We start from the raw sequence: 230,686 nt of genomic DNA, 5'->3' as shown, positions 1-230,686 counted from the left end.
CGATTGCCGGTCCGGTCGTGCAACTCGATCTCAGGACCATGTATCTCAAGCAGTTGCAGTTGCATGGTTCGAGCCAGGGCACGCGCGCGGATTTCCGTCGCATCGTTGGTTACATCGAGGCGAAGAAAATCCGGCCGCTGGTCGGTGGCGTCTACAAGCTCTCCGATTTCCACCATGCGCAGGCGGATTTCATTGCCAAGGATTTCGTCGGCAAGCTGGTGGTGGTGCCGGATGCCATGTGGGGTTCGGCTGGCTGAACACTCTATGCCTCAACCCTGCTGGGCCGCCCTCAACAGCATGCCGAACAGGTCGCGCGGTTCGTCGGGGTCGGCCAGCATGTCGAGTTCCTGGTAGAGGCCGGTCGACTTCAGCTGATCCCTGACATAGCGCAGCGCCGAAAAATCCTCGATGGCGAAGCCGACCGAATCGAACAGCGTGATCTGGCCGGAATCGCGCCGGCCTTGCACGGCGCCTGACATCACCTGCCACAACTCGATCACCTCATGATCCGGCGCAAGCTGCTGGATCTCGCCCTCGATGCGGGTCTGCGGCGGGTATTCGACGAAGATGTCTGAGCGCAGCAGGATATCGCGATGCAATTCGGTCTTGCCGGGACAGTCGCCGCCGACCGCGTTGATGTGCACGCCGGAGCCGACCATGTTGTCTGTGAGGATGGTGGCGTACTGCTTGTCGGCGGTGACGGTGGTGATGATGTCAGCCCCCTCGACCGCCTCCTGCGCGGTGCCGCAGGCGACCATGTCGAAGCCGAGACCGGCGAGATTACGGATGCATTTTTCGGTGGCCGAGCGGTCGATATCGTAAAGCCTCAGCCTGTCGACGCCGAGCAGCGCCTTGAAGGCCACCGCCTGGAATTCGGCCTGGGCGCCGTTGCCGATCAGCGCCATGCAGCTGGAGCCGGCCGGCGCCAGGTACTTGGCGGCCAGAGCCGACATCGCCGCCGTGCGCAGCGCCGTCAGGATGGTCATTTCGGACAGCAATACCGGGTAGCCATTGTGGACGTCGGCGAGCATGCCGAAGGCGGTCACGGTCTGGCGTCCCTCGCGCATGTTCTTGGGATGGCCGTTGACATATTTGAAGCCGTAGACTTCGCCGTCGCTGGTCGGCATCAGTTCGATGATACCCTCGGCGCTGTGCGAGGCGACGCGCGGCGTCTTGTCGAACAGCTCCCAGCGGCGGAAATCATTCTCGATGTAGCCGGCGAGTTCGACGAGGAAGCGTTCGACGCCGATCTTCAGCACCAGCTTCATCATATGATCGACGCTGACGAAGGGCACGATGTTGAGATTGGGGATCATTTTTTCTTATCCTTGCCGCATGCAGGCGCTCAGTCCTGGCGATGCGCGTTGTGTGCCTTCATCATTGTTGCCAGCGCCGGATCGTTTTGCTCCAGCACCCTGATGGCTCCGCCTGTGTCGTAGAGGCGCTCATCCTGGCCCATCTTGAACTTGGCTTCGAGCCGCCCGATCGGCAGGTCAAACCCTATGATACCAGGTATGCGCCGCTCCATGCCGCCTGGTCCGAGCTCACGCATGCCCCAGCGATCGTCGCGATCCTTCTCCAGCACGTCGACAAGCTGCAGGAGATGCCGGGCGGTGCCGTGATCGTCGAGCGGCACCGGATGCCCATGACAATGCACGACGGCAAAGTTCCAGGTCGGCGCGCTGTCGCGCACCGGATTGCGCGGATACCAGGACGGCGAGATGTAGCCATGCGGGCTGTGGAAGACAGTGATCGTCTCCCTGCCTTCGCTGATCAAGGTGCTGTGCGGATTGGCCCGGGCGAGATGCGAGATCAGCGTTCCGTTTTCACCCCGCGCGCGATCGAGCACGAAGGGAAGATGAGAGACGACAAGGCCCTGCGGTCCCGCTGTCACCACCGTGGCAAAGGCCGCGGCCTCGATCAGGCCGAACACCTCGTCGCGCGACAGTGGCGCGAACTCGGGCTTGGTATACATCAGGTCAGCTTCGCTGGGCGCGAACCGCCGGGATCAGGCCTTGCGGGCGAACCAGCAGCACGGCGATGACGCCCGACAGCACGATGGCGTCGCGATAGGGCGCGATCGCTCCCGGCAATGTCGCTTGCAGCAGCACCTCGATGATGCCGAGCAGGAAGCCGCCGGCGACAGCACCGGGCAAGCTGCCGAGCCCGCCGACGACGGCGGCGATAAACGCCTTCAGCACCGGCGTGAAACCCATCAGCGGGTCGACCGAGGCACGCTGCGCCACCCACAGCATGGCCGCCAGCCCGGCGAGCAGGCCGGAGAGCAGGAAGGCGGTGGCGATGATGCGGCTGGCCGGAATGCCCATCAGGCGCACGACGTCGAAATCCTCCGCTGCGGCACGCATCGCCGTCCCGGTCACCGAGCGGCGCAGGAAGACTTCCAGCGCAATCAGCGCCAGTGCGGAGACGACGATGGAGATGCTGGGACCGACGCCGATGGTGAAATCGCCGAAGGAGAAAGCGCCGGTCATCCAGCCAGGCATGGCGACAGCCTGCGGCCGCGCCGAAATGCCGTTCTGGAAGACGACCTTCAGCAGGCTGGAGACAGCGAAGCTGGTCAGCAACAGACTGGTGACGCTGGCGCCGCGCATCGGCCTGAACGCGATGCGCTCCATGGCGACAGCGGCGAGCGCGCCGCAGGACACGGCGACAAGCACCGCCACCGGGAACGGAAAGCCAAGCACCAGCGAGGCCAGCAGCGCATAGCCCGACAGCGTCATCAGTTCGCCATGGGCGAAGTTGATCAGGCCGACGATGGAAAAGACGATCGCCAGCCCGAGCGCCAGCAGCGCATAGACGCCGCCGAGGCTCACCGCATTGATGATCTGCTGCGCGATCATGCTTCTTAAGCTCCTAGATAGGCCTGGCGGACGAGGTCCGAAGAGGCGAGTTCTTTTGCCCTGCCCGACAGCACCACTTCGCCATTGGCGAGCACGACGGCGCGGTCGGCGATTTCGAGCGCCAGCGCCACATTCTGTTCGACCAGAAGGATGGTCAGGCCCTTGCGGCGCAGTTCGGCGATCAGGTCGAAGACGGTGTCGATCAGTTGCGGGGCAAGGCCGAGCGAGGGCTCGTCGAGCAGGATCATGCGCGGCTTGCCCATCAGCGCGCGGGCGATGGCCAGCATCTGCTGTTCGCCGCCCGACAGATTGCCGCCCTTGACGCGGTGGTAGCGGCGCAGGATCGGGAACAGCTCCAGCATCTCCTCTTCGCGCAGCCGCGCCTCGGCCGCCGGCTGATGCACCGCGCCGCCGAGACGCAGATTGTCGGCCACCGTCAGGCTGGCGAAGATGCGGCGGCCTTCCGGAACCAGCGCGACGCCCTTGCGGGCGATCGCCTCCGGCGCCAGGCCGGTGATGTCGACACCGTCGAAGACCACCTTGCCGGATGCCGCCGGCACCAGCCCGGCGACGGCGCCGAGCGTCGAGCTCTTGCCGGCGCCGTTGGCGCCGACCAGGGCGATGATCTCGCCGCTGCCGACGGCGAGGTCGACGCGGCGCACCGCCTCGACCTCGCCGTACCGGATTTTCAGGGCTTCAACGCTCAGCATGACATCACGGCGCCGGAACGTCGGCGGCTTCGGGGATCAGGGTCTCGACATGCTTGCCTTCGCCGCCCTCGTAGCGCATCAGCGCCACTGGCCGCAGCGGCATGCGGTCCGTGCCGGCATAGGTGATCTTGCCGGTGATGCCCTCGAAATCCTTGAGGCCGGCGATGGCGTCGCGGATCGCCTTCGGGTCGTCGGAGCCGGCCGTCTTGACCGCCTGGTCGAGGATCAGGCCGATCTCGTAGCCATTGACCTCATAGGTCGATTCCGGCGCATGGCCGGCATATTTGGTGAAGGCGGCGTTGAAGGCTTCGAGCTTGCTGCCCGGCTCGGCATAGCCGGCCGCGGTGTAGACGACGCCGTCGACCAATTTGCCGAGCGCCTTGATGGTCGGCGTACCGATGGCATCGGCTCCATAGACCGGGATGGTGACGCCGGCGCCGCGCAATTGCTGGATGAAGGCTGGGAAATCGGGCTCATAGGCCGCCGTCATGATCAGGTCGGGCTTATCGGCCAAGCCCTTGATGTTGGTGATCTCGGCGGAAAAGTCGGGCTGGCCCATGCTGAAAGTGCCGCGGCCGACAATGGTGCCGCCCTTCTTCTCGAACACCTTGCCGAAATATTCCGGCAGATTGGCGGTGTAGGTGGAGTCCGGCGAGGTCAGCAGGAACACCTTCTTCTTGCCTTCGGAGACGGCGAAGTCGGCAACCGCCGTCGCCTGTACATTGTCGGCGGGATAGGTGCCGAACATGACATCGCCGACCGCGCCGGTGAGCACCGGGGCGGAGCCGCACAGCGTCAGGGTCGGAATGCCGAGAGGCTGGGTCAGCTGGCCGGCGGAAATCGAGGGATCGGCATCGCACGGCGTGATCATGATCTTGGCGCCGGCATCGATCAGCTCCTGCGCGACCGTGGCGGTCTGCGCGGTGTCGGAGCGGGTGTCCTTGATCAGCAGCTTGACGGTGTATTTGCCGCCGAACCCGCCCTTGGCGTCGAGTTCGTCGAGCGACATGCGCAGGCCGGCAAGTGCCGGCTGGTCGTAAGGGGCAAGACCGCCTGTCTGCGCGGTCGCGGCACCGATGATGATCTCTTCGGCGCTGGCCGTCGAAATGGTGGCGATGCCGAACACGGCAGCGCAGAAGGCGGCGCGATGGAGGCGATAGAGGCTTGGCATGTCGGTTCTCCTTCTGGATTTTTGTCGTTGATCGTTGCGGTCTATGCGGTCTGGTTTTCAGGCGTTGCGGTCTTGGCGCGCGCCGTGCGGCTGCCGAGATAGGCTGCGATCACGGCAGGGTTCTTCTGAACGTCGCCCGGCGTGCCGTCGGCGATGACGCGGCCATGATCGATGACGACAATGCGTTCGCACAGGTTCATCACCAGCCGCATGTCGTGCTCGATCAGGACGACGCCGATGCGGCGCTCGGTGCGGACCGTCGACAGGATGGAAACCAGTTCGGCGGTCTCGACGGCGTTCATGCCGGCGGCCGGCTCGTCGAGCAGTAGGAAGCGCGGCTTCAACGCCAGCGCACGTGCCACTTCCAACCGGCGTCGCTGGCCATAGGCAAGCCTGGCGGCCGGCTGATCGGCAAATCTCTCCAGCCCCATGCGCGCAAGTTCACCCATTGCCGCCGCCTCGGCATGGACGAGATCAGGCTCTACCTGGCGTGCGGCGACGACGACGTTTTCCAGCACCGTCATGTGCGGGAAGACGCGGATGTTCTGGAAGGTGCGGGCAACGCCGGAGCGCGCGAAGCGGAAGGCAGAAGCCTGCCGCACCGCGCCACCCACCGACACGGTACCGGCACTTGGCTTGACATCACCGGCCAGCATGTTGAGCAGCGTCGTCTTGCCGGCGCCATTGGGGCCGATGATACCGGTGATGCTGTCCGTTTCGAAACTCAGGCTGACGTCGTCGACAGCAACGACGCCGGCATAACGGCGCGACAGACGCTCGGCGGAGAGCCGGTCACTCTCGACACGCTGCGGAGGTGCCGCCGAAGCCGTCACGGCCTGACGTCCGGGCCGGCGCAGCAGGTTCAGCTCACGCTCGCCGAACAGGCCGGTCGGGCGTCGCCAGATGACCAGGATCATGGCGATGGCAAGCACGCCCTGGGTCAAGCCGAACAGGACAGGCAGATGCAGGCTGAGCACTTCGCCGCCGCCTTCGAAGCGGCGTACCACTTCGACCAAAACGATGGTGACGATGACGCCGGCGAAAGCGCCGAGCGACGAGGTCATGCCGCCGACGATCAGCATGGCAAGCATGGTGAAGCCCAGGTCGAAATAGAAATCGCGCGGTGAAAACGCACCCAGAAACTGCGCCATCATGGCGCCGGCAGCCATGGCGGCGACGACACCCGCCACCCAGGCGGCCAGACGCGCCGTGCGTTGGTCGACGCCGACGGCGGCCGCACCACGCTCGTCATTGGCGGCGGCTCGGCTGGCAAGGCCGAAAGAGGTTTCGCGAAACAGCCTCGCCGCCACCAGCGCCACCGAAGCGACTGCGGCAGCGGTCCACAGCCCGACCTCACGCGGCACGCCGTAGAAAGGCTGGCTGCCGCGGGTGATCTCGCGCCCGGCGACCAGCAGCGTGTAGACGATGATCAGCATGGCCAGCGTGGCGATCGAGGCGCTCGATCCGGAAAGCCTTAGCAGCGGCGCACCGGTCAGCAGGCCGACGACGACCGCCAGAGCCAGGACGATGGCCAGCGCTGCGACGAAGGAGAGTTGATGGCCGGCGAGGAATTGCGGCAGGTCGCGCAGCGCCGTTCGCTGCAGTGCCGTCGGCATGGTGAGGATGCCTGTCGCATAGGCGCCGAGGCCGACAAAGGCCGCCTGGCCGAACGAGACGATGCCGCTGTTGCCGGAGAATATCTGCAGGCCGAGCACCGCCGTCAGCATGATCGCGGCATAGGTGACGACGCGTTGCATGGCGGCGCCGCCGAAGATGAAGGCGGCAAGCGCCACCAGCAACAGCACCGCGACCATGCACAGGGCATCGGCCGTGGCGTTGCGGAACGCGGCCGGCATGAAGCCGGAACTCTTGCTCTCGCTCGTCGTCACCGACGCCATCACGCGGCCCTGAAGCGATCGGGTGAAAACGGGGCCAGGATCGGTTGCGCGCCTTCGGTGACCAGCCTGGCCACCGCCTCGCCGACTGCCGGCCCGGTCTTGAAGCCGTGGCCGGAAGACCCCGCCGAAACGACCAGCCCTTCGACATCAGGCATGGCGCCGATGACCGGCAGATCGTCGGGGCTCATGTCGTAGAGACCGGCATAGCCCGGCCGGATGCCAAGCTCGGCCATGGCCGGCACGCGGCTGGCGAAGGTCTCCAGGATCTCGACCGATTCCTGCTCCTCGACACCTTCCATGTAATCATCGGGATTTTCGACGAAGCGTGGACGGCCTGCATGTTCGTGGCGCAGGCCGGTGCCGCCGCCGGCCCAGGTCCCGGCGAGGATGACGCCGTCATTGTCTGGCCGCGCATAGTTGCAGGAAATGTCGTCGCACCAGGCGAACGGCATGACCTGCCTTGCCTTGCCGGCAGCGTCGAGCACGGCCATCGGATGGCGCTCGACATGCAGCGGCAGATCGAGGCCGACCGTCGCCAGCAGCCGGCGCGTCCACGGCCCGGCGGCCAGGACGACGGTATCGGCCTCCAGCATCGTTCCATCGGTCAAGATGACACCCGTGATGCGGTCGCCCTGCCGCTGGAGGCTCTCGACCAACGTGTTCTGCATGATCCTGGCACCACTGGCGCGGGCGGCACGGGCAATAGCATTGGTGGCGCCGAAGGCATCGGCATAGCCATACTCGGGTTCCCACAGCGCCAGCGCGACATTGTCCAGGGCAAAGCCCGGTGCGGCATCGGCAAAGGCCTGCGGCGACAATGTCTTGATGCGCGCGCCCTCGCCGCGGATGCGTTCGGCTGCCGACGTCCAGCTCGCCTTGTTGTCGTTGCCGCAGACCCACATCATGCCGATTTCGGTGACAAAGGATCCTTCGCCCGCGATTTCGGGCAGCGACACCAGGATCTCTCGGCCACGGATGGATAGCTGCGACAGTTCCGGCATCAGGTAGAAGGCGTGCAGCAGCGCCGACGATTTGCCCGACGGGCCGCCGGCGGGATGGGTCTGCTCGACCAGCGTGACCTTCACACCGGCTTTGGCCAGATCATAGGCCGCGCTCGATCCGACAATACCGGCACCGACGACGATGACGTCGCTTCCATTTCGCATGGCTGTTCCCCACAGTCTCTTGGCTGCTTTTCGACAAGGTAGGGCCAGCGATCGCGCAATGTCAACATCTCTTCATTGTTGACCGATGTTTAAATCTCTGTAATAAACTCGACAAAACAAGAGAACACGGATTCCGGGGAAGCCCATGGCGATACGCGATGTTCTGATGCGCGGGGATCTTGCGCTGACGCCGTCGGAGGAGAAGATCGTTCGACTGCTGTTGACGGACTATCCGACCTCCGGCCTCGGCACCGCCTCATCGCTCGCCCGGCGCGCTGGCGTCAGCGATCCAACCGTGGTGCGGCTGGTGATGAAGCTCGGCTATGAAGGGTTTCCGGATTTCCAGGCGAGGCTTCTGGCCGAAGTCGAGGCAAGACTGCACTCGCCGCTGCTGATGATGGAGGCCAAGCGGCAGAGCGGTTCCAACGACAGCGCCGTGCTGGCCTATCTCGATAGCGTCACCACGGCCTTGCAGAAAGCCACCGCCGCGACACCCGTCCAGACTTACGAGCGGGCGGCCCGCTTGCTGATGGAGGCCAAGGGCGAGATCGTGATGGTTGGCGGCCGGTTCAGCCGCCACATCGCCGGCATGCTGGCCGGCTATCTCGTGCAGTTCCGCTCCGGGGTTCGCGATCTCGGCGTGCTCTCTCCGCAGATCTTCGACACGCTGGCCGACCTCGGCCGGCGCGACGTGCTCGTCGTCTTCGACTACCGCCGCTACCAACTCGATGTGATGGCCTATGCAAAACAAGCGGCGGCGCTCGATGTGCGCATCGTCCTGTTCACCGACCAATGGCTGTCGCCGATATCAGATCTCGCCGAAGTCACCATCGTCAGCCCGCTCGAAGTCGCCTCACCTTACGACACGCTGGCGCCGGCGATCGCACAGATGGAAGCGTTGGTCGCCCATATCGTTTCGACGCTGGGCGACGAGGCCCGCGCCCGCATCGAGCGACTCGAAAAGGTGCGGCATGCCAATGCCGTGACGCTCGACAGCGAACCGCAAGAGAACGGCGCGCGCAAGACACCCGGCCCCCGCAAGACACCGGGACCCAAATCAGCAAAGCAGGACGACAAAGCATGACCCAGGCCCTACCCAAACGAGACGAAGCCTTCCGTGCCGGCGAAACGGCACTGCTACTCGTCGACATGCAGCGCATCTGGCTGGAGCCGGGCGCCGATCCGTCGCATCCGGAACGTGGCCCCGATCATTATTTTTACCGGCAGACATCCTCGCAGACGATCCCCAACCAGGAGCGCCTGCTGGCGGCGGCGCGGGCCAATGGCGTCGAGGTGCTGCACACCATCATTCAGAGCCTGACCGAAGACGGCCGTGAGCGCTCGCTCGACCACAAGCTGACACCGATCCATGTTGCGCCCAGTCTCCCCGAAGGACTGCCGGTGGCATCGCTGGCGCCGGTTGGCGACGAGATCATGCTGCCGAAGACGTCGTCGGGCATCTTCAATTCGACCAATGTCGACTATCTCCTCAAGAACCTCGGCATCCGCTATCTCGTCGTGGTCGGCGTGCTGACCGATCAATGCGTCGACATGGCGGTGCGCGACGGCGCCGACCGCGGCTATCTTGTCACCTGCGTATCGGATGCCTGCGCCACCATCACCCAGGAACGCCACGACATCGCGCTCAAGGCCTTCGGCGGCTACTGCTGGGTGGCTGACACCGACACGGTCGTCGACCGCTTCAACGCTTTGGGAAAACCGGCATGACGTCGACTGTCGAGCCTCTGGTTGCCGTCGTCACCACGGATCTCTCCGCCGTCACGCGGGGCCGTTTCGTTGCCGAAAGCAAGTTGCAGAAGACCGCCACGACCGGCGTCGGTTGGCTGCAGGCCAATCTGTCGCTGACACCGTTCAACTCGATCGTCGATCCCAACCCCTGGGGCTCGTCGGGCGACCTGCGGCTGATCCCCGATCTCGAAGCGCGCTTTCGCACGACACGCACCGGATCGGCAACGCCATTCGATATGGTCGCCGGCGACATCGTCGAGCTCGACGGCAGCCCATGGCTCGGCTGCACCCGCACGATGCTCAAAGACGCGCTGGCCGATTTGAAAGCCGCAACCGGCCTGTCGGTCATCGCCGCTTTCGAGCACGAATTCAACGTTGCCGACGGCGGCTTCGCACAGGCGCATTCAATGTCTTTCGCCGCACTGCGCCGCGCCGACCCTTTCGCGCCCAATCTGATGGCGGCGCTCGAGGAAGCCGGCGTCGCGCCCGAGGTGGTCATCGCCGAATTCGGCGACGAGCAGTTCGAGGTGACGCACGAGCCGGCGGACGCGCTGACGGCGGCCGACCGCGCCGTCGCCATCCGCGAAATCACGCGCGAGTTGGCGCGCAATGCCGGCTGGCGTGCGAGCTTCGCCCCCAAGACAGCGCCAACCGCCGTCGGCAACGGCGTCCACATCCATTTCAGCTTCGTCGACGAGGCCGGCAAGCCGATGACTTACGATCCGGCACTGGCGGGCGGCCTTTCCGCCAAAGCGGGCGCCTTCTGTGCCGGCGTGCTGCGCCATCTGCCTGGGATGACCGCCATGACGGCGTCGAGCGTGTCGTCCTTCTACCGGCTGAAGCCGCACAGCTGGAGTTCTTCCTACACCTGGCTTGCCGACCGCGACCGCGAGGCGTCGCTGCGCATCTGCCCGACGGTGACGATCGGCGGACGGGATCCGGCGCGGCAATACAACATCGAATACCGGGCCGCCGACGCCACCGGCAATCCCTATCTGTCGCTGGCGGCGATCATCCGCGCCGGGCTGGAGGGGCTGGAGGCGGGCCTGCCGTCGCCACCTTTGGTCACCGGCGACCCGACACTGATGAGCGAGGCGGAGCGGGCAAGTCTTGGTCTGGTGCGCCTGCCCGAAACCCTGCCCGCGGCACTGGACGCGCTGCTGGCCGACGGCACCGTGACGGGATGGTTCGCGCCCGTCTTCATCGAAACCTTCGTCGGCCTCAAGCGACATGAAGCCGAGCGTCTTGCCGGTCTCGATCCGGCCTCCATCTGCGATCTCTACCGGACGCTCTATTGATGACCGCAGTGACAAAAAAAGATTGGCCCGAGGCCGTCGAGGCCCTCAACGAGCACGGCCGTTCCGATATCGTGCTGTTGTGCGAGCATGCGTCCAACCACATGCCGGTCGAGTATCGACAGCTTGGCCTCGATGCCCACCATCTGCAGCGCCACATCGCCTGGGATATCGGCGCCGCCGAAGTGACCCGCCTGCTGTCGTCGAAGCTCGATGCTCCGGCCTTCCTCAGCGGCTATTCGCGGCTGCTGATCGACCTCAACCGGCCACTGGGCACGCCAGGCAGCATTCCGGTACTGTCGGAAGACACCGACATTCCCGGGAATGTCGGCATCGATGCGGCGGAGCGGACCCGGCGCGCCGAGATCATCTTTTCGCCGTTCCATGACCGGGTGACCGCTTATCTCGACCGCCGGGCACAAGCAGGCCGGCAGACGCGGATCGTGACGATCCATTCTTTCACGCCGGTCTTCCTCGGCGTCAGCAGGCCCTGGCATGCCGGCGTGCTGCATGACCAAGCAAGAGGTCTCGCCGAAGCGATCCTTTCGGGCCTGCGCACCGATGCGGCGCTCAATGTTGCGGCCAATGTACCCTATGTGATCAGCCGCGACGCCGACTACGCCGTGCCCATCCATGGCGACGATCGCGGCATCGCCGCCGTCCTCGTCGAGATCCGGCAGGATCTTTTGTCGACACGGTCCGGCATCGAGGAATGGGCGGACCGGCTGGCGGCGGCACTGCCGGCACTCGAGACAGAAACCGTGCCGTGAGCAATCCAAGCCTGCGCGAGCGCGACGCCGCGACCATCGCCCAGATCGGCAAGTTGCGTTTCTCGCCGCTCGGCGTCATCGGCAGCCGGGGCAACCGGCTGATCGGCGGCTGCTGGCAATCACGCCCCGCGGCCACGGCTGCGGCAGAAATTACCCAAGCAGCCCCGCCTGATCGTTGCGCGGCATTTATTCCGCGATACGCACGATCAGCTTGCCGAAATTCTTGCCATCGAGAAGGCCGAGAAAGGCCTGTGGTGCATTTTCGATGCCATCGACGATATCTTCCCTGTAGCGGACGCGGCCGGACGATATCCATTCGGCCATCTCACGATAGAAGGCCGGGCGCTGGTCGACAAATTCACGCTGGATAAACCCCCTGATCGTCAGGCTGCGGTGCAGCACTTGCTGCATCAATACCGGCAAGCGGTCGACGCCGGCATCCGCGATGACGTTGTACTGCGCGATCAGCCCGCAGACCGGCACACGCGCAAATTCGTTCAGCAGCGGAAACACCGCGTCCCAGACAGGACCACCGACATTCTCGAAATAGATGTCGATGCCACCGGGGCAGGCTGCCTTCAACTGCTCGGCAAAATCATCGGCACGGTGATCGACGACCGCATCGAAGCCGAGTTCGTCTCGCACGAAGGCGCACTTGTCGGCACCGCCGGCAATGCCGACGGCACGCGCGCCCTTGATGCGCGCGATCTGGCCAACGGCCGACCCGACCGCGCCGCTGGCGGCCGCCACGACGACCGTCTCGCCAGGCTTCGGCTGCCCGATGGTGAGCAGACCGGCATAGGCCGTGAAGCCCGGCATGCCGAGCACGCCAAGCGCCGTCGTGATGGGTGCCGCAGCGGGATCCAGCTTGCGCAGCCCCACACCGTCGGACAAGGCAAAACTCTGCCAGCCGGAATGGGACAACACGATATCCCCTTCGGTAAATTCCGGGTGGCGAGAGATCACGACGCGCGCAACGGTACCGCCTTCCATCACGCCGTCGACATCGACGGGCCTGGCATAGGATTTCGTAGCGTTCATGCGCCCGCGCATATAGGGATCGAGCGACAGATAGAGGATCTGCAGCAGCAGTTCGCCCTCTCCCGGCTGGACGACATCAACCGTCTCGATGCGGAAATCATCCGGCTTTGGCCGGCCTTGTGGCCGCGCCGCGAGCACGATGCGGGTGTTGGACTGGATCGACATCGAAAATCTCCCTGCGAAGAAGGCTCTACTCGAAAAACCGGTTGGGCGGACGCTTCAGGCCGAGATTCTCGCGCAGTGTCGACCCTTCATATTGCCGCCTGAAGATCCCTCGCCTTTGCAATTCCGGCACCACCTTCTCGGCAAAATCATCGAGCCCGGCGGGCAGGTATGGAAACATGATGTTGAACCCGTCGGAACCCTCGCCGATCAGCCATTCCTCCATCTCGTCGGCGATTGTTTCAGGCGTGCCGACAAAAGCAAGGCCGGAATAGCCGCCCAGCCTTTGCGCAAGCTGCCTGACGGTCAGGTTCTCCTCGCGTGCCAGTTCGATGACGCGCTCGCGGCCACTCTTCGAGGCATTGGTCTCGGGGATTTCGGGCAAGGGCGCGTCGGGATCAAAACCGGACGCGTCATGTCCGATGGCGATCGACAGCGAGGCGATGCCGCTCTCGTAGTAGACGAGACTGTCGAGCTTCGCCCGCTTGGCCTGCGCGTCCTCGACGCTGTCACCGACAACGACAAAGGCGCCGGGCAGGATCTTGATGTCGTCACGCGACCGGCCAAGCCTTTCCGCACGGCCTTTGACGTCGGCGAAGAAGCGCTGCCCCGCCGCGAGATCGGCATGGGCGGCGAAAATGACCTCCGCTGTCTCCGCCGCCAGTTGGCGTCCTGCCTCCGAGGCGCCGGCCTGCACGATGACCGGCCAGCCCTGGATTGGCCGCGCGATGTTGAGTGGGCCGCGCACCGAGAGATGCTCACCCTTATGGTCGAGCACATGCAGCCTGGCCGGGTCGAAATAGAACCCGCTTTCGGCGTCGCGGATGAAGGCATCGTCGGCAAAGCTGTCCCACAGGCCGGTGACGACATCGTAGAATTCCCGGGCCCGCCGGTAGCGCTCGTCATGCTCGACATGCTCGTCGAGGCCGAAATTGAGCGCCGCATCCGGATTGGACGTGGTGACGATGTTCCAGCCGGCGCGTCCGCCGCTGATATGGTCGAGCGAGGCGAAGCGGCGGGCAACATGATAGGGCGCGTCGAACGTCGTCGATGCGGTGGCGACCAGCCCGATATGGTCGGTGACGGCGGCGAGCGCCGACAAAAGCGTGAACGGCTCGAACGAGGTGACCGTGTGGCTGCGCCGCAGCGCCTCGATCGGCATGTTGAGAACGGCCAGATGGTCGGCCATGAAGAAGGCGTCGAACTTCGCCGCCTCCAAGGTCTGGGCGAAGCGCTTCAGATGCGCGAAATTGAAATTGGCGTCGGCATAGGCGCCCGGATAGCGCCAGGCGCCGGTATGCAGGCTGACGGGGCGCATGAAGGCGCCGAGGTGCAATTGTTTTTGTGTCATGAAAGTCGTTTCGACCGATCGATACAGTCGAGCACTAGCGCTCGAATCCTAAACTCAGGATCGGACGGTCCGCGCAACTCGGGAAGATATCCTGTTCCTCCACACCGGCCTTTTGCAGCATAGGTTTTGCGCTGTCCGGGACCAGGACAAAAAATGGCCGGGCTCGAATGCGGCCCGGCCAAAAGAAGGTTTGAACCTTCAGAGGGGAACACCGTCCAGCGGAATGGGAGGAAACCGCTAAACGATTTTACCTTTTTGCGCCTATCTCGAAGCCTTGGCGACGAATGGCATTCCAAAAAACATATGAAACGGCAAAAATTCGTGCAGAGCTGAGTTCACGAACCCGCCGCTCCGGCCTGGAGAAGATCGGCATAGTGGCGGCGTGCCACGTCGGGATGTGAACGCAGTCGGCTTTTGAGCACATTGGTGCCGACATCGCGGAACAACGGATTGTCCGGATCGCTTGCCGGCCCGCGCGCTTCGGCCGCCAATTCCTCGGGCAGGGTCAGAAGCGGTATGGTCGCGTCCAGCCGCGCACTGAAGAAGAAGGGAACGGAGATCCGCTCGACGCCGGCAGGCGGCGTCACGACGCGGTGAACGGTGGCACGCAAATACCCATTCGATGCCAGTTCGAGCAGTTCGCCAATGTTGACGACCAGCGTTCCAGGGAGCGGATCCACATTCACCCAGCTTCCGTCATATTCGACCTGCAGGCCCTTGTTGTCGTCCTGCAGCAGCAGGGTGAGGAAACCGCCATCCTTGTGCGCGCCGACGCCCTGGTCGCCTTCGGTCGCGTCACGGCCGGGATAACGGACGATCTTCATGCGATGGTTGGGCGAGTCCCGATAGATCGCGTCGAAGGCGTCCTCGGGCTGATCGAGCGATAGTGCGAAGGCTTTCAGCAGCCGAATGGCCACCGCGGTCGCCTTGGCCTGCCATGCAAGCAGTGCCGGCTTGAGCTCCGGCAGTGCAGACGGCCACTGGTTCGGCCCCTGCAGCCGTGTCCACGGTGCAATTCCAGGTCCCTGCGCTATGGGCTGGCGCTCGACGCCGATGTCGAGTTGCTCACGCCAGTCGGCCGCGCCCTTGGTCAGTTCGCCGCCGGCGCGGGTGTAGCCGCGAAACTGCTGGGATTTGACCATTTCGATGGCCAGCTTGTCGGCCTCCGGCAACGCGAAGAACCGTCGCGAGGCATCGAGCACGTCGTCGATCTCCGGGGCGGAAATTCCGTGGCCGCTGAGATAGAAGAAGCCAACGTCCCGGGCTGCCGTACGCAGGTCCAGGAGAAAGGTACGATACTCGGACGCACCTTGTTCGAGGCGGCTCAGGTCAAGCACCGGCACAATTCTGGGCATGTTCAGCTTCCTTCTTTTCTCTGCCCTGGCTTAGGAGAAGTAGAAGCGACCACCGGCAAGAGCTTCGAGCATGAATGCATCTCAAAGTGACACGCAAGGCGTGCCGATCAAAGCAACAGGAAGTCCAATCCGGGCCGGATGGAAGAACGTCAGCGCTGCATATTATGACCTGTCGGCAAATAATTTCCCGACAAGTGCTTTACCCGCCATGCCTCTCGTGGACCGCACTTTCCAGTGCGACAGCGTATAAGTCGCAGCGGAAGCGCAATCGCGCGTGATCGTCTGTAAATCCCGCCAGCCGACCGGCAAGACGGCTTCAAGCCAGCTCGAACCGCTCGATGGCGCGCATGATGCCGCGCAGCTCGGCGAGGCCCTTCAGCCGGCCGATCAGCGAATAGCCGGGGTTGATCCTGGTCTTGCCGATGTCGTCGGCAAGCAGATGGCCATGGTCTGGTCGCATCGGAATGCGCCAGTCGGCACGGCCTTCCCTGCGACGGCGCGCCTCTTCCTGCATCAGAGCGAGGATAACATGCGCCATGTCGGTGCCGCCTTCGAGATGCTCGGCTTCGTAGAACGAGCCGTCATCCTCGATGGTGATGTTGCGGAGGTGGACAAAGTGGATGCGGTCGGCGAATTCCTTGACCATGGCGACGATGTCATTGTCGGCGCGCGTGCCATAAGAGCCGGTGCAGAACGTCAGGCCGTTGGCGGGGCTGTCGACGGCGTTAAGGATGAAACGCGCATCCTCGGCTGTCGAAACGATGCGTGGCAAGCCATAGAGCGAGAAGGGCGGGTCGTCGGGATGGATGCACATGCGCACCCCCTCCTCTTCGGCCACCGGAATGATCTCGCGCAGGAACCAGGCAAGGTTTTGGCGCAGCTCCTTTGGTCCGATCGCATCGTAGTCCGCCAGGGCCTCGCGAAAACTGTCCCTGTCATAGCTGCGCTCGGTCGCCGGCAGGCCGGCGATCAGGTTGCGTTCGATCCTGTCGATCGCTTCGCTGCTCAATTCCTTCAGCCGCGCTTCCGCTTCGGCGATACGGGCAGCGGTATAGCCGGCTTCGGCATTGACGCGCTTCAGCACGAACAGGTCGTAGGCTGCGAAATCGATGGCGTCGAAACGCAGCGCATAGCCCGTCGTCGGCAGCCGATAGGCGAGATCCGTGCGGGTCCAGTCGACCACCGGCATGAAATTGTAGCAGACCGTCGCAATGCCGGCCTTGGCGAGCGCGCGGATTGAGTCGCGATAGTAGCCGGCGTAGCGCTCGCGTTCCGGCGCGCCGACCTTGAAGGAGTTGTGGACCGGAATGCTCTCGACCACCGACCATGTCAGGCCGGCGGCCTCGATGACACGCTTGCGCTCCAGAATGCTCTCGAGCGGCCAGGCGCGCCCGTCATAGATATCGTGCAAGGCGCTCACCACGCCGGTCGCACCGGCCTGCCTGACATGATCGAGCGTTACCGGGTCGTTTGGTCCATACCAGCGCCAGCACTGTTCCATTGCCGCTTCCTTCTGCGAGAGGATGGCAACCTATTGTTGGACCACAATGGGTGTCAAACTAGGAACCGGTTTCGGACAGCGAATGAAGGAGTTTTCCCAATGAAGGATTTCGACGGCAAGGTTGCCTTGGTGACGGGGACGACCGGGATTGGCCTCGCAACCGCCAGACGCCTCGCTGCAGGGGGCGCTGCGATCATCGCCTGCGGCATCGACCGCGCGGCCAACGCTCTACTGAAAGCGGAGCTGGAAAGCTCCGCAGCCGGGGCGCTGGTCATAGGCGCCGACGTCTCCGTGCCCGATCAGGTTCGCGACGCGGTCGCGGCCGGCGTGGAGCGGTTCGGCGGCCTCGATATCGTCGTCAATTCGGCGGCGGTGCATCCGTACGGAACCGCCGTCAGCACCGATTTCGAGACCTGGAACAAGGCGATGGCGGTCAATGTCGGGTCGATCTATCTGACCGCGCATTTCGGCATCCCGGAAATGGTCCGCAGGGGCGGCGGCGCCATCGTCAACGTCGCTTCGGTGCAGGGCTTTGCCTGCCAGCAAAACGTCGCCGCCTATGCCACCACCAAGGGCGCCATCCACACGCTGACGCGTGCCCTGGCCCTGGACCATGCGCGCTCCGGCATCCGCGTCAATTCCGTCAGCCCCGGCTCGATCCGCACCCCGATCCTGGAGAAGGCCGCCCGCGGCGAGAACGGCACGGACGCCGATGTCGAGGCCGCCTACAAGCGCTTCGGCGAAGCGCACCCCATCGGGCGCATCGGCGAGCCGGAGGAGGTGGCCGAACTTATCGCTTTCCTGTGTTCGTCGAAGGCCGGCTTCTGCACTGGCGCGGACTACAAGATCGATGGCGGCCTGACCGCCGGCATCGGCGTGAAGTAGATCGCGAATGGGGCCTGGCCTTTAGCGGGAGCGGCCGGCATCCGACAATTGGTTTGCCGAATTCTTGCAGATCAATGCTCAAGCAAATCGAGCAGCGAAATTGAGCTTTAGCGAAATTTCGTAAACGCACCGCCATCAGGGGCGTTGGCCCAGCTCTGCAAGGTCTGGCCGCCGTCGATCAGCCAATCCACGCCCGTGACGTGCCTCGCCTCGTCCGAGGCCAGGAAAGCCACGGCGGCCGCGACATCGTCCGGCTGGCCGATGCGGCGCAATGGAATGCGGTCGGCGAAATGCTGGACGCTGCTCTTGAATTCGCCGTCACCGGAAGCCGGCACGCCAAGCGTCGTCTCGATCACGCCGGGGCAAATGGCATTGACGCGTATGCCGTAGGGCGCAGCATCGAGCGCCGCAACCCGCGTCAGGCCGACCACGCCGTGTTTGGAAGCGACATAGCCGGCACCGCCCGAAAGGACGTCCCAACCGGCCATGGATGAGCCCATGTTGAGGATCGAGCCACCGGTCCCCGCCTTGATCATCGCCCGAAGCGATGCCTGCAGGACGAGGAAGATACCGCGCAGATTGATACGGATGGTCGTATCCCAGTCCTCGACCGGCAGGTCGTGAACGGGAGCGACGACGCCGGAAATGCCGGCATTGTTGAACACCACGTCGAGGCCGCCGAACGTCTCGACGGTCGCCTCGACGGCGCGCCGCACATCCGCTTCATCGGTGACGTCGGCTTCGATGGCAATGGCGTTTTCACCCAGTGAGCGAGCCAGTTGCTGCGCCGCCGCGCCATTGCGATCGACAATGGCGACGCGCGCGCCTTCGTCAAGGAAACGCCGCACCGCCGCGCCGCCGATCGCGCCGGCGCCGCCAGTGACAAGGATCTTCTTCTGGTCGAATCGTTTCATCCCCCGGTCTCCGGCTTTGGATAGGAACGCCATGAATATTGTGGTTCGAAGCCGATCGTTTCGCGCGCATGGACCGTGTCGAGCACGGCGCCAAAGCCGGCGATCGGCCGCGATAGAGCGACATCGGGATAGACCCGGCGCACGAGCGCTTCGGTTTCCTCTTCCATGAAGGTGTCGGCGGCGCTGAGCAGGACGCGCAGATGGCCGTCGCCTTGCCATTCAAGCGCCCGCAGGAAGCCCTGCCCGGCGTCGCGCGCGTCGAGATAGGCCCACAGGTCGCGGGCACTGTCGGCCGTGGCGCGGCGCGGCCCGACGCCCTCGAAAAATGAACCCGGCGTCTGGATCCACGGCATGCGGATACTGACCGCCGAAAAGGCGCCGCGGCGCACCGCCGCGTCGACGATTTCCTCGCCCAGCCATTTCGACAGGCCGTACGGGTCCTGCGCGCCGACCGGGTGGTCCAGGTCGACCGGCAGATAGGGCGGTCGCACAGGTTTTTCGAAAAAGGGATAGCCGAAGACGCTGAAGGATGAGGCATAGATGAAGCGCCTGGCGCCGGCCATGGCGGCTGCCTCGACCACATTGTAGGCGGTCGCGATGTTGGTCTTGAACACCTCGCCGCCGGCCCGGCCGGTCGGCCGCGGAATGGCCGCGACATGCACAACGGCATCGCAATCGCGCACCAGCTGCAGTGTCGATCCCAGATCGGTCAAATCGGCGGTTGCGTGGCGCCATGCGACCTCACCCGGCACCACGGCATCGACACCAAGCACATCGTGGCCGGCCGCAACCAGAGCCTCGGCCACATGGCGGCCAAGCAGGCCGCTGGCTCCGGTGACGATGGTTTTCATATCTCGGCCTCGGCTCCGCAATTCAGCGGCTTGAATATCATTGATGGTCATACAAATCGAGCACATGCCTGACAAGCGTTGTCAAGGCCATTTCGCGATGGGCAAATAGCGCATACGCTTGTCGGAGCGCGGTGCGCAAGGCCGACCAGCACGCTTTGCGTCGAACGGGATTGACTTGGCATCCACTAGGGTTTTTTGTATGAGCATCAACGATCGGTCAAAGGAGCTCGCCATGTCCGTGGACAGTTTTTCCTCACATCGGCACGATGATGCGGTGCGCCTCGATCCACGCCGTGCGGCCATTATCGTCATCGATATGGTCAATGAGTTCTGCAAGCCCGGCGGGGCCATGGTCCTGCCTGGGTACGAGACGCTGGTCGCGCCGCAACTGGCCGTGATCGAGGCTGCGCGCGCCGCCGGCGTGCCGGTGATCTGGGTCCATGACAGCCACCGACCGGGCATGCGACGAGAGCGCGAATGGCTGAAGCGCACACCGCATTGCCTGGATGGAAGCTGGGGGCCGGAGATCATCGAGGATCTCGGCGCCCGCGATGATGAGATCCATGTCATCAAGCGGCGCTACTCGGCCTTCTTTCAAACCGACCTGGACCTGACGCTGAAAGACATGCAGGTCGATCAGTTGGTCATTTTCGGCGTGGTCACCAACATCTGCGTGCGCTCGACCGTCCATGATGCCTTTTTCCAGGGCTATGAGGTGGTGGTGCCAAGCGATTGCTGCGCGGCAACGGGACCACGCGAGCAGGAAAGCTCGCTCTACGACATAGCGACCCATTTCGGCGTGGTCAGCGATTCGGCTGATGTCGTCGCAGCCCTCCGCGACGGGACGTCGCTTCAACCAGCGGAGGTCGCGGCTTGAGCTTTTCCAAACCGGCGACATCCGAGACAGCGGCGATAGGAGTCCGGTGTGACGACTGAAAAGAAACCGCAATCCGAAAAAGGCGCGACCTCGAAAACGCCGAGCGGCGATGCACCCCCGAGCCGCGAGCAAGTGCTGCAGCAATACGCCGAGACCGGCTATGAACTGGACCGTCACCCGGCGCACGTCATCCGCCGGGCGCATCAGCGCGCGACACTGCGCTTCCAGCAGGTCATGGCCGGCGAAGACCTTTCGCCAACGCAATTCGCGGCGCTCGCCACGATCCTCAAGCATGGCGAAGTCTCGCAGAACCATCTCGGCCGGCTGACGGCGATGGACCCGTCGACCATCAGCATCGTCATGCGCAAACTGCTCAAACACGGGCTGATCACGCGCAGCGCCTCCGAAACCGACCAACGCCTGACGATGATCGCGCTGACCAGCAAAGGGACCGACTATACGCTGGAACGGCTCGAACGCAGCGTCGAGGTCGGGCGGCGGTTCCTGTCGCCGCTCTCCCCGGCTGAGCAGGCGACGCTGCTTCGCCTGCTCCAGCGCATCAATGACGACGACCCAACGAATGGCGACGGCGGCAAATAAGCCGCGTCCAGTCCTTTTTTCCATAACAGCAAAAGTGAGAACCGATGTCGTCCGACCTCCAGTCGTCTGCCAACACGCTCGTCGTCCGCAATATCGGTCTCATGCTGAGCGGCGATCTCGCACAACCGATCATCGACGCCGACACCATCGTCGTGAGCGATGGACGCATATCAGGCATTGGCAAGGCAGGCGACATTGATGGCGGCAGCGCGGCGACGATCATCGATGCGATGGGCTGTGCGGTCGCGCCGGGTCTTATCGACAACCACGCCCATCCGGTGGCCGGCGACTGGACGCCCCGGCAGAACCAGATCGGCTGGATGGATTCGACCGTGCATGGCGGCGTCACCACCATGATCTCGGCGGGGGAAGTCCACACGCCGGGCCGACCGCGCGATCTTGTCGGGCTGAAGGCGTTGGCGATCGCGGCGCAGCGCACCTTCTCCAACTTCCGTCCGAACGGCATGAAGATCCTGGCCGGGGCACCGATCCTGGAACCCGGCCTTACCGAGGAAGACTTCCGCAGTCTCGCCGAGGCCGGCGTGACGCTTGTCGGCGAGGTCGGGCTTGGCGGCGTCAAGGATGGGCCGACCGGCCGGAAGATGATCGCCTGGGCGCGCAAATACGGCATGACCTCGATGACCCACACAGGCGGCCCGTCGCTGCCCGGCTCCGGCCGCATCGGCGCGGATGTCGTGCTGGAGGTCGACGCCGACATCGTCGCCCACGTCAATGGCGGGCCAACCGCCCTGCCCGAGGCGGAAATACGGCAGATCTGCGAGAAGGGTTCGAGGGCGCTTGAAATCGTCCATAACGGCAATCTGCGCACCGGACTGTTCGTGCTCGACCTGGCAAGGCAGCGCGGCGAACTTTCGCGCGTCATCCTCGGCACCGACAGCCCGGCCGGATCCGGCGTCCAGCCGCTCGGCATCCTGCGGACCCTGACCATGCTGGCTTCGCTTGGTGGTATCGCGCCGGAAGTGGCGTTCTGTTTTGCCAGCGGCAACACGGTGCGCGTGCGCGGACTGGATGATCGCGGCATCATCGAGGTGGGGCGCGCCGCCGACCTGATCTTCATGGATCAAGCGATCGGCGGTGCCGGCGACGGGCTGCTCGACAGCGTGGCGCTCGGCAATCTTCCAGGCATTGGCATGGTCGTGATCGACGGCGAGGTGCGGACAGGCCGGAGCAGAAATACGCCTCCGGCGATGCGGGTGCCGGAAGTCCTGGCGGCCTGACGGTCAGCCGACGCCGTCAATGCCGACAATCTTGTCCTTGGTCAGCCCGCCGACGCGCGGGTGCGGCCTGCCGGAATCGGTGACGGCGATAGCGACGACGATCTCGTCGGCACGCGGTGCGTCGGGAACACGAACCTCCATGCCGTCGAAATGGCTGCGCACCCGCGCCGCGTCCTTGTGGCCGAGCGGAATATCGAGCGGCACGCCGAGGCCGCCGCGCTTCTTCGATGAGGGAATGAGCGCGGCGCCCTTGCCGAGCACGTCGCGGAACGGGGCGCCGAGCTTTGGATGAAGGATGGCGGCGGCATGTTCGAGCTCGCCATCGGCGCCGACGGCGGCCGCCTTGCCGAAGCTCTCGACCCGGTTGCCGGCAATGCCCAGAGCAGCGACGGCGCGCCTGGGCAAGATATCTCCCAACGCTTCGCCGATGGCGCTGAGTGCCGACAGATCCTCGACGTAGGTACCCGCATAGGGGTTGCGGATGACCGCAATGGCTGCGGCACGCCGCGTCGGCGGATCGACGGGCCGCCCGCCTTCGATCCGGGTTTCCTCGACGATGGTGATGATACGGCGGATTTCCGGGCTCATCGCAGTCCGTCCTCACCCTTGATGTCGGCGGCGGCAAGGCCGCCGACCCGTGCATGAACGCGTGCGCCGGTGGTCATCGCCAGGATGACCGCCATTTCATCGCTGCGCGGCGCATCGGCAATGCCGATCTCGATTGCATCGAAATGGCTGCGCACATAGGAGGCGTTTATGTGCGTGATCGGGATGTCGATGCGCGTTCCGGGGCCGCCGACTTTCTTGGTCGAAGGCACGATCGCCTTGGCATTGCCGAGCAGTTCGCGCATCGCGTAGCCGCCCGGATTGTGCCAGAGCGCGCCATGTTCAAGCTCGCCGGCGGCGCCGACTATGGCACCCTTGCCATAACCTTCGATGGCCTGGCCGCCCTCACCAATGGAGTCGATCAGGCGCCGAGCCATATCGAGACCGAGCGGCTTCAGGTCTTCCATGAAGCCGGTGATCTCTTCGACATAGCGTCCGGCAAAAGGGTTGGCGATGAGCGCGACGATCGCGCCTCGCTTGAGCGGACGTGCCGCGTGGGGTCCGCCCTCATGGAATATCTCTTCGATCTGAACCAGAAATTTCCTGACCACCACAGCCGGCATTGTTCTCTTCCTTCATCCCGTCGTTCATAAAACTCGTTAGAGTATCAACAATTATGCCTATCGACATTTGTCAAGCACAGACGTCGAGCAAGCGGGCGAAGGGCCAAGAAAACTGCATCGGATGACGATTGACAGCCTGTTAAGCCGCTCCTAAACTCATATGACCATCAACGAACTCGCCGTTGTCCCGGCGATGTGTGGGGGATGGTCAAAGCGTGGCTTCAAAAGCTGAAAAAAGCTGAAGGGGAATGACATGAAAAGGGCGCTCAAGAGTTTATTTCTGGCCGGCACGATGCTTGCCATTTCGTTCGGACCGGCCGCCGCACAGGCCAAGGTTTCCGTGGCCGCGATCTCGGGATATTTCGCACAGGGTTTTGGCGTTTCGATCGTCAACGGCCTCAACAAGGCCAAGACCGATTTCGGCATCGACCTCAAGCTGGTCGACACCGGCAATCGCGCGCTCGACTACCAGCAGCAGTTCGAGAATCTCGCCAAGGGCAAGCAATACGACCTCATCTTCGTGATGGGCTGGGAGTTGGTGGACTCGCTGCAAAAGGTCAGCGCCGAATATCCCGACCAGCGCTTCGTGTTCATCGATGGCGTCCTCGACAACCCCAAGATGATCTACGCCAATTTCGCCGAGGAGCAGGGATCCTTCGTCGCCGGCGCGCTTGCTGGCATGATCGAAGCTAAGGGCACCGCCTTCGACAAGATCGGCGACGGCAAGGCCATCGGCTTTGTCGGCGGCCGCGATATCCCGGTGATCCGCAACTTCCTGGGCGGCTACGAGCAAGGCGCCAAATATGCCGCGCCCGACGTCAAGGTGAACTCCGTCTTCGCCGGAACCTTCGACGACCCGGCCAAGGGAAGCGAACTTGCCCAGGCGCTTTACGGCCAAGGCTCCGACATTGTCTACAACGTCGCCGGCCCGACGGGTGAAGGCGTGATGCAGGCAAGTGCCGCGGTCGACAAATATTCGATCGGCGTCGACATCGACATGTGCGGCTCGGCCCCCGGAAATGTGCTCGCCAGCATGCTGAAGCGCGGCGACATCGCCGTCTATACGCTGATCAAGGACGAGGTCGAGGGCCGCAAGATCACCGCCGGCACCCGCACTTTCGACCTCGCCTCGGGCGGTGTCGAGGTCAAGGTCTGCGATGACATCGCCGCCAAGATCCCGGCAGAGATGACCGCCAAGCTCGACGAGATCAAAAAGGGCATCGTCGACGGCAAGATCGTGATCGCCAAGGCGAAATAAGCCAACACCAGCGCCTCCCTCCCAAGAAAGCGCTAGACTGATCCGCCGCGGCTTGCCGCGGCGGATCAGTGTCCAATCTGCGAGAGCCATGTTGTCGAACACGCCGGGGTCGCCGACCCTCCACAGCAATGCCGCGATGGCCGTCGAGTTGACCGGCATCACCAAGCGTTTTGGCGCATTCGTGGCCAATGACGGCATCGACCTTGCGGTCCGCCGCGGCGAGATCCACGCCATCATCGGCGAGAACGGTGCCGGCAAGACGACGCTGATGAACATCCTGTTCGGCCTCTTGCAGCCGGACGAAGGCTCGATCCGGCTGAACGGTGAAGAGATCGTGATCGCCGATCCGTCCGTCGCGATAAAGGCCGGCCTCGGCATGGTTCACCAGCATTTCAAGCTGGTTCCCTCGCTCTCGGTTGCCGACAACGTCTTTCTCGGCATGGAAATCCGTCGCCATGGACTTATCGACCACGCTGCGCAGGTGGCGCGAACGCGCGACCTGTCGAAGCGCTTCGGCCTGCAGGTCGATCCGACCGAGCGCGTCGGGCTGCTCTCGGTCGGCATAGAGCAACGCATCGAAATCCTGAAGGTCCTGGTGCGCGGCGCGCGCACCATCATCCTCGACGAACCGACCGCGGTGCTGACGCCGCAGGAAAGCCGCGAACTGTTCCAGACGCTGCGCAGCTTCGTGGCCGAGGGCATGACGGTGATCTTCATTTCGCATCACCTGGAAGAGGTGATGGAAGTGTCCGACACGGTGACGGTGCTGCGCAACGGCAGGAAGGTGGCGACCCGGCCGACGGCCGAGCTCAGCAAGGACCAGTTGGTGCACATGATGGTCGGCCGCGAGGTCAGCTTCGACCGCCGGCCGCGCGCTTCGCTGCACGGCGACGTAGTGCTCGAAGTGAAGGATCTGTGGGCGCGCGACGATCGCCTGCTGCCGGCCCTTCGCGATGCCAGTTTCACGGTCCGCTCCGGCGAGGTGGTGGGGATCGCGGGTGTGGCCGGCAATGGACAGACGGAGCTGGCGGAAGTGCTTTCGGGCCTGCGGCCGGCAAGCCATGGCGGGGCCTGGCTGAAGGGCCAGAATCTCACCGATCTCTCGCCCGCCGCGATCCGCCAGGCAGGCCTCGCCCATGTTCCAGGCGACCGCATGGTACGCGGGGTCGATCGCAACGGTTCGATAGCGGCCAACACCCTGATGGGCCGCCAGCATCGTGCACCATGGAGTCGTGGCGGCATGCTCAACTGGAATGCCATAAATCAAAACGCCGAAACGCTGATCAAGAGCTTCGATATTCGCGCGCGCGGACCGAGCGATGCGGTCAAGCGGCTTTCGGGCGGAAACATCCAGAAGGTCGTTCTGGCACGCGAATTCACCAATGGCGCCGATTTCCTGCTGATCGACCAGCCGACGCGCGGCGTCGACATCGGCGCCCAGGAGGCCATTCATGACGAGATCATGCGCCAGCGCGCCGCCGGCCGCGCGATCCTGCTGATTTCCGTGCAACTCGACGAACTGGCCGCCCTTGCCGACCGCATCCTGGTGATGTTCAACGGGCGGATCATGGGCGAGGTCTCTGGCGATGACGCCGACGAGGAGCGCATCGGCATGATGATGGCAGGCGTGGCCGCACCGGAATTCGCCGCGGAGACCGCATCATGAAAGACCATTTGCATGCCGTTTCCGGCCAGGTCATCGCCATCGGCGTGGCACTGCTGATGGGCGCGATCATCATCCTCATGGTCGGCGAAAGCCCGGTGCGTGTGTTCATGACACTGTTGCGCGGCGCCTTCGGCGATCAGGAGAAGATTGCCGGGACCTTGCTGCAGACGACGCCGATCCTGATCTGCGGTGTCGCTGCCTGCATCGGCTTGCGCGGCGGCATGTTCAACGTCGGCATCGAGGGCCAGCTGTTCCTCGGCGGCTTCGCCGCCGCCTGGGTCGGCTTTGCCATGCCCCTGCCCGCGGGCATCCACACGCTGGCAGCACTGGCGCTGGCGATCGTGGCAGGCGCGGCCTGGGTCGCCATCCCCGCCTATTTCCGCGCCCGCTACAACACCAACGAGGTCGTCTCGACGATCCTGTCGAACTACGTGGCGGTGCTGCTCACATCCTATTTCACCATCTTCCTGTTCAAGCGGCCGGGCGGCTGGTCGGAGACGCCGCCGATCCTGGCGACATCCTATCTGCCGGAGATCTTCACTTTTTCGCGGTTGAACTGGGGCCTGGTCATTGGCCTGGTGCTGGCGGTCGGCGCGGCCCTTGTCTTCCGCTACACCAGATGGGGTTACGGCGTCACGATGGTCGGCTCGGCGCCGAAATTCGCCGAATATGGCGGCGTCAACGTGAAACGGCAGGGCTTCCTGGTCCTGCTGCTTTCGGGGGCCGTCGGCGGGCTGGCCGGCGGCGTCGAGACGCTCGGCGTCCACCACCGCTTCATGGAAGGATTTGCTCCCGGTTTCGGCTTCGACGGGCTGATCGCCGCCCTGCTCGCCAATGGCTCGCCGGTCGCCACCATCTTCACCGCACTGTTCTTCGGCGCCCTGCGCAACGGATCGCTGCTGCTTGAGGTCGATACCAGCGCGTCGCGCGAAATCATCACCGTGATCCAGGCGCTGATCATCCTCAGCGTGTCGGCCCAGGTGCTGGTGAGAAAGCGCGGCGACAGCCAGGCAGGGGAGCGGCGATGGAAATTCTAGACAAGCTCATCAACGTCGCGCTGATCGCGGCGACGCTTCGCACCACCGCGCCCATCCTTCTGGTCGCGCTTGGCGGCTCGTTCACCACCAAGGCCGGCATCTTCAACATCGGCCTCGAGGGGCAGATGCTGGTCGGCGCCTTCTTCGCCGTCCTTGGTTCGATCTGGACCGGTTCCGCACTGGCGGGCGTCGCCTGCGGCGTTGCGGCGGCGCTCGTCTTCGCCCTGGTTTTTGCTGTCCTGGTGGTGAGCTTCAAGGCCAATGAAGTTGTCGTCGGGCTGGCGCTCAACATCCTGGCCGGCGGCATGACGATCTCGCTGATGAAAGCGATCTTCGGCACGCGCGGTTCGATCGTCGGTCATGGCATCGTCGGCCTGCCGAAAGTCCAGCTGCCCGGCGCCCGCGACCTTCTCGGCTCCTGGGCGCCGCTGATCTCCGGCTTCACGCCGCTCGTCTATGCCGCCTTCATCGCCGTGCCGCTGCTGGTCGTCTGCTACAACAGGACGCGGCTCGGCCTCTATATCCGCGTCGTCGGCGAAAAGCCGGAAGCCGCCGAGGCGCTTGGCATCTCGATCACCCGCGTCCGCTACATCGCATCCCTGCTGTGCGGATTGCTGGCGGGCCTCGCCGGCGCGCATCTGTCCCTCGGCTACATCACCATGTTCACCGAAAACATGTCGTCGGGCCGTGGTTTCATGGCGGTGGCGATCCTGATCTTTTCCAACGGCGATCCGCTGAAGGTGCTGGCCGGCTGCCTGCTGTTCGGCTTCGCCGATGCCTTTTCGTTGCGCCTGCAGACGTTTGGCTATCCGTCCTACCTGGTTCTCACCGTCCCCTATGTCGTCGCGCTGATCGCATTGTTCGCGCTGTCCTACCGGGCGCGCCCGAGGATCATCGCGGAGACGCTGGAATCGATGCGGAAACTGCTGTCGGTAGACAGGAACACCGAACCCGGCGGCAAAAATCCCCAGTGAAGGAAGCCTTTATGGAACGCATAATCCTCGACGTGGATTCAGCCGGCGACGATATTCTCGCCGTGCTGTTTGCAGCGGTCAATCCCAAACTCCGGCTCGAGGGTGTCACCACCGTGACCGGTGCGGCCGGCCCGATCGAACAGGTCACCAACGTCGTCCTCAACACGCTGACGCTCGCCGGGCGTGACGACATCCCGGTTCACGCCGGTGCGTGGCGGCCGATCGTCGGCAACGCCAAGGCCGACATGGAGGCGCCGGTGCATTTCGAAAAACGGCTCGTCGCCCGCTTCGGCGATCGCCTGAAGAAGTTCAACCCGCCGGCGCCGACGCCGGTGCGGCAGGCCACGTCGGGACATGCGGTCGATTTCATCATCGAGACGGTCATGCCCAATCCGGGCGAGATCACGCTGGTGACGACCGGCCCGCTGACCAACGCGGCGATGGCGCTGTTGCAGGAGCCGCGATTGACCGGTGCACTCAAGCGGCTGATCGTGCTCGGTGGCAATTTCCAGACGCCGGGCAACATCACACCCCTGTCGGAGTACAACATCTGGGCCGATCCGGAGGCTTCGCGCATCGTGCTCAACGCCGATGTCGAGAAGATCCTCGTCCCCCTCGACATCTGCGAGGACAACCGCGTCGCCGACTCGATGCTGACGCGCGACGACATCGCCGACATGCAGGCCGTCGCCAGGGACAATCCCGTCCTTGAGATGATCGCCGACAGCTTCCCGATCTACATCGACATCTGGCGCGAATTCTTCGACCTCGTCGGGTTCCCGATGGATGACGTGATCACCGTGGCGCTGGCTTTCGATCCCGGCCTGGCGACGATGACCGAGCCGCTGTTCGCCGACGTCGTGCTCGACGGCAGGCTGGCGCGCGGCCAGACCGTCGCCTATCGCGGCCGGCAACTGCTGCCCGGCGGCGGGCCCAAGACCACCCGCATCTGCACCGGCCTGGACGGCCGGCGTTTCCTCGACGGCTTCAAGAAAACCATAGCGCGCTACGAGCGGGCGGCGTGAAAGACGACATGATGACCAAGCCAACTCCTATCCTGTTCGACTGCGACCCCGGCCACGACGACGCCATCGCGCTGGTCATGGCGCATCGCTCGCCGGCCATCGAACTCATCGGCGTCACCACGACCTGCGGCAATGCGGAGGTCGAGAAGACGACCGCCAACGCCTTGCGCATCCTGGAGTATATCGGCGCCGGCGACGTGCCTGTCGCGCAGGGCTGTCACCGCCCGCTGGCGCGCCCGCTGGTGCTCGGCACCGCCGATGGCCCGAGCGGGCTCGAGGGCTCGCCCTACCTGCCGCAGGCGACGATCAAGCCGGTTGACCAGCATGCCGTCGATTTCCTGGCCGACAGGCTGCGCGCCGCGCCCGAACCGATCCTGGTCGTTGCCACCGGCCCGCTCAGCAATATCGGCCTGATGATCCTCAAGCATCGCGACGTGCTGCCCAAGATCAAGGAACTGATCTGGATGGGCGGCGTGTTCTACCGCAAGAGCGAGATCATCACGCCGACCGAATTCAACGCGTTCTGCGATCCCGAAGCGCTGAAGATCGTGCTGGACAGCGGCGTGCCGATCCTGATGGTCGGCCTCGACGTCACCATGCAGGTGCTGATCGAGGCGCCGCAATATGCCGAACTCGCCACCATCGACACGCCGCTCGGCCGGCTCGTCAACGACTGGCTGCTGTTCTACGAGAAGCTGCACCGCAACTCGATGGGCGTCGGCGGCGCCATGCACGATCCGCTGGCGCTGGCGCTGGCCATCGACCCGACATTGGTGCGCACGCGCCCTGCCCATATCGGCGTCGATCTGTCCGGCACCTACGCCTTCGGCGCGACCATCGCCGACTACTGGGGCGAGCGCGGTGAAAAGGACAATGCCCGCATCGCCCATGAGGTCGACGCGGACCGCTTCTTCAAGCTGATGTTCGATCTCCTGCGGGACTGAACATCCAACGGACTGAGGGTTAGCGGAACAGATATTTCGAGACTTCCGGGTTGCCGCGACGCCACATCACATTGTCCAGGAAGTAGTGGTGCACGTTGATGAATATCCACGCGATGAAGAGGAAAAGCGACGAGCCGAGCACCTGTTTGTCGTAGGGAACCAGGGCACTCAGCGCCATCGGCACGAGCCAGAAACCGAGAGCACCGAGAATTGTGCCGGCGACGATGAATATCAGCACCCGCAGCCTGTACATCGGCCCAAGAATGGACAGCACCCTGAATTCCGGATCCTTGACGGCATCCGCGCGGTCGCGCTCGACATTGGTCTGGTAACGCCAGACGACCGCCAGATACTGCAACGAATGGAGCGCCGGCACCACGAGCAGCCAAAGCGGATTTAGAGCCACGAACAGAATCCAGGCATAGAGCGACACGACGTAAGCGACGACGCCGTTATACGGCAGCGCGCCGCCATGTTTGCGCCAGCGATTGACGAACATCACGGCGGTGGCCGCCGAGGAGGCAGCGGCGACCGCGAGCGCGATGTTGAGGAGCCAGGGCGGGACAGCGAATGTGTAGTAGTCCAGGCCCCAGTACTGCCTTTCGGTGATCACCACGTTTGTCTGGAGCCAGGCGAACAGCCACACGGCATAACCGTTGAACAGCAGCACTTTCTTGTCCTGATCGCTGAAGAATTTGCGCTTCAGCACCGCGTCCACCATCAGCATGCCATAGCCTTGCTTGACGTAGTGCCAGCCGACGAAAAAGCCCATCGCGTTGGTGGCATATCCCAGCAGGCGGGCGTTGCCGGTTACGGAGCCATAGGCGAAGAAAGCGACCATGATCATTGGGACGGCAATGCCCGCGATGATGTAGCGGATCTGGAGACTTCTGTCGTATCCGTCACCGCGCACCTTGCGTGCGAAATTGCGATAGAAAATCTGGTAGGAATGGGCAAAATGTGGATGGTTTATCAGATTGGCGAGCAAGAGCATTACCGCCGCCACAACGCCCTCGTATCTAAGAGGCACAAAGAACAGGATCGGCAGGATCAGGAACGCGCTCCCGCCAAGCATTAAAAAATCGATGAACGGACCAAACAGATATTTCTGCGGGGGTGCCGCGACTGAAACCGGGGCATCCGCCAAAAGGTGAAGTGCCATGCTGCCTTCTCCCTGTGATCGTTATTTAGCCATCGACCCGGCTTCTCGACAAGCTCTCCGTGACCGGACCCACGGCTCCGAACTTCGACGAAAGGCCTGGCGGGAGCCAGTTCGGCAGTGTCGTCGTTTTTGTGCAGGGCAGCGCGATAGGAATTTTTTCTTGACTCCCTGCACTCAGCTATGGTACATTTTTGTCCATGGTGCTGATTTGCGCCAGTGACCCGCCGCACAGGCGGGTTTTTCGTTTGTTCCGTCAGCCAACGCGCCGGCGAAGGCTTCGGGGAAATGTCGATCGCAGCGCGTTCAGCCGCGCGAACTGTCGAGGTCAGTTGAGCTGATTGAGGATCCCAGAACTGCTCGCCAGGATCAAGCTCTTGTAGATCAGGAACGCCAGCGTACAGATCGCGGCCAGCGAGATCGGCACGCCGAACGGCACCACCCCCTTACGGTCCAGATGCTGGACGATGAGCCGAAAAGCGCCCGCCGGCAGCAGGAAGGGGTTTTTCACGATCGCCGCGGTGGCCAAGGCGAAAACCAGAAGCAGCACCGAAAACACCGCGAGACCGCTGCCGCCGACCAGGAAGGGTACGACTGCTATCAGCTTGACATCGCCGGCGCCGATCTTGCGCAAGGCCCAGAACGGCAAGAACGCGACGAACAACAGAAGCCCTGCACCGGCGCTCAGTCCCATGTCCCACCACGACCCGGACTGGAGCGACAGCAGCAGCAAGCCCCCCGCGCCCAGGCAAAGCAGCAGCAGCACGTCGCGATTGGAAATCTTCTGGGTGGTAAAATCGACCCAGGCAATCCTTGCCAGCAGAGGGATTGCGAGCACCTTCAGCAGCAGTGCTTCGACGAGCAGCATGCTAGCGCTCGATATTCTGCACGCTGGACGACAGCAGCTTCAGATTGTTGGCGACGGTCGGGTCGTTGGGCGCCAGTTCGTAAGCCTTGAGGAAGTTCGAGCGGGCATCCTGCAACTTGCCGCGCAGCAGGTAGGAATAGCCGACGTTGTTGTAATATTCGGGCGTCGCGCCGACCAGCTTGAAGGCCCTGGCATAGGCCTTGTCGGACAGGTCGAAGCGGTGGATCCGGTCGGTGCAGGCGGCCAGCCCCATCCAGGCGTTGCCATCATTGGGCGCCAGTTGCGTCGCCTTGAAGAACAGCGCGCCGGCATTGCCGTAATTCTCGGCACGGAACTGGTTCTTGGCTTCGGCAACGGCCTGGTCCGAGGCGTAATACTCGACGTCGCTGACCGTCTTCAGCCCGTCGAAAGCATCGCCAAAAGACGTTACGTCGCCCTTCGACGGCTCGTTGGTGCGCACGACACCGTCGGTTGTGTCCGCCGTCTGGCAGCCGGCAAGCACCGCCATGAGCAGACAGGCCGCGGCCGCGATAACCCTCTTCATAGATGTGTCCCCTGGGGTCCCCGACTCACATTAGGCGCAAATGATATACCAAACTAGAAGAAAATGCCCTTCATGCGAATGATGACCGGCAGCATGATGACCATCATGACGACCGGAAAGATGCATAGCCCCAACGGAATCATCATCTTGACCGGCAGGGAGTTGGCGCGTTCCTCTGCACTCAGAATTCGTTGCCCGCGCATTTCGGCGCTATAAACACGCAAGGCATCGGTGAGGCTGGTGCCCAGTTCTTCCGATTGACGGAACAGCACGGCCAATGCCCGCGCCTCGTCAAGTCCGATGCGATCGGCGAGTTCACGTAGCGCTTCCCGCAACGGCTTGCCGGCACGCAACTGCAAATTCATGATCGACAGCTGTATTCCCAGCCATTTGTGGGTGGCGGCCATTTCATGGCTGACGCGTTCGACTGCCCCCTCCAGGCTCATGCCGGCATCGGCGCAGGTGATCATCATGTCCATGAAGTCGGGGAAGGCTCGGCGATAGATCTGTTTCTGGCCGTTCTCGAAACGGTCGAGCAGAATGGCGGGAAGCACCATGCAGGCGAGGCCGAACAGGGCAGAACCGGCAAGGGTGATGAAACCCGGCAGGTGCGGCGGCAGAGCCCGCGATAGGAGTGCATACATTGCAAGGAAACCGACGCAGACGGCGGCCAGGCGGCACAGCGTATAAATCAGCGGTGCGCTTGATTGATAAAAGCCGGCGCGAAACAGCTTCGCTTCCAAGGCGTTTGGCTCTTCCCGCTCCTTCTCGATCGACTTGAAGTAAGCATCGACCGGCCGTTGCGCTGCAAGCTTGGCAAGCTGGTCTTGTCCGAGCATGGATCGGCGGTCTGTAATTCCTTCGCCCATCAGGCTCTGTGCGACGAGCTTTCGTGTCTGCAGAGCCGGGAGGAAGACAAGCGCACCGAACAGGAAGAGGGACACCGCCGCCACAAAGACGGCAATGGACACCAAGAAACCCAGGTCCTGAATGTTGGAAAACAATTTCTTTCGTCGCTCCCAGTCAGAAATCGAAAGTGACCATCCGGTACATGATGAAGTCGCCAAGCAGCGCCCACAACCCGAAAATCAGGAATACCGGGTAGACGAGCGGGTTGCCCCAGACGCCGCCGTAATAGGCTGGGGCAAGGATTTGAAGTGCGAAGAACATCACAACAGGAAACAAGGAGATGATCCACGCGGAGACGCGCCCTTCGGCCGAAAGAGCCCTGATCTTCATTCGCAATTTCTGCCGTTCACGCATAACCGAGGAAAGATTGGCCAGAATTTCGGTCAAATTGCCGCCCGTCTTTGCCTGGATCGACAGCGACACCGACAGCAGCTGAAGACCCTCGAAGCCGACACGCTGCGAAAGCTTTCGCACAGCCTGCTCGATGCTGAGGCCAAAGGTTATCTCATCGGAGACGATGCCGAACTCGGTGCCGAGCGGATCTGGCATTTCGCGCGCGACCAGACCGATGGCGACCGAAGCAGGGTGTCCGGCGCGCAGCGACCGAACAATCATGTCGAGCGCATCCGGCAGCTGTTTGGCAAACTTCCGGATTCGCTTGTTACGGGCACGCCGAAGGACGAGAAGCGGCAGAACCAGCCCAACGACCAGAAAGACGATAAGCGATGCCAAGGTGGATACATTGAAAAGGAACGCCAGCAGCAACGCGATTGCCAGCCCTGCAAGCAGGAACGTTGCGGCGAAGGTCAACGGATTCCCGGTGATACCGGACTGGGTATAGAGCCTGTTCAACCAGACCATACCAAAGAGAAAATCGCCGGAGTCCGTCAGGCCGCGCTCTCGCAGCAATCCCTGCAACGTTTGTTCGGCTGGGACCTCGCCGGCGAGCCGCTTCAAGCGGCGATTGACTGCCATGGACCGGGAGCGGCGGCCGGCAAAGGAAAGATAAAAGGCTTCGCCAGCGAGAATGAGTGAAGCCGCCGCCAGCATGTAGATGAAATAGAGCAGAGCTTGACCGGTCGGCATCAGAGGGCAACCTGCGGGTTGAAGGCGTCCTTGGCGAAATGGTGTCCCAGGGTTGCGGCCTCCGGCGCAAAGCGGGGACGGACACCGGTTGCGCGAAAATCTCCGATGACCTTGCCCTCGGCTGTCACCTCACGGCGGACGAAATGATAGATTTCCTGAAGCTGCACGACATTGCCTTCCATGCCTGTCAGTTCCGATATGGAGGTGACACGCCGGCCGCCGTCCGAAAGACGCTGCGTCTGAACGATGATGTCGATGGCGGAGGCAATCTGTGCGCGGATTGAATCATGCGTCATCGGCATCCCGGCCATGCCGACCATCTGTTCCAGCCGCGAGATCGCGTCGCGCGGCGTGTTGGCGTGGATGGTCGTCATCGAGCCTTCATGGCCGGTGTTCATCGCCTGCAGCATGTCGAAAGCTTCTTCGCCGCGAACTTCGCCGACGATGATGCGATCCGGCCGCATGCGAAGCGCGTTCTTCAGCAATTCACGCTGGCGCACCTCGCCCCGACCCTCGACATTGGGTGGGCGCGTCTCAAGCCGGCCGACATGCGGCTGCTGCAATTGCAGCTCGGCCGCATCCTCGATGGTGATCAGCCGCTCCTTCGAGGGGATGTAGCTCGACAGCGCATTGAGCAAGGTCGTCTTGCCGCTGCCGGTGCCGCCGGAAACCAGGATCGATTTGCGCGCCTGGACTGCGATCCGCAGTAATTCGATCATGGGCGGCCGGATCGAGTTGAATGCCATCAGGCGTTCGAGCGAATAGGGATTTTTCGAGAATTTACGGATCGACACCAGCGGGCCGTCCACCGAGATCGGGCGCACCGCAATATTGACGCGAGAGCCGTCCTCCAGCCGCGCATCCACCATGGGCGACGATTCATCGACACGCCTGCCAATGGCCGAAACGATCTTGTTGATGACGCGCAACAGATGCGCCTCGTCACGGAAACGGATTGCGGTCTCTTCGATCATGCCACGCCGCTCTATGAAAACGCGCTTGTGGGTGTTGATCATGATGTCGGTAATCGAATCGTCCTTGAGCAATGGCTCGATCGGCCCAAGTCCCAGCATCTCGTCGGCGGTGTCGCTGGTCAGTTGATCCAGCTCGCGTGCGTTCAACGGCACGTTCCGATTTCGAACGAACTCGCGCACGATCGGACGGATCTCATTCAGGATCTCATCCTTGGAAGCACTTTCAAGCGCGGTCAGGTTGAACCGGTCGATCAAGTGGCGATGCAGTTCGACCTTGATCGTCAGAAAATCATTGCCATGCGATTCAATATCAGCGGCTGGTGAAGGAGCAGAAGCAACGGGCAGAACAGTCAGCGACTCCGCCTTTGGCGCTGGCTGCTGCTCGCTAGGCCCCTTGATGAATCGCCCCAGCATAATCGCTTATACTCCCCTTAATCCCTCATTAGCGGAAACTAACTGTTAACCACGGCAGGCACAAGCGCCCAAGTGGCCGCCGTACCCTCAATACTTTATACATAGTTAAGATCATGAGGCTGTAATAACGCACTTATTTGATATGGCTGCCGGTTCGTGGCCACAGGCTCGATTTCGCTTTCCGCACTCATCCGATTTTTCGGGACGAACCGCCCGATGTCTCCAGCTAACCCCTTAGATATAAAGGAATATGCATTATCGCTAATGCTTCCTCAATCTTGCCACATCCGCGGCGAAATTGTGAACGAATGGTTAAGGCGCTTGAAAAATGAAAGGAATCAAGCTGTTGATAACATTCGGAGCTGTGATCTTCTTGCCGAATCATGTACATGAAAGTTAAGGAACCCTTAATCTCGTTTGACTCCGCGTTTTCTCGGGACCTAGGATCGAGATGACGGGGGATGCTTGGGTATGGATTTCATCTCTTGCTCTGTCTCGTCGGGTTCCAACCTCCAAAGGGAGAAATTGACATGAAGAAGCTCATGACGATGACCCGGCAGTTCCGCGACGATGAAAACGGCGCTGCCATGGTCGAATATTCCATCCTCATCGGCATCATTGCCGTTGCATCGATCCTTACCGTCATCGCCATCGGCGGCTGGGTGAACGGCCGGTTCACCAACCTTTGCAGTAGCCTGCAGGCCGCTAGTGTCGTCACTGGCAAAGGTGGATGCGCTGCGACTACCGGCGTCGGCAGCTGATTAGCTGATGGGGTTCAGGCCCGTGCTCTGTCTCGTCGGGTTCGAGCCTCCAAAGGGAGAAATTGACATGAACAAGCTCATGACGATGACCCGGCTGTTCCGTGACGATGAAAACGGCGCTGCCATGGTCGAATATTCCATCCTTATCGGCATCATCGCCGTTGCATCGATCCTTACTGTGATCGCCATCGGCGGCTGGGTGAGCGGCCGGTTCACCAACCTTTGCGATAGCCTGCAGGCCGCTAGCGTCGTCACTGGTAAAGGTGGATGCGCTGCGGCTACCGGCATCGGCAGCTGATTAGCTAACGGAGTTCAGGCCCGGATCAGATCCGGGCCTGAAAATCACTCAGGTCACTCGGCCGTTGTGCTGCCTTTTTTGGGGTTTGGGCTTATGCGCGCCAACACACTTATCATGATCGTGCTCGCCGGCGTGTTCGGCGTTCTGGCCGTGGTTCTGGTCAATATCTGGCTGGCCGGCCAGCGAAGCGCCATGGCGCAAACAGGCCTCGTCCAAGGCAGCACGGTCGTGGTTGCGGCAATGCCGCTGAAGTTCGGTGACGCTCTGAGCACGGATAACCTGCGGGAAGTCGCATGGCCGGCGGGTGCGGTTCCAGCCGGGGCATTCAGATCAGCAAAAGAGCTGTTAGCTGGCGACGGTGCCAAGCAGGCATTGCAAGCGATCGGCGTCAATGAGCCGATTCTTGCTACCAAGATCACCGGCCCCGGCCAGCGCGCCACGCTTTCGGCGGTGCTCGGCGAAGGCATGAAGGCCGTATCCATCCGGGTCAACGACGTGCTCGGCGTCGCCGGCTTCGTTTTCCCGGGCGACCGGGTCGATATTCTACTCACCCGCACGGCGCGCGGCGATGATGGCACGGATAAGAGTTTCGTCGACGTGCTGCTGCAGAGCATGAAGGTGCTCGCCATCGACCAGGTGGCCGACGAAAGCAAGGACAGCCCGACGGTGGTGAAGTCCGTGACGCTGGAAGCCAGCACCAGGGACGCGCAGAAGCTGACACTGGCGGCAGGGGCCGGGCAATTGTCGCTGGCGTTGCGCCAGGCCGCAGCCAGCAAGGGCGAGACCACGGAACGGGTGACGCTTTCCGATCTGACCGGCGAGACGCCGGCCGATGTCGCCGCCAGGCAAGCGGAGCTCGACAAGAAGGCAGCGGCGGAAGCGGAGGCTGCAGCCGAGCGCAAGCGCGCCGAGGACAAGATTGCCGGGTTGACCCAGGCCGTGGAAAAAGTGGGAAGCCGTCTCGACGAACTGGGCCGGGCTAAACCGATTCCTGTCGCGGCACCGGAGACGAAGGAAGTCGTCAAGGAAGTGGTCAAATACGTGCAGCCTGAACCTCCGGCACGAGCGACGATCGGCGTATTCCGGGGCGTGAAGCTCGAGACATATGACGTGCCGCGACAACCATGATAAGGTGCGGCTAATAAAACGGTGCTGCCACCGGCAGTAAATTGGGGAGACGGGGATGCGGGGTTCTTGGTTAGGGATAGCGGCGGCCGCGTTGTCGTGTCTGGCGGCGCTGTTGCTGTCGAGCCTGGCGGCCGATGCGGCCGACCGTTTCATCGATGTTTCGACCCCCAGCGTCCATCGTATCTTCCTGCCAATGTCGCAATCGGTAACGATCCAGGTGAGTGCCAATCTGGGTGACATCGTTGTCGGCGACGAGAAGATCGCCGATGCGCAGCCGATGACCGACCGCACGCTTTATGTCATCGGCAAGGGCGCCGGCACCACCACGGTCAATCTGTTCTCGACGGACAAGCGCTCGCTCGGCGCCCTCCAGATCGAGGTCGGCGTCGATGTCAGCGACATGGCGCAGGCGATCCGACAGGTGGCGCCAAAGTCGCGCATCGAAGTCGGCTCGGTCAACGGCAGGGTCAGGCTTGGCGGTCATGTCAAGGACGGCGCCACGCTGGCGGCGATCATGGCGGTTGCGCAGCAATATGGACCCGACGCCGTCATCAATTCCGTCATCGTCGACGACAGTCAGCAGGTCAATCTGGAAGTGCGCGTACTGGAAGCCAAGCGCAACACCGGCCGCGATCTCGGCGTGTCGATCAAGAGCAGGAACGGCGATGGCACGACCCGTACCGGTACCGGTGTTGCTGCCGTCGACGAGGACGGTGTCGTGCTCGGACCGGGCGGTCTGCTCAGCGGCCTCCTGTCCAACTCGGCTCCCTTCGGAGCGCTGATCACGCGCGTCATCGACAGCAACATCAAGGTCGATCTGATCATCGAGGCGCTCGAGTCCAAAGGCGCGGTGCGCACGCTCGCAAACCCCAACCTCACCACGCTTTCCGGCGAGCAGGCCAGCTTCAACGCCGGCGGTGAAGTGCCGATCCGCACTCTCGACAAAAACGGCGAGATAAGCATCACGTACAAGCAATTCGGCGTCAATCTGCTGTTCACACCGGTCGTACTCGACGACGGCAAGATCCACATGAACCTGGCGCCGGAGGTAAGCGACCTGACCGGCTTCACCACCGCCGGCGACCCGATCTTCACCAACCGCAAACTGTCGACCGTCGTGGAGTTGCGCGACGGCCAGAGCTTCGCGGTCGGCGGGCTTCTGTCCAGCAAGACCACCAAGCTCCAGGACCAGGTGCCTTGGCTCGGCCAGGTGCCTGTGATCGGGACGCTGTTTCGCAGTTCGAGCAACCAGAAGGAAGAGACCGAGCTGGTGGTGATCGTCACGCCGCACATCGTGCGGCCGGTGAAACCCGGCGAGCAACTGGCGACGCCGTTCGACAAGACACGGCCTGCCAACGATCCCGAATTCTTCGTGCTCGGCCAGCTTGAGGTGACCAAGGATATGGTCCGCAAATATGAACATGGCGAAGGCGTCACCGGCCCCTATGGCCACATGCTCGACTTCAAATCGAAGGACAAGATGCTCTATGTCAAGAAATAGCGCCTTGATCCTCATCCTGTGTGCCGGCGCGCTGTCGGGCTGCGCCGCGGACTATCTGAACCACTACGATTCGGTGACCCTGGCCGCCGGCGACACGCAGAAGTTCAATTCGCTGCTGCAGACGGTCGACCCGCTCAACCCGAACTCAAGGAATACCAAGATCGAGGGTGACGGCGCGCGCGCCGCTGCCGTTGCCCAGGGCTACAAATATCCACCGCCGCCGCCGCCACCACCGGCGATCACGGTCAATGTCGGCGGGTCAGGTGTGACGCCGTGAACTGAACCGAAGGATGCGGAGGGCGCCGGGCATGCGAGGGCCCCTGGCGCAGGAAAGCAGAGAGTAAGGTCATGTTGGGGACCATTCGAGCCTTCTGGAACGATCAACGCGGCGTAGCGATGATCCTCGTGGCTATCATGCTGCCCGTGCTTATCGGCTTCGCCCTGCTGGCCATCGATATGAGCCGAGCCAACGGACTTCACAACGATCTGCAGAAGGGTGTCGATGCGCTAGCGCTTGCGACGGCTGCGGAACTGGACGGCAGAGCGGATTCGATCACGCGAGCCAATTTGGCGAAGACAACCCTGCTCACCAACAAAACCAAGTTTTCGACATCTGACGGTCCTACCTCTCACGACCACACGCTCGCCGTGGCTGATGTGACCGTCACATATTTGACCGGGATACCTGCCGACGACAGCATCGCTTTGAGCGCCGCCGGTGTCGACGCCAATGGTGTCAACTGGGCAAGCACCGACCCCAAAGCGGTGACATTCTCCCTGGTGACGGTGAATGCTTCCGGCTTGACGGATGGTGCCGGCGCTTTTGCGACAATCTTTCCGGCAAGCTTTATCGGCGGCAGCAACACCATGGACATAAAGCCACAAGCGGTGGCCGGATTTGTCCAGTCGATCTGCGAAACCGTGCCAATTTTCATGTGCAATCCGTTCGAGACCAACGACCCGTTGACCAGCAAGACGATCCAGCAGGCGTTCGCTTCGGGCGACACCTATAGCCGAGAATTCCGTGTCCTAAAGGTCGACAGCAACCCCGGTCCCGGCAACTTTGGCCTGCTGGAAAACGGTCTGACCTCGATACAGGAGGGGATGGCCAAGGGGACCGCCGGCACCTGCTACAGCCGCACTTCGCTGACCACGAAAACAGGTGTCACCTTGGGTCAGGTCAATACTGGCCTCAATGTCCGCTTCGATCTTTATCAGGGCAATCTGAAAAACAACACAGACCTTGGCTACCGCCCGGCGAGCAATGTCCGCAAGGGGGCCAGCAAGAACAGCAATTGCAACAAGTTTGATGTCGCGACGGATGGTTCCGCGTTGCCTCTCCCGGACGGCACCGGCTATGACTCCGCTAAGGGCATGACGCTGCCGATCGCCTCGAATTCGTTCTGGACTGCCTACTGGGCCGCTAACCACAAGAACGCATCCTATCCGAACCTCCCGGCGAAGACTGATCCGCTCAAGCGTAACGTCCCCGCATCCAGGTATGATGTCTACAATTATGAAATCGCGGCCGGGATCGTAGGGGACAAATCGAAAGGGCCTTCAAACGAAGTGGGAACGCCTTCGTGCTATAAGGGAGACCTGACCAAGGCGGATCCGAGCCGCCGGTTGATGAACATGGCCATCATCGACTGCAATGCGAACCAGGCGAAGCTGAACGGGCACACCGCGGTCAAGCCGGATGGCTATGCGAGCGTCTTTCTGAACAACCCCATCCAGAAGGTGAATCCCAACGACGAGGACAATCCGGACGGTACAGGCGCCGAGAAGGCGATCAGCCTTGAGATCGTCGATGTCGATGGCGGATTTGCAAATAACACTCTTGTAGACAAAGCATTCCGCAACGAAGCCCAGTTGTATCGGTAGCGCTGACATGACCAGGCTCCGCAGAATCATTGGACGGTTCCAAGGCGACGAAAGTGGCGCCGCTTTGGTGGAAGCCGCGATCACGATACCACTCGTCTTGCTGTTGTCGGCCGGTGTGTTCGAGTTCTCCAACATCCTGAACACGCGCCTGCTTCTCGAAGCCGGCGTTGAGGATGCGGGTCGCTACATGGCACGATGCAGCAGCGATTGGGCGACTTGCAAGGGCCGAGCCCAGAACCTTGCTGCCAATGGGGCGGTCGCTAACGGCAGCGCCAGAGTGACCGGATGGCTGCCGGCGACAGTTGACATCACCAAGGCGGTCTCACTGGACGCGGTTGATGTGGCCACGGGCACGCAGCTTTATCTTAGCAGCACGACCACTGTTGATGTCGTGGACGTCACTACCTCCTATTCTTATTCAGGCTTCGGATTCCTGTCATATCTTGGGTTTAGTCCACTGACCCTCAGCGTGTCCCATCAGGAGCGAGTCATTGGATGGTGACGGAGCGCATCAAGTTTTGGGCGAACCAGTCCGGAGCGACAATGGTCGAAATGGCCATAGTGATGCCGCTGCTGTTAACGCTTCTGCTTGGCTTCGTCGATTTCGGCTACGCTTTTTATCAATGGAACGCCGGGAATAAAGCGGTGCAAGCCGGCGCACGACTGGCGCAGATTTCTACCCCTGTCGCCAGCGGGCTTCTAGCCGAGACGATAACGCAGAGCGATTTAACCAAAGTTGGCACTGCGGTACCCGCAAACACTTACAACTATATCTGCACCGCCAATACCGCGGGAAGCGTAACTTGCCTTTGCGGCACAGGCGCTACATGCCAGAACCTCAATGTAAGCCAGGATGCCTTTAATTTCATTTTCAGCGGCAACAGCAGCCGGGCCGGAATGCAGACATTCCTGCCGATGCTGGCCAAGTCCGAAGTCAGTATTCAATACCAGGCCTCCGGCCTCGGCTACTGGACGCGGCCCGGCGGGCCAGTGCCGACCATCACGGTCAGCATCACCAATCATCCCTTCCAGTTCTTCTTCCTGGGCGGACTGCTCGGATTCGGAAACATCACCATGCCCTCCATGCTGAGCACGGTCACGGGCGAAGATTTGAAGAGTACCTGGCCATGAACGCCATCAACACCAAGGTCACGCCGACCAAGCGCAAGCAGGTGGCGCTGTTTTCGTCGGATCCGAATTTCAAGCGCGATGTGGCGACGCGGCTCGATGCGCTGGCGATCTATGATGTCAGGGTTTCCGAGACGAGCGACTTCCTCAAGGGGCCGCCGGCCGACACGCGCCCGGGCATCGTCATCCTCGATCTCGGCAATGGCGAGTTGCTCGGCAGGCCCGGCATCGTCGAGGCGCGCGCGCTGTGGGCCAGCGTGCCGCTGATCGCGGTTTCCGACGAGCTGAGCTCGGAGCAGACGCGCGTGCTGGTGCGCATGAACGCCTCGGACTGGCTGCACAAGCCGCTCGACGGCAAGGAACTGCTCAATGCGGTGACCTTCCACGACACCGGCAACCAGGGAACCAAGAGCCGGATCATCACCTTCATCAGCGCCAGCGGCGGCGCCGGCGCCACGACGCTGGCGCTGTCGGCGGCCGAATTCCTGGCGTCGAAATCGGGCGAGCGCGCGGCGTCCACCTGTCTCGTCGACCTGGATTTCCAGAGCGCCAATTGCGGCGCCTATCTCAATCTGTTCAACCAGTTCGACCTTGCCGGCATCATCGGCCAGCCGGAGCGGCTCGATGTCGAGCTGATGGACGTCATCAAGCTGTCGCGCCCGTCCGGCCTCACCCTCTACGCATTCGAGCGGCCGCAACTGCCGTTCGAGCCGCATGGCAGCGATTTCGTCTTCCGGCTGCTCGACCTCGTCGCCTACCGCTTCGACGACATCGTCATCGACCTGCCCAATCTCGAAACGCCCTGGCACAATTCCGTGCTGTCGACGAGCGACGAGATCTTCATCGTGTTCGAACTCAATGTCGCTTCGCTGCGGCAAGGCAAGCGGCTCTACAAAAAGATCCGCGAGCTGCGCGGCAATGCGGTCAGCATCACGCTGGTCGCCAACAAGCACAAGCGCAAATGGTTCGGGAACCATTTTTCGCGCAGCGAGCTCGAAAAGATCTTCAAGGCGCCGCACATCAAGTCGGTCGCGCTCGACAACGCGCTTCTGACCGATGCGCTGAACCGGGCCATCCCGCCTTCCGAAGTGGATGGGCGGGCGCGCTTCAACAAGGATCTGAAGCGGATGTTCAAAGAGCGGCTCGATGACGCTGCCCGATAGATACCGGATCGCCCCAAAGCTCGCCGGCGCCTGCGTGCTCGGCCTGGCGCTGGCGCTGTCCGTCCACGGCTTCGCCGAGGCGCGATCAGCACTTTCGGAGCGGCCGCCGCTGCCGGCGATGGGACCCAGCCTGCGCAAGGCCGTTGCCTTTAGAACCGCCGAGCAGCCGGGAACGATCATCATCCGCAAGGACGAGAAGGCGCTTTACCTGGTGACCCGCCAGGGCCAGGCGCTGCGCTACCAGATCAGCGTCGGGCGCGACGGGTTCGGCTGGACCGGAATCGTCAAGGTCGGGGCGAAGACCGAATGGCCGGAGTGGCGCCCGCCGCAGGAAATGCGCGCCCGCCAGCCGGAGCTGCCGAAAATGGTGCCCGCCGGCCCCTACAACCCGCTCGGCGCAAGGGCGCTCTACCTGTCGCGGGACGGGCGCGACACGCTCTACCGCATACACGGCACCAACGACCCGTCGGGTGTCGGCTTCGACGGGACATCGGGCTGTTTTCGCCTCACCAACACGGATGTGATCGATCTTTTCAAACGCGTCGCGGTCGGCGCAAAGGTGGTGGTCCAATGACGATGATCAGCGAACCGGACATGCCGGCGATCGATATCGGAAACCAGGAACAGCGCGAACCGGCTGCCACCGGGAAACCCAGCAAGGCAAAGACGATCGCCGTCATCGTCGCCGGCGGCGCGCTTCTGATCACCGCAGTCAACATGGCGGCCGCGGTCTATCTCTATCGGGGCATGAGCGACCTGCGTTTCGTCGAGGCGCGGCTGGAGCAACTCGGCGCGTTCGAGCAGCGGATCGCGGCCCGGCTCGACACGGTCAACAACGGTTTTCAGAGCCGGTTCGAGAAACTGGACAGCCAGTTGCAAGGCAGCTTCAACGAGATCGATGCCAGCATTGCCCGGCTGGGGCAGACTATGCCGGTCGCCGGCGGCGAGGCCATGCCGGGTGCGGAAGAGCCATCCGAGATCGCTACCAGCACGCTGGCGCAAGCGCCCGAAGCCCTCGACGGCGAAAGCGCGAGCGAGCCCGGCGTCATCGAAGCGCCCGCACCCAGGAGGAGAATCGCCTCGGCGTCGCCCCCTGCTCCCAGCTCCAATTACCAGCGCATCCAGCAGCCCGACGGCAAGGTCTATTACCGCCGGATCAACTAGACCCAGCAGAGCCCGGATCGTGCAAGGTGTAAGTGGCGAACGATCTAGAGATCGCGCTGCAGCGCCAGGATGCGGATGGCCCGGACGGACCGCTCCCGCGCCTCGGTGAGGAAGGCGATGTGGCAGTAGGCACAGGCCACGAAGCCCAAAAGCAGCACCGAGCTGTTCTTGAAGGTGAAATCGACGGCCAGCGAATAGGGAAGACCCTTGGGCGACGTGAATTCGGCAATCGTGCTTGCCGTTTCCGAATGGCTGCCGACCGCGATCATCAGCCCGGCGAAAATCAGGGCGATATGGTTGGCGAGGAAGAAGAAAGCCGACCGCTTGGCGTGGCACGCCATCCAGCAGACGATCGATGCGGCGGCAAGGATAGCGGCTTCGAAAGCCATGGAACCGCCCAGCCAGACATCCACCTGCTGCCAAAGCACCGTCGACAAGGGGCGCAGTTCAAGCCATAGCCACCATGCGGTGGGGCTGGCTGGATAGATGCCCAGCAACAAGGTCGCCATGCGCTCCCCTGCCAGGACCGCCAGAATGAGAAACGGAAAGGCGAAAAGCAGAAGCGGCTGGCGTTTCATGTTCCCTCGACAATCTGCAGGCCAGGATAGACCGCATAGATTGCTCAAGGCTTAACAGCCCTACTTCCGGCCCTCTCCCGATTGCGAGCGTTCGAGGACGGCGAAGAAGATCACGGTGAGCAGAAGCACGATCAGCAGCAGCACGAACGCGGCTGCCGCGCCTTCGTTGAGCGAAAGGCCGAGAAAGGCACGGCGATAGGCAAAGAAGCTCAGCACTTCGGTCGCGTTGCCTGGCCCGCCCTTGGTCAGGACATAGGGCAGATCGTAGGTCCGGAATTCGTTGATCAGCTGGATGATGATGGTGATCGCCGCGACCGGCCGAAGCATCGGAAGCGTGATGTAGAGGAATTGCTGCCAGCCGCGCGCGCCGTCCACTTCAGCCGCATCATAGGGATCGCGCGGCAAAGCGGCGAGCCCCGCGGCGAGGATCAGCACGACGAAGGACATTTGCTGCCAGATGTCGATCGCCGCCATCGTCCAGAGCGCCATGCCTGGCGTGCCTAGCCAATCGAGGCGCGGCAGGCCTGATATCTCCATGAGATGATTGGCGATGCCGAGATTGGGCTGGAGCAGCATGCGCCAGATCAGGGCGACGCTGATCGGCGACATTGCCATGGGAATGGTCAGAACCGCGAAATAGACCGGCTTCATCCGGACCGTCCGGTTGAGCATCAGGGCAATGCCGAGCCCGATCACGAATTCGCCGACCACGGTCACCGCCGAATAGCGCACGGTGAGCCAGAGCGCGTTCCAGAACAGCTCATCGCCGATCATCGAGGCGAAATTCTTGAACCCGACAAGCGGCAGGAGCTGCGGCTTGATCAAGGTCATCGAGGAGATCGAGAGGATGCAGGCATAGGCCAGGGGAAAGCCCATCACGATCGCCAGCAGCAGCAGGCCGGGCAAGGCAAAGGCCCAGCCGGTCCGCCACTCGCGGCCACGGGCAGCCCATCCTTTTTTGATCGCATTGTGCATCGTGGCCGAGCCTTGGTCGGGGTGGCGTTGCTGATCTCGTCAAGATCCGGGGTCTGGAAGATCCGGCGCGGCTGACACCGCCGCGCCGGATCTCCTTGCCGAGCCGGACCGCTATTTGTCGAGGAGCCCCTGCAGGCCGTCGGAAGCTGCCTTCAGCGCCGCGTCCGATGTCGCCTGGCCGCCAGCCGCCAGCGAAAGCTGGGTACCGAGCAGATCCTCGTATTGCGCCGAATAGGTGAAGATCGGGAACGACTTGCCGGTCGCCACCACATCCTGGGCGGTCTTGTAGAAGGGATATTTCGCCAGCACCGCCGCATCGGCATAGACATCGCTGCGCACGGGCGCGTGGCCCTCGAGCGCGCGCTTCACCGAAACATCCTTGCTCTGCACCCACTGGATGAAGGTCCAGGCGGCTTCCTGCTCTTCCGGCGACGTGTTCTTGGGAATGCCCCAGCCCCAGCCGCCGCTCTCGCCATGGCCGCCCGGCATCACCGACAGGCCGACCTTGCCGGCGACCGTCGGACACTTCACGGCATCGTCCATCTGCGGCAGCATCCACCAATAGGTGACCATGCTGAAGGCGGAACCGCTGCACATCAGGCGCATGGTGTCGTCGAGCGTGGCCGACACGGCACCTTGCTGGGCGCCGTGCTGGATATTGTCGACATAGAGATCGAGCGCCTTCTTGGCCTCTGCCGTGTCGAGGCTCGCCTTGCCGTCGGCATTGAGATAGCTGCCGCCGGCGGAGAACAGGTAGTTGGAGAATTCCATGCTGTTGGGATCGCCGCGCTGGCCCTGCATCGCGGCCCCGGCGACACCGGCATTGGCCTTCATGAATTTGGAAATCGCCACATAATCTTCGAGCGTCGTCGGCAAAGCGAGCTCCTTGCCGGTTGCCGTCTTGTAGGCGGCCTTGAGCTTCTCGTCGCCGATCAGGTCCTTCCGGTAGAGGAGGCCCATCGAGTAGTTGTACATGGGCACCAGGAACAGCTGGTCCTCGGTTCGGCCGAGCAGGTCAAGCGTCGAGGGAATGAAGGGGCTCAGATCGTATTTGGATTTCTCGACGAAGGGTTTCAGGTCGGCCAGCCAGCCGGCCGCCGGAAATTCGCCGGCCCACAGGAAGTCGACCTCGAGCACATTGTAGTAGCTCTGCGGCGCGGTCAGCTGCGACACCAGCTTGTCGTGCATGTCAGGATAGCCGATCTTCTCAAACTCGACCTTGATGCCGGTCTGCTTCTCGAATTCGGGCAACAGCGCTTCAATGATCTTGGTTTCCGGCACGTCCTCCATCAAGGCGTGCAAGGTGATGGGCTCAGCCGCCCTGGCCGGAAGCGATGCGCTGACAACAGCTGCCCCGCTCACGGCCGTCATCAGCATTTTGATCAAGGTCTGCTTGTTCCAAGTCATAACTCTCTACTCCTCTTTCCCTCTGGACGCGGCGGTGATCCCGCCACGATTTCATAACCGGCTAGCGAGCCATGTCGGCTCTCGGAGCGGCCGGCCTATTTCACGCTGCCGAACGTCAAGCCCTGGACGATGAAACGCTGGATGAAGCGGGAAGCCACGACCAGCGGCAGGATGGCAAGGACGACGCCGGCAGAAACCTTGGCGATCTGGACGCCGTTCGAGGTCTGCAACGCCGCAAGCGCAACCGGTATGGTTGCCGTCTTCGGCCCGCTCAAAACCAGGGCAAACAAAAACTCATTCCACGCCAGGATGAAGCCGAGCACGCCGGCGGCCGCGATACCGGGCATCGACACCGGCAGGACAATACGCCAGAAGGCGCCCCAGGCGGTCGCGCCGTCGGTCATCGCCGCCCATTCCAGATCGACTGGAATGCCCTCGAAGAAGCCCATCAGGATCCAGGTCAGGAAAGGCAGGTTGAGCGCGGCATAGACGATGATCAGCCCCGTCAGCGAATTGCTGAGCTCCAGGCTTCGGAACAGCGTGAAGGTCGGCAGCACCAGCGCCACGGGCGGCAACATCTGCGTCGCCAGAACGGCAAAACGCGCCCAACGACCGCCCGTGCGGAAGCGGGCGAAGGCATAGCCGGTGGTGGCGGCAAAAGGCAATGCGAGCAGAACCGAGCCGAGCGCGACGATCAGGCTGTTGAGGTACGACTGACCGAAGCGGCTCGACAGCAGCGCCGAATAATTGTCCGTCGTAAAGGCCGGCATCAGTTCGTTGCTGTAGGACAACTGCTCGGGGACGAAGCTTGTCCGCAGCACCCAGAGCGGCGGCAGCAGCACGATGGCGCAGACGACAATCAGCCCGAAATGCAAGCCGAAGCGGCGACGAAAGGCCGGCCGTTCGTTTCTGTCCATGCTGGTCATCGCGTGGCCCCCATGAGGCTCGGCCGCGCGATGACCAGTTCGGTTTCGGGATCAAAGAGGTGCATCGGCAGCGGGTCGATGTAGAGTTCGACCATCGAGCCGACGGGCGCCGTGAAATAACGGCTGAGGCGGGCGGCGATCTCAAACGGCTTGTCGCCCCCCGCGGGGTGAGCATCATCCCTGCCGGTGGCGTGACCGGCAATCTGGCCGATCAGGACGTTCTCGGCGCCGAGAGCCTCGACGGCCACGACCCGTACGGCAATCTTCTGCCAGTCCGGCTTGTCGGGGCTTTCGTGGAAATCCTCGGCCCGCACGCCCAGAATGACGCGGCGCCCGGCACGCTCGCCATAAGCGTTGCGGTGGCGGGCGGGGACGGCAAGCACGGCACCGCTGTCGGTCAGGACGGAGAGCCCTTCGCCAGGTGCGGCCTGAAGCGTGGCCGGAATGAGGTTCATCGGCGGCGTCGCCAGGAAGCGTGCGACGAAGGTGTTGACCGGGTCGGCATAGACTTCAAGCGGCCGGCCGGCCTGGATCAGGCGACCATCGCGCATGATGCATATGCGATCGCCCATGGTCATCGCCTCGACCTGGTCGTGGGTGACATGGACGATGGTGCGGCCGAGGCGCCGGTGCAGCTTCACGAGTTCGAGCCGCATCTCGGCACGCAGTTGCGCATCGAGATTGGACAGCGGTTCGTCAAGCAGGAAGGCCGCCGGTTCGCGAACGATCGCCCGGCCGAGCGCGACACGCTGCCGCTGGCCACCCGAAAGCGCTGCCGGCTTGCGGCCGAGAAGATTCTGCAGACCGAGCAGGTTAGCGGCGTCTGCAATCTTGGCATCGATGACCGCCGCGTCGGTGCCGCGCATCTTCAGCCCGAAGGCCATATTCTGCCGCACCGACATATGCGGATAGAGCGCGTAGCTCTGGAACACCACGGCGACGTTTCGGTCGCGCGGGGCGACATTGGCGACGCTCTTGCCACCGATGCGGAGATCGCCGGAGGAGATACTCTCCAGACCGGCAATCATCCGCAGCGTCGTCGACTTGCCGCATCCCGACGGACCGAGAAAGATCACGAATTCACCATCGGGAATGGTGAGATCGACCTCATGCACCCCGTAATTGCCATTGCCGTAGAGCTTGGAAACGCGATCGAGCTCGATAGACGCCATAGACTTTCCTCATGAACCCGTCTGACCCGGCTGACGCCGAAGGCCGAAGTCGAGCGAACGGTCATCTTAGAGAACAAAATATAACATTAAAAGCCTAACTTCTGATCATATGTGTTCACTTTTTTGGATAGGCGCGTGCCCGCATCAGTATCCGGCTACAGCCGCCGAAAGGCCGTCAGGTCATGTAGACGCCGCCGGTCACGTTGACGCCCTGGCCGGTCATGAAGCGGGCTTGATCCGAGCAGAGGAACACGACGACGTCGGCGACATCCTCCGGCAGCTCGAGCCGGCCGAGCGGCGTCTGCGCGATATAGTCGGCGACCACCCGTTCGGGCGTGACTTGCCGCAGATGCGCCTCCCACTCGACTTCGCGCGATTGCATGCCGGTCTTGACGAACCCCGGACAGACGGCATTAACGCGTATCCCCTTGGGCGCGAGCTCGCGGGCAAAGGCCTGCGTCCAGCCGAGCACGGCGAACTTGGATGCCGAATAATGCGCCAGGAGCGGCGCACCGACCTTCGCGGCAAGCGAGGCGGTGTTGACGATGCAGCCCGTGCCCTGCTTGACAAAATGCCGTCCAGCGATCTGATTTGCCAGGAATACACCGCGGGCATTGACCGAAAAGTTGAAGTCCCACTCTTCGTCGGTCAGATCGAGCGCGTGCTGCATGGTGGACACGCCGGCATTGGCGATCAGGATGTCGCAGCCGCCAAGCGCTTCCAGTACGGTGGAGAAGGCCGCCTCGACGGAATCGCGGCGGCGGACATCGACCGTGACGGCGGCGGCACCGCCACCAATTTCCTCAGCCGCCTGACGTGCCGCCTTGGGATCCAGATCGCCGATCGCCACGGCGACGCCCTGCCGCGTCAGGGCGGTCGCGATCGCCCGGCCGATCCCCGCGCCACCGCCCGTCACGAAGGCTCGCTTGCCCGCGAGTTCGGCAAGCACGGGAGGCGTGACGGAGACAGCCGGCATGGTCGTATTCTCTCTGCTTGATGGCGGAACGCATTTTGTTGATATCGAGATGCATACCAATAAAATCGAACACTGCAAACATATTTTTGTTTGAAAATGTTTGATCATGCGGTAGTGTGAAGATCAGCAGACCGCTTCGTCGGCGGCTTACCCACCGGATACATCGATGGCAGACGACACCACCCTTCCTGAGACATCGCCGCATGGCGCACCGCGCGACGCCGATCGTCAGCGCCTTCTCGCGCACGACCGGCAGGCACGCATCCTGGCTTTGCTGCGCCGGACGGGGTCGCTCACCGTCGCCGCGGCAGCGGCCGAACTTGCCGTTTCCGACATGACGATCCGCCGCGATCTCGTCGAACTGGAACGCGAGGGTAGGCTGGTCCGAATCCATGGCGGCGCGATCGAGGCCGACAACCCGCCGCTGGTCGCCATGGACAGCGAAGAGCCGAGTTTCGATTCGCGCTTGCGCCAGCGCCGCGACCCGAAGGCCGCGATTGCCGCGGCCGCGGCCGCGCTGGTTTCGGGATACCGCACGATCGCTTTGGATGTCGGCACCACCACCTATCTGATGGCCGAGCACCTCAGGGACCTTCCGCACGCCAAGGTGTTCACCAACAGCCTCAGGATCGCGGCGGCGCTGAATGGCGGTGTGCCCGAAGTCTATGTTGCCGGCGGCCGCGTACGGGCCGACGAGATGTCGACCGGCGGGCCTGCGGCCATCGCCCAGTTCGAGGCGCTGTGGTTCGATGTCGCCGTGATCGGCGTCTCCGGTATCACAGCGGACGGCCTCTTCGATTATTCCTTCGATGATACCGATATGAAGCGCGCCTATCTGAGGCGGTCAGGCACCAAGATCGTCCTGTGCGATTCCGCCAAATTCCTGCGCATGTCGCTGGTGCGGATAGCGCCACTGTCGGACATCGACATCCTCATCACCGATGCCGAGCCGCCGGCCAAGATCGTCGCGGCGCTCGCCGCGGCCAAGGTCGACCTGCGCATCGCGCCGCCACTGACGCGCGACTGAGGCGCGCCATTTTCACTTTATCCCCAAGGAGAAGACTCGATGGTATTTGAATTTTTCGGCGACAAGAAGAAGGCTGTCATCTCGATGGCACATATCGGTGCCCTGCCGGGAACGCCCCTCTATGATGCCGATGGCGGCCTCGACAAGCTGATCGATGGCGTACTCTCCGACATCCGCAAGCTGCAGAACGGCGGCGTCGATGCCATCATGTTCGGCAACGAGAACGACCGCCCCTATGTCTTCAAGGCGCCGCCCGAGGGCATTGCCGCCATGACTGCCATCGTCCAGGCGGTGAAGCCCGAGCTGAGAGTGCCGTTTGGCGTCAACTATCTCTGGGATCCGACTGCCAGCGTCGCGATCGGAGCTGCCACCGGAGCCCGTTTCGTGCGCGAGATCTTCACCGGCCTGTTCGCTTCCGATATGGGCTTGTGGGAGCCCGATTGCGCCGCCGCCTCGCGCCTGCGGCACAACCTTGGTCGCGACGACATGAAGCTTCTCTTCAACATCAATGCCGAGTTCGCACACTCGCTCGACCAGCGCCCGATTGAATTGCGTGCCAAGAGCGCGGTGTTCTCGTCGATGGCAGACGCGATCCTCGTCTCCGGTCCGATCACCGGCCAGCCGGCCGACCAGTCCCACCTGCGCAGCGTCTGCGAGACGATCAAGGACGTGCCGGTCTTCGCCAACACCGGCGTGAACATCGACAATGTCCGCGACGTCCTTTCGCTGGCGAGCGGCGTCGTGATCGGGACCCATTTCAAGATCGGTGGCAATACCTGGAACGCCGTCGACGGCGATCGGGTCAAGCGCTTCATGGATGTTGTCGCCACTTTGCGCTGAGGACGGCTTCCACGGCGATGCCGGCCATCGCGCCGGCTCGCGGTGATCATATCGATCGTTGCAGGCCGGCGTCCGGAATGATCGACTGGTATCGAGCAGTGCGACACAACGAGGCAGACAGGTTTCGCCCGCCTGCCCTTCCCAGCATTTCAATGGATTCGACATGGCGTTCGTTCTCGGTCTCGATATCGGCACCACCTCGACGATCGGCATCCTGATCCGGCTTCCCGATCAGGTGCTGGGCCTCGCCTCGCGCCCCGTCACGCTGCATTCCGAGCATGCGGGCTGGGCCGAGGAAGATCCCGCGCAATGGTGGACCAATGTCCGCGACATCGTGCAGGAGTTGCTCAGGACCAGCGGCATCAAGGCCGAGGAAATCGTGGCGGTCGGCACCACCGGCATGCTGCCGGCGGTCGTTCTTCTGAACGAGAAGGGCGAAGTGCTGCGGCCGAGCATCCAGCAGAGCGACGGCCGCTGTGGCGCCGAAGTGGCCGAACTGCGGACCGAATGCGATGAGACGGCTTTCATCGCCAAGGCCGGCAACGGCATCAACCAACAGCTCGTCACCGCAAAGCTGCGCTGGATTGAGCGTCACGAGCCGGAGGTGTTCAGCCGCATCGCCACCGTTTTCGGCTCCTACGATTATATCAACTGGCGCCTCACCGGCGAACGTGCGGTCGAGCAGAACTGGGCGCTGGAGGCCGGCTTCGTCGACGTTTCGACGCACCGGATCGACGACGATCTGGTGGCGCTCGCGCACATACCGCGCTCGGCCGTGCCACGAAAGATCGCCTCGCATGAGATCCTCGGCTCCGTCTCGGCGAAGGCCGCCGATGAGACAGGCCTGATGGCGGGAACACCGGTCGTCGGCGGTGCAGCCGACATGATCGCCTCCGCGCTTGGCGCCGGCGTCGCCAAGCCGGGCGATGTCCTCCTGAAATTCGGCGGCTCGGTCGATATCCTGATCGCTACCGATCAGATCAAGCCCGATCCGCGCATGTATCTCGATTATCACCTGGTGCCGGGCCTGTTCATGCCCAATGGCTGCATGTCGACAGGCGGCTCGGCCCTCAACTGGTTCGTACGCAATTTCGCCGGCGGCGAGATGGCCGCGGCACAGGCCGAGGGTATTTCCGTACACCAGCGGCTCGATGCACTGGCGGCAGAGCGTCCCGCCGGTGCCGACGGCCTCATCATCCTGCCCTATTTCCTTGGCGAGAAGACGCCGATCCATGATCCAGCGGCCCGCGGCGTGATCGACGGCCTGACGCTTTCGCACGATATCGGCCATGTCTGGCGCGCTTTGCTCGAGGCCTATGCCTTTGCCATCGCGCATCATGTCGAGGTGCTCAACGACATGGGCCATCGGACCGAGCGCTATCTCGCCTCCGACGGCGGCTCAAGCAGCAAGGTCTGGATGCAGATTGTCGCGGATGTCTTGCAAAAGCCGGTCCAACGCCTGACCGGGCACCCCGGCTCTTGCATCGGCGCTGCCTGGACGGCGGCGATAGGCACCGGCCTGACCGACGACTGGTCGGGCGTTTCCGGTTTCGTCAGCTTCGCCGACCGGCTCCATCCCGACCCGCGAAAGGCCGACATCTACCGCGACGGTTACCGCCGCTATCGCGATCTCTATACACGCCTATCGGCTCCTGGCGCGACCAAAGCGGGATCGCCATCGTGATGTATCGCGCCGTCGCCTGGGACATCGACGGAACGCTGATCGACAGCGAGCCGTTGCATCATCAATCTCTCCTCGCCGGCTGCCGCAACTGGAACGTCGATCTTGACGACCTGCCCGACCAAGCCTTTCGCGGCATCCATATGGGCGACGTCTGGACAATGCTGCGTCCGCGCCTCCCAGTCGGGCTTGACCAGGCGGAGTGGCTCGCCGCCATCAATGCCCACTACGTCGCCAACCGGGCGGACGCCATCCCGATCCCCGAGGCGGTCGAGACGATCCGGACCCTGGCTGACCGCGGCATCCCGCAGGTCTGCGTGTCAAATTCCGGCCGGCAAGTCGTCAATGCCAATCTCGATGCGCTCGGCGTGCTCGACCATATGAGCCTCACAATCAGCCTCGACGACGTTACGGTCGGCAAACCCGACCCAACGCCCTATCGCGAGGCCTGCCGGCAGCTCGCCATAGCTCCGGGATCCGTCGTCGCTGTGGAAGACAGCCGCACCGGCACCAAGGCCGCACGGGCCGTCGGTCTGTTCGTGGTTGGCTATCTCCCCAGCGGCGGCCCGCTCAGCGACATCGATCTCAGTGCCAACCGTCTGTCGTCGATCCTGGACCTGTTTCCCGGCTGAGGGTTTTCGCGTCGCCGCGTCCGGGTGCGCGCTTGGGCAAGCCGGAGGATCGGGCGTCCGCCGGCTGGTCCCAAGCGAATGCCTTGGCAGGAACTGACGAACGTTGGACCGGGTTCCGCTCGTTCCGCATTCGCCGTGCATCTCGCCGAGCGAGCGGTCCATGCCGCTCGGTCTGCGCAAGTGACGGGATATTTGTTGTCAAAAGCTGCATATCCTGTTTCTCGCATGGGTCAGAGAAAATTTTCTCGCACCTCCATGACGCCCCTCAACTGTCTGTTTTCCAGCATTTTTTTAATCCGGCATGATTGGCTCGCGCCGACCAATGCCAGAATTCCTCTTGCGCCGAAGCTGAATTTTAGGCATTCAGGATCAAGTTTGTATCTTTAACATGCAAACCTAATTATCGGAGGATCTGAATGCGGCGTCTTGGTATCCATTCATTTGTCTGGACAAACGGCCTGACCCAGGAGGGCCTGGAAATGGCGCTCGCCAAGTCGGCGGAGCATGGTTACCGGCTGATCGAGTTCGCTTATCTGCGGCCCGAGAAATTCGACCTCGACCGCCTGGCGAAGCAAGCCAAGGAACTGGACATCGAGATCGTGGTCACCATGGGCCTGTCGGCGGATGCGGACGTCTCGAGCGAGGACAAGGCCGTGGTCACCAAGGGAAAGGCGCTCTTGTCCGACGCGGTCAAGGCGGTCCGCGACATCGGCGGCATCCGATTGGGCGGCATTCTCTATTCGATGCACGGCAAGTATGACGGGCTGCCCACGCGAACCGGCTGGATGAACAGCGCCGACGCCATCGCCGCGACCGCCGAGGTGGCCAGGGATAGCGGCGTGCAGATCGTTCTGGAAGTGGTGAACCGCTTCGAGTCCAACCTCTTGAACACGACCGCGCAAGGCCTGAAGTTCATCAAGGACACCGGCCGTGACGACGTCTTCCTGCATCTCGACACGTTCCACATGAACATCGAAGAGGCGAGCCAGGCCGAGGCGATCCGTCTGGCTGGGGACAAGCTCGGTTATTTCCACTTCAACGAGAACTACCGCGGCTATCTCGGCACCGGTACGATCGATTTCGCGAGCATCTTTTCCGCGCTGGTGGACATTGGCTTCCACAATCGCGACGTCACCTTCGAGAGCTTCTCCAGCGCCATCGTCGATGAAGCCCTGTCGCGTGTGTGCGGCATCTGGCGCGACACCTGGACCGACAACAATCCGCTCGCCGCGCATGCCAAGGCTTTCATCGAAAGCCGTTGGGAAGAAGCCGTGCGCCGGGCCGAGATCAACAAGGCTGCCTGAAGACGAAAGGGCTGCGGGCCGACAAGCGCCCGCGCCATCTCATCCCGAGGAGGACGGGAAGATGACGCAGAACGAAGCTATCACCAACGAGAACGGCGCCACCGCGCCGCTTCTCCTCAGCGCCGAAAATGTCGCGAAGAGCTTTGCGGGCGTTCCCGCCCTGGTCGACGGGCGGATTCGGTTGCGCGCCGGGACGGTCAATGCCTTGTGCGGTGGCAACGGTGCCGGCAAGTCGACCTTCCTCGGCGTGTTGATGGGGATGCTGCGGCGCGACGCCGGATCCGTCACGGTGAAAGGCCGGGAGGTGAATTTCTCCTCCCCCGCCGAGGCGCTCGATGCGGGTATCGCCATCATCACCCAGGAGCTTAGCCCCTTCCTGGACATGACCGTCGCCGAGAACCTCTATCTCGGCCGCGAACAGCGGCGCGGCCGCTTCTTCGTCGACGACAAGTGCATGCTAAGCGACGCGGAGGCGATCCTGGCGCGGTTGAAATTCAACATCCCCGCTGGTGCGCGGCTGCGCGATCTTTCGATCGCGCAGGCCCAACTCGTCGAGATCACCAAGGCAATCAGCCGCCGCAGCGACATCCTGATCATGGACGAGCCTACCTCGGCCATTGGCGAGCGCGAGGCGCAGATGCTGTTCGACGCGATCCGCACTCTGACCGCGGAGGGCGTAGGCATCATTTATGTCTCGCACCGCCTGACCGAGATCTTCGAGATCGCCGACGATTATACGGTCTTCCGCGACGGCCGTTTCGTAGGCGGCGGATCGATTTCCGAAATCGACCGCAAGGGCCTGATCCGGTCGATCGTCGGCCGCGACCTGTTGGACCATCATCGCGAACCGAAGGATACCGGCCCGCAGAAACCCTTGCTCGAAGCCCGCGGCTTTGCATCGAAGGGAAAGTTCGCCGACATCGACATGACCGTTCATGCGGGAGAGATCGTCGGTATATACGGGCTTCTCGGCTCCGGTCGCAGCGAGTTCGTGAATGCGCTCTACGGAAACGAGCCGCGGGATTCCGGCCAGGTGCTGATCGAGGGCAAGCCCATCGATCTCAAGACGCCCGCCGATTCCATCGGCGCCGGCATTTCGCTGGTCACTGAGGACCGCAAGCAGACGGGCCTGTCACTGACCGCGTCGGTCGCCCACAACATCACCGTGGCCAACCTGCCGCATTATGCGCGCAAGGGCTTCATGAACGGATCGGCGGAAGGCAGGAGCGTGGTCGAGCACATCAAGCGCTTCTCCATCAAGACGGCGTCGCCGGACCTGCCCGTCCAATCCCTGAGCGGCGGCAACCAGCAGAAGGTTGTCCTTGCGCGCTGTGTCGATACCAACCCCAGGATCCTGATCTGCGACGAGCCGACACGCGGCGTCGACGAAGGCGCCAAGCGCGAGATCTACGCCTTCCTCGGCAATTTCGTGAAGGCGGGAAACGCCGTGCTGATGATCTCGTCCGAGGTGCCCGAAATCCTCGCCAATGCGGATCGCATCGTTGTTTTTCGCCGGGGCCGCATCGCAGGCGAGGTCGCCGGACCCGAGGCCACCCAGGAAACCCTCGTTCATCTGGCTTCCTAGCCAGACGATCCATTTCGTGGAGAAGAATCCAATGGTATCCGCCAGTCAAAGCATGAGCGGCATGAGCCTGGGAAAGTTCATCGCCCGTTATGGCATCGTCATCTCGTTTATCCTCCTGTTCGTCGTGTTGTCGCTGGCGTCGCCGAACTTCCTGTCCACCAACAATCTGCTGAACGTTCTGCGGCAGGTCTCCATGAACGGTGTGCTGGCTGTCGGCATGACCTTCGTGATCCTGACGGCCGGCATCGATCTCTCCATCGGTTCGCTTCTGGCCCTGGCCGGCGCCGTGGCGGCCAGCCTGGTCACCGGCGCGGATGCGTTCAATCCGCTCCTAGCAGTCGCGGCCGGCGTCGCCGTGGGCGCGCTTTGCGGCGCCGTCAATGGCGGGCTGATCGCCTACTTCAAGGTGCCGGCCTTCGTCGCCACGCTCGGAATGCTGAGCGTGGCGCGCGGCGCGACGCTGCTTTACAGCGGCGGCCGCCCGATTCCCAACCTCAGCCTCGAATTCCGCTGGCTCGGCCAGGGTCTCGTGCTCGGCATACCGGTACCGGTGATCATTTTCGCCATCGTCTTCGCTGTCGCGGCGATCGTCCTGCGCTACTCCATTTACGGAAGACGGGTCTATGCGGTGGGCGGAAACCCGCGCAGCGCGAAGACGAGCGGCATCAACACCACCGGCATCATCTTTTCGGTTTACGTCATCATGGGCGCGCTGGCCGGTCTCGCGGGTGTCATGCTGACGGCCCGCACCACGTCCGCCCTGCCACAGGCGGGCATCGGCTACGAACTCGATGCCATCGCGGCGGTGGTCATCGGCGGAACAAGCCTCACCGGAGGTATCGGCCGCATCGGCTATACGCTGGTGGGCGTGCTGATCATCGGCATGATCAGCAACGGTCTCGATCTGATGGGGGTGTCCTCATACTACCAGCAGATCATCAAGGGTTCGATCATCGTCCTCGCGGTGCTGATCGACCGCTCCCGAGCCGGGAGAGAGTAACAGGCGCAAGCGGCGCGGCCGCACGCAACATGGAGGAAATGCACATGAAAACGACAAGACGCTTCCTGATGGGAGCAGCGGCCGGCCTTGCCCTTGCAGGCATGGTGTTCGGGGGGAGTTCGGCCGACGCCAAGACGTTGAAGATCGCGGCGATCGTCCAGAGCCTCAACACCGAGTACAATGTTCTGTGGGCCGATGCCGCCAAGGCGCACCCCGCGCTTGCGGACGGTACCGCCGCGCTGACAGTTCTCGACGGTCGCCAGGACGTGCTGACGCAGTCGAACCTGTTCGACACAGCCATCACCGAAAAATACGACGCGATCATCTTCATCCCGGTCGACATCGACGCCGGCAATGAACCGATCGAGCGCGCGAAGGCAGCCGGCATCCCGGTGTTCGGCTCCAACACGATGGTTTCCAACACCGCGCTCTACGACGCCTACATCAATTCCAACGATGTCGAGGCCGGCCAAATGCTGGCCAAGGCGGTGATCGACAAGGCCGGCCCGCAGGCCAAGGTCGTGATCCTGGAAGGGATGCTGGGCCAGTCGGCCCAGGTACAGCGGCTTGAAGGGATCCAGAAGGTGCTGAAGGAAAATCCCGGAGTGACCATCCTGGAGCAGAACACCGCCAACTGGTCACGCGCCGAGGCCATCACGCTGATGGAGAATTTCCTGACCTCGCATGGCGATGCGATCCAGGGCGTCCTGGCCGAAAACGACGAGATGGCCGTCGGCGCCATCGAGGGCATCCGCAACCACGGCCTGGATCCCAAGACGGTTCCGGTCGCCGGCGTGGACGGCATCAAGGACGCGCTTGAAGCCGTCAAGCGTGGCGAACAGTCGATGTCCATCCTCCAGGATGCCAACGGACAGGCGCAAGGGGCGATCGACCTCGCGCTGCACAAGATCGTCGGCGACAGCTACAAGCCGCGCGCGGCTGTCTGGGACGTAAACGGCGGCAAGCTCGCCTGGAACGACGGCAAGGACCAGCATTACTACGTGCCGTGGCTGGCGGTGACCTCCGAGAATGTCGACAAGGTGCTTGTCGGCAATTGACGCTCCAACAGGACGATGCCGCTCGCTCGCGGCATTCTCCTTCGCGTCCGGCGCAGCGGGAATTGCTTGCTTCCGACATTAGGCGGTTCATTCTTTTGAGGACTTTGCGTTGCCGGAGGAAAAACAAGCTCGGGTGAAGTATAGGCTGGGAACGAACATGCGGAGTCCGCCATGAACCATGTAACCTTCGCCAGCAGCTCGCCTCGCAGGATCCGCCAGAGCAATTCGGTAGCGACGCTGAACGCGCTCCACCGCTTCGGCCCTTTGAGCCGGGCCGATCTCGCCAGGCATATGGGGGTCAACCGCTCGTCCGCCGGCAATATCGTCCTGGAGTTGGTCGAGGCCGGACTCGTTCGCGAAGTAGCGGAGAACGACGTCGCGAATCCGGCGGGCCAGCCCAGGGCCGGAAGACCGGGTATCCTCGTGGAAATCGTGCCTGAAGCCGTTTTCTTCGCCGGCATAGAGATCGGTGTCGAACATATGACATGCGTCGAGATCGATCTCGCGGGCAAGATCGTTCGCAGCGCCATGACGCGCTTCGAAGGACATGACAGCGATCCGGAGGCCGCGGTCCACATGGCGATCGAACAGGTGTTTCTCGAGATGCGGAAGGATAGCCTGGCGCGATGTCAGGGCATCGGCATCGCGGTGCCCGGACAAATGAACCAGGACGGTTTCATCCACGTCGCACCGATCCTGGGGTGGCGCAATGTCGATCTCACAGGCCTTGCCCGCAGCCTTCTTCCGGCCGAGATCCCGGTATCCGCGGAAAATGACGGCAACGCATTCGGCATCGGCATCACATACAGCCAGCCGGAAGCGGCGAGCGGCGTCACCTTCTTCATGGTCATCGAGAACGGTGTCGGTGGCGGAATTGTGATCGACGGCAAGTTGTTCCGCGGCGGCAATGGCCTGGCCGGAGAAGTCGGCCACCTCAAGACACGGAACCCGACATACCGGAATCTGGAGCAGGCCTTCGGGCGCGACCGCATCCTGTCATCCTATCGCCAGTACAGGCCGGACGCCGACTTGGACTTGTTCCTGCGTGACGTCCGCGATCGTGTTCCTCAAGCGGTGCAGCTCGCCGAAGAATGGGCTGTCTTGTTCGCATTTGCAGTCGTGCAGATCTCCCGGCTGATCGACCCGAACCGCATCGTGCTGGGCGGGTCCGTCGCGGAATTGTATCCATTGGTCGCCGCACGGGTCGACGCGCATATCCGCGAGCTCCAGGCCGCGACCTTTCCTATCCCCGAGATCGTTTTCAACGAGAGCGCCATCTATGGAGCTGCCTTCGGAGCCGCTTGCATGATGCATCAGCGCTTCATGTCGCTCGACAACCAGATGCTCAACAAGGACGCGGTTTCCGGTCCAGACGCCTCGGCGTCGTGAAACCGCAAACGACACCACACCCAGGATTGGACGCTTGATGAACGACCTCCCCCAAACGCTTGCACCGGACTCGCTCGGGCCAACCGTGACGATTGGAGAAATCCTGGTAGAGATCGTCGCGAGGCAGACAGGCACCGGTTTCCGGGAACCGATCGACCTCATTGGTCCCTTTCCGAGCGGCGCGCCCGCCATCTTCATCGATCAATGCGCGCGTATGGGCGGGGCGGCCGCGATGGTGGGCGTGGTGGGCGACGACGATTTCGGCGCGGTCAACATGGAGCGCCTGAAGCGAGACGGCGTAGACACTTCCGCCATCGCTGTTTCCGCGGATTATCCGACGGGCAGCGCCTTTGTCCGCTACCGCACGGACGGAAGCCGCGATTTCGTCTACAACATCGCCAAATCCGCCGCCGCTCGACTGGAATGGACCCCGCAGGTCGAGGCGCTGATCGCGCGTTGCGGGCATATCCACGTCATGGGAACGGTGTTCGCAAGCCCCGCGGCCTGGGCGATCACCGAACGCGCGATCCCGCTGATCAAGGCACGCGGCGGCACCATGTCGCTCGATCCGAACCTGCGCAAGGAATTGCTGGCGCACGGCCAGACCGAGGAGAAATTCGCGAGCCTGGTGGACGAAGCGGACCTGCTGCTGCCGTCGGGCAATGAATTGTTCCTGGCCGCCGGCATGGATGGCGAGGAACGCGCAATCGAGGCGCTGTTCAAACGAGGGGTCAAGGAGATCGCCGTGAAGCGTGGCGAACATGGCGCGTCAGCCCGTCAAAGCACGGGCGCCAGTGCCGATTGTCCCGGCCTCATCGTCGAGGAAACGGACCCCACCGGCGCCGGCGACTGTTTCGGCGGAGCCTATGTCGCATGCCGGCGGTTGGGGATGCCGCTGCGGACTTCGCTCGAATTCGCCAATGCGGCAGGGGCGCGCAACGTCACACGCCTCGGCCCCATGGAGGGAGCCGGCACGCGGGCCGAACTGGAAGATTTCATGGCAAGAACGGCGAGAAGAAGCTGATGCGTGTGGCGATCGAAGATGTGCCGGGCCTGCACAGGGAAGGAAAGAAAATCGGGGTGACCTCGGTGTGCTCGGCGCACCCCCTGGTGCTGAAAGCCGCACTGCGGCACGGCCGGGACACGGGCACCACCGTCCTGATCGAAGCGACGTGCAATCAGGTCAATCATCTGGGCGGCTATACGGGCATGACGCCGTCCGATTTCGCGGCGATGGTGAAAGCGCTCGCGGCAGTCGAGCAGTGCCCGACAGAGCTGATCGTGCTTGGCGGGGATCATCTCGGTCCCAATCCCTGGAAAGACCGGCCCGCCGAGGAGGCGATGGCGCAGGCCGGGACAATGGTCGATGCTTATGTCCGCGCCGGCTTCCGCAAGATCCACCTCGATGCGTCGATGGGCTGCGCGGGTGAACCGGCGGCGCTAGACGACCATACGGTGGCCGAGCGCGCAGCCAGAATGGCGGGCGTCGCGGAACAGGCGGCCGCGCAGAGCGGCGGGGCAAGCCCGGTCTACATCATCGGGACGGAGGTGCCGCCTCCCGGTGGCGCCGATCACGCTTTGGATGCGATCACCCCGACCAGTCCGGAGGCGGCTCGCCAGACACATGCCATTCACGCCAAAGCATTCCAGGCCGCCGGGCTTGAAAGCGCGTTTTCCCGCGTCATCGGGCTTGTCGTGCAGCCGGGCGTGGAGTTCGGCAACCAGAATGTGATTTTTTACGATCGGACCAAGGCCAGCGATCTGGCGGCAACTCTGAACACATTGCCGTCGCTCATTTTCGAAGCCCATTCGACGGACTACCAGGGTGAGAGGCCGCTGCGTGAACTCGTCGAGGATGGCTTCGCCATCCTCAAGGTCGGCCCCGAGCTGACCTTCAAACTGCGCGAGGCGCTGTACGCGCTCGACCTGATCGCTTCCGATCTGGTGCCTTTCTATGGCCAGCGGCCGCTTTACCACGCCATGGAAGAGCTGATGCAAGCCGTGCCCAAGAACTGGGCAAGCCACTATCATGGCAGCGATGCCGACAAGCGGACGCTGCGCCACTACTCCTATTCCGATCGCATCCGATATTATTGGGCGACCCCGCAAGCCCGTGCCGCCTGCGACCGGCTCTTCGACGCGTTGAAGGGCCGCAAGGTGCCGGTGACGCTGTTTCTCCAGCACCTGCCTTCGGCGCTCGCTTGGGCCGCCCGCGGCTGCGACGTCGAGGAGATCGCGATCGATCACGTCCAGCGAAGCATCGAGATCTACGCCCGGGCATGCGGCACCTGAGCCCTCGTCCGGTTCTTCAAGCCCAGAGCGGATGGGCTGGCGGGCGGCAGAAATACTTACAGCGATGGTCCCAATCGGATCGGGCTGCCGTCGCTGAAACGGGATTGACGGAACCTGTGGAGATTGTGCCCGGTCTCGTTGCCCTGGATCAAATCGGACAGAATGCGGCCCATTCCCGGTCCTATGCCGAAGCCGTGGCCGCTCATCCCGGTCGCGACAACGAGGCCTGGGAACGCAGCGGCGCGATCGACGATGGGCACGACATCAGGCATCGCATCGATCATGCCCGCCCAGCTCGCCTTGAGCGGTACGGTCGTGAACTGAGGGAAAAGCTCCCTGAACCCGCCGTCGATGGCGCGGAGCGCCGACGTCTCGGGAGCCGGATTGAGGACGCGCATCCGTTCGAAAGGGCTTTCTTCATCCGCGTTCCATCTGCGCGGGGTCGACCAGCCGTCCGGGTAGCCTCGCGGCGCGGCCGGCAGGTAGCGTGTGCCGAACGGATTGGCCATCAGGGCGCTGACATATTTGCCTGCATGGCGAAATGCGTCCGGCCCTATGTAGAGTTGGCTGCTGCCTCCCGATGCGAGCGTGTACCCGCCATCCTGCCTGCGCCGGAAAGCGATGCGTTCGTCCGCGGCGGCACCGGCGTGGATTTCCGCCATCGGCGCTGTCGCAGCGACGGTCGCCCTGACGCTGAGCTGCGGAATCGAGATGCCGTGGGCGCGCAGGAACAGCGACGTCCAGGCGCCGCTGGCGACGAGGACGCTCGAGGCCGCGATGAGCCCTTTCTCGGTCCAGACGCCACTGATGCGTCCCGCGGAGATGTCGAGCATACGTGCCGCGCAATTCTCGATGATCGTCACACCTTCGCGGGCCGCCAGGCGAGCAAGCGCGGGCACCGCGACCCAAGGTTCCGCCCGCATGTCCGATGGGGTGATCATTGCGCCTTTGAACGGTCGCGACATGGCGGGGATCAGGCTTGCCAACTCACCTTGGTCGAGGAGACGCGTGTCGACGCCATGAGCCTGGGCAATCTCGAGAAACTTCGCGAAACCGGCCATCTCCTTGTCTGTCCGCGCAAGATAGGTAACGCCCGTCTGCTTCAGTCCTATGTCCTCGCCACATTCCTGTGCCAGTTGCCGCCAGAGGCGCTGCGCTTCGATGACGATCGGCAGTTCGTCGGCATCGCGGCCCTGCTGCCGGATCCAGCCCCAGTTGCGCGAGGATTGCTCGGCGGCGATGCGTCCCTTTTCCAGCAGCGTCACCGAGACGTTCCGCCGCGCCAGGAACAGTGCCGTGGTCACGCCAATGACCCCGCCGCCGATGATCACGACGTCCGAGGTCCTCGGCAGGGGCTGCTGGACCTGGATCGGGGTGGCTTCGGTGAAGGGGAAGATTGTCAAAGAGCACTATCCTTTGCTATTCCGCAGCGGCGTCCGGTCTACGCACTTGATATCGGGGCAGCGATATCTGGCCGCCGTGAGATGTCGATACCACGCGAGGAGATTGATCGTCAGCTGCTGCTTGCCGGGAACGACGAGGCCAGATCGCGGCGCCGGAAAAGCTATGCCGGAAGGGCCTGGCACTGGTGCCGGAAGGCCGCAGTATCTTCCGGACACTGACGGTGCGGGAAAACCTGCTGCTCGGCGGCATGATCCGCAAGGACAAGGCCGAAGCGGCCGCCGATCTGGGAACGGGTTCTGGAAATCTTTCCGATCCTCAGGACCCGCTACCGCGGCGTTGCCGGCCACCTTTCCGGCGGCGAGCAGCAGCAGCTTGCTATCGCCCGCGCCATCCTGCAGCGCCCGTCGCTGATGATGATCGATGAACCGTCGCTTGGCCTTGCGCCGCTGGTGATCGACCAGGTCTACGAAAGCCTCCGCCAGCTTAACGCCAGCGGGCTGACCCTGCTCGTCGTCGAACGGTCCACCGCTCGCATTCTCGACCTCGCTTCCCGCGTCTACGTGCCGCGCAACGGCCATAACGCGCTGGAGGGTTCGGCAAGCGAGCTTGCCGACGGGCATGCGCTGGAAAAGGCCTATTTCGGCTATGGCGATCGTCAGACGGCGCACGCATAATCGGGCAGGCAAGGGCTACAACAATGATTTTCGACTACTGCGTCATCGGCGGCGGCATCGTCGGCCTGGCGACGGCCATGCGGCTGCTGGAAACATATCCCGGCTGCAGCCTGATCCTGTTGGAGAAGGAGGAGGCTCTCGGCAAGCACCAGACCGGCCACAACAGTGGTGTCATCCATGCCGGCATCTACTATCCGCCAGGCAGCCTGAAGGCCGAGCTCTGCCGCAAGGGCGCGGATGCCACCAAGGCCTTCTGCCAGGAGAACGGCATCCGCTTCGATGTCTGCGGCAAACTGCTCGTCGCCACCTCCGCACTCGAAATGCAGCGCATGGAGGCGCTCCACGAACGCTCGAAGCAGAACACGATCGAAGTCCGGCGCGTCAGCGAGGGTGAATTGAAGGAGCGGGAACCGAACATCCGCGGTCTCGGCGCGCTTTTCGTGGCCTCGACCGGCATCGTCAGCTATGCCGATGTCTGCCAAGCCATGGGGCGGCGCATCAGGGCGCTTGGCGGCGAGATCCGCCTGTCGACGCGCGTCACCGGCATTCGCGAAGCCATCGATTCCGTCGATATCGCGTCGGCCGGCGAAAACTGGCCGGCGAAAAAACTGGTGGTCTGCGGCGGTCTCCAATCGGACCGGCTGGCCGTGCTCGCCGGGCTTTCGATCGAGCATCGCATCGTTCCCTTCCGCGGCGAATACTATCGCCTTCCCGCATCGAAGAACGACATTGTCCGCCATCTGATCTATCCCGTCCCGGATCCAGCCCTGCCCTTCCTTGGCGTGCACCTGACGCGGATGATCGACGGCAGCGTCACGGTCGGGCCGAATGCCGTTATCGGTTTTGCCCGCGAAGGCTATCCACGGCTTTCGTTCAACGTTTCGGACATGGCCGACTACGCGCTGTTTCCCGGCTTCTGGAAAACCGTGTTCGCCAACCGCGGATCTGCGGTAACGGAACTCCGCAACTCGCTCTGGAAGCCAGGCTATCTGGAGGAGTGCCGGAAATACTGTCCGAGCCTCGAGCTCGCCGACCTGCTCCCGCACGAAGCAGGCATCCGCGCGCAAGCCGTGCGCAAGGACGGTGCCCTCATCCATGATTTCCTGTTCGCACAAACGGACCGCATGCTGCACGTCTGCAACGCGCCTTCCCCCGCCGCCACCTCGGCGATCCCGATTGCAGAGATGATTCGAGATCGCCTCATACAGGGCTGCTGAAAATGAGGCGGTACGCACTGGAGCCCAACTGAACGCTGGAGTATCCGTCTTGGCCAAGAAGGGAATTAGGGCACCGGCCGCGGCCAACGCAGCTTTTGCGTCGGAACCAGATCGGCGCACCACCAGGCCCGCAATCCCGCTCCCGGCGAAAGGGTAGCAACTTGGCCTGCGGTTTCCGCAAGCAAAGGTTCCGTGTGGACGACGGCTTTTTTGGCTGCGCAAAGATCTCAGGCGAAACGACGGCTGACGTCATTGGCAGGGTTCGCTCCGGGCTAACCGCCATTTTGTTGACCGTCATAGCTGGACGGCCTCCCTATGGCACCAGAATGGTACACGTCCATAGGACGCACCGACACCCAAGCCAGCCTAGCTAACCAGAAGCCTTTAAGTCTTTGAAATTATGTCGCTATTTATGGTACCGTTGGCTGGGATCGAACCAGCGACCTCCGGATCCACAATCCGGCGCTCTAACCATCTGAGCTACAACGGCACGTTGCCTGAGCGGATCGAAACAGAAACTCATCCGCCGCTCTGTCGTTCGGCGATGCGTCCTTACGGGCTTATGGATTCTAATTCAAGGCTTTTGGAAAGCAAAGGTCACTTCCCCACATCGGCGCGGCATTCGCCCAGCAAGAAGGCGCAGGCAAGGACCAGGCGACGGACAAAGAAAAAGGCCGGCGGGAGGAGGTGCCGGCCTTTTCCTGTTACGAGCCAGCGGGAGGAGGTGCTGGCTGGTCACCCCGGGGAGCAGAGGGAGGAGGTTCCACTCACCGGGTATTCCTTGATGGCTGCCATCATACACCTGATCGTTTTTAAGAAAATGCGACCTTTTGTTGCATCTTCAGATCATGCGCAAATGTTAGGCAACCTTGATTTCCTTCAACGCCTTCTCGAAGGCGGTCTTGATCGGCTTGGAGACGTCCTCGGCGGCCTTGGAGGCAACGGCCTGGAAGTCCTTGGCCTGCTCGACGGTCGATTCGACGCGCTTGCGCAGGAAGGCGGTCTGCAGCTCGACGACTTCCGACAGCGACTTGGCGCCGATCAGGGCTTCGAGGTGGGAAAAACCGGCCTCGGCATTGGCACGCAAAGCGGAGATGGTCTTGAGCGACAGGTCGTTGGAAACGGTCTTGGCGGTCTCGTAGGTCGACTCCAGAGCCTTCTGGGTCTCCTCGGCGCCGGTCTTCAGCTTGGCATAAGCCTCTTTCGACTGCTCAACGCCCTTTTCGGCGAAAGCGCGAATCTGGTCAGTCGCCTTGGAAGCGTCGAAGCTCGGGAATTCAACGTTTTCGATCGTCTCGGCGGTCTTGGTCCTGGACATTTTCCATCCTTTTCAGCGGCAGCGGCTTTGACAGAAAGCCGTCTCGTTCATGTATGATGGCAATATAAAGGCAAATTTTGTGCATTGCAATATCTTTGTTGCAGTGCACCATAAATTTCTTTTGGGCCGTTAACCAAGAGCCCAGATTCCAGCCTTTGCACGTTCTGGCTTGTGGACCTTCGCGCCTCCGGCTTTTATTAACAAAGCGTTAACTGCAAAATCGCCGCTCCGTGAGGTCCGCCAAGCGCATGCCGTCCGAATATTCCTTCCTCGATGTCGCCGTGCTCGACGCGGTCCGCCAGCGCTTTGCCGCAGGCGACGCGATCGCGATCCTGTCGGCGGATCTGGAGCAGGTGATCTGGGCCAATGGGCCAGGAGCCGCGATGTTCGGTTATCCCGACATCGAGGCGATCATAGGCGCCTCGGCGCAGTTGCCCGTGATCGCCAGGCGCCAGATCATGGCGACCAGCGGATTTCCCGAGATTGGCAGCGACCGCGCCATCATGGTGCGGCTGGCGACCGGCATGACCAGCCGCGCCGTCGGCTTCCTGGCCAGTGCGGTGACCATGCCGGACGCCGAGAAGGCGATCATGCTGGCAGTGCCGGCGGCTCAGACAGGGTCACGCAGTGCCGGCGAAATCGCCGCGCGCGCCATTAGCGGCTTCACCGAGGATGGTCATTTCATCGCCTTTGTCGATGCCAGGGGCAACGTCGAGGCGGCCTCGGAAGGATTTTCGGCACTGGGCATCCTGCCGGAGACGCTGGCAGCACTGGTTGCCGACGTCGCAGCCGAGAGCGACCGCATCGTCAAGCGCCTTGTCCCGGGCGGCACGGCCTCCTACCCGGCGGGGCTGGCAAGATTGACCGAGGAGCGGCATCTGCTGGTGGTGATCGACGAGGACCAGCTCGACGACACAGCCCCTGCGGGCGAACACCTCACGCAAACCATTGCCGAGGCGGCACCAGCTGGCGATGCGGCTTCGCAGCCGGAACAGGGTGGCGAGACGCCGACCGAGGAACCAGGCGCCGCACTGCCGACCGAGGACGTCGCCGCATCGCAGCCGCATGCGATCACCGACGCGATCGGGCAGCCGCCGACGGCTGCCAACAGCGATCAGGCGGCAGCAGAGCCCACACCGGCGCAACACGACCATTGGTACTTCAACGCCGGCGAGGACGGAGGGGAACAGGCGCCGCGACCAACTGCGTCCGGACCTGAAGCGCCTCAAGAGCCGGCGGCCCTGGAAGTCCAGTCCACCTCCGCGGCCACGCCGACGACCGTCTCGGCGATAGACCGCGCAGCGGCGCCGGTGCGCTTCGTCTGGCGCACGGATGCCGAAGGCAAGTTCAGCGCGCTGTCGCCGGAATTCGCCGACATCGTCGGCAAGCCGGCGGCCGACGTGATTGGCCGACGCTTCAGGGATGTCGCCGCCACATTCGGCCTCGACCCCTCGGGCGAGATATCGGGGCTCCTCGAACGGCGCGATACCTGGTCCGGACGCTCCGTGCTGTGGCCGGTCGTCGGCACCGATCTGAAGATACCCGTCGACCTGGCGGCGCTGCCTGTCTATGGGCGCAGCCGCGCCTTCGAGGGTTTCCGCGGCTTCGGCGTCGCCCGCGCCAGCGACGCGGTCGTCGATCCGGAGGCCATCGGCATGGCGCTGGTGCCCAATGGCCGGGCGCCGGCAACGCCGGAACCGCAAGTCATCCAACCCGCGCCCGAACAGCCGAACGCTGAGGAGCCCAGGGCCGAGGACGCTCAGGCATCGGATCCGTTCAAGGGCGAGGTGCCGGCGCTGACCATCGTGCCGAAACAGGAGCGGCGCTTTGCCGACAAGGTGATCCGGCTCGCCGAACATCGCCAGCCAGCCAACGACAAGGGCCTCTCGACCCTGGAACGCAGCGCCTTCCGCGAAATCGGCGAGCGGCTGAAGAAGGAGAGTGCTCCGGTCGAGCCACCAGAGACCGAGACTACGGAGACGTCGGCAGCGGAGACCGAGGCTCCGGTCAAGGCGTCCGACGACCCGATGCGCGCCGGCGGCATCCCTGCGTCAGGGCCAGAGAACGAACCGGTCGAGCCATCCGAGACCGATGTCGATGCCGAAGACGAGCAGGATCTGGCACGGCTTGACGGTCACCCGGACGAAGCGGCTCGTGAAGCCCCCCCTGGGATGAATGTGACGGGCTCGTTGCTGGACTATGCCGGCCAAGATGACGAACGTGGCCCCGTGGCGGCGGAACCAGAAAACACCGCTGCGGTTTCGCCCGGCGAAGAGCCTGAAGCCACTGACGCGACACATGACGTCCTCGATGACGACAGCATGACGTCAGCAGATTTTCGCGATGCCGAAGACAGCGAGGATTGGGCGCAGCCCGACGAGGAAGCCGCATCGCCTGACGAGCAGGCGGTTGCCGAGCAAGCCGTCAATGCAGGCGACGCTGCGGAAATACGCGTCGAGCGCCCTCGCCTGCAGGTTCCGCCGCTCAAGGCCGAAGGGTTCGTGCCGTCGGCGTTTTCCGCGGGAGATGAACACAAGGCCCCGGACACGTCGCTGCTCGGTAAGCTGCCCGTGCCGCTGCTCATCCATTCCGGAGACCAGTTGCACTATGCGAACGAGGAATTCCTCAGCCTGACCGGCTACGAGGCGCTCGACGATCTGGCGGATGCCGGCGGCCTCGGCGCGTTGTTTGCCGACCCCTATGCCGACGACGGCGTTTCCGACGGCACCGATCGCGCGCTGCGGTTGAAGACGCGTGATGGACAGGAATTCCCGATCGAGGCCATTTTGCGCTCTGTCCCCTGGCGCGACGGCAAGGCGCTGATGCTGGTCGTGCGACGCTCCGGCGAGGATGATGCGCCGGCGAGCCTGCATGTGGTTGCCGACGAGCAGACGCAGCCGGATATTTCCGAGCTCAAGGCGCGCATCGCCGAGATGCGCACCATTATCGACACCGCCACCGACGGCGTCGTGCTGATCGGCCGTGACGGCACCATCCGATCGATCAGCCGGCCGGCCGAAGCACTGTTCGGCTTCGACAGCGACGATGTGACCGGCAAGCCGTTCGCCTCGCTGTTTGCCATCGAAAGTCAGCGCGCGGCACGCGACTATCTCAACGGACTGTCCGAGCCCGGCGTGGCGAGTGTCATGAACGACGGCCGTGAGGTGATCGGTCGCGAATCGCAAGGCCGCTTCATTCCGCTGTTCATGACCATCGGCCGGCTGCCCAACGACAGCGGCTTCTGCGCCGTCGTTCGCGATATCACGCAGTGGAAGCGGGCCGAAGAGGACTTGACGCAGGCACGTGCGGTGGCCGAGCGCGCGTCCTCGCAGAAGACCGATTTCCTCGCCCGCATCAGCCACGAGATCCGCACCCCGCTCAACGCCATCATCGGCTTTTCCGAACTGATGGTCGACGAGAAGTTCGGACCTGTCGCCAACGACCGCTACCGCGACTATCTGCGCGACATCAACCGCTCGGGCAATCATGTGCTCGACCTGGTCAACGACCTGCTCGACATCTCCAAGATCGAGGCTGGCCAGCAGGAGATGGCCTATGAGGCGGTGTCGCTCAACGACACGCTGGCCGAGACGGTGGCGATGATGCAGCCGCAGGCCAACCGCGAACGGGTCATCATCCGCTCCAGCTTCGCTTCGCGGCTGCCGGAAGTGGTGGCGGACCTGCGCAGCGTGCGCCAGATCGCGCTCAACATCCTGTCGAATGCCATCCGCTACACCCAGGCCGGCGGCCAGGTGATCGTCTCGACCGCCTATGAGACGTCGGGCGACGTCGTCATGCGGGTGCGCGACACCGGCATCGGCATGAGCCATGCCGAGATCGAGCAGGCGCTGAAGCCGTTCAAGCAGATCAACGCGCTGAAGCGCGGACGCGGCGACGGCACCGGGCTTGGACTGCCTTTGACCAAAGCGATGGTGGAAGCCAACCGTGCCCGGTTCACCATCAATTCGACCCCGGGCGAAGGCACCTTGGTCGAGGTCGCTTTTCCATCGACCCGTGTGCTCGCGGAATAGATCAGCCCTCCACGCTTCGATCCCGATAAAAAGAAAAAGGCGCCCAAAGGCGCCTTAAGAGATGGGATTGCTGTCACAACGGGGGCTTGAGCGAATTCGGATCCTCGGGGCTGAGGAACGGGATTTCTCCCTCAAGTTACCTGCGACTATCGACGCCGGACCTTAACAACTCCTTACCGGGGCGCCGGAAAATTTACGAATGTGTACCACTCATGAAATCTAGGTAAATTCTAGCGAGATATTTCGTTAACCATGCCGGAACGTCTTTTTTCATGCATGTCGTTGTCTCAAAACCGGGCCACTTTTGAGCGACATGCATTAGCAGCTACTCGGCCAATTGCGGCAGGTTCTTGAACAGCTCAAGCGCCTCTGGATTGGCGAGCGCCTCCTTGTTCTTGATGGCGCGGCCATGCACCACGTCGCGCACCGCAAGCTCGGTGATCTTGCCCGACTTGGTGCGTGGGATGTCGGTGACGGCGACGATCCTTGCCGGCACGTGACGCGGGCTCGCGCCGCTACGGATTTTTGCCCGTATGCGTTTTTCCAGATCCTCGTCGAGCTGCACGCCGGCGGCCAGGCGCACGAACAGGATGACGCGCACGTCGTTGTCGAAGTCCTGTCCGATGCACAATGCTTCCAGGATCTCAGGCATCTGCTCGACCTGATTGTAGATCTCCGCCGTGCCGATCCTCACCCCGCCCGGGTTGAGCGTGGCGTCGGAGCGGCCATGGATGATGAGGCCGCCATGCTCGGTCCATTCGGCGAAATCGCCATGACACCAGACATTGTCGAAGCGCTCGAAATAGGCCGCCCGGTACTTCTTGCCGTCGGGGTCGTTCCAGAAGCCGATCGGCATCGCCGGAAAGGCTTTTGCGCAGACCAACTCGCCCTTCTCCTGTCGGACCGGCCTGCCGTCGTCGTCCCAGACATCGACGGCCAGGCCGAGGCCGGGTCCCTGGATCTCGCCGGTCCAGACCGGCTGCGTCGGCACGCCGAGCACGAAGCAGGAGACGATGTCGGTGCCGCCGGAGACCGAGGCCAGATGTACGTCCTTCTTGATGCCGTCATAGACGAAGCGGAAATCTTCCGGCGACAGCGGCGAGCCGGTGGAGGAGATTGCCCGCACAGTGGACAGATCATGCGTGCGGATCGGCTTGAGGCCGGCCTTGCGCACGGAATCGATGAACTTGGCCGAGGTGCCGAGGAAAGTCATCTTCTCGGCATCGGCGAAATCGAACAGCGCATTGCCGTCGGGATAGAAGGGCGAGCCGTCATAGAGCAGCAGCGTGGCGCCCGAAGCGAGCCCCGACACCAGCCAGTTCCACATCATCCAGCCGCAGGTGGTGAAGTAGAAAAATCGGTCGCCGTCGGTGAGACCGGCATGCAGCCGGTGTTCCTTGACATGCTGGATCAGCGTGCCGCCGGCCGAATGGACGATGCATTTGGGAATGCCGGTCGTTCCCGACGAAAACAGGATGTAAAGCGGATGCGAAAACGGCAGCGGCTCGAAGGCGACGGGCTTGTCGGCGAAGGGCGACAGCGCCTCTTCCAGCGCTACCGCCTTGTCGATAGTCCCGGCAACATCGCTCGATGTGCCGAGATAGTCGACGACCAGGATCTTGTGGACAGTGCCGAGCTTGGCCGCGACCGCGGCGATCTTGTCGGCGACTTCGATCGCCTTGCCATTGTACCAATAGCCATCCGGCGCGATGAAGACGACGGGCTCGATCTGGCCGAACCTGTCGAGCACGCCCTGCTCGCCGAAATCGGGAGAGCAGGACGACCAGACGGCGCCGATCGAGGCGGCTGCCAGCATGGCGGCGACGGTCTCCGGCATGTTGGGCATCATGGCGGCAATGCGGTCGCCCTTCTTCACCTTGAGCGACAGGAAAAGCTGCTGCAGCCGCGAGGTCAGCGCATGCAACTCGTTCCAGGACAGCCGGCGCTCGACCTTGTCTTCGCCGCGAAACACGATTGCGTCGCCTGAGCCGGTCTTCTTCAGCAGATTCCCGGCGAAATTCAGTGTCGCATCGGGAAAGAAAGAAGCGCCGGGCATCTTGTCGCCGTCGACGAGCAGCTTGTCGCCCTTGTCGCCGACGATGCCGCAGAAATCCCAGACCAGGCTCCAGAACCCTTCACGGTCCTCGACCGACCAGGCGTGAAGCTGCGAATACGAGGAAAACGCTACGCCGGCTTTGACTCCGGCGGCCTTGGTGAAGGCGGTCAAGGGTGCTGCGTCAATCTGGTCTTGCGTCGGTGTCCAGAGCGGTTGTTCGGCAGCCATGATCGTTCCTCCACGGTCGCCATCGCTTATGCATATCGCAGCGCAGCAGAGCAAGATTTTGTTCGGCTGATGCGACCAGATGTGCGCAAATGCCATCGCCGGGCCATAAAGACTTGAAATGCCTCAGCCCTAAGTCGTAGTGACAACTTGAAGTCGTAGTGACGGCCGGAAGTCCTGGTGACGACCGGGGCCGTGGTGACGACCGGGGTTACACCCGTCGGGCGATTGTCGGAATGGAAGCATACGGGGCCATATGCCATCATCTATGATCCGGCGCGGAATATGGGCGATCGGCGCTGCCGTGATCGTCGTCGCGCTGGTCGTTGCCGCCCTGCCGCTGATTGCCTCCACCCGTATCGTGCGCGACCGCATCGCCTGGGAAATGAGTGCGTGGAGCGGCTTCCGTGTCGCCATCGACGGTTCGCCGCGTATCGAGGTCTGGCCGACATTCCGCGCCATCCTGACCGATGTGACGCTGTCACAATGGACCGACACCGAGGCGCCGCCGGTGGTCGAGGCAGAACGGGTCGAGGTCGACCTTTCCGCCATGGCGGCCTTGCGCGGCGACGTGGTGTTTTCGACGGCGCGGCTGGTGCGGCCGACGATCCGGGTCCAGCGCACGCCTGCCGGCCTTTTCCTGCCTGCTGTCCCGACCGGCGGGCGCATCACGCGCTCCATCGACACGGCGCGCGGCCTGGTCAACGCCGACCCCGCCAAACCGGACCTCGACAAGCTGCCTACCGACACCTTCGGCACGGTCGAGTTTCGTGACGGCCGCGTGGTAGCCTCCATCGGCGGCAAGGACGTCGAGATCCTGAGCAGTTTGAACGGTCAGGCAAATTGGGCGGCGATGAACAGCAATGCGACGCTGTCGGCAACCGGCATCTGGCGGGGCGAAAGCGTCGCGCTGGACGTCGCCTCGGCCAAACCGCTTGTGCTGTTTGCCGGCGGCACGGCGCCGCTGACACTGTCCTTCAAGGCGGCGCCCGCCACCTTCTCGTTCGACGGCACGGCCAGCATGTCTGAAAATACCTATTTCGACGGTCAAGCGAAGTTCTCGGCACCCTCGCTGCGGCGTGTCCTGGAATGGTCGCAGGCCGGCATCGCTCCGGGTGCGGCGATCGGCTCGGTCAGCATTTCGAGCAAGATCACCGCGACCGGCGGGCGCGTCAAGTTCGACAACACGGCGATTGCACTCGACAACAATCCGGGGATGGGTGCGCTGGACCTCTCGCTTGGTGAAGCACAACCTGTGATCTCCGGCACGCTCGCCTTCGACACGCTCGACCTCAGATCGTTTCTGTCGGCCTTCACCCCGCTGGTGCCGACCGGAGGAGCGGGGCCTGGCGAAATCGACACAAGTTTCGCCGACAAGATCAATCTCGATCTCAGGCTGTCGGCGGCGCACGCCACGGCGGGGCCGATCCAGCTCGCCGACGTCGCCGCCACCGCACAGGTCAAGGATGGTCTGTCCGTCTTCGACATCTCCGATGCCTCGGCCTTCGGCGGCAACATCCAGACCAGCCTTCGCTTCGATCGCAAGCCGGAAGGCTCGCAGGTCGAAATCCGCCTTCTGGCGTCCGACATCGACGGCGGTGCTTTCGGCACGGCGGCGGGGATGACGCGGCTGGTGCCGGTCGGCACGGGCACCGTCTCGGTGATCCTCAAGGGGCCGGGCAGAACCTGGGATTCCATCTTCGACAATGCCGACGGCTCGGTCTCGGCGACCTTCGGGCCGGGTGCGTTGAGCAAGCTCAACCTGCCGGCCTTCCTCAAACATACCGAACAGGGCGGCTTCTTCGCGCTCGACGATGTCTCCGACGGAACGTTGCCGATCGACGGTGCCGAGATCAAGGCAACCATTTCGAAGGGCGTGGCGCGAATCGACAAGGCCGAGGCCAATTCAGCGAAGTACAAGATCTGGCTGTCCGGCATCGCGTCCTACGCCGGGCGCGGACTGGCCTTGTCCGGCGGCGTCATTCAGCCGGATCAGGCGGCAACGCAGGCCAACGGCCAGCAAGGCCCCAACCAGTCGTCGTTCTTCGTCGGCGGAACCTGGAGCACGCCGTTCATTTCCCCGATCAGCCGCGGCGTTTCCGGGGAATAGGCCGCCACCGCGCCTCCTATCTTTCACCCGCGCTGCGCGGCCTGCTCGTCGAGCTGGCGCTGCACCTCACGCCGCTTGTTGGCAAGCGAGGCGATGATGACGCCGATCGCCACGACGGCGATCAGGATGGTGCAGGCGGCGTTGATTTCCGGCGTCACGCCGAGGCGAACCTGGCTGTAGATCTTCATCGGCAGCGTCGTCGCGCCCGGCCCCGAGGTGAAGCTGGCAATGACCAGATCGTCGAGCGAAAGGGTGAAAGCCAGCATCCAGCCGGAGACGATCGCCGGCATGATGACCGGCAATGTGATCCGGAAGAAGGTCTTCACCGGCGTTGCGCCAAGATCCATCGCGGCTTCTTCCAGCGAGCGGTCGAAAGTCATGAGCCGCGACTGCACGACCACGGCGACGAAGCACATGGTCAGCGTGATGTGGGCGAGCGTCACGGTGAGGAAGCCGCGGTCGAGCCCGACGGCGACGAAGAGCAGCAGCAGCGACAGGCCGGTGATGACTTCCGGCATGACCAGCGGCGCAAAGACCATGCCGGAAAACAGCACCCTGCCCTTGAAGCGCGTGTAGCGGGTCAAGGTGAGTGCCGCCAGGGTGCCCAGCACCGTCGCAACCGTGGCCGAGATCAGGCCAACACGCGCCGTCACCCAGGTCGCGTCCATGAGACCCTGGTTGTGGAACAGCGAGACGTACCATTTGGTCGAGAAACCGCCCCAGACCGTGACCAGTTTCGATTCGTTGAACGAGAAGACGATGAGCAGCACGATCGGCAGGTAGAGAAAGGCAAAGCCAAGCACGATCGAGGTGATGTTGAAGCGGCTCCAGGTGGCGTTCATGAGGTCACCTGTCCATTTCCTGAGCGCGCGCCTGAGCCCGCTGGAAGAGCATGATCGGCACGATCAGCAGCAACAGCAGGATGACGGCCACGGCCGACGATACCGGCCAGTCGCGATTGGCGAAGAACTCGTTCCACAACGTCTTGCCGATCATCAGCGTCTGCGATCCGCCGAGCAGATCGGGAATGACGAATTCGCCGACGGCCGGAATGAACACCAGCAGACAACCGGCGATGACGCCGGGCAGCGACAGCGGGAAGGTGATTTTCCAGAACGCACTGGTCGGCGGGCAACCGAGATCCTTGGCCGCCTCGATCAGCGAATAGTCCATCTTCTCGAGCGCGGAATAGAGCGGCAGCACCATGAACGGCAGGTAGGAATAGACGATGCCGATGAAAATCGCCGTATAGGTGTTGAGGATGATCAGCGGCTGGTGGATGATGCCGGTGGCGAGCAGCAGCTGATTGAGCAGCCCTTCGGGCTTGAGAATGCCGATCCAGGCGTAGACGCGGATCAGGAACGAGGTCCAGAACGGCAGGATGACCAGCATCAGCAAGGTCGGGCGGATCGTCGCCGGCGCGCGCGCCATGCCGTAGGCGATGGGGTAGCCGACGAGCAATGTCAGGACCGTCGAGACCGCGGCGATGATGACGCTGGTCACATAGGCGTTGAAGTAGAGCGCGTCCTGCGTCAGCCAGGTGTAGTTGTCGAGGCTGAGCTGTTTCAGCTGAGCCAGGAACCCTGAGATACCGCCGCTGAAATCGAGCGCCGGCGTATAGGGCGGAATGGCGATCGCCGTCTGCGACAGCGAGATCTTGAAGACGATGACGAACGGAATGAGGAAGAAGAACAGCAGCCAGACATACGGGATGATGATGACCAGTCGGCCAACGAAGGCAGCACCCAGCCTGGCAAGGATGGATCTGCCGGCATTGGATGCCGGAGAGGCTGATGCTGTGGTGACGGCGGCGCTCGACATGGTCGCCCCCTACCGCGTCAGCACGACGCCGGCGTCGGGCCGGAAGGAAACCCAGGCGCGGTCGTTCCAGCTCAACGGATCCTCGGTGATGCGGGCCGCGTTCATGGTGCTGGCGCGCACCACCTGGCCGTCGTCCAGCCTGACATGATAGACGGTCATGTCGCCGAGATAGGCGATGTCGTAGACCTCGCCCTCGATGGCGTTGACGGCCTCGGCCGGCTTCTTCGACGACACCTTGATCTTTTCGGGCCTGATGGCGAAGGTGACGGCCGTCCCAGCCCCGGCGGTGCCGGCATTGTCGGTGCGGATGGTGATGCCGTTGCCGGCGTCTATGCTGGCGCTGCCCGCCTCGCCACGCGCGATCTTGCCCTCGAACATATTCACGTTGCCGACGAAGCCAGCGACGAAACGCGATCCCGGCGCCTCGTAAACTTCGGCCGGCGTTGCCACCTGCATCACCTCGCCCTTGTCGATGATGGCGATGCGATCGGCCATGGTCATCGCCTCTTCCTGGTCGTGGGTGACGACGACGAAGGTCAGGCCGAGATTCTGCTGCAGGTCCATCAGTTCGAACTGCGTCTCTTCGCGCAGCTTCTTGTCCAACGCGCCGAGCGGCTCGTCGAGCAGCAGCACCTTGGGCCGCTTGGCGACCGAGCGGGCGAGCGCGACGCGCTGGCGCTGGCCGCCGGACAGTTGATGCGGCTTGCGCTTGGCGAACTGCTCGAGCTTGACCAGCTTCAGCATCTCGGCGACGCGCGATGCGATTTCGGGCTTCGGCATGCCGTCCTGCTTGAGGCCGAAGGCGATGTTGTTCTCGACCGTCATATGCGGGAACAGCGCATAGGACTGGAACATCATGTTGACCGGCCGCCGGTAGGGCGGGATGCCGCGCAGATCCTGGCCATCGAGCAGAATGCGGCCGGCTGTCGGCTCCTCGAAGCCGGCGAGCATCCTGAGCAGCGTCGACTTTCCACAACCGGAAGCACCGAGCAGCGCGAAGAACTCGCGCTCGAAGATGGTCAGAGACAGATTGTTGACGGCGGTGAAGTCACCGAACTTCTTGGTGACGTTGTCGAACTGGATGTACGGCTTGGCGTTCGGGTCGTTCCACGGTGCAAAATCCCTGCGGATGCTGCCAAGCGATTTCATGTCCCACTCCGTCCTGATTTTCTTGCTTCTTGCCCCAGGTAAAAACGGTCCCGGCAGGTGACTGCCGGGACCGTGTCGGATTGCTTACTGGCCGGTGACGATCTTGGTCCAGGTGCGCGTGATGACGCGCTGTGTCTTGGGATCGTACGGCGAGACGGTGTAGAGCTTCTTTATGGTCTCGGCATCGGGATAAACCGAAGGATCCTCCAACAGTGCCTTGTCGACGAATTGCTGCGAAGCCTTGTTGCCGTTTGCGTAGAGCACGTAGTTCGACGACTTGGCGATAACTTCCGGCTTCATCATGTAGTTGATGAACTCGAGCGCCTCTGCGACATGCGGCGCGTCGGCAGGGATCGCCATCTGGTCGAACCACATCTGCGCACCCTCCTTCGGCACGGAATAGCCGATCTCGACGCCCTGCTTGGCCTCGACCGCGCGGTTGCGGGCCTGGAACACGTCACCCGACCAGCCGACGGCCAGGCAGATATCGCCGTTGGCGAGCGCGTTGATGTATTCGGAGGAATGGAACTTCCTGATATAAGGTCGGACCTTGAGCAAGGTCTCCTCGGCCTTGGCGATATCGTCGGGCGATGTGCTGTTCGGGTCGAGGCCGAGATATTTCAGTGCAGCCGGAATGATGTCGGCCGGCGAGTCCAGCACGTAGACGCCGCAGTCCTTCAGTTTGGCCAGGCTGTCGGGATTGAAGAAGACATCCCAGCTGTCGATCTTGTCGGTGCCGAGCGCCGCCTGCACCTTCTTGATGTTGTAGCCGATGCCAACCGTGCCCCACATGTAGTTGACCGAGTATTCGTTGCCGGGGTCGTACTTGGCCGTGCGTTCCGAAACCGTATCCCACATGTTGGAAATGTTGGGCAGCTTCGACTTGTCGAGCTTCTGGAACACGCCGGCCTGGATCTGGCGCGCAAGGAAATTGCCGCTGGGCACGACGACGTCATAGCCGCTGCCGCCGGCAAGCAGCTTGGTCTCAAGGATTTCGTTGGAATCGAAGGTATCATAGACGACCTTGATGCCGGTTTCCTTGGTGAAATCGTCGATGATCGAACTGTCGATGTAGTCCGACCAGTTGAAGACGTTGACGACACGATCTTCAGCGTGACCGCCGACGGTGAAAAATGTCAGGAATGCCGACGTTGCCGAAAGCCAGAGCGCTTTGCGGATCATGCTATTCTCCTTTGATGAGTGTTCCTTCACCGGCTCGTCGCGACATCAGCGCGACCGGCATTTTCTTCAGACTATTGAGCTTTCCAAGGGGCGACAAGCGCGAACTGCCGAGACCATGCAGGCGGTTCGATGAGATGGCTGGATGCCCCTGAGGCGGCCTGGGAGGCGTGCCAATACCGTCAGAGGCTTTCGCCATGGCGCGGGCAGAGATACGACGATATGGTCCGGTCCCGATCGGACCGGCTGGGAGACTTGGCAAGATACGCCTGTCTTGTTGTTGCCGTATTCCCAGCCTGCCCGTGCCGCAGCGACGTTGTCAATGGCAAAGCTGCAGGCCGCTTCAATTAGGTGACGGCACCCCGGTGACCCCTGCGCGTTCGGGCCTTGCCTGGCGCTTGAATTCGAGCCCGATATGGACGAGCAGCGCCGTGACCACAACCGCGCCGCCGATGATGGTGCGCCCCGACGGCACCTCGGAATGAATGAGCCAGACCCATATCGGGCCGAGGATCGGCTCGAACGTGCCGAGCAGCGCCGCGATGGCCGCCGGGATCAGTCGCGCGCCGGTGGCGAAGAAGGCCAGGCCGAGGCCGAGATTGACCACGCCGAAGGCAAACAGAAAGCCCATGTCACTGACAGATACGGCGAGGGTCGATGCCTGCGAGACGGCAAAGCCGGCCGCGAGCATGGTGCCGAGGCACGTCGCCGGCGTCATGCGCACGCCGGAGAACCGCCGGGTGATGACGGTGGCGACCGAAAACATGACCGCGATCAACAGCGCCAGCCCATCGCCTATGGGCGAGACGGCGCCATCGAGCGATTCCGACACCATGATGGCGACGCCGGTGATGACGGCGGCGATTGCCACCCAGGTCGCGACACCAACCCTTTCGCGAAACAATGCCCAGGCAAACAGCGCCGCCAGCAACGGCACGCCTGCCTGCATCAAAAGGATGTTAGCGACGGTGGTGTAGGCGAGCGCCACGACGAAGGCGGTCGATGCCGTGGCAAAGCAGATCCCGACGGCAAGGCCGGGCAACCCCATGTCACGGAACAGCTTCAGCATGCCACGCCAGCCGTCACGCCAAACCATGAAGCAGACCAGGAAGGCGGCTGCCCACACGGATCGCCAGAAAATGACCGTCCAGCTGTCACCGACAGTGATGAAGCGGGCGATGGCGCCGCCGAAACTCCACATCAGCGCCGACAGGAAGACCAAAAGCATGCCGACGCGCTCCTCGCGCGGCGAGACGGCTGGCGATGCGACGATCGGCGATGCGGTATCGATCATGGCTGCCACTGTCGGGCTCTTGTGGACGGGACGATGCGCAAGGGACGACAAAAAGATGCTCTGTTGGCGTAACGCAAAGGCGCAGGCCGGAACTGAGCCAGCGGCCGCCGACAATTGTGGCACCTTGCTCCATTTCAGAAGAACACGGCGTCACTGAAAATCGAAAGCACTCAGGCCCGTCACCATCTCGTCGAGGCCGAGCGGGCGCGTCACCGGCGGTTCTGCCCGCGCCAGGCAGCCGACGCGTTCGCAAAGCCGGCAAGCAGGCCCGACCGGCGTCGCCGCGACGGTGCCGGCCTTTGCGGTGATTGCCGCACCGGGCAATGCCGCGCCATAGACGATATCGTCACGAAAGCCGATGTCGCAACCGAGCAGCAGCGCGGTGCGGCGCGGGCGTTCCGAGAATGCGCCTTGCGGCCCTTCCAGCGTGCGGGCGATGCACAGGAACTCGGCGCCGTCGGGCATTTCCACTGCCTCGACGAAGACCTGGCCGGGCTGGGTGAAGGCGACATGCACGGGCAGCTTGGGACAGCCGCCGCCAAAGCGGCTTTGAGGAAAGCCCTGGCTGCCGGCCTTGCGGAAGCGGTTGCCGGCATTGTCGACCTCCAGCATGAAAAACGGCACGCCCGAGGCACCCTGCCGCTGCAGCATGGTCAGCCGGTTGGCCGCCTGTTCGAAGGAGACCCCGAAGCGCGAACGCAGGACATCGATGTCATAGCGGGCGCGCACGGCAGCCGCGTGAAAGGCCTGATAGGGCATCATCAGCGCATGCGCCGCATAACGGCCAAGTTCGAAGCGGGCCAGGCGGCGCGCCTCGTCGGTGCTCAGCTTGAGCGCCTGGATCTCGCCGGCGACCGCGACCGTCATGCGGATCAGGCAGGCCTCCATCGCGACTTCGCGCAACTGGTCGAACGGCGACAGGCGTTCGGACAGGAACAGGCGCTGCGAATGGCGATCATAACGGCGGCGCCAGTTCGGCATGGTCGCGACCGGCAGCACCTTGACCACGATGCCATATTCGCGCTTCAGCCAGGCCTTCAGCGCGCCGAACAGATCGTCGCCGGGATCGAGCACCGAGGTGAACGCCGCGGCCTCCTCCTCGAGGGCAGCAAAATGGTTCGGCCGGCGCTCGAAAATCTCGTGCACCTCGTCGATCGGCAGGCGGGCGCCGGAGAGCGCCGTCGCCCGACCCTCGCCTGCCAGCAATTCGTTGAGGTCGGACAGGCGCTCGGCCTGCTCGCGATAGGCGCGGAACAGCTTTATCACGGCCGCGGACGCATTGGGCGCCGCCTCGGCAAGCTCGATCAGTTCCTGATCACCCGGCAACTCGCCGACCAGCAGGGGATCGGTGAACACTTCCTTCAAGGCAGCGACAGATCCCCTCGCCTCGCCCTGCAGCTCGTGTGGATCGACCTTGTAGACGGAGGCCAGCCTGAGGATCAGCTGCACCGTCAGCGGCCGCTGGTTGCGCTCGATCAGATTGAGGTAGGACGGCGAAATGCCGAGACCCTCGGCCATCGCCGTCTGGGTCAGGCCCTTGGCGTTGCGAATGCGGCGGATGCGCGGCCCGGCGAAGATCTTCTGGTCAGCCATGGACTGTCCTTTACAGCAATTTACACGAATTCCTGGGCACGGGCCTTTTACAATAATGACAAATTTACAACGCACTTCTGTCAAACGCAACACAGGTTTTCTCTTATATCCTCTCAGTTTACCTGATTTTTGTGGCTGATTTCGCGCAGAAATGTAAATCCAGTCATACCCAACTACCCCCAAATGATTGACGCCTTGACACAGATCAGCAATTCCTCGGAGTGACCAATGACTGATTTTTACAACCTCGTCCCATCGGCGCCGGAAGGTCGCTTCGACGGTATCGAACGACCCTACTCGGCGGCGGATGTGAAGCGTCTGCGCGGTTCGGTGCAGATCCGCCAGAGCCTTGCCGAAATGGGCGCCAATCGGCTGTGGAAGCTCATCCACGAGGAGGACTTCGTCAACGCGCTCGGCGCCATGTCCGGCAATCAGGCGATGCAGCAGGTGCGCGCCGGGCTGAAGGCGATCTACCTGTCGGGCTGGCAGGTTGCCGCCGACGCCAACACGGCTGGCGCGATGTATCCGGATCAGTCGCTCTACCCGGCCAATGCGGCGCCTGAACTGGTCAAGCGCATCAACCGGACGCTGCAGCGCGCCGACCAGATCGAGACCTCCGAAGGCAATGGGCTTTCGGTCGAAACCTGGTTCGCGCCGATCGTTGCCGACGCCGAAGCTGGCTTCGGCGGGCCGCTCAACGCCTTCGAAATCATGAAGGCCTTCATCGAGGCGGGCGCCGCCGGCGTCCACTATGAGGACCAGTTGGCGTCGGAAAAGAAATGCGGCCATCTCGGCGGCAAGGTGCTGATCCCGACTGCGGCGCACATCCGCAACCTCAACGCCGCGCGCCTGGCGGCGGACGTGATGGGCACGCCGACCCTGGTCGTCGCGCGCACCGATGCGGAAGCCGCCAAGCTGCTCACCTCCGACATCGACGAGCGCGACCAGCCTTTCGTCGACCACGACGCCGGGCGCACGGTTGAGGGTTTCTATCATGTCAGGAACGGCATCGAGCCCTGCATTGCCCGCGCCATCGCCTATGCGCCTTACGCGGATCTGATCTGGTGCGAGACCTCGAAGCCGGACCTGGCACAGGCCAGGAAATTCGCCGACGGCGTGCGCAAGCATCATCCCGACAAGCTGCTCGCCTACAATTGCTCGCCGTCGTTCAACTGGAAGAAGAACCTCGACGACGCGACGATCGCCAAGTTCCAGAAGGAGCTCGGCGCCATGGGCTACAAGTTCCAGTTCATCACGCTCGCCGGCTTCCACCAGCTCAACTACGGCATGTTCGAACTGGCGCGCGGCTACAAGGCGCGGCAGATGGCGGCCTATTCCGAGTTGCAGGAAGCGGAGTTCGCGGCCGAGGCCGATGGCTACACCGCGACCAAGCATCAGCGCGAGGTCGGCACCGGCTATTTCGACGCCGTGTCGATGGCGATCACCGGCGGCCAATCGTCGACCACCGCCATGCATGAATCGACGGAGCACGCGCAGTTCAAACCGGCCGCCGAATAGCGAACAGAAGAACTCAGAGGAAACGCCCGACAGGGCTTGGGACACAAGGAGAAAACCAATGGCATCGATAAGCCGCGTCAAGGAACGCGCCGAGGAACAGTCGACGACGATGAGCGTCGACCAGCAGGCGACGATCCGCATGCTGGCCAACGACCTGCACCGCCTCAACCAGTCGGTTATGAAGGCGGTCGAGGCGGGCGTCTCGGTGGAACTCGTGCGCTCGGCACGACATCACGGCGGCGACGGCAACTGGGGCGATCTGCTGATCCCGGTGATCGTCACGCAGCAGAGCCACGGCTGACTGAAATTCATGCAACCGACCCTTCACCTGCGCAGCCCCTGCGCAGGTGAATTTTCTTTTTATGAAATGCATGTGTGGACAGTCGAGTACAGTAGCGTTGCTTGAAATTCACTGTCCCGGCGATGATTTCGGGCACTTTTATTTCAACTTGACATAGGCTGCGATCTCACGCCAATTGCGCTCCGGATTCAACTCTGCATTGAAATAGGGGCGAGCTTCTTGGCTGACTTGTGTGCCCGGTGAATCGCGAAGGCGAGACTCCAAGACATCCGAATCTGGTGACCCGCGGCTCAACCACCGAGGCGATCCGTGATCCGTCGCAGGTGCTTGTCGTCGGCAGGTCGCCAATCAATCGCGTGGTGATTTCAAAGATCGTCGAGCGATCCGGGCTCAAGCCGATTTCGGAATCTCCCGACACGGCGGCAAGGATCTTGCGGTCACTCATTCCCGGCGCGGTTGTCCTTGACGGCGGCGCCGACAACAAGGACTGCGACAATCTGATGTCCAGCATCGACGCGTTGCGCCGCGCCTCGGGCAAATCGCTGCCACCGGTAATCCTGCTGTCAACCAAGAATGGCACCACGGAAAGCCTGGGCCTGCCTGGTGTCATCGACGTGGTGATCGCCAAGCCGATCACGCCCGAACGGTTGCAACCGGTGATCGATCGCCTGATCGGCCGCTGAGGCAATTGCGGGAAAGTGTGTAGCGGTTTTTCCGTCCGGAATCGAACCAGGTAAGGCCGGGCGACCACGGATCGCCCGGCGATCAGGGATCGATGATGCTTTCGATCAGTCCGGGCAGTTGTCCGAGATCGGATATCTGGCGGAACCTCGATTCGGTTACCGGCGCTTCGACATGCTCCAGCACCCAGGTCAGTTCATGCGGCACATGAACACCCCACCCGCCGGCCTCGATGGCAGGCACCACATCCGACTTCAGCGAGTTGCCGACCATCATGCTTTTCGCCGGACCATCGCCGTGGCGCTTGAAGAGCCTGCTATAGGTGGCAGCATTCTTGTCGCTGACGATCTCGACCGCGTCGAACAGATCGCCAAGGCCTGAGCCAGCCAGCTTGCGCTCCTGGTCGAAGAGGTCGCCCTTGGTGATCAGCACGAGGCGGAATGCGCCGGCAAGCTTTTCGACCGTCTCGCGGGCGTGCGGCAAGGCCTCGATCGGATGGCTCAGCATCTCGCGGCCGGCATCGAGAATCTCCGCTATGACCGAGCCCGGCACGCGGCCTTGCGTGACCTCGATCGCCGTCTCGATCATCGACAGGGTAAATCCCTTGATGCCGAAGCCATAGACAGCGAGGTTGCGCCTTTCGGCCTCCAGCAATCGTGCCGAGATGTGCTCCGCTTCGCCATGGTCGACGAGCATGGCGGCAAAGCGCTTTTCCGTCAGCCGGAAGAACTGCTCGTTCTGCCACAACGTGTCGTCGGCGTCGAAGCCGATCGTCGTCAGTTTGTCATTGCGCCGCATTGAACGCCTCGATTGGAATTGGGACGGCCGAAACTAAGCCGATTGGCGTGTTTTTCAACCGCACCGGGCAATGCCCGACGCGGCTCCCCTTCCCTTCCATAGGAGGGCACGGCTATACTCCACAATCCGCAACCCAATCTGGTGAATGATGCCGCCTGCAAAAAAGGAAGTCCGTCCGTCGAGCCGCGGAGGACGCGCCCGCACGCCTGCCTTCGTGAAAAATCAACGAGGCGTCAAGAACTGGAAGGAAGTCAGCGCCTGGCTGGAATGGCGCGGCATCGAGGACATCGAGTGCATCACGCCCGATCAGGCAGGCGTCGCGCGTGGCAAGATGATGCCATCGAAGAAATTCACCTCCAACACCTCGCTGGCGCTGCCGTCGGCAGTCTTCATGACGACGATATCCGGCGGCTACCCCGAGGATGGCAACGGCTTCCATTACCCGGAAGACGACGGCGACCTCAAACTGATGCCCGACCTGTCGACGCTGACGGTGGTGCCCTGGGAAGAAGACCCGACGGCCGCGGTCATCTGCGACCTCGTCCACCAGGACGGACGCTCGGTCGAGTTCACGCCGCGCAACGTGTTGAAGCGTGTGGTGGCCGCCTATGACAAGCTCGGCCTGAAGCCTGTGGTGGCGCCCGAGATCGAGTTCTACCTGGTGCGCAAGAATCCCGACCCGGACTATCCGCTGACCCCGCCGGTCGGCCGGTCGGGACGCGCGATCGGCGGCGGCGCCGGCTATTCGATCGCCGGCGTCAACGAATTCGACGAACTGATCGACGACATCTACCATTTCTCCGAAAGCCAGGGCCTGGAGATCGATACGCTGATCCACGAGGAAGGTGCCGGCCAGTTGGAGATCAATCTGCGCCATGGCGACCCGATCGAACTGGCCGACCAGGTGTTCATGTTCAAGCGCACCATTCGCGAGGCGGCGCTGAAGCACGAGATCTACGCCACCTTCATGGCCAAGCCGATCCAGGGGCAACCCGGCTCCGCCATGCACATCCATCAGTCGATCATCGACAAGAAGACCGGACAGAACATCTTTTCGGCCGCTGACGGCTCGGAAACCGACGATTTTTTCCACTTTATCGGCGGCATGCAGAAGCATGTGCCGAACGCGCTGGTGATGTTCGCGCCCTATGTCAATTCCTACCGCCGGCTGACACAGGCGGCGTCGGCGCCGGTCAACAACAAATGGGGCTATGACAACCGCACCACGGCGTTTCGCGTGCCGCGCTCGGATCCGGCGGCACGGCGCGTCGAAAACCGCATCCCGTCCTCCGATGCCAATCCCTATCTGGCGCTGGCGGCATCGCTTGCCTGCGGGCTGATCGGCATCACCAACAAGATCAAGGCCGAGCCCCCGGTCCTGACAACGGCCAATGCCGACGAGATCGACCTGCCGCGCGGTCTGCTCGAAGCCGTCGACCTGTTCGAGGGCGACGAGGAACTCTGCGCGCATCTGGGCAAGTCGTTCGCCGCGACCTATGCGGCGATCAAGCGCGCGGAATTCGAGACCTTCATGGAAGTGATCAGTCCGTGGGAGCGGGAGTATTTGTTGCTGAATGTGTAGGGGAGTGGGGCAGTAGGGGAGTAGGGGAGTAGGGGAGTAGGGGAGTAGGGGAGTAGGGGAGTAGGGGAGTAGGGGAGTAGGGGAGTAGGGACGGATGACCGAAAAAACAGGGTCCTACAAGGACTTGCTGGTTTGGGAGCAGGCGATGGATCTTGCGGTGGCGGTCTACGGTGCTACGAAATCCTGGCCCAAAGAAGAACTTTATGGACTGACCAGCCAAGTGCGGCGCTCTGCAACGTCGGTGCCGGCGAACATAGCCGAGGGGTATGGCAGGGAAATTCGAGGCTCCTATCTGCAGTTTCTCCGTATTGCCCAAGGATCATTGAAGGAACTGGAAACTCAGCTTCTGATTGCTGAACGTATTGGCATCGCGCCGAAAGCGACGTCCGGCCCATTGTTGGCGAGTACCGAAAGTGTGGGAAAGCTTCTTCGACTTCTCATCCGTAAACTTACAGCCGAATAGCCTCCCCTATTCCCCTATTCCCCTATTCCCCTATTCCCCTATTCCCCTGTTCCCCTACTCCCCTACTCCCTGCGAGCATCATGCCCTACCAATCCCCGATCTCCCCCGGCCGTTCCTGGTATGAGGACACGGCCGGCCCGCGGCCTGAATACCCGGCGCTGGATGGCGACCGGACATGCGACGTCGTTGTCATCGGCGGCGGTTTTACCGGCCTGTCGGCGGCAGCGCATCTGGCCAAGGCGGGCGCCAATGTCGTTTTGATCGAGGCGTATCGCTTCGGTGATGGCGCCTCCGGGCGCAATGGTGGCCAACTTGGCACCGGCCAGCGCGCCTGGGCCGAGGACCTGGAAGCCGAGTACGGCTTGTCCCGCGCCAAGGCGCTGTTTGATCTTGCCGAAGAGGCGAAGGCGCATCTCCTCGAATTCACTGCCGCCAACCAGATCGATATCGACTATATGCCGGGCCAGCTCTCGGTGGCGCACAAGCCGCGCTATGTCGATGACTACAAGGCGCATGCCGAGATCATGGCGAGCCGTTTTTCCTACCCGCATATCTCGTTCATGGATGCCAGGGAGACGGCGGAGCGGCTGGGCTCGACCGCCTATTTCGGCGGCACGCGCGACACCGGCACAGGGCACATCCATCCGATGAAGCTGGTGATCGGCACGGCGCGGGTGGCAGCGCTTGCAGGCGCGCAGCTGTTCGAGGGGACTCAATCAACCGGCATCATTTCCAGTGGCGGCAAGGTCAAGGTTTCGACACCGAGAGGCACGGTGACGGCGCAGAAATGCCTGATCGCGGTCAACGCCTATGGCGGCACGCTCGAGCCGGTGAGTGCCGCGCACGTCATGCCGATCGGTTCGTTCATCGGCGCGACGGTGCCTCTGGATACGCACTCGGACGTGCTGCCGGGCGGCGAGGCGGTCGACGATTCCCGCTTCGTCGTGCGTTATTTCCGCAAATCGAAGGACGGACGGCTGCTGTTTGGCGGACGCGAGGTCTATGGCGTCAACGATCCCCGGGATATCCACATCCACATCCGCCGCCAGATCGCGGAACTCTATCCGGCGCTCGGGGATGTCGAGATCACGCATGGCTGGGGCGGCTATGTCGGCATCACGGTGCCAAGAAAGCCGTTCGTGCGCGAAGTGATGCCCAATGTGATCTCGGCCGGCGGCTATTCCGGCCACGGCGTCATGCTGTCGAACTACTTCGGTAAACTCTATGCCGAAACCGTTGCCGGCAACCGCGACCGGCTGAAGCTGATCGAGGATCTGAAAATCCCGCCTTTCCCTGGCGGCCGGCGTTTCCGTACGCCGCTGCTGTTCCTGGCGCTCAACTGGTTTGCGCTGCGCGACAGGATCTAGCCGGCCGGCCTGATGTAATATTGTAATATTTGTTGTAACATTTGTTGCCCGTGCGACGCATTGCGCAATTTCCCGCAAAGGCGCAGAATCCTCTATGTTGGCGTACTGATGCCACAATCGCAGGCGAAAGCTGCCGGTTCTGGGCGATTGTTCGGGGATTGTTGCGGGCCTGCCCGCGTTGTTTTTGGGACCGATGCGGATCAGACGCCGGACTTCCGGCACCGATCGAAAGAACGTCGGCCCGCTTATGGAGGTGGCAAGAGTGAGAGAGCCCTTCAGTTTCGGTACGCCGGAACGTCGGCGCTTTGCCATGCAGTTCGGATACGACATGCGGCCGTCCTTCTGGCAGGAAGTCCGTTCGAACTCGCATCTGGTGATCGCCGCGATCGGCACCGCCGCACTGCTTGGCGTCGCCGCCGTGGCGCTGTGGCTGGCGCTGCCGGCCAGCGACAGGCAAGCGGCAGCGAGCCCCGAACAGACCATTCCAACGGTTCCGGTGAAGACGACGAAAATAACCCCGGTTGGGGCCGCGGTCGCTGCGGCAGCCGTGCCGCAGGCGCGCAAGTCCGACGCAATTCCAACAACTGTGGCGGCCGCGCAAGACAACATTCCCGCACTCGCCGCCAATGACCCACGCTGGACCGGTTCCCAGCTGAAGGCCGCATCCGCGTCCGATTCGACTGCTCCCAGCCAGGTGGCGCACAAGGCACCCGACAAGCAAACGGCGGCATTCGCGCAGCCGGCAGCCGATACCGATGCCGCCACCGAACTTGCCAAGGTAGCCGCGCCCGGCGCAACCGCGGGCAACCATCCCGACGGCGCACAAACCGCCGCCATTCCCGAGGTGCAACCGCAAGTGCCGGCTCAAGAGCCAGCGGCAGAAGGTGATGACAGCCAGGCCAAGGCGAAGCCAAGGAAAGCCGCAGCCGCCGGAACAGGACGCATCCTGAGGGCCGTGACCATGCGAAGCGGCCCGAAGAAAAATGCCGCCGCCATCGGTACGGTGCCAGCCAAAACCTCGGTGCAGGTGATGAGCTGCAAGAAATGGTGCCAGATCACCTACAACGGCAAGACCGGCTGGATCTACAAGAGCTACATCAAGACCGGCGCCTGACGCCCGCCGCTCAACGACAGGTCCGTCTCCCTTTCCGATGCATGCCGTCGCTCCAAGATCGCTGTGCGCTTTTGGACGACATGCACCAGGCGTTCAGATGCAGCGGCCGCCGTCGACCTCCAGCGCCACGCCGGTGATGAAGGCGGCTTCGTCCGAGGCCAGCCAGAGTGCGGCGTTGGCGATGTCGAGCGGCGTCGAGAGCCGGCCGAGCGGGATCGATGCGCGGAACTTCTCGCGGATTTCGGGTGTGTCGGCGCCCATGAATTTCTCCAGCATGCCGGTCTCGCCGGCAACCGGGCAGAGGCAGTTGACGCGGATGTTCTTCGGCGCCAGTTCCACCGCCATCGATTTGGTGGCGGTGATCGCCCAGCCTTTCGACGCATTGTACCAGGTGAGGCCGGGGCGCGGCCGCAGACCCGCGGTGGAGGCCGTGGTCAGGATGACGCCGCCGCCCTGCCGCTCCATGATCGGCACCACGGCGAGTGCCGCGTGATAAATCGCCTTCATGTTGACGGCGGTTATCAGGTCGAAGGTCTCCTCGTCGACATTGAGCATGTCGCCGTTGCGATGGGTGTAGCCGGCATTGTTGACCATGATGTCGATGCGACCGAAGGCGCTTTTGGCGGCATAGATCATCTCGTCGAATTCGGAGCGCAGCGAGACATCGGTCTGGGTCCAGATCGCCGCTTCGCCGATCTCGCCGGCGACGCGCTCAGCGCCCCTGGCGTTGAGATCGGCGACAACGACCCTGGCACCCTCCTGCGCAAAGCGCCTGGCGATGCCCTCGCCAAAACCGGACGCAGCACCGGTGATGACGGCAACCTTGTTTTCCAGACGCATGTTTTTCCCGCTCATGATTGATGACGATCAACCGGCGCGCCGATAGCGCACATCCGCGCGAACCCGTGGCTTCTGGCCGGATTGCTCGAAAGATGTGCGGCCATCGCCGATTTCTCCTTTGGCTTTCGCGTCGATCCCGCTCTATGCTGCAACTGCGAAGGCTTCCGGTGCCGCGCCTGTCGACAAGCCTCCGGGTCATCGGACTGTCAAGGGGCAGGCGCATACACCCAGATGTGACACCATGGCACTGGAAAATTTAAATCGATTAGATTATATCAGCCGCGTCACAGCGACCGGCGTCAGAGCGGACAGACCATGACCAGCCAGATCATCCCCGTCGATCCTTTCGACTTCATCATTTTCGGCGGCACCGGCGATCTGTCGGAGCGCAAGCTTCTGCCGTCGCTCTATTATCGCCAGCGCGACCATCAGTTTTCGGAGCCGACACGCATCATCGGCACCTCGCGCTCGAAGATGAGCGACGAAGAATTCCAGGCCTTCGCCAAGCAGGCGATCTCGGACCACGTCAAACCGGCCGACATCGACGCCAAGGAACTGAAGACCTTTCTGGCGCGGCTGTCCTACGTCTCCGCCGATGCGACGAGCGGCGCCGGCTTCGACAAGCTCAAGAAGGCGATCGGCGACAGCGACCGCATCCGCGCCTTCTACCTGGCGGTGGCGCCGGCGCTGTTCGGCGACATCTCGCACAAGCTGAAAGAGCACAATCTGATCACGCCGAACTCGCGCATCGTGCTGGAAAAGCCGATCGGCCGCGATCTCGATTCGGCACGCAAGCTCAACGACCTGGTCGGCGACGACTTCCACGAAAGCCAGATCTTCCGCATCGACCATTATCTCGGCAAGGAGACGGTGCAGAACCTGATGGCGCTGCGCTTTGCCAACGCGCTCTACGAACCGTTGTGGAATTCAGCCCATATCGACCATGTCCAGATCACCGTGGCCGAGACCGTCGGCCTGGAGGACCGCGTCACCTATTACGACAAGGCCGGCGCGTTGCGCGACATGGTGCAGAACCATATGCTGCAGCTCTTGTGCCTCGTCGCCATGGAAGCGCCGTCGTCGATGGATGCCGACGCCGTGCGCGACGAAAAGCTGAAGGTGCTGCGGGCACTGAAGCGCATCAACGGCAACGAAGCGCCGAAGCACACCGTGCGCGGGCAGTATCGCGCCGGGGCTTCGGCCGGCGGACCGGTGAAAGGCTATGTCGAGGAACTCGGCAAGGACAGCAACACCGAGACCTTCGTCGCCATCAAGGCCGAGATCGGCAATTGGCGCTGGTCGGGCGTTCCGTTCTATCTGCGTACCGGCAAACGGCTGGCGACGCGGGTTTCGGAAATCGTCATCGAATTCAAGCCGATCCCGCATTCGATCTTCGGCGACAGCGCCGGACCGATCTTCGCCAACCAGCTTGTCATCCGGCTGCAGCCGGACGAAGGCGTCAAGCAGTTCATCATGATCAAGGATCCGGGCCCGGGCGGCATGCGGCTGCGCCAGATTTCGCTCGACATGAGTTTCGCGCAGTCCTTCGACGGCCGCGCACCGGACGCCTATGAGCGGCTGATCATGGACGTCATCCGTGGCAACCAGACCCTGTTCATGCGCCGTGACGAAGTCGAGGCGGCGTGGAAATGGATCGACCCGATCCAGAATGCCTGGGAAAGTGCCAGGCAGGAGGCGCAGGGCTACACGGCGGGCACCTGGGGCCCATCGGCCTCGATAGCGCTGATCGAACGTGACGGGCGGACATGGCACGAGAGCAATTGAACAGCGCCGCCTACAGCTGGAACGGCTTCAGCGGGCGCCAGGAACTGGCGGCAGCCCTGGCCGGCCATGTTGCAGGCAGACTGACCAAGGCGATCGCCGAGCGCGGCACGGGGTTGCTCGCCGTCTCCGGCGGCACCACGCCGGCAAAATTCTTCGCCGCCCTTTCAGCGATACCCATCGCCTGGGACAAGGTGATCGTGACGCTGGTCGACGAGCGTTTCGTGCCGGCCTCCTCGCCACGCTCCAATGCCGGGCTGGTGGCCGCCAATCTGTTGCAGAACGCGGCCAAGGCGGCTCGTTTCGTGCCGCTCTATCACGAAGCCACCAGCATCGAGGATGCGGCCTCGTCCGACGATGCAGCGCTCCGATCCTTGCCCTGGCCGCTCGATGTCGTCGTGCTCGGCATGGGGCCGGACGGCCACACCGCCTCGTTCTTTCCCGATGCCGCCGAACTGGCAACACTGCTCGACCCCTCTTCCGACAGGATCGTGCTGCCGGTTCATGCGGCAAGTGCGGGCGAGCCGCGGCTGACCCTGTCGCTGGCCCGCATCGTCGAAGCCGGCTTCATCGCGCTGCACATCGAGGGTGAGGACAAGCGTATCGCCTTCGACGGCGCGGTGGCGCCCGGGCCGCGAAAGCCAATCCGCGCCGTGCTCGACGCAGCGCAAAAGCCCGTAGAGGTTTTCTGGGCACCCTGATTCTCGATTTACACCGGGCCCGGCAAACGGCGGGAGGATGTTTCCGGGACCTCGCCTGAAAGGACCGATACCATGACCGCCAGACGCGACATCGAAGCCATCACCGAACGCATCCGCCAGCGCTCTAAGCCCGGCCGCGAGCGTTATCTCGGCCGCATCGCCGAGGCGTCGAACCGCGCCGCCAACCGGGCCGTTTTGTCGTGCGGCAACCTCGCTCACGGCTTTGCGGTGTGCAGCCCCTCGGAAAAGCTCGCGCTGGGCGCCGACAAGGTGCCGAACCTCGGCATCATCACCTCCTACAACGACATGCTGTCGGCGCATCAGCCGTTCGAGAGCTTCCCCGCGCTGATCAAGGATGCAGCCCGCGAAGCCGGCGGCATCGCCCAGGTGGCAGGCGGCGTGCCGGCGATGTGCGACGGCGTCACCCAGGGCCAGCCCGGCATGGAGCTGTCGCTGTTTTCGCGCGATGTCATCGCCATGGCCGCCGCGATCGGCCTGTCGCACAACATGTTCGACGCCGCCGTCTATCTCGGCGTCTGTGACAAGATCGTGCCGGGGCTGGTGATCGCCGCCCTCACCTTCGGCCATCTGCCGGCGGTGTTCATTCCGGCCGGACCGATGACATCAGGCCTGCCCAATGACGAAAAGGCCAAGGTCCGCCAGCTCTACGCCGAGGGCAAGGCCGGACGCGCCGAACTGCTGGAGGCCGAGTCCAAATCTTACCATGGACCGGGCACCTGCACCTTCTACGGCACGGCGAATTCCAACCAGATGCTGATGGAGATCATGGGCCTGCACACGCCGGGCGCGTCCTTCGTCAATCCAGGCACGCCGCTGCGCGAGGCTTTGACCCGCGAGGCGACCAAGCGGGCGCTGGCGATTACTGCGCTTGGCAACGCCTATACGCCCGTCGGGCGGATGATCGACGAGCGCTCGATCGTCAACGGCGTCGTCGGCCTGCATGCCACCGGCGGCTCGACCAATCACACCATCCACCTGATCGCCATGGCGGCGGCGGCCGGCATCGCCATCACATGGCAGGATATTTCCGACCTGTCGGAAGCGGTGCCGCTGCTGGCGCGGGTCTATCCGAACGGCCTCGCCGACGTGAACCATTTCCACGCCGCCGGCGGGCTCGGCTTCCTGATCCGCGAACTGCTCGACGAAGGCATCCTGCATGAGGATGTGCAGACGGTGTGGGGCGAAGGCCTGCGGCCCTATGCGGTCGAGGCAAAGCTCGGCGCCGACGGAGGCGTGGTGCGCGAAGCCTCGCCGCGGACAAGCGGCGACGAGAAGGTGCTGGCGCCTTTCAACAAGGCGTTCCAGGCGACCGGCGGCCTAAAGGTGCTGTCAGGCAATCTCGGCCACGCCGTCATCAAGACTTCCGCGGTGAAGCCGGAGCGGCGTGTCATCGAGGCGCCGGCCAGGGTCTTCGACAGCCAGCAAGGGCTGAACGATGCGTTCAAGGCAGGCACGCTGACCGGCGATTTCATCGCCGTCATCCGCTTCCAGGGGCCGAAGGCCAACGGCATGCCGGAACTGCACAAGCTGACCACCGTGCTCGGCATCCTGCAGGATCGCGGCCAGCGCGTGGCGCTGGTCACCGACGGGCGCATGTCGGGCGCCTCCGGCAAGGTGCCGGCGGCGATCCATGTCACACCGGAAGCGGTCGAGGAGGGTCCTATCGCCAGGATCCACGAAGGCGACATCATCCGGCTCGACGCCGATGCCGGCACGCTGGAAGTGCTGGTGCCGGCCGGCGATTTCGCGCTGCGCCGGATGGCGGATGCCGACCTCATCGGCAACGAGTTCGGTTTCGGCCGCGAGCTGTTTGCCGGCTTCCGGCAATTGGTCGGCCGCGCCGATCATGGCGCCAGCGCCTTCGGCACGGCCTGACGGCAGTTCTGCGCAACCCATGAAAAGGGGCGGCACTTGGCCGCCCTCTTGCGGTTGTGCATACGATTCTATTGCACGGTTAGCTCGGCTCGCTCGCCGGCCTTGACCGTCACGTTGCCTTCTTTCGAACTGTTGTCGGATTTCTCCGAGACGACGGCATAGTCGCCCGCCGGGATCGCTGCCTGGTACTTCTGGTCGAATGCATAGCCAAGCGACTTGCGGTTGCCGTTGATGTCCTTTTTGGCCTCGAAAATCTCGATCTTCGAGGCTCCCGGCGCGGTGATCGCCAGCACGCCGGCATTCATTGCGATTTTCAGATCCTGAAATTCGCCGACCTTGACGGTGAACGGCTGCTCGACAACGGCGAGATCAACCGTCGCAATCAAGACATAGTCATCGGCCGGCAGATCGAATTTGCTGTCGGGTCCGTAGGCATAGGTCACCTCGTCCCTGGTTCCATCGATCTTCTTTTTTGCCTTGAGCACCTTGAAGCCGATGCCTGAACCGTCCGCCTTGTCGCCGCCGGCAGCATAATAAGCATTGGCAACGACATGGCCGACACCGACAATCATGTCCTTTTCCACGGTCTTGCCGGCAGCCAGCGGAATCGTTTCGGTAGCCACGCCCTGGCCGATCGTGACCGTCACTTTCTCGTCGCCGGCCGGCAACACGGCTTTCGTGGTCCCATAGAAGGTGGCGGGCATGTCAGCACCCGGATAATCGATGACGATAGCCGCGCCATCGACGACATCTGCCCCCTCGCTCGGTCGCGGATGGATGATGAGCGTGCCGGCATTCAAGTTGAAGAGAGGCGCGTAGACTTGGCCCGCCTCGATCTTGACTTTCTGCTCGGTCTTGGCCTGGCCGTCGCTGGCCACGACGATATAGTCGCCCGGTTCCAGATTGGCCTTGTAGGCGCCGTATTCGGTACTGACGTAGTCGCCGCGCGTGCCGTCGGGTTTCGCCTTGTAGATCTCCCAGGCATTGCCGTCAGTGACGGGATCGCCGCCCTCGGCAAGCACCGCTATCGGCAGGAAATTGAAGTCCGGTTTGGCCGGCTCGGGCGCGGGTGCCGGCGCAGGTGCCGGAGCCGGTTCAGGAGCAGGTGCCGGCGCCGCCACGGTCTCGGCAAGCGCCTCCTGCAGCGCCTTCTCGTCGGAGGCCTGGATGTATTTGCCGCCGGTGTTGTCGGCGAGGCAGGCGATCTGCTTGCCCTCGTCGGCGGTCAGGCCGAAGCCGACGACATCGGCGGTGAAGTCGACGCCGGATGCCTCGAGCTCCTTGCCAAGCGCGCAGGGGTCGCCGCCGCATGTTTCGAGCCCGTCGGTGATAAGCACGACGGTCGCCTTGTCCTCGGTGTATTTCAGCGCCTCGGCCGCCTGTTTGACCGCCGCCGTCAGCGGCGTCTTGCCGAGGAATTTCAGGCTGTCGGCGGCGGCCGAAATGGCGCTGCCCGAACCTGCCTGCGGCGGCACGATCAGCTGGATGTCGTCGCAGCTGCCCTTCTCGCGATGGCCGTAGGCCATGAAGCCGATCTCGTCGTCGGTGGGGACCGATTGAAGCACGGTTCGAAGCGACTCGCGGGCGATTTCGAGCTTGGGCTTGCCGTCGATCTGCGCCCACATCGAGCCGGACGCATCGAGAATGATGATGACCTTGTTTGCGGCGAAGCCGAACGTCGTCATCGACAAAAGGAGGATCGCCGCAGCGACGCCCCGTGCAAGTCCCGCCATCGAAATCTCCTAAATCCGCCCCTGATCCGGGCGGCAAGCTATTTGACGCGGCGCCGGGACACAAGTCCGGGCGCCGGTGCGCAGGGCTGCGGACCCAGCTTAACAAAAGTCCTGACGACAGCCAGTTCGGCGGCGGCGGCAGCCTTTTCCCCGGTAATAGGAATTTTTTCTTGACACCATGACCTCAGCTAAGGTACATATTTGGCTATGGTGCTGATTTGCGCCGGTGACCCGCCGCAATAGGCGGGGTTTTTCGTTTGTTGCACCCGTCAGCCTACGCGCGGCGAAGGCTCCGAAAGAACCCATTAACCCGAATTCATGGCCTTGGCCCGATGCGCCGGGCCGAATGCCGAACTCTCAACGAAAACGAAAACCAGCTTAGTAAGTCGTGCGGCGTTCTTCCGAAGGCGGCCTGCCGAATTGCAGCCGGTAGCTCTGGGCGAAGTAGGAATGCGAGGTGAAGCCCGTCGCGATCGCCACGTCGAGGATCGGCATGTTGGTCTGGCGCAGCAGTTCGCGCGCCCGCTCCAGCCGCAATCGCATATAGTAACGGCCGGGCGTGACGCTGAGATGGCGCAGGAACAGGCGCTCGACCTGGCGCACCGAAAGGCCGGCGGATTTGGCCAGCTGTACCGCCGAAAGCGGCTCGTCGAGGTGGTCGGCCATCAGTTCGACGATGCGCCTGAGCTTCTCCGACTTGCCGGTCAGGTCGCGTTCGGGTCCGACGCGCTGACGGTCGCCGGCCGAGCGGATGCGTTCGTGCTGGAACTGGTTGGCGACGCCATTGGCCAGGTTCGAGCCGAAATCGCCGCGCACGATCTCCAGCATCAGGTCGATCGAAGTGGTGCCGCCGGCACAGGTGTAGCGCTTGCGATCGATCTCGAAGACGTTGCCGGTGCAGTTGATGTCGGGGAATCGCTCGACGAAGCCGGCACGGTTTTCCCAATGGATGGTGCAGCGATAGCCTTCGAGCTGGCCGGCCTCGGCCAGCAGGTAGGACCCGACCGACAGGGCACCCAGCGCATTGCCGCGCCGGCCCCAGCTTCGCAAAGCCGCCAGCACCTTGCTCTTGCCGGGGAATTCGGTCGTCAGCCCGACCGAGACGAAAAGGATATCGACCGGCGGCAGGTCGGCAACGGCGTAGTCGATCTTGAGCGGCAGGCCATTGGAAGCCATCACCGGATCGCCATCGGCCGACACCGTGGTCCAACCGTAGAAGTCGCGGCCAAGCAACCGGTTCGCCGACCGGAACGTATCGATCGCGGCAGCCAGCGAGAACATGGAGAACTTGTCTACCAGCAGGAATGCGAACTGCCGGCCGCCTTGAACGGGGTCAGTCATGACCGGCCGTTCTGAGGGAACACTGGGGTTCGGCAAAGCTGCAGCTTTCTGGCGGGTCAGAAGGACGGCCGTTTCAATCCGGCCGCAAGGTAGGCGGAGGCTAACGTATTGGCCATCAGCATGGCAATGGTCATGGGGCCGACACCGCCGGGCACCGGTGTGATGGCGCTGGCGGCCCTGGCCGCTTCGGCATAGGCGACATCGCCGACGAGGCGGGACTTGCCCTCGCCCTTTTCCGGCGCCGGGATGCGGTTGATGCCGACATCGATGACGGTGGCGCCTGGCTTCACCCAATCACCCCTGATCATCTCCGGCCTGCCGACGGCCGCGACAAGGATATCGGCGGTGCGGGCCAAGGCCGGCAGATCCCTGGTGCGGCTGTGGGCGATGGTGACGGTGCAGTTGGCGGCAAGCAGCAGGTTGGCCATCGGCTTGCCGACGATGTTGGAGCGGCCGACGACGACGGCGTTGAGGCCGGACAGGTCCTTGCCGCGCACCCGCTCGATCAGAAGCATCGAGCCGGCCGGCGTGCAAGGCACGAACGCTGTTTCGAGTTCACCGGTGCCGAGCTTGCCGACATTGATGAAGTGGAAGCCGTCGACATCCTTTTCCGGCGCGATGGTCTGGATGATCTTGCCGGCGTCAATGTGGGCCGGCAGAGGAAGCTGCACGAGGATGCCATTGATGGCCGGATCGGCGTTGAGGTCGCCGATGATCTTCAGCAATGCCTCTTCGGAGGTTTCGGCCGGCAGCGTATGCTGGACGGAATGAAAGCCGCATTCCTTGGCGGTGCGCGACTTGGACGCGACATAGACCTGGCTGGCCGGATCCTCGCCGACGATGACCACGGCAAGACCGGGCTTGGCCTTGCCCTTGGCGACAAGTTCAGCCGTCAGGGTCTTGACCGTCCCCACAACGTCCCCGGCAACGCTCTTGCCATCAATCACTTCAGCCATGGACCACCCTCAACACCAGAATGCCCAAGCGCGTCGCTTCCGGAAGCGACGCGCTTTTCGATCTTTCACAGCGTGGCATCTTCACGAAAAATCCAACATGCAATCCCGCCAAAGCGCCGTCCCATGCCGTTTACGCGAAACCGGCATGTTTTTGTACGGCACCGCGCAGATTTTTGTGGCTCAGAAGTAGCGGCGGCGCGTGCGGCTCTCGGTCAGTTCGCGAACCGCTTCGCGGAATTCGCGCAGGCTGGCGCGGATTTCCTCGATTGGCGCTTGCTGCTCGGCATCCTCCACGGCCCGCGACGGCTCCGCCGATCGCTGATGAGGCTGAGGCGCCTGCTGCTGCGCGACGGGCGGCTGTGGATAAGACTCGGAAGCGGGCTGAGCCGGATCGGACTGCTGCCCGGCATTGGCGGCCGGCATCGATTGCGGATAGGGATAGCCCGGCTGCTGCGCGTAGCCCAATGGCTGCGCGTAGGGATAGAGCTGCGGCCCGGAATATGGCCGCTGCGTCATCATGGGAGGCGGCAGTGGCGGCTGCGCCGTCTGCTGCGGATGGCCGCCGGGCTGGAAAGGTGGTGCCGGGTATGCTGTCGCGACCGCCTGCCGCGGCTCGAAGGCCGGCGCCGGCCGGGGATAGGCGCGGTATTGCGGATCCTGCGTTGGCTCCTCGTTTTCGGCAGAGGCCCATTCGACGGTATCGAACGGCTCCTCCCGGGATGGCCTGCGCGAGACGGACTTGTGCAGCCTCGACAGCAAGGCACCGATCCGGCCGGGACTTTCTGCCGGCGAGACCTCGGCTTGCTGGACAGGCGGTGGCGCGGCCGGCGGTGGTGATGCAGGCGGGGGTGTCGATGGCTGCGGCGCTGGTGGTAATGGCGGCGCCGGCGGCGGCGCTGCCCGATATGCCTTGTCTTCGTAAGGCGTCCGGCGTTCGTCCGCGCCATGGTCGCGACGCGAGCGCGAATTGGCGGTGTCACGCAGGCTCTCATAGGCGCCACGCATGGCTCCGAGGCCAATGCCGGAGGCGAAACCCAGCAACAGGCCGGCGAGCGCGACCACGACCCGCGACGGCCCGTTCGGCTCGAGCGGCGCGAAGGCCTTCGAGATCACATTGATGTTGGCGGTGTTGATGTCCTTCTGCTCGCCGGTCTCCTTGGCGCGCAGCAGGTACTGTTCGTAGACGGAACGCTTGGCGGTCGCCTCGCGCTCCAGTTCGCGCATCGACACGAGGTCGCTGTTGACGTCGCCGCTGCGGACCTTCAGCTGCGCCAGGCGAGAGGCAAGATCCTGTTCGAGTTGGACGGCGCGCTTGAGGTCGACCTGCAGCGACGAGCCGATGCGGCGCAGCTCCGAGGCGATGCGGTCGCGTGCGCCGGCAATCTGGGCATTGATCGCCTGGAGTTCGGGGTGACGCGGCCCGAGCCGGATGGCGGCGCGGTCAGCTTCCTGCTTGAGCGACGCATATTGCGAACGCAGATCGCTCATCGTGTTGGAGTTGATCTCCTCCGGCAAGGTACCGGTGAGAACCGAATTGACGTCGACCGAACGCGCCGAGGCCGCCCGGGCGTTGAGTTCCAGGGTCCGGGCGCGCGCGACCGACAGCTGCTCGTTGAGTTTCAGCATCTCATCGTCGCTGATGAGATGGCCCTGCGCGTCAACGAGATCGTGCGTGGCCCTGAAATCCTCGACCTTGCGCTCGGCTGCCTCGACGCCCTTGCGCAACTCGTCGAGCCTGGCCGTCAGTTCGTCGGTGGCGCGGCCTGCGGTGTCCGACTGTATCTGGCCGAAAGTCTGCAGGAAGACATCCGTCATCGTGTTGGCGATGAGGGCCGATTTCTCGCCATTCTGCGTGGTGGCGCTGACGGTGATGACGAAGGTCTTGCCGCCGCGCTCGACCGAAAGGCTCTCAGCCAGGTTGCCGACAGCAAGCGCGCGGCGACGGCTGTCGTCGACACCCCCCGGCCCATCATTGCGGGACAGGACGGAGCGAATGAGCGACATGACGCTGAGGCCGCCGCCGCCTTGCCCATTGAATTCCGGATCGTTGACCAGATTGAGCTTGTCGACGACCTTGTTGAGAACAGTGCCTGATGTCAGCACCCGAACCTGGTTCTCGACGATGGCCAGCGTGGCGTCGGAAGCGACGACCGACTGGGTGAGATCGCGGTCGGTGAGCTTCAGGTCGCGCGGGTCGACGATCAGTTCGGTGGTGGCCTCATATTTCTTCGGCGTCGACAGCGCAACGGTGATGCCGAGCGCGGCGCCCAGCAGTGTCGTCGTCACGATCAGCAGCTTCGACTTGCCGACACCGCGCACCACCTGCATCGGATCGATCAGCGGCTTCCACTGCTGGCTGTCCGTGCCGTCGTTTCGGGATAACGACGCGTCGCCTGCAGCGTAAGGTTCCGATGTATGATCGGCGCGACGTGCGCCAGCGGTTTCGGCGGCACCGGGCTGTGTCCGTGGCGTGGTTTGCGCGCGGTAAGCTTGCTCATGATCCCCGTCGGCCGCGACCGGATCCCCCGACAGTTTCGGGTTGCGCGCCTCGCGCTGCGAGCGGGCGAGGCGATGACGCGTGGCGGCGTCCTCGCGCCATGACGGGTCTGCCCGGTCGCCGATCGAGACCAGCGACGCGTCGGGTTCGTCGCCACGCACAGCCTGGCCCAGCGCCAGCAATGAGCGCTCGCGCTTCCAGTCTTCGCGGTTTTCCCTGTCGACCATCGTCTGGAACTTTACCCTTGGCGACCTGCGAACGGAGATTGGCCAGTCGTTAAGCCACGCTAAACAGGCATGGAAAACAAAAGGTTAATTTTCCCGCGCCGAAGCGTCGGTTTCTCGTTTCGGTTGCATCTATTTTCGACACAAGCCCAGCCGCCAGAACGGCACGTTAAGTTTTCCGGCCTAGGCTCTCCTTGAGACATGACGCAGGCCAGTGACATACCGCAAAGGCGGCCCCTCGCCCGGATCGGCAGCTTTTTGGCCGAACGACGGGGGCTGCTTCGCGACTATTTCTCAGCGATCAGCGGTGCCGGTGGGCGACTGGTGTTTTCGCTGGCCTATTTCATCGCGCTGGCCAACACGCTGTCGATATCCGAATTCGGCATGTTCGCCACCGCGTCGGCGGCCGGCGTCATGCTGTCGCGCATCCTCGCTTTCGGGTTCATCTCGGCGCTTTACCGCACCGCCACCATCCGCCCCAATCTGATCGGCACCTTTTCCGCCGGCTTCCTGCTGCTCGGCGTGCTGTCGCTGCCGCTGCTGGCCGTGGCCTCGTTCGGCGTCTATCTGCTTTTCTTCGCCGACACCGTGCCGCTGTCGGTGTTTGCCGCAATCGTCTTTGCCGAGGCGCTGTTGTGGCGGCCGGTGGAGGCGGCGCTGATCGTCAACAACGGCCTGGGCAAGTTCGGCCGTGCCGCGCTGCTGGCCATCCTGGCGACCGCGCTGCGGGCGCTCGGCGCGGTGCTGTTCATGTTCTCAGCGCAACACAGCGTCTGGATATGGTCCTGGTTCTATATCGGCGCCAATGCCGCCTCGCTGCTGATCGCCTTCGGCTTCTTCTACCCGCGCCAGAGGCTGCGGCTGCGCGTCGAGCTGTATCTTCGGCGATTGGCCGATTCCATCTATGTGGCCGGCGCCGAAGTGCTGTTCTACCTGCAGATGGAGTTCGACAAGCTGCTGGTGCTGGCGATCGGCGGCCCGCATCTGGCCGGCATCTACGCCATCATCATGCGGCTGGTAGACCTGACGGCGATTCCGATCCGCACCTTCTCGATGATGCTGGTGCAGCGCATGATGCGCGCGCCGGAACTGTTGTCGCGTCTGGCGGTCAAGAGCGGCATCGAAGGCGGTGTGTTCGCGGTTTCGACGCTGGCGCTGCTGACACTTGGCATCGTGCTGCATTTCTTCCCCAATGCACTCGGCAAGAATGTCGCCGAGGCTGCCCCGCTGGTGGTGCTGGCAATCTGCGTGCCGGGATTGCGCAATCTGGTCGAATACCAAGCCGAGCTTTTGTTCGCACGCGGCCAGACGCTGGTGCGGGCGCTCAATCTCGGCCTGCTCGCCGGATTGAAGGCGCTGTTGCTGACCTATGTGCTGACGACCATCCTCGACACGCCGAAGCTGGTGCTGTCGCTCAATGTCGTCTTCCTGCTTCTGTATCTCGCCTCGACGCTGCTCACCTATTCGGCGATGCGCAAGCCGGCAAAGCCCGTCTAGGGCTTTCTCATTTGTGCATGACTTCTGGACAAACGGAAATCGTTTGTCCGAGAAAACCGGTTTCCGCTTTTCGGGATGATCTAATCCAGCCCAATCAGGCGGCGGATGCGGCCGATATCGGTGCCGATGAAGGATTGCATGCCGATCGCCACCTGCTCCGGCGCCATGGCGGCAACGAAGCGGCGGAACTCGTCATCCGAAAGCGCTTCGCCGGTCCAGTGCACGCGGCAGAACTCTTCGGAACCGTGGAAGTGGCCGGCTCCGTCCAGCAGATCGTCGACATAGCGGCCGTAGATCATGCATTCGGAGAATTTGCGCGCCGAACCGACGACCTCGACCCAGTTGCGGCCATGGACCTTCTCGATCTCGCCGCACATGGCCAGCACGGTGTCGCGCCGCCAGGCGATCAGCGTCGAGATGTAGTCATGGATCGACGTCCGGGACGGGTCGATGCCGAGTGCCGATCCCGCATTGCGCGACCAGATGCGATGCTCCTCATGACCTTCGTCCGCCAGCACAGCGTCGCGGCGGAACAGGCGCACCTTGCCGTCGCGCCAGAAGGCGCCGCAGTCGAAAGGTTTCAGGAACGTAACATCGGAATCACAGAAGATGAGCACGTCTTGAGATGCATGCGCCGAGATGGCGATGCGGCGCAACTGCTGCACATGCCAGCCGCGCAGCGGCTGCGTCTTCAGGCTGAGCCAGACGCGCCGGCGAAACAGGCTGAGCGGATCGTCGAAGGCGTGCAGCCAGCGCGGCAGCAATTCCCGCTCGTCGACCACCGTGCGGCGGCCGGTCTCCAATTGGCGAAACAGACTGACATCGCGATGCTCGACCAGGATGTAATGGTGCGCCGCGCCAGAAACGTGGCGATCAAGTGTCTCGCACAGCAGGCGACAGCGCTCGAAATCGGGCGCATAGCTTGCCGTCACGATGGCCGCCGTCGGTGTCTGCCGGAGCGGGCTTGGCTCGACAGCGGCACCTGGCACGAACCTGCTGTTCATTTGGTATCTCCCGCGGCTTCGGGCGCAAGCGAGAATTTCTGCCTGACGACGCGCAGCAGGAACAGCGGGTTGCCGACCACATAGCGGCGCCACAGGCGGCCCGGCTCGACAGCCAACCGGAACAGCCATTCGAGCCGCAGCCGGCGCATCCACAAGGGCGCGCGGGGCACCGCGCCGCTCAGGAAATCAAGCAACGCGCCGACGGCGATCGGCAGCGTGCAATGGCGCGCGTCGATATGGCGTTCGATCCACAATTCCTGGCGCGGCACGCCCATGGCCACGAGCAGCACGTCGGGCCGAAGCGCGGCAATCCGGTCGACGATTTCCTGCTCCTGCGAAGGGGGGAAATAGCCGTCATGGATCACCACGAACCGGTGCTGCACGGCCAGTGCCGCCAGCTTGACCGACGCCGCTTCTGCGTTGACGCGCGTCGCGCCGAGCAGCCCGACGGTCAGCGGCGTCGTCGAGGCCTGCAGGAAGGCCGGGACGAAATCGGTACCATTGAGATTGTCGGGAAACGGCGCCCCGTAGAGGAGCCTCGCCGCCAGATCGATGCCGATGCCGTCGGGCAGGATGAGGAAATCATCGAGTGCTTCGGCGAACACCGGGTCGGTATAGGCGATGTTGGCATTGTGGGCGTTGAGGAAACTGACCTTGGTGAAGCGCCGCTCGGCAATCAGCCGGTTCAGCAGGGCGATGGCATCGTTCCAGCGGACCGCAACCACCGGGATGCCAAGGATCGTCTTCAGCGTGTCGAGCCCGAACGCGGCGCGGGCGGAATGCATGTTCATGCAAACGCCTCCTGCCTGAGAGGTGCGAGCTTTTCGAGGCCGAGCCGGATGGCAGCGTCGAGCGCCTTGACCTGCGAGCCCCGGAACGCGCTGCCGTCAACGTCGCGGATGTCGGCCGCCGCAGCCTCGAGCGCCCTGGCGAAGGCAACGGGATCGTCGGTGACGACGCAATTGGAAGGACGGTGGTCGATGCCGCGCAACGAACGGCTGGTGGCGACCGAAGGCAGGCCGAGCTCGAAGGTTTCGATGGTCTTCAACTGGACACCGCTGCCGGCGGTGCTGATCAGCGGGATGACGGCACCACCGCGCACGAAAGCTTGCGCGTCGGGCACGCGGCCGACAAATTCGACACCCGGGTGCTTCGACGCGACGCCCGAAGGCATGTGGCCCGCAATGCGGATGCGGAAATCGGGCCGCAGATGCGGCACGACCTTGCCCAGGAACCAGTCGAGGCCGATGCGGTTCGGCTGCCAGGTCCAGGTGCCGATCAGGGCGGCGTCGCAGTCGATGCGGCGCGGGCTTTTCAGGGTTGGCGCCTGGGCACCGGTCACCAGCGGCAGCACCGCCGAGCGGTTGTCGGAGGCGACACCGAGCGCGGCGCGGTCTTCCTCGGCCAGGGTGAAGACGAAGCGCGCCCGGCGGCAGAGACGCTCTTCCATAGTCTTGAGCAGCCTCGCCTCGCGGCGAAACAGCAGGCGCTGGAAGAGGCTGCCGGCGGCAGCGGCATTCTCCCGCGCCGAAAGATGCTCGACATTGTGGGCAACGAAGATCGAAGGCCGCTCAGCGAACAGCTTTTCGAAGGCGCCAGCGAACTGCACGGAATTCAAGACATAGCCGTCAAACGGTCCGGCACGCTCAATGGCAGCGAGAACATCGCTGTCGGACACGGCGCGCAGCTTGACCGACGCGAAGGTGAGGCCCGAAAGCAGCGCCTTGCCGACCCAGGCCAGCTTTTGCCGCGCGGAGGCATTGTCCGTGCGCACGTCGATCGCACCCAGCACCACGGTGTTTTCGGGGTCGGCCGCGGGCTTCCCCGGCCAGGTGAAGCCGATGACGGTGACGCGCGCGCCAGCGCGCCGCAAGGCAGCGATGATCGCAGCGTTGGCGATCTCGTAGCCCGAGGCGAGAGCGCCGTCGGGCACGATCGATGTGGCGAACAGCAGATGCATCTTACCTATCCAGTGGTGTAGCCGGTAGCAAAGTGCGGTGAACCCTTGATTAAGCCTGCACATTCGACGGCCGAAAGCCGCTGCCTGGCGGGCTTCTCCGTACAAGGTGATTAACGAAACCTTATCAACCGTGGTGCTACCAGAGCCCAACTCACCATGTGGCTGGACACGGATGATCCCTTTGCCATCGGACGGTTCGGTATCGGTCGCGGGACGCACGCCGCGGCTTGACGTCGAGGCCGTCGAAGCCGTCGTCACCTTGCCGACCTTCAAGCGTCCGGAGCAGGTGCTGGAAACGCTGGCGTCGCTGCGCGCGCAGCAAACCGGCAGGCGCTTTGCCGTGATCGTCATGGAGAACGAAGCCGAGGCGCGGGCCGGCGCCAAGGCGGTGCTGCCGCTGTTCGAGCGGGGCGAAATGCCGGGCCTGGTGATCATCGCGCATGAGCGCGGCAATTGCAGCGCCTACAATGCCGGCTGGCAGACAGCCATCCTGCAATTCCCGAACTTCAGGCATCTGCTGGTCATCGACGACGACGAGATCGCCGATCCGCAGTGGCTGGAACGGATGTGCCTGGCTGCCGAAACGCTCGGCGCCGACATTGTCGGCGGCCCGCAGGTGCCCGTGTTTGCCGACCCCGCCCATGCGCGATGGGCAGACCATCCGGTGTTCGCGCCGCCTTACCGGGAAACCGGACGCGTGCCGGCGCTCTATTCGTCGGGCAATCTTCTGGTCGGGCGCAACGTGCTGATCGCCATGGGTCCGCCCTTTCTCGATCTCAGATTCAATTTCATGGGCGGCGGCGATTCCGACTTTCTCAGCCGGTCGGTGCAAAAGGGCTTTGTGCTGGGCTGGTGCGCCGAGGCCAAGGTGCTGGAAACCGTTCCGGCGCGGCGTATCGAAGCCGACTGGATCCGCGCCCGCAGCCTGCGCAACGGCGTCATCTCGACACTGGTCGAAAAGAAGAAGCGCGCCGGCACGCCAATGGCCGGCGCCAAAGTGTTGCTGAAGAGCCTGGCACTGCTTGCCGCCTCGCCGTTTCGCGGCATGATCCGGCTGGCGCGGACCCGATCGCCGGCGATCGCCATCTACCCCGTCCATGTGGCGCTGGGCCGCGTGCTGGCCGAATTCGGATATGCCAATGAGCAGTACCGCCAGCCTGAGAAAAACTGAGCGCGCGCCGCTCGGCGACGCGTTCACGCGCGAAGGCGTGGCCACCGCCATTGCCGCGCTGCTGTTCACCGTCATCATGGTGTCGTTCCGGCCGTTCCAGCCGGGCGGCGCCGAACTCACCGGTCAAGGCGGCGACATCGTCAACCAGCTTGGCTTCGGTTCGCTCGGCGCCATGTCGATCTTCTCGCTGATGGCCTTTGCCGATCCGCGCGTGGTGCGCTCGCTGCTGAGCCCATCCTGGGTGTTGATGCTGGGCTTCTTTTTCCTCTCGGTGATCCTGTCGACCGATCCGCCTTCGGCGATGCGCGCCGCCTCCTTCACCCTGATCGGCATCCTGACGATGGCGACGATCCTAGTGCTGCCGCGCGACGCCGAAGCCTTCTCGAAGGTGATCATCTTCACCGCCGTCGTGGTCATGGGCCTTTCCTATCTCGGCCTCATCGTCTTTCCGCACGAGGCGATGCACACAGCCGACTCGCAGGAGCCCGAACATGCCGGACTGTGGCGCGGCGTGTTCACCCACAAGAACATTGCCGGGCCGGTCATGGCCTGCCTCAGCTTCGCAGGCCTCTATCTCTACCGGCGCGGGCAGCGCTACTGGGGCGCCGGGATCTTCTTCGCGGCGATGATCTTCATGCTGCACACCGGCTCCAAGACGACAGCCGGCCTGGTGCCGTTCTCGATCCTGATCGTCATGTTCCCGAGCCTGATAGGCATGCGGCTCGGCACGCCGATCCTGTTTGCGCTGGCCATCATCGCCACGGCTGTCGGCACGCTGGGCATCGTCTTCCTGCCGCCTGTAAAACATCTGGCGGCGATCTATTTCCCCGGCATGACCTATACCGGCCGCACGACGCTGTGGGAGTTCGCCGGCAGCATGCTGGCGAAGAAGCCATGGACCGGCTACGGCTATGAGAGCTTCTGGGGCACGCCGCTCTTGCTCAACCAGGACCAGCCCTTCGACCGGCCCTGGGACATCAGGACCATCGTGCACGGCCATGACGGCTATCTCGACATCGCCGTGCTGATGGGCATTCCGGCACTATGCGTGGCGGTCTACACCTTCCTCATCGCGCCGCTGCGCGACTACATGCGCATTCCGTTGCGCAGGGAAAACATCTTTCTCGGCGACTTCTTCATGATGGTGGTGCTGTTCACGGCGCTTAACGCTTTCCTCGAAAGCTTCTTCTTCCATCGCGGCGACCCGGTCTGGCTGTTCTTCGTGCTCGGCGTGCTCGGCCTCAGGCAAGTGTCGCTGCGGCCAATCGCGGTGCGCGATCCCGATCGTGGCTCGCGATCCTGATGGGGCTTCCCCAGGGAAGCGCCAGCGTCTATGTGAAGGCCTTCCTCTGGAGGGCTTTCGATGACGATCAGGCTTGTTCTCGCCGGCTGCGGCAATATGGGCTACGCCATGCTCTCGGGCTGGCTGAAATCCGGCAAGCTCGCGCCGTCGGCGGTTTTCGTGGTCGAGCCCAATGCCGATCTGCGCAATCGCGCGGCAACGCTGGGCTGCGCGACATCAGCCGATGCCGGTAGCATACCGGCCGATGCCCTGCCCGATCTCGTCGTCATCGCGGTGAAGCCGCAGGTGATCCGCGACGTCACGGCCGCCTACAAGCGCTTCGGCGACGGCCGCACCACCTTCGTCAGCATCGCCGCCGGCACGCCTGCCGCCACCTTCGAGGAAATCCTCGGCAACCGCGCGCCGATCGTGCGCTGCATGCCCAACACGCCCGCGGCGATCGGCAAGGGCATGATGGTGGTGTTCTCCAACAAGCTCGTGTCCGATGACACCAAGCGTTTCGTCGCCGACCTTTTGTCGGCGAGCGGCGAAGTGGCCACCATCGACGATGAGGGCCTGATGGATGCGGTGACCGCCGTGTCCGGATCGGGGCCGGCCTATATCTTCCATTTCATCGAAGCGCTGACGGTTGCCGCCGAGAAGGCCGGTCTGCCGACGGCGACCGCCAAGCTGCTCGCCATGCAGACCGTCTATGGCGCCGCCTCGCTCGCCGCCGAAAGCGGCGAGGAACCGGGCGTGCTGCGCCAGCAGGTCACCAGCCCCAACGGCACGACGGCCGCGGCGCTGGCCGTTCTGATGGGCGAGGACCGGCTGACCAATCTGCTGACGCAAGCGGTGGAGGCTGCGCGGCTGCGGTCGGTCGAACTGGGGAGATAAATCCTCAGCTTGTCCCGTACAGCATCTCATCCTGCAGCCGGCGCAAGGCGAACAGCCTCGTCGTCTGGTCGGGCGACGCATTATCCGCCGTCAGCAATTCGCCTTTCGTGACCGGTTTCAGCACCTTGCCGCCCTCGAGCAGGCCGACCGGAACGGCGCGCTGGGCGCGGGCTTCGCCGACGGTCATCGTCCAGGAGCGGTAACAAGTCTCGCCGATCGCATCGAAGGTCTCGCCGGGGGCAAGGTCGCGCTTGGCAACGGCGCAGACTTCGGCCACGGGCCGCGGCAACGGCACCATGTCGGGCTTGCCGAAAAGCACGATGCGGGCTGCGGTCAGCGGCACTTCCAGCGATGTCAGATGATAAGGCCGGAACAGGCTGTAATAGGGGCCGTGCCCGATATGTAGATCGTCCATGCGCTCGATGATGCGCGGATGCGTCGCCTCGACGATGACGAAGACGCCGGGCGCGACGCCCTTGCCGACCGTGTAGTCGACGACGCCTTTCTTCGTGAGCAGACCGCCATCCTCGCGCGGGATGAGCACCTTGGCGAGGTCGTCGCGATCGGCCTTGGGGCCGTGCATGCCGGGGACGTCCGGCACCAGCCCGGTGGCGTTGGCGATGGCGCACATCTCGACCATGGTCTTGGAGCCGTCGACGAACTCGACCAGCATGCGCGGGTTCATGTTGCGGCGGATCGCTTCGGCGCGATAGTCGTCCGGCACGGCATCGTGGTTGAGCGGGTTGTTCTTGCCCTTGCCGGCCGACACGATGGTCAGCCCGAGCGCCGACGCAAACTCGATCAGTTCCATGCAGCTCGACGGCTCGTCGCCCGCACCCACCGAATAGACGACGCCAAGCTGGTCGGCCTGCTGCTTGAGATAGCAGCCGATGGTGACGTCGGCCTCGACGTTCATCATCACCAGATGCTTGCCGTGCTCCATCGCCATGAGGTCGAAATCGGCGGCGACGCCCGGCTTGCCGGTGGCGTCGATGACGACGTCGATCAGCGGATTGGTGACCAGCATCTCGTTGGATGTGACGGCGATCTTGCCACTTTCGATGGCGCCGGTGACTTTCGACGCGGTGTCGGCTTCGACCGCCATGGCTTCGTCGCCATAGGCGATACGGATAGCGTCGCGCGCGGTGTGCGGGCGGCGCGTCGAGACGGCGCAGACCGAAATGCCCGGCATCAGCATGCCCTGCGTGACCAGATCGGTGCCCATTTCGCCCGAGCCGATGACACCGATGCGCACCGGGCGGTTCTCGGCGGCACGCTTGGCGAGATCACGGGCAAGCCCGGTCAGGGCGACGTTGGTCATGCAGGAAATGTCCACAGCTTCGTGATTTGGGGTCGGATAGCAGGGAATGGGTCCTATTTGCCAACGAAACCCGGGCGCGACCGGCAATTTCCCACGAAATCGTCTCGGAAGGCACGTCCGCCGGGGCTCGATTCGCCGAAGCCCAACCAATTGACATTGCAGCGGACAACCCCAATAAAACATTCGTTTGTCAACAAAGGCAAATGTTCACCGACGCGACAGTCGGGAAGCATTCGCCTCTGGGCAAATTGGGGAGTGTCTTTGCGCCACGGCGTCAAAGGCTGGATGGAGCATCATTGCGAGGCGTCGAGCGAAGGCTCGCGGCTTCAGGGGAGGAAAAATGGATACTGTTCTCGCGGGCCTAAAAGGGGCCATCGATACGCTTGGCCCGACGATCCTGCTGCCAATTGTCATTTTCGTCATCGCCGTGGTTCTGGGCGCCAAGGTCAGCAAGGCTTTTCGCGCCGCCGTCACCATCGGCGTCGCCTTCATCGGCATCAATCTGGTGCTTGGCCTCATGTTCACGTCGATTGGCGACGTCGCCAAGGCCATCGTCACCAACACCGGCATCCATCGCGACATCATCGATGTCGGCTGGCCCTCCGCGGCCGCGATCGCCTTCGGCTCATCGGTCGGCCTTTGGGTCATTCCGGTCGGCATCCTCGTCAACATCGTGCTGTTGCTGACACGCATGACGCGCACGCTCAATGTCGACGTCTGGAATTTCTGGCACTTCGCCTTTGTCGGCTCGCTGGTCGTCGCCGCAACCGACAATCTGGCCTATGGCATCGCGGTCGCAGCACTTGTCGCAGCACTCTCGCTGCTGTTCGCCGACTGGTCGGCGCGCGCGGTACAGCAGTTCTATGGGGTACCCGGCATTTCCGTGCCGCATCTCGCCTCGGCGCAGATCCTGCCGATCGCCATTGTGCTCAACTGGATCATGGACCGCATTCCCGGGATCAACCGCATCAACATCAACACCGATACGATCGAGCGCAGGTTCGGCGTGTTCGGCGAACCTGTCGTGATGGGCCTCATTATCGGCCTCGTGCTTGGTGCGATCGCCTTCTACAATGCGGGTGATCTCAGCGTGGTGCTGGCCAAGGTTCTGGGCACCGGCATGACGCTGGCCGCGGTCATGCTGCTGCTGCCGCGCATGGTCAAGATCCTGATGGAAGGCCTGCTGCCGGTTTCCGACGCAGCCCAGGCATTCGTGCGCAAGCGCACGGGCGATCGCGAGCTTCTTGTTGGCCTCGATTCCGCGATCCTGATCGGCCATCCGGCCGCGATCTCGTCGTCGCTGATCCTGGTGCCGATCGCGATCATCCTGTCCATCATCCTGCCGGGCAACCGCGTCATCCTGTTCGCCGACCTTGCGGTCATTCCCTTCATCGTCGCCATGACCGCGCCGCTGGTCAAAGGCAACGTGTTCCGCATGGTGGTGATCGGCACGGTGACGCTGGCCATCGGCTTCTACGTCGCCAACGCGCTGGCGCCGCTGTTCACAAGTGCTGCCGTCGCATCGGGCTTCAAGCTGCCGGCGGATGCGCTGCAGATCACCTCGGTGGTCGACGGCTTCCTGTGGGTGCCTTACGTGGTCATCGAGGCGATCCAGGGGCTTGGACTTGTCGGCATCATCGTGATCGCGGTGGTCATCGCGGCATTGTTTGTCCTCTACCGCCGCAATCCGCTCGGCTGGGAGCGGGCCGCGGGCGCCGAGGACGAGCCGGCCGAAGAGACGGCCTGAACCTGATAGGGTCCACCCTTCAAACCGATCGTGCGCCCTCCTCGGGGCGCACGATTTCATCGACGGAGCCCGATCGTGCGCCCTCCTCGGGGCGCACGATTTCATCGACGGAGCAAAGAATGTCCGACGGCCTCATGCAGCTTCTGGATCCCGACGCGATCGTGCTCGGATCCGATGCCTCGACCAATGAGGAGATCATCCGCATCCTGGCGGGCCGGCTGGAGACACTTGGCTATGTCAAAAGCTCCTATGCCGACGCGGTCGTGCGCCGCGAATTGACCATCCCGACAGGACTGCCGCTGGAACGCTCCGACAATGTCGCGGTGCCGCACACCGATCCGGAGCATGTGCTGAAGCCTGGCATCGCGATGGGCACATTGAAGCAACCAGTGATCTTCGCCAACATGGAGGATCCCGACGAGATGCTGCCGGTCGGCTTCGTCTTCCTGCTTGCCATCAACGACAAGGACAAGCAGATTGAGGCGCTGCAGGCCGTCATGGCCACCATCCAGAACCCGCAAGCCTTGGATGATTTGAGGTCGGCCAGAACCCTCGAAGACGTGCGAGCCGTACTCGGCTGATAACCAAGGAGAGAAGCAGAGATGTCCAGACAGAAAACCATTCTCTTCGCCTGCGGCACGGGCATCGCCACCTCGACCGCGGTCAACGTCGCCGTCACCGAGGAAATGAAGAAACGTGGCCTCACCTTCAATGCCCAGCAGGCAAAGGCCACCGAAGTGCCCGGACTGGCCGACACTGTCGACTTCATCGTCGCAACCACCCCGATCTCCGCTTCGGTGACCAAGCCGGTCATCAAGGGCCTCGCCTTCCTCACCGGCATCGGCAAGGACAAAGTGCTCGACGAGATCGAGGCGCAATTGCGCAAGTGACGGTCCAGACGCCACGCGCGGGCTGACGCGGCTTCACACCACCCTGACGTAGCTCGTCATGCCCGATTTCTGGTGTTCGATGATGTGGCAGTGCAGCAGCCAGTCGCCGGGATTGTCGACGACGAAGCCGAGCTGAACCTTCTCGTTGGGCTGGATGAGATAGGTGTCGGAAATCACGGGCTGAACCTGGCGCGTCGAGGACGACAGCACCTTGAAGCTCATGCCGTGCAGATGCATCGGATGGGATTGCGGCGTCAGGTTCTCCATGTCGATGACGTAGCTTTGGCCAAGCTTCAGTTCGGCCAGAGGCGCGGTCGGATCCTTGGTGTCGCCGGGCCACGGCACTTTGTTGATGGCCCAGAAACTGTAGCCCAGCGAGCCGCAGATGCCATCGCTCGGGACATTTTCCGCCGTGGCGCTGAGCGCCAGGGAAATATGCCTGGCACTGGCGAGATCCACTTCCGCCACCGGATTGAGTTCCAGGGGAGCAACATCGCGAATGTCCCGTTTGAGGGAGTTTCCTGTCGCGCGCAGGGTTGCCAGGATTTTTGGCTTGGTGCCTCTGACGTCCCTCAAGCTGACGATCGCGCCTTCCTCGTCGGGCATGCGTATGGCCAGCTCCATGCGCTGGCCGGGTCCAAGCAGCAAGGCATCGGGCGAAAAACGCTCAGGCACCGGATTGCCGTCGAGCGCCATGACACTCGCCTGCGCACCGTCGACGCGAAAAGCGTAGATGCGCGTCACGTCGGTGATGGCGACCCTGAGCCGCACCAGCCCTCCGGCCGGCGTGTCATATTGCGGCTGGTCGAGCCAGTTTGCGGTGCGCACCGTGCCGTAAGTGCCGGTTCTCGCGGCATCGCGCGGCCGGAACTGGTCGATGAACTGACCGTCGTCGCCGAGGCGCCAGTCGCGCAAATTGAGGACGATTTCGGCATCGAATTTCGGATCGTTGGGATTCTCGACCACGATCACGCCGGTCAGGCCATGGCCCATCTGCTCCAGCGTGTTGCAATGCGGGTGGTACCAGAAGGTGCCGGCATCGGGCGGCGTGAAGGCGTAGTCGAAATGATCGCCGGTGTAGACGTAGGGCTGGACCAGGAACGGCACGCCGTCCATCTTGTTTGGAACGCGAATACCGTGCCAGTGGATCGTCGTCGGATCGTCGATCGCGTTGACAAGGCGTGCAGCGAAGGGCTGGCCTTTTTTCATTCTGAGCACGGGCGGCATTCCGGCGTTGCCATAGGTCAGCACATCCCTGGTCTGGCCGATATCCATCAGCTTCGCCTGGATCTTTGCCGTCTGCAAAACCACCGGCTCAGGCGTGGCAGCGGCCCAGCCACCAAGCCGGCCCATGGCCGAAAGCCCGACCCCGCCTGCGCCGGCAATCGCTGCCGTTTTCAAAAGCCGGCGTCGGGTGAGTACGGTCATTTGACGCTCCAGCTGCAAAGACGGCTGCCCTGGGTTTATCGCAGCCTTGGATCGTAAGCGAGCATCCTGTGCCTAAACCGACTCCGCCACCGGCCTTAAGCAAAAGACGCTGGCGTGGACGGACAATCGACCACAATAAGCATCGCTGGCGGAGCGGCGCGCGACTATTTCGGCCGCGCCCCATAGGCGGCAAGGAATGCTTCGACCGAAGCATCGGCGTGCCGCTCGAGATCCGCCTTCGAACGCGGGTTGCTTCCGGTGAACATGGCTTCGTTCATTGGGATCCAGAGAAGCATTCCGAAGAGATGGCTGGCCGCCAGACGGGGATCGCTGGTCTGCAACAGGCCTCGACTGGTAAGCTTTTGAAAGCATGATGCCACCGAGGCAAGCATGCGTTCAAAACCTTTTTCATACCAGCTCCGGCCAAGCTGCGGCATCCGATCCGCGTTGGCGATAATCAGACGCCGCAGCTTCAGCAGCTCTTCGTCCATCAGCGTCGTTGTCATGCGTCGGGCAAGCTGCTGTAGCCCACCCTCCATGAATTTCGCCTCGGAAAGCAGCATCGTCACGGACTCGACGACATCGTTGGTCTGGCTGGCGGTGGACTCGACGACCTCGCCGAAAAGCGTCTCCTTGTCCGTGAAATGCTTGTAGACAGTCTGCTTGGATGCGCCTGCTTTGGTGGCGATCTCTTCCATGCTGGTTCCATCATAGCCTTTGGCGATGAAGGCGGCCGTAGCCGCTTCAATGATTTCACGATCCTTGCGAGCCGACCTGGTCTCACCATCAATTTTCATAGCGCCTCTCAACCAGTACTAGACGGTACCGTTCCTGCATGGTAGCCATGGTTACAGTACTAGACTGGCTAGTACCCATCAACGGCAGCAAGGCTTAGACCGATGACCAAAATGATCTTCCTCAATCTACCGGTACGCGATCTGCAGGCGGCGACCAAGTTCTATCTCGCGATCGGGGGCACGCTGAACCCGCAGTTCTCAAGCGACCAGTCCAGCTCGATCATGTTCTCAGACTCGATCGGGGTCATGTTGCTGACGCACCAGCATTACAGCCAGTTCACAGCGCGGCAGATCGGCGACCCCAAGCGGGACAGCCAGATGTTGATCGCACTCACCGTCGACAGCAAGGACGAGGTCAATGTCGTAATCGAGAAGGGCGTGGCGGCAGGCGGTCGCGCCGATCCCAACCCGGCGCAGGATCTTGGTTTCATGTTCAACCGCCACATCGAAGATCCGGACGGCAACGTCTGGGAGCTGCTGTGGATGAACCCGTCGGCCATGCAATAGCCCACAGGAATCGAAGCGGGCCAGGATGACACTGGAGAAGCGATCGGCATTCGCCTGTCGCTTCCGCCAGGCGCGCCGGCATCGGCTATTCAGCCGCCTCGGCATAGTGTGCCGGCACGTAGTTGAGGATGGGGCCAAGCCAGCGCTCGACCTCGGTCAACGGCATCGCCTTGCGGCGTGCATAATCCTCGACCTGGTCGCGTTCGACCTTGGCGACGCCGAAATAATAGCTTTCGGGATGCGCCAGATAGATCCCCGAGACGGATGAACCCGGCCACATCGCATAGCTTTCGGTCAGGCTCACGCCGGCATTGCCTTCGCCGTCGAGCAGCCGGAACAAAGTCGCCTTCTCCGTATGGTCGGGCTGAGCCGGATAGCCGGGCGCCGGTCGGATGCCGCGATAGGGTTCGCCGATCAGCTCGTCCGGCGCCAGCGATTCGTCTGGCACGTAGCCCCAGAATTCCTTGCGCACCTTCTCATGCATGCGCTCGGCAAAGGCTTCGGCGAAGCGGTCGGCCAGCGCCTTGACCATGATCGAGGAATAGTCGTCATTCGCCCGCTCGAACCGTTCGGCGATAGCCACCTCCTCGATGCCGGCGGTGACGATGAAGCCGCCGATGTAATCGGCTTTGCCGCACTCCGCCGGCGCGACGAAATCCGACAGGGCAACATTGGCCTTGCCGTCGCGCTTGGTCAGTTGCTGGCGCAAGGTGAAGAACGTCGCAAGTTCCTGCGACCGCTTCTCGTCCGTAAACAGCCTGATGTCGTCGCCGACGGCGTTGGCCGGCCAGAAGCCGATGACGCCGCGCGGCGCGAACCATTTCTCGGCGATGATCTTGTTCAGCATCGCCTGCGCATCCTCGAACAGCTGGCGCGCGGCGGCGCCTTGCGCCTCGTCTTCGAGTATTTTGGGATAGCGGCCCTTCAGCTCCCAGGTCTGGAAGAACGGCGTCCAATCGATGTAGCGCGCGAGCTCGGTCAGGTCCCAGTTCTCGAATACCTTGACGCCTGTGAAGGACGGCTTCGGCGGCTCATATTCGGACCAGTCTATCCGATGCGCATTGGCCCTCGCCTTGGCCAGCGGCAAACGCTGCTTGTCGGCTTCCGAGCGGGCATGCGCATCGGCGACCTTCTTGTATTCGGCGCGCACCGTATCGACAAAGCCGCCCTTGCTCTCGTTGGACAGCAAGGATGAGACCACGCCGACCGCGCGGCTGGCGTCGGTGACATAGACCGTCTGCCCCTTGCTGTAGCGCGGGTGGATCTTCACCGCCGTGTGCACGCGGCTGGTCGTCGCGCCGCCGATCAGCAGCGGAATTTCGAAGCCTTCACGCTCCATCTCGGCGGCCATGTGCGCCATCTCGTCCAGCGACGGCGTAATCAGGCCGGACAGGCCGATGATATCGACATTTTGCTCGCGCGCCGTCTGCAGGATCCTGGCCGCCGGCACCATGACGCCGAGATCAATGATCTCGTAATTGTTGCAGGCGAGAACCACGCCGACGATGTTCTTGCCGATGTCATGGACATCGCCCTTGACCGTCGCCATCAGGATTTTTCCGGCCGTTTTGCGTTCGCCATTGTCGATGCCGTTGGCGGCGTTTGCCAGCTTCTCGGCTTCCATGTGCGGCAGCAGTCCAGCCACCGCCTGCTTCATCACCCGCGCCGACTTCACCACTTGCGGCAGGAACATCTTTCCCGCACCGAACAGATCGCCGACGACGTTCATGCCGGCCATCAGCGGACCTTCGATGACATGCAGCGGCCGCTCGGCGGCAAGCCGTGCTTCCTCGGTGTCGGCGTCGATGAATTCGGTGATGCCGTTGACCAGCGCATGGCTGATCCGCTGTTCGACGGTCCATTCGCGCCAGACGAGATCGCGCTCCTGCGCTTCCTTGCCGGCCGTGCCCTTGAAGCGTTCGGCGATCTCCAGCATGCGTTCGGTGGCGGTGCCGCCGGCCTTGGGCGCGCGGTTGAGCACGACATCCTCGCAGGCCTCGCGCAGATCAGGCTCGATCGTATCGTAGACGGCGAGCTGGCCGGCATTGACGATGCCCATGTCCATGCCGCGCTGGATGGCATGGTAAAGGAATACGGCATGCATGGCCTCGCGCACCGGCTCGTTGCCACGGAACGAGAAAGACAGGTTCGACACGCCGCCAGAAATGTGGACATGCGGCAGCGTCGCGGTGATCTCGCCGGCCGCCTCGATGAAGTCGACGCCGTAATTGTCGTGCTCCTCGATGCCGGTGGCGATGGCGAACACGTTGGGATCGAAGACGATGTCCTCTGGCGGGAAGCCGGCCTGCTCGGTCAGGAGCTTGTAGGCGCGGGTGCAGATCTCGACCTTGCGCGCCTTGGTGTCGGCCTGGCCGTCCTCGTCGAAGGCCATAACGACGACGGCGGCGCCATAGGCGCGGACCAGCCTGGCATGATGCAGGAAGGCTTCTTCGCCCTCCTTCATCGAGATGGAGTTGACCAGCGGCTTGCCCTGCACGCATTTCAAGCCGGCTTCGATGATCTCCCATTTCGAACTGTCGACCATGACAGGAACGCGGGCGATGTCCGGCTCGGCGGCGATCAGGTTGAGGTATTCGACCATGGCCTTCTTCGAATCGATCAGACCCTCGTCCATGTTGATGTCGATGATCTGCGCGCCGTTGGCGACCTGGTCGCGGGCGACGTCGAGCGCGGCGACATAGTCGCCCGCCGTGATCAGTTTCCGGAACTTGGCCGAGCCGGTGACATTGGTTCGCTCGCCGACATTGACGAAGGGGATCTCGTCGGTGAGCGTGAATGGCTCCAGCCCGGACAGGCGCATCCTGGGCTCAATGTCCGGAATGGCGCGCGGCGGATACTTCCGCACCGCCTCGGCGATGGCGCGGATGTGCTCCGGCGTCGAGCCGCAGCAGCCGCCGACGACATTGACCAGTCCCTCACGCGCGAAATCCTCGATCTGGGCGGCCATGAAGTCCGGGCTTTCGTCATACCGGCCGAATTCGTTGGGCAGGCCGGCATTCGGATAAGCGCAGACAAAGGTGTCGGCGACACCGGATATTTCGGCCAGATGCGCTCGCATGGCGTTGGCGCCGAGCGCGCAGTTGAGGCCGATGGTGAAGGGGTTGGCATGGCGCACCGAATGCCAGAAGGCGGTCGGCGTCTGGCCCGACAGCGTGCGGCCGGAGAGGTCCGTGATGGTGCCCGAAATCATCACGGGCAGGCGCACGCCCTTCTCGATGAAGATCTCTTCCGCCGCGAAGATCGCCGCCTTGGCGTTCAGCGTGTCGAAGATGGTCTCGATCAGGATGATGTCGGCGCCGCCATCGATCAACCCGCGCAGCTGCTCGCCATAGGCGAGGCGCAAATCGTCGAAGGTCACGGCGCGATAGCCGGGATTGTTGACGTCGGGCGACATCGAGGCGGTGCGGTTGGTCGGCCCGAGCGCTCCGGCGACAAACCTTCGCTTGCCGTCCTGCTGCTCGGCCCGAACAGCGGCGCGCCTGACCAGCCGCGCGCCATCGCGGTTCAGCGCATAGACGGCATGTTCCATGCCGTAGTCGGCCTGGGCGATCGAGGTCGAGGAGAAAGTATTGGTCTCCAGGATGTCGGCGCCTGCGATGGCGTACTGGTAATGGATCTCCTCGATCGCCCCGGGCTGGGTCAGGATCAAAAGGTCGTTGTTGCCCTGCTGATGGCAGGCGCAGCCGGCGAAAGCCTCGCCGCGGAATTGGTCCTCGTTAAACCCGAGGCCCTGGATCTGCGTGCCCATGGCGCCGTCGAGGATGAGAATGCGCTCGCGTGCCGCCGCTGTCAGCGCGGCAAGCACTTCCGAGCCGTCCGGTTTTGCCGCGACGGGGCCGAACAATGCGTCCAGCGAGGCAGAATTCTGCGACATTTTTTATCCCTTTGGCGACAGGCCTTTTCATGTCACATAAGGATATCTTTATGTCAATATACGATAGATGCGCGTGATTGTCACCCACCCAACGCGAAGGCGGGTCCGTGGCGCCGGTTTCCGACGGACCTACGCTCTGTCGACGCTCGCCAGGAAGCGGGCGAGGACCGGATTGAAGCGATCCGGCGAATCCCAGAACGGCGCGTGGCCGGATTTGTCGAGCAGATGCGCCTTGCCTTCCCATAGATTGGAGAATTTCACAGCGGAGACGAAATCGGTGTTGACGAATGGCTCGTCGATGCCGTTCAGAACGGCGATCGGCGGCGTCTTGCCGGCCACGATCTCGCGCTGGTTCCGGCCAGTGCCGGCCGCGAACTTTTCGAACATCAGGCGCCGCGCCCGTCCATCGGTGCGCGCCACCGTGTCGATGAGAAACGGCTCGAACGGCTCGCCGCAAGTGCTGCGCGCATAGGCCTCCACGTCGGCGCCGGTGAAGGTCTCCTGCCCGGCGAGATGCATATGCGGGCTCGGCTTGAATCCGCTACCGACCTCCTCGGGCGAGACAGGCGGCGTGCCGGTGATCATCAAGCCAAGCAGGCCGGGAAAGCGGTCGATCATCTCAAGCCCGATATGGCCGCCGAGCGACCAGCCGAAGACGATGGCCTTGTCGATGCCGAGCAGCCCGAGCACTTCGGTCATGGCATCGGCATAACCTTCCATGCTGTAGGAACGCTCCGGATCGATCGCATCGCCGGACGCTCCATGGCCGGGCAGGTCGGGAGCGATGAGGTGATATCGCTCGCCCAACGGGCCGTCCAACTGGTTGCGGAAAACGGCACTGGAAGATGAATTGCCGTGGATCAGCATGACAGCGGTTCCCTGGCCGCTGGTCTCACGCACCGCGATCTTGCCGTGGCTGGTTTCAAGGGTCTTCTGCGAGATCGTCATTGTCCGCTCCGTCGGGAATTACCCTGTTTTAATGCAGTTGCGCAGCAAAGCGCCACGGCTTCCATACCTTTGCGGGAACCATCTTCCCGGCCAGGTTGCGTTGAAAAATCCTTTTCAAATAAGAACAATTATGCGTAGATTGTCAATTATCCAACTCCCGATGAACGGGAGGAAAACAGGGAACAGCACGATGAAGCCCAAATCCGCCGCAAGTCGAATCCGCCATATGCTGATGAGCACGACGTTGATCGGCATGTTTGCCGCATCAGCCGCCCCCGCCTTTGCCGACGTCGTCAAGATCGGCCTGCTTGCGCCGCTCACCGGCCCTGCCGCGGCGGACGGCCAGGAATTCCAGCGCGGCGTGCAGATGGCCATCGACGAAGCGAACGCAGCCGGCGGCGTTGCCGGAGATACGTTCGAACTGGTGGTCGGCGACGTCAAGGATCAGTCCGCCGGCAACGTCACCAGCGCCGTCGAACGCCTGCTTGGCGATCCGGGCGTGCACTTCATGCTGACCGGCTATGCCAGCCTGACCAATTTCGAGATCGACAACATGGCCGAGGCGGAAATGCCCTACATGCTGGCGGCCACCTCGCAGCAGACCAGGGACATCATCGCGCCGAGCCCCGACAAATACATGTGCTGCTGGTCACTGACGCCTTCCTTCGACGCCTACAACACCGACGTCACCCTGTTCGTCGAGAAGCTCGCGGCCGACGGCAAGATCACCCTGCCGGCCAAGAAGGTCGCCATCATCTCGTCCGACAACGCCTATTCGAAGACCATCTCCGAAGGCATGAAGAAGACCTTCAAGGACAAGGGCTGGACCATCACCGTCGACGAGATCGTACCCTTCGGCGAAGTGACCGACTGGCGTTCGATCCTCGCCAAGGTGCGCGAGAACGTTCCCGATGTCGTCATCAACACCGACTATCTGCCGGGCAATTCGGCGTCGTTCCTCAACCAGTTCCTCGAGCAGCCGACCAAGAGCCTCGTCTTCCTGCAATACGCGCCGAGCGTTCCGGAATTCGTCGAGCTGACCGGCAAGAAATCGGATGGCGTCATCTACAACCTGCTCGGCGGCGCGCTGACGACGCCGAAGAACCCGCGCGCCGATGAGGTGGCAGCCAAGTTCAAGGCAAAATACGGCGTCGAGAGCGGCACCTACGGCGTCGGCCTCTACGAAATGACCAATGTCTATTTCGATGCGGTCAAGAAGGTCGGGGGTGCATCCGACCATGCGGCGATCATGAAGGCGCTGTCGGAGACGGACAAGCAGGTCGCGGAAGGGCGGCTGAAATTCGATCCCGCCACCCACCTTGCCACGCAGGGCGACGACTATATTCCGATCACCTTCTTCCAGATCTGGGATGGCCAGCGCACGCTGATCTCGCCGGAGAAATATGCCACCGGCGCCTTCAAGCTCCAGCCCTGGATGAAGTAGGGAATGGCCCTGCTTGAACTGGACGACGTGTCGAAGGCCTTCGGTTCGCTGAAGGCCGTCGATGGCGTGTCGTTCAAGGTCGAGGCCGGCGAGATCTTCGGTATCGCCGGCCCGAACGGCAGCGGCAAGAGCACGCTGTTCAACATCATCACCGGCATCCCGTTCGGGCCCGACCGGGGCCAGATCCGCTTTGACGGCATTGCCATAAACGGCAAATCGGGACACGCCATCGCGCGCCTCGGCCTTGCCCGGACCTTTCAGCGCGAGACCAGCTTCGACGGGCTGACCGTGTTCGAGAACGCGCTGATCGGCGCCAGCTACGGCAAGCAGGAAAAGACAGCGGCCACGGCCCGCAATGCCGCCGCCGAGGCGCTGGAGTTCGTCGGCCTGGGATCCCAGTCGTTCGGCCGGCTTGCCGGCGAATTGTCCGTGTTCGAGCGCAAATGCCTGATGCTTGCCACGGCGATCGCCATGCAGCCACGCATGCTCTTGCTCGACGAGCCGGCATCGAGCCTGACCAAACCCGAGATCGAGACGTCGATCGGCCTGATCCGCCGCACCGCCGAACGCGGCATCACCATCCTGTTGATCGAGCACGTGCTGACTTTCCTGATGAGCCTTTCGCAGCATCTGCTGGTGCTCAACAATGGCCGCGTCCTGGCCGCCGGCGATCCGGCAGGCGTGATCGCCGATCCGCACGTCATCGAGGCCTATCTCGGCACGAGGAGGTCGGCGGCGTGAATCCCATTCTCAGCGTCGAAGGCGTCACCGCCGGCTATGGCCGCGTCACCGTGCTGCACGATATCTCGCTGGAGGCCGGCCGTTTCGGCAATGTCGGCCTGTTCGGCCCCAACGGCCATGGCAAGACGACGCTGCTGCGTGCGATCTCCGGGCTTCTGCAGCCGAAGAGCGGCCGCATCCTGTTCGACGGGCAAGACATTGTCGGCCACAGCGCACGCGCCATCGTCGGCGCCGGCCTGATCCATGTGCCGCAAGGCAATCGGCTGTTTCCCGATCTCTCGATCGCCGACTGCATGGCGCTCGGCGCCTATTCGCCGCGGGCCCGGCCGCATGAGGCGGAAAACCGCGAAAAGGTGGTCAAGCTGTTCCCGAAACTGGCGGAACGCTGGCGCCAGCGCGTGCGCACGCTGTCGGGCGGCGAGCGCCAGATGGTGTCGATCGGCACGGCGCTGATGAGCCATCCGCGCCTGCTGATCCTCGACGAGCCGACGCTGGGGCTGGCGCCCAAGATCAAGGACGAGCTCTGCGCCTCCGTCATGGACATTTCGCGCGGCGGCGTACCGCTCATCGTCGTCGAGCAGGACATCGAATTCCTGCTGGAACTGACGCAGCAACTCTACCTCGTCAACCATGGCGCCGTTGCGACCGAGATCAAGCCGGGCGAAAGCCTCGACCACGGCGAGATCATGTCGATGTATTTTGGCCATTAGGAAAATCCGAAGATGAGCGCATTGGCGGAAATCCTGTTCGGCGGCCTGTTCCAGGGCTCGCTCTACGCCATGATGGCGGTCGGGCTGGCTCTGGTCTGGACGACGATCGGCGTGTTCAATTTCAGCCATGGCGTGTTCATGATGCTGGGCGCCTACATCGCCTGGCAGCTGGTCGAACTCGGCCTGCCGGCGGCGGTCGCCTTTCCCATCGCCGTCGTCGTCATGGCCGGCGTCGGCTGGATCCTGCAGGCGAGTGTCGTGCGGCCGCTGATCGGCCGACCCAACATCGTGCTGGTCGTCGTCATCACCACGCTGGCAGCCGGGTCGCTGATCGAGAACGGCGCGCTGACCATCTGGGGACCGCGCTCGAAGCAGATCCCGGCGCTGATCACCGGCAACACCACCGTCGGCGGCGTCGGCGTCTCCCTGCACCAGATCGCCATCATCGTCATCACGCCGCTGATCCTGGCCGCACTTTGGATGTTCCTCAACCGCACGCGGCTCGGGCTGGCGCTGCGCGCCGTGGCGCAGAACGAAGATGCCAGCCATCTGGTCGGGCTGAACGTCACCGCGCTCTATGGGCTGGCCTTCGCCATTGCCGCGTCGCTTGCAGGCCTCGCCGGCATCTTCATGGGCGGCTATCGTTTCATGTCGCCGGTGATGGGCAGCGACCCGCTGCTCAAGGCGCTGATCGTCGTCGTCTTCGGCGGCATATCGAGCATCTCGGGACCGATCTTCGCCGCCTATCTGATCGGCTTCTTCGAGGCCGCCTGCAGCTATTATTTCGGCCTGTACTGGACGCCGGCGCTGCTGTTCGGCGTGCTGATCCTGACCCTGATGATGCGCCCCGAGGGCATCTTTGCCAGCCGCTCCCGAGGCCTAGCATGACCGACACGACATCGCCGATCACCCTTAGCCACACAGCGGCGGCAACCCCGATCGCTCCCGGCCGTACGCCGTGGAAGCGGGAGGCCATCGGCTTCGTGCTCGGCTTCGCGCTCCTAGCCCTGCTGCCGCTGATCTTCGGCGACACCTATGCCCGCCACATCCTGATCATGGCCTTCATCTATGCGATCGTCGCCTCGAACTGGGACCTCAGCCTCGGCTATGGCGGCGTCTTCAATTTCGGCCATCTGGCGCTGTTCGGCATCGGCGTCTATGCCTACAGCCTGCTCACCAAGCTGGCCGAATTCGATCCGTGGATCGCGCTGTTTGCCAGCGGTGTCATCGCCACCCTGGCGGCGATCCTGGTGACCATCCCGATCCTGCGGCTGAAGGGCATCTACATCATCCTGGTCACTTTCGGCTTCGCGCAGCTGGTGATGCAGGTGATCATCAGCCAGTCCGCCATCACCGGCGGCACGCAAGGGTTGGTGCGCATTCCCGGGCTATACGTGTTCGACCACAACATGGTCCGTGACGGCAAATCAGCCTATTTCTACATCGCGCTGGCGCTGCTGGTGGCGAGTACCCTGTTCCTGCGCGTGTTCGTGCGCTCGCGCACCGGGGCCAGCATCGTCGCCTTGCGCGACAATGAGGAATACGCCATCAGCCGCGGCGTCTCGATCGTGCGCCAGCGCATGCTGACGCTTGCCGCGAGCGCCTTCTTCACCGGCATCGCCGGCGCCTTCTACGCCGCCTACCAGCGCAATGCCTCGATCGACGTCTTCGGCATGAGCCTTGCGACCATCATCCTGTCGATGGTGCTGCTTGGCGGCACCAGCACTATTTACGGCGCCATCATCGCCTCTTTCGTGCTGACGATCTTCGCCGAATGGATGGCCGATTTCGGCGCGTGGCGGCCGATGATCACGGCGGTGCTGATCATCGGCGTGATGCTGGCCTACCCGAGCGGCCTGGTCGGTATGATCAAGGCTTCATGGGGCGCCGTCGCCGGACGCCTGAAGCGCCCGGCCTGACCGTTTCGGACTGGCGGCTCCGCCTCAGCGGATGCCGCACCAATCGATGACGGACGCCGCGATCACCTTGGCGGTCTCGACCACCGATTCGAGCTCGACATATTCGTCGGAACCGTGAAATCCGTCGCCTGACGGGCCGAAGATGACACCGTCGACGCCGGCGCCGGCATAGTGCGCGGCATCGCACACGGCGACGAAGCCACGCGCCTGCGGCGCCTTGCCGACCACCGCCTTGCGCTTCATCAGCGATCTCACCAGCGGATGGTCGACCGGCGTGTTCATCGGCGGAAAATGCAGCCCGCCGAGCTCCCATTGGATCGCAGGCGGGTTGTCGCGCAGCCACGCATCGGTCTGCGCGAAATGGTGGACGAACGCCTCGAAATCGCGGCGGTAGTCGGCCGAATTCTCGTCGGGCAGGAATTTCATGTCGAGATCGAGCACCGCGACATCGGGAATGATGGCCGGGTTGGTCATGACGGTCGGCAGGCCGTGTTCGCCAAGGCCGGTGCCGCCATGCATGACGCCGATGTTGATGGTGTTCATGCCGAGCGGCAGCAGCGGATGGGATTTTGCTCGCGTCCGGTCCAGCTCATACTGGCGCACGGCGGCAATGAAGCGGGCGGCGATCTCGATCGCATTGACGCCCGGCTCCAGCCGGTCCTTGTCGTGGCGCTGCGGATAGATCTCGTTGTAGCGCAGCGCCGAATGGGCGTTGCGGCCACGGATCGTCACCCGCGCCCATTCCAGCCCGCCTTCGACCGGCAGGACATCGCCCCAGGTCGGTTCGGCGACCAGCACCGCCTTGGCGAGCTTGCCCTTCTTCACCGCATCCATGGCGCCGAAGCCGCCGGCTTCCTCATCGACGACCGAGTGGATGGCGAGCCGGCCCTGCAGCGTGATGCCCGCCTTGCGGATCGCGCGCGCGGCGGCGATGCAAGCGGCGACGCCGCCCTTCATGTCGACGGCGCCGCGGCCATAGAGCCGGCCATTGGTGATTTCGCCGCCGAACGGATCGACCGACCAGTCCTTCATCGCGCCGACCGGCACGACGTCGATATGGCCGCACAGGATCAGGCTGCGGCTCTCGTCTCCCGCCCATTCGCCGACCAGATTGGGCCGCCCGGGCAAGGCATCCCATTGCTCTGTCCTGAACCCGTCCTGCTTGAGGATCGGTTCGAGCAGCGCCTGGACATCCGCCTCGCGGTTGATCGCCGGATTGGGCTCGAATTTGGGGTTGACCGAAGGGATGCGGACCATGTCGCGGGTCAGGCCGATCAACCAGTCGCGATCGGTCTCGATCTCAGCCTGCACGGCGTCGATGATGGTCTGGTTGTCGGGCATTGTCGCTTCCTTTTCTGCGTCGCGGCGCTTTGCATCGCTGCACTGGGCGCAACGACACTATTTCCTTGTGGCTTTGGATTTGGCGGCGTCGTCGGCCGATGACGATAGGACGGTATCGAGCGTGACCGCGTTGGCGCTGCGGATCTTCTCGATGTCCTCGATGCGCTTGCGCACCCCGGCGCCATGGCCCTCCAGCGCGTGGGCAAAGACGGTTTCCATCTGGGCAACGGCCGTCGCCAGCGTGTCGAACGGCGAGTTGGCGTCGATCGCCGCGACCATGGTAAGGTCCGCGATGTCAGATATCGGCGACAGCCAGACATCGGTGAACAGCAGGATGGAGACGCCGCGCTCCTTGGCCTGCTGGGCAAAGCTCACCACGTCCGACTGGTAGCGCCGGTAATCGAACACGACGAGGAGGTCGCGCTTGCCAAGGTCGATCAACAGGTCGAAATCGGCGGGACTCAACGAACCGATGTCGCGCACGCCGGAGCGGAACTGCAGGAGATAGCCGGCCAGCATCGAGGCGATATGCCGGCTGAACCGGCCGCCCAGCAGCACGACCTGGCCCTTGCTCTCGAGCAGCATGTTGACAGCGCGCGTGTAGGCCTGCACCGGCACAGCCGTGCGCGTACGCTCCAGGCTGTCGGAAACCGAATGGAAATAGGCAAGTGCGGTGCCTTCGCTGGAGCCGCCCGGACGCTTGGCCTCCATCATCAAAAGCGGCGAATGCAGCCTGGATTCGACTTCGGTGAGCAGGCGTGCCTGGAAATCGGCAAAGCCGACATAGCCAAGCTTGGTCATCAGCCGCGTCACGCTCGGGTCGCTGACGCCGGCGCGCCGTGCCAGCCGGGTTGCGGTGCCCAGCCCCGACATCGGGTAATCGGCGAGCAGGACCTGGACGATCTTCTCTTCCGCGGAGGTGAACGCCACGGTCGTGTTGGCCAGTTCTTCGCGGATCGACATGGTCATCGCCTATCGCTGACGGAAGATGATTATCTTACAATTTTGTGAAATAGTGTCAAATCTGGAAAAAGTTTTACAGGATTGAATCTAGCCGCGTAGATCGCCCGCATCCGCCAGAATCCAATCCTTGCTCACTGCCATATGCACTTTCGATCTCGCTTGAGTATCTTGGCGGCGAGCCTGGTTCTCACGGACCCCGTTTCGGGGCCGGTTGTTACGGACGTGAAGTGAGGGTCATAACCTCAATCCAAAACCCCATCAAAGCGTCATTGGTGAACTGGTGCCCGCCGAACACGGATCGCGACGAAGCTGAACTGGCATTCGAACTTTTTCGCCAGTTGATGCATCTTAAGCCCATGGGCTACGAAACTCATATCGTGCCGAGTGATGCCGAACTGGCCCTTGCCGCTCGGGGCGGCGATTGTGGTTGCCTCGGCCTGCTGCTGGAACGTCATCGCGCACGGCTCTATGCGATAGCGCTGAACATGCTCGGCTATGGGTCGGACGCCGAAGATGCTGTGCATGAGACTTTCCTGATCGCGCTGAGGCGCATCGGCGAACTCAAGGATCCGCAAGCCGTCGGTGGCTGGCTTCGCACTGTGTTGCACCGCTGTTGCCTGCAACAATTGCGTCGACGACGACGCGAGATCTTGACCGCCGACATTCCAGACCGCCCAGACGAACGCGCAAGCATTGAGGAGCGGCTGGAGAAAGTCGCGCTTCGCGAATGGGTTTGGGACGCCCTACGCAAGCTTCCCGAGCCGCTGCAGGCTACCGCCATGTTGCGCTATTTCGGAAGCTATCAGTCTTACGAGGAACTGGCCGCCATTCTGGGTGTCCCGATTGGGACGGTTCGCAGTCGTTTGTCGCAAGCCAAACGCAAGCTTGCCGAGATGCTGCTGGAAACGGCGGGCCTTGCCGACACAGAGGCTCGCTCGCAGTCTCGCGAGCGCCAGCGATTCTACTCCGAAATTTTCAATGGGCTCAACCAGCATGGCGAGCGTGACCGCTTCCTTGGGCACTTTGCAGAGGACCTGCATCTTGTCCGCGGGACGAGCAAACCAGTGCTGGGTCGCTCATTCCTTGCCTGGGAAGTCGACGCCGACACGGAAGCCGGCGTCCGCCTGGAACCGCAGCGCATTCTCAGCGCCAGCCAGGTCACTGTGATCGAGGGACTATTCGTCAATCCGCCGGAAGACCCTTTCCACTGCCCGCCGGGTGTCGTCCTGGTGATCTTTCAGCGAGACGGCAAGGCCCGACGCTTGCATCTTCATCTTTCGCCGCGTCCGCCTAGAATCGAGGACGACTGATCGAACTTTTTCTCCCGTCCGTGACTCCTTACAGCACGCGGGCATCATCTGGCCCGGACGCAAATGGTTCCAAAGAGGAGAGAGATCATGTTCGCCTTCGCAGTTTCCCATGTTGCTTCCATCGCACACCACGGCGAGCTCGGGCCCAGCCGCTCGCGCCGCCTCCTTCACACGGCGTTCGCATCGACTGTCGTCTGCGCCACATTGTTGTCATCAGGCTTAGGCTGGGCCGGTCAAGCTGAGGTCGACGCCACCTATAAGGACGTCGAGCGGACGCTCGGCTCGGTGCCGACCTTTCTCCATCAGGTTTCAAAAGCAGCGCTGCCGGGCGCCTGGGCAGAGGTGAAGGCTCTGCAGTTCTCCAGCGAAACCGCCCTGCCGCCGAAGGTCAAGGCTCTGATCTCGCTCGCCGTCTCCGCACAAATACCCTGCCAGTATTGCATCTGGGAAGACACCGAGAGCGCAAAACAGGCGGGCGCAACGGAGGACGAGATCGAAGAGGCCGTCGCTATCGCCGCTCTGTCACGGCACTGGAGCACGATCTTCAACGGCATGCAGGTCGACTTTGAGACCTTCAAGAAGGATCTCGGCGGCGACGCTCAGGCTGCCGCGCCTGCCAAGTAGCGCGAGCCTTGTCGGCACATTGTCGGGATTGGGGCCAGGCCGCGGCAACCGTCGTCGGCATCCGCGGACCGGAATAGGGAGTGGAATTCTCATTTTATAGGGAGGTAAAGATGCCAGTAGTCTTCGGAGAAACCGTCAGCACAGTCAAAGATATCGTGTCCGTGCTAAAGAAACACGGTGACGCGGTGCGTGGCACCTATCGTGCCCGCTACCGCTTCGACCCGCAATCAGGCGATCCTTACACAACACCGCTACTGGAGCGACCGGCGAGCCTCAAGGACAATTCGCCGACCGCCGTCTTTCCCTGGGAGCAGATCTTTGCCGCGGCGGCTGTGTGCGCCGGCTCGGATTATCCGATGCTGGCAGCGCATGCGGGGGTCGATCTTCGTTCGGTCGATTTCATCGCGGAAGGCGTGTTCGACCCGCGTGGCGAGTTCGACGGACTTGATGGGCTCACGGCGCCCGTGGACGCCCGGCATTGCTACGTGTCCCTGCACCTCAGCGCAACCGTGTGTTCTTCGGCGCCCCGCGCCGATCTGGAGAAAATTCATGAACGCGCGATCTCGCACAACATGGTGCTTGGCGCCCTTAGAGGAATTCCCATGACCAGCGAATTGGTGATTCACCAGGCGTGATCCTTTTCGCAGAACTCGCCCGCTGGGCGGCCTGTGGCTTAGTCCCGCCGGTTGCGGCCGGCGGGGCCAAATATGCCTCGTGCACGTTTGCGCCGCCACCACGATCCTGGCAAGTTCGCGGGGCGATCTGCTCGAAAGGCAACGGATGGCGGCCGACAGCAACGAGCCGACTGCCCGCTGCAGTAGCGCGCTGCTCGCCAAGTGTTATAGCGCGGAAGGGTTCGGCATTGCGAATCCCGTGACCGCCCCGGCCATCGATATGGCGCAACACATTTCGATACTGGATCGAACGGTGCTTTCGCCCTCTATTTGAAACTGGCGATGGGCAGGAATTTCACCGCGGAGCCGGTGAAGCGGCGGTGATCGGACGTCCGTCCCCGCGGTTGGAATCCATCGAGATAGACATGCTCCGGCGCCGTGCGGATGAAATTGGCGGCAATCATGGGCGCCCCTGTTAATGCGGCCCCACCGGCAACAGCGCGATCTGCCTCGGAATCGGGGCGCCGCTGGACACGGTCGGCCTTGGGGTTCGCCCTGACGCGATCTTCTGGCTTTGACGCAGGCGCCGCGATCCGCTCGCCGGCCAGCCCGTCGTCGGGGTGATGCATGGCCAGCAAGACACCGATGGCATCGCCAGATTTGGCTGCTTCCAACTGGCGCGTCGGGCTTGACTGGCTTTCCGGCCGCCATGTCGGCAATGGGACGTTGAGCGCCATCATCTCCGGCGCGACGCTCGTGGCAGCGGCATCGGCATTCGCGGCGTCCGGCTTGGCAACGGCCAGCTCGGCCTGCGCCGTGGACGCGCCGGCGATTGCCAACGGTGCGGTTTCCGGGGTGGGAACGGGTGCCGTGAACTCGGCGCGCGGTGCGAAGGCCGGCAGCGGCACTGAGCCCGGCGCCATCGCCATGACGATCGCTTCAGGCGTCTTCCCCTTCTGCCCGGCAAGCGGTTCTTCGCCTGGATCGCTGGCAGCAATCTGGATGTCCACCCGCTGGGCATCCTGCGGCGGCACGATAGCGATACCCTGTCCGGCCGGTCTGGGTTCGACGGACCTCGCCGGTTTGCGTGGCGCCGGCACCGCTTCGGCGACATCATCGGACTCGTCTGCGCCGCCCCCGCCCAAGAGCGTCGCCAGCAGGCCACGCGGCCTGCGTTGGCCGCCGTCGACGCTTGCCAGCTCGATGTTGGGCGTGCCGGCGCCCTTGCGCGATTTGTAGGCGGCAAACGCCTGCTCATAGCCGGGCAGCGGTTTGCCGTCGCTCGGCACATGCAGTGTGTTGCCGTTCGGAAATACCCTGGCGAGTTCCTGGCGGCTGATGCCCGGCCAATGCCGCACATTGCCGACATCCATGTGTATGAAAGGCGAACCGGAGGTGGGATAATAACCCACGCCGCCGCCCTGCATTTTGAGGCCGATGTCGCGCAGTTTCTTCAGCGGCACATCCGGCAGGAAGAAGTCCATCGCGCGGCCAACCATGTGTTGGCTCTCCCGGGCCACACCCTTCGAGCGGCTGCGCAGCATGGCGTTCGTCGCCGGCGAACGATAGGCGCTGACCACATGGATATAGGCTGTCGAGCCGCTGGCGCGATAGGCCTGCCAGACAAGATCGAGCAGGCGCGGATCCATCTTCGTCGGTTCGTTGCGACGCCAATCGCGCAGCATGAGATTGATCTTCTTCAATCCCGCCGGATCATAGCGCCCATTGCGCTTGAAGACGATTTCAGCCTTCTCGCCCGTATGGAGATGTTGAATCCTCAAAGCACGCGTCTCCGCGAACGCGCCGGTAGCGCACAGGCAAAGGAACGCTGCGATGATGGCAGGCAGGGTCCAAAGACGGGAAGCACCGGGGGCGTTTTGCACGTTTTCGCTCACGTTCATGCCTTGCACGTTCTTTTGTTTCGGGCGATTTAGATTTTCCGCCCAGATCAGGAGCCTTTCGGCCCTCTTCCTGACAAGCATGGATCTGACCGGCGAAGACGGGCATCCATGCCACAATACGTCATGTCGATGAATAGCATCTTGGTTAATGAATCGTGTCTTGCCGGAATGCGCTTCGGCTGGATTTGCCTGTGGCAGCCATTTTCTGAAGCAATGAACCGCTGATCGGGTCTGCCGGCACGAGGGCCGCGCCATCCCATGTACCCGCCTCGCCCTCGCAAATGCAGAGGACGATCGTGCGGCAACAGGGATGTTGGAAACTGGTGCTGCGAGAGAGGATTGAACTCTGAATTGGTTATGCAAAATCAATGACTTACGACATATTTTGTAACGTTGTGACGACCGACAAAATGACCGGCGCTTGTGACATCAAAGACGAATTGGGGCGGCGGCTTTGCCTTGGCTCCCTGTTGCGTTAGCATGGGCACAAATTAGCTATCGCTGACGAATCGGATTTCGCTGGGGGGCGAAAATTCATGGAGATGCAGCAGGTCCGCTATTTTCTGGCCCTGTCCAATACGGTGCAACCGTGGGATCGGCGCCCTTGGGCTTACTTGCGGATCCTCCGGGCCTTGGACGCGGTCTTGCGTGGCGGTGTGCGAGCAGCGCGCTTGGCCTTTGCGCGCAGGAAGGGATCTGCCTGGTGAAAGCTGATTGCGACTGCATGGTAGAGGTTGTCCGGGTATAGGGGGTCGTAGATCACGATGACACCGGCGCCCTCCTTGACCACATGCTTTGTCGCGTATTTCTGGAGCATCTCCAGGATAGATTTACGCACGGATGCTGGTGTCACGCTTTTCTCCCCCTGGGTATCCATGGGCTCTGTATCGCAAAGGAAAAGGCGAGGTGCAACTCGCCTAGTCCTTAACAGGTCACAACGGAAACCGATGCCCTGCCTGCCGGTGTGTTTGCCTCAACACGACCGTCGGCTGCGCGTTGCCAGGCTGACTGGGCCCGGGTTATTGGTGCCAGGTGCGAATAGTGGATGATGGGCTCGTCGGGATCTTCGACGTCTTCCCATTCCTCATAGAAATCGACTGGACCGCAGGCGGCTGTCAGGCGCTCATAGAGCTGCTCGACGTCGACCTCGGTCGCCCTTTATCGAATAATGACGGTCTGTCGGCAGGGAAGAACAGGCGCGCTAGCTTCCCGCCTCGATCAATTCCACGCCCAAATAGTCTCTAGAGCCGTTCCATTCAAAAATGGATGACCACATCTGTCGCAATTGATCGTTCCCCGCTCTCGTTGCGGCCCATCCTGACAGGTCGCTAGGTAGCGGGAGCCGCATTCTTCGCAACTAATTTCGACGGTGCCGGTGCTTAAAAGAGCCATACCGACACTATGGCATTCAAGCTCAGCCTTTTGAAGACCGGATACTCAACGGGCGGATCAGGCCGTCTACTTCGTGGCCGGCTTCGAGCTACCGTGACGAGGAGTCTTCGGGGGCTGAGACTGCCTTTCGCGCACTGCACCGCGCGCAGCTTCGAGCGCATCACCGTGGCCGAAATAGACGAAACCGCCTACTCTTTCACGCGCCACGAGCCATTCGCCAGGGTTAACCAAACGACTGGGCGCGTAGAAATTACCACGCAACTCATCAGTCACATCTCTTACGGTTTCGAGGACGACCCTCATGCCGCCGCCGCCGATATCCATCGTTTTGGTATCACCTTCGCTTAGCGCTTCGGCTTCTTGGGATCGAAACTTGGATACCTTCTCTCGATAGGCATCCTCCTTCGCGCGCAATTCCACCATGCTCTTTTTGAAGGAGTTTTTGGAAATGAATGAGGCCACGACGACGATCGCACCGGCCGCGCCGAGAAGCAGGATCATCATCATTTGAACGTCTCCTCGAGAATGTCTCGTCCGTTGAAATTTAGGAACATTGCACAGATTAGGCAAATGCCGATCGCGAACCCCATTTCCACGTAGTCGTTCAACACCCACGTTTTGGTGCCGACGACGTAACTAACGAGCGGGCTAAGAAAACCGCCTGTAATGAAGCCAGTGGCAGCCCTGTCCCATGAGGCCGCCCTAAACTTGCCCATCTCCAGATTGAGCGCCCTTTGCCTTGCGAGCTCCACTTCCTCTGCAACCAAGTTCGCAGCCATGTTAGCCGCCGCTTGCGGATTCAATGCCATTAATTTCCCCCTCACCCTTTTTGAGCGTCAGAATAGCCCAAATACTGGATTGGCGCGATAGGCGAGCATGCGCACCGTCGGAAGCGGCTTGTCGTTTCACACGCAGATATCCGATCAACAGACTTCCAGTTCCCGGGAAGGCCGATCGCCGACGATGTGCGTGCGTTGTGTAACCCACGAGGTGAGGTGCTTCCGTTTTTCGGATCTTGGTGGCGCCAAAAGGTATCCGGATAGATGGACCGCGGTATTCCTAGGACTTCGTGTCTGGGGCATTTTGCCCATGTAAGGATGTCGGTTGGTTCCTGGGGATTCCGATCGGCAGGTCTTCGAAACAGGTGTCGCACAGGAATCGACCTGCACCATTGGCTTGGCGCGTTCACGACACGGCGGTAATCCAAGCTATCCCAAGTGACCCCACCAGCTGTAGCGGTTTCGTGCATCCACGCGCTACGAATTGTCATTAAAGGTTGAGCGGGCTTATTTCTCAATCATGAGGCCTGGCTGCTCGGATCTGCTCGGCCCGAACAGCTCCTCGGCATTTGCTAAAAGCGCCTCGTGGTCAGCCCCACGAGGCCTGCGGCACGCGATTATGGGCAGGGGATCGTGCCGGCATAATACGTGACTCTGATGTAACCCATGTTGTCGCAGACTTGGAAAATGTTTGGATCAATAGAGATGGTGCGAGCCGGATCCGTTGGATCCAAGGAAATGAGGGTCTTCGAGCATTTACGCGTTGTGCCGTCACCTTTGAACTTTTTCAGTGAGAGAGTTGGGAAAAAACCCTTTTGGAAAAGCTCGTGCTCATAAGTGAGATCCTTGAACCCGTATACCTTTTGATCCTTGTCGCACATCACCTCAGACGTCGTGCTTAGGGCTATCAGATCCCAAGAGGCGAGTCTTTCATTGTCGGCGGCGCGATAGTCCAGGCTGAAGTTGGAGCATATACGTCCCAAAATGAGGTGGATTTCTTCGCCCGGTCCCTTCAACGGGATATTGTAGGCTCCTGCGATGTCCGGCAGGGTGCAGTAAGTCACTGTCTTGGGATCATCTCCTGGTTTCTGACCTGGCTGATTTGGCGTGTCGGCATCTTTCCGCTGCACTGGAATTGTTGCTGTGATGGACCCGTTTTCGTTCTCAACAAAGGTGATCATTCTGTTCCCCAATGGCCTTGAACGGCCGAACAGCCGGCATAATACATCCGGAGAAAGTATATTCAAGAGCACGCGGCCTGATTGACTTTGGGAATAGTTTCCATAAAGCTGACTGCGCGACGCATGATTTCCTCCCCCCGCGTGGTTTCAACAACCTTCCCAAAGTATCACTATTTGCGTGCAATCCCTAACACGCTAGTGATGTTCCGGGCGGAGCTCTGAAAGAGACGCAATCGCGGGTCGTTCCATGCAACTTGCGGGCGTTACTCGCAACCGAAAGACGGAGATTCGCATGAGTTCATCAACCCAGCGCGTCGCCGTGTTGAGGCACCAGCGGAAAGAGATCGGGTTGAAGCAGTCGACCATATTGCTTCTGCGGGGGACGGAACATCCGCCCATCGCCCATGGATCTTTAGTCATCACTCTGACGCATTTGACGTCGTTTCTCGTTAAGCCGCCTCTCCAGCGGCCATGCAGTGATGAGGCGCTTGCCATCTGACAGCACGTAGACCCGTTCGCCGACGCGATCGATTTTGACCGAGTAGATAGAGACCTTTTTCGATCGCTTCTCGCCGTGGGGCTGGCCAATGATCGCTTCGAGTGCCGGGATGTGAACACGGTGCAGCTTCTGCCTGTTGTTGCAGCGTATGTAGATGCTCCATAGGATCTCGTAGTCACCTGTCCAAGGCTCCGTGCGCTCCGGCATGCCTGGGTAAAACAACGAGGGCATATCTTCGCTCATCATCGACCTTTCACGTCCGCCTTCCATGGTGCGGTCAAGCCTGCGGCGTTCATGTTGCGCCAGTTTGTGATTCAGACTGCCCATGAACCAATACGACCTAACCGACTTCGATTGGCGCGCGATACAGCCGCATCTGCCCAACAAGCCGCGAGGCTTGCTGCGCGTGGATGATCGACGGGTTCTCAATGGCATCTTTTGGGTATTGCGCTCCGGTGCGCGATGGGCCGACCTGCCGGCACGCTATGGACCGCCCACCACGATCTACAATCGCTTCAACCGCTGGCGCAAAAGCTGGTGTCTGGGACCGCCTGATGGATGCGGTCACCAAAGCCCACGACGGCAAGGTGCAGATGATCGATACTTCTATTGTTCGCGTCCACCAGCAGGGTGCGACGGCAAAAAGGGGGGATCCCAATCATAGTCTCGGTCGATCCCGAGGTGGGCTGACAACCAAAATCCATGCTCCTGTCGATGCCAAAGGCAGGCCGATAAAGGTGATGCTCACGGCGGGTCAGATGAGTGACATCGCATCCGCAGCGGACTTGATAACGGAATTGCCGGAAGGGGCCATGCTGCTTGCCGACAAGGGCTATGATGCCAACGCCTTGCGCAATGCCGTCACCCAAGGCCAACCGCAAGGACCCGATCTGCTTCAGCGCCTTCCTCTACAAGGCACGCAACCTCGTCGAGCGCTTCTTCAACAAGGCCAAGCATTTCCGCCGGATCGCAACCCGATACGACAAACTGGCGGAAAACTACCTCGCTGCCCTCAAACTCGTCTCAGTCCGCATCTGGCTACACGATAATGAGTCTACGTCCTAAATCGCGCCGCTGCCACTAACTGGTGATCAGAATCTCCTCATCGGGTTCTACGAGCATTGCGAGTTGGACGATCGCATCCAACCTGGCCTGAAATTCGGCTGTGCGCTCGTCGCGCTCTTTCAAATCGCTGATGGCACGCTCGTAGAGCGCATATATCTCCTCGTATTCCGCATACCGCTCCCGGCAGTGGGCAACGAGCCAATTGCGGTCGCGCTCAAGAGCCCGCATATAGGCAGAAACGGGACGCATCTTCTGCCACTTCTTGCCGAAAACCTCCTCCACTAGAAGTTTCGGCGGGAAAAGCGAGTAAGATTCCAGGATCTTCTCCGTCATGAAGAGATCATGCCACGTCGGACGTCGCCTGTATTCCAAACTAAGTAATCGGTGACTTCCTCTTAACAGATATATTTCAATGCGTTGCCACATTTCGAATGCGACTAGACGCGAGTTTGATACGGGTTTGCGATGAGGACTAGCCCCCGTCCCATGCTGGCGGCTACTGTCCACCCTATGTCAATCAATCAGGGCCACGACGACCTTGAGATTCGCCGGCACTTTGGCAGCGATAGTGCGCGGCTGGTTTACGGCCGGAACCCCGAAACCGGGAAGCTATATCACATCTCGAGGGCGAGCCGCGGTCTAGCCTGTGGCCTAGTCTGCCCGCATTGCAATGCAGCGCTGGTCGCCAACCTCAAGGATGACCTGAAGGGGCCGCGCACTTCGCCCACCACGGCCCTGCTTGCGGGGGCGGACCAGAGACGGCACTCCATCTCCTCTGCAAGGAAATCATCCGGGATGAGTTGCGGCTTACCATTCCCCGTGAGCACGCAGCATATGGCGACTATGAACAATTAATCGCCGAAGAACGCGAGATCACCGTCGATCATGCGACGCTAGAATTCCGCGATCATATCGAAGTGATACCTGACCTCCGCCTCGAAGTCGGAGAGTCAACTCTCTTCGTTGAAATTGCCGTGTCTCACCCATGCGGGGAGGAGAAGATTTCCCGCTTGAAGAAGTTGGGGACGGCGGCCTTAGAGATCGACATGTCTTCTGTGCCCCGCAACGCTCTGCCGGAAGAAGTGCGACGCGCCGTTATATCGGCCGCGCCACGCACTTGGCTGTTCAGTCCAAGGATCGAGCTCGCGGTTGAGGAGATGCGCCTTCGCGCGCGACAGGACGCCGATGCCTACGCTGAACGACTGGCATCCATTGCGGGGCAGAAGATCGAGGCATATCGCGAGACCCGTCGGAGTGCTGGCGAGCAAAACCTTCGCATCAAAGATCTGGCCGCAATGCGTGCTCTCGGAATGCGCCAACATCTTGGGATCCAGATCGGAGGAACAGGTTGCTTCACGGTCCGAAGCGAGACTTGGCGGTCGGTGGTCCTTGCAACAATCCTGCGACCAAGGCTCTATCATCATCGTTTCCTATCGACAGACCACATCATCTCCCGCCTCGTCGAGGAGGGGTATGTCCACAGCGACTTTGTCACGCTGACGGAAGAGCTTGCCGATGCGATGCGCCGTCTCGACCATGAGTTCCTTACACCGTGGGAGGCCGTCCACCGGTTTCTTCAGGCCCTAGCCGAGGTGCGACTAACCCAACAGCAACACCTCTCCTTCGCGCTCACCACCGGCTTGGCAGGCCGATGGCACGACTGGGAGGCAGCTGACCGGAAGAGAATTGGTCGTCGGAATCATGTTTCGAGCCTTGTCTCGCGAATCCTGGATCTGATTCCAGCAGAGGATCGCGGATCGATGACGGTCGAATCCTGGTGGCAGATGACGAAGAGAGGAAGGCCGCGCCAGCAGGCGGTCGACGCAGAATCTTCGATCGACAGCGACCTGGAGGGCTTACTCGCTGTGCTGTGTTTGCGAAGCAGCACATCACCAACCACGTTACACGACCTGCCAGCGGCACGCGCCATCAAGGAGGCCATCTCCCGGAAAACCGAGAATGATGCGAAAGCCCAAGCCAAACGTGCAGTGGAAGAAGCGGACGGTCGCCGGCAATCGATAATCAGGCTTTCGGAAGAGGCGCTGGACGGGCAAGATCGCATCGATTTCCTTCGCACCCCGCTTGCCGATCAGAACGGAACCCTCCCGCTGGATCTCGCCGAGAGGAACTCCGCCGGCCTTGAGCAGGCCGAAGAGGCATTGAGAACGTTCGCGCAGTCGCTGCGTGCGGAACGCGTCGCCAAGGAGTGGCGGTCAAAGCTGGACGATGAAGCCACGAAGCTCTTCGGGGAAACCGCTACACGTGTTGTGAGGCAGGCGGTAGATGGCAAGCTCGACGGACGTCCGCCGCTGATCTACTGCCGGGACGAGCGCACCTTTCGGATTGCGCTTGGAGTGCTGCACTGGATGGCTCGGACGCTATAGCTGATTTTCACCGGCTCGCGTTCAGCAATGTGGCATTTTCGCGGACTTTCTGGCGTAGTTTCACCGAGCTAGATGCTCACCGGCCAGTCCATTGTTGCTGCGTGCCCTCCCGCATAGATCAATACGATTGGGCTGTCCCAACCTTCCGTTCCTTGCACCCCGAGGAGTTCGTATTGCAGGCCTTCGTTCGTATCGGCCTTCCTCATTACAACTCTGACCGGGGCGTCACCGGCGCCCGCTACGTCTGCTAACTCAAGAGCTTCGATCAGTTCCCTCAGCGTCATGCGATAACCCTCAATCCATTGATCGCTATTTCGACGGCAACCCTTCCAAATGTCCATGACTTGCTATCGTTTGCAAAGCAAGTGTCAGCAATGCATCGAACTGCTGTCGAAGATCTTTTCGATCACTCAGCGGCATCGTCGTCCACACGGCCCTCTCTGCATCATGAACCTGGATACCGTATCCGCTTGGCACTTTTCGTCGCTCTATCTTTCCTGATGCTCTGTATCCAAGCTTTCGTCCGCCACCTGCATCCTTGGCCTTTAGCTCGACCGACCACTCAAGCGTGGGTGTGATCGCGCAAAAGAAGAATGGACCATTGTGCTGATTAGACATTCGCTACTTTGCCCTTCTCTTTGTTAATCAGATTGACCAAACATGCGCGAGAGCTAATGTGATCGCAAAATCAAGGTCCGAGCGTGTCACATCAGACGGCGTTTGGCGCGATTCAGTTCTTCATCGGTGAACAGCTGCCTCCATGGCTCCCGCTGCACGATCGACTCGATGGCGAGATCAAGCCTTCCCATCAACGCAAGCCTGTTGAAGCCTTCGGATGGCGGGGAAGCGAGCAGGCGCCGCGCTGTGACAATCGCGCCGTGCTCCTGCATCATCTGCAGCATGCCGGTCGGCTTGTATCCTAGGTGCTCACATTGCCGGTATGTGTTCATCAGCTCCGCGGCGAATTCCGCTTCGCTGGGAACACGTGGCACAGGGGCGATCCTGGTCGTCTCGATCTTCAATAAGACAGCAAGCTCCGTTGATTTCGAGCGGAGCCACTTAACGAGATCGCGGATTGCCAGCAGACCCTGCTCAACCGAATCGCGCTGGTCAAGGAACGGGCGCATCGGATTGATCGCCGGGGTCCGGACCCTTATCGCGATCGACTGCCCGGCCTCTTCTGCCGAATAGGGAGTGGCCTCAAACAAACCACTCGTTCGCAACCCTTCCAGGCGATCGAGCATCCCGCGGAATTGGACGTTCGCATACTTCCAGCCGGTCCCAGCGCCGAATTCGTGTCGCAGGATCGGCGACGGCAAGCCTTCAATCACGAGCCCATCAAAAATGCGCGTGATTGCCTTGGGTCCATCGGTTGAGGGCCGAACAGTCAGTTTCGGCAGGATCTCGGACGCAAGCGCAGAGTAAGCTTCAGCGAAATCCCGCTTCTCTGGGATTGTGAACCCGACCCACCCCGTGGACGCGCGCTTCCCACACAGCGCTTCGAGTAGCTGGATCCGCGCCCTCAGGCGTAGTGCGATCTCACCGTTCTCAGTCTCGCCTACCCGCTTCTCAAGGAATTCGATGATGTGTTCGATCGCAATCTCGCCTTCGAACGAACCATCGTGGGCGAGCGTTGCCAGCCGGGCGGCTGGCGCGACGAGGAGCGCACTGGCTGCCTGTCTTCCAAGGCGCTCGCGCAAAGCCGCCAGTTCTGCAGCATACGCCTGCGCTTGACCGGCTTGGAAGTCGGCCGTGACCTTGCTTTCGATTAGGACGCAGGCCCGGAGCGTCTGATCATCGTCGAACCAGCCAATCCGCACGTCAGTCTGACGGCGATCCTTCTCGCGGGGTGGCGACTTCTGCAGCAGCACGTGTTGACTCATTGGCGCCGAGAAGGAGTTCCCAGCCTTCGACACCATCCATGAGAGAAAGGCCGGGGATGCAAAAAGCTCCTCGACCAGAAAGTTGTCGAGATCGCGCTCCCTGACCCGATCGCGGAAGAGGTAGTCCGCCTGGCTGATTTCGTCGGCATACGGAGTTTTCATAATCCACCACTCTAGGCGATATCGCGTCCTAGGCGATATCGCGTCAGCCTAGGCCAGATCTTGCTATCCGCTTCGAATAGAACTGCTGGCACGTCTGATCCTCGCTCTAAAGGTAACAGTTGTCGTGCTGCCCTTTGAGGCACGAGCAACTTGTGTATTGTAGAGGAGTCGCTGTTCCCGTCTCCCTGCAGGGCTATGTGACCGATGCATATGTCACCGGAACTACCATGTCCTATTCCAAGGCAAAAGAACTTCTCAGACTAGCCGATTTCGCCTGCTCCAGGTTCCGCGGCGTCACACTGACCGATATCTGTGCGCATTTCGAGGTAAGTCATCGAACTGCGCAGCGCATGACCTCAGCGCTCTCCGAGGCATTTCCACACGCTGTGGATATCGTGGAAGATCAAACGAGAGAACGGCGCTGGATTGTTCGCGAGGTCCCACTTGCTAGGTTGCGGCTCTCCGGGGATGAGGAACTCGAGGGGCTCGAATTCGCCATTTCTCGCCTTCGCGAAAGCGGTGATTCAAGGCAGGCTCGCGCTTTGGCGAGTCTTCGTGACCGTCTTCTGGCAGCGCTGCCGGTCACGGAGGCACGGCGCGCGGAAGCTGATGCGGAAGCGATGCTGGAAGTTCATGGAGTTGCCGCAAGGCCTGGGCCATTCGTTGCCGTTGCACAGGCCGTTACAGACGCAGTGACCGCAGCGCTTCGCGGACCATACAAGCTTCGCTTCAGCTACAATGACAGTCTCCGTGTTGTCGAACCTTACGGCGTTCTTCTCGGAGCGCGGCGCTACCTCGTCGGTAGGCAGCCAGACAAAGGACTGAAGCTTCGGCATTTCCGATTTGACCGAATTAGTGCGGTCGAAGTGACGGACGAGTGGTTTGCGCGAGACTTCGATTTTGATCTTGCAGCACACGCAGCGCGAGCGTTCGGATCATTCCAAGACGACAGCCAGTTCGGTGAGGTCGTGTGGCGCTTCGCTCCCGAAGCGGCCAAGCGCGCTGCGGAATGGCGCTTCCATCCCAATCAACGAGTGCGCGTAACTGAAGATGGCGCACTTGAAGTGCGGTTCAAGGCCTCTGGGTGGCTCGAGATGGCCTGGCACCTTTACCAATGGGGGGATAATGTTGAGGTCATCAAACCCACAGAGCTTGCAGCTATCGTTCACGCGGCCCGAAGGGCTGATTTTGATGCACTTCCCTAATTGATGTTCACACTTTGTTCGATAATTCAACCTTCGACGTTCGCGACCATTCCTCTCCATGACAGCTTCTGACACCCTCACGTGATAGCTCATGTGAATTCGGATCGCACTTTTGGGTCCGCCTCAATATGGCTCTGGTGATCTTCACATGTTTCGTTTCATTCATTCTTCTGATCTGCACCTCGGTCGCAGGTTCGGCAACCTTCCGGAAGATGCGCGCGGTCGCCTGGTCGAGGCGAGGCACGCGGCGATCGGACGTCTGGCCGCTTCCGCACAAGATCACGGCGCAAGCCACGTGCTCCTTGCTGGAGACGTTTTTGACACGGAAACGCCTTCCGACGCCGTTTGGCGTCACGCCTTGGCTGCGATGAGCTCTGCGCAAGGCCTTCAATGGTGGATTCTTCCCGGAAATCACGACAGCCTGGCGGCTGAAGCACTCTGGAGTCGCGTCCGCGCCCACGCTCCAACGAACGTTCATCTTCTTGATGCGTCGGAACCCGTCGAGATCGCGCCGCGCGTGGTTCTCCTGCCCGCGCCGGTGCCTCGCCGCTTTCCCGGCCGCGATCTGACAGAGTGGATGCCCCTTTGCGCTACTCCTGCTGACCACTTCCGAATTGGGCTTGCACATGGCGGGGTCCTTACATTCGGGTCCGAGGACGGCGGTGCCGACATCATACCGCCCGATCGCGCCAAGACTGCTCGGCTCGACTATCTCGCGCTTGGTGATTGGCATGGGCTGAAGCAGTTCGGCGATCGCACTTTCTACTGTGGCACTCCCGAGCGCGATCGATTCAAACACAGCGGCCCCGGCACTTGCCTCGCTGTCACTCTCCTAGCTCCGGGCGCGGTGCCCGAGGTCAACACCATTCAGACCGGTCAATTCGACTGGCGGGAAGCACCACTTCCACTCATACCTGCCCAAGACGCCTTAGCTGCGCTGGAGACGCTGTTGCCGGTCGAAGGCAAGGGGAGGCGCGACATGCTTCTAAAGATTCGAGCCACCGGTTGGCTGGGCCTGCCAGCGCGCATGGCTCTGACGCGTGCAGCAGAGCTTGCAAAGCCCGAGTTCTGGCATTTCGAATTCGACGATGCAGATCTCGCAACCGAATGCAGCCTGGAAGATCTCGATGGAATTGCGTTGAGCGGCGCACTTCGGTTGGCAGCTGAAGGCCTCCATCAGAGGTCTGAAGATCCTTCAACGCCCCCCACGGATCGGGCGATCACCGCGGCGGCACTTAGACGCCTTTACAACTATGTGCAGGGAGAGACGCAATGAAGCTCCTCGCGATCCGCCTCGATAATGTCCGAAGGTTCACCGACCCCGTTGAGATCACGGGTATCGGCACCGGGCTGAACATCCTCTCGGCCCCGAATGAGAGCGGCAAGTCGACCATCGTTGATGCGCTCCACGCGCTCTTTTTCAAAGGCTACAGGTCTTGGGACAAGGAGGTCGCGAGTCTTGCGCCGCATTCCGGCGGTGATCCTCAAGTGGCGGTCGAAATTGAAATCAAGGAAGACCGCTTCAAAGTCGAGAAGCGTTGGAGCAAGACACGCAAGGGCGAGGCCAAGGTCTTCCGCGGCGGGCACCTCATCAAGCAGGCGGACGATGCCGAGACATGGCTCGCTGAGGTGCTCAAAGCGCCAAAGGAAGGGGGGCCGGCCGGTCTCCTCTGGGTGCGACAGGGTTTGACCAGTCTCGACGAAGACGAATCCGCCCACTCAGCGCGGCGCGACTTACTCTCTTCAGTCACCGGCGAGGTCGAAGCAATGACCGGCGGGCGTCGCATGGACACTACGCGGGACCGTTGTCGGAGGGAACTTGACCGCTATTTGACGAACAGCGGAAAAGCGAAAGTTGGCGGCCCACTAAAATCCACGGAAGACGAGGTCTCGGCTCTCGATCTCCGACGCGCTGGGCTTGCCGCAAAGGCGGCGTCTCTATCATCGGAACTTGATCGCCGGCGCAATCTAAGGCGCGAACTTGCCAGTCTTGAAGACGGCGAGCAGGATTCGGGAAGGATGACGCGGCTCGCGGAGGCGCAGGCCGCCCATGACGAGGCATCCCGTCATGCAGAAGCGCTTGAGCGAGCGATCGAAGCAGAAAGATCGAAACGCCTTGAGATGGAACGAGCCCAGGAGAGGCTTGCGACAATCGAGGCCGCGCTTACTGAAGAAAGGAGTGCCGGAGCCGCCCTTGAGTTGGCCAAGGCTGATGCCGCAATCAAGGACGAGCGGCACCGTGAAGCCGAGGGTGTATTCATCGAGGCGAGAAGGAGTTTCGACAAGGCGTCCTCATCGGCAGAAACTGCCTCTGAAATTCTTCGAAGGGCACTACGTGCTCAGACATGCGCCGCGACAGCAGAGCGGCGAACCGAGCTTACGGTTCGACTGGCCCAAGCCGAAGGCTTGCGGACCGAGCTCGAGAAAGCCGTAGCGGACGCCAAGGTTGGCCTCACAGACAAGGTGCTGCGTCAGTTGGAGGACCGGGCTGGAGAGGTCCGGGTTCTACGAAAGGCACGCGAGATCGAGGCCGTCGCTCTCACGATGACGTATGCCGTTGGACGAAAAGATGGTGTCGTTCTCAACGGTAAGCCGATGCCCGATGGAAATCGTGTGGCAATACCCGACGGCGCCACGCTGGAGATTGACGGCATTGGATACCTAGCGGTCCATCCCGGTGCACAGTCTGCCGCCGATACACTTGCGGTAGCCGAGAAAGCTCTTGCCGACGCACTTGAAGCGTCTGGCTACGAGACAATCGAGACTGCTCGCGCAGCCGCGCATCTCCGGCTTGAGGCCGAAGCTCGATGCCGTAGTGCCGAACACCAGTTGAATGGAGCGGCGCCGCATGGAATCGAAGCACTACGGGAAAGTATCGCCCGCCTGCCTGAACCCGCCGAAGCGGAACCCGAACTTCTGAGCGCACGAGCGGCCCAGGAGGCCGAGGTAGCAGCAAAACATGCTTTTGCAGACGCAACCAGCACACTTGAGAAAGCCCGTTCTGCGTTCGAAATAGCGCAGACGGCCGCGGCCCGTGCTTCAGCAGCCGCAGAAAGCGCAGCGGAGAGGGTCTCCAGGGCACTCTCCGCGCTCAGCAGCTTCCAAGATGCCGAGGCTGAAAAGATGCGCCTTGTGAACGGGCTTGTTGGGCATCGGACCGCGTTGGCCGAGGCGATTGGACAGCGCCAAGCAATCTTGGCCGTGGCGCCTGATCTTGAAGCGGCAAAGGCTGTATTACAACGTGCACGATCGGTCATCACGCGCTTCGAACAGGACCGCCAACGCATTTGCGTTGATCTCGGAAAGTTGGATACGGCGATCGAAATGCATGCTGCGGAGGCCGTCGAGGAAGAGCTGGCCGACGTCGAGATCCGACTGAAAGCAGCGAGGCGGAGACTTGAAGAGATCATGTTCGAGGTCTCAGTCCTACAGACAGTAGACGACGCACTTGAATCCGCCCGAACTGCTGCACGTGACCGCTACGTTGAGCCCGTCCTGAGGGAGCTTACCCCACTCATCCGACTGCTCTGGCCCGAGGCTGAGCTTCGCTTCGATGCTGAGAAGGTCCTGCCAACGGCTCTGGTTCGAGCCGGGACGGAGGAAGACTTTGACATCCTGTCGGGCGGCACCAAGGAACAGATCGCACTTCTCGTGCGGCTAGCCTTTGCTCGAATGCTGGCGAAGGCAGGTAACCCCGCGCCAGTGATTCTTGACGATGCGATCGTTTACACCGACGACGACCGCATCGAGCGTATCTTCGACGCCTTGACGCGACAGGCACAAGATCTGCAGATCATTGTATTTTCATGCCGACAGAGAGCCTTCCGAGATCTTGGAGGTCGGAGCCTCGCAATTATCGGCCAGGAACCTGTATTGGATGCCGCGTGATGAGACGCGACGGCAATGGGCTTCGCCTATCGGCCTCGGACTTGATGCGATTCATGGCCTGCTCGCACGCAGCACGCTTGGACCTCGCACATCTTGCAGGCGAGGGGCCGAAGCCGGCGGATGACAGTGAAGACGCGGCCCTACTTCAAAGATATGGCGATGCGCACGAAGCGGCCCATCTGGCGCGGCTCGAGATAAGCGGAAAGCGTATCTCCAAGATTGAAAAAGATGGGATCGCCTTCGATGTAGCTGTCAAAGCGACCCTCGAGGCCCTTCGAAGTGGCCCGGATATTGTTTTCCAGGGAGCGCTCGAAGGAAACATGTGGGGCGGATACTCCGATTTCCTCGAGCGGGTTGATTTACCCTCGAAACTCGGGGGATTTTCTTACGAGGTTACAGACACCAAGCTGAAGCGCAAACCTGACCCGGCTCATGTCTTGCAACTCGTCCTTTATTCCGACCTGTTAGCAACTGCCCAGGGCCGTAGTCCAGAGCGGGCACACGTGGAGCTTGGTGACGGCAAGCGCTTCAGTTTCCGTCTCGCGGAATATGCGGCGTATGCTCGCGCAGCGCGAGAGAGGCTTGAGTCTTTCGTTGTCGAACCAACGAAAACTCGACCTGTGCCCTGCGCAACTTGTAATCTCTGCCGCTGGCGTGAACATTGCGCTGGAGAATGGGAGCAAGAAGACAGCCTTTTCCGCGTTGCCGGCATGACGAGAGCCCAGGTGGAAAAGCTTGAGGCAACCGGCATCACAACGATGGCCACTCTCGCACAACAACGCGGCCGTGTGCCGAGGATGGCCGAGTCGACACTCGAAAAGCTCAGGACTCAGGCATCGCTGCAGCAAGAGCGGAAGAGTGGCGAACCTTCCTATGCGCTGCGCCCTCCCCTTCCCGGCAAGGGCTTCGACCTGATGCCCCGGCCCCATCCTGGCGATCTCTACTACGACATCGAAGGTGACCCGTTCTATGCTGAAACCAGCACCGAAGGCCTTGAATACCTACACGGGGTTTGGGATGGGAAGGCTTTCAAAGCTTTCTGGGCTCATGACTTTGCGGAGGAGAAGGAGGCGATAGTCGCCCTTTTTGCACTCTTCGAGCAGAGCATAGTGCAGAACCCGCAAGCACATATCTACCACTACGCATCATACGAAATCAGCGCGCTTCGCAAGCTCACCACTCGGCACGGCGTCGGCGAAGAGCAACTCGATCGGTGGCTGAGGGAGCGCCGTTTCATCGACCTCTATGCCGTTGTTCGGGGAGGCGTCTATGCATCCGAGCCATCCTATTCAATCAAGGCTATGGAGGCTTTCTACGATCTTTCCCGCACTGGCGAGGTGAAGACTGCAGGTGGATCCGTTGTCGCTTACGAGAAGTGGCGTGAAAGCGGTGACGCCGCCATCTTGGAGGAGATCGAGGACTACAATCGCGTTGACTGCGTCTCAACGGAGCGGCTGCGCAATTGGCTGCTCAAAATCCGACCGGACGGTCGCTGGCTGGAACTCGGCGAAGGCTACACAGAGAAGTCCATGAAGGCCGAAGCCGAGGTCGACGATCTCGCCAAGTTACTGCTTGAATCCAGCCTACCTGAGGATCGTCGGCGCCTCTTGTATGACCTCGGCGTTTTCCATTGGCGCGAGCGCAAACCTGCTGCGTGGGCTGTCTTCGACGCCGCTGCGAAGGATTTCGAAGAGCTCTGCGATGATATGGAATGCCTTGGCGGCCTGGTCGCTGACGGGCCAAAACGGCCGGTGAAGAGGTCGAACGAGCGAGATTACCGATATCCGCCGCAAGAGACGAAGCTAAGGGCGGGCAAATCCTCGCAGTTTGCTATCGAGGGCGGTTTCGGACAGGTCGACATCACATCGCTCGACCGCAGTGCTCGGCGAGTAACGCTGAAAATGGGGCCGGGCTCCGGCGATACGCTCCCGGACCGGCTCGATCTTATTCCCACCTTCGCAATAGATGCCAAACCCATTCCCTCCGCTGTCCATAAAGTTATCAAGGACCAGTGTGGGGACCGCGCGAACAAGGCGGCAGAGGATCTCCTCTCACGCAATCCGCCGTGCTTCAGAGGTGCGCCACCGCTTCCCTTGGATGAGGCGGCAGATCCCCTCCGAGGAACTATAGCGGCCATTCGGGCGATGGATGCGACAGTCCTGCCAGTCCAGGGCCCGCCCGGCACGGGCAAAACGTATGTCGCCGCGCGCGCCATCCTCGCGCTCGTCAAGGACGGCCACCGCGTCGCCGTTTCATCCAATAGCCACGAAGCCATCCGTAACGTCCTGATGGCCTGTGTAGATGCGCTTCGCGATGACGCCGACGTCGGACTGACCCTTGCGGAGGTCCAGCTCGCGCACAAGATTGGATCCGACACCGGCGAGGCCCCGATCGGCTACGAGACCATCGCGAGTGTGCGGAACAATGACGATGCTGCACTTGAAACGGCCCAGGTAGTTGGCGGGACAGCGTGGCTGTTTTCGAGAGATCAACTCGAGGGCGCGTTCGAATACCTTTTCGTCGATGAGGCTGGACAGGTTTCTCTCGCAAATGCGATCGGAATGTCGAATGCGGCGAAAAATCTTGTCCTTATTGGCGACCCCCGCCAACTCCCCCAGGTAATTCAGGGAGCGCACCCTGATCCGGCAAACCTCTCTTGCCTCGACTGGGTTCTCGGCCAAGGGCAGAACGTTGCGCCGGACCGGGGAATTTTTCTTCCCGTCACGCGTCGCATGCATCCCGAAGTCTGCAGCTTCATTTCATCACAGTTCTACGAAGGTCGGCTGCATCCACACGAAACGACGTCGCGGCAAGCAATCCACTCACCGGGACTGCCCCTTGCCGGCGCATGGCGGATTCCGGTAACCCACCAAGGGCGCGCGCAGGAATGTCCTGAAGAGGTCATTGCAATCCGTGAGAAGATTGACCTTCTGCTTGCCGGGAAATGGACCAACAGTGACGGTTTGGTGCGCCCGCTACGGAAGGACGATATCATCGTTGTCGCTCCTTACAACGCACAGGTGAACGCTCTGGTCGAAGCTTTGCCTGACATCAGAGTAGGAACCGTCGATAAGTTTCAGGGGCAGGAAGCTCCAGTTGCCATTGTCTCAATGACTGCGTCTTCAGCCGAAGAAACATCACGGGGCATCGAGTTCCTTTTTTCCCGTGAGCGGCTCAATGTCGCCGTTAGTCGCGGCAAGGCCCTGAGCCTCGTATTTTTTTCGCCTCGACTGCTGCAGGCGGGGTGCTCGACGGTCGAGCAAATTCGTCTCGTGAACACGCTCTGCGCACTTCCCGACATGCCTACGGGATAGGATGAACGGAATGAATCGATGAAGGACAACGCGGCAGCTCGGCTTAGGTTTGAGGCGCTCAAGGAAAAGCAGCGTCAACTTCGGGCGGGTTTCCCCGAGAATTTCGGCCTTCGCGTCCATCGGTCGATCAGTTGGATCGGACGGGCTGAAGCAGAAGCCAACGATCCCGCTGCAGCGTTCCTCTTCCTCTGGATCGCGTTTAACGCGGCCTATGCGGACGAGCGCGACGTGCGAGGTGAGCGTGAAGCATTCGCATGGTTCTTCGGAATGCTGCGAGACCTCGACAAAAACAGCCGCATCTATGACGCGGTCTGGACACGCTTTCCCGGCCCCATCCGGCTCTTTCTGGAGAATCGCTTCGTCTTTGGTCCTTTTTGGTCCCACCAAAATGGGATCGATGGTTATGACGACTGGGAGCAACGATTCAATGCCGCCAGGCGTGCCTTCCACGGCGCGCTGATGACTCGCGATACAGCCAACATCTTGTCGATGCTATTCGACCGCCTCTATGTGCTCCGCAACCAACTTGTTCACGGGGGCGCAACTTGGAACTCGAGCACTAACCGCAACCAACTTCGTGACGGGGCCGATATCATCGGGTTTCTCATCCCCATCATGATCGACATCATGATGGACAACTCAACCGAGGACTGGGGTCGGCCATTCTACCCGGTCGTTGAGACCTAGACCCATGTTCTGCTGACACGCGCAGCAGCTCGTAAGAAATCATCAAACAAGCGGGGCGAAAATGAGCAGCATTTTCCTTGTCGGACAAGATAATCAGCTGACCGAACTGAACCGGACAGACTACGAATCCGAAGACCTGTTTCAGCGGCTGCTAGGCGATCATCCCGCCATGCTGAGGCTAGCAGGGGGACCCGAAGGCAAGCTGCTTCTCATTCGACGCGAACAACCCGTTCCCGACGCCGTGAACGGCTCTGATCGTTGGTCCCTTGATCATCTATTTCTGGATCGCCAAGGCGTGCCCGTGCTTGTCGAGGTGAAGCAGGCATCCGACACAAGGGCTCGCCGAGAGGTCGTGGCCCAGATGCTGGACTATGCCGCGAACGGCGTCGCCTATTGGCCTATCGATCGGATTGTGCAGGCATACCGCGATACGGCAACGGGCGCAGGACTGGAGCCGGACACTCACCTCGCCAGCTTCCTAGACAACGCCGATGCAGAATCGTTCTGGAGGGCTGTGGAAGCCAATCTGAGGTCCGGCCGAGTCCGCATGCTGTTCGTCGCCGATCGCATCCCCAAGGAACTGGCGCGCATTGTTGAGTTCCTGAACGAACAGATGCGCCCGGCCGAAGTTCTGGCGATAGAGGTCGAACAGTTCACCAGCGCCAATGGCATTCGCACGCTGGTCCCGCGACTGGTTGGGCAGACAGAACGGGCACAGACGACCAAGGCCGTGACCGAAGTTGCTGAGCGCCTGTCCGAAACGGAATGGCTGGAAAACCTCGCAAGTCTGCATGGCGCGAAGTCCCGTGCTGGCGCTGAGCGGGCCACGGACTGGTTGCGATCGACCGGCTATGACGTCGTGGTGACGAACAGCCAGGACGCGCTCGCAGCCGGGCTTCTGCGGCCGGACGGAAAGCGCACCTATGTGTTCTTCATGCGTAAGACATCGGGCCGATTGGAAACGTCCCTCGCCAATCTCGGCTCAACGCCAGCTTACGCCCCGGACGATACCAGGAAGGCACTGCTGTCCGCGATCCGCGAATGGCCATCATCGACGTTGAAAGTCACCGACAAGCTCACTGGCTGGCCTTCGGTGAAGCTAGATGAGCTTACGTCCGAGCCGCTCTGGAATGCGGTCACGTCCTTCGCGGGGGACATCGCAAATGGCATTCGGACAGTGACCGGCCCATGAGCCCCATCCCGGCAACCGGAAATTCGGGTCGCGTCTCTTGACGCGTTGCCGACCACAGCAACACCTGAGGAGGGGGAACAAATGTCGATGCCGATCACCCGTCTAACGTGGAACGCTTTGGTGAAGGCCAATAGGGAAGCCGTTGCTGCAGGGTGGGCTCAACCCGGAGTATTCGCTACCGGCATAGGTCGGCGATATCGACCTGGGGCACCCGCAAGCGTCCTTTATGTTGGAATGAGCGCCGGTCCAAAAGCAGAATCCGTTGGCTCGGGCCTAACGCAATTGGATAGCTCAAAGGCGTCTCGAGACTGGATGATTAGGAGGGAAAATCGACGTTCCCCGTTCTGGCAATTCATTGAGCGAATTTCCCCGGATCGTATGGATATCGCCTGGACGAATGTGTGCAAGATGGACCGGCTCGATGTCAGCAGCGGTGACGCCGGCCCGCCCTCTTCGAAACAATGGCCCATGATAGCGGACCCATGCCTACAGGCCCTCTCCGAAGAAATACATTGCCTAGCCCCAGCGCTGATCCTGTTTGCAACCTCGAGATTCCGTGCAGAGATCAAAAACCTTCTGGCTGAGCACGGCTTTTTGAAGTCCCGAACGTTAGGCGACGGCCACACCACGATTTTTCGTTCAGCGAATGGCACAAGCGCCATTACGACCCGGCACCCCCGTTATTGGAGGAGGATGCGACTAGCCCGAGACGAACAAATAGTCGCTACGGCTGTCCTGAACTTGCTCAATCGGCAAATAAAGAACCATGGAGCCCACCCCCCTAGCGGAGCGTTGCGGTAAGGGCGACACGCGGTATTTTGACGGGCAAGGATTCCTGCGAAGGTTCAGGCAAAGCTCGCCGGCAAGGTCCAGCCGATGGAGCCACCATGAAACACAATGTGACGCCAGACATAGCTATATAATGGATCTTCGGGTTGCGCATTCTGCTACCATGAGAGCGGCCTCCGCGTGTCTCCATAAGATAGTTCTCGCGCCACCCGAAACGACTCGCTTTTTCTCACTTTCTCAGCTTCACTGAAGAGGGCTGGGAGGAAGAGAGATGGCAACAATAATACAGCGGTGTTTGTGCAGCCTATTTTCTGCACTAGTCTTCGGCGCCGCATTATTGACTGCGGGGTGTTCTACCCCTTACATCCCTCCAAACATCCAAGAGCCAGGGCAGGACAAAGCGTCCAGCTTTGGTGGCGTCATGAGCTTTGCTAAGCAAGAAGACCTACGGGTTGTCTGGGTGCACGGCATGTGCACCCACGAGGAAGACTGGGCAGATAATCGTCATGCCCTTCTCCAACAGGCGATCGCAATTGGGACGTCTACCAAAAACGTCGTGTATGGCCCGGAGCGTGCCGCCCGCGTCACGTTCGACCACACTGTGAACGGGCATTCCCTCGAACTCCGTTTTCTCGTCTGGTCACCGCTCGCTGCCGATGCAAAAATCGCCATTCGGCTCGACCACAACGACGAGCTGAAGCGAGCCAGCCTTAACAAGACCCTAAAGGAAGGCTTAATCGACGACTGCTTTTCCGACGCGGTGATTTACACAGGCACGGCTGGCGACCCGACTAGGTCCTGGATGCGCTCCGAAGTTTGTGACGCACTGGGTGGGAGTATTTCAGGCTCGGGTCGCTGTCTGATCGACGATAGCAAGCCGCGGCGGAAGACTGTGCTGATCGCCGAGAGCTTAGGAAGCAAGATGCTCTCGGACGCAATCGTCTCGATATGGCAAACGACGCCGGCGTCGGAACAGTCGCGGATTGCCCAGCGCCTAGGAGATGTCCAAATGGTTTTCCTGCTGGCAAATCAGATCCCACTCTTGAATGCCGCAACCTACTCTCCTGACACGGTCAAGATTGCCGCCGATAGATCGGCGGTTCGGGCCAGCGGATCGCTCCTCGACGTGTTTGCCAGCGCCAGAGCTCGAAAGAACAAGGCGTTTGTCGCAGAGCCGTCAGGCCCCATCCGCTTTGTCGCTTTCACGGATCCGAATGACCTATTGAGCTATCGACTGATCCCCAAAGCATACCTGCCCAAGGACATGAAAATTACCAATGTCATTGTCTCAAACGACCAGACATACCTCGGGCTTTTGGAACGCCCGGACACTGCCCACTGCGGCTACGGCTGGAATCCATCGGTCATAGCGACTGTCGCAGAAGGTTACGATGGCAACCGCCTTGGATCGATCCCAGTCAATGTTCCGCACTCTTGCGGTCTCGGGGGATAGCGCGAGGCCGTCGCCTCGGGAATTGAGACGCTAACCGCTGACGCAACCCAGCGTGCGCAGACCGGCTCGGCCATCACTGGATGATGAGAGCAATGAACAGTTGGAGCTGACCAATGACCACCAAACTTGTCGATTCCGGTTGGCCACTGGAGATTGCGGAAGCACTTCGCGCTGACTCAAGCGAATTGATGATTATTTCTCCGTTCATCAAGAGGGGCGCATTGCAACGTTTACTTTCGTCCGGCCCGAAGGCAGTCCGGGTCATTACCCGCTTCAACCTGTCCGATTTCGCCGAGAGTGTAAGCGATATCTCGGCCTTGCGACGCCTGTTGGGGGCCCGAGCCAAAGTCCGCGGCGTCAAAAATCTACATGCCAAGATGTATCTGTTCGGATCGAGTAGGGCGATTGTGACCTCAGCCAATCTAACGGAAGCCGCGCTTACGCGGAACCACGAGTTCGGCATGGTCTCCCAGGACGCGGCCCTCATATCTGCATGCCGTCGATACTTCGATGATCTCTGGGACCGAGGCGGTCTCGAATTAGCGATCCAGCAGCTCGACGAATGGGACCAAATTCTGACCCGCTATAGAGTAAACGGGGGAAGGCCGATTCAGCGAGCCAACCTTGGGGACTATGGAGTTGACGCCGGTGTAGTTGCATCGCCGCCAAGCATCGTCCCGGCTAGGTTTGCTGATGCTACCCAAGGCTTTGTGAAATTCCTCGGCGAAGGAAAATACCGCGCGCCATTGTCATTCCCCATCATCGAGGAGATCGACCGAGCTGGCTGCCATTGGTCGGTCGGGTATCCGAAAGACAAGCGGCCGAAAGGGGTTAACGATGATGCTCTGATTTTCTTCGGGCGCTTAACGAACGAACCGAATGATATTCGCATATTCGGGCGAGCGATCGGAATGCGACACGTTCCGAATCGCGATGATGCTACCATTGAAGAAATTGCCCACCGTGAATGGAGGGCCAAATGGCCCCACTACATCCGTGTTCATGATGCGGAGTTTGTCTCGGGAACGATGGATAACGGCGTCTCGCTCAACGCACTTATGGAAGCCCTCGGCGCCGGCTCGTTTGAACCGACAAGGCGCAATGCCGAGGAGGGCCAGGGGAAAAACGTTGACCCACGAAAGGCCTACCGACAACAACCGGCAGTCGAGCTTTCGACGGAAGGCATGTCCTGGCTCGGCGAGCGATTACAGGGGGCGTTCGACCGGCATGGCAAGATTTCGCAAGATGAAATCGACAAGATCGGCTGGCCGGTCGTAAGATGATCGCCTGTCCAATTCACCGGCAGAACGCGTCCGGCAGACAGCAGAAATGCTTCATCCTGCGATCGGCGTGCGCATTAAGTTCGCTCGAAAAGCCGAGAGGCTATTTAGCTAGACCTGGGGGGCTTCATGGCGCGAACTTTGGTGGAATGCCTCAAACTGTTCAATCGAAAGGAGCGCTATTGGCTCATTCGCAATGCGCTTGGGCAAAGCGGCGAGGAACTAAATCTTTCGAGTTCGTTTCTGCACAGACTTAGCAATGAGACAGGCGTGGACATCCCGACGGGCGCTTGGTGGGCGATCGACTATCATATCGACTGGCTGTTTGGTGCGCTGGGGTTGGATGGCACCACCGACATTGATTGGGCTGCTCCGCTGGAGAATCCGGTCGTCTCCCATTCGGCTGAACCGCCCCTACGTCTCATCCGCGGAACTCATGAGGACTTCGACCTCATCATTGCGTTCGATCGGACAATCATTCTGATGGAAGCCAAGGGCGTAACGAGTTGGGGAAACGACCAGGTAAAAAGTAAGCACCAGAGGCTGCGTGAATGGCAGGATCACTCTCATCGGCTCCGAACCGACAAAACTAGAACCGCCGATCCATTGCAGATCATCGTGGTTTTAGCGTCACCCAATAAGCCGGCGAAACTCGACGAATTGGATTGGCCAACCTCTGTGAATGGCAACGGTGGAGCTCCGCTTTTCTTCGCCCTGGACTTTTCCCAAGCGCCCGATTCATTTTGCGTTCCGGAGCGATGCGACGCCGATGGATTTACCACCAAAAAGGGGAATAGCTGGAAGATACAACGCGTAAGGCGGCCGAGGTTACGTGTGCCCTAGCCGGGCCTGCATCCCTGTCCTGCCTCGATCGCAGCTCCCGCAGGTGCCTAGTCGTGTTTTTCCGATCATCGTGGACGCTAACCCCATCCTCGGGGCTGTGTTTGGCAACATTGAATTGGAGGTCCGTATGCCCACAGAACAGCATTCCCCTCGGTTGGCAGTCTTAATCGACGCGGATAACGCATCCGCGAAAATCGCCGATGGACTGTTTGAGGAGATCGCCAAAATAGGCGAGGCAAGCGTCCGACGAATATACGGCGACTTCTCGAGTCCGCGCTCTAAGGCGTGGGCCGACATACTATCCAAGCATGCCATCATCCCTCAGCAGCAGTTCGCATATACGACCGGGAAGAATGCGTCTGATATCACCCTGGTGATCGACGCCATGGATTTGCTCCATAGCGGTCGCTTTGACGGCTTCTGCCTAGTGTCGTCCGACAGCGACTTCACACGCCTCGCAGCACGAATTCGCGAGCATGGCGTGGATGTCTTCGGATTCGGTGAGCAGAAAACGCCGGAGAGCTTCCGGCAAGCTTGCCGGCGGTTCATCTACACAGAGAACCTCCTTCTTGAGACGACCACTGCAGGCGCCAAGGCTGGGGCCACGAAGCCTCTGGAGACACTGGCTCATGCTTCGCGCATCCTCAAAAGGATCATGTCCGAGAATGAAGGAGAAGACGGGTGGATCTCCCTGGGACAGCTTGGAAACCTCCTTGCCAATCTTGCACCCGATTTTGACCCACGAACCTACGGTTCCAAAAAGCTCAGTGATCTTGTCCGCAAAATTGAGACATTGGATGTGAGCCAGTCAGAGACAGGCCACCCCCGTGTGCGCCTGAAGCCTACGTCTGGCAATACGCGAGCAACCAATTAGTCGCTTCGAATAGATCTCGATCGCCAGACGCCGGGTGAGGTGTGGTTACGGTTAGCGACGAATCGCAAGCGAGCTCAATGGAGAACTTGGACACCCGACCGCTGCACAAGACCGCGGCCCACCACTGTGCTCGCTGTCGGCCACCCCTGACGCGGCTTGAGCATACAAGGGCGCGGCTTGATCCGCGCCCTTATCATCACTGTTCTGCAATCGATCAGGTGGGCGAGACCGGCGCGAGGTCGCCGGTGACGCCATTGATGAAGCCTTCCAAGAAGATAACTCGTATCTGCAACTCCAGACGGGTCATTGTTTCGATGCGCTTCTTCAAACGAACCTTTTCGCCGGTGGTCGCTTCGCCTTCAGGAAGCTGCATTGGGGCGCCCCCCCATCGACTGGCTTGGGCGGAAACACCGTCTTTGGACCGTGGCGCCTTGAGCTACCCGCGGTCAACCATCCCCGATGCCGCGTTGCCAACAGCTTCTCCGCAAGTGTGAGCGGCGGAAGCGGCTCGCCATCAGAATACGTCAAAGGCATGCCCGCCTTAAACGGTTCGTTGTGCCCATGGTGCCACTGGATATTGTAGAAGCCGAGCCTATCGGCTTTGTCTTTTCGCTTGCCAATCAGCAGAATGACGGCCTCGCGTGTGAGCTCAGGCCAAGGATCATCGAGCAAGATATTCTGGAGCATCGTATGGTGTATGTTGTCTATGACCGGATCGGCGGCGGAAGAACCGCCCCATACGAGCGCAGTCATTATGTCGAGCAGCGTCAGAGGCGGACACACTTTTTCGGTATGGCCATCTTCCAGCGCCTGACTGTTGGCCTCAGCTATTGATTGCTCGATTGAATCGCGGTCGATAACCGACGATTGGCCTCGCACCAGCTCAAATTCCAAGACATCGGATAGTTGGATTTTTCTCCGCGGTCTCTCTGAGAAGATCGGCCGCGAATTAACGATCATTGAAAGCGAAACGCCAGGAATCTCAACACTCGCCATCACACCACACCTCTGCACTCAGCCTCTCTACGATCTACGTCTCGGCAGCTCCGTGATCTCTGCGTGCGTCTCCCTACCCCTTTAGCTAATTCGCTCTCTACGCCGGAGCTATTAATCTGATGCTGGTCAAGCTGTTGCCGTTCGTTTGCTGTATCGACCAGGGGAGAGCGCCAGATAGCTTCCGTCATGTGTTCTGCGTCATCGCTGCGCTGACGGTGCCCTTGGTGTCTGGTGAGCTTCTCTGGCTGTTTTGGTGTTCGAGCCTTGGAAGCTGTCTCAGGTTGCGTTTGTCAACTTATCGGGCAAAAAGTGGTTTTGAGGGTCTGGTTGTCAACTTAGTGTAAACTTAGCGTCAAGCGCGCTCTTATAGGCTTAAGAGAACGCACTACATTTTGGTTGACAGAATTAGGCCCCGAACCGTCGATATCGGGTCGCCAAGTTGACATTGTCAACCGCCCGCCCTTCAGAACCGTCTCCTAAAAAAGATACCGAACCTCAACGTTCATCGCCCAGGACAAGCGGTTTCGCGCCCGACCTCCCGGACTGCCCTCCCACTGAAAGCGGAGCATTGTCGGGATTTTGTCTGCCGCAACAGGAGGCATTCCCACCGCTGTCCAAGGCAAATCTAGGGCTTCGCTCTATGGGGCGTCCCCTCAAGCGAATGAAGTCGATTGGTTCCTAGGAACCGAGGCGAGCGTCGTCAGCTTCCTTGCATGGCATCTAGATCTACCACCAGGTTGTCGTAGCGGTCCGCCCGTCGACGCGCTTAGGTCACCCACTGCGCTCAATGAGCGGGACTGACCGTCGTCCGCTAGTGAGCCGCGCTCGAGCTTAAGGGCAATATGGTCGAAAATCAGCTGGCTGCCGCCAACTGTTCGGATGCGTGGAATTTCGCCATTGGTCTCAGCAACAGGAACGAACAAATAGCGCCAGGCGCTGCTAATCGCCGTGCTTTTTTGACGCACGAGCGATGAGTGGTATAGCCGCTCTCCTGTCCAAACATCTACGCTTCTGATTAAGGAGACAAAATGCCCGGTCAAGCGGCAAAGGTATTCTGGTCCTGGCAAAACGACTATTCGCCCAAGACCTGCCGCCATTTCATCCGCGAAGCATTGGTCGCAGCGATCGCGCAAGTCGCCGATGAGATCGGCGTTGATGATGCTGACCGCCCAGAAATAGACCACGATACCAAGGGCGAACGTGGCATGGCCGATATTGCTACCACCATCCTCAACAAGATCGCGGACGCAGCCGTGTTCGCCGCCGACCTCACGCCGGTTGCACAATCCCCTGCCGGCAAATGGCTACCGAACCCGAACGTGATGATTGAGCTCGGATGGGCGATGCATAGGCCGGGTTGGGAGCGCGTCATTGGAGTTCTTAACACGGCGAGCGGTGCGAAAGTGGAGGACCTGCCGTTCGATATTCGCCAACGCCGTATCCTTACATTCGTCCTTGCTGAAAATGCCGATAGGCCAACGCGCTTAGCCGTCCGCTCAAAGCTCGTCAGCGAACTCGCGGGGGCACTGCGTGTTAATCTCCAGGAGCGTGCTGAAGAGGTGGCTGCAACAACGACGATCACTTGTGTTGCGGCAAGCTCCGACAACTACTCGATTTGGGGCTCGGCGGGCGAGACACTAATTCACAATGACGCTTTTGGGGGCGCGCGACGCGGGAAAGTTGCAATTCCCGACACCCCGCGCTCCTACATGCGCGTCATCCCCGCCGGCTGGAAGAATGAAATACCATCAGTCTCGGATATAGCGAGATTGCATCAGTCACAATCCGTCGACGCGCCAAGCGACAGCGCTCGTGATGGTGACTTTGGAGCCACTGAAGAGGGGTTTGTTCGGTATTGGATCACCGAGTGGTCCGAGGCCAAAGAACCGTCCTCGAGCAACATGACGATGTTCTTTGAGGATACCGGAGAATTTTGGATGCTGCACGGCAGCGTGGTTGTTAAGCACCAGGGCCAGCCCCTCCTCCGGGATCATCTGATGCTCGGACAATGGTCTCGGACGCTCCGCAAAGCAATGAAGGTTATCGATCGGCTCCAGGGTCATAGGACCCGCCGAGTTGAGGCGGGGCTGTTCGGCGTGAAGGATCTCCATTGGTTCTCCGAGTGGCAGGGAGACCGGACGCCATCACGGCGGAACGCGACCCGAGAAGTCCTCCAGAGCGCAGACTGGAGCGCGGAGGCGCAACTGACGTTCCTTACAAACGCCTACAACCGTGTCAGGAACCTCTTTGCCTTGGAACGAAGCACCGAAGCCGAGGTTACCCAGATATTGCAGCAATTCGATCCGGAGCGTTTTCAAACCAAAGCTTCCGAGTAGCAGAGTCAGGATCGCCGGTCATACGGTGATCGGGTTTCGACCCTCGCGTTGCTAAGCATCAGTCGTTCGTCTTCGTGCCGCGCGCGCCACCAAAGAGGGCGCGAAGGATCTTTCTAAATACGACCGATAACTTCGGATCCGCTCCGTTTGAGGACTTGCGGATCGCGCCAATGATCTCCCGCTCGTTTTCCGAGAACTCGCCCACGATTTCCCGAAATGCCTCACGATCTTTTTCATTGCCGTTCTGCGTGAGAGCCATCACGAATAGCTCACGGGGATTGGTTTCTAGCGCCTTGGCGATGCTCACGACGCGATGAAGCGGCACCTTGGTTCTCCCGCTCTTGAGCATCGCTATGACGTTGTCGTTCACAAAACCGATCTCTCTGGCTATGTCCCTCTGGCTCTTTCGGTGACTCAGTTCATAGATGCGCTTGTCCAGGAATTTAGCGATTTCGGATTTGTGGGACGTGCCGCTGCTGTCGCTGCTCATACTCGTTCTCCTTCTTAAACGTATGATCTTGCTTACTATATATCAAACAGCGATAGGGAATTGCGAGTTCCCGTCGATCGCTGCAAGGTCAATCTCTTCCAATTTTGCGATTTCATTAACAGAATTACCCGATAAACGTGCTTATAGACTAAAATCCTGAGAAGATGTCGAATATATACATAAGTAAACTATGACTTACTCTGACCTTGTCGCAGAGCGCACATAGGGAGATCCGCGGCGCCGGAAGTTAGGCAGACGGAAACGGCGTCGACCTCGGAAGAGTCTGTCGCACGGGTGATGCGACTCGGATAAGGGCCATCCCGTGTGGTCAACCGGCTGCTCGCTGGGTGGACCGCTGCAGATGAACTACTCGACCAAAGTCGTCCTTAGGGGCATCAAAGACCCGACGCGCCAGGTCGTGCTGGAATACAGCGCGGCTCCCACGACAGCAAAGCAGCGGCGGGTGTCCGGGAAGACGGTCGTTCACCCGGTGATCAATTTAGGCGACTACACGTGCCGAGCGGTCATTGACTGGGTCGAGATCGACTTCTGGTTCGCGCACACGACCCAGTTCCGATTCGTGCACGACGTAATTCGCCCAATTCTAGCTCGGCAACCGCACATTGATGTGCTCGAAAAAGGCCTCGGAAACGAAAGCAATAAGTTTCGAGTCAAGTTTCAAGAGCCTGAGCTGGACCTTCTGGCCACGTGCGAAGATGAGCTCGCCAAGAAATTTAGTCGGCAAATGCAGGCTGTAGTTCATTCAATCGAGATCAGCGTAGATTTTAAGCCGAGGACGCCATCGTCCGATAAGATCGGGAGGATGGTCGGAGTCCTAGCGCGGCATCTGTTTCCGGACCGGGATTTCATGACCGTCGGTCTCGACAGACCACGTTTTCTATGGAGTCGAGAAGAGCCAACTTTTGTCATTGGTGCGAACAACCTGATCTCATCCCATGCTGACAGACCTGCCTTCGTCGATGCGACGTTCTACGTTGGCAGAGAGGATGGACCCGTCAGGTGGCGGGTGATGGAGAAGCTCATCGACAACCAGAACATCAGAGCCGGAACCTGGGATGATCTACCAGTCAGCGAGCACCGAGCCAGGATCGAAGTGACTTTGGATCAGCGAGAGCTGATCGACCTTGGGGTCAACTTCCTGGATGATCTGCGACGATTCAATTTCGCCAGGCTCCAAGGCCGATACTTTCAGTTCATGGTTCCGACGTTCGAGAACGACTTCGCCGGGAAGCACCCTGCCCGCAAGGCAATCGAAGACGACCGCTGGACAAGGTTCCTCAACGCCGGCGTTGTCGGGCTTGTCGCCATGGAAGGGGCGCGGCAGACATTCCGAGACAATGCCAGGCCGGAGCTCAAGAAGCAGGTGCGAGCTAAGAGGCTCAAGATCCGCCCCGTGACGAGGGTCGGCGCCGGATCTTCGGGAAGCTTCCTTGCCTACGAGGCTCTCAATGGGCGAGCGTCGATGGCGCTGGAAGACCTGAGGGACAGGAAGGGAAGGTGAGGTTGCGAGTCCGTGCTCTACACGGACCAAGTTATTAGGTCCTCTAAACGTGTGATTGCCTCGAACCCTTATACCGAAAGCCCCTCCTTACAGCCCCTTAAGCCGATCGCCAGAGTTTCTGGTGGGAAAAACCTGCCAAATCGGAATCGACGACAATGGCCGATGCTCTGGCGCGTATCACGCCAACCTGTGCTTCGCGATCAGACCGGCTAGCGTCGCGCTCTCGATGACCGCGCTTTCCGGCACGATCGCGTAGCCCCAAGACTTCGACGCGGTGTCCGTCGATATCTGATTGGCGTGCTTGACCCATTCGCAGGCCGCGCGGGATTTCTCCTGGACTGTCTGATCGCTCATCTCACCGTCGGACTTGATCTCGACGATCAATTTCTGCGCCGACAGCTCAACTACGAAATCCGGCTCGTATGCCTTGCCTGATCGATATTCGATCTGGAATTGGCCAGGGCCCGGTTTCACCCAGCGCAGCACGTCTTTCTCGAAGTCGCTGTCGATCAGCGCAGCGAAGCGGCGCTCCGTATCGGATTGGAACTTGTGGAAGTTGTAGGGGCTCTTGCGGGTGCCCTTGAACACATAGCTTCTGGTGTCCGACAGGGGCTTTGCGGCTGACCCTATGTCGAGCATCTTCGCGATGCTGGTTATGCTGATGCTCAGCGGTCTCAACGACCGAAACGATCTGACAAGCTTTGCCCGGTAGTCCGCCGGCGTCTCGCGATAGTGACCTTTCATCTGCGCGAAGATGAACTCTGCAATCGCCTTTCCATGAGCGAGCGCGACATTCTCAACATCATCCTCGGTCACGAGATAGGTCCGCAGATGCGAGACGGCCTGAGCAGCGAGCTTATAAAGGAGGTCGGATTGAGAGTCATAGTCGACCTGGTCGTAGTCGATCAGGTGCTTGACGATATAGTTCTCGACTAGGCCTTCTTTCGGCCCGGCGATCGAACGGGCCAGCTCGCGCTGGTTTTGGTCCCGTAGGTTCCGGATCAGGATCCGGTCGGACAGCGGCTGGTATCGAATCGACTGCAGGCCTGTTAGGTCGAAGGCGTCGAACCAGAAATTTACCTCCCGGCTCGGGATGACGACGATCTCAGGAATATCGATCGTGTTCTCTGCAACGCTGGCAGTGACGATGCCGACGATCTCCTCGACTCTCGGCTGGGCGACTATGCCCTCCAGCGAACCCTGGGCAGGCTGCAAAGCGCGTCTAATGTCCGCAGCGAGCTCCTTGCGCACTTCCGGCGTCAACAGCTCCTGAACGCCACCCTTGAGCTGCCGCTCATACTTGCGGGTGATGAAATCGAGTGCGGACTCAACGACCTTACGATCATCGACGTGGTCGAAGATGGCAGCTTGTTCCTGCATTCCTTGGAGCGCAGAGCCACTGCCGAGCAGGGCTACCTCGAACGAGACAGGAATATCGATCACTCGTTCGGTTTCAGCCGGAACGTCCCCGCCTTTGCCGATCGTCAGCGTCTTGATCTGCACAAGCGAGTCTACTTCCCTCGCTCGCTTGATGACTTCATCGAAGCGGTCATGCGCAATCACGGTGAGTGTGTCGACCGACTCGACGCCGGTGCGTTCGCCATAGGGCAGCCGGAGTCCACGGCCGAGGGTCTGCTCAGTGAGGATGTCGGAAGCTGAGGCGCGAAGTGGGATGATCGTGTAGAGGTTGTTGACGTCCCACCCTTCCTTCAGTTTGTTCACATGGATGACGATCTCGGTGAGATTATCTGTCTCCAGCCCGACCAGGCGCTGGATTGCCTCGTCGCTTTCATCCCCCCGCAGATTTGAATGAACCTCTGCGACACGGCCCTTGTAGGCACCTTTGAAGAACTCATCGCTTTCGATCCGGGTGCGTAGCGCGCTTGCGTGGGTCGTATCCTGGGCGACGACCAGCACGAAGGGATGCACCCGGTTCCGACCTGATTGACGCGCGTAAAGGTCGAGTTCGACCTTCACATGTTCATGATAGTGAATGCCGTCTTCGAGCATTATGAGCTCGAGCTGGTGGTCGTTGAAATCGGCCCGGTTGAAGTCGGCCCGGGTCGCCACCGCAGGTTCTTTCACCATCCCGTCGGCCATGGCGTTGCCGAGCCCATATTCGAAGACGACATTGCTAAACGCGGTCGACTTGGCGCCAACGGATTTTGGGGTTGCCGTTAGTTCGAGGCCAAGTGCCGGCTTCAATTCGTTTACTGCCCTCATGCCGGCACTCGCCCGATAGCGGTGAGCTTCGTCCATCAGCAGCACGAGATCGGGGAGTGCGGCCAGATAGTCGAAATAGGATTCGCCGATGGTCTCGCGCATTGTGCGGATGCGCCCCTTGTCCTTGTTGATCTTGTCGACGTTGAAGATGTTGACGATGGCCTCACTGCCGAAGAGGTCGGAGCCGCGCACGCCCCGTCCCTCTTCCCATGTGTCGCCGGTGACGATGACCGGTGGCGTTTGGGCAAACTGAGCAATGCCGCGAAACACATACTTCAACGACGACTGCTTCGAGAAATCGGCAACCAGCTTGTCGTAGATCGTAGTGTTGGGTGCCAGCACAAAGAAGTTCTTCGACCGACCGGTAAGGTAGAGCCAGGCGATAAACGCGCCCATCAACCGGGTCTTGCCTACGCCCGTGGCGATGGCGAAGCAGATTGAGGGAAAGTCGCGCTCGAAATCCAGCACGGAAGGATATGCAGCCTGGATTGCATCCAACGCCGCGACTGGGTCTCCGCCCTTCGCCAGGCCAATGCGTCCGACGATGTCAGCCAAAATATCGAGCGACTGCTCTTGCGGCGCGCGCAGCGAAAGACGCTGTGCGATCTGACGGAGGATGCGATCCTCGCTCATCTCAGACCTTGCCTTCATCGATAGTGAGGTTGAACAGTGGCAGGTCTGGCTGTTTCTTGCGGGAACCGCCGGGCGTCGGCGGTTCTTCCGCTTCATTGGGAGCAGGAGGGAGGTTTTGGACATTCAGCGAATAGTCGTCGCGGCCCCATTCGCATTTCGACAAGATCGCAGTCGGGATCTTCACAAGGGTCAGATTGTCGAACGAATCCGGGTTCGCGTTGAAAGCCTTGCAGCAAATCAAGAGTGAGCGGTCTGGTCCAACATCCTCCGAAATTTTCCGGCAGGCGTCATGTGTCAGATTCTGTGTGGTAACGTAGATGAAATCTGTCTCAGTCGAAAAGCCGTGGTTCCAATATTCGTCCGGGTTCTGCGAAGGCGAGAAGGTGAAATTCATATGTCGGCACAAAGCCTCGGCGAGCATCGCCGCGTTGTAGTCGCTTGCGATGACCCAGTTGCCGTATTTGTCTTGAACGAGCAGCGACGGGGCGAGGCGATAGTAACGGAACCCACCGCCACCCTTCCATCCAACCGCTTCGGTGACGCCGCCAAGATCGTTGCCATCGATCACCTTTTTTAGGCGGGGCAGGATATGGGTTTCGGCGTGGTCACCAAGCTCGACCATGATCCAGCGCCGCCCCATCTTTTGAGCGACCGCACCAGTTGTGCCGGACCCGGCGAACGAGTCGAGGATAAGATCCCCGGGATTACTCGCGATATGCAATACGCGCTCGATCAGCTTCTCGGGCTTTGGGGTCAAGAAAACAGCATCGTCATCAGAGCCTAGTTCCCGAACCTCCGCTTTGGCCTGAGCGTTTTGCCCAGCTTCCTCGTGAAACCACATCGTCGCTGGAACCACGCCCTGTTTAACCTCTGACAGATATCTCTTGATGCGTGGTATCGACCGTCCGTCTCGCCCCCACCAGACGCGGCCCTCCGAATTCAGCTGATGAAAATTTGCCTCCGAAACTCGCCAATATGTTCCTGTTGGTGGACGGAAAACCACACCCGTTGGAGAGGTGATCTCGTATGTCCCAAGGCTATAATAATTCCGAGCCTGAACGGCATTGGTTGTCCAAGGACCTCGGGGGTCATTGTCCAAATTTGTATAACTGGCGTTCAAATCATCTGATCGGGGTAGAAGATTACGCTGCCACGCTTCGGATTTTTTGGCGTATACTAGAACGTGGTCGTGCATCTCAGACAAAAAACGTGCGGAGTTTTTGACTGTATAGATCTTCTGCCACACCACGTTCGCAATGAAATTCTGCCGCCCAAACACTTCGTCACAAAGCACCTTGAGATAGTGCGCTTCGTTGTCGTCGATGGTGATCCAAAGCGAGCCGTCGTCCGACAGCAGCGTCCTGATCATCTCCAGCCGATCGCGCATCAGGCTGAGCCACAGCGAATGCTCCAGTCCGTCATCATAATGCGTGAAAGCACTGCCGGTGTTGTATGGCGGGTCGATGAAGACGCATTTGACCTTGCCGGCAAAATCTGCTTCCAACGCCTTCAACGCGAGCAGATTGTCGCCATGAATCAACATGTTGTCGAAGATGTCGGATTCTGACCTGCGCGCTGCCGCGTGATGCGACAGCGACGGATCTTCAATCAAGATTCGCGGCTCGAGCTTCGGCCGCTCGTCTTTGCCAATCCAGATCAGTTCAAGCTTCTGTTTTTTGGCCATTGAACTTCTTTTTTCGCTCTTCCCATATGCGCCGTTTCTCTCGAAATTCGTCGCTAAGTTTCTTCTTTCCCGGCAGTTTTTTTCTCGGCAGTTGTGCCTTCATTGGAGGGCGCTCCTGCGCTGCCTTCGGTCCGTCGGCTATCTGCGGCACTTCGCCAGCCATCAGGTTCGGTGCTTTGCCGGGCAACAGTAGTGAGGCCTTCCTTGTCGACTTTCTTGGAGTGGAAACTTTCTCGGCCGCCGAGAAGCAACCGTCTGACTGAACTGCTCCGCGCCAGCGAACCCGCCTGAACGGTTCCACAGTTCGTTTGACGTAGACGGGAGCAAGGTGCGGGTCTGGAGTCAAGAAGGCCGGCAGCGTTTTCGGCGCAGCCTCCTTTCGATCGCGCAGGTGACGCGCAATCCAGCGCACCGTATAGAGATGCTCGACGTCACCGTAATCGGTCAGCGAATCCATAACTTCTGCCTCGAAGCCCTCGGTGCTGTCCCGAACGGATTTTATCTTCTCACGCAGCCAGCGGCCCGCCTCGTCCTGCTTGCTTTCTATCAAGGCAATTTGTTCGTCCACGGCTATGCGTCGCTTTTCATCCGGGTTAACGGCGCGCAACCAGCGCCGCATGTCGGCGATGTAAGCGTCGGCCTGGGCCAGCATCTCATTTCCCCGCGTTACAAGTCGCGCAATCGTGAGCTCGGTATCTGCTTCCTTTTTCTCCAGCATGGCCAGGTGCTGGAGGTCGCATGAGCCGAGGAAGTCCCAATAGAGGGCATCTGACGCCATTTCGAGTTCGTCGGGAGGCAGGTCGACGGCCTCGCGCGGAGCAGAGCACCGCATCTCGAAGAATTTCGACGCGAGCCAGGGGGAAAGCGGCTCGCCATCCTCGCTGACGCAGGCGACCAGAGGCGCGGACCATGAACTGAACGCCGTTTCCATGGTGGCACGTGAGACCATTAGCCAGCCAGCGCGGTAACGAAGCGAGCTCACCTCCCAAGTCGGGCCTACATAAGAATCGACGTAAAACTCAACCTCAACCGGGAATGCCCCAAACTCTGCCAAGGAACCGGCCGACCCAGCACGCACGATTTTTACCGGACCGACCAACGGATAGTGAAGAGCAGGTTCTTCTGCGGCTGCTGGTTTAGGCTCTCGGCCACCTCGTCGAGCATATCAGACACTTGTTTGCGGACCTCTCGGCGTCGCTCATGTTTCGAGAGCTTCAGGTCGTCCATCTGGCCCTCCAGCTTCTTTATTCTGCGTCCGAAGTCGAGTTTCTGCTCCATTGACGTATCTGGCGAACGGCGCTCCTTGCGCAGCACCTTGATCTCGGTGTCGAGCACACCGATCTGCGCATCGAGCTCGATTTCGATGTCCTTGGCGTAGTTGTCCAGCCGCGTTTCCTCTTCCTCGAGCCAGCGGAAGTTCTGTTTCTTGACTCGATCCGAGAAGGCGGAGAACTGTTCGTCTTCAATGCCCTGAAGGCCCGACGCATCAATGGGGTCCCACAGTTCCTGTGCTCTTGACGGAACCATGAGCATGCGGTCGGCTGTTTCTGGAGGGATCGCAACTCCGGCATCCGTCACACATGAGAGCAGGAGCTCCTCTCGTGCTGAGTTGCGCGTTCGAATTTGTGCCTTCGAGACCCGCAGCAGACCTGATTTGCCAGCCAAATTCTTGACGTCGGCGAGCTGTCCGGGAAACGCGTAGTCCGCCAGGTTGAAAAGCACGGATGTCAGGCTCGACGGAACACCTCGCGCCTTCGCCTTTTCGACAATCTCCGTCGCGAGATTTCCGTCTGAGAGTCGAAAGAACTGCCAGTCATGGTCATCGGCGTCGGGCCATTTGGTCGTCCAGGTCCTGCCTTCGTAGTCAAATCTGAAGATCGCGTCGTCGTGGAACCTGGCGCCTGGCAACTCGGCTTGGGCTACAATGATGAGGCGTCGCGTGAAATCATCTACTGCGTTATCGAGCTCACCCTTCCGGCCCTTCAGCCGAGCGACTACATCTTGATCGAGATGTTCCAGAACCTTAGCGCGCGCCGACTGCATGTCGGAGTCGATGCGATCCTGAAGGGTGGCTGTCAACGCGTCGAACTGCTGAACAATTTCGGCCTCGGTCCGACTGGACTGGACGATACCCAGGACTCGCTGCTCGAAGTCGACGCCGCGTTCGATGGTGCCGAGAACCTCGTCGCTTGATCCGAATACGCCACTGAATAGCTTGAATTTCTGATCGAGCAGTTCATAGATCCGCTGCTCGGCCTGGTTCTTGCGGTTCAGCATATTGACCACTGTGACGTCGATCTTTTGACCATAGCGATGGCAGCGACCAATGCGCTGTTCGACGCGTTGCGGATTCCATGGAAGATCAAAGTTGATCACGAGCGAGCAGAATTGGAGGTTGATGCCCTCGGCGCCGCTCTCTGTTGCGATGAGGATCGCCTTGTCCTTGCTGCGGAAGGCATCGACAATCGCCGCTTTCATGTCCGCGGTGCGAGAGCCGGATACCCTGTCAGTGCCGGCGTGTTCTTCCCGCCAAGCCTGGTAGAGAGACTTGCTGACGGGATCGCTATTCGACCCGTTCAGAAGCGCGATCTGGCCGTTGTAGCCATTGGCTGCCAACAGCTCGCTCAGGTATTTCTGCGTGCGAACGCTTTCCGTGAAGATTACGGCTTTGCGCTGGCCGCCCTTGCCTGAGATCGCATCAAGGATGCCAGGGAGCTGCGTGAGGAGTTTTTCGCCCTTCGCGTTCTGGCCTATCGACTCGGCTAGAGCCAGGAACGACTTCAGCTCGTCCAACTCGACAGCCAACAAAGCTGCATCAATTACTTGTTCTTCGCCCTCGTCTTTGTCCTCGAGTTCCTCAGCGATCTCCGCGATCGTCTCGATGTCGTCGGTAACGGTCTCGTCGACGCGTTGGCGTTTCTGGAGACGTTCTATCAGCGACCGAAGGTAGCCGGTGACGGCAAAAGTCGATGACCCTAGGATTTTGCGGACCTGAAGCACCACGAGTTGGTTGGCACGGTCACCATAGGAGATGGTGTCTTTGCGCTGCAGGAAGGTCGACACCTTCTCGTAGAGTTGCACTTCGAGACTGGGCGGTTCGAAATCGAATACGACGGCGTTCCGCTTGGTGAAGTTGATATGACCGGCCTCCTGAACCTGCCGGCGCAGCGTGCGGTAGCAGACCGGTATGAGGCGTTCGCGCAGCGCCTCCAGGGAGGCTGGCGTGGCGCGAGTGCCTGTGTAAAGGGTCTTGAAGGCCTCCTCGCCGCCAAAATGATTGTCGTCAATCATCGACACGATGCCAAAGAGTTCCATAAGGGAGTTCTGAAGCGGCGTGGCCGTAAGCAGCACCTTGAATGGATCCTTCAAGGCGTCTTTCAACAGCTTTGATCGGAGAGCGCCCGGTTTATAGACGTTGCGTAACCGATGTGCTTCGTCGAACACAACCAAGTCCCACTTCGTCAAGGCGAGTTCATCGGCGCAACGCGACGCGAACTCGTAGCTTGAGATGATGATTCCAGGAGCATCACGGAACGGCTTGGCGCGCCCCTCTTTTTTCAAGATCTTGTAGGTAGCGGACTCCAAAATCGTTGCCGGCAGCGAAAACTTCTCCCGCAGTTCCTGCTCCCACTGCTTGCGCAGCGAGGCCGGGACAATCAGAAGGATGCGACGTTTCTGCTCCGCCCATTTCTGGCCCATAACGAGCCCAGCCTCGATCGTCTTGCCGAGACCCACCTCATCGGCAAGCAGCACGCCTTTCGAGAGCGGTGACTTCAAGGCGAACAAGGAGGCTTCGACTTGGTGCGGGTTCATTTCGACCCGCGCTGCGGTCAGGGACCGTGTGAATGCGTCCTGCTCAAAGCCATCCAAAGTTATGCGATGGCTGTGATAGTGGCCCTGGACTTGTGCGTAAGAAGCCAAAATTCCCCCAAATTGATCTCACTCGAAACCAGACTGCCAAGTCGGATCGAGGATGCCCCCAACGATTTCTACTAAGCCTCTCAAAATATCGCAACCTGGCGATACACAATTCGACCCCCTAATTTGCTCGCGCTTTACTTACTATTTGGCGTGCTTTGTATGTATTTGGCTCGGCCGCGCTGCGGGGGAACCATTTGAGTAGGGAGCTGTCATAGGGCCGGCATCTTAGAGTTCATACTGAGGTAGCCGCGCAATCGCGGTGGCCTTCGCAGTGATCGTCACGTCCCCGTAATCGTCGCCGGCGGTTCGCCCCGCATGGCCCTGGATCGCGTCAAGCGTGCGGTCAGCAACACCGATCTCGCGGCCGACAGTTTTGAACCGATGACGCCAACCATGGCTAGGCTTCACGCCTTCCGGGATGACATTCTCAGCTTGCAACCACTCACTTATCCGACCTGCCACGGTTCGGGCCGGAAGCGTCCCCTCCTTCTTTTTGGAGGATGGATAGAACAGCGGGCCATCGGCGGCGCCATTGACGAAATCCATAAAGCCCAGGTCGATTAGCTGCTGATGCAATGGCACGTCGCGATAGTTGCCTGCCTTGACCGAACCCGCGTCGGGCGCAATGCGAACTACCGGCACATTATGCTCATTACGAAAATCCTGCTTCCGAAGCTGGGTGATCTCCGCGATCCGCGCTCCCGTATGGGCGCACAAGATCGACGACCACCGTTTTGCAGCAGTCGTTTCTGGTGCTTCTCGCGTCCGCGGATTGCCAGATGGTTTCGGCTGATAGTCACGAGCTACTTTCAAAATCTCAATCGCCTCGTCCAGGGTGAAGCCTTGTTCGCGCGAATGCTGCTTCTTCGAAACTTTGATACGAACGTTTTCCGCGACGTTTGTTTCGAGCCGATCGTTGTTGACCGCCCATTTCAAGACCGTCCGCACCGCTGCCAGATACACGTGAGAGACCGTCTTGCTTGCAAGCGGCTTTTTCAGGCTAGTATCCTTCCAATCGAGAAGGTTCTGCTTGGTGAGCTTGCGGGCATCATCATGGCGAATAAACCTGGACAGGTTCGCGAAAACAGGCGTCCATCGCTTTCGGGCCTCCCTGCCTTTGCCGTCGGCAGCGCGCTCATCGAGGTAGTCGTTGAGCAGGTCCTTGAGGGAAACTGGCTGGCGCTCATCCTCGGCCGGCTGAGCGGCCGTTAGCAAAGGGTGCGAGGGCTCGCCCTTGAAGTCACCGTCGTTTCGTTCGTGTTGCCGAGACATGGCCTCATATGCGGAAACGCAAAGAGCCTGAGCGATAAGGCGCCATTCGACGCTGCCTTTGGTGGCCGTGTGATTGCCAGAAGACTTGAACTCTTCGAGGCGCTCGCCGACGAGCCGTTCAAGCTCATCATCGGATAGCTTTCCGGAGTAGCCATCGCGAAAGCGCCGAGCCCCCTCATAGTCGACCTCAAAGCCCGCATATTGATAATGTTGCGCCCGGATCAGCGCATCGTCGGCCAGCCGCATTTGATAGTCTCGGCTAGCGATTTGCTTTGGAAGAAGTGGATAGCGGCCGACAGTGATCGACTGTTCGCCCGCCGCAACGGCGCGGCGCTCGCCAAGCGCTATCTCATGCTGTAGGACGGCGACAGCACCAGGCAGCATCTTCAGGGCTGTCCGGTAGTCAGGACCGAGCGCTTTTCGCAATTCGGCCTTCCCGATATACGGCCGAAGCTCTTTAGGAACGACAAGCCGCGCAAAATAGCGGCCGTCTCGGTTGAGGAGATTTCGAACTCGGCCGGTCATAAATTCCATCTGATTTGTTACGGCATTTGTAACGTCAGAATGGACAGAAACCGTTGCAAGTCAAGGGCTTCAACGATTTCAAAGGGATAGGCTGGTGCTGCGAGAGAGGATTGAACTCTCGACCTCTCCCTTACCAAGGGAGTGCTCTACCACTGAGCTACCGCAGCCGCTGATGGCGGGGCTTCTGCCATATCGAACCGGCAAGCGCAAGGCCAAGTGCAACGCTTCTGTGAAAGGCTTTGCCGGATGGCTTTTAATGACATGGCAGTGCCACAATGTTGGCTATCCCTGAACAGCAAGCTGGTGGGTCGCCGGCGGGATGGGGCGATGGACGACAAGACAATTCCAGTGAAAAAGGATGGTCCACCGAAAAGCAGCGCAACAATCCGCAAGGATCGGCTCGCCGAGCAATTGCGCGCCAATCTGCAGAAGCGCAAGGCGCAGTCGCGCTCGCGGCGGACCGGCGAGGCCGACCTGCGTCCGGACGGGCTCGCTGCATCGAAGAAAATACAAAAAGATTAACTCAAATAGGTCACTCTTGGCCTGGGGTGGGCGAAATCCTATTTCTTGAACCAGATTGGCCAATGGTCTAGACGGGCCGCTACTCAAACGATTGAACCGGCCCTTTTTTGGCCGAGAGGGACGTTCTTCCATGGATCGCATCAGAATTGTCGGGGGCAACAAGCTCTCCGGAAGCATTCCGATCTCGGGCGCGAAAAACGCGGCGCTGCCTTTGATGATCGCCTCGCTTTTGACCGATGACACGCTGACGCTGGAAAACGTGCCGCATCTGGCCGATGTTGAGCAGCTGATCCGCATCCTGGGCAATCACGGCGTCGATTATTCGGTCAATGGCCGCCGCGAGAAGCAGAATGAGGGCTATTCGCGCACCATCAACTTCTCCGCCCGCAACATCGTCGACACCACAGCGCCCTACGAGCTGGTGTCGAAGATGCGCGCCTCGTTCTGGGTGATCGGCCCGCTGCTGGCCCGCATGGGCGAAGCAAAAGTGTCGCTGCCGGGCGGTTGCGCCATCGGCACGCGGCCGGTCGATCTGTTCCTCGAGGGCCTCCAGGCGCTGGGCGCTGATATCGACGTCGACACCGGCTATGTCATCGCCAAGACCCGGAATGGCCGCCTTGTCGGCAACCGCTATATCTTCCCGAAGGTCTCGGTCGGCGCCACCCATGTGCTGATGATGGCCGCGGCACTCGCCAAGGGCGAGACGGTGCTGGAAAATGCCGCCTGCGAGCCCGAGATCGTCAATCTGGCCGAGTGCCTCAACGCCATGGGCGCGAAGATTTCCGGCGCCGGCACGCCAACCATTGCCATCGACGGCGTCGAATCGCTCTCCGGTGCGCGCGTGCGCGTCATTCCCGACCGCATCGAGACCGGCACCTATGCGATGGCCGTCGCCATGACCGGCGGCGACGTCGTGCTCGAAGGCGCGCGTGCGGACCTGCTGCAGACCGCACTGGACGTGATCGCCCAGACGGGTGCGGAGATCACGCCGACCAATTCCGGCATCCGGGTGAGGCGCAACGGCGCCGGCATTTCGCCGGTCGACGTGACGACAGCACCCTTCCCGGCCTTCCCGACCGATTTGCAGGCGCAGTTCATGGGCCTGATGACCATGGCCAAGGGTAAGTCGCGCATCACCGAGACGATCTTCGAGAACCGCTTCATGCATGTGCAGGAACTGGCGCGGCTCGGCGCTCACATCACGCTTTCGGGCCAGACGGCGATCGTCGACGGCGTGCCGAAGCTGAAGGGCGCGCCGGTCATGGCGACCGATCTTCGCGCCTCTGTCTCGCTGGTCATCGCCGGCCTGGCGGCGGAAGGCGAGACCACGGTCAACCGCGTCTACCACCTCGATCGCGGCTTCGAGCGGCTGGAAGAAAAGCTGTCCAACTGCGGCGCGGTGATCGAACGGATTTCGGCGTAGCCCGCGACCTCGGCTCCTCTCTAGCAACGCAGGAGATTGGCGAAATCCTTCGCGGCAGCGTCCTTCTCCCCGTCACTATCCGGGGAGAAGTGCCCGGCAGGGCGATGAGGGGCAGCGCAGAGCTGCAGCTGTTGGTGCGGTTGCACCGATCGCCAAGACCGCCTAACAGAAGGCTGAACAATCAACCTTCAGGTGCGAAATCCGTATGACCGCCCTTAAGCTTATCGCGCTCGACGACCAGGATCTGAGCATCGTTTCGGCTCATGTCCAGGATGCCGTGCTGAAAGTCAGCGACCTCGAATTCCTCCCCGCGGCCAAGCGTTTCCTGCTGACCATGAACCGTTTCGTCTGGGAGGCAAAATCCGGCCTGTTTCGCCAGCATAATGAGCGACGGCAGGCCGTGCTGCATTTCGACCGCGTGCTCGGCGCCAAGACCAGCGGTATTGACCGCGACAAGCCTGCCGAAGTCCTGTCGCTGCTGGCGATCAGCTTCATCGAGATCAGCAAGCCGGCCGGCATCGTCGAGCTGATCTTCTCGGGCGGCGGTGCGATCATGCTCGATGTCGAGTGCATCGAGGCCCGTCTTGCCGACATCGGCGGCGCGTGGGAAGCCACCTCGCGCCCCATCCACAAGGCCTGAGCGTCCGATGGCCATCACGCTTCGTCAGTCCGATGCCGATTTCGAGCAACGTTTCGCCGCCTTCCTCACGACCAAGCGGGAGGTCTCCGCCGATGTCGATGCCGCGGTGCGCGACATCATCGCGCGCGTGCGCGCCGAGGGCGACGCGGCACTGATCGACTATACGCGGAAATTCGATCGCGCCGATTTGACCGGCCTCGGCATTGCCGTGTCTAAGGAAGACATCGCAACCGCCTACGAAACGGCCGACCCAAAGACGATCGAGGCGCTGGAGTTCGCGCGCGACCGCATCCGCTCGCATCATGAACGGCAGCGGCCGAAGGACGATCGCTATACAGATGCCGCCGGCGTCGAGCTCGGCTGGCGTTGGACGGCGATCGAGGCCGTCGGGCTCTATGTGCCGGGCGGTACGGCGAGCTATCCGAGCTCGGTGCTGATGAACGCCGTGCCGGCCAGAGTGGCCGGCGTCGAGCGCATCGTCATGGTCGTGCCTGCGCCGGGCGGCATCATCAATCCGCTGGTGCTGGTGGCAGCGGACATATCAGGCGTTTCCGAAATCTACCGCGTAGGCGGCGCGCAGGCGATCGCCGCCCTCGCCTATGGCACCGAGACAATCCGGCCGGTCGCCAAGATCGTCGGCCCGGGCAATGCCTATGTCGCGGCAGCCAAGCGCCAGGTTTTCGGCACCGTCGGCATCGACATGATCGCCGGGCCATCGGAAGTGCTCGTCGTGGCCGACGGCAGCAACGATCCGAACTGGATCGCTGCCGACCTGCTGGCCCAGGCCGAACACGACGCTTCGGCACAGTCGATCCTGGTCACCGACGATCCGGCTTTCGGCATCGCGGTCGAACAGGCGGTCGAGCGCCAGTTGCAGAGCCTGCCACGCGCTGAAACGGCAGCGGCGAGCTGGCGCGATTTTGGTGCCGTGATCCAGGTGTCGACCATCGACGCCGCGCTGCCGCTGGTCGATCGCATCGCCGCCGAACATGTCGAACTGGCCATCGACGACGCCGAGGACTTCCTGTCGCGGATGCGCAATGCCGGTGCGGTCTTTCTCGGCCGCCACACGCCGGAAGCCATCGGCGACTATGTCGGCGGCTCCAACCATGTGCTGCCGACGGCGCGCTCGGCGCGTTTCTCGTCCGGCCTGTCCGTGCTCGATTTCGTCAAGCGCACGTCGATCCTCAAGCTTGGACCGGAGCAGTTGCGTATCTTGGCGCCGGCGGCGATTGCGCTGTCCAAGGCGGAGGGTCTTGACGCGCATGGACGCTCCGTCGCCATACGGTTGAACATTTAGGCGGCGATGTCTGGCCCCGATCAAACCCGCGCCAGGCTGATCGATGTCGAACTCGATGAATCGATCGGCCGGTCAACGCCGGATGTCGAGCATGAACGTGCAGTGGCGATCTTCGACCTGATCGAGGAGAACAGTTTCCAGCCCGTCAATGACAGCGGCGACGGCCCTTACCGGCTGAAACTGTCGCTGGCCGAGCAGCGCCTGGTGTTTGCCGTGGCGCGCGAGGATGGCACCGCCGTCGTCACCCATATCCTGTCGCTGACGCCGCTCCGGCGCATCGTCAAGGATTACTACATGATCTGCGAAAGCTACTACGACGCCATCCGCTCCTCGACGCCGAGCCATATCGAGGCGATCGACATGGGCCGCCGCGGCCTGCACAATGAAGGTTCGCAGACGCTGATGGACCGGCTGTCCGGCAAGATCGACATCGACTTCGATACGGCGCGCCGGCTGTTCACGCTGGTCTGCGTGCTGCACTGGCGGGGCTAGCCCTGTCGCCCGGCGCCCTGCCCCGTTCGATCCTGTTCCTGTGCGGCATGAATGCCGTGCGCTCGCCAATGGCGGAGCAGCTGGCGCGCCGGATGCTGCCCGCCACCGTCTTTGTCGCTTCGGCCGGCGTTCGCGCCGGCGAGCGCGATCCGTTCGTCGATGCGGTGCTGGCCGAAGAAGATCTCACGCTGGGCGAGCGCCACCCAAGGACGATGGACGATCTCGAGGACGACTATTTCGACCTGATCGTCACGCTGGCACCCGAAGCGCACCACGCCGCACTCGAACTCACCCGCTCGCTCGCCGTCGAGGTCGAATATTGGCCGACGCCGGACCCGACCGACGCCGGTGGCACGCGCGAACAGATCATGGCAGCGTACCGGGACGTCCGCGAGCGGCTGAAGGTGCGCATAGGCCGACGTTTCTTGCTTCCAGAGGCAAAAAACGCGACGGATTAAGCGTGTTCACAAGCGGACGATTATCATATAGGTTCCGCCGAAATTCCGGCCAGGGTGCTGGAACTACCATCCAAGCAAAGGTATCGAATGCCGAAGGAAGAAGTCCTCGAGTTTCCGGGTGTCGTGACGGAATTGTTGCCGAACGCGATGTTCCGGGTAAAGCTCGAAAACGAACACGAAATCATCGCCCATACGGCCGGCCGCATGCGCAAGAACCGCATCCGCGTGCTGACCGGCGACAAGGTTCTGGTCGAGATGACGCCATACGACCTGACCAAGGGCCGCATCACCTATCGTTTCAAGTAAGCAAAGCCCGACTGGTCCGCGATGAGCATTTTGCAGAAGCTGGTGCTTGCCTCGGGTTCGCCGCGCCGAATCGAGCTCTTGCAGCAGGCCGGGATCGAGCCGGACCGCGTGCTGCCGGCCGATATCGACGAAACGCCGCTGCGTGCCGAGCATCCGCGCTCGCTGGCCAAGCGGCTGTCGAAGGAAAAGGCCGAAAAGGCGTTTGCGTCACTGAAGACCGAAGCCGACTATGCGCCGGGTTTCGTGCTGGCCGCCGACACGGTGGTTGCCGTCGGGCGGCGCATCCTGCCCAAGGCAGAAACCCTCGACGACGCTGCCAACTGTCTCGGGCTGTTGTCGGGCCGTTCGCATCGGGTCTATTCCGGCATCTGCCTTATCACCCCGGGTGGCAAGCTGCGCCAGCGCCTGGTCGAGACGCGGGTGCGTTTCAAGCGGCTGCCGCGCGAAGAGATCGACGCCTATATCGCCTCGGGCGAATGGCGCGGCAAGGCGGGCGGCTACGCCGTCCAGGGCCTCGCCGGCGCCTTCGTCGTCAAGCTGGTCGGCTCCTACACCAACATCGTCGGGCTGCCGCTTTATGAGACCATCGCGCTGCTGAGCGGCGAAGGCTTCAAGGTGCATGGCGGCTGGCTGGCGGGAACCCGGCTGTGAATTCCGATCCCAAAGTCACGCCCTTGCGCCCAAAGCGCCCCTGTCCCGAATGCGGCAAGCCCTCGGCGCGCGACAGCTTTCCGTTCTGCTCGACGCGCTGCAAGGACATCGACCTCAACCGCTGGCTGAAGGGCGCCTATGTCATCAAGGCCCGCGATGACGAGGAAGAGACGGATCCCGACGCTCCGAAATGAGGTCGTCAGGCGGCCTCGGTCTTGCGCGCCACCCGCGCCCAGCCCGGCAGCCAGTCGCCGTGAGCGGCCAAGAGATCATCGACCAGTGACCAGATCTGGTCGAGATCGAGTTCGGCCGCGGTGTGCGGATCCATCATCGCCGCGTGGTAGATGTGCTCGCGGTTCTCGGTCATCAGAGCCCGCACCGTCAGTTCCTGCACGTTGATGTTGGTGCGGATCAGCGCGGTCAATTGCGGCGGCAGGTCGCCTATATAGGTCGGCTGGATGCCGGAGGCATCGACCAGGCACGGCACTTCGGCGGCGCAATCCCGAGGCAGCGAGGTGATGCAGCCATTGTTGCGGACATTGCCGTAGATCACCGACGGCTCGCCGGTCCAGACTGAATTCATGATCGAGGAGGCATATTCCCGGGACTGCTCTACCTCGATGCGATCGGCCGAGCGATAGGCTTCAGCCTGCCCCTTCCAGCGCTCGATCTGCTCGATGCAGCGCTTGGGATATTCATCAAGCGGGATGCCGTACTTCTCGATCAGGTCCGGGCGGCCGTCCTTGATGAAATAGGGCGTATATTCGGCAAAATGCTCCGAGCTCTCGGTGACGAAATAGCCGAGCCTGGTCAGCATCTCGTAGCGCACCTTGTTGGGACAGCGCGGGTTCCAGCCGGGCTTGGGCGCGCGGCCTTCGCGATAGGCGCGCACGAGATCTGGGTAGAGGTCGCGGTAGGAACCGTCCGGCTGGCGATGCTCGAACTTCAGATAGAACGCCATGTGGTTGATGCCGGCCGAGCGATAGCGGATCTCTTCGTAGGGAAGGTCGAGGTCTTCAGCCAGCTCCATCGCCGTGCCCTGCACCGAATGGCAGAGGCCGACCTGCCTGATCGCAGGGTATTTCTCTGCTATCGCCCAGGTGTTGATCGCCATCGGGTTGACATATTGCAGCATGATCGCATCGGGGCAGACGGCGAGCATGTCTTCGCACACCTTCCACAGATGCGGCACGGTCCTCAGACCCCGCATGATGCCGCCGACGCCGAGCGTGTCGGCGATCGTCTGGCGCAGGCCGTATTTCTTCGGCACCTCGAAGTCAGTGACGGTGCAGGGCTCGTAGCCCCCGATCTGGAAGGCGACGACGACGAAATCCGCGCCGGCCAGCGCCTTGCGCTGATCCGAATGGGTCTCGGTCTTCGCCTTGACGCCAAGCGTCGCGATCAGCTTGTTGACGACAATGGCGCTCTCTTCCAGCCGCTGCGGATTGATGTCCATCAGCGCGATCGTCGCGCCGGACAGCGACGGGCGCTGCAGCACGTCGCCGACAATGTTCTTCATGAACACCGTCGAGCCGGCGCCGATGAACGTGATCTTGGGATTTCTTGCCATGCTAACCTCCGGCATATGTTCAGGCCACATCGAAAGCGGCCCTGACGAGCCGTTCGGTGTAAGCGGTCTTGGGATTGGACAGGACGTCGTCGACGGGGCCCTGCTCGACGATCTTGCCGTTCTGCATGACGATCACGCGATGGCATAGCGCGCGCACCACCTTGAGGTCGTGCGAGATGAAGAGGTAGCTGAGACCGCGCTCGTCCTGCAGCTTGCGCAGGAGGTCGATGATCTGCGCCTGGACGGAGAGGTCCAGCGCCGATGTCGGCTCGTCGAGCAGGATGAATTCTGGTTCGAGCGCTATGGCGCGGGCGATCGCGATCCGTTGTCGCTGGCCGCCGGAGAATTCGTGCGGAAACCGCGACAGTATATCGCCCGGCATGCCGGCGCTGACCAGCGCGTCGCGCACCCGTTCGACCCGCTCGCGCCGCGTCGCCCCTATGCTGTTGACGATCAGCCCTTCCTCGATGATCTGGCCGATCGTCATGCGCGGGTTGAGCGAGGAGAACGGATCCTGGAAGACGATCTGCATGCGCGAGCGCAACGGCCGCATCTCGGCCCGCGACAGGCCGTGGATCGGCTTGCCGTCGAAACGGATCTCGCCGCGCTTGGCGTCGATCAACCGGAGCAGGGCCTGGCCGAAGGTGGTCTTGCCGGAGCCGGACTCGCCGACCAGCCCCAGCGTCTCATGACGACAGAGTTTCAGGCTGAGATCGTCGACGGCGACCAATTCGCGCCAGTCGGGTTTCAGAAAGGTGCCGTGGCGCAGCATGAATGAGACGCGCACGCCGCTGGCCTCGAGAATGGTGCCACAGCCCTCCGGCAGCGGCTTCGGCTGCCCGTGCGGCTCTGAAGCCAGCAGCCGCCTCGTATAGGGATGCCGCGGATCGCCGAACAGCCGTTCGGTGGCGTTGTGCTCGCACATTTCGCCATGCTGCATGACATAGACGTAGTCGGAGAACTGGCGCACCACGGTGAGGTCGTGGGTGATCAGGATCACCGCCATGCGCAGCTCTTTCTGCAGGCTGCGGATCAGGTTCAGGATCTGCGCCTGGACGGTGACATCGAGCGCCGTGGTCGGCTCATCGGCGATCAGCACGTCGGGATTGTTGGCCAGCGCCATGGCGATCATCACCCGCTGGCGTTGCCCGCCCGAGAGCTGATGCGGGTATTGTCTGAGCCGCGCGGCAGGATCGGGAATCTGCACGTGCTGCAGAAGTTCGAGCGCTCGCGCCCAAGCCTGTTTGCGGCTGACCTTACGATGCACCCGGATCGCCTCGACGATCTGGCTGCCGACCGTATAGATCGGGTTGAGCGAACTCATCGGCTCCTGGAAGATCATCGAGATGCGGTTGCCGCGCAGCTTGCGCCGGGCGCTCTCGGGAAATTTCAGGATGTTTTGCCCGTCATAACAGACGCTCGAGCCGGGCGACACCGTGGCGCGCCGCGACAGCAGGCCCATGACGGTGCGCGCCGTCACCGACTTGCCCGAACCGGATTCGCCGACGATGGCGATCGTCTCGCCGCGATAGAGCTGGAACGAGATGTCCTTGACCGCTTCGACGACGCCATGCTCCACCTTGAAGGCCACGGCGACGTTGCGGGCATCGATGATCGGCTGGTCCTGGCGTCCGTCATGGTCGTGACGGACGATCGGTGCGAAGGATTCGGCGAGCGCGACGGTCATCTCAGCACCTCAATAAGGGTCGACGGCGTCGCGCAGGCCGTCGCCAAGCGCGTTGAAGGCAAAGACGGTGACCAGCACAAAACCGACCGGCGACAGGATCCAGGGATAGGTGCCGATGACGGAATAGGTCGCGGTGTCCTGCAGCATCAGGCCCCACGAGATCAGCGGCGGCTTGACGGCGAAGCCGAGGAAACCGAGGAAGGATTCGAGCAGCACCACGGTCGGGATCGCCAGCGTCACGGCGACGATCACATGGCTCATCACATTGGGGAAGATGTGCTGCATGATGATGCGCCGGTCGGTGGCGCCGACCGCCATGGCGGCGCGCACATACTCGATCCGCGCCAGCGCCAGCGTCTTGCCGCGCACTTCGCGCGACATCTGCGCCCAGCCCAAGGCCGACATGACGATGATGACGAAAGCGAGGAAGACGTTGGTGGGAGCGGTGACCGGGATCAGTGTCGTCAGCGCCAGATAGAGCGGCAGCTGCGGGAAGGCGAGCACCAGTTCGACGAAGCGCTGCATCCAGACATCGAACCTGCCGCCGAAATAGCCGGAAACCATGCCGACGGTGGTGCCAATGACGGTGATGATGAAGACGACCGTCAGGGCGATCATCAGCGAGACGCGCGAGCCGTGGATGGCGCGCGACAGCACGTCACGGCCGAACTTGTCGGTGCCCAGGAAATGCACCGGCTGGCCGTCCAGCGAGCCGAACAGATGCCGGTCCGCCGGCAGCAGCCCAAACAGCTTGTAGGGCGCGCCATGCACGAAGAAACCGAGCAGCCTAGGATGATCATAGTCGGGGCCGACGACGGGCTGGAAAGTGACCGGATCGAGGTCCGCCGAATCGGCCAGCGCATAGACCCTCGGCCGTGCGGTGAAACCGCCGTCTCTGTCATGGAAGCTTGGCACCTGCGGCGGAGCGAAGCCGACATCCGTGACCTTCGGGTCCATTGGCGCGATGAATTCGGCTAATACGGCCATCACCAGCAGCAGCACGACGAGCCAGAGCCCGGCCATGCCGGTCCAGGAGCGCTTCAGCCGGCGCCAGACAAGCGCCATGTAGCTTTCGTTGCCATGCGCCGGTTTGGCGACGATGGGCCCTTCGGCAGGCAGCGGTGGAGGGGATGGATCGCGCGCCAGCATCTCAACGCTCCCCGAACTGGCGCACGCGCGGATCGAGCAGCACGAGCAGCATGTCGGCGATGATGTTGCCGACGATGAGCGTCGCCGACAGAACCATCATGAAGGTGGCAGTGACATAGACGTCGCCGACAGCCATGGAGCCGACGATCGCCGGGCCGACGGTCGGCAGTGCGAAGATGATCGCCGTCTCGATCTCGCCGGTCAGCATATAGGGCAGCACCACGCCCTGATACATGATGAGCGGATGCAGCGCGTTGGGCACGGCGTGGCGCATGACGACAGCAGCACCCGTCAGCCCCTTGGCCCTTGCCGTCTCGACATATTGCGCGTTCAGCGTATCGAGCAGATTGCCGCGCATGACGCGCATATTGTAGGCGAGGCCGCCGAAAGTGGCGATCGCCACCACCGGCCAGACATGTTTGACGAGGTCGACGAATTTGGCCCACGACCACGGCGCACCACCATATTGCGGCGAGAAGAATGAGCCGATCTCAGACACGTTGAACTGGAAGACCAGGAGATAGACGATGATCAGCGCCATCAGGAAGCGCGGCACCGTCATACCGAGGAAGGAGATGGCCGACAGTGTCGAGTCGATCCAGGTGTATTGCCTTGTCGCCGCCCATATGCCGAATGTGATGCCCAGCACCGAGGCCAGCAGATGGCAGACCAGCGCCAGAAAGAGCGTGCGCGGCAGGCGCTCTCCGACCACATCGGCGACCGGTTTGTTGTAGTACAGGCTGTAGCCGAAATCGCCTCGAGTGACGATGCCGACGATCCAGTTGAGATACTGCACGGGCAGCGGCTTATCGAGGCCATGCTCGATGCGATAGGCCTTTGCCTGCGCGTCGGCCTCGGCAAAGGAAGCTCCACCCTGGTTGATCGCCTGCGAGCGGATGTAGTCGGCATAGTCACCCGGCGGCGCCTGGATGATGGCAAAGGTGGCCAGGCTCAAAATGGCGAGGACCGGGATTGCCGACGCTATGCGCGTGAGCAGGAATCGCAGCATGGACGGTTCGTTTCCTTGTCTCGCCGATCGCGCCCTTGGTTGCGTCCGGAGGTTGGTTTGTCCGGCCGCGCCAGCGGCGCGGCCGGAGGTCTCTCAGTCAGGGAGGTAAACCTAATTCATCAGCCCCTTCTCTCCGGGTTTGCCGGGCAGCTCATCGGGGAACAATTCATATTTCGCCTGCTTGTCTGCGGCGACAAATACCCGTTCGCGGATGATCGAATCCTCGGCCCAGTTGAACATGAAGATCGGCGTGCCCTGCGGAATGTTCGAGAAGCGCTTGTTGACGATCAGCGCGCCGGGATATTCCGTCAGGCCGACATTGTAGACGTGCTCCGTCGAGATCTTCTGGAATTGTTTCATCAAGCTGGCGCGCTGGTCATTGTCCTGCGTGGAGACGAACTTGTTGACGATGTCGACGAGGTCCTTTTCGAACGGCATCACATCGACCTCGCCATTTTCCGGCGCACGATGGTCCCAGCTGGTGCGCGGGCCGACAGGGGCAAGCTGCACGGTGTTCTGCACCACCGAGGTCAGTTCCTGTTCGTTGCGCCGGACCAGCCAATCGAAGCGGCCGGAGTATTGCGAAGCGTCCCGCTGGGTGCCGTTGAGGCCGTTGAGCACGACCCGCAGCCCGAGCTTTTCCATCTGGGCGACGACGCCTTCGGCAAGGCTTTTGTCGGTCGTGTAGTCGTTGTTGACCAGCATCACGATCTCGACATTCTTGCCGCCGGCGGTGCCGGAAGGGAAATTCACGAAGCCGTCGCCGTCCGTATCCTTGAGGCCGGCCTTGGCGAGTTCAGCCTTGGCGCCATCGAGGTCGAAGGGGTAGTAGACCGTCGAATTGCGGTCGTAGAAGCTGGTTCCTGACGACAAGCCGCCGGGATAGATGGCGGTGAACGGCCCCTTGACCAGCGAGTCGCCGAGCGCCTTGCGGTCGAGCGCCATGGTGACGGCCTTGCGGAAATCCTCGTTGCGGTTCAGCTCGCGGATCGCCTGGCCGCGTTCGTCCGGATTGCCCCAGCCATTGGCGGAAAAATTAAAGCGCAGATTGTAGCCGATGAGCCGCGGGCCGAAAGCAAGACGGGCAGGCGCGTTCGCCTCCGCCGCACGCTTCAGCGAGGCGACGAAGTTTTCCGGCTGCTCCAGATTGGAAAAATCAGCCGCGCCGGCCACCGCCTGGACGTCGCGATCGGCCCAGGTCGACAGCTTGTAGTGCAGTTCGTTGAGATAGGGCAGTTGATTGCCCTTTTCGTCGACCTTCCAGTAATAGGGATTGCGGCGCATGACGATGATGTCGTCCGGCCGGTATTCGACCGGGACCCAGCCGCCCATCACCGGCATGTTCATGAATTCCGGCGGGAAGGCATTCTTGAACTGGTCATAGGTGTTCTTCGAATATTTCGGATGCTGCGGCTTCAGGATGTGCGCGGGACCAGGACAGAAGGTGCCGTAGGCCATGGCATACAGGTACTGCTTCGGGAAGGCGTCCTTGAAGGTCCATTCGACGGTGTAGTCGTCGATCTTCTTCAACGTCGTGCCGACGCCGAAGGTTTCCGGCGTGGCGCCGTTCAGCGGCGAGACGTTGGGATCGACGACCTCGTCGTCCCAGTAGAACATGACGTCGTCGGCATTGAACGGCACGCCGTCCGACCACTTCGCGCCTTCGATGAGGTGCATGGTCAGCTTGTGGCCATCGCTCGACCAATCCCAGCTCCTGGCCAGGTTCGGCAGCGGCTCGGTGTCCTTGGCCTCGACCTGGAACAGCGGTGCGGTACGCGTCAGGCATTCGGAGAGGCCGATGTCGATGCCGCCCCAGCCTTGCGTCTGACCGGCGCCGTAGTTCCAGCCTTCCGGCCGCCCGCCGATGACGTGGCGCATCGTATCGCCATAGACGCCGATGCCGTCTTGCATATTGCCCGTCTTGAAGACCAGCGGCTCCTTCGGCAGCCTGTCTTTCACCGGCGGAAGCTTGCCGGTCTTGACGTATTTCTCGGTGACCCAGTCGGGCTCGTGATATTCGGGAAGCGCCTTGAACTCCAGAATGGAGTCGCGCGCGACATAATTGATCTTGCCTTCGGCGGGAAACGGTGTCGGCGCCGGCGGAACCGTCGGCTCGGAAGCGTATGCACTGAGTGCCGAGACCGAGACGCTCAGCGCCAGTCCGGCAGCAAGGCCGATATTGCGTAAATTCCTCACTGTCTCTCTCCCTCTTGTTGGTCCGGAGCGTTTGCACCCGCTCCGCCTCTCCTCGAATTCAAACGGCTTCGTGGCAGTGGATCCGCCTCCCATGGATCCACCATCACCGCATGAATTTCCAGCCGGCCCGTTTCAGCCGGCCCGTTTCAGCCGGCTTGCTTCAGCGCGGCTTTTTCGGCGCGCAATTCCTCGATCGAGCGAACACTGCGCCGTGCGGCGCCCGCCCACTCGCGGGTCTTCACCTTGGATGTCGACAGCCGCTCCCTGGCGGCCGGAACCGCATGGGCGTATTGCGGCAGCCAGGCTGCCTGGGCGACGACCATTTCGTCGACCATCTGCCAAACCTCCTCCGGCGTCGAAACCGCGCCGACCAACGGGTCATGCAGCACGGCGAGCTTCAGAAGATCGATGTCGCCTGATATCGCGGCATGCACCGACATGCGCTGGACGTTGATCGAAGCGATGCAGGTGGCGGCGCAAGCCTCCGGCAACGTGATGCCGGCGGCCATGTTGATGCCGAAACGGTCGACGAAGCCCGGCGACTCGATGATGGCATCGTGCGGCAGGTTGGTGATCACCCCATTGTTCTTGACGTTGAAGTGGCCGCGATAGACGCGGTTGGTCTCCAGCGCCTCCAATATGTGGCTGGCATGCTCGTTGGAGCGTTTCTCGCGGTCGATCGGCTTGGACGCCGCTTCGAGGAACTGCGGATATTCCGTCTCGAACCAGTTGCGGGTTTCGGTGGAGTAGCGGAGATAGCCGCCGGTCTCGCCGTGAATCCAGTCGGACATATCGATCCAGCGCGTAATCTCGTCGGGACGTTTGCGGTACCAGGGCAGATATTCGGAAAGATGACCGTTGCTTTCGGTCGAATAGACGCCGAAGCGCTTCAGGACGTCGATGCGCAGCTTCTCCTGCCTGGAATAGACCGGATGCGCCTCGAAAGCGGCCACCAGTTCATCCTTGCCAATGGGGCGGCCGTTGAGGCGCAGATCGATGAACCAGGTCTGGTGGTTGATGCCGGAACAGACATAGTCGAGCTCCTGCGTGGACTTCGCGCCAAGCACCTCGGCGATCTGCTCGGCGCCGTGCTGGACGCCGTGACAGAGCCCGACAGTGTCGACCTTGCCGTATTCGATCGCCGCCCAGGTGTTCATCGCCATCGGGTTGGCGTAGTTCAGGAATTTGACGTTCGTCTCGGCGACCTCGCGTATATCCTTGCAGAAATCCAGGATCACCGGAATGTTGCGCTGGCCATAGAGAATGCCGCCGGCACAGATCGTATCGCCGACGCACTGGTCGATGCCGTATTTCAAGGGAATGCGGATATCGTCGGCATAGGCTTCGAGGCCGCCGACCCGCACGCAGCTGATGACGTAGCGAGCGCCTTCGAGCGCCTTGCGGCGGTCGGTGGTCGCCGTCACCCTGGTCGGCAACCTGTTTGCCTGGACGATCCTGTCGAGGATCGCCTTGATCATCTGAAGATTGTGCTCGCTGACGTCGGTCAGCGCGAATTCGATGTCCTTGAATTCGGGCACGCACAGGATGTCGGTGAACAATTTCTTGGTGAAGCCGACGCTGCCGGCACCGATGATAGCGATTTTGAAACTCATCAGCCGCACCTCATTCCATTTTAAATTGCAGGCAAGGAATGACAATGGGAGGCTCTAGCCACATGCCGCGACATGTATGCAGGACAAGCCGGAATCCGGCTCGCCAACCTCCCTGTCCGCTCCTTGACTGCGGATCTCTCTCGCTTTTCGATGGGGATTATGCGCTTATTCGCGAGCGCGACCAGAGAAGGATTATGCTTTCAGGGGTAATTTTGTGCTGCATAATTTGATAGAACACGGACAGTCCATGCGCACGATCTCGCTGCCGCGCGGCCGCCAGCGCCTGCACGCCATGCCGACGAGCACGGGCTACGAAGTGCGCGAGGACGAAATCTACGACTGGGACGGCCGCAAGCGCGGTCAGACACCGTTCACCGTGCTCCAGCACACGATCAGCGGGACTGGCCGGCTGCGCTACGAAAACCGCAACTACCGCTTGCAGAAGAACGACACATTGCTGGTGCTGGTGCCGCACAACCACCGCTACTGGCTGGCTGGAGATGAGCGCTGGGAATATTTCTGGATTTCGATGAACGGCGAGGAAGCGCTGCGCATCCACAAGTCGATCCTCAGCGTCTCGGGTCCTGTATTTCGGCTGCAGCCGGCGACAATCGATCATCTTGCCGATTGCAGCCTGCGCCTGATCAAAGGCGCCGCTTCGCCGGGTGCTGCTTCCGCGATAGCCTACGAGGCTGCGATGGCGCTCTATGACGATGTCTTCGGTTCCCATGCCTTCGCCGAAAAACTAAGCGCCATGCAGCCGGTCATCGATCACATCAACGCCAATCTCGACAAGCCGCTGCCGGTGGCGGACCTGGTCCAGATCAGCGGCCTCAGCCGAGCCCATTTCTCACGCTGTTTCGCCGAGAGCGAAGGCCTGCCTCCGGCCGAGTTCGTGCTGCAGCAGCGCCTGCAACGCGCGGCGAAGCTGCTGACCAAAGCGGATTTTTTGCCGGTGAAGGAGGTCGCCATCCTATGCGGCTTCGAGGAAGCGAACTATTTTTCAAAGGTCTTCCGCCGCTGCTACGGCATCACACCGAGCCAGTTCCGCACCACAGGCATGTACGCGAATTTGCGGACTCCGGCCAGGCGCGGCGTCAGGGCGTTCGATGACGAGGCCTGACGCCGCCACGGTTAAACAGGCAGCCAACTAGGCAGCGCGCAGGCTGCCGCCGTCCAGCCATTCGAGATCGGCTTGCGAAAGCGTGATGTCGAGAGCGCGCAGGCTGTCGTCCAGTTCATCCAACGTGCGTGGCCCGATCAGCGGGATGGAGGGGAAGGGCTGAGCGAGCACATAGGCCAGCGCAATATGGATCGGGCTCTTGCCCAGTCTCGCGGCAAGTTCGATCGCCCGGTCGCGGCGGCCGAAATTCCGCTCGGAGTACCAGACCCGCACCAGCTCCTCATTGTCTTGCTTGTCGCGACCCGCCCGATCGGTGAAGAAGCCGCGCCCCTGGCTCGACCAGGCGAAATTCGGCATCTGCCTGGATGTCAGCCAGGCCTTCCACGCATCCGTGGAGGACGTGACGCAGCCAGCCCAGATCGGCTCCAGCATTTCGGCCAGCGAGAAATTGTTGGACAGCGCACCGGGCTTTTGCTTGCCGGTGCGTTCGGCGTAGGCAATTGCCTCATCCAGGCGTTCCATCGTCCAGTTCGAACCGCCGAACGGGCCGCGGATGCGGCCGGCCTTGACCTCGCGATCCATCGCATCGACGAATTCGCCGACCGGCACATCCGGATTGTCGCGGTGCATGAAGTAGACATCGACATGATCGGTCTGCAGGCGTTCGAGCGTCTGGTCGAGCTGCTTGCCGATCACATCAGGATAGCACAGCGGCGAGTGCGCGCCCTTGGCGATGACCACCGATTTCGCGCGCACGCCACGGTTTTTCAACCATTCGCCAAGCAGCTTCTCGGTATAGCCGCCGCCATAGACATAGCCGGTATCGAAGAGATTGCCGCCGGCCTCGAAAAAGGCATCGAGCAGGATCGAACCTGAGGAAAACGTGCGGAAATCCTCGAAGCCGAGCGCCACCACCGATGCCGGTTTCGACAGGCCAGGAATGGTGCGCTTGGCGATCGCCGTGCCGCCGGACCGCAAAGGCCGGCCGGAGATGGTGTTGGTGCGTTGCTCGGCCTTCTCGATACCGTATTCGAGGCCGGCTGCCGCCCGCCATTTGTCCAGCACACGCAAGGTGCCGAGGCTTTCCGCCCACGCCATGCCCGGCCAGGCGAATTCTTGGCCGCCGGCGCGGATCGCCTCGCCGGCTGCGTCGACCTCGAAGGAATAGACATGGCGCTTCTCGTCGACGCTGATGGTCTGGCGCGTACCATCGGAGGCGATGACGTCTATCCGGCCGAGACCGACATCGCGGTTGCCGCCGGCGAACCAGAAGTCCGGCACTTCGATGCGGCCCCTTGTGCCCAGGATGCGCAGCACATTGTCCTGGCTGAGCGAGATGCTGCAGGAGACTTCGGCGACAATGCCGCCGGGGAAATGCAGCAGCGCGGAGGCCCATTCGTCGACGCCGGACTGGCCCAGATGGGCGGTGCCTACCACCTTGTCTGGCTCGCTGAAGGGCTTTCCGACGGCCGCACCGGCAATCAGCCGGACCATCGAGACGGGATAGCCGCCGACATCGAGAATACCGCCGCCGGCGAGATCGTTGGCATAGAGCCGGTGCTGCGGCATGAAGCCCGGCATGGCGAAACCGAAGCTCGACTTGATCATCCTGATCTCGCCGATGACGCCGGACCTGATCAGCTCCACCAGCTTCTTGGTCTGCGGGTGCAACCGGTACATGAAGGCTTCGCCGAGGAATGTGCCGGCCTTGCGCGCGGCATGCATCATGGCGTCGGCCTCGAAGGCGGTCAGCGCCAGCGGCTTTTCGCACAGCACATGCTTTCCGGCCTCGGCCGCCTTGATCGCCCATTGCGCATGGCCTGGATGCGGTATCGAAATGTAGACGGCGTCGATGTCGGGGTCGGCGAGCAGCGCGTCGTAGCCGTCGAGGATACGGGCACCGGGAAAACGCTCGGCAAGCCCCGGCTTGGCGGGATTGCGTGCGCCGATGGCGACCAGCTTGCCGGTGTCCGAAGCGGCCACGCCACCGGCAAAGGACTGGGCGATGCTGCCCGGGCCGAGAATGCCCCAGCGAATGGGCGTGGTTGCGGTCATTGTCATTCTCCTTGAAGGCTGGGAAGGGCTGGCGGTCAGCGCAGCCGCAGTCCTTTTTCGTCGAACAGGTAGGATTTGCGGATGGAAACGGTGATCTCGGACGTGTCGGGGACCTTTGCCGCGTCGCGCTGGATCACCACGTCGTCACCGTTGGCCGTTCTGGCATAGAGGAAACTTGTGCCGCCCAGGTGCTCGATCACGTCGATGGCAACCACAAGGTCGGCGTCGCCTTCTCCGGCATTGCCGAAATGTTCGGGCCGCACACCGACAATGACCTTGCTGCCGATTTTTGGGCTGCCTATTTCGGGCGCAGTGCCAGTCAGCGGTTGCGTGATGCGGGTCTTCTCCTGGCCCGCCAGTTCGACCACGACGCCACGTACATCGTGCCCGACAACCCGGCCTTTGATGAAATTCATCTTCGGCGAGCCGACAAAGCCGGCGACGAACTGATTGTCGGGGTTGTCGTAGAGATCGAGTGGCCGGCCGATCTGCTCGATATGGCCGGCGCGCATCACGACGATCCTGTCGGCGAGCGTCATCGCCTCGGTCTGGTCGTGGGTGACATAGATCATTGTCGTGCCCAGTTCCTTGTGAAGCCGGGAGATCTCGACGCGCATCTGGACGCGCAATTCGGCGTCGAGATTGGAGAGCGGCTCATCGAACAGGAACACCTGCGGTTCGCGCACGATGGCGCGGCCGATGGCGACGCGCTGGCGCTGACCGCCTGAGAGTTTTTTCGGGCGTCTGTCCATCAATTCGCTGATGCGCAGGATCTCGGCCGCCCGCTTCACCCGCCGTTCGGTGTCGGCTTTTGGATTGCCGGTCATGCGCAGGCCGAAAGAGAGGTTCTGTTCGACGCTCATATGCGGATACAGCGCGTAGGACTGGAACACCATGGCGATGCCGCGGTCGGCCGCCTCGACATCATTGACCACCTTGCCGCCGATGGCGATCTCGCCGCCGCTGATGTCCTCGAGCCCGGCGATCATCCTGAGCAGCGTCGATTTTCCGCAGCCGGAGGGGCCGACAAAGACGACGAACTCGCCGTCCTTGATGTCCATGCTGGCGCCATGGACGACCTCGAAGACGCCGAAGCGCTTGACGACATTGGTGAGCGTGACCGTTGCCATGCTGCCCCTTACTTGACCGCGCCGGCGGCAATGCCGGCGATGAAATGGCGCTGCAGCAGCACGAAGACGACCAGCATCGGCACCGTCAGCATTACAGCGCCCGCCATGATGCCGCCCCATGACACCTTGGTGAGGCCGATCAGCGTGCCGAGCGCCACCGGCGCCGTCATCGAACCGGGCTGGCTGTTGATCAAAAGCGGCCACAGATAATTGTTCCAGGAGGCGAGGAACAGGATGATGGCGAGTGCGGCCAGCATCGGCCGCGCCAAAGGCAGCGCGACAAAGAGGAAGATGCGCCACTCCTTCACGCCCTCGACGCGCGCCGCATCGAAGAGGTCGTCCGGCATCATCGAAAAACTCTGCCGCATGAACAGCACGCCGAGCGAATTGAACAGCGGCGGAACGATCAGCGCCACCCAGGTGTTGGCGAGCTTGAAGTCGCGCGCCACCATGATGAACTGCGGGATCAGCACGACCGCATAGGGCAGTGTTATGGTGCCCAGTATGATGGCGACAACCGCGCCCTTGCCGAAGAACTGGTATCGGGCCAGCGCCCAGCCGGCCATCGACGTCAGCAGCACCGACAGGATGGTGTAGGTCACCGCCACCGAGACCGAAATGCCGATGGCGCCGACGAAGTTCGTGTCGCGCTGCAGATTGTTGAAATTGTCGATGAAATTGCCGTGCGGCAAAAGCTCGATGCCGGGGCTGAAGATGCCGTTGTCGGGCATGGTCGAGAACACCACCATCATCCACAGCGGAAACAGCCAGATCAGCGCCAGCGGCGTCAGGAACAGATGCAGAGCGATGCTGCGTCCCAGCCTGGCGGAGGAGCGCGAACTCATTTCGGTTCCCTCGTCAGCCACAGCTGCGCCAGCGTGATGGCGATCGCCAGCCCGGCCATGGTGTAGGCGACGGCCGAGGCGTAGCCGAAGTTGAGCGACCGAAAGCCCTGGCGGTAAAGCAGCAGGCCAAGCGTCTCCGTGCCGCCGCCCGGCCCGCCGCGCTCGGTGATCAGGAACGGCTCGGTGAACAGCTGCATGGTGCCGATGATCGACAGCACGAGACAGAACACGATGACCGGCTTCAGCAGCGGCAGGGTGATGTAGAAGAACTGCTTGAGCTTGCTGACGCGGTCGAGCGTCGCCGCCTCGTAGACGTCTTCGGGAATGGACTGCATGCCGGCGAGCAGGATGATGGCGTTGTAACCGGCCCAGCGCCAGGTCACCGCGATCATGATCAGCGACGATTGCGCATCTTGCTCCTCCTTCTACCGCTTGTTGTTTCACGCCGTCGCCTGGGTCTTCCCTTCTCCCCTTGTGGGAGAAGGTGTCGCCGAAGGCGACGGATGAGGGGGTGTTCCAGGGAACGCAAACGTCTCACTCCGCTGGAGCACCCGTCATCCGTCTCGGCGCTATCGCGCCGATCCACCTTCTCCCACAAGGGGAGAAGGAGAAGCGGTAATCAAGATTTGACGGGCAGTCCGGTCGCCGCCGCGATCTGGCTTGCGGCATCGTCGAGCGCCGCCTTGGCGTCAGGATAGCCGCCGGCCAGATACTTGGTCTGCACGGCGCGGACGATGATTTCGGCGTCGCTCTGGAACTGCGTGCCGCGGCTCGGAACAACCTTCGGCAAGGTGCCGAGAATGTCCTTCCATACCGCCTGGCCGCCCCAGTAAGACAGGCCTTGCGCGACATAGGGATCGTCGAGCGCCGAGACCAGGGACGGTACCAGGCCGAACTCCTTCAGCATCGTGATCTGGCCTTCATTGGTTCCGAGCGTGTATTTCAGATAGGCGTAGGCAGCCTCCTTGTTCTTGGAAGCCGAGGTGATGGCCAGCGAGGACCCGCCGAGATTGGCGGCGCGCGGCCCGTCGGCGGTGAGGCTCGGCATCAGATAGACGCCCCATTTGCCGTTTTCGCCGGCAGATTCGGTGCGAATGGTGCCCTCATACCAGCCGCCATAGATCTGGGTGGCGACGGTGCCGGCGGTGTTGTTGGTGATCTTGGTGCCCCAGTCGGCCGACGAGATGATGCCGGCGTCCTTCATCTCCTTGACCTTGGTCATGGCATCGACGCATTTGGGCTGGTTGACCGTGATCGATTGTCCGTCCTCGGAGAAATAGGCGCAGCCCTGTTCGTTGGAGATCATGCGGAAGAATTCCGAGTCGCCGTTGAAATCGGCATTGGTCATCGAGACGCCAGGATTGGCGGACTGGATTTTCTTGCCGGCGGCGACGAAATCGTCCCAGGTCTTGATCGAAGCCGGATCGACGCCGGCCTTTTCGTAGAAATCGCGGCGATAAAAGGCGGCCACCGGGCCGGAATCCCACGGCATCGCGTAGGCCTTGTCGCCCACTTCCAACTCGGTGCGCTTGAAATCGGGGAATTTTTTCTGGTCGTCGGCTGTGTAACCGAGCGTATGCAGGTCGACGAAGCAGTCGGGGAACTGGCTCCAGTAATTCTCGGCCTCGCCGTTCTCGATGGTGACGACATCAGGCAGCCCGACGCCGCCGGCGGCGCAGCCGGCGATCGACTTGTCGTAAGTCGGCTGGTTGCCGAGATCCTGGACCGTGACCTTGACGTCGGGAAATTGCTTGTTGAAGCCGGCAATGGTCGCTTTCAGCGATGAAGCCGCGACATTCCAGCTCCAGATGGTGATTTCGCCGGATTGCGCGAAGGCCGGGGCTGAGCCCAGGGCAAGCGCGAGCGCGGCGCAGGTCATTGTGATGCGCATTGAAATCCTCCCATTTCATTTGCTCTCTCACTGTGAGCGTGGCTAGATTATGCACCGGGCAAGGCCTGTCGCCGTCAAAGGGAATATGAAATTGGCGGAAAGTAAGATGCCTGAACGGCCGTTCTACCAGCCTGGGGCCAGCAGCGTGGAAGGCCTGCCGCTGCTCCTGCAGATGTTTCACACCAATCCGTTGGTGATGCTCAAGCCGCATTGGCACGCCCAAGTCGAGGTTAATTTCATCGTGCGCGGCAGCGTGCATTACCGCATGAACGACCACGAGATTTCGCTTTCGGCCGGCGAGATGTGCCTGTTCTGGGGTGGCCTGCCGCACCAGATGGACGATTTGTCCGACGACGCCATCTATGCCGGAGCGCATCTGCCGCTGGTGCATTTCTTCCGGCTGCACCTGCCCACGGATATAAGGCATCGGCTGATGACGGGCGCAACACTGGTGACATCAGCCACCGACCAGTCCGACAACCATAATTTCGAGCGCTGGAACCGCTACGCCCGGTCCGGCGACCAGGCCAAGGCCGAACATGCCGTCAACGAATTGCTGCTGCGGCTGGAGCGAGTGCGGTTCGAGCCCTATCGGCTGGTATCCGCAACTCCGACCGACCAGGAAACAGGCAGCCCCTTTGACCAGCAATCGTCGCGGAATGTCGGACGCATGTGCGATTTCATCGCCGAAAACTTCCTCTATGACATCGATTGCGTGAACATCGCCGCGGCCGCCGACATCCATCCCAAATACGCCATGAGCCTGTTCAAGAAATCCACCGGCATGACGCTCAATGAGTATGTGAACCTGTTGCGGCTGAGCTATGCGCAGGCGCTTTTGATGCATCAGGACGCCAATGTGCTGCGTGTCGCCATGGATTCGGGTTTCGGCTCGCTCAGCGCCTTCAACAAGTCGTTCCGCAAGCTCGCCGGCATGTCGCCTTCCGATTTTCGGCGCGGCGTGACCGGCGCCAGATAGGCGATGGCGACTTGCGGGCGCCCAGTGCCGCGAGCATTGCTGCGCCTCGACCGCCGGCTAAAAGACATGTCACGGCGTTTCAGCCTGCAATAGCGGCACGGACAAGAATGGCGAAGGCCGGATCGTGCCATGCCGTGCGCCATTCCGGCCTGCAAGCAGCATGGAAACCGGGGCACCGCACGGCATCGCTTTTCCTGCCTGAAATCGCCACCTAGGCGCTGGACAGGCCGAATTCCCGTGCTATAACCCACGCGCTTTCAAGGGGCGCCCACGGCGCCTCGATGAATTCCGGCCTGCGAGTTTTCGTTTGCCGGAACAGGCCCAGATAGCTCAGTTGGTAGAGCAGCGGACTGAAAATCCGCGTGTCGGTGGTTCGAATCCGCCTCTGGGCACCATCCCCTCCTGGTCCGTTCTGGGCACCCCCGTCGCGTCGCCGCCTGCATCGCCAAGTGGAATCACTTTGCGCACATTAGCCCGCCGGCGGATTTAATTTGCTTGGCCACCCCTCAACCCTAGGGCAAACTGCCCGTTGGGGCTGCAGGAGGTGAAATGAGAGCACGCGCAGCAACGCTTGGGGATCTGGAGGATGTCTTTCGCGGTCTGTCCAAGCGGATGTCGGACGAATACGTCGCTGCCGGCAAGGACAGCAAGATCGCCTACGACAACCTTATGATGAATTTGAAGGAGGGCCGCGCGCACGCGCTTGTCGAGGGCGACAAGGCCGTGGCGATCATCGCCTGGCATGAGAACAGCGACGCCGCCGACACGCTGTTCGCCGCACGGGAGGACTTCTTCCGGGCCACGACCGTCCGTTTCTGCAAGCGGCATATCAGGCATATCCAGGCGCTCGCCGGCAACCTCGCCATCCATTCGCGCAGTTGGCTCCAGGGGCCGGATGTCGCAAGATGGTTCGGCGTCATCGGCTATGTCGAGCGCGGCCGGGAGAACGGCGCCACTTTGTTCGAGCTGCCGCCGGCTCGCATCGGCTAGGAAACCCTGGGCTGGTCAAGATCCCTTGCCGCAAACACCGCCACCCTCTCGCGATCGCCCGCACAGGTTCGTCGATGCGGGTCACCGTCTTCGGCTCCGGGATCCCTTGCTCGGCGGCCTTCTGAACTGCCTTAGCAAGCGGCTTGCGCCGGGCGCCGATTGGCGGGATGTTATGGGAGGGCAACCGGGGGCAAACCGGCACGCCGAGACAGATATGGCTGCTGGAAATGTCACGAGCTTGCTTCGCCTTTCTTGCCTTTGTTGCCTTGGTGAGGCCGGTAGGGGCAGGCGAGTGGACGTCTCATCTGCTTGACCGCCCAAGCCTGGCAACCGCCTATTTTCGCCAAGCCGATCTTGTGACTGCATACGCGACCGCAATGGCGCGCTTCCGTCTGCAGCTCGCAGGGCGTGCCGGCGAAAACAACCTTGCGGTCCCTCTCGAACCACTGCTTTTGCGGGCGGAATTCCGTGCGCGGACATGGCGCTCGGCGGACGGCAGCCTGTTGCAAGGCTTCGCCGGCAAGGGCGGCTTCCGGCTGACTATCGGCAACTGCCTGGCGCGCATCTGCGCTGCCAGCGAATGCAGCGATGCCGGTTGGCCGGTTTACGCCTGCAGCGACGGAGGCAAGCGCAAGATGTCCGTCACGGATTTTGTGACGGCAAACTTCGGCGGCGTCTCCTACCGCCGATTGAGCGCCTCCCCTTCACAGGAATGACAGCGCCGACCGTCTTGCTGCGGCGTTCAGCAAAGGGCGGTGTCCCTCCTCACCGCAAACGCCGCCTGCACCGCGCGATTGACGGTGACCGGCAGGATCGACATGTGGTTCTCGCCGGCATGCAGTTCGAAACTGGCGCGCACGCCCGGGAGCGCGTCAAGACGCTGCGCCATTGCCCGCGCGAATGCGTCGGTGCGTGTCACCTTTTTCTGCTTCAGGCGCTTTTCCTCGTCCTCGGCGCCAATCTGGAACGGCGCCAGCTTCTCGGTCTCGTACTCGCCGGCCGACAGGATCATGGTCGCCGCCAGACCATCGGGAATGGCGGCCTCGAAGGCTTCGAGAAAGCGGTCGATGGCACGGTCTTCCCAATAGATGGCGGGGCTCGCCGCGATCCAGGTCTGAAAGGAAGAAGGCCGCGTGAACAGGGCGTAGAGCGCAAACAGGCCACCGAAAGAATGGCCGTAAAGCGCCTGGCGGCTGGCATCGACCGTGACCCGGCTGGCGACCCACGGCTTCAGCTCATCCTCGATGAAAGCAAGGAATTTCCCTGCCCCACCGGTCCGGACTTCGGACGTGCCTTCGTGGAAGGGCGGGTAGGTCTTGCCTGGCGGCGGGCCGAGATCCCATGAGCGGCGCAGCGGATCATAGGCGCCGTCGACGGGATAGCCGATGGCGACGATGACGCCCCAGCCGACATTGGTGCCCGTGGGATAGAAGGCCTGCGCGCGCATGGCGTCGACCGCCGTGCCGATGACGGCGTTGCCGTCGGTCATGTAGAGGACCGGCCAGCCGGCCTCGGGCACCGGCCCGGACGGCACATGCAGGAATATCCGCCAGGGCGCGCCGCCCTGCGCCGGAACAAGATCGTGGACCGCCGTGTTGGCGATCAGGGCTGGCGTCGCGTTGGACATGGATATCTTGGACATGGATATCTCCAGGCAAAACGGTCAGCGGCGGCGCAGCAGCCACATCAGCACCGGGCCGCCGATCAACGTGGCGACAAGACCGGCCGGGATCTGGCGCGGGAAGATGGCGATCCGGCCCACCCAGTCGGCGGCGACCATGATCAGCGCGCCGGCGAGCACCGCGCCAATGGCCTGCGGCAGCGCACGGGAAAGGCCAAGGCGACGAGCAAGATGCGGCGCCATAAGGCCGATGAAGGTCAGCGGACCGACGATCAACGTCGAAGCCGCGGTGAGTGCCGCGACGGCCAGCAGCACGAGAAGCCGCGCCCTCTTCAGGTTGATGCCAAGGCCCTGAACGGCGGCGGAGCCGAGCGGCAGGATGTTTAGCCAGCGCACGAAGAAAGGCGCGAGCGCGAAGAGGCAGACCGCGATACCACCGGTCAGCAGGGCGTCACCGACATCGACGCCATAGGTCGAACCGGTCAGCCAGTTGAGCAGCAGCATGGCGCGAGGATCGCCGGTCGCGGTGAGCACCAGGATCAGCGCGTCGAACAAGGCCGTCAGGGCAACGCCGGCAAGCAGCAGCCGCTCCGGCGCATAGGCGGCACGACGGCCGATCGCCAGCGTCACCAGCAAAGCGGCGAAGGCGCCGATCGTTGCCGCCGCCGTCTGAACCGGGCGCCCGGCATCGACGAGCGCAAACAGCGCCACCATCATGCCAAGGGCGGCACCGGCACTGATGCCCAGCACTTCGGGGCTGGCCATCGGATTGCCGGTCAGCCGCTGCATCATCAGCCCGGCAAGCGCCAGCATCGCCCCGGCACTCAGCGCGGCAAGCACGCGGGGCCACCGCCACGACAGCAAAGGCTGCAGCTCGTCGCCGAAGGCGAAGGTCCAGCCATGCGGACCCGGTCCATAGAGCAGGGCCAGCCCGAGCAGCAGAAGCAGAGCCAGGCCGAGTGCCATCAGAACAAGGCCGGGCCGGCTTGCGCGCGGCAGGCGCACGGCCATCAAGGTCGGGGCTTCCGAGCCAAGCGCAAGGCGCGGCAGCAGCCAGAGCAGCAGCGGCGCACCGAGAAGTGCTGTGATCGCTCCGGTCGGCAGCAGGTCGCCTTGCGGCCCGGTGGCGATCTGCACGCCTTGATCGGCGGCCCACAGCAACGCGCCGCCGATCAGCGGCGCCATCACCAGCTGTTGGCCAAGCCGCCGGCCACCGCCGATGCGCGCGAGCGTCGCCGCGGCCAGGCCGACGAAGCCGATGACGCCGACAGCGGCAACGACAAAGGCGATCAGCGCGACGGCGGCCGCCAGTCCGGCGAAGCGATAGGCGCCGAGCGGCACGCCAAGGCTGCGCGCGCCTTCATCGTCGAGGCCAAGCAGGGTCAGGGGCCGCACCATGAAGAAGATCGCCAGCGCCGCTGCGCCGATGCGGGGCAAAAGCCACAGCGTCGTCGACCAGTCCTGCTGGCCGAGCGAACCGGCGCCCCAGATGAACAGGCTGGCCAGCCATTCGTGCCGCAGCACGATGAGAGCGGCACCGATGGCGCCGGCATAGAGGCTGACCACAAGCCCGGCCAGCACCACCGAAAGCGGCGACAGGCCCTTGTGCCAGGACAGAGCGATGACGGCGGCAAGGGCCATAAATGCGCCGGCCAGCGCCACCCATTCGCGGCCGAAGGCAAGCAGGGACGGTGACAGAAGCGTCGCCAGTGCCAGCGCCAGATAGGCACCGGCCGAGACGCCGACGGTTTCAGGCGAGGCGAGCGGGTTGCGCAGAACCTGCTGCAGGACAGTTCCGGCAAGCCCGAGCGCCGCACCGCACAAAAGGCTGATCGCAAGACGGGGCAGGAAGGCATAGTGGACGAGCACCTGCCGCATGTCAGCGATGTCGGGAGCGGCGAGCGATTGGAGCCAGAGCGCCGATGGCAGTTGCACGGTGAGGTTCGAGACGGTTGCCGCTGCCGCAGCCGCGAGCAGCACCGCGCAAAGCAGGATCGCGCCTACCGGCTGATTGCTGGAAAAGCTCCACACGGGGGCCCGGCCGGCCGACGCAGGCTTCCCCCTTTGGGCAATGGCAGCATCCTCAGCCATGGGCGGCCTCCGCGGTCATCGCCGATGCCAGGACCCGGGCAAAACGGCTCGCGGATGGAAGCGCGCCAAACATCAGGACGGCAGGAAGGCGCATGATCGAGCGGTTGCGCACGAAGGGCATGGCATTCCAGACCGGACTTTCGGTCAGCGTGCCGCCGGCGCCCTCAGGCAAGGGTTCGAGATAGGCGAGGCGCGCATCGCTGGATGTCGCCAGCCCGTCGATGCCGACGGTCGAAAACCCCCAATAGTTGGTCTCGGCCGTCCACGCGTTGCTGAGCCCGATGCGGTCGAACACCTCCTGAAACAGGCTCTTTGCGCCGTAGACGCGCACATTGCGCGGGTCCAGGAAGCTGACGACATAGATCGGCCGTGCCGAAAGCGGCGCCAACTGCTGGCGAACCTCCAAAAAATACGCGTCTGTCGCCGCGATCAGCGCCTCGCCTTCGCTTTCCTTGCCGACAAGCCCGGCGAGCTGGCGCGTCGCCTCGAGCGCGCGCCGATAGGGCTGCCCGGCCTCGGTATAGAGCCCGATCGTCGTCACTGGAGCCACGCGTTCGAGCAGCGGCTTGATGCCCTCGAGATACGGCATGGACAGGATGATGTCGGGCCTGAGCTGCTGCAGGAATTCGAGATTGGGCTCGAGCAGCGTGCCGAGATCGGCGACGTCGGGCGGCAGCCGCGGCTCGACCACCCATTTCTCCCAGACCTCCCGATCGGCAATGGCGACCGGGCTGACACCGAGCATGAGCAAGGTCTCGGTCAACCCGTCATCCAGGCAGACGATGCGCAACGGACGGGCTTCAGCCGTGGAGGACCCCATGCCGGCGAACGGCAGCGAAAAAAGCCCGAGCGCCTGGCGCCGGGTCATTCGGCTGCGCAAATGATCGGGCGCGGCTCTCGACTGGGGCTCTTGGTCTCTCTGCAATGCGGCCGGCCCTGCTTTTCGGGGGTTGGTCTCCAGTGACCACTGCCCGGTGACTATGAAACATGAGTATACTAGTCAACATTTAAGATGCCTGCCCAGTCAACTTTCACGCAACCGCATGCCAAGCGCAGACGCCCACTGGCCGCAAGGCGATTCGCCCGTACAACAACCCTGTGCGACGTCACCGTCCGAATCACGGTTTGCGAAGCCCAATCCGCGCCCCGCATCATTTTTCCTCCACGAATGCATTCCATGATAGAGGGAGCTACGGTCGCCTTTGGGCAGCCGTTTCCTGGATTGCCTGAGAGACCAAAGACGGCCAAGAACCAAAAGCCGGCAGCAAGCCGCCACCTGAAGACGTCAAGGACCGGTCGAACGCATCAAGGCAGCGTGATCGGGTTGCACTCGGCAAGGCTTGATGATTTGTTGCCGCTATACGGAGAACGAATGATGCGAGAGCCTGCCGGTCAAGACGAATACGGGTCGACGAACCCTTTCGATCCGGACGACCTGCCAACCTTGAACGCAATCGGCCCGAGCATGGGAAGCGGCAATGATTTCGAGAGATATGCCGTTGCCGTGATCATCGTGTTCGGTGCGCTGATCATCGGCGGGCTGATGGCCGCATCGATGGTCTTCGGGCACCGCAACGGCTTCCTCTTCGCGCTTGGCGGCGCCACATCCGCCTGGATCTCCGGAAATGCGCTGCTGCTCGACCGGCCGCGCATCTATGCGCTGTTCGTCGGCATTGCCGCCTTGATGCTGGTTGCGTCCACCCTCACGCTCGTCTTGTGACGGTCAAGTCGGTGTGAGCCGATCCACTTGAGCAGCGGGCGATCAACCCGAATCGCCACGCTGCTCCAAGCTGTCAGTATCCGAGCGCCTCGCCAGAGGCCGCGCGGCTGTCGATGGCGCCGTTGTAGCGCGCGCCGCCGCCTTTCTCGATTTCCGCCAGGCTCTTGCCGCCGACCAGGATGCCGGCGGCCTGACCCCAGGTCTGGTCGGCGAGATCGAGGTGATATCCCATGCCGGCCAGCAGCTTTTCTGTGTCCGGCGACAGGCCGAACGGCTCGACATACACCTTGTCGGGCAGCCATTGATGGTGGATGCGCGGCGCGTCGATCGCCTCCTGGATGTTCATGCCGTGGTCGATGACATTGACGATCGCTTCCAGCGTGATGGTGATGATGCGCGAACCACCGGGGCTGCCGATGACCATGAACGGCTTGCCGTCCTTGGCGACCACGGTCGGGCTCATCGACGACAGCGGCGTCTTCTTCGGCTGGATGGTGTTGGCCTCCCCCTGGACCAGGCCATAGAGGTTGGGCACGCCGGGTTTCTGGGTGAAATCGTCCATTTCGTTGTTGAGCAGGATGCCGGTGCCGTCGGCGACGACGCCGGCTCCAAAGGAACCGTTCAACGTGTAGGTGACCGCGACCGCATTGCCCGCATCGTCGATGATCGAATAATGCGTCGTCTCCTTGCTCTCGCCAAAGCCCTTCGGCATCAAATCCTGCGACACGCCGGCCCGGAACGGGTCGATCTTGTCGCGGATATCCTTGGCATAGGCCTTATCAAGCAGTTTCGAGACCGGGTTGTCGACGAAATCGGGATCGCCGAGCGCTGAATTGCGGTCGACATAGGCGTAGCGCATCGCCCCGACCATGACGTGGACCGTCTCGGCGGAACCTGCGCCGAGATAGGACAGCGGATAGCCCTCCAGCACGTTGAGGATTTCGCAGATGATGATGCCGCCGGAGCTGGGCGGCGGCGAGGAGGTGATCTCGTAGCCGCGATAGGTACAGGTCACGGGCTTGAGCTCACGCACCGCATATTGCTCGAAATCCGGCTTGGCGAGAATGCCGCCCTTGGCGCCGCTCGCCTTGATGATGGCGTCAGCGATGGCGCCTTTATAGAAGGCATCCGTACCCTTTTCGGAAATGGCGGCGAGCGAGGCGGCGAGGTCGGGCTGGACCAGCCGCTCGCCGATGCCATAGGGCTTGCCGTCGGGTTTCAGGAATATGGCGGCGGCCGCGGGGTCCTTCGCCAGCCTGTCGGCACTGCCGGCAAACGAGGCAGCGTCGCCCTGGTTGAGGATGAACCCGTTCTTGGCGTAGCCGATTGCCGGCGCCATCAGATCCTGGCGGGACAATTTGCCGTATTTTTCACGGGCCATCTCGAAGCCAGCCACAGAGCCCGGTACGCCGACGGCGAGATAGCCGTCGAGGCTGGCGCCCTTCACCGGGTTGCCGTCCTTGTCGAGATACATGGTTTTTGTCGCCGCCAGCGGCGCCCGCTCGCGGAAATCGAGAAAGGTCGATTTGCCGTCCTTGAAGCGGATGGTCATGAAGCCGCCGCCGCCGATATTGCCGGCATTGGGGTAGACGACGGCGAGCGCATAGCCGACGGCAACCGCCGCGTCGACAGCATTGCCGCCCTTCTTCAACACCTCGATGCCGACTTCGGACGCCAGATGCTGGGCCGTCACCACCATGCCGTGCTCGCCCTTGGCCGGCGCCGGCGAGGCGGCGAAGACACTCGTCAACGGCGCCAGGACAAAGGTGATGGAAAGACTGGCGGCGATCAGTGTCCGACGGTTGAGAGGCATGGCGGTTCTCCGGGCGGGGGGATGCCTAGAAGACCGTGTTGGACGGATCGAGTCCACTAACAATTAAGGGAGCACGAGAAAGAGCCCCCTCACCCGGATTGCCAACCGAATTGCGAAGGGCAATTCGGGGCAATCCGACCTCTCCCCGAGGGGAGAGGAGGTGTCAGCGCTGACGCCAGTCTCTTCTCCCCTGCGGGGGTGAGGCGTGGTCCGCGCAGCGGGCGAAAAGCCAACTGCTTGGCTTTTCGAACAACGAACGCCCGGAGGGCGGTGGCCCGCAAAGCGGCCGGATGAGGGGGCCGGCTCGGCCTCAGACAATCCCGCCCGAACCGCCAGCGACTGCAGGGCGTTCCGCTGCAACCTTGGCGCGGTAACCCGCCGCTCGATAGGCGGCGACCGGGTCGATGGCGCCGCCGGTCTTCAGCCGCGCCATGGCGAGGATCGGCTCGACATCGGTGCGGTAGGCCGCTTTCAGCGTCTGCGTCGCCATCAGCGCGTCATTGCTATCCTGAAAAACTTCCAACGCCTTGCGATCGACCAGCAGCGCCTGCGCATAGGCGCGCTGCACCTCGACTGCCGACAGCATCAGGCTTTCGATCGGATCGGTGACGTTGTGGCTCTGGTCGAGCATGTGGGCCGGGTCGAACCCCTCGGCGCCGGAAAGTTCGGCATCGACCAGTTCGTTGAAGACGAGAAACAGCCGGTAAGGATCGATCGAACCGGCGTCGAGATCGTCGTCGCCATATTTCGAATCGTTGAAGTGGAAGCCGCCGAGTTTTTTGAACTGGATCAGCCGCGACACGATCATCTCGATGTTGACGTTTGGGGCATGGTGGCCGAGGTCGACGAGACAGAACGCCTTGTCGCCCAGCTCCTGCGCGATCATGTAGTTGGTGCCCCAGTCCTGCACGACGGTGGAATAGAAGGCCGGCTCGTACATCTTGTGCTCGCTGAACAGCTTCCAGTCGGCGGGCAGTCCGGCGTAGAGCTCTTTCATGGCGTCGAGATAGCGCTCGAATGCCTTGGCGAAATTGACCTGGCCGGGAAAGTTCGAACCGTCGCCGATCCACACCGTCAGCGCCTTGGAGCCGAGCGTCTTGCCGATCTCGATGCATTCGAGATTGTGCTCGACCGCTTGCCGGCGCGTGCCGGCGTCGGCATGCGACAGCGAGCCGAATTTGTAGGAGAGCTTCTGGTCCTTGGCGTCGGAAAAGGTGTTGGAGTTCATGGCGTCGAAGCCGAGGCCAAAGCGCGAGGCCGCTTGCTTCAGCCGGTTCGGATCGGCCTTATCCCACGGAATGTGCAGGGAAACGGTCGGCGTCGCCTGCGTCAATTGCTGGATGACGGCGCAATCCTCGATCTTGTCGAAGATATCGCGTGGCTCGCCGGCACCGGGAAAGCGGGCAAAGCGCGTGCCGCCGGTGCCGACGCCCCAGGACGGGATCGCCACCGCGAATTTCTCGACCTTGTCTCTGATAGCGTCGATGGCGATGCCGCGACGGTCGAGCCGCTCGCCGAGCGAGGCGTAGTCGCGCTCGAGGTTTGCCTTGCGCGCGGCGTTGTCCTTGTCGACGAGGCCGGCGGAGATGATGTGTTCCATCGTCCCCTCCGCTCAGCGCGTGAACGACTGGGCGTTGCCCGCGTCGACATTGATGATGTTGCCGGTCGACTTGGCCGACATGTCGGACGCCAGGAAATAGATCGCCTCTGCGATGTCTTCCGGGAAGACCGAGCGCTTCAGCATCGAACGCGAGCGATAGTGCTCCTCCAGATCGTCGGTCGACATCTTGTAGGCGGCGGCGCGCTGTTCCTTCCACTCGCCGGTCCAGATCTTCGAGCCGCGCAACACCGCGTCCGGGTTGACGACATTGACCCTGATCTGCGCCTCCGCGCCCTCCAGCGCCAGGCAGCGGGCGAGATGGATCTCGGCAGCCTTGGCGGTGCAATAGGCGGCGGCGTTCGGCGATGCGGCAAGGCCGTTCTTGGAGGCGACGAAGACGACGTTGCCGCCAATCTTCTGCGCGCGGAACAGCCGGAACGCTTCCCGCGAGACCAGGAAATAACCGGTCGACAGGATGTCCATGTTCTTGTTCCACAGCGCCAGCGTCGTCTCCTCGATCGGCGCCGAGGAGGCCAGCCCTGCATTCGATACCAGAATGTCGATGCCGCCGAACTCGGCCGCTGTCTCGGCAAAGCCCGAAATGACCTGCTCCTCCGAGGTGACATTGATCAGCACCGGCCGCACGAAGTCCCTGCCGTAGACTTTCGCCAGTTCGTCATTGGCGCTGGCCAGTGCTGTCTCGTCGATGTCGGCCAGCACCACGCAGGCGCCTTCGCGCAGCAGGCGGTTGGCCGTGGCGCGGCCGATGCCGCCGGCGCCACCCGTGACCAGGGCGATCTGGCCGGCAAGCGACTTCGGCTTCGGCATACGCTGCAGCTTCAGGTCTTCGAGCAGCCAGTACTCGATGTCGAAGGCTTCCTGTGCAGGCAGGCCGACATAAGACGACACGGTGGAGGCGCCGCGCATGACGTTGATGGCGTTGACATAGAATTCGCCCGAGATGCGCGCCGTCGCCTTGTCGCCGGCGAAGGTGAACATGCCGACGCCGGGCATCAGGTAGACGACGGCATTGGGATCGCGGATGGCGGGCGAGTCCGGATGCTTGCAGCTGTCGTAATAGGCCTGGTAGCCAACGCGATATTCGGCGATGTCGTCGGCAAGACGCGCGATGACGGCATCGACATCGGGCTTTGCCGGATCGAATTCGATGACCAGCGGGCGGATCTTGGTGCGCAGGAAATGGTCGGGGCATGAGGTGCCGAGTGCCGCCAGCGGGCGCAGATCCCTGGAGTTGACGAATTCGAGCACAGCAGTGGAATCGTCGAAATGGCCTGTTTTGTGGCTCCTTTCCGAGATCAGGCCGCGAATCCTCGGCATCAGTTTGGCCGCGATGGCACGGCGCTCAGTGGCGTCGAGCGACTTGACCGCTTCACCGCCGAAGATAGCGACACCCTCGGAGCGGCGCTCGAACCATTCGATCGCCTGGTTGATCACCGAGATCGTCGTCTCGTAGCATTCCCTGGGGGTGTCGCCCCAGGTGAACAGGCCGTGGCTTTCCAGGATGACGCCCTTGGCGGCCGGGTGTTCGAGGCAGAATTTCTCCAGCCACAGGCCAAGTTCGAAGCCAGGGCGCTTCCACGGCAGCCAGCCGATGGCCTCGCCGAAGATTTCTTTGGTCAGCGCCTTCGAATCCTTCGCCGCGGCAATGGCGATGATGGCATCGGGATGCATGTGGTCGACAAAGGGCTTCGGCACGTAGGCATGCAGCGGCGTGTCGATAGAGGCCGCGCGCGGATTGAGGTTGAAGGTGCAGTGCGGCAGGAAGCCGACCATCTCGTCTTCGTGCTCGACGCCGCGATAGAGGCCTTTGAGCGCGCGCAGCTTGTCCATGTAGAGCGTGGCAAAGCCGTCCAGCTTGATCGAGGCGCTGTCGCCGCCCGATCCCTTGACCCACAGCACTTCGACATCCTCGCCGGTGAGCGGGTCTTTCTGCCAGATCTTCGACGACGTGTTGCCGCCGCCATAGTTGGTGACCCGCTTGTCGGAACCAAGTGTGTTCGAACGGTAGACCAGAAGTTCCGGCCCGCTCATGGCGTGAGCCTTGGCCTCGTCCCACAGATTGGCGAGGCGCGCGCCGGTGCGCTTGTCGAGCATAAGAAATCCTCCCGAAGGCACGCAAAAGGCGCGGCCATTTGGCCCCGAATTTCCACGGAAGCGGTCGGCTTGTCAATCACAAACGATCAATATCGATCATATTGCACTGCACAATGAAATTATATGATTGGAAATGATTGACACTGCGCGTTTTGGGTGCCTAGATGCCCGGGCAGGGAGGAACCATGCACGAAAAAGAGCGCCACAGGATCATTCTGTCCGCCGTCCAGGAAAAGCCTGTGGTGACGGTGCAGGAGATGGTCGACCTGACGGAGTCCTCCGAGGCGACGATCCGGCGCGATATCGCGGCTCTCCACGTCCAGAAGCGCCTGCGCCGCGTGCGCGGCGGCGCCGAGGCAATCTCGCCGCCGCAGTTCATCGGGCTGGCCGGCCGGCCCTTTTCCGTCAACGAAACCATCAACGCCTCGCAGAAGCGGGCGATTGCGCGTGAAGCGGTCGAGCTGTGCAACGACGGCGAACCGATCATCATCAATGGCGGCACCACCACCTTCCAGATGGTGCATTTCCTGACCGGCCGCCGCATGCCGATCTTCACCAATTCGTTCCCCATCGCCGAGCACCTGCTCAAGCACTCCAAGAATACGGTGATGCTGTCGGGCGGCACCATTTATCGCGAGCAGAACATCATCCTGTCGCCCTTCGACAACGACGTGACGCGCAATTTCTATGCGCGCCGCATGTTCATGGGTGCGCAGGGTCTGGGGCCGCTCGGCCTGATGGAGGGCGATCCGCTCTTGATCCAGGCGGAGCAGAAACTGATCGACCAGGCCGACGAGTTGGTGGTGCTGGTCGATTCCTCGAAATTCCGCAAACGCTCCAGCCTCATCCTGTGCGGCCTGTCGCGCATCGCCACCGTCATCACCGATGACGGCATCGAGGATCGTGAAGCCAAGATGCTGGAGACCGCCGGCGTGACGCTGATCGTCGCCCGCACATCCGCAACCAACAAGGAAGAATCTTCACTGCAGGCCTGAGGCCAACTCGCGCTCGCAGCGGCGATGGAATGCAACGCTCAAGGGAGGAAATTCGATGAGCTTCTTGAAGAAATTGATGGTGACGGCTGCATTCTCAGCCGCCATGTTCGTGAATGCCGCCTATGCCGAAAACGTCAAGATCGCGCTGGTGGTGAAGTCGCTCGGCAACGGCTTCTTCGATGCCGCCAACAAGGGCGCCGAAGAGGCGGCCAAGGAACTCGGCGATGTCGACATCATATACACCGGCCCGACCAAGGCGACCGCCGAAGCGCAGATCGAAGTGGTCAATTCGCTGATCGCGCAGAAGGTCAACGCCATCGCCATTTCGGCCAATGACGCCGACGCTCTGGTGCCGGTGCTGAAGAAGGCCATGGAACGCGGCATCACCGTCATCTCGTGGGATTCGGGCGTCGCCAAGGAAGGTCGCCAGCTTCACCTCAACCCGTCCGACACCGGCCTGATCGGCGAGACCATCATCAAGCTCGCCGCCGACCACCTGCCGGAAGGCGGCGAGGTCGCCATCCTGTCGGCCTCCTCGACCGCGACCAACCAGAACGCCTGGATCGACGCGGCCAAGAAGATCCTGCCGGAGAAGTTCCCCAAGATCAAACTCGTCGCCACCGTCTACGGCGATGACGATTCGGCCAAGAGCACCGACGAAGCCAAGGGCCTGTTGAAGTCCTATCCGAACCTGAAGGCGATCATCGCGCCGACCACCGTCGGCGTCGTTGCCGCCGCCCAGGTCGTCACTGACGAGAACCTGATCGGCAAGGTCAATGTCACCGGTCTCGCACTGCCGTCCGAGTTCAAGAAGTTCATCGACAACGGTTCCAGCCAGGCGGTTGCGCTGTGGAACCCGATCGACCTCGGCTACTCGGCCGTCTACCTCGCCCATGATCTGGCGGTGAAGAAGGAAGAGGCCAAGCCCGGCGCCACGCTGTCGATCGGCCGCGTCGGCAAGGTCACGCTCGACGACACCAACTCGGCTGCAATGGCTCCGCCCTTCCAGTTCGACAAGTCGAACATCGAAAAGTTCTCCAAGATCTATTGATCTGGAGTTCTCTAGAGCTGACGCGGCGGGGCTCACGTCCCGCCGCGGCTTTAAACGAACCTTGTTTCAGGGCTTGATACGACTATGGACACGACAGCCCAACACGGCGCGGTGAAGGAGCGGCCTCCGGCCCCGGCTCCACGCCTGACGCTGTCCGGCATCTCCAAGAGCTTTCCCGGCGTGCGCGCGTTGCACAATGTCAGCCTGTCGCTCTATCCGGGCCAGGTGACGGCGCTGATCGGCGAGAACGGCGCCGGCAAGTCGACGCTGGTCAAGATCATGACCGGCATCTACCAGCCCGACGGGGGCACGATCAGCATAGACGGCCACGCCGTCACCCTGCCCAGCGCGCATGCCGCCTTCGGCCATGGCGTCACCGCCATCCACCAGGAAACCGTGCTGTTCGACGATCTGAGCGTCGCCGAAAACATCTTTCTCGGCCACGCGCCACGCACGCGTTTCGGCACCATCGACTGGCGCACGATGCGCAAGAACGCGCGCGAAGTGCTGGACACCATGCATGCCGGCCATATCGACGCCGACGCGCGGCTGAAGGACCTCGGCATCGCCAACAAGCATCTGGTCGCGGTTGCGCGTGCCATGTCGATCGACGCGCAGATCGTCATCATGGATGAGCCGACCGCCGCGCTTTCCATGAAGGAGATCGAGGAGCTCTTTTTGCTGATCGAGTTCCTCAAGAGCGACGGCAAGGCGATCCTGTTCATCAGCCACAAGTTCGACGAGATCTACCGCATCGCCGACCGCTACACGGTATTCCGCGATGGCGAGATGGTCGGCGAAGGCCTGATCAAGGATGCCGGCCAGAGCCAGATCGTGCGCCTCATGGTCGGCCGCGCGGTCGATCACATCTTCCCGCAGCGCAAGGCCGAGATCGGCGCACCGGTGCTCTCCGTTTCCGGCCTGTCGCATCCGACCGAATTCAACGATATCGGCTTCGAACTGCACAAGGGCGAGATCCTCGGCTTTTACGGCCTTGTCGGCGCCGGCCGCAGCGAGGTGATGCAGGCGATATCGGGCATCACCCGCACCTCAGCCGGCACGATCACGCTGGAAGGCAAGACGATCGCGCCGAAATCGGCTGCGGATTCGATCGATGCCGGCATCGTCTACGTACCGGAAGAACGCGGCAAGCAAGGCGTGGTGATCGGCCTGCCGATCTTCCAGAACGTCTCGCTGCCTTCGCTCAAGCGCACGTCGAAGTCCGGCCTGCTGCGGCTGTCGGAGGAGTTCGATCTGGCCCGCTCCTACACCGAGCGACTCGACCTCAGGGCCTCTTCGCTCAGCCAGGATGTCGGCACGCTGTCGGGCGGCAACCAGCAGAAGATCGTCATCGCCAAATGGCTGGCGACGTCGCCCAAGGTGATCATCCTGGACGAGCCGACCAAGGGCATCGACATCGGCTCGAAGGCCGCCGTGCACGGCTTCATGGCCGAGTTGGTGGCGCAAGGCCTGTCGGTGATCATGGTGTCGTCCGAGCTGCCCGAAATCCTCGGCATGTCCGACCGTGTCGTGGTCATGCGCGAGGGGCTTGTCGCGGCGGTCTACGACAACAAGGAGCTGGACGCCGAGACGCTGGTTCGGACGGCAGCAGGGATCGCGGCATGAAGGCTTTCCTCAAATACCGCGAAATCTGGCTGGCTGCTGCCATCATCGTCTTGATCGGGCTGATCTCGACGCGTTTTCCGGCCTTCGCCGATCCGGCCAATCTGCGTCAGGTGTTCAACGACACCTCGATCCTGATGATCCTGGCGCTCGGCCAGATGGTGGTCATCCTGACCCGGTCGATCGATCTGTCGATGGCGTCCAACCTCTGCTTCACCGGCATGGTGGTGGCGATGCTGAACGCAGCACATCCGGCGATCCCGATCCCGCTGCTGATCGTCGTCGCACTGCTGGTCGGCCTTGTGCTCGGCGCCATCAACGGCCTTTTGGTCTGGCGGCTGAACATTCCCTCGATCGTGGTGACGTTGGGCACGCTGACCATCTATCGCGGCGCGACCTTCGTCCTGTCCGGTGGCGCCTGGGTCAATGCCGACAAGATGAGCCCGGACTTCATCGGCTTCCAGCGCGCGGCCTTCCTCGGCATTCCGGTGCTGTCGTGGATCGCCATCCTGGTCATTGCGCTGTTCTTCGTTGTGATGACACGCACCGCGCTCGGCCGCTCGATCTACGCAATCGGCGTCAACCCGACGGCGTCGGTCTATGCCGGCATCGATGTCGGCCGGACGAAATTCATCGTCTTCTGCATCTCCGGCATGATTGGCGGCCTGTCGGGCTATCTCTGGATCTCGCGCTACGTGATCGCCTCGGTCGAGGTCGCCAATGGCTATGAGCTCAACATCATCGCCGCCTGCGTCATCGGCGGCATCTCGATCGCCGGCGGCATCGGCTCGGTCGGCGGCGCGGTATTAGGGGCGCTGTTCCTCGGCATCATCTCCAACGCGCTGCCGGTCATCAACATCTCACCCTTCTGGCAGATGGCGATTTCGGGCAGCGCAATCATTCTGGCCGTCGTGCTCAATGCGCGCGGCGAGCGCCAGCAAGGCCGCATCATCCTCAGAAAGGTGGAGGCGTGACCGACATCCCTGCCCCGCGCCACATTCCCGACCGGCTCGACAAGCCGCTGCGTTCGGCGATCTTTTCCTGGGAAGCGCTGCTGGTCGTGGTGGCCGTCGCCATCTTCGCCATCAACAGCTTCGCCTCGCCCTATTTCCTCGATCCGTACTCGCTGTCCGATCTGACCTTCAATTTCACCGAGAAGGGCCTGATCGCCTTCGCCATGGCGCTGCTGATCATCTCGGGCGAGATCGATCTGTCGGTGGCCGCCATCATCGCGCTGGCGTCGACCATGATGGGCATGGCGGTGCAGGCCGGCGCCGGCACGCCCGTGCTGGTGCTGATCGGCATCGTTGTCGGGCTCGGCTGCGGCGCCTTCAACGGTCTGCTGGTGACAAGGCTCGGCCTGCCCTCGATCGTCGTCACCATCGGCACGATGAGCCTGTTTCGCGGCATCGCCTTCATCATCCTCGGCGACCAGGCCTACAAAGGCTATCCCTCAAGCTTCGCCTTCTTCGGCCAGGGCTATGTCTGGTGGGTGGTGTCGTTCGAGCTGGTGCTGTTCCTGATCGCGGCTGTCGTCTACTGGTTCCTCTTGCACCGCACGAGTTTCGGCCGACGCGTCTTCGCCATCGGCAACAATCCGGTCGCTGCGCAATTTTCCGGCGTGCGCGTCGGCCGCACCAAGTTCATCCTGTTTTGCCTGACCGGGCTGATGTCGGGCATCGCCTCGGTGCTGATCACCTCGCGCCTCGGTTCGACGCGGCCCTCGATCGCGCAGGGTTATGAACTCGAAGTCATCACCATGGTGGTGCTCGGCGGCGTCAGTATCCTCGGTGGCGCCGGCAGCATTCTGGGCGTCGTGCTCGCCGCCTTCATCATGGGGCTGGTGACCTTCGGGCTCGGCCTGCTCAATGTGCCGGGCATCGTCATGTCGATCTTCATCGGCCTGCTGCTGATCATCGTCATCGCCTTGCCGATCATCTGGCGGCGGCTGCGCGGAGGGCGTTGATGGCCGAGAAATACGCGTTCAAGATGATGTTCAAGCCCGGCATGAAGGCAGAGTACAAGAAGCGCCATGACGAGATCTGGCCGTCGCTGGTCGCGCTGCTAAAGCAGGCCGGCGTCTCCGATTATTCCATCCATCTCGACGAGGAGACCAATATCCTGTTCGGTGTGCTGTGGCGGCAAGACGACCACCGCATGGACGAATTGCCCGGGCAGTCGGTGATGCAGCGCTGGTGGGCCCACATGGCCGACATCATGGAAACCAGGCCGGACAACGAGCCGGTGGCCGTGAAGCTGGAAACAATGTTCCATATGGCATGACTGCGATGCGCCACATCGCCGTCATCGACATAGGCAAGACCAACGCCAAGGTGGCGCTGGTCGACCTCGCTGCGTTGAGCGAGGTGGCGCTGCGCCGCATGGCGAATGCGCCGGTGCGGCAGGCGCCTTACCCACATCACGATGTCGAGGCACTGTGGGCATTCATCCTCGAAAGCCTTGCCGGCCTGAACCGCGAACAGCGCATCGACGCCATTTCGATCACCACCCATGGCGCGACCGGCGTGCTGGTCGACGCGGCGGGTGAACTGGTGCTGCCGGTGCTCGACTATGAGTTCGACGGCCCCGACGGGATGGCCGAGGATTACGACGCGATCCGCCCGCCTTTTGCCGAGACCGGCACGCCGCGCCTGCCGCTCGGCCTCAATCTAGGAGCACAATTCTTCTGGCAGCAGAGGAGCTTCCCGGCGGAATTCGCCAGGGCCGCGGCGCTGCTGATGTACCCGCAATACTGGGCCTTGCGCCTGACCGGCATCGCCGCCAACGAGGTCACCTCGCTCGGCTGCCACACCGACCTGTGGAACCCGTGGACGGCGGATTTTTCATCCCTGGTCGACAGGCTGGAGTGGCGGAGCCTGATGGCGCCGGTGCGGCCGGCCAGCGATCGCCTCGGCCCGATCCTGCCCACCGTTGCTGTGCGAACCGGACTGGATCCGCACACGCCGGTGTTCTGCGGCCTGCATGATTCCAACGCCTCGCTGCTGCCGCATCTTCTCTCCGACAAGCCGCCTTTCTCCGTCGTCTCGACCGGCACCTGGGTGGTATCGATGGCGGTCGGCGGCAAACAGATTGCGCTGGATGCCGCGCGCGACACGCTGGTCAATGTCAACGCGCTCGGCGATCCCGTTCCCTCGGCGCGCTTCATGGGCGGCCGCGAGTTTTCGGTGCTGACAAAGGATCAGCCGGAGCAGTGGACCGAGGATGACGTCGGCGCCGTGCTGACGCGAAAGATGCTGCTGCTGCCGTCGACCCAGCAGGGTTCGGGGCCGTTCCCGCACCATGCCGCGGCATGGCTCAACGCCGACGGCATCAACAAAGGCCAGCGCTTTGCCGCCATCTCATTCTATCTGGCCCTGATGACGGCGACCTGCCTCGACTTGATCGGTGCCGACGGCCCGACCACGGTCGAAGGCCCCTTTGCCCGCAACCGGCTCTTTGTCGGCATGCTGGCGGCAGCCACGGCGCGCGCCGTGGTTGCATCGGAGGCCGCCACCGGCACCAGCATCGGCGCGGCGCTGCTGGCATGCGATCGGCCGGCGACGCAAGGCAAGGGCGAAAGAATAGAACGGCCTATAGACCCAGCCTGGGTCGACTATGTCAGCGCATGGCGGGCGGCAGTGGAAGTGCAGGGCTGATCAGAGAATCCGTTTGCCGAAGGCAGACATGACGAAGTTGACCGCATCGGTGCCGATCCGCGGCTCCAGATCCGCGGTCAGGCCCGACACATCCATCGACAGCAGCCCGCCGGAGAGCGCGATCGCCTCCATCGCCTGATGCGTCTCGCGCACGGTCAGCCCACCGGAGCCCGCCGCCCAGCCGGCGAATTCGGTCACTGTAGGCGAGTAGCTGACATGAAAGCCTTGCGTGCCTGATGTGGCGATACGGATCGCTTCATGCATCAGGTCGCGCATGCCCATGGCGTCGATATCGGTCATGGTGAAGGCCGACACGCGTGAGTCCTTCAGCACGCGCGCTTCGGCCGGATCGGCGTGGCGCAGGCCGATGATGACGACATTTTCGGGAGACAGTTGCGGCTGCAGGGCGCCCGCCTTGTGGTCGAGGCCAAGCGAGCGCGCCAGGACCGAACCTTCCGGCAGGTCGATGCCGTCCTCGTCCTCGGGCATCAGGGCGGCGATGGAATCGATCCAGATCAGGCCGAAGGAATGCGTGGCTCGCGCCGTCGCGGTCAGCGCCTTGTGCGCGACGCGACGATCGGCGCCGGCGGCCAGCCGGATCAGCCCCGATGGCGGCCGCTCGATATCGGCCAATTCGACGACGTCGAAATTCATCGCTTCCAGCCGCGCGCCGGTGCCTTCCCGGGCCAGGATGCCGGCGGCTCCAGGTTCGGCCGTGATCTGCACCATCTTGCGGCCGGAAAAATCCTCGACATCGTGCATCGGGGCCTTCTCGACATATTCCGAGGTCATTGCCAAAAGCATGGCGCCATAGCTCATGCGGAAGGCGACGCGGTCGCCGACGGCCAGCGGCGGGTCGGCATCGGCGACGTCCAAAAGCAGATGGTCGCTGGAGGCGCCCAGCACCCGGATCCCCCTGGCGATCGGCGTCAGCCCCTCGACCAGCACGTCCTCGCGGCCGATATTGGCGATGGCGCGCAGCCTATCGCCCTCGTCGGGGAAGACCGGCTGGTTGCCGAAGGCGTCGTAGCCCGATTGGCCGATCGGCCGTGACGGCTTGAGCTTGACCTCGATGATGTCGCTGGTCAGCCGGCAGGCATCGGGCTCGAGCTCGGCCCATGGCACATCGCGGAAGGTCTCGACGCCACCTTGCAGGATCGCCTCGCCGACGCGCAGATTGTTGATGCCGGCCGGCAGCCTGCCTTCGAGCAGCAGCGGCAGCGACGACGAGGCGCCGCCGGAAATCACGTCGAGGCTTTTGCCGGACAGGCGCTCGGTCTTGTAGGCATGGGCGACGAGCTGCCCAAGGTTTTCCGGCGTCGGCATGATGGCGCCGAAGCAGCCGAGATTGGTGCCGATGCCGGCGATGCGCACGCCCTTGAACTGCAGGATCTGCTCAACCGTGGGGATCAGGTCGTTCGGCCAGATGCCTTCGCGGAGATCGCCGAGATCGATCATCAGCATGATGTCGTGGACGCGGCCCATGCGCTCGGCGATGCGCGAAATTTCGCGGATGGTGGCGAGTTCCGATTGCAGGCTGATGTCGACGGTGCGCACCACCTCCTCGACCCGCGCCATCGGCGGGCTGCGCAGCAGCATGATCGGTGCGTTGATGCCGCTGTCGCGCAGCCGGCGGATGTTCTCGAAACGCGATTCGGCGATGCCGGCGACGCCGCCGCGCAGCATGGCGCGTGCCACTTGTGGCATGCCGCAAGTGCCCTTGGTGACGCCGAACACTTTTATGCCCGACATCGCGCAGCGCTCGACGATGGTGCGCGCGTTGCGCTCGATGCGACCAAGGTCGATGGCGACTTGCGGTCCCGACATCCTAGCCCCCGTAAACCAGCCCCTGCGGGTCGATCTCCGGCCTGCGGCCGGAAACGAGGTCGGCAAGGAATTTCCCCGAGCCGCAGGCCATGGTCCAGCCGACATGGCCGTGGCCGGTGTCGAGATAGAGATTCTTGTAGCGCGCCTGGCCGATGACCGGCACCGAGTTCGGCATCATCGGGCGCAGACCCGCCCAGAACACAGCCTTCTTCTCGTCGAAGGCACCCGGGAAAAGATCCTTGCCGGTGCTGATGATCGTCTTGAAATCGGCGGGCTTGAAAGTGCGGTCGAAGCCGGTGAATTCGGCCGTCGAGGATATCCGCAAGCGGTTGCCCAGCCTGGAATAGCCGATCAGCCGGTCCTCGTCGGCGCCGCCCATGGTCGGTCCCTTGCTTTCGTCCTCCAGGGGAATCGTCGCGGTATAGCCTTTTACCGGATAGACAGGCAGGTCGATGCCGTAACGGCGCCCGAGCAGGCCGCTTTCCGGCCCCATCGAGATGACAACCGCATCGCCGGCGACCGGGCCGGCCGAAGTCATCACCGCGCGCACCCGGTCGCCCTCGATGTCGAGGCCTTCGACTGTCGTGCCGAACAGGAATTTGACGCCGAGCTTCTCGGCCGCATAGGCGGCCAGCCTGTCGACAAACTGCTTGGAATCTCCGGTCTGGTCGGTTGGCGAATAGACGCCGCCGGCAATCTTGTCCTTGACGCCGGCAAGGCCCGGTTCCAGCTCGACCAGCCGGTCGCGGCCGACGATTTCGATCGGCAGGCCGTGCTTGGCAAGATAACGGTAATTGTCGGTGCCGGTGTCGAGGCTCTTTTGCGAGCGGAAGAAATAGAGAATGCCCTTCTTGCGCTCGTCGTAATGGATGCCGGTCGCTTCCGAAAGCGCATTGATGCAGTCGCGCGAATAGAGCGCGAGCCTGAGCTTGATGTCGGTGTTGGCGCGCAGGCGCGCCACCGTGCACTGGCGCAGGAAACGCAGGCTCCAGGCGAGGAAATAGGGATCAAGGCGCAGCCTGACCTTGATGCCGAGATCATGGTTGTAGAGCCCGCGCAGGAAAGTCTTCAAAGCCGCCGGCGAGGCCCAGGCGGTGGCGTCACCCGGTGACACCAGGCCGGCATTGGACTGGCTGGTGCCTTGTGCCGCCGCCGGATGGCGCTCGATCACCGTCACCTCATGGCCGTCGCTGGCCAGATAATAGGCGGCCGCCGTACCGACGACACCGGCCCCGAGCACCGTTATTTTCATGCCATTCCCCCAAGATCTCCTCGCGGCGCCGCGCCTCCGCGCCTTGCCGCGAACGCCTTCAATAGCGCTTCGCTGCCCGCCTTGCGAGCCCTTGGGAGAACCCGGCTCAGCCGCGCGCGGAGTTCTTGCCGGTCAGGATGCGCTCCCAGGCGAGCGCGTCGGCGACGATCTGGTCGAGATCGTCGCGTTGCGGGGTCCAGCCGAGCTCGGCGCGGGCGAGATCCGAATTGGCGACCACCGCCGCGGCATCGCCAGGGCGGCGATCACCCATCTTCACCTCGAAATCATGGCCAAAGGCGCGGCGCACGCTGTCGATGACCTCCAGCACCGAATAGCCATGGCTGTAGCCGCAATTGGCGACGAGGCTTTGTCCCCCGGCGCGCAGCCGCTGCAAGGCCAGGCGATGCGCCGCCGCCAGGTCGCTGACATGGATGTAGTCGCGCATGCAGGTGCCGTCCGGCGTCGGATAATCGGTGCCGAACACCTGCATGAACGGCCGCTTGCCAAGTGCCGTCTCGCAAGCGACCTTGATCAGATGGGTTGCGCCCGGCGTCGACTGGCCGGTGCGGCCCTTCGGGTCGGCGCCGGCGACGTTGAAGTAGCGCAGCGCCGTATAGCGCAGGCCATGCGCGATCGACGCGTCGCGCAGCATCCACTCACTCATCAGCTTGGACAGGCCATAGGGCGATTCCGGCGCCAGGCGGGCGTCCTCGCGCACCGGCTCCAGCCCGGCGCCGCCATAGACGGCGGCGGTCGAGGAAAAGATGAAGTTGGGCACGCCTTCGCGCACCGCGGTTTCGATCAGCGTGCGCGTCTTCGAGGTGTTGTTCTCATAATAGCTGAGCGGGTCGGCGACCGATTCCGGAACCACGATCGAGCCGGCGAAATGAATGATCGCGTCGACCTTGTTCTCCCTAATGACCGCGCCGACCAATTCCTTGTCGGCGACATCGCCGACGACCAGCTTGGCCTCCGGCGCCACCGCCCATTCGAAACCGGTGGAAAGACGGTCGAGAACGACCACGCTTTCGCCGGCATCCAGCAGCTCCCAGACCATATGGCTGCCGATGTAACCGGCGCCGCCTGTCACCAAAACTGTCATCCGCGTCCTCGCTTATCCAAGATTTATCGGAAACTGTCTCAACCCCGCTCTACTGGAAAGCCCGCCGCACGGCCATTGGAACCCCTGGTAACCGGCATTGCCGGCCAGTGGCATTGTCCTGAAACAAAGTTCATCCACATCAAGGGAATAGGCCACGATCCGCGGTCGTTAGGAACAGGTCCGGGGCGTGGCATTTTGACCAAAAAGGCCAGGTGGACGACCAACAGGCCAATGATTATGATCCCGCGCAAAAATTGGGAAGGCGACATGAACTATCAGCGGTTTTTCGAGGAAGCGATCGACCAGCTCCATGCCGAGCGTCGCTACCGCGTTTTCGCCGACCTCGAGCGGATCGCGGGCAAGTTCCCGCGCGCCATCTGGCGTTCCAATGGCCGTGCCGAGGAAATCACCGTCTGGTGCTCCAACGACTATCTCGGCATGGGCCAGCATCCCGACGTCATCGCCGCGTTCCAGAATACCGCTGGCAAGATGGGTTCGGGCGCCGGCGGCACCCGCAACATTTCCGGCACCTCGAACCCGTTGGTCGAGCTCGAGGTGGAGCTTGCCGACCTGCACGACAAGGAAGCGGCACTGGTCTTCACCTCCGGTTTCGTCTCCAACGAAGCCTCGATCTCGACCATCGCGAAGCTTTTGCCCAACTGCCTGATCATCTCGGACGAATTGAACCACGCCTCGATGATCGAAGGCGTGCGGCGTTCCGGCGCCGAGAAGAAGATCTTCCGCCACAATGACGTGGCGCATCTGGAAAGCCTTTTGCAGGCGGCGGGGCGCGAACGCGCCAAGCTGATCGTCTTCGAAAGCGTCTATTCGATGGATGGCGACATCGCGCCGATCAAAGAGATCGTCGAACTCGCCGAGCGCTACAACGCCCTGACCTATATCGACGAGGTCCATGCCGTCGGCATGTACGGGCCGCGCGGCGGCGGCATCACCGAGCGCGAAGGCCTGGCCGACCGCATCGACATCATCGAAGGCACGCTGGCCAAGGCATTCGGCACGCTGGGCGGCTACATCACCGGCACCAGCGCTGTGATCGACGCCGTGCGCTCCTATGCGCCGGGCTTCATCTTCACCACGGCACTGCCGCCGGCGATCGCTGCCGCCGCGACCGCGTCGATCCGCCATCTCAAGCGCTCGCAGGCCGAGCGCGACGCCCAGCAGCAGCAGGCCGCGAGAACCAAACACATCCTGTCGGCCGCCGGCCTGCCGGTGATGGATTCGCCGACGCACATCGTGCCGCTGCTGGTCGGCGATCCCGAGGCCTGCAAGATGGCCAGCGACCGCCTGCTCGGCGTGCACGGCATCTACATCCAGCCGATCAACTACCCGACCGTGCCGCGCGGCACCGAGCGGCTGCGCATCACGCCAACGCCGTTCCATTCCGATGCGCTGATCGCCGAATTGCAGGATGCGCTGGCCGAGACCTGGGATGCGCTCGGTATCCCCTACGGCTCCGCCGGTCGGCCTTCGGTGGCCAAGAGCGACCGCATCATTCCATTGCTGGTGCCCAAGTCAGGCGGCTGATGCCGTTTGGAACTCTACTCCGGCGGCCATCTGGCTCGCCGGAGCGATTTCAATTCGGGCTTCGTCAGCGGCTCAGGCGTTCTTCATCCACTTCGCCAGCCGGTGTGCCGCTTCCTCGATCTGGTCGAGACGGCGGTGGAAGCACAGCCGCAAAAACGCCTCGCCGCCGGGGCCGAAAGCGGTGCCTGGCGCCAGGCCGACATTGGCCTTGTCGACGATGTCGAAGGCAGCGGTGCGTGAATCGGTGATGCCCTCGACGGTGAAAAACAGATAGAACGCGCCCTGCGGCACCGTAAACCCAGCGCGGCCGGTGGCGCCGAGGATGCCGCAGACAAGGTCGCGCGCCTTGCGCGCCCGCTCCACCTGTTCGGCAACGAAGGCGTCGCCCTCGTCAAGGGCGGCGACCGCACCGCGCTGCATGAACTGGGCGACGCCGGAGCTCGAATACTGGATCAGGTTCTCGAACACCTGCTGCAAGCTCGGATGCGTCTTGATCCAGCCGACGCGCCAGCCGGTCATCGCCCAGTTCTTGGAAAAGGAGTTGACGTACAGGATACGGTCTTCCGCCGACGCGATGTCGAGGAAGGACGGCGCGCGGCCGTGGCCGTAGTGGAACAGTGAATAGATCTCGTCGGCGATGATCCAGAGGTTCTTCGCGCGCGCCAGAGCGAGGATCGCCTGCAAGGTCTCGTGATCGGCGGTCCAGCCGGTCGGATTCGACGGCGTGTTGATGAACAGCGCCTTTGTGCGCGGCGTGATCGAAGCGGCGATCTTCTCGACGTCGCAGGACCAGCCATTGCCGGAATGATCGAGCGTGACCGCGACTGGGACGGCTCCCGCTATCCCTGCTGCGGCATCGAAATTCGGCCAGGCCGGCGACAGGTAGACCACCTCGTCGCCGGCGCCGGCGAGCGCGTCGAGCGCCAGCTGGATGGCATGCATGCCGGAGCCGGTGACGATGAATTCTTCCTCCGGGAAATTCTTGCCGAAATGCCTGGCATAGTAACGGGAGAGTGCCTGCCTGAGATCGGGGATGCCCCTTTGCCAGGTGTAGAATGTCTCGCCGCCGGCCAGCGCCTTCGACGCGGCATCGGTGATGAAGGCTGGCGTCGGCAGGTCGCCTTCGCCGGCCCAGAGCGGAATCATGCCTTCGCGCAGGCGGCCGTAATTGACGACGGCGACAATGCCACTTTCGGGTGCCGCACGGGCCTCGGTGCGCAAGCTGTCGATCAGGGTCATAGGCGGATCCGTTTTTGGTCTGCGGTTTTCGTCAGCGGTCCTTACCAGATGCGAAAACAGAAAACCCCGGCCGCCAACGACCGGGGTTTTGGTCCAGCAATGCTGCCCGTGGTCAGCGCCTGGCGAGCAGATCGCGAATTTCGGTGAGCAGCGCGACGTCGGCGGGCGGCGGAGCGGCCGGTGCAGCGGGCTTCTCGCGCTCAAGCCGCTTGCGCATGTTGTTCACCGCCTTGACCATCAGGAAAATGATGAAAGCGAGGATGAGGAAGTTCAACGCGACAGTGATGAAGCTGCCGTAGGCAAAGACCGCGCCTTGCTTCTTGGCGTCGGCCAGCGAGGTGGCGTTGACGGCCGAGGAGAGGCCAAGGAAATAATTGTTGAAGTCCAAGCCGCCGAAAATCGCGCCGACGATCGGCATGATGATATCGTTAACAAGGGAATCGACGATCTTGCCGAAGGCCGCGCCGATGATGACGCCGACCGCAAGGTCCATCACATTGCCCTTGGAAATAAATTCCTGGAATTCTTTCAGCATTCGACCCTCCTTGTCGTGACTGGCCGAGCTGCCGTTTCCGTCCTTGCGGCATCGACCTGAGGCAACATAACAAAAACCTCCTGACGCAACATGGGTAAAAGGGAGAAAACAACCGCTTTCTCCTTACCTTACGGCACTTTGGACGGCAGCTCTGCCGAATTTGACGCGTTGCGTACAAGGGCGTGAAATTTCATATCTCCGCGATGCAAATCGACACAGATGCCGCCGAATCACTGCAAAACGACCACGCCGGACCAGATTGCCGCCGACCACGGCATGGGCCCCTGGTTGTTGACGCGAGCGATCAATCGCTCTTTGCAAGGTTTCCCGCATTGACGGCACGGCAAAGCCAGCATTGAATTTCTGGAAATTATAGGCGTTTTCGCCTATAATGTTCTCATGAACATGCTCGAAACCATCAGCATTGATGTTTATCCGTGGGCGGCTCCAACAAAGGAGCAGCGCGCTTGGTTTGACGCGCTTTCGCCCGACGAGAAGCGGAAAGCGATTCAGGCGGCGATCAACGAAGGTTTTGAGAGCCCGGTCAGCGAAAAGTCGATCGACGACATTATTCGGGAAGCGCGTGCCGAACTCCCGCATGCGCCATAGGATAACGCATCGCGCCGAACGCGATCTGAAAGACATTTACCGACACACCTTCGAAAACTTCGGCCACACTCAGGCCGAAAAGTACCTGCGCGAACTCGACGCGGTGTTTGAGTTGCTCGGCGACTATCCGAGTATGGGCCGGCTCTATGAAGGCAGGACCCATCAGTTCGTCCACGGCAAGCACATCATCCTTTATCGCATGGGTTTGGAGGAGGTCGTCATTGGCCGTATTTTCCACGGCGCTCAGCGGCGATCTTCACCATAACGACACCGACGCGCCGCCCTGATAGCCGTCCTGCACAGCTCTGCAATGGACTCGGACGCCAAGCTGTGGTTGCGTCCGGGCAAGCCGGATAGAAAGACGGCAGAGGAGGAAAGTTCAAGCGTGCAGGGCTTGTTCATCGTCATCATCGCGGTCGCCTATGTGACGCTGCTGTTTGCCATCGCCAGCCTCGGCGACCGCCGCTCGGCCATCTCCGAGCCGAGCCGGGGGCGGCCTTTCATCTATGCGCTCAGCCTCGCGATCTACTGCACATCCTGGACTTTCTTCGGCTCGGTCGGCCTCTCTTCCGAACGCGGCCTCGAATTCCTCGGCATCTATACGGGCCCGGTGCTCGTCTTCGTGTTCGGCTTCCCGCTGCTCAACCGCATCGTGCGGCTGGCCAAGACCGAGAAGATCACCTCGATCGCGGATTTCCTCGGCGCACGTTACGGCAAGAGTTTCACCGTCGCGGCGATCGCCACGCTGATCGCCACCATCGGCGCGGTGCCCTATATCGCGCTGCAGTTGAAGGCGATCTCCGGTTCGGTCAGCCTGATGGTCGAGCACTATACGGGATCGCCGCCTTCGTTCGATCCCTTCGTCAGCGACATCTCGCTGGTCGTCGCCATGCTGTTGGCGCTGTTCGCGGTGCTGTTTGGAACCCGTCACGCCGACGCCACCGAACACCAGGACGGGCTGGTGCTGGCGGTGGCGGTCGAAACCGTCGTCAAGCTCGCCGCCTTCCTGGCGATCGGCCTGATGGTCACCTTCCTGATCTTCGGCGGCCCAGGCGACATGTTCGACAAGCTCGCCGAGAACGCGCAGGTCCGGCAGGCGATGAGCTACAACACCTCGCTCGCCACCTGGCTGGTGCTGACGTGCCTCAGCGGCTTTGCCATCATCATGCTGCCGCGGCAGTTCTACGTCACCATCGTCGAAAACCGCGGCGAGGCCGAACTGCGCACCGCGACATGGGTGTTCCCGCTCTACCTCGTGGCGATCAACCTGTTCGTGCTGCCGATCGCCTTCGCCGGCCTGTCGCTGGTCGGCGCCGGAACCAGCAGCGATCTCTATGTGCTGTCGCTGCCCCTGTTCAGCGGCCATGATGTGCTGGCGATGGCGGCTTTCATCGGCGGCCTGTCGGCGGCGACGGCGATGGTGATCGTCGAAAGCGTGGCGCTGTCGATCATGATCTCCAACGATCTCGTCATTCCGCTGTTCGTGCGCCGCCTGCTCAAGACCTCGACCTCCGAGACCGAGGATTGGTCGACGCTGATCCTCAATGTGCGGCGCGGGGCGATCTTCATCCTGTTGTTCATCGCCTTCCTCTACTACCGCGAGAGCACCAACAGCGCGCGCCTGTCGTCGATCGGCCTGATGTCGTTCGCGGCCATCGCCCAGTTCGCCCCCGCCCTGATCGGCGGGCTGATCTGGCGCGGCGCCAACGGCCGGGGTGCGGCACTCGGCATGGTCGCCGGCATCCTCGTCTGGGGCTACACACTGCTCCTGCCGTCGCTTGCCGCGGCCGATACCGGCATCATCGTGCACGGGCTGTTCGGCTTCGAGGCGCTGCGGCCGCAGGCCCTGTTCGGCACCGTCGCCGAACCGCTGAACCACGGCGTGTTGTGGAGCCTGTCGATCAATGCGGTGTTTTTCGTGCTTGGCTCGCTGTCGCGCGCGTCGGTGCCGCTGGAACGCATCCAGGCGTCGATCTTCGTGCCGCGCGATGCCGGCCCGATGCCCAGCCTGCGCCGTTTCCGCACCGCCATCACCGTCAACGACCTGAAGGACACGATCGGGCGCTATCTCGGCGTCGAGCGCACCGAGCGCTCTTTCCAGTCGTTCGAAAAGACCAACGGAACCTCGCTGCACGGCAACGAACAGGCGAGCATGGACGTCATCCGCTTTTCCGAGCAGCTGCTGGCCAGCGCCGTCGGCTCCTCCTCGGCACGGCTGATCCTGTCGCTGCTGTTTCGGCGCCACGACCGCGAATCCCGAGATGCCTTCCGCTTGCTCGACGACGCCACCGAGGCGCTGCAGCACAACCGCGACCTCTTGCAGATCGCGCTCGACCAGATGGAACAGGGCATCACCGTCTTCGATCGCGATTTCCGCCTGATCTGCTGGAACCGCCAGTACCGGGCGCTGTTCGACCTGCCCGACGAGATGGGCCAGGTCGGCGTCTCGCTCGACCGCATCCTGCGCCATCTCACCGAGCGCGGCGACATCCCTGCCGATCAGCGTGTGGCCATGCTCAACCGGCTGACCAGCTTCGTCAGTCCGTGGCAGATGGAGCTGAAAACCTCGGGCCGCATCCTGGAACTGCGTTCCAACCCGATGCCGGACGGCGGCATCGTCGCCACCTATGCCGACATTTCCGGGCGCGTCGAGCAGGACCTGGCACTGAAGCGTGCCAATGAATCGCTGGAGCAGCGCGTCAAGACGCGCACCATCGAGCTGACCCGGGTCAATGAGGAACTGGCGCAGGCACAGATGCTGGCCGAGGAGGCCAATCTCGGCAAGACGCGCTTCCTCGCCGCCGCCGGCCACGACATCCTGCAGCCGCTGAACGCCGCCCGGCTCTATTGCTCCTCGCTGATCGAGAAGGCCGGCAAGGGGCCTGCCGGCAAGGCGGCCGTGAACATCGAATCCTCGCTGGAATCCGTCGAGACCATTCTCGGCGCCGTGCTCGACATCTCCCGCCTCGATGCCGGCGCGATGAAGCCGGATGACACCGCCTTCAACCTCGACGGATTGCTGCGCCAGATCGGCAACGACTTCCGCCCGCTCGCCGCCGAAAAGAAGCTCGAGCTGACCATCATGCCGTCATCGCTGACGGTGACGACGGACCGCAATTTGCTGCGCCGCCTGATCCAGAATCTCGTCTCCAACGCCATCAAATACACGCGCCGCGGCCGCGTCCTGGTTGGCGTCAGGCGGCGCGGCGAATTGGCCGAGATCCAGGTGATCGACACCGGCATCGGCATCGCCGGCGACAAGCTGAACACCGTCTTTCGCGAGTTCACCCGGCTCGACGAGGGCGCGCGCGAGGCCGAGGGCCTCGGTCTCGGCCTCTCCATCGTCGACCGCATCGCTCGGGTGTTGCGCCTGGAGATCCGCATCTTTTCCAGTCCGGGCAAGGGCACGCGATTCTCCGTTATCCTGCCCGTCGCGGCCGTGCAGGCACGACGCGAGATCGAAGCCAGGGCTCCCGCCCGCGCGACGGCCTCGCTGGCCGGTCTGCACGTGCTGTGCATCGACAACGACGCCCGCATCCTCGAAGGCATGCGGCTCCTGCTCGAAGGCTGGGGTTGCAACGTCGACACCGCGTCCGGTTCAAAGGATCTGGAGACCGCGAAGATACATCGCCCGGACATCGTCCTTGCCGACTACCATCTCGACGGCGAAACCGGCCTCGAACTCGTCGTCAGGCTGCGTGCGATCCATGGCGACACCCTGCCGGCCGTGCTGGTCACCGCCGACCGCTCCAACGAGGTGCGCACGGCCGCCGGCGGGCTCGAGATTGCGGTGATCAACAAACCGCTCAAACCAGCGGTACTGCGCTCGATGATGGCCAGGGTCAGGCCGCTGGCGCCGGCGGCGGAATAGGGGTCTAACCCGCCGGCTGCAGCGGGTCGCTGCCGATCTTGGACAGCAGGATCACCGCCTGGGTGCGGCTGTCGACGCCGAGCTTCTGCAGGATGGCGGAGACATGCGCCTTGATGGTGGCCTCAGAGACGCCGAGTTCATAGGCGATCTGCTTGTTGAGCAGGCCCTCGGCCAGCATGCCGAGCACCCGGGTCTGCTGCGGCGTCAACGCCTGCAGCCGCTTGATCAGGTCGGATATTTCAGGGTCGCGCTCGATGCCGAGATCGACGCCGACGGGTGCTGCAATATCGCCGGCAAGCACCGATTGCACGGCGCTGCGGATTTCTTCCATGCTGGCCGATTTGGAGATGAAGCCGGAAGCGCCGAGGTCGAGCGCCCGCCTGATGGTCGCCGGATCGTCATGCGCCGACACCACGACCAGCGGCACCGCCGGATGAATGCCACGCAGCGAGATCAGGCCGGAGAGGCCGCTGGCGCCCGGCATCGACAGGTCGAGCAGCACCAGATCGACGTCCTCGTTGGCCACGACCAGCGCCTTGGCGCTCTCGAAATCGCCGGCTTCATGGATGGCGGCGACATTGCCGATGCCGGCGAGCGCTTCGCGCAGCGCACCGCGAAACAGCGGGTGATCGTCGGCGATGACGAAAGAATAGCCTGCCGGCAAATGTCCCTCCCCGAATCCCCGATGATTTTTGGCTTTTCGGGTTCAACTGGACGATTATGAGCGGCTGCGCGCTGTTTTCAAGCGGCAAAGCCAGTGCGCCGCCTCCCGTGGTTGAAACGCTCAGGTCTTCTGCGAATTGGGCTGGGCGCCGTTGTCCTTGTCCATATCCCTGACGATGCCCATGAAGCC

At 62.1% G+C, this 230,686-nt stretch carries 197 protein-coding genes, 3 tRNA genes and 3 pseudogenes (2 of these 203 running past the window's edge); 109 read left to right on the top strand and 94 right to left on the bottom strand.

Going from position 1 to position 230,686, the window contains the following annotated elements; translation table 11 throughout:
- Positions 1-257, top strand: the final stretch of a protein-coding gene (locus P3C39_RS20790; RefSeq protein ID WP_063170116.1) for an alcohol dehydrogenase family protein. It extends 847 nt beyond the left edge of the window; 257 of the gene's 1,104 nt are visible here — the last part of the coding sequence; its start codon lies beyond the left edge, outside the window; its stop codon occupies positions 255-257.
- A gap of 12 nt (positions 258-269) precedes the next feature.
- Here P3C39_RS20790 and P3C39_RS20785 read toward each other — a convergent pair whose 3' ends face one another.
- Genes P3C39_RS20785 through P3C39_RS20755 form a run of 7 tightly spaced genes read right to left on the bottom strand, consistent with a single transcriptional unit; the run spans position 270 to position 7,806 of the window.
- On the bottom strand, positions 270-1,316 hold the full coding sequence (locus P3C39_RS20785; protein WP_063170115.1) for an ornithine cyclodeaminase: 1,047 nt from the start codon (positions 1,314-1,316) through the stop codon (positions 270-272).
- Between the two features lie 29 nt (positions 1,317-1,345).
- Entirely contained in the window at positions 1,346-1,975 is a 630-nt protein-coding gene (locus P3C39_RS20780) for an FMN-binding negative transcriptional regulator (protein WP_063170114.1), read from the bottom strand.
- 4 nt (positions 1,976-1,979) lie between these two features.
- A complete protein-coding gene (locus P3C39_RS20775) occupies positions 1,980-2,861 on the bottom strand; it encodes a branched-chain amino acid ABC transporter permease (RefSeq protein ID WP_027035600.1) in 882 nt (293 codons plus the stop codon).
- A 5-nt stretch (positions 2,862-2,866) separates the two neighbouring features.
- Positions 2,867-3,571 carry an ABC transporter ATP-binding protein gene (locus P3C39_RS20770; RefSeq protein ID WP_275953938.1) on the bottom strand — a complete coding sequence of 235 codons (705 nt, stop codon included), beginning with the start codon at positions 3,569-3,571 and terminating at the stop codon, positions 2,867-2,869.
- A gap of 4 nt (positions 3,572-3,575) precedes the next feature.
- A complete protein-coding gene (locus tag P3C39_RS20765) occupies positions 3,576-4,742 on the bottom strand; it encodes an ABC transporter substrate-binding protein (protein ID WP_275953939.1) in 1,167 nt (388 codons plus the stop codon).
- Between the two features lie 41 nt (positions 4,743-4,783).
- A complete protein-coding gene (locus P3C39_RS20760; protein WP_275953940.1) occupies positions 4,784-6,640 on the bottom strand; it encodes a branched-chain amino acid ABC transporter ATP-binding protein/permease in 1,857 nt (618 codons plus the stop codon).
- On the bottom strand, positions 6,640-7,806 hold the full coding sequence (locus P3C39_RS20755; protein WP_275953941.1) for an FAD-binding oxidoreductase: 1,167 nt from the start codon (positions 7,804-7,806) through the stop codon (positions 6,640-6,642). The genes P3C39_RS20760 and P3C39_RS20755 overlap by 1 nt, the downstream gene beginning before the upstream one ends.
- Before the next feature lie 145 nt (positions 7,807-7,951).
- Here P3C39_RS20755 and P3C39_RS20750 point away from each other — a divergent pair, with 145 nt between their 5' ends.
- Genes P3C39_RS20750 through P3C39_RS20735 form a run of 4 tightly spaced genes read left to right on the top strand, consistent with a single transcriptional unit; the run spans position 7,952 to position 11,620 of the window.
- Entirely contained in the window at positions 7,952-8,890 is a 939-nt protein-coding gene (locus P3C39_RS20750) for a MurR/RpiR family transcriptional regulator (protein WP_063170109.1), read from the top strand.
- Entirely contained in the window at positions 8,887-9,534 is a 648-nt protein-coding gene (locus P3C39_RS20745) for an isochorismatase family cysteine hydrolase (protein WP_013530318.1), read from the top strand. The genes P3C39_RS20750 and P3C39_RS20745 overlap by 4 nt, the downstream gene beginning before the upstream one ends.
- On the top strand, positions 9,531-10,853 hold the full coding sequence (locus P3C39_RS20740) for a glutamine synthetase (RefSeq protein ID WP_013530317.1): 1,323 nt from the start codon (positions 9,531-9,533) through the stop codon (positions 10,851-10,853). The genes P3C39_RS20745 and P3C39_RS20740 overlap by 4 nt, the downstream gene beginning before the upstream one ends.
- On the top strand, positions 10,853-11,620 hold the full coding sequence (locus tag P3C39_RS20735; protein WP_024502302.1) for an N-formylglutamate amidohydrolase: 768 nt from the start codon (positions 10,853-10,855) through the stop codon (positions 11,618-11,620). Before P3C39_RS20740 ends, P3C39_RS20735 begins: the two co-directional genes overlap by 1 nt.
- 186 nt (positions 11,621-11,806) lie before the next feature.
- On the opposite strand, the gene P3C39_RS20730 is transcribed toward P3C39_RS20735, so the two are convergent.
- The 4 genes from P3C39_RS20730 to uxuA all read right to left on the bottom strand — a co-directional run bounded on the left by P3C39_RS20730 (position 11,807) and on the right by uxuA (position 17,030).
- Entirely contained in the window at positions 11,807-12,826 is a 1,020-nt protein-coding gene (locus P3C39_RS20730; RefSeq protein WP_024502301.1) for an NADP-dependent oxidoreductase, read from the bottom strand.
- 25 nt (positions 12,827-12,851) lie between these two features.
- A complete protein-coding gene (locus P3C39_RS20725) occupies positions 12,852-14,174 on the bottom strand; it encodes an LLM class flavin-dependent oxidoreductase (protein ID WP_063170108.1) in 1,323 nt (440 codons plus the stop codon).
- A gap of 335 nt (positions 14,175-14,509) precedes the next feature.
- Positions 14,510-15,529 (bottom strand): isopenicillin N synthase family oxygenase, encoded by a 1,020-nt coding sequence (locus tag P3C39_RS20720; RefSeq protein WP_013530313.1) that lies wholly within the window; start codon positions 15,527-15,529, stop codon positions 14,510-14,512.
- A gap of 316 nt (positions 15,530-15,845) precedes the next feature.
- The gene (gene uxuA / locus P3C39_RS20715; protein ID WP_063170107.1) at positions 15,846-17,030 is read right to left on the bottom strand and encodes a mannonate dehydratase; all 1,185 of its coding nucleotides are present in this window, start codon (positions 17,028-17,030) and stop codon (positions 15,846-15,848) included.
- A gap of 99 nt (positions 17,031-17,129) precedes the next feature.
- On the opposite strand from uxuA, the gene P3C39_RS20710 reads away from it, so the two are divergent.
- On the top strand, positions 17,130-17,915 hold the full coding sequence (locus tag P3C39_RS20710; RefSeq protein ID WP_063170106.1) for an SDR family oxidoreductase: 786 nt from the start codon (positions 17,130-17,132) through the stop codon (positions 17,913-17,915).
- A gap of 107 nt (positions 17,916-18,022) precedes the next feature.
- On the opposite strand, the gene P3C39_RS20705 is transcribed toward P3C39_RS20710, so the two are convergent.
- Complete coding sequence (locus P3C39_RS20705) at positions 18,023-18,829, bottom strand: SDR family oxidoreductase (RefSeq protein ID WP_275953942.1); 807 nt, start codon at positions 18,827-18,829, stop codon at positions 18,023-18,025.
- Positions 18,826-19,680, bottom strand: coding sequence for an NAD(P)-dependent oxidoreductase (locus tag P3C39_RS20700; RefSeq protein WP_024502293.1), 855 nt, complete (start codon positions 19,678-19,680; stop codon positions 18,826-18,828). Before P3C39_RS20700 ends, P3C39_RS20705 begins: the two co-directional genes overlap by 4 nt.
- Before the next feature lie 232 nt (positions 19,681-19,912).
- Here P3C39_RS20700 and P3C39_RS20695 point away from each other — a divergent pair, with 232 nt between their 5' ends.
- From P3C39_RS20695 to P3C39_RS20685, 3 genes are read left to right on the top strand one after another with little or no spacing between them, the layout of a single operon-like run.
- Complete coding sequence (locus P3C39_RS20695; protein ID WP_024502292.1) at positions 19,913-20,557, top strand: isochorismatase family cysteine hydrolase; 645 nt, start codon at positions 19,913-19,915, stop codon at positions 20,555-20,557.
- Positions 20,558-20,605: 48 nt separating this feature from the next.
- Positions 20,606-21,157: a MarR family winged helix-turn-helix transcriptional regulator gene (locus tag P3C39_RS20690; RefSeq protein ID WP_024502291.1), complete on the top strand. Its 552-nt coding sequence runs from the start codon at positions 20,606-20,608 to the stop codon at positions 21,155-21,157.
- A gap of 44 nt (positions 21,158-21,201) precedes the next feature.
- Positions 21,202-22,395 carry an amidohydrolase family protein gene (locus tag P3C39_RS20685; RefSeq protein WP_063170105.1) on the top strand — a complete coding sequence of 398 codons (1,194 nt, stop codon included), beginning with the start codon at positions 21,202-21,204 and terminating at the stop codon, positions 22,393-22,395.
- Positions 22,396-22,398: 3 nt separating this feature from the next.
- Here P3C39_RS20685 and P3C39_RS20680 read toward each other — a convergent pair whose 3' ends face one another.
- The gene (locus P3C39_RS20680) at positions 22,399-22,983 is read right to left on the bottom strand and encodes an amino acid synthesis family protein (RefSeq protein WP_063170104.1); all 585 of its coding nucleotides are present in this window, start codon (positions 22,981-22,983) and stop codon (positions 22,399-22,401) included.
- A complete protein-coding gene (locus P3C39_RS20675) occupies positions 22,980-23,564 on the bottom strand; it encodes an amino acid synthesis family protein (protein WP_063170103.1) in 585 nt (194 codons plus the stop codon). Before P3C39_RS20675 ends, P3C39_RS20680 begins: the two co-directional genes overlap by 4 nt.
- 253 nt (positions 23,565-23,817) lie before the next feature.
- Here P3C39_RS20675 and P3C39_RS20670 point away from each other — a divergent pair, with 253 nt between their 5' ends.
- From P3C39_RS20670 to P3C39_RS20645, 6 genes are all read left to right on the top strand, one after another.
- Positions 23,818-24,822, top strand: coding sequence for a BMP family ABC transporter substrate-binding protein (locus P3C39_RS20670; RefSeq protein WP_013530296.1), 1,005 nt, complete (start codon positions 23,818-23,820; stop codon positions 24,820-24,822).
- Between the two features lie 88 nt (positions 24,823-24,910).
- On the top strand, positions 24,911-26,488 hold the full coding sequence (locus P3C39_RS20665; protein WP_275953943.1) for an ABC transporter ATP-binding protein: 1,578 nt from the start codon (positions 24,911-24,913) through the stop codon (positions 26,486-26,488).
- Positions 26,485-27,525 carry an ABC transporter permease gene (locus P3C39_RS20660; RefSeq protein ID WP_082826652.1) on the top strand — a complete coding sequence of 347 codons (1,041 nt, stop codon included), beginning with the start codon at positions 26,485-26,487 and terminating at the stop codon, positions 27,523-27,525. Before P3C39_RS20665 ends, P3C39_RS20660 begins: the two co-directional genes overlap by 4 nt.
- Positions 27,513-28,499, top strand: coding sequence for an ABC transporter permease (locus tag P3C39_RS20655; RefSeq protein WP_013530293.1), 987 nt, complete (start codon positions 27,513-27,515; stop codon positions 28,497-28,499). The genes P3C39_RS20660 and P3C39_RS20655 overlap by 13 nt, the downstream gene beginning before the upstream one ends.
- Positions 28,500-28,510: 11 nt before the next feature.
- On the top strand, positions 28,511-29,524 hold the full coding sequence (locus P3C39_RS20650; RefSeq protein ID WP_127366108.1) for a nucleoside hydrolase: 1,014 nt from the start codon (positions 28,511-28,513) through the stop codon (positions 29,522-29,524).
- Complete coding sequence (locus tag P3C39_RS20645) at positions 29,521-30,468, top strand: nucleoside hydrolase (protein WP_024502284.1); 948 nt, start codon at positions 29,521-29,523, stop codon at positions 30,466-30,468. Before P3C39_RS20650 ends, P3C39_RS20645 begins: the two co-directional genes overlap by 4 nt.
- Before the next feature lie 19 nt (positions 30,469-30,487).
- Here P3C39_RS20645 and P3C39_RS20640 read toward each other — a convergent pair whose 3' ends face one another.
- The 6 genes from P3C39_RS20640 to P3C39_RS20615 all read right to left on the bottom strand — a co-directional run bounded on the left by P3C39_RS20640 (position 30,488) and on the right by P3C39_RS20615 (position 36,422).
- Complete coding sequence (locus P3C39_RS20640; protein ID WP_275953944.1) at positions 30,488-31,630, bottom strand: hypothetical protein; 1,143 nt, start codon at positions 31,628-31,630, stop codon at positions 30,488-30,490.
- A gap of 325 nt (positions 31,631-31,955) precedes the next feature.
- Positions 31,956-32,495 carry a prepilin peptidase gene (locus P3C39_RS20635; protein ID WP_275953945.1) on the bottom strand — a complete coding sequence of 180 codons (540 nt, stop codon included), beginning with the start codon at positions 32,493-32,495 and terminating at the stop codon, positions 31,956-31,958.
- A 1-nt stretch (position 32,496) separates the two neighbouring features.
- Complete coding sequence (locus P3C39_RS20630) at positions 32,497-33,039, bottom strand: tetratricopeptide repeat protein (protein WP_275953946.1); 543 nt, start codon at positions 33,037-33,039, stop codon at positions 32,497-32,499.
- 53 nt (positions 33,040-33,092) lie between these two features.
- Complete coding sequence (locus P3C39_RS20625) at positions 33,093-34,043, bottom strand: type II secretion system F family protein (RefSeq protein ID WP_275953947.1); 951 nt, start codon at positions 34,041-34,043, stop codon at positions 33,093-33,095.
- Between the two features lie 19 nt (positions 34,044-34,062).
- Positions 34,063-34,998, bottom strand: coding sequence for a type II secretion system F family protein (locus tag P3C39_RS20620; RefSeq protein WP_275953948.1), 936 nt, complete (start codon positions 34,996-34,998; stop codon positions 34,063-34,065).
- A gap of 35 nt (positions 34,999-35,033) precedes the next feature.
- Entirely contained in the window at positions 35,034-36,422 is a 1,389-nt protein-coding gene (locus tag P3C39_RS20615) for a CpaF family protein (protein WP_275953949.1), read from the bottom strand.
- A 530-nt stretch (positions 36,423-36,952) separates the two neighbouring features.
- Here P3C39_RS20615 and P3C39_RS20610 point away from each other — a divergent pair.
- From P3C39_RS20610 to P3C39_RS20560, 11 genes are all read left to right on the top strand, one after another.
- Positions 36,953-37,183, top strand: coding sequence for a Flp family type IVb pilin (locus P3C39_RS20610; protein WP_275953950.1), 231 nt, complete (start codon positions 36,953-36,955; stop codon positions 37,181-37,183).
- A 67-nt stretch (positions 37,184-37,250) separates the two neighbouring features.
- Complete coding sequence (locus P3C39_RS20605; protein ID WP_275953951.1) at positions 37,251-37,481, top strand: Flp family type IVb pilin; 231 nt, start codon at positions 37,251-37,253, stop codon at positions 37,479-37,481.
- Positions 37,482-37,574: 93 nt separating this feature from the next.
- Positions 37,575-38,609: a Flp pilus assembly protein CpaB gene (gene cpaB / locus P3C39_RS20600; protein WP_346016449.1), complete on the top strand. Its 1,035-nt coding sequence runs from the start codon at positions 37,575-37,577 to the stop codon at positions 38,607-38,609.
- A 55-nt stretch (positions 38,610-38,664) separates the two neighbouring features.
- Positions 38,665-40,110: a type II and III secretion system protein family protein gene (locus P3C39_RS20595; RefSeq protein ID WP_275953953.1), complete on the top strand. Its 1,446-nt coding sequence runs from the start codon at positions 38,665-38,667 to the stop codon at positions 40,108-40,110.
- A complete protein-coding gene (locus P3C39_RS20590) occupies positions 40,097-40,387 on the top strand; it encodes a hypothetical protein (RefSeq protein ID WP_275953954.1) in 291 nt (96 codons plus the stop codon). The genes P3C39_RS20595 and P3C39_RS20590 overlap by 14 nt, the downstream gene beginning before the upstream one ends.
- Before the next feature lie 71 nt (positions 40,388-40,458).
- On the top strand, positions 40,459-41,994 hold the full coding sequence (locus P3C39_RS20585; RefSeq protein ID WP_275953955.1) for a pilus assembly protein TadG-related protein: 1,536 nt from the start codon (positions 40,459-40,461) through the stop codon (positions 41,992-41,994).
- A 7-nt stretch (positions 41,995-42,001) separates the two neighbouring features.
- Entirely contained in the window at positions 42,002-42,496 is a 495-nt protein-coding gene (locus tag P3C39_RS20580; protein WP_275953956.1) for a TadE/TadG family type IV pilus assembly protein, read from the top strand.
- Positions 42,490-43,125 carry a TadE/TadG family type IV pilus assembly protein gene (locus P3C39_RS20575; protein ID WP_275953957.1) on the top strand — a complete coding sequence of 212 codons (636 nt, stop codon included), beginning with the start codon at positions 42,490-42,492 and terminating at the stop codon, positions 43,123-43,125. The genes P3C39_RS20580 and P3C39_RS20575 overlap by 7 nt, the downstream gene beginning before the upstream one ends.
- The gene (locus P3C39_RS20570; RefSeq protein ID WP_013530277.1) at positions 43,122-44,285 is read left to right on the top strand and encodes an AAA family ATPase; all 1,164 of its coding nucleotides are present in this window, start codon (positions 43,122-43,124) and stop codon (positions 44,283-44,285) included. Before P3C39_RS20575 ends, P3C39_RS20570 begins: the two co-directional genes overlap by 4 nt.
- Positions 44,269-44,859 (top strand): L,D-transpeptidase, encoded by a 591-nt coding sequence (locus P3C39_RS20565; RefSeq protein ID WP_275953958.1) that lies wholly within the window; start codon positions 44,269-44,271, stop codon positions 44,857-44,859. Before P3C39_RS20570 ends, P3C39_RS20565 begins: the two co-directional genes overlap by 17 nt.
- 20 nt (positions 44,860-44,879) lie before the next feature.
- Positions 44,880-45,449: a hypothetical protein gene (locus tag P3C39_RS20560; RefSeq protein ID WP_275953959.1), complete on the top strand. Its 570-nt coding sequence runs from the start codon at positions 44,880-44,882 to the stop codon at positions 45,447-45,449.
- A 44-nt stretch (positions 45,450-45,493) separates the two neighbouring features.
- Here the strand turns inward: P3C39_RS20560 and P3C39_RS20555 are convergent, their stop codons facing one another.
- The 6 genes from P3C39_RS20555 to P3C39_RS20530 all read right to left on the bottom strand — a co-directional run bounded on the left by P3C39_RS20555 (position 45,494) and on the right by P3C39_RS20530 (position 51,483).
- A complete protein-coding gene (locus tag P3C39_RS20555) occupies positions 45,494-46,027 on the bottom strand; it encodes a hypothetical protein (protein WP_275953960.1) in 534 nt (177 codons plus the stop codon).
- A gap of 60 nt (positions 46,028-46,087) precedes the next feature.
- Positions 46,088-47,002 carry a sugar ABC transporter permease gene (locus P3C39_RS20550; RefSeq protein ID WP_275953961.1) on the bottom strand — a complete coding sequence of 305 codons (915 nt, stop codon included), beginning with the start codon at positions 47,000-47,002 and terminating at the stop codon, positions 46,088-46,090.
- 111 nt (positions 47,003-47,113) lie between these two features.
- The gene (locus P3C39_RS20545) at positions 47,114-48,409 is read right to left on the bottom strand and encodes a sugar ABC transporter substrate-binding protein (protein WP_082827473.1); all 1,296 of its coding nucleotides are present in this window, start codon (positions 48,407-48,409) and stop codon (positions 47,114-47,116) included.
- Positions 48,410-48,504: 95 nt separating this feature from the next.
- Positions 48,505-49,326 carry a carbohydrate ABC transporter permease gene (locus P3C39_RS20540; RefSeq protein ID WP_032808731.1) on the bottom strand — a complete coding sequence of 274 codons (822 nt, stop codon included), beginning with the start codon at positions 49,324-49,326 and terminating at the stop codon, positions 48,505-48,507.
- A gap of 5 nt (positions 49,327-49,331) precedes the next feature.
- A complete protein-coding gene (locus tag P3C39_RS20535) occupies positions 49,332-50,507 on the bottom strand; it encodes an ATP-binding cassette domain-containing protein (protein ID WP_063170085.1) in 1,176 nt (391 codons plus the stop codon).
- Positions 50,508-50,682: 175 nt separating this feature from the next.
- Positions 50,683-51,483 (bottom strand): SDR family NAD(P)-dependent oxidoreductase, encoded by an 801-nt coding sequence (locus P3C39_RS20530; protein WP_024502263.1) that lies wholly within the window; start codon positions 51,481-51,483, stop codon positions 50,683-50,685.
- 166 nt (positions 51,484-51,649) lie between these two features.
- Between P3C39_RS20530 and P3C39_RS20525 the strand changes: the two genes are divergently transcribed.
- The 11 genes from P3C39_RS20525 to P3C39_RS20475 all read left to right on the top strand — a co-directional run bounded on the left by P3C39_RS20525 (position 51,650) and on the right by P3C39_RS20475 (position 64,291).
- The gene (locus P3C39_RS20525; RefSeq protein WP_013530268.1) at positions 51,650-52,510 is read left to right on the top strand and encodes a DeoR/GlpR family DNA-binding transcription regulator; all 861 of its coding nucleotides are present in this window, start codon (positions 51,650-51,652) and stop codon (positions 52,508-52,510) included.
- A gap of 39 nt (positions 52,511-52,549) precedes the next feature.
- Positions 52,550-53,350 carry a BtpA/SgcQ family protein gene (locus tag P3C39_RS20520; protein WP_024502261.1) on the top strand — a complete coding sequence of 267 codons (801 nt, stop codon included), beginning with the start codon at positions 52,550-52,552 and terminating at the stop codon, positions 53,348-53,350.
- Between the two features lie 163 nt (positions 53,351-53,513).
- On the top strand, positions 53,514-55,034 hold the full coding sequence (locus P3C39_RS20515) for an FGGY-family carbohydrate kinase (RefSeq protein ID WP_275953962.1): 1,521 nt from the start codon (positions 53,514-53,516) through the stop codon (positions 55,032-55,034).
- A complete protein-coding gene (locus P3C39_RS20510) occupies positions 55,034-55,663 on the top strand; it encodes an HAD family phosphatase (protein WP_275954201.1) in 630 nt (209 codons plus the stop codon). Before P3C39_RS20515 ends, P3C39_RS20510 begins: the two co-directional genes overlap by 1 nt.
- 416 nt (positions 55,664-56,079) lie before the next feature.
- A complete protein-coding gene (locus P3C39_RS20505) occupies positions 56,080-56,967 on the top strand; it encodes a sugar phosphate isomerase/epimerase family protein (protein ID WP_024502258.1) in 888 nt (295 codons plus the stop codon).
- Positions 56,968-57,028: 61 nt separating this feature from the next.
- Entirely contained in the window at positions 57,029-58,552 is a 1,524-nt protein-coding gene (locus tag P3C39_RS20500) for a sugar ABC transporter ATP-binding protein (protein ID WP_063170081.1), read from the top strand.
- 31 nt (positions 58,553-58,583) lie between these two features.
- Positions 58,584-59,552, top strand: coding sequence for an ABC transporter permease (locus tag P3C39_RS20495; protein ID WP_027162268.1), 969 nt, complete (start codon positions 58,584-58,586; stop codon positions 59,550-59,552).
- A 44-nt stretch (positions 59,553-59,596) separates the two neighbouring features.
- A complete protein-coding gene (locus P3C39_RS20490; protein ID WP_275953963.1) occupies positions 59,597-60,610 on the top strand; it encodes a substrate-binding domain-containing protein in 1,014 nt (337 codons plus the stop codon).
- A 171-nt stretch (positions 60,611-60,781) separates the two neighbouring features.
- A complete protein-coding gene (locus P3C39_RS20485) occupies positions 60,782-61,999 on the top strand; it encodes an ROK family transcriptional regulator (RefSeq protein ID WP_024502254.1) in 1,218 nt (405 codons plus the stop codon).
- A gap of 37 nt (positions 62,000-62,036) precedes the next feature.
- Positions 62,037-63,023 (top strand): sugar kinase, encoded by a 987-nt coding sequence (locus P3C39_RS20480; protein ID WP_275953964.1) that lies wholly within the window; start codon positions 62,037-62,039, stop codon positions 63,021-63,023.
- A complete protein-coding gene (locus P3C39_RS20475; protein ID WP_275953965.1) occupies positions 63,023-64,291 on the top strand; it encodes a D-tagatose-bisphosphate aldolase, class II, non-catalytic subunit in 1,269 nt (422 codons plus the stop codon). Before P3C39_RS20480 ends, P3C39_RS20475 begins: the two co-directional genes overlap by 1 nt.
- Before the next feature lie 56 nt (positions 64,292-64,347).
- On the opposite strand, the gene P3C39_RS20470 is transcribed toward P3C39_RS20475, so the two are convergent.
- A complete protein-coding gene (locus P3C39_RS20470) occupies positions 64,348-65,694 on the bottom strand; it encodes an FAD-binding oxidoreductase (protein WP_275953966.1) in 1,347 nt (448 codons plus the stop codon).
- 282 nt (positions 65,695-65,976) lie between these two features.
- Here P3C39_RS20470 and P3C39_RS20465 point away from each other — a divergent pair.
- From P3C39_RS20465 to lhgO, 3 genes and pseudogenes are all read left to right on the top strand, one after another.
- A pseudogene (locus P3C39_RS20465) lies at positions 65,977-66,075 on the top strand (ABC transporter ATP-binding protein); the annotation flags it as partial.
- Between the two features lie 30 nt (positions 66,076-66,105).
- Positions 66,106-66,369, top strand: coding sequence for a hypothetical protein (locus P3C39_RS20460; RefSeq protein ID WP_245268645.1), 264 nt, complete (start codon positions 66,106-66,108; stop codon positions 66,367-66,369).
- Positions 66,370-66,395: 26 nt separating this feature from the next.
- Positions 66,396-67,586 carry an L-2-hydroxyglutarate oxidase gene (gene lhgO, locus P3C39_RS20455; RefSeq protein ID WP_275954202.1) on the top strand — a complete coding sequence of 397 codons (1,191 nt, stop codon included), beginning with the start codon at positions 66,396-66,398 and terminating at the stop codon, positions 67,584-67,586.
- A 413-nt stretch (positions 67,587-67,999) separates the two neighbouring features.
- Here the strand turns inward: lhgO and P3C39_RS20450 are convergent.
- Positions 68,000-68,076 (bottom strand) — tRNA-His (locus tag P3C39_RS20450).
- Between the two features lie 369 nt (positions 68,077-68,445).
- On the bottom strand, positions 68,446-68,904 hold the full coding sequence (locus tag P3C39_RS20445) for a phasin (RefSeq protein ID WP_275953967.1): 459 nt from the start codon (positions 68,902-68,904) through the stop codon (positions 68,446-68,448).
- A 248-nt stretch (positions 68,905-69,152) separates the two neighbouring features.
- On the opposite strand from P3C39_RS20445, the gene P3C39_RS20440 reads away from it, so the two are divergent.
- A complete protein-coding gene (locus tag P3C39_RS20440; protein ID WP_275954203.1) occupies positions 69,153-72,935 on the top strand; it encodes a PAS domain S-box protein in 3,783 nt (1,260 codons plus the stop codon).
- A 325-nt stretch (positions 72,936-73,260) separates the two neighbouring features.
- Here the strand turns inward: P3C39_RS20440 and P3C39_RS20435 are convergent, their stop codons facing one another.
- The gene (locus P3C39_RS20435) at positions 73,261-75,219 is read right to left on the bottom strand and encodes an acetoacetate--CoA ligase (RefSeq protein ID WP_275953968.1); all 1,959 of its coding nucleotides are present in this window, start codon (positions 75,217-75,219) and stop codon (positions 73,261-73,263) included.
- 253 nt (positions 75,220-75,472) lie between these two features.
- Between P3C39_RS20435 and P3C39_RS20430 the strand changes: the two genes are divergently transcribed.
- Entirely contained in the window at positions 75,473-77,326 is a 1,854-nt protein-coding gene (locus tag P3C39_RS20430; protein ID WP_275953969.1) for an AsmA family protein, read from the top strand.
- Between the two features lie 23 nt (positions 77,327-77,349).
- Here P3C39_RS20430 and P3C39_RS20425 read toward each other — a convergent pair whose 3' ends face one another.
- The 6 genes from P3C39_RS20425 to P3C39_RS20400 all read right to left on the bottom strand — a co-directional run bounded on the left by P3C39_RS20425 (position 77,350) and on the right by P3C39_RS20400 (position 84,362).
- Positions 77,350-78,168 (bottom strand): ABC transporter permease subunit, encoded by an 819-nt coding sequence (locus tag P3C39_RS20425; RefSeq protein WP_275953970.1) that lies wholly within the window; start codon positions 78,166-78,168, stop codon positions 77,350-77,352.
- Positions 78,169-78,172: 4 nt separating this feature from the next.
- Entirely contained in the window at positions 78,173-79,147 is a 975-nt protein-coding gene (locus P3C39_RS20420; RefSeq protein WP_063170075.1) for an ABC transporter permease subunit, read from the bottom strand.
- A gap of 9 nt (positions 79,148-79,156) precedes the next feature.
- Positions 79,157-80,296: an ABC transporter ATP-binding protein gene (locus P3C39_RS20415; RefSeq protein WP_013530249.1), complete on the bottom strand. Its 1,140-nt coding sequence runs from the start codon at positions 80,294-80,296 to the stop codon at positions 79,157-79,159.
- Positions 80,297-80,380: 84 nt separating this feature from the next.
- Positions 80,381-81,478, bottom strand: a complete 1,098-nt coding sequence (locus P3C39_RS20410; protein ID WP_013530248.1) for a polyamine ABC transporter substrate-binding protein — start codon at positions 81,476-81,478, stop codon at positions 80,381-80,383.
- Between the two features lie 340 nt (positions 81,479-81,818).
- Positions 81,819-82,769 (bottom strand): DMT family transporter, encoded by a 951-nt coding sequence (locus P3C39_RS20405; RefSeq protein ID WP_013530247.1) that lies wholly within the window; start codon positions 82,767-82,769, stop codon positions 81,819-81,821.
- 150 nt (positions 82,770-82,919) lie between these two features.
- Complete coding sequence (locus P3C39_RS20400) at positions 82,920-84,362, bottom strand: XRE family transcriptional regulator (protein ID WP_275953971.1); 1,443 nt, start codon at positions 84,360-84,362, stop codon at positions 82,920-82,922.
- Between the two features lie 228 nt (positions 84,363-84,590).
- Between P3C39_RS20400 and aceA the strand changes: the two genes are divergently transcribed.
- The 3 genes from aceA (at position 84,591) to P3C39_RS20385 (ending at position 86,864) form a co-directional block, all read left to right on the top strand.
- Entirely contained in the window at positions 84,591-85,880 is a 1,290-nt protein-coding gene (gene aceA / locus P3C39_RS20395; RefSeq protein ID WP_275953972.1) for an isocitrate lyase, read from the top strand.
- Between the two features lie 58 nt (positions 85,881-85,938).
- A complete protein-coding gene (locus P3C39_RS20390; RefSeq protein ID WP_006202762.1) occupies positions 85,939-86,181 on the top strand; it encodes a hypothetical protein in 243 nt (80 codons plus the stop codon).
- A 278-nt stretch (positions 86,182-86,459) separates the two neighbouring features.
- The gene (locus tag P3C39_RS20385; protein ID WP_245265430.1) at positions 86,460-86,864 is read left to right on the top strand and encodes a response regulator; all 405 of its coding nucleotides are present in this window, start codon (positions 86,460-86,462) and stop codon (positions 86,862-86,864) included.
- 82 nt (positions 86,865-86,946) lie between these two features.
- Here the strand turns inward: P3C39_RS20385 and P3C39_RS20380 are convergent, their stop codons facing one another.
- A complete protein-coding gene (locus P3C39_RS20380; protein WP_013530243.1) occupies positions 86,947-87,660 on the bottom strand; it encodes an HAD family hydrolase in 714 nt (237 codons plus the stop codon).
- Positions 87,661-87,805: 145 nt separating this feature from the next.
- Here P3C39_RS20380 and P3C39_RS20375 point away from each other — a divergent pair, with 145 nt between their 5' ends.
- The 4 genes from P3C39_RS20375 (at position 87,806) to P3C39_RS20360 (ending at position 92,186) form a co-directional block, all read left to right on the top strand.
- Complete coding sequence (locus tag P3C39_RS20375) at positions 87,806-89,242, top strand: glutamine synthetase family protein (protein ID WP_027035719.1); 1,437 nt, start codon at positions 87,806-87,808, stop codon at positions 89,240-89,242.
- A 94-nt stretch (positions 89,243-89,336) separates the two neighbouring features.
- Positions 89,337-89,705 carry a four helix bundle protein gene (locus tag P3C39_RS20370; RefSeq protein ID WP_063170070.1) on the top strand — a complete coding sequence of 123 codons (369 nt, stop codon included), beginning with the start codon at positions 89,337-89,339 and terminating at the stop codon, positions 89,703-89,705.
- A gap of 80 nt (positions 89,706-89,785) precedes the next feature.
- Entirely contained in the window at positions 89,786-91,072 is a 1,287-nt protein-coding gene (locus P3C39_RS20365; protein WP_275953973.1) for an FAD-binding oxidoreductase, read from the top strand.
- A 262-nt stretch (positions 91,073-91,334) separates the two neighbouring features.
- Complete coding sequence (locus tag P3C39_RS20360) at positions 91,335-92,186, top strand: SH3 domain-containing protein (RefSeq protein WP_275953974.1); 852 nt, start codon at positions 91,335-91,337, stop codon at positions 92,184-92,186.
- Positions 92,187-92,279: 93 nt separating this feature from the next.
- Here P3C39_RS20360 and P3C39_RS20355 read toward each other — a convergent pair whose 3' ends face one another.
- A complete protein-coding gene (locus tag P3C39_RS20355; protein ID WP_027162287.1) occupies positions 92,280-93,026 on the bottom strand; it encodes an SDR family oxidoreductase in 747 nt (248 codons plus the stop codon).
- A 315-nt stretch (positions 93,027-93,341) separates the two neighbouring features.
- On the opposite strand from P3C39_RS20355, the gene zwf reads away from it, so the two are divergent.
- From zwf to edd, 3 genes are all read left to right on the top strand, one after another.
- The gene (gene zwf, locus P3C39_RS20350) at positions 93,342-94,811 is read left to right on the top strand and encodes a glucose-6-phosphate dehydrogenase (RefSeq protein WP_013530236.1); all 1,470 of its coding nucleotides are present in this window, start codon (positions 93,342-93,344) and stop codon (positions 94,809-94,811) included.
- On the top strand, positions 94,793-95,509 hold the full coding sequence (gene pgl, locus P3C39_RS20345) for a 6-phosphogluconolactonase (RefSeq protein WP_027162288.1): 717 nt from the start codon (positions 94,793-94,795) through the stop codon (positions 95,507-95,509). The genes zwf and pgl overlap by 19 nt, the downstream gene beginning before the upstream one ends.
- A gap of 72 nt (positions 95,510-95,581) precedes the next feature.
- Positions 95,582-97,405 (top strand): phosphogluconate dehydratase, encoded by a 1,824-nt coding sequence (gene edd / locus P3C39_RS20340; RefSeq protein ID WP_275953975.1) that lies wholly within the window; start codon positions 95,582-95,584, stop codon positions 97,403-97,405.
- A gap of 68 nt (positions 97,406-97,473) precedes the next feature.
- Here edd and P3C39_RS20335 read toward each other — a convergent pair whose 3' ends face one another.
- The 4 genes from P3C39_RS20335 to P3C39_RS20320 all read right to left on the bottom strand — a co-directional run bounded on the left by P3C39_RS20335 (position 97,474) and on the right by P3C39_RS20320 (position 104,159).
- A complete protein-coding gene (locus P3C39_RS20335; RefSeq protein WP_063172830.1) occupies positions 97,474-99,138 on the bottom strand; it encodes a VWA domain-containing protein in 1,665 nt (554 codons plus the stop codon).
- A 378-nt stretch (positions 99,139-99,516) separates the two neighbouring features.
- Positions 99,517-100,479 carry a GlxA family transcriptional regulator gene (locus tag P3C39_RS20330; RefSeq protein ID WP_013530232.1) on the bottom strand — a complete coding sequence of 321 codons (963 nt, stop codon included), beginning with the start codon at positions 100,477-100,479 and terminating at the stop codon, positions 99,517-99,519.
- 56 nt (positions 100,480-100,535) lie between these two features.
- The gene (gene folD / locus P3C39_RS20325) at positions 100,536-101,435 is read right to left on the bottom strand and encodes a bifunctional methylenetetrahydrofolate dehydrogenase/methenyltetrahydrofolate cyclohydrolase FolD (protein ID WP_013530231.1); all 900 of its coding nucleotides are present in this window, start codon (positions 101,433-101,435) and stop codon (positions 100,536-100,538) included.
- Positions 101,436-101,615: 180 nt separating this feature from the next.
- Positions 101,616-104,159 (bottom strand): Wzz/FepE/Etk N-terminal domain-containing protein, encoded by a 2,544-nt coding sequence (locus P3C39_RS20320; protein WP_275953976.1) that lies wholly within the window; start codon positions 104,157-104,159, stop codon positions 101,616-101,618.
- A 198-nt stretch (positions 104,160-104,357) separates the two neighbouring features.
- Here P3C39_RS20320 and P3C39_RS20315 point away from each other — a divergent pair, with 198 nt between their 5' ends.
- Positions 104,358-105,653: a lipopolysaccharide biosynthesis protein gene (locus tag P3C39_RS20315; RefSeq protein ID WP_063172832.1), complete on the top strand. Its 1,296-nt coding sequence runs from the start codon at positions 104,358-104,360 to the stop codon at positions 105,651-105,653.
- Between the two features lie 80 nt (positions 105,654-105,733).
- Here the strand turns inward: P3C39_RS20315 and P3C39_RS20310 are convergent, their stop codons facing one another.
- Genes P3C39_RS20310 through P3C39_RS20300 form a run of 3 tightly spaced genes read right to left on the bottom strand, consistent with a single transcriptional unit; the run spans position 105,734 to position 108,617 of the window.
- Positions 105,734-106,657 carry a DUF6492 family protein gene (locus tag P3C39_RS20310; protein WP_063172833.1) on the bottom strand — a complete coding sequence of 308 codons (924 nt, stop codon included), beginning with the start codon at positions 106,655-106,657 and terminating at the stop codon, positions 105,734-105,736.
- Positions 106,654-107,448, bottom strand: a complete 795-nt coding sequence (locus P3C39_RS20305; RefSeq protein WP_063170060.1) for a WecB/TagA/CpsF family glycosyltransferase — start codon at positions 107,446-107,448, stop codon at positions 106,654-106,656. Before P3C39_RS20305 ends, P3C39_RS20310 begins: the two co-directional genes overlap by 4 nt.
- Positions 107,445-108,617 carry a glycosyltransferase family 4 protein gene (locus P3C39_RS20300; protein WP_275953977.1) on the bottom strand — a complete coding sequence of 391 codons (1,173 nt, stop codon included), beginning with the start codon at positions 108,615-108,617 and terminating at the stop codon, positions 107,445-107,447. Before P3C39_RS20300 ends, P3C39_RS20305 begins: the two co-directional genes overlap by 4 nt.
- Positions 108,618-108,789: 172 nt before the next feature.
- On the opposite strand from P3C39_RS20300, the gene P3C39_RS20295 reads away from it, so the two are divergent.
- The 3 genes from P3C39_RS20295 to proC are packed head-to-tail and all read left to right on the top strand — an operon-like array spanning position 108,790 to position 111,967.
- Entirely contained in the window at positions 108,790-109,788 is a 999-nt protein-coding gene (locus tag P3C39_RS20295) for a glycosyltransferase (RefSeq protein WP_027162295.1), read from the top strand.
- Entirely contained in the window at positions 109,757-111,091 is a 1,335-nt protein-coding gene (locus P3C39_RS20290; RefSeq protein WP_027162296.1) for an O-antigen ligase, read from the top strand. The genes P3C39_RS20295 and P3C39_RS20290 overlap by 32 nt, the downstream gene beginning before the upstream one ends.
- A 60-nt stretch (positions 111,092-111,151) precedes the next feature.
- Entirely contained in the window at positions 111,152-111,967 is an 816-nt protein-coding gene (gene proC / locus P3C39_RS20285; RefSeq protein ID WP_275953978.1) for a pyrroline-5-carboxylate reductase, read from the top strand.
- Positions 111,968-111,971: 4 nt separating this feature from the next.
- On the opposite strand, the gene P3C39_RS20280 is transcribed toward proC, so the two are convergent.
- The gene (locus P3C39_RS20280) at positions 111,972-113,288 is read right to left on the bottom strand and encodes an NAD(P)H-dependent oxidoreductase (RefSeq protein WP_275953979.1); all 1,317 of its coding nucleotides are present in this window, start codon (positions 113,286-113,288) and stop codon (positions 111,972-111,974) included.
- Between the two features lie 340 nt (positions 113,289-113,628).
- Here P3C39_RS20280 and P3C39_RS20275 point away from each other — a divergent pair, with 340 nt between their 5' ends.
- The 3 genes from P3C39_RS20275 to P3C39_RS20265 all read left to right on the top strand — a co-directional run bounded on the left by P3C39_RS20275 (position 113,629) and on the right by P3C39_RS20265 (position 115,925).
- Positions 113,629-115,035, top strand: coding sequence for a PTS sugar transporter subunit IIC (locus P3C39_RS20275; protein ID WP_013530221.1), 1,407 nt, complete (start codon positions 113,629-113,631; stop codon positions 115,033-115,035).
- A 119-nt stretch (positions 115,036-115,154) separates the two neighbouring features.
- Positions 115,155-115,616 (top strand): PTS sugar transporter subunit IIA, encoded by a 462-nt coding sequence (locus P3C39_RS20270; protein WP_013530220.1) that lies wholly within the window; start codon positions 115,155-115,157, stop codon positions 115,614-115,616.
- Between the two features lie 21 nt (positions 115,617-115,637).
- Positions 115,638-115,925: a PTS sugar transporter subunit IIB gene (locus P3C39_RS20265; protein ID WP_013530219.1), complete on the top strand. Its 288-nt coding sequence runs from the start codon at positions 115,638-115,640 to the stop codon at positions 115,923-115,925.
- Positions 115,926-115,958: 33 nt separating this feature from the next.
- Here the strand turns inward: P3C39_RS20265 and P3C39_RS20260 are convergent, their stop codons facing one another.
- Both P3C39_RS20260 and P3C39_RS20255 read right to left on the bottom strand, forming a co-directional pair.
- Entirely contained in the window at positions 115,959-117,353 is a 1,395-nt protein-coding gene (locus P3C39_RS20260; RefSeq protein ID WP_275953980.1) for a multicopper oxidase family protein, read from the bottom strand.
- A gap of 164 nt (positions 117,354-117,517) precedes the next feature.
- The gene (locus P3C39_RS20255; RefSeq protein WP_024504795.1) at positions 117,518-118,150 is read right to left on the bottom strand and encodes a TetR/AcrR family transcriptional regulator; all 633 of its coding nucleotides are present in this window, start codon (positions 118,148-118,150) and stop codon (positions 117,518-117,520) included.
- Positions 118,151-118,252: 102 nt separating this feature from the next.
- Here P3C39_RS20255 and P3C39_RS20250 point away from each other — a divergent pair, with 102 nt between their 5' ends.
- Complete coding sequence (locus P3C39_RS20250; protein ID WP_027162301.1) at positions 118,253-118,657, top strand: VOC family protein; 405 nt, start codon at positions 118,253-118,255, stop codon at positions 118,655-118,657.
- A gap of 85 nt (positions 118,658-118,742) precedes the next feature.
- Here the strand turns inward: P3C39_RS20250 and metH are convergent, their stop codons facing one another.
- Complete coding sequence (gene metH / locus P3C39_RS20245) at positions 118,743-122,552, bottom strand: methionine synthase (protein ID WP_275953981.1); 3,810 nt, start codon at positions 122,550-122,552, stop codon at positions 118,743-118,745.
- A 129-nt stretch (positions 122,553-122,681) separates the two neighbouring features.
- The gene (locus P3C39_RS20240; RefSeq protein ID WP_275953982.1) at positions 122,682-123,500 is read right to left on the bottom strand and encodes an alpha/beta hydrolase; all 819 of its coding nucleotides are present in this window, start codon (positions 123,498-123,500) and stop codon (positions 122,682-122,684) included.
- Between the two features lie 190 nt (positions 123,501-123,690).
- Between P3C39_RS20240 and P3C39_RS20235 the strand changes: the two genes are divergently transcribed.
- Genes P3C39_RS20235 through P3C39_RS20215 form a run of 5 tightly spaced genes read left to right on the top strand, consistent with a single transcriptional unit; the run spans position 123,691 to position 128,314 of the window.
- Positions 123,691-124,944, top strand: a complete 1,254-nt coding sequence (locus tag P3C39_RS20235) for an ABC transporter substrate-binding protein (RefSeq protein ID WP_013530213.1) — start codon at positions 123,691-123,693, stop codon at positions 124,942-124,944.
- 3 nt (positions 124,945-124,947) lie between these two features.
- Positions 124,948-125,685 (top strand): ATP-binding cassette domain-containing protein, encoded by a 738-nt coding sequence (locus tag P3C39_RS20230; RefSeq protein WP_127366362.1) that lies wholly within the window; start codon positions 124,948-124,950, stop codon positions 125,683-125,685.
- Positions 125,682-126,395, top strand: a complete 714-nt coding sequence (locus tag P3C39_RS20225) for an ABC transporter ATP-binding protein (protein ID WP_013530211.1) — start codon at positions 125,682-125,684, stop codon at positions 126,393-126,395. The genes P3C39_RS20230 and P3C39_RS20225 overlap by 4 nt, the downstream gene beginning before the upstream one ends.
- Before the next feature lie 12 nt (positions 126,396-126,407).
- Positions 126,408-127,283: a branched-chain amino acid ABC transporter permease gene (locus P3C39_RS20220; RefSeq protein WP_024504788.1), complete on the top strand. Its 876-nt coding sequence runs from the start codon at positions 126,408-126,410 to the stop codon at positions 127,281-127,283.
- On the top strand, positions 127,280-128,314 hold the full coding sequence (locus P3C39_RS20215; protein WP_024504787.1) for a branched-chain amino acid ABC transporter permease: 1,035 nt from the start codon (positions 127,280-127,282) through the stop codon (positions 128,312-128,314). Before P3C39_RS20220 ends, P3C39_RS20215 begins: the two co-directional genes overlap by 4 nt.
- A 24-nt stretch (positions 128,315-128,338) precedes the next feature.
- On the opposite strand, the gene P3C39_RS20210 is transcribed toward P3C39_RS20215, so the two are convergent.
- Together P3C39_RS20210 and P3C39_RS20205 are read right to left on the bottom strand one after the other, a co-directional pair.
- The gene (locus tag P3C39_RS20210; RefSeq protein WP_275953983.1) at positions 128,339-129,655 is read right to left on the bottom strand and encodes an ArgE/DapE family deacylase; all 1,317 of its coding nucleotides are present in this window, start codon (positions 129,653-129,655) and stop codon (positions 128,339-128,341) included.
- 57 nt (positions 129,656-129,712) lie between these two features.
- On the bottom strand, positions 129,713-130,618 hold the full coding sequence (locus tag P3C39_RS20205) for a MurR/RpiR family transcriptional regulator (RefSeq protein ID WP_013530207.1): 906 nt from the start codon (positions 130,616-130,618) through the stop codon (positions 129,713-129,715).
- A 227-nt stretch (positions 130,619-130,845) separates the two neighbouring features.
- Between P3C39_RS20205 and P3C39_RS20200 the strand changes: the two genes are divergently transcribed.
- The 3 genes from P3C39_RS20200 (at position 130,846) to P3C39_RS20190 (ending at position 133,187) form a co-directional block, all read left to right on the top strand.
- Positions 130,846-131,928 carry a sigma-70 family RNA polymerase sigma factor gene (locus tag P3C39_RS20200; RefSeq protein WP_275953984.1) on the top strand — a complete coding sequence of 361 codons (1,083 nt, stop codon included), beginning with the start codon at positions 130,846-130,848 and terminating at the stop codon, positions 131,926-131,928.
- 87 nt (positions 131,929-132,015) lie between these two features.
- Entirely contained in the window at positions 132,016-132,552 is a 537-nt protein-coding gene (locus P3C39_RS20195) for a carboxymuconolactone decarboxylase family protein (RefSeq protein WP_024504783.1), read from the top strand.
- 110 nt (positions 132,553-132,662) lie between these two features.
- Positions 132,663-133,187, top strand: coding sequence for an OsmC family protein (locus P3C39_RS20190; RefSeq protein WP_013530204.1), 525 nt, complete (start codon positions 132,663-132,665; stop codon positions 133,185-133,187).
- Between the two features lie 305 nt (positions 133,188-133,492).
- On the opposite strand, the gene P3C39_RS20185 is transcribed toward P3C39_RS20190, so the two are convergent.
- The 6 genes from P3C39_RS20185 to P3C39_RS20160 all read right to left on the bottom strand — a co-directional run bounded on the left by P3C39_RS20185 (position 133,493) and on the right by P3C39_RS20160 (position 139,245).
- Entirely contained in the window at positions 133,493-135,067 is a 1,575-nt protein-coding gene (locus P3C39_RS20185; RefSeq protein WP_275953985.1) for a DUF882 domain-containing protein, read from the bottom strand.
- 610 nt (positions 135,068-135,677) lie between these two features.
- Positions 135,678-135,920 (bottom strand): hypothetical protein, encoded by a 243-nt coding sequence (locus P3C39_RS20180; protein ID WP_275953986.1) that lies wholly within the window; start codon positions 135,918-135,920, stop codon positions 135,678-135,680.
- Between the two features lie 605 nt (positions 135,921-136,525).
- On the bottom strand, positions 136,526-136,966 hold the full coding sequence (locus tag P3C39_RS20175; RefSeq protein ID WP_275953987.1) for a hypothetical protein: 441 nt from the start codon (positions 136,964-136,966) through the stop codon (positions 136,526-136,528).
- The gene (locus P3C39_RS20170; RefSeq protein WP_275953988.1) at positions 136,963-137,268 is read right to left on the bottom strand and encodes a hypothetical protein; all 306 of its coding nucleotides are present in this window, start codon (positions 137,266-137,268) and stop codon (positions 136,963-136,965) included. The genes P3C39_RS20175 and P3C39_RS20170 overlap by 4 nt, the downstream gene beginning before the upstream one ends.
- A 587-nt stretch (positions 137,269-137,855) precedes the next feature.
- Complete coding sequence (locus P3C39_RS20165; RefSeq protein ID WP_275953989.1) at positions 137,856-138,419, bottom strand: hypothetical protein; 564 nt, start codon at positions 138,417-138,419, stop codon at positions 137,856-137,858.
- A 412-nt stretch (positions 138,420-138,831) separates the two neighbouring features.
- Positions 138,832-139,245, bottom strand: coding sequence for a hypothetical protein (locus P3C39_RS20160; RefSeq protein WP_275953990.1), 414 nt, complete (start codon positions 139,243-139,245; stop codon positions 138,832-138,834).
- Between P3C39_RS20160 and P3C39_RS20155 the strand changes: the two are divergent.
- Positions 139,244-139,983: pseudogene (locus P3C39_RS20155) on the top strand (IS5 family transposase). The gene P3C39_RS20160 and the pseudogene P3C39_RS20155 sit on opposite strands and share 2 nt — an antisense overlap.
- A 15-nt stretch (positions 139,984-139,998) precedes the next feature.
- Here P3C39_RS20155 and P3C39_RS20150 read toward each other — a convergent pair.
- Complete coding sequence (locus tag P3C39_RS20150) at positions 139,999-140,316, bottom strand: hypothetical protein (protein WP_275953991.1); 318 nt, start codon at positions 140,314-140,316, stop codon at positions 139,999-140,001.
- A gap of 467 nt (positions 140,317-140,783) precedes the next feature.
- Here P3C39_RS20150 and P3C39_RS20145 point away from each other — a divergent pair, with 467 nt between their 5' ends.
- Positions 140,784-142,367 (top strand): hypothetical protein, encoded by a 1,584-nt coding sequence (locus P3C39_RS20145; protein ID WP_275953992.1) that lies wholly within the window; start codon positions 140,784-140,786, stop codon positions 142,365-142,367.
- A 68-nt stretch (positions 142,368-142,435) separates the two neighbouring features.
- Here the strand turns inward: P3C39_RS20145 and P3C39_RS20140 are convergent, their stop codons facing one another.
- Together P3C39_RS20140 and P3C39_RS20135 are read right to left on the bottom strand one after the other, a co-directional pair.
- Entirely contained in the window at positions 142,436-142,708 is a 273-nt protein-coding gene (locus P3C39_RS20140; RefSeq protein ID WP_275953993.1) for a hypothetical protein, read from the bottom strand.
- A 363-nt stretch (positions 142,709-143,071) separates the two neighbouring features.
- Positions 143,072-144,412, bottom strand: coding sequence for a hypothetical protein (locus tag P3C39_RS20135; RefSeq protein ID WP_275953994.1), 1,341 nt, complete (start codon positions 144,410-144,412; stop codon positions 143,072-143,074).
- Positions 144,413-144,639: 227 nt separating this feature from the next.
- Here P3C39_RS20135 and P3C39_RS20130 point away from each other — a divergent pair, with 227 nt between their 5' ends.
- The 10 genes from P3C39_RS20130 to P3C39_RS20085 all read left to right on the top strand — a co-directional run bounded on the left by P3C39_RS20130 (position 144,640) and on the right by P3C39_RS20085 (position 159,937).
- Positions 144,640-145,617, top strand: a complete 978-nt coding sequence (locus tag P3C39_RS20130) for a WYL domain-containing protein (RefSeq protein ID WP_275953995.1) — start codon at positions 144,640-144,642, stop codon at positions 145,615-145,617.
- A 148-nt stretch (positions 145,618-145,765) separates the two neighbouring features.
- On the top strand, positions 145,766-146,893 hold the full coding sequence (locus P3C39_RS20125; protein ID WP_275953996.1) for a DNA repair exonuclease: 1,128 nt from the start codon (positions 145,766-145,768) through the stop codon (positions 146,891-146,893).
- The gene (locus P3C39_RS20120; protein WP_275953997.1) at positions 146,890-149,505 is read left to right on the top strand and encodes an AAA family ATPase; all 2,616 of its coding nucleotides are present in this window, start codon (positions 146,890-146,892) and stop codon (positions 149,503-149,505) included. Before P3C39_RS20125 ends, P3C39_RS20120 begins: the two co-directional genes overlap by 4 nt.
- Positions 149,505-152,819, top strand: coding sequence for a TM0106 family RecB-like putative nuclease (locus tag P3C39_RS20115; protein WP_275953998.1), 3,315 nt, complete (start codon positions 149,505-149,507; stop codon positions 152,817-152,819). Before P3C39_RS20120 ends, P3C39_RS20115 begins: the two co-directional genes overlap by 1 nt.
- Before the next feature lie 18 nt (positions 152,820-152,837).
- Positions 152,838-153,506, top strand: coding sequence for a HEPN domain-containing protein (locus tag P3C39_RS20110; protein WP_275953999.1), 669 nt, complete (start codon positions 152,838-152,840; stop codon positions 153,504-153,506).
- 61 nt (positions 153,507-153,567) lie between these two features.
- Positions 153,568-154,698 (top strand): hypothetical protein, encoded by a 1,131-nt coding sequence (locus P3C39_RS20105; protein WP_275954000.1) that lies wholly within the window; start codon positions 153,568-153,570, stop codon positions 154,696-154,698.
- Positions 154,699-155,908: 1,210 nt separating this feature from the next.
- On the top strand, positions 155,909-156,940 hold the full coding sequence (locus tag P3C39_RS20100; RefSeq protein ID WP_275954001.1) for a hypothetical protein: 1,032 nt from the start codon (positions 155,909-155,911) through the stop codon (positions 156,938-156,940).
- A 113-nt stretch (positions 156,941-157,053) separates the two neighbouring features.
- Positions 157,054-158,223 (top strand): phospholipase D family protein, encoded by a 1,170-nt coding sequence (locus P3C39_RS20095; RefSeq protein WP_275954002.1) that lies wholly within the window; start codon positions 157,054-157,056, stop codon positions 158,221-158,223.
- A gap of 126 nt (positions 158,224-158,349) precedes the next feature.
- Positions 158,350-159,063 (top strand): hypothetical protein, encoded by a 714-nt coding sequence (locus P3C39_RS20090; RefSeq protein WP_275954003.1) that lies wholly within the window; start codon positions 158,350-158,352, stop codon positions 159,061-159,063.
- A gap of 127 nt (positions 159,064-159,190) precedes the next feature.
- Entirely contained in the window at positions 159,191-159,937 is a 747-nt protein-coding gene (locus tag P3C39_RS20085; protein WP_275954004.1) for an NYN domain-containing protein, read from the top strand.
- Between the two features lie 214 nt (positions 159,938-160,151).
- Here P3C39_RS20085 and P3C39_RS20080 read toward each other — a convergent pair whose 3' ends face one another.
- Complete coding sequence (locus P3C39_RS20080; protein WP_275954005.1) at positions 160,152-160,310, bottom strand: hypothetical protein; 159 nt, start codon at positions 160,308-160,310, stop codon at positions 160,152-160,154.
- A 188-nt stretch (positions 160,311-160,498) separates the two neighbouring features.
- On the opposite strand from P3C39_RS20080, the gene P3C39_RS20075 reads away from it, so the two are divergent.
- Together P3C39_RS20075 and P3C39_RS20070 are read left to right on the top strand one after the other, a co-directional pair.
- Complete coding sequence (locus P3C39_RS20075) at positions 160,499-160,771, top strand: hypothetical protein (RefSeq protein WP_275954006.1); 273 nt, start codon at positions 160,499-160,501, stop codon at positions 160,769-160,771.
- Between the two features lie 1,190 nt (positions 160,772-161,961).
- Positions 161,962-163,269, top strand: coding sequence for a hypothetical protein (locus tag P3C39_RS20070; protein WP_275954007.1), 1,308 nt, complete (start codon positions 161,962-161,964; stop codon positions 163,267-163,269).
- A gap of 58 nt (positions 163,270-163,327) precedes the next feature.
- On the opposite strand, the gene P3C39_RS20065 is transcribed toward P3C39_RS20070, so the two are convergent.
- Complete coding sequence (locus P3C39_RS20065) at positions 163,328-163,759, bottom strand: helix-turn-helix transcriptional regulator (RefSeq protein ID WP_275954008.1); 432 nt, start codon at positions 163,757-163,759, stop codon at positions 163,328-163,330.
- A 361-nt stretch (positions 163,760-164,120) separates the two neighbouring features.
- Here P3C39_RS20065 and P3C39_RS20060 point away from each other — a divergent pair, with 361 nt between their 5' ends.
- Positions 164,121-165,281 (top strand): hypothetical protein, encoded by a 1,161-nt coding sequence (locus tag P3C39_RS20060; RefSeq protein WP_275954009.1) that lies wholly within the window; start codon positions 164,121-164,123, stop codon positions 165,279-165,281.
- A 177-nt stretch (positions 165,282-165,458) separates the two neighbouring features.
- Here the strand turns inward: P3C39_RS20060 and P3C39_RS20055 are convergent, their stop codons facing one another.
- The 6 genes from P3C39_RS20055 to P3C39_RS20030 all read right to left on the bottom strand — a co-directional run bounded on the left by P3C39_RS20055 (position 165,459) and on the right by P3C39_RS20030 (position 175,706).
- On the bottom strand, positions 165,459-168,137 hold the full coding sequence (locus P3C39_RS20055; RefSeq protein WP_275954010.1) for a DEAD/DEAH box helicase family protein: 2,679 nt from the start codon (positions 168,135-168,137) through the stop codon (positions 165,459-165,461).
- A gap of 1 nt (position 168,138) precedes the next feature.
- The gene (locus tag P3C39_RS20050; protein ID WP_275954011.1) at positions 168,139-169,821 is read right to left on the bottom strand and encodes a site-specific DNA-methyltransferase; all 1,683 of its coding nucleotides are present in this window, start codon (positions 169,819-169,821) and stop codon (positions 168,139-168,141) included.
- Positions 169,799-170,752: a hypothetical protein gene (locus P3C39_RS20045; protein WP_275954012.1), complete on the bottom strand. Its 954-nt coding sequence runs from the start codon at positions 170,750-170,752 to the stop codon at positions 169,799-169,801. Before P3C39_RS20045 ends, P3C39_RS20050 begins: the two co-directional genes overlap by 23 nt.
- A gap of 152 nt (positions 170,753-170,904) precedes the next feature.
- Positions 170,905-173,691: an SNF2-related protein gene (locus tag P3C39_RS20040; RefSeq protein ID WP_275955450.1), complete on the bottom strand. Its 2,787-nt coding sequence runs from the start codon at positions 173,689-173,691 to the stop codon at positions 170,905-170,907.
- A 276-nt stretch (positions 173,692-173,967) separates the two neighbouring features.
- Positions 173,968-175,548 carry a DUF6538 domain-containing protein gene (locus P3C39_RS20035; RefSeq protein ID WP_275954014.1) on the bottom strand — a complete coding sequence of 527 codons (1,581 nt, stop codon included), beginning with the start codon at positions 175,546-175,548 and terminating at the stop codon, positions 173,968-173,970.
- Positions 175,549-175,631: 83 nt separating this feature from the next.
- Positions 175,632-175,706, bottom strand: a tRNA-Thr gene (locus P3C39_RS20030).
- A gap of 160 nt (positions 175,707-175,866) precedes the next feature.
- Here P3C39_RS20030 and P3C39_RS20025 point away from each other — a divergent pair.
- The 9 genes from P3C39_RS20025 (at position 175,867) to yacG (ending at position 181,525) form a co-directional block, all read left to right on the top strand.
- Positions 175,867-176,061 carry a hypothetical protein gene (locus P3C39_RS20025; RefSeq protein ID WP_013530202.1) on the top strand — a complete coding sequence of 65 codons (195 nt, stop codon included), beginning with the start codon at positions 175,867-175,869 and terminating at the stop codon, positions 176,059-176,061.
- A 130-nt stretch (positions 176,062-176,191) separates the two neighbouring features.
- Positions 176,192-177,484 (top strand): UDP-N-acetylglucosamine 1-carboxyvinyltransferase, encoded by a 1,293-nt coding sequence (gene murA / locus P3C39_RS20020; protein ID WP_013530201.1) that lies wholly within the window; start codon positions 176,192-176,194, stop codon positions 177,482-177,484.
- Positions 177,485-177,689: 205 nt separating this feature from the next.
- Positions 177,690-178,124, top strand: coding sequence for a DUF2948 family protein (locus P3C39_RS20015; protein ID WP_013530200.1), 435 nt, complete (start codon positions 177,690-177,692; stop codon positions 178,122-178,124).
- 7 nt (positions 178,125-178,131) lie between these two features.
- Entirely contained in the window at positions 178,132-179,424 is a 1,293-nt protein-coding gene (gene hisD / locus P3C39_RS20010; protein ID WP_275954015.1) for a histidinol dehydrogenase, read from the top strand.
- Between the two features lie 6 nt (positions 179,425-179,430).
- A complete protein-coding gene (locus P3C39_RS20005; protein WP_013530198.1) occupies positions 179,431-179,916 on the top strand; it encodes a UPF0262 family protein in 486 nt (161 codons plus the stop codon).
- Entirely contained in the window at positions 179,904-180,374 is a 471-nt protein-coding gene (locus tag P3C39_RS20000) for a low molecular weight phosphatase family protein (protein ID WP_013530197.1), read from the top strand. Before P3C39_RS20005 ends, P3C39_RS20000 begins: the two co-directional genes overlap by 13 nt.
- An 87-nt stretch (positions 180,375-180,461) precedes the next feature.
- Positions 180,462-180,680, top strand: a complete 219-nt coding sequence (gene infA / locus P3C39_RS19995) for a translation initiation factor IF-1 (protein ID WP_006200926.1) — start codon at positions 180,462-180,464, stop codon at positions 180,678-180,680.
- A 21-nt stretch (positions 180,681-180,701) separates the two neighbouring features.
- On the top strand, positions 180,702-181,331 hold the full coding sequence (locus P3C39_RS19990; RefSeq protein ID WP_013530196.1) for a Maf-like protein: 630 nt from the start codon (positions 180,702-180,704) through the stop codon (positions 181,329-181,331).
- Positions 181,328-181,525: a DNA gyrase inhibitor YacG gene (gene yacG, locus P3C39_RS19985; protein ID WP_013530195.1), complete on the top strand. Its 198-nt coding sequence runs from the start codon at positions 181,328-181,330 to the stop codon at positions 181,523-181,525. The genes P3C39_RS19990 and yacG overlap by 4 nt, the downstream gene beginning before the upstream one ends.
- 5 nt (positions 181,526-181,530) lie before the next feature.
- Here the strand turns inward: yacG and P3C39_RS19980 are convergent, their stop codons facing one another.
- The 6 genes from P3C39_RS19980 to P3C39_RS19955 form a co-directional block, all read right to left on the bottom strand.
- A complete protein-coding gene (locus tag P3C39_RS19980) occupies positions 181,531-182,901 on the bottom strand; it encodes an alpha-glucosidase/alpha-galactosidase (RefSeq protein ID WP_027163423.1) in 1,371 nt (456 codons plus the stop codon).
- Positions 182,902-182,920: 19 nt separating this feature from the next.
- The gene (locus P3C39_RS19975) at positions 182,921-184,588 is read right to left on the bottom strand and encodes an ABC transporter ATP-binding protein (RefSeq protein WP_275954024.1); all 1,668 of its coding nucleotides are present in this window, start codon (positions 184,586-184,588) and stop codon (positions 182,921-182,923) included.
- Between the two features lie 9 nt (positions 184,589-184,597).
- Positions 184,598-185,737: an ABC transporter permease gene (locus tag P3C39_RS19970; RefSeq protein WP_064994576.1), complete on the bottom strand. Its 1,140-nt coding sequence runs from the start codon at positions 185,735-185,737 to the stop codon at positions 184,598-184,600.
- Between the two features lies 1 nt (position 185,738).
- A complete protein-coding gene (locus tag P3C39_RS19965; protein WP_275954025.1) occupies positions 185,739-186,746 on the bottom strand; it encodes an ABC transporter permease in 1,008 nt (335 codons plus the stop codon).
- Between the two features lie 111 nt (positions 186,747-186,857).
- The gene (locus P3C39_RS19960) at positions 186,858-188,942 is read right to left on the bottom strand and encodes an ABC transporter substrate-binding protein (RefSeq protein ID WP_013530190.1); all 2,085 of its coding nucleotides are present in this window, start codon (positions 188,940-188,942) and stop codon (positions 186,858-186,860) included.
- Between the two features lie 146 nt (positions 188,943-189,088).
- Entirely contained in the window at positions 189,089-190,555 is a 1,467-nt protein-coding gene (locus tag P3C39_RS19955; RefSeq protein ID WP_063172851.1) for an alpha-glucosidase/alpha-galactosidase, read from the bottom strand.
- Positions 190,556-190,802: 247 nt separating this feature from the next.
- Here P3C39_RS19955 and P3C39_RS19950 point away from each other — a divergent pair, with 247 nt between their 5' ends.
- On the top strand, positions 190,803-191,678 hold the full coding sequence (locus P3C39_RS19950; protein ID WP_013530188.1) for an AraC family transcriptional regulator: 876 nt from the start codon (positions 190,803-190,805) through the stop codon (positions 191,676-191,678).
- 27 nt (positions 191,679-191,705) lie between these two features.
- Here the strand turns inward: P3C39_RS19950 and P3C39_RS19945 are convergent, their stop codons facing one another.
- The 5 genes and pseudogenes from P3C39_RS19945 to P3C39_RS19925 form a co-directional block, all read right to left on the bottom strand.
- Entirely contained in the window at positions 191,706-193,733 is a 2,028-nt protein-coding gene (locus P3C39_RS19945) for an aldo/keto reductase (protein ID WP_275954026.1), read from the bottom strand.
- Between the two features lie 35 nt (positions 193,734-193,768).
- On the bottom strand, positions 193,769-194,863 hold the full coding sequence (ugpC, locus tag P3C39_RS19940; RefSeq protein WP_275954027.1) for a sn-glycerol-3-phosphate ABC transporter ATP-binding protein UgpC: 1,095 nt from the start codon (positions 194,861-194,863) through the stop codon (positions 193,769-193,771).
- 8 nt (positions 194,864-194,871) lie between these two features.
- Positions 194,872-195,708 (bottom strand): carbohydrate ABC transporter permease, encoded by an 837-nt coding sequence (locus P3C39_RS19935; protein ID WP_013530185.1) that lies wholly within the window; start codon positions 195,706-195,708, stop codon positions 194,872-194,874.
- A pseudogene (locus tag P3C39_RS19930) lies at positions 195,705-196,109 on the bottom strand (sugar ABC transporter permease); the annotation flags it as partial. The gene P3C39_RS19935 and the pseudogene P3C39_RS19930, both read right to left, overlap by 4 nt.
- Before the next feature lie 218 nt (positions 196,110-196,327).
- Complete coding sequence (locus tag P3C39_RS19925) at positions 196,328-197,599, bottom strand: extracellular solute-binding protein (protein WP_024504771.1); 1,272 nt, start codon at positions 197,597-197,599, stop codon at positions 196,328-196,330.
- An 85-nt stretch (positions 197,600-197,684) separates the two neighbouring features.
- Here P3C39_RS19925 and P3C39_RS19920 point away from each other — a divergent pair, with 85 nt between their 5' ends.
- From P3C39_RS19920 to P3C39_RS19905, 4 genes are all read left to right on the top strand, one after another.
- On the top strand, positions 197,685-198,578 hold the full coding sequence (locus P3C39_RS19920) for a helix-turn-helix domain-containing protein (protein WP_024504770.1): 894 nt from the start codon (positions 197,685-197,687) through the stop codon (positions 198,576-198,578).
- Between the two features lie 319 nt (positions 198,579-198,897).
- Positions 198,898-198,973, top strand: a tRNA-Phe gene (locus P3C39_RS19915).
- Positions 198,974-199,127: 154 nt separating this feature from the next.
- Positions 199,128-199,568, top strand: a complete 441-nt coding sequence (locus tag P3C39_RS19910) for a hypothetical protein (RefSeq protein ID WP_013533589.1) — start codon at positions 199,128-199,130, stop codon at positions 199,566-199,568.
- Between the two features lie 377 nt (positions 199,569-199,945).
- On the top strand, positions 199,946-200,284 hold the full coding sequence (locus P3C39_RS19905) for a hypothetical protein (protein WP_013533590.1): 339 nt from the start codon (positions 199,946-199,948) through the stop codon (positions 200,282-200,284).
- A 26-nt stretch (positions 200,285-200,310) separates the two neighbouring features.
- On the opposite strand, the gene P3C39_RS19900 is transcribed toward P3C39_RS19905, so the two are convergent.
- From P3C39_RS19900 to P3C39_RS19890, 3 genes are read right to left on the bottom strand one after another with little or no spacing between them, the layout of a single operon-like run.
- Positions 200,311-201,210, bottom strand: a complete 900-nt coding sequence (locus P3C39_RS19900; protein ID WP_275954028.1) for an alpha/beta hydrolase-fold protein — start codon at positions 201,208-201,210, stop codon at positions 200,311-200,313.
- Positions 201,211-201,231: 21 nt separating this feature from the next.
- On the bottom strand, positions 201,232-203,280 hold the full coding sequence (gene fhuB / locus P3C39_RS19895; protein WP_275954029.1) for a Fe(3+)-hydroxamate ABC transporter permease FhuB: 2,049 nt from the start codon (positions 203,278-203,280) through the stop codon (positions 201,232-201,234).
- Entirely contained in the window at positions 203,273-204,148 is an 876-nt protein-coding gene (locus P3C39_RS19890) for an ABC transporter substrate-binding protein (RefSeq protein WP_275954030.1), read from the bottom strand. Before P3C39_RS19890 ends, fhuB begins: the two co-directional genes overlap by 8 nt.
- Before the next feature lie 504 nt (positions 204,149-204,652).
- Here P3C39_RS19890 and P3C39_RS19885 point away from each other — a divergent pair.
- Complete coding sequence (locus tag P3C39_RS19885; RefSeq protein WP_032808338.1) at positions 204,653-205,000, top strand: hypothetical protein; 348 nt, start codon at positions 204,653-204,655, stop codon at positions 204,998-205,000.
- A 73-nt stretch (positions 205,001-205,073) separates the two neighbouring features.
- Here P3C39_RS19885 and ggt read toward each other — a convergent pair whose 3' ends face one another.
- The 3 genes from ggt to P3C39_RS19870 form a co-directional block, all read right to left on the bottom strand.
- On the bottom strand, positions 205,074-206,813 hold the full coding sequence (gene ggt, locus P3C39_RS19880; protein ID WP_275954031.1) for a gamma-glutamyltransferase: 1,740 nt from the start codon (positions 206,811-206,813) through the stop codon (positions 205,074-205,076).
- 310 nt (positions 206,814-207,123) lie between these two features.
- Positions 207,124-208,413, bottom strand: coding sequence for an L-rhamnose catabolism isomerase (gene rhaI, locus P3C39_RS19875; RefSeq protein WP_275954032.1), 1,290 nt, complete (start codon positions 208,411-208,413; stop codon positions 207,124-207,126).
- Positions 208,414-208,425: 12 nt separating this feature from the next.
- Entirely contained in the window at positions 208,426-210,528 is a 2,103-nt protein-coding gene (locus P3C39_RS19870; protein WP_275954033.1) for a bifunctional rhamnulose-1-phosphate aldolase/short-chain dehydrogenase, read from the bottom strand.
- Positions 210,529-210,713: 185 nt separating this feature from the next.
- On the opposite strand from P3C39_RS19870, the gene P3C39_RS19865 reads away from it, so the two are divergent.
- The 7 genes from P3C39_RS19865 (at position 210,714) to P3C39_RS19835 (ending at position 217,853) form a co-directional block, all read left to right on the top strand.
- A complete protein-coding gene (locus P3C39_RS19865; protein WP_013533598.1) occupies positions 210,714-211,523 on the top strand; it encodes a DeoR/GlpR family DNA-binding transcription regulator in 810 nt (269 codons plus the stop codon).
- Positions 211,524-211,578: 55 nt separating this feature from the next.
- The gene (gene rhaS, locus P3C39_RS19860; protein ID WP_013533599.1) at positions 211,579-212,574 is read left to right on the top strand and encodes a rhamnose ABC transporter substrate-binding protein; all 996 of its coding nucleotides are present in this window, start codon (positions 211,579-211,581) and stop codon (positions 212,572-212,574) included.
- Positions 212,575-212,658: 84 nt separating this feature from the next.
- Positions 212,659-214,200 (top strand): sugar ABC transporter ATP-binding protein, encoded by a 1,542-nt coding sequence (locus P3C39_RS19855; RefSeq protein ID WP_024503128.1) that lies wholly within the window; start codon positions 212,659-212,661, stop codon positions 214,198-214,200.
- On the top strand, positions 214,197-215,171 hold the full coding sequence (locus tag P3C39_RS19850) for an ABC transporter permease (protein WP_224673924.1): 975 nt from the start codon (positions 214,197-214,199) through the stop codon (positions 215,169-215,171). Before P3C39_RS19855 ends, P3C39_RS19850 begins: the two co-directional genes overlap by 4 nt.
- A complete protein-coding gene (locus P3C39_RS19845) occupies positions 215,168-216,163 on the top strand; it encodes an ABC transporter permease (protein ID WP_275954034.1) in 996 nt (331 codons plus the stop codon). Before P3C39_RS19850 ends, P3C39_RS19845 begins: the two co-directional genes overlap by 4 nt.
- The gene (rhaM, locus tag P3C39_RS19840) at positions 216,163-216,480 is read left to right on the top strand and encodes an L-rhamnose mutarotase (RefSeq protein WP_275954035.1); all 318 of its coding nucleotides are present in this window, start codon (positions 216,163-216,165) and stop codon (positions 216,478-216,480) included. The genes P3C39_RS19845 and rhaM overlap by 1 nt, the downstream gene beginning before the upstream one ends.
- Positions 216,477-217,853: an FGGY-family carbohydrate kinase gene (locus P3C39_RS19835; protein WP_275954036.1), complete on the top strand. Its 1,377-nt coding sequence runs from the start codon at positions 216,477-216,479 to the stop codon at positions 217,851-217,853. The genes rhaM and P3C39_RS19835 overlap by 4 nt, the downstream gene beginning before the upstream one ends.
- Here P3C39_RS19835 and P3C39_RS19830 read toward each other — a convergent pair whose 3' ends face one another.
- From P3C39_RS19830 to galE, 3 genes are all read right to left on the bottom strand, one after another.
- A complete protein-coding gene (locus P3C39_RS19830) occupies positions 217,854-219,680 on the bottom strand; it encodes an alanine racemase (RefSeq protein ID WP_275954037.1) in 1,827 nt (608 codons plus the stop codon).
- Between the two features lies 1 nt (position 219,681).
- Entirely contained in the window at positions 219,682-220,932 is a 1,251-nt protein-coding gene (locus tag P3C39_RS19825; RefSeq protein ID WP_275954038.1) for a D-amino acid dehydrogenase, read from the bottom strand.
- Positions 220,933-221,038: 106 nt separating this feature from the next.
- A complete protein-coding gene (gene galE, locus P3C39_RS19820; protein ID WP_064995687.1) occupies positions 221,039-222,034 on the bottom strand; it encodes a UDP-glucose 4-epimerase GalE in 996 nt (331 codons plus the stop codon).
- A gap of 267 nt (positions 222,035-222,301) precedes the next feature.
- On the opposite strand from galE, the gene hemA reads away from it, so the two are divergent.
- Positions 222,302-223,579 (top strand): 5-aminolevulinate synthase, encoded by a 1,278-nt coding sequence (gene hemA / locus P3C39_RS19815; RefSeq protein ID WP_275954039.1) that lies wholly within the window; start codon positions 222,302-222,304, stop codon positions 223,577-223,579.
- Between the two features lie 72 nt (positions 223,580-223,651).
- Here the strand turns inward: hemA and P3C39_RS19810 are convergent, their stop codons facing one another.
- Positions 223,652-224,818: a pyridoxal phosphate-dependent aminotransferase gene (locus P3C39_RS19810; RefSeq protein ID WP_013533609.1), complete on the bottom strand. Its 1,167-nt coding sequence runs from the start codon at positions 224,816-224,818 to the stop codon at positions 223,652-223,654.
- 112 nt (positions 224,819-224,930) lie between these two features.
- Positions 224,931-225,353 carry a large conductance mechanosensitive channel protein MscL gene (gene mscL, locus P3C39_RS19805; protein WP_013533610.1) on the bottom strand — a complete coding sequence of 141 codons (423 nt, stop codon included), beginning with the start codon at positions 225,351-225,353 and terminating at the stop codon, positions 224,931-224,933.
- Positions 225,354-225,752: 399 nt separating this feature from the next.
- Between mscL and P3C39_RS19800 the strand changes: the two genes are divergently transcribed.
- The 3 genes from P3C39_RS19800 (at position 225,753) to P3C39_RS19790 (ending at position 229,833) form a co-directional block, all read left to right on the top strand.
- Positions 225,753-225,962 (top strand): hypothetical protein, encoded by a 210-nt coding sequence (locus P3C39_RS19800; protein WP_024503137.1) that lies wholly within the window; start codon positions 225,753-225,755, stop codon positions 225,960-225,962.
- Positions 225,952-226,227 (top strand): type II toxin-antitoxin system RelE/ParE family toxin, encoded by a 276-nt coding sequence (locus tag P3C39_RS19795; protein ID WP_013533612.1) that lies wholly within the window; start codon positions 225,952-225,954, stop codon positions 226,225-226,227. Before P3C39_RS19800 ends, P3C39_RS19795 begins: the two co-directional genes overlap by 11 nt.
- A 120-nt stretch (positions 226,228-226,347) precedes the next feature.
- Positions 226,348-229,833 carry a PAS domain-containing hybrid sensor histidine kinase/response regulator gene (locus tag P3C39_RS19790; RefSeq protein WP_275954040.1) on the top strand — a complete coding sequence of 1,162 codons (3,486 nt, stop codon included), beginning with the start codon at positions 226,348-226,350 and terminating at the stop codon, positions 229,831-229,833.
- A 4-nt stretch (positions 229,834-229,837) separates the two neighbouring features.
- Here the strand turns inward: P3C39_RS19790 and P3C39_RS19785 are convergent, their stop codons facing one another.
- Together P3C39_RS19785 and P3C39_RS19780 are read right to left on the bottom strand one after the other, a co-directional pair.
- The gene (locus P3C39_RS19785; RefSeq protein ID WP_024503139.1) at positions 229,838-230,497 is read right to left on the bottom strand and encodes a response regulator transcription factor; all 660 of its coding nucleotides are present in this window, start codon (positions 230,495-230,497) and stop codon (positions 229,838-229,840) included.
- 120 nt (positions 230,498-230,617) lie between these two features.
- On the bottom strand, positions 230,618-230,686 hold the 3' portion of the coding sequence (locus tag P3C39_RS19780) for a hypothetical protein (RefSeq protein WP_013533615.1). The gene runs 360 nt beyond the window's last position; 69 of the gene's 429 nt are visible here — the last part of the coding sequence; the start codon falls outside the window, past its right edge; it ends in the stop codon at positions 230,618-230,620.

Origin of the sequence: Mesorhizobium sp. XAP4, from assembly GCF_029269325.1 — a bacterium.
In the GTDB taxonomy this organism is placed as follows: domain Bacteria; phylum Pseudomonadota; class Alphaproteobacteria; order Rhizobiales; family Rhizobiaceae; genus Mesorhizobium; species Mesorhizobium ciceri.
This window is presented reverse-complemented; position numbering and strand designations above follow the sequence as displayed.

Bases quoted from the DNA above. Each gene is read 5' to 3' on its own strand.
- P3C39_RS20785 (WP_063170115.1), bottom strand. From the start codon at position 1,316: ATGATCCCCAATCTCAACATCGTGCCCTTCGTCAGCGTCGATCATATG.
- P3C39_RS20780 (WP_063170114.1), bottom strand. From the start codon at position 1,975: ATGTATACCAAGCCCGAGTTCGCGCCACTGTCGCGCGACGAGGTGTTC.
- P3C39_RS20775 (WP_027035600.1), bottom strand. From the start codon at position 2,861: ATGATCGCGCAGCAGATCATCAATGCGGTGAGCCTCGGCGGCGTCTAT.
- P3C39_RS20770 (WP_275953938.1), bottom strand. From the start codon at position 3,571: ATGCTGAGCGTTGAAGCCCTGAAAATCCGGTACGGCGAGGTCGAGGCG.
- P3C39_RS20765 (WP_275953939.1), bottom strand. From the start codon at position 4,742: ATGCCAAGCCTCTATCGCCTCCATCGCGCCGCCTTCTGCGCTGCCGTG.
- P3C39_RS20760 (WP_275953940.1), bottom strand. From the start codon at position 6,640: ATGGCGTCGGTGACGACGAGCGAGAGCAAGAGTTCCGGCTTCATGCCG.
- P3C39_RS20755 (WP_275953941.1), bottom strand. From the start codon at position 7,806: ATGCGAAATGGAAGCGACGTCATCGTCGTCGGTGCCGGTATTGTCGGA.
- P3C39_RS20750 (WP_063170109.1), top strand. From the start codon at position 7,952: ATGGCGATACGCGATGTTCTGATGCGCGGGGATCTTGCGCTGACGCCG.
- P3C39_RS20745 (WP_013530318.1), top strand. From the start codon at position 8,887: ATGACCCAGGCCCTACCCAAACGAGACGAAGCCTTCCGTGCCGGCGAA.
- P3C39_RS20740 (WP_013530317.1), top strand. From the start codon at position 9,531: ATGACGTCGACTGTCGAGCCTCTGGTTGCCGTCGTCACCACGGATCTC.
- P3C39_RS20735 (WP_024502302.1), top strand. From the start codon at position 10,853: ATGACCGCAGTGACAAAAAAAGATTGGCCCGAGGCCGTCGAGGCCCTC.
- P3C39_RS20730 (WP_024502301.1), bottom strand. From the start codon at position 12,826: ATGTCGATCCAGTCCAACACCCGCATCGTGCTCGCGGCGCGGCCACAA.
- P3C39_RS20725 (WP_063170108.1), bottom strand. From the start codon at position 14,174: ATGACACAAAAACAATTGCACCTCGGCGCCTTCATGCGCCCCGTCAGC.
- P3C39_RS20720 (WP_013530313.1), bottom strand. From the start codon at position 15,529: ATGCCCAGAATTGTGCCGGTGCTTGACCTGAGCCGCCTCGAACAAGGT.
- uxuA (WP_063170107.1), bottom strand. From the start codon at position 17,030: ATGGAACAGTGCTGGCGCTGGTATGGACCAAACGACCCGGTAACGCTC.
- P3C39_RS20710 (WP_063170106.1), top strand. From the start codon at position 17,130: ATGAAGGATTTCGACGGCAAGGTTGCCTTGGTGACGGGGACGACCGGG.
- P3C39_RS20705 (WP_275953942.1), bottom strand. From the start codon at position 18,829: ATGAAACGATTCGACCAGAAGAAGATCCTTGTCACTGGCGGCGCCGGC.
- P3C39_RS20700 (WP_024502293.1), bottom strand. From the start codon at position 19,680: ATGAAAACCATCGTCACCGGAGCCAGCGGCCTGCTTGGCCGCCATGTG.
- P3C39_RS20695 (WP_024502292.1), top strand. From the start codon at position 19,913: ATGTCCGTGGACAGTTTTTCCTCACATCGGCACGATGATGCGGTGCGC.
- P3C39_RS20685 (WP_063170105.1), top strand. From the start codon at position 21,202: ATGTCGTCCGACCTCCAGTCGTCTGCCAACACGCTCGTCGTCCGCAAT.
- P3C39_RS20680 (WP_063170104.1), bottom strand. From the start codon at position 22,983: ATGAGCCCGGAAATCCGCCGTATCATCACCATCGTCGAGGAAACCCGG.
- P3C39_RS20675 (WP_063170103.1), bottom strand. From the start codon at position 23,564: ATGCCGGCTGTGGTGGTCAGGAAATTTCTGGTTCAGATCGAAGAGATA.
- P3C39_RS20670 (WP_013530296.1), top strand. From the start codon at position 23,818: ATGAAAAGGGCGCTCAAGAGTTTATTTCTGGCCGGCACGATGCTTGCC.
- P3C39_RS20665 (WP_275953943.1), top strand. From the start codon at position 24,911: ATGTTGTCGAACACGCCGGGGTCGCCGACCCTCCACAGCAATGCCGCG.
- P3C39_RS20660 (WP_082826652.1), top strand. From the start codon at position 26,485: ATGAAAGACCATTTGCATGCCGTTTCCGGCCAGGTCATCGCCATCGGC.
- P3C39_RS20655 (WP_013530293.1), top strand. From the start codon at position 27,513: ATGGAAATTCTAGACAAGCTCATCAACGTCGCGCTGATCGCGGCGACG.
- P3C39_RS20650 (WP_127366108.1), top strand. From the start codon at position 28,511: ATGGAACGCATAATCCTCGACGTGGATTCAGCCGGCGACGATATTCTC.
- P3C39_RS20640 (WP_275953944.1), bottom strand. From the start codon at position 31,630: ATGGCACTTCACCTTTTGGCGGATGCCCCGGTTTCAGTCGCGGCACCC.
- P3C39_RS20635 (WP_275953945.1), bottom strand. From the start codon at position 32,495: ATGCTGCTCGTCGAAGCACTGCTGCTGAAGGTGCTCGCAATCCCTCTG.
- P3C39_RS20630 (WP_275953946.1), bottom strand. From the start codon at position 33,039: ATGAAGAGGGTTATCGCGGCCGCGGCCTGTCTGCTCATGGCGGTGCTT.
- P3C39_RS20620 (WP_275953948.1), bottom strand. From the start codon at position 34,998: ATGCTGGCGGCGGCTTCACTCATTCTCGCTGGCGAAGCCTTTTATCTT.
- P3C39_RS20615 (WP_275953949.1), bottom strand. From the start codon at position 36,422: ATGCTGGGGCGATTCATCAAGGGGCCTAGCGAGCAGCAGCCAGCGCCA.
- P3C39_RS20610 (WP_275953950.1), top strand. From the start codon at position 36,953: ATGAAGAAGCTCATGACGATGACCCGGCAGTTCCGCGACGATGAAAAC.
- P3C39_RS20605 (WP_275953951.1), top strand. From the start codon at position 37,251: ATGAACAAGCTCATGACGATGACCCGGCTGTTCCGTGACGATGAAAAC.
- cpaB (WP_346016449.1), top strand. From the start codon at position 37,575: ATGCGCGCCAACACACTTATCATGATCGTGCTCGCCGGCGTGTTCGGC.
- P3C39_RS20595 (WP_275953953.1), top strand. From the start codon at position 38,665: ATGCGGGGTTCTTGGTTAGGGATAGCGGCGGCCGCGTTGTCGTGTCTG.
- P3C39_RS20590 (WP_275953954.1), top strand. From the start codon at position 40,097: ATGTCAAGAAATAGCGCCTTGATCCTCATCCTGTGTGCCGGCGCGCTG.
- P3C39_RS20585 (WP_275953955.1), top strand. From the start codon at position 40,459: ATGTTGGGGACCATTCGAGCCTTCTGGAACGATCAACGCGGCGTAGCG.
- P3C39_RS20580 (WP_275953956.1), top strand. From the start codon at position 42,002: ATGACCAGGCTCCGCAGAATCATTGGACGGTTCCAAGGCGACGAAAGT.
- P3C39_RS20575 (WP_275953957.1), top strand. From the start codon at position 42,490: ATGGTGACGGAGCGCATCAAGTTTTGGGCGAACCAGTCCGGAGCGACA.
- P3C39_RS20570 (WP_013530277.1), top strand. From the start codon at position 43,122: ATGAACGCCATCAACACCAAGGTCACGCCGACCAAGCGCAAGCAGGTG.
- P3C39_RS20565 (WP_275953958.1), top strand. From the start codon at position 44,269: ATGACGCTGCCCGATAGATACCGGATCGCCCCAAAGCTCGCCGGCGCC.
- P3C39_RS20560 (WP_275953959.1), top strand. From the start codon at position 44,880: ATGCCGGCGATCGATATCGGAAACCAGGAACAGCGCGAACCGGCTGCC.
- P3C39_RS20555 (WP_275953960.1), bottom strand. From the start codon at position 46,027: ATGAAACGCCAGCCGCTTCTGCTTTTCGCCTTTCCGTTTCTCATTCTG.
- P3C39_RS20550 (WP_275953961.1), bottom strand. From the start codon at position 47,002: ATGCACAATGCGATCAAAAAAGGATGGGCTGCCCGTGGCCGCGAGTGG.
- P3C39_RS20545 (WP_082827473.1), bottom strand. From the start codon at position 48,409: ATGACTTGGAACAAGCAGACCTTGATCAAAATGCTGATGACGGCCGTG.
- P3C39_RS20540 (WP_032808731.1), bottom strand. From the start codon at position 49,326: ATGGACAGAAACGAACGGCCGGCCTTTCGTCGCCGCTTCGGCTTGCAT.
- P3C39_RS20535 (WP_063170085.1), bottom strand. From the start codon at position 50,507: ATGGCGTCTATCGAGCTCGATCGCGTTTCCAAGCTCTACGGCAATGGC.
- P3C39_RS20530 (WP_024502263.1), bottom strand. From the start codon at position 51,483: ATGCCGGCTGTCTCCGTCACGCCTCCCGTGCTTGCCGAACTCGCGGGC.
- P3C39_RS20525 (WP_013530268.1), top strand. From the start codon at position 51,650: ATGGCAGACGACACCACCCTTCCTGAGACATCGCCGCATGGCGCACCG.
- P3C39_RS20520 (WP_024502261.1), top strand. From the start codon at position 52,550: ATGGTATTTGAATTTTTCGGCGACAAGAAGAAGGCTGTCATCTCGATG.
- P3C39_RS20515 (WP_275953962.1), top strand. From the start codon at position 53,514: ATGGCGTTCGTTCTCGGTCTCGATATCGGCACCACCTCGACGATCGGC.
- P3C39_RS20510 (WP_275954201.1), top strand. From the start codon at position 55,034: ATGTATCGCGCCGTCGCCTGGGACATCGACGGAACGCTGATCGACAGC.
- P3C39_RS20505 (WP_024502258.1), top strand. From the start codon at position 56,080: ATGCGGCGTCTTGGTATCCATTCATTTGTCTGGACAAACGGCCTGACC.
- P3C39_RS20500 (WP_063170081.1), top strand. From the start codon at position 57,029: ATGACGCAGAACGAAGCTATCACCAACGAGAACGGCGCCACCGCGCCG.
- P3C39_RS20495 (WP_027162268.1), top strand. From the start codon at position 58,584: ATGGTATCCGCCAGTCAAAGCATGAGCGGCATGAGCCTGGGAAAGTTC.
- P3C39_RS20490 (WP_275953963.1), top strand. From the start codon at position 59,597: ATGAAAACGACAAGACGCTTCCTGATGGGAGCAGCGGCCGGCCTTGCC.
- P3C39_RS20485 (WP_024502254.1), top strand. From the start codon at position 60,782: ATGAACCATGTAACCTTCGCCAGCAGCTCGCCTCGCAGGATCCGCCAG.
- P3C39_RS20480 (WP_275953964.1), top strand. From the start codon at position 62,037: ATGAACGACCTCCCCCAAACGCTTGCACCGGACTCGCTCGGGCCAACC.
- P3C39_RS20475 (WP_275953965.1), top strand. From the start codon at position 63,023: ATGCGTGTGGCGATCGAAGATGTGCCGGGCCTGCACAGGGAAGGAAAG.
- P3C39_RS20460 (WP_245268645.1), top strand. From the start codon at position 66,106: ATGATGATCGATGAACCGTCGCTTGGCCTTGCGCCGCTGGTGATCGAC.
- P3C39_RS20445 (WP_275953967.1), bottom strand. From the start codon at position 68,904: ATGTCCAGGACCAAGACCGCCGAGACGATCGAAAACGTTGAATTCCCG.
- P3C39_RS20440 (WP_275954203.1), top strand. From the start codon at position 69,153: ATGCCGTCCGAATATTCCTTCCTCGATGTCGCCGTGCTCGACGCGGTC.
- P3C39_RS20435 (WP_275953968.1), bottom strand. From the start codon at position 75,219: ATGGCTGCCGAACAACCGCTCTGGACACCGACGCAAGACCAGATTGAC.
- P3C39_RS20430 (WP_275953969.1), top strand. From the start codon at position 75,473: ATGCCATCATCTATGATCCGGCGCGGAATATGGGCGATCGGCGCTGCC.
- P3C39_RS20425 (WP_275953970.1), bottom strand. From the start codon at position 78,168: ATGAACGCCACCTGGAGCCGCTTCAACATCACCTCGATCGTGCTTGGC.
- P3C39_RS20420 (WP_063170075.1), bottom strand. From the start codon at position 79,147: ATGTCGAGCGCCGCCGTCACCACAGCATCAGCCTCTCCGGCATCCAAT.
- P3C39_RS20415 (WP_013530249.1), bottom strand. From the start codon at position 80,296: ATGAAATCGCTTGGCAGCATCCGCAGGGATTTTGCACCGTGGAACGAC.
- P3C39_RS20410 (WP_013530248.1), bottom strand. From the start codon at position 81,478: ATGATCCGCAAAGCGCTCTGGCTTTCGGCAACGTCGGCATTCCTGACA.
- P3C39_RS20405 (WP_013530247.1), bottom strand. From the start codon at position 82,769: ATGATCGATACCGCATCGCCGATCGTCGCATCGCCAGCCGTCTCGCCG.
- P3C39_RS20400 (WP_275953971.1), bottom strand. From the start codon at position 84,362: ATGGCTGACCAGAAGATCTTCGCCGGGCCGCGCATCCGCCGCATTCGC.
- aceA (WP_275953972.1), top strand. From the start codon at position 84,591: ATGACTGATTTTTACAACCTCGTCCCATCGGCGCCGGAAGGTCGCTTC.
- P3C39_RS20390 (WP_006202762.1), top strand. From the start codon at position 85,939: ATGGCATCGATAAGCCGCGTCAAGGAACGCGCCGAGGAACAGTCGACG.
- P3C39_RS20380 (WP_013530243.1), bottom strand. From the start codon at position 87,660: ATGCGGCGCAATGACAAACTGACGACGATCGGCTTCGACGCCGACGAC.
- P3C39_RS20375 (WP_027035719.1), top strand. From the start codon at position 87,806: ATGATGCCGCCTGCAAAAAAGGAAGTCCGTCCGTCGAGCCGCGGAGGA.
- P3C39_RS20370 (WP_063170070.1), top strand. From the start codon at position 89,337: ATGACCGAAAAAACAGGGTCCTACAAGGACTTGCTGGTTTGGGAGCAG.
- P3C39_RS20365 (WP_275953973.1), top strand. From the start codon at position 89,786: ATGCCCTACCAATCCCCGATCTCCCCCGGCCGTTCCTGGTATGAGGAC.
- P3C39_RS20355 (WP_027162287.1), bottom strand. From the start codon at position 93,026: ATGCGTCTGGAAAACAAGGTTGCCGTCATCACCGGTGCTGCGTCCGGT.
- zwf (WP_013530236.1), top strand. From the start codon at position 93,342: ATGACCAGCCAGATCATCCCCGTCGATCCTTTCGACTTCATCATTTTC.
- pgl (WP_027162288.1), top strand. From the start codon at position 94,793: ATGGCACGAGAGCAATTGAACAGCGCCGCCTACAGCTGGAACGGCTTC.
- edd (WP_275953975.1), top strand. From the start codon at position 95,582: ATGACCGCCAGACGCGACATCGAAGCCATCACCGAACGCATCCGCCAG.
- P3C39_RS20335 (WP_063172830.1), bottom strand. From the start codon at position 99,138: ATGGCGGGACTTGCACGGGGCGTCGCTGCGGCGATCCTCCTTTTGTCG.
- P3C39_RS20330 (WP_013530232.1), bottom strand. From the start codon at position 100,479: ATGACTGACCCCGTTCAAGGCGGCCGGCAGTTCGCATTCCTGCTGGTA.
- folD (WP_013530231.1), bottom strand. From the start codon at position 101,435: ATGGCTGAAGTGATTGATGGCAAGAGCGTTGCCGGGGACGTTGTGGGG.
- P3C39_RS20320 (WP_275953976.1), bottom strand. From the start codon at position 104,159: ATGGTCGACAGGGAAAACCGCGAAGACTGGAAGCGCGAGCGCTCATTG.
- P3C39_RS20315 (WP_063172832.1), top strand. From the start codon at position 104,358: ATGACGCAGGCCAGTGACATACCGCAAAGGCGGCCCCTCGCCCGGATC.
- P3C39_RS20310 (WP_063172833.1), bottom strand. From the start codon at position 106,657: ATGAACAGCAGGTTCGTGCCAGGTGCCGCTGTCGAGCCAAGCCCGCTC.
- P3C39_RS20305 (WP_063170060.1), bottom strand. From the start codon at position 107,448: ATGAACATGCATTCCGCCCGCGCCGCGTTCGGGCTCGACACGCTGAAG.
- P3C39_RS20300 (WP_275953977.1), bottom strand. From the start codon at position 108,617: ATGCATCTGCTGTTCGCCACATCGATCGTGCCCGACGGCGCTCTCGCC.
- P3C39_RS20295 (WP_027162295.1), top strand. From the start codon at position 108,790: ATGATCCCTTTGCCATCGGACGGTTCGGTATCGGTCGCGGGACGCACG.
- P3C39_RS20290 (WP_027162296.1), top strand. From the start codon at position 109,757: ATGAGCAGTACCGCCAGCCTGAGAAAAACTGAGCGCGCGCCGCTCGGC.
- proC (WP_275953978.1), top strand. From the start codon at position 111,152: ATGACGATCAGGCTTGTTCTCGCCGGCTGCGGCAATATGGGCTACGCC.
- P3C39_RS20280 (WP_275953979.1), bottom strand. From the start codon at position 113,288: ATGACCAACGTCGCCCTGACCGGGCTTGCCCGTGATCTCGCCAAGCGT.
- P3C39_RS20275 (WP_013530221.1), top strand. From the start codon at position 113,629: ATGGATACTGTTCTCGCGGGCCTAAAAGGGGCCATCGATACGCTTGGC.
- P3C39_RS20270 (WP_013530220.1), top strand. From the start codon at position 115,155: ATGTCCGACGGCCTCATGCAGCTTCTGGATCCCGACGCGATCGTGCTC.
- P3C39_RS20265 (WP_013530219.1), top strand. From the start codon at position 115,638: ATGTCCAGACAGAAAACCATTCTCTTCGCCTGCGGCACGGGCATCGCC.
- P3C39_RS20260 (WP_275953980.1), bottom strand. From the start codon at position 117,353: ATGACCGTACTCACCCGACGCCGGCTTTTGAAAACGGCAGCGATTGCC.
- P3C39_RS20255 (WP_024504795.1), bottom strand. From the start codon at position 118,150: ATGAAAATTGATGGTGAGACCAGGTCGGCTCGCAAGGATCGTGAAATC.
- P3C39_RS20250 (WP_027162301.1), top strand. From the start codon at position 118,253: ATGACCAAAATGATCTTCCTCAATCTACCGGTACGCGATCTGCAGGCG.
- metH (WP_275953981.1), bottom strand. From the start codon at position 122,552: ATGTCGCAGAATTCTGCCTCGCTGGACGCATTGTTCGGCCCCGTCGCG.
- P3C39_RS20240 (WP_275953982.1), bottom strand. From the start codon at position 123,500: ATGACGATCTCGCAGAAGACCCTTGAAACCAGCCACGGCAAGATCGCG.
- P3C39_RS20235 (WP_013530213.1), top strand. From the start codon at position 123,691: ATGAAGCCCAAATCCGCCGCAAGTCGAATCCGCCATATGCTGATGAGC.
- P3C39_RS20230 (WP_127366362.1), top strand. From the start codon at position 124,948: ATGGCCCTGCTTGAACTGGACGACGTGTCGAAGGCCTTCGGTTCGCTG.
- P3C39_RS20220 (WP_024504788.1), top strand. From the start codon at position 126,408: ATGAGCGCATTGGCGGAAATCCTGTTCGGCGGCCTGTTCCAGGGCTCG.
- P3C39_RS20215 (WP_024504787.1), top strand. From the start codon at position 127,280: ATGACCGACACGACATCGCCGATCACCCTTAGCCACACAGCGGCGGCA.
- P3C39_RS20210 (WP_275953983.1), bottom strand. From the start codon at position 129,655: ATGCCCGACAACCAGACCATCATCGACGCCGTGCAGGCTGAGATCGAG.
- P3C39_RS20205 (WP_013530207.1), bottom strand. From the start codon at position 130,618: ATGTCGATCCGCGAAGAACTGGCCAACACGACCGTGGCGTTCACCTCC.
- P3C39_RS20195 (WP_024504783.1), top strand. From the start codon at position 132,016: ATGTTCGCCTTCGCAGTTTCCCATGTTGCTTCCATCGCACACCACGGC.
- P3C39_RS20190 (WP_013530204.1), top strand. From the start codon at position 132,663: ATGCCAGTAGTCTTCGGAGAAACCGTCAGCACAGTCAAAGATATCGTG.
- P3C39_RS20185 (WP_275953985.1), bottom strand. From the start codon at position 135,067: ATGAACGTGAGCGAAAACGTGCAAAACGCCCCCGGTGCTTCCCGTCTT.
- P3C39_RS20175 (WP_275953987.1), bottom strand. From the start codon at position 136,966: ATGATGATGATCCTGCTTCTCGGCGCGGCCGGTGCGATCGTCGTCGTG.
- P3C39_RS20170 (WP_275953988.1), bottom strand. From the start codon at position 137,268: ATGGCATTGAATCCGCAAGCGGCGGCTAACATGGCTGCGAACTTGGTT.
- P3C39_RS20165 (WP_275953989.1), bottom strand. From the start codon at position 138,419: ATGATCACCTTTGTTGAGAACGAAAACGGGTCCATCACAGCAACAATT.
- P3C39_RS20160 (WP_275953990.1), bottom strand. From the start codon at position 139,245: ATGGGCAGTCTGAATCACAAACTGGCGCAACATGAACGCCGCAGGCTT.
- P3C39_RS20150 (WP_275953991.1), bottom strand. From the start codon at position 140,316: ATGACGGAGAAGATCCTGGAATCTTACTCGCTTTTCCCGCCGAAACTT.
- P3C39_RS20140 (WP_275953993.1), bottom strand. From the start codon at position 142,708: ATGGACATTTGGAAGGGTTGCCGTCGAAATAGCGATCAATGGATTGAG.
- P3C39_RS20135 (WP_275953994.1), bottom strand. From the start codon at position 144,412: ATGAAAACTCCGTATGCCGACGAAATCAGCCAGGCGGACTACCTCTTC.
- P3C39_RS20130 (WP_275953995.1), top strand. From the start codon at position 144,640: ATGTCCTATTCCAAGGCAAAAGAACTTCTCAGACTAGCCGATTTCGCC.
- P3C39_RS20125 (WP_275953996.1), top strand. From the start codon at position 145,766: ATGTTTCGTTTCATTCATTCTTCTGATCTGCACCTCGGTCGCAGGTTC.
- P3C39_RS20120 (WP_275953997.1), top strand. From the start codon at position 146,890: ATGAAGCTCCTCGCGATCCGCCTCGATAATGTCCGAAGGTTCACCGAC.
- P3C39_RS20115 (WP_275953998.1), top strand. From the start codon at position 149,505: ATGAGACGCGACGGCAATGGGCTTCGCCTATCGGCCTCGGACTTGATG.
- P3C39_RS20110 (WP_275953999.1), top strand. From the start codon at position 152,838: ATGAAGGACAACGCGGCAGCTCGGCTTAGGTTTGAGGCGCTCAAGGAA.
- P3C39_RS20105 (WP_275954000.1), top strand. From the start codon at position 153,568: ATGAGCAGCATTTTCCTTGTCGGACAAGATAATCAGCTGACCGAACTG.
- P3C39_RS20100 (WP_275954001.1), top strand. From the start codon at position 155,909: ATGAGCTTTGCTAAGCAAGAAGACCTACGGGTTGTCTGGGTGCACGGC.
- P3C39_RS20095 (WP_275954002.1), top strand. From the start codon at position 157,054: ATGACCACCAAACTTGTCGATTCCGGTTGGCCACTGGAGATTGCGGAA.
- P3C39_RS20090 (WP_275954003.1), top strand. From the start codon at position 158,350: ATGGCGCGAACTTTGGTGGAATGCCTCAAACTGTTCAATCGAAAGGAG.
- P3C39_RS20085 (WP_275954004.1), top strand. From the start codon at position 159,191: ATGCCCACAGAACAGCATTCCCCTCGGTTGGCAGTCTTAATCGACGCG.
- P3C39_RS20080 (WP_275954005.1), bottom strand. From the start codon at position 160,310: ATGCAGCTTCCTGAAGGCGAAGCGACCACCGGCGAAAAGGTTCGTTTG.
- P3C39_RS20075 (WP_275954006.1), top strand. From the start codon at position 160,499: ATGGTGCCACTGGATATTGTAGAAGCCGAGCCTATCGGCTTTGTCTTT.
- P3C39_RS20070 (WP_275954007.1), top strand. From the start codon at position 161,962: ATGCCCGGTCAAGCGGCAAAGGTATTCTGGTCCTGGCAAAACGACTAT.
- P3C39_RS20065 (WP_275954008.1), bottom strand. From the start codon at position 163,759: ATGAGCAGCGACAGCAGCGGCACGTCCCACAAATCCGAAATCGCTAAA.
- P3C39_RS20060 (WP_275954009.1), top strand. From the start codon at position 164,121: ATGAACTACTCGACCAAAGTCGTCCTTAGGGGCATCAAAGACCCGACG.
- P3C39_RS20055 (WP_275954010.1), bottom strand. From the start codon at position 168,137: ATGAGCGAGGATCGCATCCTCCGTCAGATCGCACAGCGTCTTTCGCTG.
- P3C39_RS20050 (WP_275954011.1), bottom strand. From the start codon at position 169,821: ATGGCCAAAAAACAGAAGCTTGAACTGATCTGGATTGGCAAAGACGAG.
- P3C39_RS20045 (WP_275954012.1), bottom strand. From the start codon at position 170,752: ATGGAAACGGCGTTCAGTTCATGGTCCGCGCCTCTGGTCGCCTGCGTC.
- P3C39_RS20035 (WP_275954014.1), bottom strand. From the start codon at position 175,548: ATGGAATTTATGACCGGCCGAGTTCGAAATCTCCTCAACCGAGACGGC.
- P3C39_RS20025 (WP_013530202.1), top strand. From the start codon at position 175,867: ATGGACGACAAGACAATTCCAGTGAAAAAGGATGGTCCACCGAAAAGC.
- murA (WP_013530201.1), top strand. From the start codon at position 176,192: ATGGATCGCATCAGAATTGTCGGGGGCAACAAGCTCTCCGGAAGCATT.
- P3C39_RS20015 (WP_013530200.1), top strand. From the start codon at position 177,690: ATGACCGCCCTTAAGCTTATCGCGCTCGACGACCAGGATCTGAGCATC.
- hisD (WP_275954015.1), top strand. From the start codon at position 178,132: ATGGCCATCACGCTTCGTCAGTCCGATGCCGATTTCGAGCAACGTTTC.
- P3C39_RS20005 (WP_013530198.1), top strand. From the start codon at position 179,431: ATGTCTGGCCCCGATCAAACCCGCGCCAGGCTGATCGATGTCGAACTC.
- infA (WP_006200926.1), top strand. From the start codon at position 180,462: ATGCCGAAGGAAGAAGTCCTCGAGTTTCCGGGTGTCGTGACGGAATTG.
- P3C39_RS19990 (WP_013530196.1), top strand. From the start codon at position 180,702: ATGAGCATTTTGCAGAAGCTGGTGCTTGCCTCGGGTTCGCCGCGCCGA.
- P3C39_RS19980 (WP_027163423.1), bottom strand. From the start codon at position 182,901: ATGGCAAGAAATCCCAAGATCACGTTCATCGGCGCCGGCTCGACGGTG.
- P3C39_RS19975 (WP_275954024.1), bottom strand. From the start codon at position 184,588: ATGACCGTCGCGCTCGCCGAATCCTTCGCACCGATCGTCCGTCACGAC.
- P3C39_RS19970 (WP_064994576.1), bottom strand. From the start codon at position 185,737: ATGCTGGCGCGCGATCCATCCCCTCCACCGCTGCCTGCCGAAGGGCCC.
- P3C39_RS19965 (WP_275954025.1), bottom strand. From the start codon at position 186,746: ATGCTGCGATTCCTGCTCACGCGCATAGCGTCGGCAATCCCGGTCCTC.
- P3C39_RS19955 (WP_063172851.1), bottom strand. From the start codon at position 190,555: ATGAGTTTCAAAATCGCTATCATCGGTGCCGGCAGCGTCGGCTTCACC.
- P3C39_RS19950 (WP_013530188.1), top strand. From the start codon at position 190,803: ATGCGCACGATCTCGCTGCCGCGCGGCCGCCAGCGCCTGCACGCCATG.
- P3C39_RS19945 (WP_275954026.1), bottom strand. From the start codon at position 193,733: ATGACCGCAACCACGCCCATTCGCTGGGGCATTCTCGGCCCGGGCAGC.
- ugpC (WP_275954027.1), bottom strand. From the start codon at position 194,863: ATGGCAACGGTCACGCTCACCAATGTCGTCAAGCGCTTCGGCGTCTTC.
- P3C39_RS19935 (WP_013530185.1), bottom strand. From the start codon at position 195,708: ATGAGTTCGCGCTCCTCCGCCAGGCTGGGACGCAGCATCGCTCTGCAT.
- P3C39_RS19925 (WP_024504771.1), bottom strand. From the start codon at position 197,599: ATGCGCATCACAATGACCTGCGCCGCGCTCGCGCTTGCCCTGGGCTCA.
- P3C39_RS19920 (WP_024504770.1), top strand. From the start codon at position 197,685: ATGAAATTGGCGGAAAGTAAGATGCCTGAACGGCCGTTCTACCAGCCT.
- P3C39_RS19910 (WP_013533589.1), top strand. From the start codon at position 199,128: ATGAGAGCACGCGCAGCAACGCTTGGGGATCTGGAGGATGTCTTTCGC.
- P3C39_RS19905 (WP_013533590.1), top strand. From the start codon at position 199,946: ATGGCGCGCTTCCGTCTGCAGCTCGCAGGGCGTGCCGGCGAAAACAAC.
- P3C39_RS19900 (WP_275954028.1), bottom strand. From the start codon at position 201,210: ATGTCCAAGATATCCATGTCCAACGCGACGCCAGCCCTGATCGCCAAC.
- fhuB (WP_275954029.1), bottom strand. From the start codon at position 203,280: ATGGCTGAGGATGCTGCCATTGCCCAAAGGGGGAAGCCTGCGTCGGCC.
- P3C39_RS19890 (WP_275954030.1), bottom strand. From the start codon at position 204,148: ATGACCCGGCGCCAGGCGCTCGGGCTTTTTTCGCTGCCGTTCGCCGGC.
- P3C39_RS19885 (WP_032808338.1), top strand. From the start codon at position 204,653: ATGATGCGAGAGCCTGCCGGTCAAGACGAATACGGGTCGACGAACCCT.
- ggt (WP_275954031.1), bottom strand. From the start codon at position 206,813: ATGCCTCTCAACCGTCGGACACTGATCGCCGCCAGTCTTTCCATCACC.
- rhaI (WP_275954032.1), bottom strand. From the start codon at position 208,413: ATGGAACACATCATCTCCGCCGGCCTCGTCGACAAGGACAACGCCGCG.
- P3C39_RS19870 (WP_275954033.1), bottom strand. From the start codon at position 210,528: ATGCTCGACAAGCGCACCGGCGCGCGCCTCGCCAATCTGTGGGACGAG.
- P3C39_RS19865 (WP_013533598.1), top strand. From the start codon at position 210,714: ATGCACGAAAAAGAGCGCCACAGGATCATTCTGTCCGCCGTCCAGGAA.
- rhaS (WP_013533599.1), top strand. From the start codon at position 211,579: ATGAGCTTCTTGAAGAAATTGATGGTGACGGCTGCATTCTCAGCCGCC.
- P3C39_RS19855 (WP_024503128.1), top strand. From the start codon at position 212,659: ATGGACACGACAGCCCAACACGGCGCGGTGAAGGAGCGGCCTCCGGCC.
- P3C39_RS19850 (WP_224673924.1), top strand. From the start codon at position 214,197: ATGAAGGCTTTCCTCAAATACCGCGAAATCTGGCTGGCTGCTGCCATC.
- rhaM (WP_275954035.1), top strand. From the start codon at position 216,163: ATGGCCGAGAAATACGCGTTCAAGATGATGTTCAAGCCCGGCATGAAG.
- P3C39_RS19835 (WP_275954036.1), top strand. From the start codon at position 216,477: ATGACTGCGATGCGCCACATCGCCGTCATCGACATAGGCAAGACCAAC.
- P3C39_RS19830 (WP_275954037.1), bottom strand. From the start codon at position 219,680: ATGTCGGGACCGCAAGTCGCCATCGACCTTGGTCGCATCGAGCGCAAC.
- P3C39_RS19825 (WP_275954038.1), bottom strand. From the start codon at position 220,932: ATGAAAATAACGGTGCTCGGGGCCGGTGTCGTCGGTACGGCGGCCGCC.
- galE (WP_064995687.1), bottom strand. From the start codon at position 222,034: ATGACAGTTTTGGTGACAGGCGGCGCCGGTTACATCGGCAGCCATATG.
- hemA (WP_275954039.1), top strand. From the start codon at position 222,302: ATGAACTATCAGCGGTTTTTCGAGGAAGCGATCGACCAGCTCCATGCC.
- P3C39_RS19810 (WP_013533609.1), bottom strand. From the start codon at position 224,818: ATGACCCTGATCGACAGCTTGCGCACCGAGGCCCGTGCGGCACCCGAA.
- mscL (WP_013533610.1), bottom strand. From the start codon at position 225,353: ATGCTGAAAGAATTCCAGGAATTTATTTCCAAGGGCAATGTGATGGAC.
- P3C39_RS19800 (WP_024503137.1), top strand. From the start codon at position 225,753: ATGAACATGCTCGAAACCATCAGCATTGATGTTTATCCGTGGGCGGCT.
- P3C39_RS19795 (WP_013533612.1), top strand. From the start codon at position 225,952: ATGCGCCATAGGATAACGCATCGCGCCGAACGCGATCTGAAAGACATT.